Annotated in this window: 213 protein-coding genes, 10 tRNA genes, 1 other RNA gene, 1 pseudogene and 1 riboswitch (2 of these 226 only partly in view); of the genes and pseudogenes, 128 read left to right on the top strand and 97 right to left on the bottom strand. The window is 55.7% G+C overall.

The window, feature by feature from the left end; all coding sequences use genetic code 11:
• From HZZ01_RS09210 to HZZ01_RS20965, 7 genes are all read left to right on the top strand, one after another.
• Positions 1-801, top strand: partial view of a DUF481 domain-containing protein gene (locus tag HZZ01_RS09210; protein WP_179896622.1) — the 3' portion only. The gene continues 219 nt to the left of window position 1, outside the view; only the last 801 of its 1,020 coding nucleotides appear in the window; its start codon lies beyond the left edge, outside the window; it ends in the stop codon at positions 799-801.
• A 103-nt stretch (positions 802-904) separates the two neighbouring features.
• Positions 905-1,870, top strand: a complete 966-nt coding sequence (locus HZZ01_RS09205) for a magnesium and cobalt transport protein CorA (RefSeq protein ID WP_179896620.1) — start codon at positions 905-907, stop codon at positions 1,868-1,870.
• A 253-nt stretch (positions 1,871-2,123) separates the two neighbouring features.
• The gene (locus HZZ01_RS09200) at positions 2,124-3,482 is read left to right on the top strand and encodes a cytochrome ubiquinol oxidase subunit I (RefSeq protein WP_179896618.1); all 1,359 of its coding nucleotides are present in this window, start codon (positions 2,124-2,126) and stop codon (positions 3,480-3,482) included.
• A gap of 8 nt (positions 3,483-3,490) precedes the next feature.
• Complete coding sequence (locus tag HZZ01_RS09195) at positions 3,491-4,426, top strand: cytochrome d ubiquinol oxidase subunit II (RefSeq protein WP_179896616.1); 936 nt, start codon at positions 3,491-3,493, stop codon at positions 4,424-4,426.
• A gap of 66 nt (positions 4,427-4,492) precedes the next feature.
• Positions 4,493-5,002: a hypothetical protein gene (locus HZZ01_RS09190; protein WP_179896614.1), complete on the top strand. Its 510-nt coding sequence runs from the start codon at positions 4,493-4,495 to the stop codon at positions 5,000-5,002.
• A 12-nt stretch (positions 5,003-5,014) separates the two neighbouring features.
• Entirely contained in the window at positions 5,015-5,464 is a 450-nt protein-coding gene (locus HZZ01_RS09185; RefSeq protein ID WP_179896612.1) for a DUF421 domain-containing protein, read from the top strand.
• A gap of 227 nt (positions 5,465-5,691) precedes the next feature.
• Positions 5,692-5,925 carry a hypothetical protein gene (locus HZZ01_RS20965; protein ID WP_179896610.1) on the top strand — a complete coding sequence of 78 codons (234 nt, stop codon included), beginning with the start codon at positions 5,692-5,694 and terminating at the stop codon, positions 5,923-5,925.
• Positions 5,926-5,962: 37 nt separating this feature from the next.
• On the opposite strand, the gene HZZ01_RS09175 is transcribed toward HZZ01_RS20965, so the two are convergent.
• Entirely contained in the window at positions 5,963-6,859 is an 897-nt protein-coding gene (locus HZZ01_RS09175) for a lipid kinase (RefSeq protein WP_179896608.1), read from the bottom strand.
• A gap of 170 nt (positions 6,860-7,029) precedes the next feature.
• Here HZZ01_RS09175 and HZZ01_RS09170 point away from each other — a divergent pair, with 170 nt between their 5' ends.
• The 3 genes from HZZ01_RS09170 to HZZ01_RS09160 all read left to right on the top strand — a co-directional run bounded on the left by HZZ01_RS09170 (position 7,030) and on the right by HZZ01_RS09160 (position 8,195).
• Complete coding sequence (locus HZZ01_RS09170) at positions 7,030-7,302, top strand: cupin domain-containing protein (protein WP_179896606.1); 273 nt, start codon at positions 7,030-7,032, stop codon at positions 7,300-7,302.
• An 11-nt stretch (positions 7,303-7,313) separates the two neighbouring features.
• Positions 7,314-7,739 carry a DUF4186 domain-containing protein gene (locus HZZ01_RS09165; RefSeq protein ID WP_179896604.1) on the top strand — a complete coding sequence of 142 codons (426 nt, stop codon included), beginning with the start codon at positions 7,314-7,316 and terminating at the stop codon, positions 7,737-7,739.
• A 138-nt stretch (positions 7,740-7,877) separates the two neighbouring features.
• A complete protein-coding gene (locus HZZ01_RS09160; RefSeq protein WP_179896602.1) occupies positions 7,878-8,195 on the top strand; it encodes a hypothetical protein in 318 nt (105 codons plus the stop codon).
• A gap of 66 nt (positions 8,196-8,261) precedes the next feature.
• Here the strand turns inward: HZZ01_RS09160 and HZZ01_RS09155 are convergent, their stop codons facing one another.
• Entirely contained in the window at positions 8,262-9,488 is a 1,227-nt protein-coding gene (locus tag HZZ01_RS09155; RefSeq protein ID WP_179896600.1) for an AI-2E family transporter, read from the bottom strand.
• 352 nt (positions 9,489-9,840) lie between these two features.
• On the opposite strand from HZZ01_RS09155, the gene HZZ01_RS09150 reads away from it, so the two are divergent.
• Positions 9,841-10,170 carry a hypothetical protein gene (locus HZZ01_RS09150; RefSeq protein WP_179896598.1) on the top strand — a complete coding sequence of 110 codons (330 nt, stop codon included), beginning with the start codon at positions 9,841-9,843 and terminating at the stop codon, positions 10,168-10,170.
• Positions 10,171-10,184: 14 nt separating this feature from the next.
• Here the strand turns inward: HZZ01_RS09150 and HZZ01_RS09145 are convergent, their stop codons facing one another.
• On the bottom strand, positions 10,185-13,946 hold the full coding sequence (locus HZZ01_RS09145; RefSeq protein ID WP_179896596.1) for an FAD-dependent oxidoreductase: 3,762 nt from the start codon (positions 13,944-13,946) through the stop codon (positions 10,185-10,187).
• 600 nt (positions 13,947-14,546) lie between these two features.
• Here HZZ01_RS09145 and HZZ01_RS09140 point away from each other — a divergent pair.
• Positions 14,547-15,239 carry a YetF domain-containing protein gene (locus HZZ01_RS09140; protein ID WP_179896594.1) on the top strand — a complete coding sequence of 231 codons (693 nt, stop codon included), beginning with the start codon at positions 14,547-14,549 and terminating at the stop codon, positions 15,237-15,239.
• 5 nt (positions 15,240-15,244) lie between these two features.
• Here the strand turns inward: HZZ01_RS09140 and HZZ01_RS09135 are convergent, their stop codons facing one another.
• Positions 15,245-15,979, bottom strand: coding sequence for a GNAT family N-acetyltransferase (locus HZZ01_RS09135; RefSeq protein ID WP_179896592.1), 735 nt, complete (start codon positions 15,977-15,979; stop codon positions 15,245-15,247).
• Positions 15,980-16,166: 187 nt separating this feature from the next.
• Here HZZ01_RS09135 and HZZ01_RS09130 point away from each other — a divergent pair, with 187 nt between their 5' ends.
• Positions 16,167-16,373, top strand: a complete 207-nt coding sequence (locus HZZ01_RS09130; protein WP_179896590.1) for a hypothetical protein — start codon at positions 16,167-16,169, stop codon at positions 16,371-16,373.
• 55 nt (positions 16,374-16,428) lie between these two features.
• Here HZZ01_RS09130 and HZZ01_RS09125 read toward each other — a convergent pair whose 3' ends face one another.
• Both HZZ01_RS09125 and HZZ01_RS09120 read right to left on the bottom strand, forming a co-directional pair.
• Positions 16,429-17,622, bottom strand: coding sequence for a zinc-dependent alcohol dehydrogenase (locus HZZ01_RS09125; protein ID WP_179896588.1), 1,194 nt, complete (start codon positions 17,620-17,622; stop codon positions 16,429-16,431).
• Between the two features lie 150 nt (positions 17,623-17,772).
• Positions 17,773-18,363, bottom strand: coding sequence for a hypothetical protein (locus tag HZZ01_RS09120; RefSeq protein WP_179896586.1), 591 nt, complete (start codon positions 18,361-18,363; stop codon positions 17,773-17,775).
• A gap of 362 nt (positions 18,364-18,725) precedes the next feature.
• Here HZZ01_RS09120 and HZZ01_RS09115 point away from each other — a divergent pair, with 362 nt between their 5' ends.
• From HZZ01_RS09115 to HZZ01_RS09100, 4 genes are all read left to right on the top strand, one after another.
• Positions 18,726-20,012 (top strand): HAAAP family serine/threonine permease, encoded by a 1,287-nt coding sequence (locus tag HZZ01_RS09115; protein ID WP_179896584.1) that lies wholly within the window; start codon positions 18,726-18,728, stop codon positions 20,010-20,012.
• Between the two features lie 239 nt (positions 20,013-20,251).
• Complete coding sequence (locus tag HZZ01_RS09110; RefSeq protein WP_179896582.1) at positions 20,252-21,349, top strand: ABC transporter substrate-binding protein; 1,098 nt, start codon at positions 20,252-20,254, stop codon at positions 21,347-21,349.
• Between the two features lie 226 nt (positions 21,350-21,575).
• Positions 21,576-22,040 (top strand): RcnB family protein, encoded by a 465-nt coding sequence (locus HZZ01_RS09105; protein ID WP_179896580.1) that lies wholly within the window; start codon positions 21,576-21,578, stop codon positions 22,038-22,040.
• Positions 22,041-22,140: 100 nt separating this feature from the next.
• Positions 22,141-22,977: a Cof-type HAD-IIB family hydrolase gene (locus tag HZZ01_RS09100; RefSeq protein ID WP_179897137.1), complete on the top strand. Its 837-nt coding sequence runs from the start codon at positions 22,141-22,143 to the stop codon at positions 22,975-22,977.
• A gap of 109 nt (positions 22,978-23,086) precedes the next feature.
• Here HZZ01_RS09100 and HZZ01_RS09095 read toward each other — a convergent pair whose 3' ends face one another.
• Positions 23,087-24,235 carry an iron-containing alcohol dehydrogenase gene (locus tag HZZ01_RS09095; RefSeq protein ID WP_179896578.1) on the bottom strand — a complete coding sequence of 383 codons (1,149 nt, stop codon included), beginning with the start codon at positions 24,233-24,235 and terminating at the stop codon, positions 23,087-23,089.
• Between the two features lie 292 nt (positions 24,236-24,527).
• On the opposite strand from HZZ01_RS09095, the gene gntT reads away from it, so the two are divergent.
• Positions 24,528-25,844, top strand: a complete 1,317-nt coding sequence (gntT, locus tag HZZ01_RS09090) for a gluconate transporter (RefSeq protein ID WP_179896576.1) — start codon at positions 24,528-24,530, stop codon at positions 25,842-25,844.
• A gap of 111 nt (positions 25,845-25,955) precedes the next feature.
• On the opposite strand, the gene HZZ01_RS09085 is transcribed toward gntT, so the two are convergent.
• Positions 25,956-26,201 carry a hypothetical protein gene (locus HZZ01_RS09085; RefSeq protein WP_136197708.1) on the bottom strand — a complete coding sequence of 82 codons (246 nt, stop codon included), beginning with the start codon at positions 26,199-26,201 and terminating at the stop codon, positions 25,956-25,958.
• A gap of 1,299 nt (positions 26,202-27,500) precedes the next feature.
• Between HZZ01_RS09085 and cspE the strand changes: the two genes are divergently transcribed.
• A complete protein-coding gene (gene cspE / locus HZZ01_RS09080) occupies positions 27,501-27,710 on the top strand; it encodes a transcription antiterminator/RNA stability regulator CspE (protein ID WP_006118399.1) in 210 nt (69 codons plus the stop codon).
• A gap of 228 nt (positions 27,711-27,938) precedes the next feature.
• Complete coding sequence (locus HZZ01_RS09075) at positions 27,939-28,370, top strand: GNAT family N-acetyltransferase (protein ID WP_179896575.1); 432 nt, start codon at positions 27,939-27,941, stop codon at positions 28,368-28,370.
• Here HZZ01_RS09075 and HZZ01_RS09070 read toward each other — a convergent pair.
• Positions 28,348-29,703, bottom strand: coding sequence for a PLP-dependent aminotransferase family protein (locus HZZ01_RS09070; RefSeq protein WP_179896573.1), 1,356 nt, complete (start codon positions 29,701-29,703; stop codon positions 28,348-28,350). The genes HZZ01_RS09075 and HZZ01_RS09070 overlap by 23 nt on opposite strands.
• Before the next feature lie 119 nt (positions 29,704-29,822).
• Here HZZ01_RS09070 and HZZ01_RS09065 point away from each other — a divergent pair, with 119 nt between their 5' ends.
• The 6 genes from HZZ01_RS09065 to tatE all read left to right on the top strand — a co-directional run bounded on the left by HZZ01_RS09065 (position 29,823) and on the right by tatE (position 34,492).
• Positions 29,823-30,791 (top strand): nitrate ABC transporter substrate-binding protein, encoded by a 969-nt coding sequence (locus HZZ01_RS09065; RefSeq protein WP_179896571.1) that lies wholly within the window; start codon positions 29,823-29,825, stop codon positions 30,789-30,791.
• Positions 30,791-31,579 (top strand): deaminated glutathione amidase, encoded by a 789-nt coding sequence (locus HZZ01_RS09060; RefSeq protein ID WP_179897135.1) that lies wholly within the window; start codon positions 30,791-30,793, stop codon positions 31,577-31,579. Before HZZ01_RS09065 ends, HZZ01_RS09060 begins: the two co-directional genes overlap by 1 nt.
• A 21-nt stretch (positions 31,580-31,600) precedes the next feature.
• Positions 31,601-32,488 (top strand): ABC transporter substrate-binding protein, encoded by an 888-nt coding sequence (locus tag HZZ01_RS09055; protein ID WP_179896569.1) that lies wholly within the window; start codon positions 31,601-31,603, stop codon positions 32,486-32,488.
• On the top strand, positions 32,485-33,429 hold the full coding sequence (locus HZZ01_RS09050) for an amino acid ABC transporter permease (protein ID WP_179896567.1): 945 nt from the start codon (positions 32,485-32,487) through the stop codon (positions 33,427-33,429). Before HZZ01_RS09055 ends, HZZ01_RS09050 begins: the two co-directional genes overlap by 4 nt.
• Positions 33,426-34,196, top strand: a complete 771-nt coding sequence (locus HZZ01_RS09045) for an amino acid ABC transporter ATP-binding protein (protein ID WP_179896566.1) — start codon at positions 33,426-33,428, stop codon at positions 34,194-34,196. The genes HZZ01_RS09050 and HZZ01_RS09045 overlap by 4 nt, the downstream gene beginning before the upstream one ends.
• Before the next feature lie 92 nt (positions 34,197-34,288).
• Positions 34,289-34,492: a twin-arginine translocase subunit TatE gene (gene tatE, locus HZZ01_RS09040; RefSeq protein ID WP_003854033.1), complete on the top strand. Its 204-nt coding sequence runs from the start codon at positions 34,289-34,291 to the stop codon at positions 34,490-34,492.
• A gap of 112 nt (positions 34,493-34,604) precedes the next feature.
• Here tatE and lipA read toward each other — a convergent pair whose 3' ends face one another.
• From lipA to leuS, 13 genes are all read right to left on the bottom strand, one after another.
• Positions 34,605-35,570, bottom strand: coding sequence for a lipoyl synthase (gene lipA / locus HZZ01_RS09035; RefSeq protein ID WP_010258979.1), 966 nt, complete (start codon positions 35,568-35,570; stop codon positions 34,605-34,607).
• 169 nt (positions 35,571-35,739) lie between these two features.
• A complete protein-coding gene (lipB, locus tag HZZ01_RS09030) occupies positions 35,740-36,399 on the bottom strand; it encodes a lipoyl(octanoyl) transferase LipB (protein ID WP_179896564.1) in 660 nt (219 codons plus the stop codon).
• Positions 36,400-36,479: 80 nt separating this feature from the next.
• On the bottom strand, positions 36,480-36,743 hold the full coding sequence (gene ybeD / locus HZZ01_RS09025; protein WP_003854030.1) for a DUF493 family protein YbeD: 264 nt from the start codon (positions 36,741-36,743) through the stop codon (positions 36,480-36,482).
• 100 nt (positions 36,744-36,843) lie between these two features.
• Positions 36,844-38,055, bottom strand: coding sequence for a D-alanyl-D-alanine carboxypeptidase DacA (dacA, locus tag HZZ01_RS09020; protein WP_090963598.1), 1,212 nt, complete (start codon positions 38,053-38,055; stop codon positions 36,844-36,846).
• Positions 38,056-38,186: 131 nt separating this feature from the next.
• Positions 38,187-39,278 (bottom strand): endolytic peptidoglycan transglycosylase RlpA, encoded by a 1,092-nt coding sequence (gene rlpA, locus HZZ01_RS09015; RefSeq protein ID WP_179896562.1) that lies wholly within the window; start codon positions 39,276-39,278, stop codon positions 38,187-38,189.
• 10 nt (positions 39,279-39,288) lie between these two features.
• The gene (gene mrdB / locus HZZ01_RS09010; protein WP_179897133.1) at positions 39,289-40,401 is read right to left on the bottom strand and encodes a peptidoglycan glycosyltransferase MrdB; all 1,113 of its coding nucleotides are present in this window, start codon (positions 40,399-40,401) and stop codon (positions 39,289-39,291) included.
• Between the two features lie 8 nt (positions 40,402-40,409).
• Complete coding sequence (gene mrdA / locus HZZ01_RS09005; RefSeq protein ID WP_179896560.1) at positions 40,410-42,314, bottom strand: peptidoglycan DD-transpeptidase MrdA; 1,905 nt, start codon at positions 42,312-42,314, stop codon at positions 40,410-40,412.
• 34 nt (positions 42,315-42,348) lie between these two features.
• On the bottom strand, positions 42,349-42,819 hold the full coding sequence (gene rlmH / locus HZZ01_RS09000; protein ID WP_031377197.1) for a 23S rRNA (pseudouridine(1915)-N(3))-methyltransferase RlmH: 471 nt from the start codon (positions 42,817-42,819) through the stop codon (positions 42,349-42,351).
• 3 nt (positions 42,820-42,822) lie between these two features.
• Positions 42,823-43,140 (bottom strand): ribosome silencing factor, encoded by a 318-nt coding sequence (gene rsfS, locus HZZ01_RS08995; RefSeq protein WP_179896558.1) that lies wholly within the window; start codon positions 43,138-43,140, stop codon positions 42,823-42,825.
• A gap of 92 nt (positions 43,141-43,232) precedes the next feature.
• Positions 43,233-43,877 (bottom strand): nicotinate-nucleotide adenylyltransferase, encoded by a 645-nt coding sequence (gene nadD / locus HZZ01_RS08990; protein ID WP_179896556.1) that lies wholly within the window; start codon positions 43,875-43,877, stop codon positions 43,233-43,235.
• On the bottom strand, positions 43,870-44,901 hold the full coding sequence (gene holA / locus HZZ01_RS08985; RefSeq protein ID WP_179896554.1) for a DNA polymerase III subunit delta: 1,032 nt from the start codon (positions 44,899-44,901) through the stop codon (positions 43,870-43,872). Before holA ends, nadD begins: the two co-directional genes overlap by 8 nt.
• Complete coding sequence (gene lptE / locus HZZ01_RS08980) at positions 44,898-45,497, bottom strand: LPS assembly lipoprotein LptE (protein WP_179896552.1); 600 nt, start codon at positions 45,495-45,497, stop codon at positions 44,898-44,900. Before lptE ends, holA begins: the two co-directional genes overlap by 4 nt.
• Positions 45,498-45,511: 14 nt before the next feature.
• Entirely contained in the window at positions 45,512-48,094 is a 2,583-nt protein-coding gene (leuS, locus tag HZZ01_RS08975) for a leucine--tRNA ligase (protein ID WP_179896551.1), read from the bottom strand.
• A gap of 223 nt (positions 48,095-48,317) precedes the next feature.
• Here leuS and HZZ01_RS08970 point away from each other — a divergent pair, with 223 nt between their 5' ends.
• Positions 48,318-48,800 carry a zinc ribbon-containing protein gene (locus tag HZZ01_RS08970; RefSeq protein WP_179896549.1) on the top strand — a complete coding sequence of 161 codons (483 nt, stop codon included), beginning with the start codon at positions 48,318-48,320 and terminating at the stop codon, positions 48,798-48,800.
• Positions 48,801-48,851: 51 nt separating this feature from the next.
• On the opposite strand, the gene HZZ01_RS08965 is transcribed toward HZZ01_RS08970, so the two are convergent.
• From HZZ01_RS08965 to miaB, 9 genes are all read right to left on the bottom strand, one after another.
• The gene (locus tag HZZ01_RS08965) at positions 48,852-49,577 is read right to left on the bottom strand and encodes an amino acid ABC transporter ATP-binding protein (RefSeq protein WP_013357105.1); all 726 of its coding nucleotides are present in this window, start codon (positions 49,575-49,577) and stop codon (positions 48,852-48,854) included.
• Positions 49,578-50,255 carry a glutamate/aspartate ABC transporter permease GltK gene (gene gltK / locus HZZ01_RS08960; RefSeq protein ID WP_179896547.1) on the bottom strand — a complete coding sequence of 226 codons (678 nt, stop codon included), beginning with the start codon at positions 50,253-50,255 and terminating at the stop codon, positions 49,578-49,580. It abuts the gene before it with no gap.
• Positions 50,255-50,995: an amino acid ABC transporter permease gene (locus tag HZZ01_RS08955; protein ID WP_003854005.1), complete on the bottom strand. Its 741-nt coding sequence runs from the start codon at positions 50,993-50,995 to the stop codon at positions 50,255-50,257. Before HZZ01_RS08955 ends, gltK begins: the two co-directional genes overlap by 1 nt.
• Before the next feature lie 280 nt (positions 50,996-51,275).
• On the bottom strand, positions 51,276-52,172 hold the full coding sequence (locus tag HZZ01_RS08950; RefSeq protein ID WP_179896545.1) for an amino acid ABC transporter substrate-binding protein: 897 nt from the start codon (positions 52,170-52,172) through the stop codon (positions 51,276-51,278).
• Between the two features lie 436 nt (positions 52,173-52,608).
• Complete coding sequence (lnt, locus tag HZZ01_RS08945) at positions 52,609-54,132, bottom strand: apolipoprotein N-acyltransferase (RefSeq protein WP_179896543.1); 1,524 nt, start codon at positions 54,130-54,132, stop codon at positions 52,609-52,611.
• Positions 54,133-54,136: 4 nt separating this feature from the next.
• On the bottom strand, positions 54,137-55,018 hold the full coding sequence (gene corC, locus HZZ01_RS08940) for a CNNM family magnesium/cobalt transport protein CorC (protein WP_179896541.1): 882 nt from the start codon (positions 55,016-55,018) through the stop codon (positions 54,137-54,139).
• A gap of 82 nt (positions 55,019-55,100) precedes the next feature.
• A complete protein-coding gene (gene ybeY / locus HZZ01_RS08935) occupies positions 55,101-55,574 on the bottom strand; it encodes an rRNA maturation RNase YbeY (RefSeq protein WP_179896540.1) in 474 nt (157 codons plus the stop codon).
• On the bottom strand, positions 55,571-56,632 hold the full coding sequence (locus tag HZZ01_RS08930; protein WP_136198207.1) for a PhoH family protein: 1,062 nt from the start codon (positions 56,630-56,632) through the stop codon (positions 55,571-55,573). The genes ybeY and HZZ01_RS08930 overlap by 4 nt, the downstream gene beginning before the upstream one ends.
• A gap of 209 nt (positions 56,633-56,841) precedes the next feature.
• The gene (gene miaB / locus HZZ01_RS08925) at positions 56,842-58,266 is read right to left on the bottom strand and encodes a tRNA (N6-isopentenyl adenosine(37)-C2)-methylthiotransferase MiaB (RefSeq protein ID WP_179896539.1); all 1,425 of its coding nucleotides are present in this window, start codon (positions 58,264-58,266) and stop codon (positions 56,842-56,844) included.
• Between the two features lie 172 nt (positions 58,267-58,438).
• On the opposite strand from miaB, the gene ubiF reads away from it, so the two are divergent.
• Positions 58,439-59,611 (top strand): 3-demethoxyubiquinol 3-hydroxylase, encoded by a 1,173-nt coding sequence (gene ubiF / locus HZZ01_RS08920; protein WP_179896537.1) that lies wholly within the window; start codon positions 58,439-58,441, stop codon positions 59,609-59,611.
• Positions 59,612-59,723: 112 nt separating this feature from the next.
• Here ubiF and HZZ01_RS08915 read toward each other — a convergent pair.
• The 12 genes from HZZ01_RS08915 to nagB all read right to left on the bottom strand — a co-directional run bounded on the left by HZZ01_RS08915 (position 59,724) and on the right by nagB (position 66,609).
• Positions 59,724-59,798, bottom strand: a tRNA-Gln gene (locus HZZ01_RS08915).
• Positions 59,799-59,827: 29 nt separating this feature from the next.
• A tRNA-Gln gene (locus tag HZZ01_RS08910) sits at positions 59,828-59,902 on the bottom strand.
• A 6-nt stretch (positions 59,903-59,908) separates the two neighbouring features.
• Positions 59,909-59,985: transfer RNA gene (locus HZZ01_RS08905), tRNA-Met, on the bottom strand.
• A gap of 22 nt (positions 59,986-60,007) precedes the next feature.
• Positions 60,008-60,082: transfer RNA gene (locus HZZ01_RS08900), tRNA-Gln, on the bottom strand.
• A 34-nt stretch (positions 60,083-60,116) separates the two neighbouring features.
• Positions 60,117-60,191 (bottom strand) — tRNA-Gln (locus HZZ01_RS08895).
• A gap of 22 nt (positions 60,192-60,213) precedes the next feature.
• Positions 60,214-60,298 (bottom strand) — tRNA-Leu (locus HZZ01_RS08890).
• Positions 60,299-60,307: 9 nt separating this feature from the next.
• Positions 60,308-60,384, bottom strand: a tRNA-Met gene (locus HZZ01_RS08885).
• Positions 60,385-60,601: 217 nt separating this feature from the next.
• On the bottom strand, positions 60,602-62,269 hold the full coding sequence (gene asnB / locus HZZ01_RS08880; RefSeq protein WP_179896535.1) for an asparagine synthase B: 1,668 nt from the start codon (positions 62,267-62,269) through the stop codon (positions 60,602-60,604).
• Positions 62,270-62,577: 308 nt separating this feature from the next.
• Positions 62,578-63,330, bottom strand: a complete 753-nt coding sequence (locus tag HZZ01_RS08875; RefSeq protein WP_003852790.1) for an HAD-IIA family hydrolase — start codon at positions 63,328-63,330, stop codon at positions 62,578-62,580.
• 39 nt (positions 63,331-63,369) lie between these two features.
• Positions 63,370-64,590: an N-acetylglucosamine repressor gene (locus tag HZZ01_RS08870; RefSeq protein WP_179896534.1), complete on the bottom strand. Its 1,221-nt coding sequence runs from the start codon at positions 64,588-64,590 to the stop codon at positions 63,370-63,372.
• A 7-nt stretch (positions 64,591-64,597) separates the two neighbouring features.
• The gene (gene nagA / locus HZZ01_RS08865; protein ID WP_179896532.1) at positions 64,598-65,746 is read right to left on the bottom strand and encodes an N-acetylglucosamine-6-phosphate deacetylase; all 1,149 of its coding nucleotides are present in this window, start codon (positions 65,744-65,746) and stop codon (positions 64,598-64,600) included.
• Positions 65,747-65,808: 62 nt separating this feature from the next.
• A complete protein-coding gene (gene nagB, locus HZZ01_RS08860) occupies positions 65,809-66,609 on the bottom strand; it encodes a glucosamine-6-phosphate deaminase (RefSeq protein ID WP_179896530.1) in 801 nt (266 codons plus the stop codon).
• Between the two features lie 328 nt (positions 66,610-66,937).
• Between nagB and nagE the strand changes: the two genes are divergently transcribed.
• The 3 genes from nagE to HZZ01_RS08845 all read left to right on the top strand — a co-directional run bounded on the left by nagE (position 66,938) and on the right by HZZ01_RS08845 (position 71,417).
• Entirely contained in the window at positions 66,938-68,965 is a 2,028-nt protein-coding gene (nagE, locus tag HZZ01_RS08855) for an N-acetylglucosamine-specific PTS transporter subunit IIBC (protein ID WP_179896528.1), read from the top strand.
• A gap of 154 nt (positions 68,966-69,119) precedes the next feature.
• On the top strand, positions 69,120-70,787 hold the full coding sequence (gene glnS / locus HZZ01_RS08850; protein WP_179896526.1) for a glutamine--tRNA ligase: 1,668 nt from the start codon (positions 69,120-69,122) through the stop codon (positions 70,785-70,787).
• A 234-nt stretch (positions 70,788-71,021) separates the two neighbouring features.
• On the top strand, positions 71,022-71,417 hold the full coding sequence (locus HZZ01_RS08845; RefSeq protein ID WP_090963002.1) for a hypothetical protein: 396 nt from the start codon (positions 71,022-71,024) through the stop codon (positions 71,415-71,417).
• 67 nt (positions 71,418-71,484) lie between these two features.
• Here HZZ01_RS08845 and fur read toward each other — a convergent pair whose 3' ends face one another.
• The 4 genes from fur to ybfF form a co-directional block, all read right to left on the bottom strand.
• Entirely contained in the window at positions 71,485-71,928 is a 444-nt protein-coding gene (gene fur / locus HZZ01_RS08840; protein ID WP_003852805.1) for a ferric iron uptake transcriptional regulator, read from the bottom strand.
• 347 nt (positions 71,929-72,275) lie between these two features.
• Positions 72,276-72,806, bottom strand: a complete 531-nt coding sequence (gene fldA / locus HZZ01_RS08835) for a flavodoxin FldA (RefSeq protein WP_179896524.1) — start codon at positions 72,804-72,806, stop codon at positions 72,276-72,278.
• A gap of 132 nt (positions 72,807-72,938) precedes the next feature.
• Positions 72,939-73,214 carry a LexA regulated protein gene (gene ybfE / locus HZZ01_RS08830; protein ID WP_003852811.1) on the bottom strand — a complete coding sequence of 92 codons (276 nt, stop codon included), beginning with the start codon at positions 73,212-73,214 and terminating at the stop codon, positions 72,939-72,941.
• A 168-nt stretch (positions 73,215-73,382) separates the two neighbouring features.
• Positions 73,383-74,147 carry an esterase gene (gene ybfF / locus HZZ01_RS08825; protein ID WP_179896522.1) on the bottom strand — a complete coding sequence of 255 codons (765 nt, stop codon included), beginning with the start codon at positions 74,145-74,147 and terminating at the stop codon, positions 73,383-73,385.
• A 250-nt stretch (positions 74,148-74,397) separates the two neighbouring features.
• Between ybfF and seqA the strand changes: the two genes are divergently transcribed.
• Positions 74,398-74,943: a replication initiation negative regulator SeqA gene (gene seqA, locus HZZ01_RS08820; protein WP_179896520.1), complete on the top strand. Its 546-nt coding sequence runs from the start codon at positions 74,398-74,400 to the stop codon at positions 74,941-74,943.
• 27 nt (positions 74,944-74,970) lie between these two features.
• On the top strand, positions 74,971-76,611 hold the full coding sequence (gene pgm / locus HZZ01_RS08815) for a phosphoglucomutase (alpha-D-glucose-1,6-bisphosphate-dependent) (RefSeq protein WP_033731859.1): 1,641 nt from the start codon (positions 74,971-74,973) through the stop codon (positions 76,609-76,611).
• A 38-nt stretch (positions 76,612-76,649) separates the two neighbouring features.
• Here pgm and kdpE read toward each other — a convergent pair whose 3' ends face one another.
• Positions 76,650-77,324, bottom strand: coding sequence for a two-component system response regulator KdpE (kdpE, locus tag HZZ01_RS08810; protein ID WP_179896518.1), 675 nt, complete (start codon positions 77,322-77,324; stop codon positions 76,650-76,652).
• A gap of 257 nt (positions 77,325-77,581) precedes the next feature.
• On the opposite strand from kdpE, the gene HZZ01_RS08805 reads away from it, so the two are divergent.
• From HZZ01_RS08805 to nei, 11 genes are all read left to right on the top strand, one after another.
• Positions 77,582-77,782, top strand: coding sequence for a DUF2517 family protein (locus HZZ01_RS08805; RefSeq protein ID WP_090962986.1), 201 nt, complete (start codon positions 77,582-77,584; stop codon positions 77,780-77,782).
• Positions 77,783-77,936: 154 nt separating this feature from the next.
• A complete protein-coding gene (locus HZZ01_RS08800) occupies positions 77,937-78,893 on the top strand; it encodes a 2-thiouracil desulfurase family protein (RefSeq protein WP_179896516.1) in 957 nt (318 codons plus the stop codon).
• Between the two features lie 12 nt (positions 78,894-78,905).
• The gene (phrB, locus tag HZZ01_RS08795; protein ID WP_179896514.1) at positions 78,906-80,330 is read left to right on the top strand and encodes a deoxyribodipyrimidine photo-lyase; all 1,425 of its coding nucleotides are present in this window, start codon (positions 78,906-78,908) and stop codon (positions 80,328-80,330) included.
• Between the two features lie 18 nt (positions 80,331-80,348).
• Positions 80,349-81,092 (top strand): type 2 GTP cyclohydrolase I, encoded by a 744-nt coding sequence (locus HZZ01_RS08790; protein WP_179896511.1) that lies wholly within the window; start codon positions 80,349-80,351, stop codon positions 81,090-81,092.
• Positions 81,093-81,243: 151 nt separating this feature from the next.
• On the top strand, positions 81,244-81,900 hold the full coding sequence (pxpB, locus tag HZZ01_RS08785) for a 5-oxoprolinase subunit PxpB (protein WP_179896509.1): 657 nt from the start codon (positions 81,244-81,246) through the stop codon (positions 81,898-81,900).
• Positions 81,894-82,823 (top strand): 5-oxoprolinase subunit PxpC, encoded by a 930-nt coding sequence (gene pxpC, locus HZZ01_RS08780; protein ID WP_179896508.1) that lies wholly within the window; start codon positions 81,894-81,896, stop codon positions 82,821-82,823. The genes pxpB and pxpC overlap by 7 nt, the downstream gene beginning before the upstream one ends.
• The gene (gene pxpA, locus HZZ01_RS08775; protein ID WP_179896506.1) at positions 82,813-83,550 is read left to right on the top strand and encodes a 5-oxoprolinase subunit PxpA; all 738 of its coding nucleotides are present in this window, start codon (positions 82,813-82,815) and stop codon (positions 83,548-83,550) included. The genes pxpC and pxpA overlap by 11 nt, the downstream gene beginning before the upstream one ends.
• A gap of 50 nt (positions 83,551-83,600) precedes the next feature.
• Positions 83,601-84,329: a DUF969 domain-containing protein gene (locus HZZ01_RS08770; RefSeq protein ID WP_161732131.1), complete on the top strand. Its 729-nt coding sequence runs from the start codon at positions 83,601-83,603 to the stop codon at positions 84,327-84,329.
• The gene (locus tag HZZ01_RS08765; RefSeq protein WP_179896504.1) at positions 84,329-85,345 is read left to right on the top strand and encodes a DUF979 domain-containing protein; all 1,017 of its coding nucleotides are present in this window, start codon (positions 84,329-84,331) and stop codon (positions 85,343-85,345) included. The genes HZZ01_RS08770 and HZZ01_RS08765 overlap by 1 nt, the downstream gene beginning before the upstream one ends.
• A 6-nt stretch (positions 85,346-85,351) precedes the next feature.
• Positions 85,352-85,999, top strand: coding sequence for a pyroglutamyl-peptidase I (pcp, locus tag HZZ01_RS08760; protein WP_179896502.1), 648 nt, complete (start codon positions 85,352-85,354; stop codon positions 85,997-85,999).
• Between the two features lie 11 nt (positions 86,000-86,010).
• Complete coding sequence (gene nei, locus HZZ01_RS08755) at positions 86,011-86,799, top strand: endonuclease VIII (protein ID WP_179896501.1); 789 nt, start codon at positions 86,011-86,013, stop codon at positions 86,797-86,799.
• A 350-nt stretch (positions 86,800-87,149) separates the two neighbouring features.
• Here nei and HZZ01_RS08750 read toward each other — a convergent pair whose 3' ends face one another.
• Positions 87,150-88,433, bottom strand: coding sequence for a citrate synthase (locus HZZ01_RS08750; RefSeq protein WP_179896499.1), 1,284 nt, complete (start codon positions 88,431-88,433; stop codon positions 87,150-87,152).
• Positions 88,434-89,064: 631 nt separating this feature from the next.
• Here HZZ01_RS08750 and sdhC point away from each other — a divergent pair.
• The 23 genes from sdhC to HZZ01_RS08635 all read left to right on the top strand — a co-directional run bounded on the left by sdhC (position 89,065) and on the right by HZZ01_RS08635 (position 108,873).
• Positions 89,065-89,454, top strand: a complete 390-nt coding sequence (gene sdhC, locus HZZ01_RS08745) for a succinate dehydrogenase cytochrome b556 subunit (RefSeq protein ID WP_033782341.1) — start codon at positions 89,065-89,067, stop codon at positions 89,452-89,454.
• Complete coding sequence (sdhD, locus tag HZZ01_RS08740) at positions 89,448-89,795, top strand: succinate dehydrogenase membrane anchor subunit (protein ID WP_008925023.1); 348 nt, start codon at positions 89,448-89,450, stop codon at positions 89,793-89,795. Before sdhC ends, sdhD begins: the two co-directional genes overlap by 7 nt.
• Positions 89,796-91,562, top strand: coding sequence for a succinate dehydrogenase flavoprotein subunit (gene sdhA, locus HZZ01_RS08735; RefSeq protein WP_179896497.1), 1,767 nt, complete (start codon positions 89,796-89,798; stop codon positions 91,560-91,562). It begins immediately after the preceding gene.
• A gap of 14 nt (positions 91,563-91,576) precedes the next feature.
• Positions 91,577-92,293, top strand: a complete 717-nt coding sequence (locus tag HZZ01_RS08730; protein ID WP_179896495.1) for a succinate dehydrogenase iron-sulfur subunit — start codon at positions 91,577-91,579, stop codon at positions 92,291-92,293.
• 200 nt (positions 92,294-92,493) lie between these two features.
• Positions 92,494-95,301, top strand: coding sequence for a 2-oxoglutarate dehydrogenase E1 component (gene sucA, locus HZZ01_RS08725; RefSeq protein ID WP_179896493.1), 2,808 nt, complete (start codon positions 92,494-92,496; stop codon positions 95,299-95,301).
• A gap of 15 nt (positions 95,302-95,316) precedes the next feature.
• Positions 95,317-96,537 carry a 2-oxoglutarate dehydrogenase complex dihydrolipoyllysine-residue succinyltransferase gene (odhB, locus tag HZZ01_RS08720; RefSeq protein WP_179896491.1) on the top strand — a complete coding sequence of 407 codons (1,221 nt, stop codon included), beginning with the start codon at positions 95,317-95,319 and terminating at the stop codon, positions 96,535-96,537.
• Between the two features lie 67 nt (positions 96,538-96,604).
• The gene (sucC, locus tag HZZ01_RS08715; RefSeq protein WP_003853151.1) at positions 96,605-97,771 is read left to right on the top strand and encodes an ADP-forming succinate--CoA ligase subunit beta; all 1,167 of its coding nucleotides are present in this window, start codon (positions 96,605-96,607) and stop codon (positions 97,769-97,771) included.
• On the top strand, positions 97,771-98,646 hold the full coding sequence (gene sucD, locus HZZ01_RS08710) for a succinate--CoA ligase subunit alpha (protein WP_090962952.1): 876 nt from the start codon (positions 97,771-97,773) through the stop codon (positions 98,644-98,646). The genes sucC and sucD overlap by 1 nt, the downstream gene beginning before the upstream one ends.
• 575 nt (positions 98,647-99,221) lie before the next feature.
• Entirely contained in the window at positions 99,222-100,793 is a 1,572-nt protein-coding gene (cydA, locus tag HZZ01_RS08705) for a cytochrome ubiquinol oxidase subunit I (RefSeq protein ID WP_179896489.1), read from the top strand.
• Positions 100,794-100,804: 11 nt separating this feature from the next.
• Positions 100,805-101,944 carry a cytochrome d ubiquinol oxidase subunit II gene (gene cydB, locus HZZ01_RS08700; RefSeq protein WP_179896487.1) on the top strand — a complete coding sequence of 380 codons (1,140 nt, stop codon included), beginning with the start codon at positions 100,805-100,807 and terminating at the stop codon, positions 101,942-101,944.
• Between the two features lie 15 nt (positions 101,945-101,959).
• Positions 101,960-102,064 carry a cytochrome bd-I oxidase subunit CydX gene (gene cydX, locus HZZ01_RS08695; RefSeq protein WP_072040350.1) on the top strand — a complete coding sequence of 35 codons (105 nt, stop codon included), beginning with the start codon at positions 101,960-101,962 and terminating at the stop codon, positions 102,062-102,064.
• Entirely contained in the window at positions 102,064-102,357 is a 294-nt protein-coding gene (gene ybgE, locus HZZ01_RS08690) for a cyd operon protein YbgE (RefSeq protein WP_179896485.1), read from the top strand. Before cydX ends, ybgE begins: the two co-directional genes overlap by 1 nt.
• A 178-nt stretch (positions 102,358-102,535) precedes the next feature.
• Positions 102,536-102,940 carry a tol-pal system-associated acyl-CoA thioesterase gene (ybgC, locus tag HZZ01_RS08685; protein WP_179896482.1) on the top strand — a complete coding sequence of 135 codons (405 nt, stop codon included), beginning with the start codon at positions 102,536-102,538 and terminating at the stop codon, positions 102,938-102,940.
• Positions 102,937-103,623 carry a Tol-Pal system protein TolQ gene (gene tolQ, locus HZZ01_RS08680; RefSeq protein WP_090962944.1) on the top strand — a complete coding sequence of 229 codons (687 nt, stop codon included), beginning with the start codon at positions 102,937-102,939 and terminating at the stop codon, positions 103,621-103,623. Before ybgC ends, tolQ begins: the two co-directional genes overlap by 4 nt.
• A gap of 13 nt (positions 103,624-103,636) precedes the next feature.
• Complete coding sequence (gene tolR, locus HZZ01_RS08675; protein ID WP_003853140.1) at positions 103,637-104,065, top strand: colicin uptake protein TolR; 429 nt, start codon at positions 103,637-103,639, stop codon at positions 104,063-104,065.
• 27 nt (positions 104,066-104,092) lie between these two features.
• Positions 104,093-105,394 (top strand): cell envelope integrity protein TolA, encoded by a 1,302-nt coding sequence (gene tolA, locus HZZ01_RS08670; RefSeq protein WP_179896480.1) that lies wholly within the window; start codon positions 104,093-104,095, stop codon positions 105,392-105,394.
• Positions 105,395-105,509: 115 nt separating this feature from the next.
• Positions 105,510-106,805 (top strand): Tol-Pal system beta propeller repeat protein TolB, encoded by a 1,296-nt coding sequence (gene tolB, locus HZZ01_RS08665; RefSeq protein WP_179896478.1) that lies wholly within the window; start codon positions 105,510-105,512, stop codon positions 106,803-106,805.
• A 51-nt stretch (positions 106,806-106,856) separates the two neighbouring features.
• A complete protein-coding gene (pal, locus tag HZZ01_RS08660; RefSeq protein WP_090962904.1) occupies positions 106,857-107,384 on the top strand; it encodes a peptidoglycan-associated lipoprotein Pal in 528 nt (175 codons plus the stop codon).
• A gap of 9 nt (positions 107,385-107,393) precedes the next feature.
• The gene (cpoB, locus tag HZZ01_RS08655) at positions 107,394-108,188 is read left to right on the top strand and encodes a cell division protein CpoB (RefSeq protein WP_179896476.1); all 795 of its coding nucleotides are present in this window, start codon (positions 107,394-107,396) and stop codon (positions 108,186-108,188) included.
• A gap of 164 nt (positions 108,189-108,352) precedes the next feature.
• Positions 108,353-108,428 (top strand) — tRNA-Lys (locus HZZ01_RS08650).
• Between the two features lie 70 nt (positions 108,429-108,498).
• Positions 108,499-108,574, top strand: a tRNA-Lys gene (locus HZZ01_RS08645).
• Positions 108,575-108,620: 46 nt separating this feature from the next.
• Positions 108,621-108,696: transfer RNA gene (locus HZZ01_RS08640), tRNA-Lys, on the top strand.
• A gap of 43 nt (positions 108,697-108,739) precedes the next feature.
• Positions 108,740-108,873, top strand: a non-coding RNA gene (locus HZZ01_RS08635) — RtT sRNA.
• Positions 108,874-109,022: 149 nt separating this feature from the next.
• On the opposite strand, the gene HZZ01_RS08630 is transcribed toward HZZ01_RS08635, so the two are convergent.
• A complete protein-coding gene (locus HZZ01_RS08630) occupies positions 109,023-110,498 on the bottom strand; it encodes an AlkA N-terminal domain-containing protein (protein ID WP_179896474.1) in 1,476 nt (491 codons plus the stop codon).
• Between the two features lie 158 nt (positions 110,499-110,656).
• Here HZZ01_RS08630 and HZZ01_RS08625 point away from each other — a divergent pair, with 158 nt between their 5' ends.
• The 3 genes from HZZ01_RS08625 (at position 110,657) to pnuC (ending at position 113,133) form a co-directional block, all read left to right on the top strand.
• Positions 110,657-111,199, top strand: a complete 543-nt coding sequence (locus HZZ01_RS08625; RefSeq protein ID WP_179896472.1) for a methylated-DNA--[protein]-cysteine S-methyltransferase — start codon at positions 110,657-110,659, stop codon at positions 111,197-111,199.
• 126 nt (positions 111,200-111,325) lie between these two features.
• A complete protein-coding gene (gene nadA, locus HZZ01_RS08620; RefSeq protein ID WP_179896469.1) occupies positions 111,326-112,387 on the top strand; it encodes a quinolinate synthase NadA in 1,062 nt (353 codons plus the stop codon).
• Positions 112,388-112,410: 23 nt separating this feature from the next.
• A complete protein-coding gene (gene pnuC, locus HZZ01_RS08615; protein ID WP_179896467.1) occupies positions 112,411-113,133 on the top strand; it encodes a nicotinamide riboside transporter PnuC in 723 nt (240 codons plus the stop codon).
• Here the strand turns inward: pnuC and zitB are convergent.
• The 4 genes from zitB to HZZ01_RS08595 form a co-directional block, all read right to left on the bottom strand.
• Complete coding sequence (gene zitB / locus HZZ01_RS08610; protein WP_179896466.1) at positions 113,127-114,116, bottom strand: CDF family zinc transporter ZitB; 990 nt, start codon at positions 114,114-114,116, stop codon at positions 113,127-113,129. The genes pnuC and zitB overlap by 7 nt on opposite strands.
• Entirely contained in the window at positions 114,094-117,150 is a 3,057-nt protein-coding gene (locus HZZ01_RS08605; RefSeq protein ID WP_218928144.1) for an ATP-binding protein, read from the bottom strand. The genes zitB and HZZ01_RS08605 overlap by 23 nt, the downstream gene beginning before the upstream one ends.
• A gap of 14 nt (positions 117,151-117,164) precedes the next feature.
• Positions 117,165-117,746, bottom strand: coding sequence for a response regulator transcription factor (locus tag HZZ01_RS08600; RefSeq protein ID WP_179896462.1), 582 nt, complete (start codon positions 117,744-117,746; stop codon positions 117,165-117,167).
• A 98-nt stretch (positions 117,747-117,844) separates the two neighbouring features.
• Positions 117,845-118,213, bottom strand: a complete 369-nt coding sequence (locus tag HZZ01_RS08595) for a YbgS-like family protein (RefSeq protein ID WP_179896460.1) — start codon at positions 118,211-118,213, stop codon at positions 117,845-117,847.
• Positions 118,214-118,500: 287 nt separating this feature from the next.
• Here HZZ01_RS08595 and aroG point away from each other — a divergent pair, with 287 nt between their 5' ends.
• Positions 118,501-119,553: a 3-deoxy-7-phosphoheptulonate synthase AroG gene (aroG, locus tag HZZ01_RS08590; RefSeq protein WP_179896458.1), complete on the top strand. Its 1,053-nt coding sequence runs from the start codon at positions 118,501-118,503 to the stop codon at positions 119,551-119,553.
• A 72-nt stretch (positions 119,554-119,625) separates the two neighbouring features.
• Here aroG and gpmA read toward each other — a convergent pair whose 3' ends face one another.
• From gpmA to modE, 6 genes are all read right to left on the bottom strand, one after another.
• Complete coding sequence (gene gpmA, locus HZZ01_RS08585) at positions 119,626-120,378, bottom strand: 2,3-diphosphoglycerate-dependent phosphoglycerate mutase (protein ID WP_003851893.1); 753 nt, start codon at positions 120,376-120,378, stop codon at positions 119,626-119,628.
• A 151-nt stretch (positions 120,379-120,529) separates the two neighbouring features.
• Positions 120,530-121,564 carry a galactose-1-epimerase gene (gene galM, locus HZZ01_RS08580; RefSeq protein ID WP_179896456.1) on the bottom strand — a complete coding sequence of 345 codons (1,035 nt, stop codon included), beginning with the start codon at positions 121,562-121,564 and terminating at the stop codon, positions 120,530-120,532.
• A complete protein-coding gene (gene galK, locus HZZ01_RS08575) occupies positions 121,558-122,706 on the bottom strand; it encodes a galactokinase (protein WP_179896454.1) in 1,149 nt (382 codons plus the stop codon). Before galK ends, galM begins: the two co-directional genes overlap by 7 nt.
• Positions 122,703-123,749, bottom strand: a complete 1,047-nt coding sequence (gene galT / locus HZZ01_RS08570; protein WP_179896452.1) for a galactose-1-phosphate uridylyltransferase — start codon at positions 123,747-123,749, stop codon at positions 122,703-122,705. Before galT ends, galK begins: the two co-directional genes overlap by 4 nt.
• A gap of 237 nt (positions 123,750-123,986) precedes the next feature.
• Positions 123,987-125,459 carry a molybdate ABC transporter ATP-binding protein ModF gene (gene modF / locus HZZ01_RS08565; protein WP_179896450.1) on the bottom strand — a complete coding sequence of 491 codons (1,473 nt, stop codon included), beginning with the start codon at positions 125,457-125,459 and terminating at the stop codon, positions 123,987-123,989.
• Positions 125,460-125,528: 69 nt separating this feature from the next.
• Positions 125,529-126,305 carry a molybdenum-dependent transcriptional regulator gene (gene modE, locus HZZ01_RS08560; protein ID WP_179896448.1) on the bottom strand — a complete coding sequence of 259 codons (777 nt, stop codon included), beginning with the start codon at positions 126,303-126,305 and terminating at the stop codon, positions 125,529-125,531.
• Between the two features lie 136 nt (positions 126,306-126,441).
• Here modE and HZZ01_RS08555 point away from each other — a divergent pair, with 136 nt between their 5' ends.
• The 4 genes from HZZ01_RS08555 (at position 126,442) to modC (ending at position 129,259) form a co-directional block, all read left to right on the top strand.
• Positions 126,442-126,597 (top strand): AcrZ family multidrug efflux pump-associated protein, encoded by a 156-nt coding sequence (locus HZZ01_RS08555; RefSeq protein WP_008925042.1) that lies wholly within the window; start codon positions 126,442-126,444, stop codon positions 126,595-126,597.
• A gap of 144 nt (positions 126,598-126,741) precedes the next feature.
• Positions 126,742-127,515, top strand: a complete 774-nt coding sequence (gene modA / locus HZZ01_RS08550) for a molybdate ABC transporter substrate-binding protein (protein WP_179896446.1) — start codon at positions 126,742-126,744, stop codon at positions 127,513-127,515.
• Positions 127,512-128,201: a molybdate ABC transporter permease subunit gene (modB, locus tag HZZ01_RS08545; RefSeq protein WP_179896444.1), complete on the top strand. Its 690-nt coding sequence runs from the start codon at positions 127,512-127,514 to the stop codon at positions 128,199-128,201. Before modA ends, modB begins: the two co-directional genes overlap by 4 nt.
• On the top strand, positions 128,201-129,259 hold the full coding sequence (gene modC / locus HZZ01_RS08540) for a molybdenum ABC transporter ATP-binding protein ModC (protein ID WP_179896443.1): 1,059 nt from the start codon (positions 128,201-128,203) through the stop codon (positions 129,257-129,259). The genes modB and modC overlap by 1 nt, the downstream gene beginning before the upstream one ends.
• Here the strand turns inward: modC and HZZ01_RS08535 are convergent, their stop codons facing one another.
• On the bottom strand, positions 129,260-130,078 hold the full coding sequence (locus tag HZZ01_RS08535) for a pyridoxal phosphatase (protein WP_179896441.1): 819 nt from the start codon (positions 130,076-130,078) through the stop codon (positions 129,260-129,262).
• A gap of 155 nt (positions 130,079-130,233) precedes the next feature.
• Here HZZ01_RS08535 and pgl point away from each other — a divergent pair, with 155 nt between their 5' ends.
• A complete protein-coding gene (gene pgl / locus HZZ01_RS08530; protein WP_179896439.1) occupies positions 130,234-131,235 on the top strand; it encodes a 6-phosphogluconolactonase in 1,002 nt (333 codons plus the stop codon).
• A 45-nt stretch (positions 131,236-131,280) separates the two neighbouring features.
• Here pgl and HZZ01_RS08525 read toward each other — a convergent pair whose 3' ends face one another.
• A complete protein-coding gene (locus tag HZZ01_RS08525; RefSeq protein WP_179896437.1) occupies positions 131,281-131,757 on the bottom strand; it encodes a kinase inhibitor in 477 nt (158 codons plus the stop codon).
• Positions 131,758-131,832: 75 nt separating this feature from the next.
• Complete coding sequence (bioA, locus tag HZZ01_RS08520; RefSeq protein WP_179896435.1) at positions 131,833-133,137, bottom strand: adenosylmethionine--8-amino-7-oxononanoate transaminase; 1,305 nt, start codon at positions 133,135-133,137, stop codon at positions 131,833-131,835.
• Between the two features lie 86 nt (positions 133,138-133,223).
• Here bioA and bioB point away from each other — a divergent pair, with 86 nt between their 5' ends.
• The 4 genes from bioB to bioD are packed head-to-tail and all read left to right on the top strand — an operon-like array spanning position 133,224 to position 136,813.
• Entirely contained in the window at positions 133,224-134,255 is a 1,032-nt protein-coding gene (gene bioB / locus HZZ01_RS08515; RefSeq protein ID WP_179896433.1) for a biotin synthase BioB, read from the top strand.
• Positions 134,255-135,406, top strand: a complete 1,152-nt coding sequence (bioF, locus tag HZZ01_RS08510) for an 8-amino-7-oxononanoate synthase (protein ID WP_179896432.1) — start codon at positions 134,255-134,257, stop codon at positions 135,404-135,406. Before bioB ends, bioF begins: the two co-directional genes overlap by 1 nt.
• A complete protein-coding gene (bioC, locus tag HZZ01_RS08505) occupies positions 135,390-136,145 on the top strand; it encodes a malonyl-ACP O-methyltransferase BioC (RefSeq protein ID WP_179896430.1) in 756 nt (251 codons plus the stop codon). The genes bioF and bioC overlap by 17 nt, the downstream gene beginning before the upstream one ends.
• Positions 136,142-136,813 (top strand): dethiobiotin synthase, encoded by a 672-nt coding sequence (bioD, locus tag HZZ01_RS08500; RefSeq protein ID WP_179896428.1) that lies wholly within the window; start codon positions 136,142-136,144, stop codon positions 136,811-136,813. Before bioC ends, bioD begins: the two co-directional genes overlap by 4 nt.
• A 3-nt stretch (positions 136,814-136,816) precedes the next feature.
• Here the strand turns inward: bioD and HZZ01_RS08495 are convergent, their stop codons facing one another.
• Positions 136,817-137,539 carry an ABC transporter ATP-binding protein gene (locus HZZ01_RS08495; protein WP_179896426.1) on the bottom strand — a complete coding sequence of 241 codons (723 nt, stop codon included), beginning with the start codon at positions 137,537-137,539 and terminating at the stop codon, positions 136,817-136,819.
• 892 nt (positions 137,540-138,431) lie between these two features.
• Between HZZ01_RS08495 and uvrB the strand changes: the two genes are divergently transcribed.
• Complete coding sequence (gene uvrB / locus HZZ01_RS08490; RefSeq protein WP_179896425.1) at positions 138,432-140,453, top strand: excinuclease ABC subunit UvrB; 2,022 nt, start codon at positions 138,432-138,434, stop codon at positions 140,451-140,453.
• Here uvrB and yvcK read toward each other — a convergent pair.
• On the bottom strand, positions 140,437-141,360 hold the full coding sequence (yvcK, locus tag HZZ01_RS08485; protein WP_179896423.1) for a uridine diphosphate-N-acetylglucosamine-binding protein YvcK: 924 nt from the start codon (positions 141,358-141,360) through the stop codon (positions 140,437-140,439). The two genes, uvrB and yvcK, sit on opposite strands and share 17 nt — an antisense overlap.
• A gap of 204 nt (positions 141,361-141,564) precedes the next feature.
• Positions 141,565-141,698, top strand: a riboswitch (molybdenum cofactor riboswitch).
• Between yvcK and moaA the strand changes: the two genes are divergently transcribed.
• The 5 genes from moaA to moaE all read left to right on the top strand — a co-directional run bounded on the left by moaA (position 141,688) and on the right by moaE (position 144,384).
• Positions 141,688-142,674 carry a GTP 3',8-cyclase MoaA gene (gene moaA / locus HZZ01_RS08480; RefSeq protein ID WP_003851849.1) on the top strand — a complete coding sequence of 329 codons (987 nt, stop codon included), beginning with the start codon at positions 141,688-141,690 and terminating at the stop codon, positions 142,672-142,674. (Overlaps the previous riboswitch by 11 nt.)
• Before the next feature lie 14 nt (positions 142,675-142,688).
• The gene (gene moaB, locus HZZ01_RS08475; RefSeq protein WP_008925052.1) at positions 142,689-143,204 is read left to right on the top strand and encodes a molybdenum cofactor biosynthesis protein B; all 516 of its coding nucleotides are present in this window, start codon (positions 142,689-142,691) and stop codon (positions 143,202-143,204) included.
• A 2-nt stretch (positions 143,205-143,206) separates the two neighbouring features.
• A complete protein-coding gene (gene moaC, locus HZZ01_RS08470; protein WP_008925053.1) occupies positions 143,207-143,692 on the top strand; it encodes a cyclic pyranopterin monophosphate synthase MoaC in 486 nt (161 codons plus the stop codon).
• Entirely contained in the window at positions 143,685-143,930 is a 246-nt protein-coding gene (moaD, locus tag HZZ01_RS08465) for a molybdopterin synthase sulfur carrier subunit (protein ID WP_179896421.1), read from the top strand. The genes moaC and moaD overlap by 8 nt, the downstream gene beginning before the upstream one ends.
• Position 143,931: 1 nt before the next feature.
• The gene (moaE, locus tag HZZ01_RS08460) at positions 143,932-144,384 is read left to right on the top strand and encodes a molybdopterin synthase catalytic subunit MoaE (protein ID WP_179896419.1); all 453 of its coding nucleotides are present in this window, start codon (positions 143,932-143,934) and stop codon (positions 144,382-144,384) included.
• Between the two features lie 97 nt (positions 144,385-144,481).
• Here moaE and HZZ01_RS08455 read toward each other — a convergent pair whose 3' ends face one another.
• Positions 144,482-145,267: an OBAP family protein gene (locus HZZ01_RS08455; RefSeq protein WP_179896417.1), complete on the bottom strand. Its 786-nt coding sequence runs from the start codon at positions 145,265-145,267 to the stop codon at positions 144,482-144,484.
• 106 nt (positions 145,268-145,373) lie between these two features.
• Here HZZ01_RS08455 and HZZ01_RS08450 point away from each other — a divergent pair, with 106 nt between their 5' ends.
• Together HZZ01_RS08450 and HZZ01_RS08445 are read left to right on the top strand one after the other, a co-directional pair.
• Positions 145,374-146,468, top strand: a complete 1,095-nt coding sequence (locus HZZ01_RS08450; protein WP_179896416.1) for a DUF1615 domain-containing protein — start codon at positions 145,374-145,376, stop codon at positions 146,466-146,468.
• Between the two features lie 104 nt (positions 146,469-146,572).
• A complete protein-coding gene (locus HZZ01_RS08445; protein ID WP_179896414.1) occupies positions 146,573-147,280 on the top strand; it encodes a Bax inhibitor-1/YccA family protein in 708 nt (235 codons plus the stop codon).
• A gap of 53 nt (positions 147,281-147,333) precedes the next feature.
• Here HZZ01_RS08445 and HZZ01_RS08440 read toward each other — a convergent pair whose 3' ends face one another.
• From HZZ01_RS08440 to HZZ01_RS08430, 3 genes are read right to left on the bottom strand one after another with little or no spacing between them, the layout of a single operon-like run.
• Positions 147,334-148,299, bottom strand: a complete 966-nt coding sequence (locus HZZ01_RS08440) for a lysylphosphatidylglycerol synthase domain-containing protein (protein ID WP_179896412.1) — start codon at positions 148,297-148,299, stop codon at positions 147,334-147,336.
• Positions 148,299-149,543, bottom strand: coding sequence for a cardiolipin synthase ClsB (gene clsB / locus HZZ01_RS08435; RefSeq protein WP_179896410.1), 1,245 nt, complete (start codon positions 149,541-149,543; stop codon positions 148,299-148,301). Before clsB ends, HZZ01_RS08440 begins: the two co-directional genes overlap by 1 nt.
• A complete protein-coding gene (locus HZZ01_RS08430) occupies positions 149,540-150,301 on the bottom strand; it encodes an endonuclease/exonuclease/phosphatase family protein (RefSeq protein ID WP_179896409.1) in 762 nt (253 codons plus the stop codon). The genes clsB and HZZ01_RS08430 overlap by 4 nt, the downstream gene beginning before the upstream one ends.
• 179 nt (positions 150,302-150,480) lie before the next feature.
• On the opposite strand from HZZ01_RS08430, the gene HZZ01_RS08425 reads away from it, so the two are divergent.
• The 4 genes from HZZ01_RS08425 to HZZ01_RS08410 all read left to right on the top strand — a co-directional run bounded on the left by HZZ01_RS08425 (position 150,481) and on the right by HZZ01_RS08410 (position 154,687).
• The gene (locus tag HZZ01_RS08425) at positions 150,481-150,873 is read left to right on the top strand and encodes a YbhQ family protein (protein ID WP_179896407.1); all 393 of its coding nucleotides are present in this window, start codon (positions 150,481-150,483) and stop codon (positions 150,871-150,873) included.
• Between the two features lie 217 nt (positions 150,874-151,090).
• Positions 151,091-152,467, top strand: coding sequence for an ATP-dependent RNA helicase RhlE (rhlE, locus tag HZZ01_RS08420; RefSeq protein WP_179896405.1), 1,377 nt, complete (start codon positions 151,091-151,093; stop codon positions 152,465-152,467).
• A 2-nt stretch (positions 152,468-152,469) separates the two neighbouring features.
• On the top strand, positions 152,470-153,420 hold the full coding sequence (gene dusC, locus HZZ01_RS08415; RefSeq protein ID WP_179896403.1) for a tRNA dihydrouridine(16) synthase DusC: 951 nt from the start codon (positions 152,470-152,472) through the stop codon (positions 153,418-153,420).
• A 70-nt stretch (positions 153,421-153,490) separates the two neighbouring features.
• Complete coding sequence (locus HZZ01_RS08410) at positions 153,491-154,687, top strand: MFS transporter (RefSeq protein WP_179896401.1); 1,197 nt, start codon at positions 153,491-153,493, stop codon at positions 154,685-154,687.
• Positions 154,688-154,698: 11 nt separating this feature from the next.
• Here HZZ01_RS08410 and HZZ01_RS08405 read toward each other — a convergent pair whose 3' ends face one another.
• The 4 genes from HZZ01_RS08405 to HZZ01_RS08390 all read right to left on the bottom strand — a co-directional run bounded on the left by HZZ01_RS08405 (position 154,699) and on the right by HZZ01_RS08390 (position 160,422).
• On the bottom strand, positions 154,699-156,300 hold the full coding sequence (locus HZZ01_RS08405) for an inorganic phosphate transporter (RefSeq protein WP_179896399.1): 1,602 nt from the start codon (positions 156,298-156,300) through the stop codon (positions 154,699-154,701).
• Between the two features lie 187 nt (positions 156,301-156,487).
• Complete coding sequence (locus HZZ01_RS08400) at positions 156,488-157,609, bottom strand: L,D-transpeptidase family protein (protein ID WP_179896397.1); 1,122 nt, start codon at positions 157,607-157,609, stop codon at positions 156,488-156,490.
• Between the two features lie 214 nt (positions 157,610-157,823).
• Entirely contained in the window at positions 157,824-159,638 is a 1,815-nt protein-coding gene (locus HZZ01_RS08395; RefSeq protein ID WP_179896396.1) for a glycoside hydrolase family 15 protein, read from the bottom strand.
• Positions 159,639-159,840: 202 nt separating this feature from the next.
• A complete protein-coding gene (locus HZZ01_RS08390) occupies positions 159,841-160,422 on the bottom strand; it encodes a DedA family protein (protein ID WP_179896394.1) in 582 nt (193 codons plus the stop codon).
• A 201-nt stretch (positions 160,423-160,623) separates the two neighbouring features.
• On the opposite strand from HZZ01_RS08390, the gene HZZ01_RS08385 reads away from it, so the two are divergent.
• The 3 genes from HZZ01_RS08385 to HZZ01_RS08375 all read left to right on the top strand — a co-directional run bounded on the left by HZZ01_RS08385 (position 160,624) and on the right by HZZ01_RS08375 (position 165,008).
• Positions 160,624-161,211, top strand: a complete 588-nt coding sequence (locus HZZ01_RS08385; RefSeq protein WP_179896392.1) for a Yip1 family protein — start codon at positions 160,624-160,626, stop codon at positions 161,209-161,211.
• Positions 161,212-161,389: 178 nt separating this feature from the next.
• Complete coding sequence (gene pbpG / locus HZZ01_RS08380; protein WP_179896390.1) at positions 161,390-162,337, top strand: D-alanyl-D-alanine endopeptidase; 948 nt, start codon at positions 161,390-161,392, stop codon at positions 162,335-162,337.
• A gap of 226 nt (positions 162,338-162,563) precedes the next feature.
• Entirely contained in the window at positions 162,564-165,008 is a 2,445-nt protein-coding gene (locus HZZ01_RS08375) for a DUF3772 domain-containing protein (protein ID WP_179896388.1), read from the top strand.
• Positions 165,009-165,100: 92 nt separating this feature from the next.
• Here HZZ01_RS08375 and HZZ01_RS08370 read toward each other — a convergent pair whose 3' ends face one another.
• From HZZ01_RS08370 to dld, 3 genes are all read right to left on the bottom strand, one after another.
• Positions 165,101-167,752: a beta-N-acetylhexosaminidase gene (locus tag HZZ01_RS08370; protein WP_179896386.1), complete on the bottom strand. Its 2,652-nt coding sequence runs from the start codon at positions 167,750-167,752 to the stop codon at positions 165,101-165,103.
• A 48-nt stretch (positions 167,753-167,800) separates the two neighbouring features.
• The gene (locus HZZ01_RS08365) at positions 167,801-169,198 is read right to left on the bottom strand and encodes an OprD family outer membrane porin (protein WP_179896385.1); all 1,398 of its coding nucleotides are present in this window, start codon (positions 169,196-169,198) and stop codon (positions 167,801-167,803) included.
• 278 nt (positions 169,199-169,476) lie between these two features.
• Positions 169,477-171,180, bottom strand: coding sequence for a D-lactate dehydrogenase (dld, locus tag HZZ01_RS08360; protein WP_179896383.1), 1,704 nt, complete (start codon positions 171,178-171,180; stop codon positions 169,477-169,479).
• A 155-nt stretch (positions 171,181-171,335) separates the two neighbouring features.
• Between dld and bglX the strand changes: the two genes are divergently transcribed.
• Together bglX and HZZ01_RS08350 are read left to right on the top strand one after the other, a co-directional pair.
• On the top strand, positions 171,336-173,633 hold the full coding sequence (bglX, locus tag HZZ01_RS08355) for a beta-glucosidase BglX (RefSeq protein WP_179896381.1): 2,298 nt from the start codon (positions 171,336-171,338) through the stop codon (positions 173,631-173,633).
• 96 nt (positions 173,634-173,729) lie between these two features.
• A complete protein-coding gene (locus HZZ01_RS08350; protein ID WP_179896380.1) occupies positions 173,730-174,605 on the top strand; it encodes an oxygenase MpaB family protein in 876 nt (291 codons plus the stop codon).
• Between the two features lie 174 nt (positions 174,606-174,779).
• Here the strand turns inward: HZZ01_RS08350 and HZZ01_RS20960 are convergent.
• Together HZZ01_RS20960 and HZZ01_RS08345 are read right to left on the bottom strand one after the other, a co-directional pair.
• Positions 174,780-174,974 (bottom strand): annotated as a pseudogene (locus tag HZZ01_RS20960) (DDE-type integrase/transposase/recombinase); the annotation flags it as partial.
• A gap of 30 nt (positions 174,975-175,004) precedes the next feature.
• Complete coding sequence (locus HZZ01_RS08345; protein ID WP_179896378.1) at positions 175,005-175,613, bottom strand: TetR/AcrR family transcriptional regulator; 609 nt, start codon at positions 175,611-175,613, stop codon at positions 175,005-175,007.
• Positions 175,614-175,706: 93 nt separating this feature from the next.
• On the opposite strand from HZZ01_RS08345, the gene HZZ01_RS08340 reads away from it, so the two are divergent.
• Entirely contained in the window at positions 175,707-176,588 is an 882-nt protein-coding gene (locus HZZ01_RS08340; protein WP_179896376.1) for an SDR family oxidoreductase, read from the top strand.
• 330 nt (positions 176,589-176,918) lie between these two features.
• On the opposite strand, the gene HZZ01_RS08335 is transcribed toward HZZ01_RS08340, so the two are convergent.
• Positions 176,919-177,347 carry a PTS sugar transporter subunit IIA gene (locus HZZ01_RS08335; protein ID WP_179896375.1) on the bottom strand — a complete coding sequence of 143 codons (429 nt, stop codon included), beginning with the start codon at positions 177,345-177,347 and terminating at the stop codon, positions 176,919-176,921.
• 47 nt (positions 177,348-177,394) lie between these two features.
• Positions 177,395-178,831, bottom strand: a complete 1,437-nt coding sequence (locus HZZ01_RS08330; protein ID WP_179896373.1) for a sugar porter family MFS transporter — start codon at positions 178,829-178,831, stop codon at positions 177,395-177,397.
• Positions 178,832-179,460: 629 nt separating this feature from the next.
• Between HZZ01_RS08330 and iolG the strand changes: the two genes are divergently transcribed.
• Both iolG and HZZ01_RS08320 read left to right on the top strand, forming a co-directional pair.
• Positions 179,461-180,456 (top strand): inositol 2-dehydrogenase, encoded by a 996-nt coding sequence (gene iolG / locus HZZ01_RS08325; RefSeq protein ID WP_179897131.1) that lies wholly within the window; start codon positions 179,461-179,463, stop codon positions 180,454-180,456.
• A gap of 11 nt (positions 180,457-180,467) precedes the next feature.
• Positions 180,468-181,427: a sugar phosphate isomerase/epimerase gene (locus HZZ01_RS08320; protein WP_179896371.1), complete on the top strand. Its 960-nt coding sequence runs from the start codon at positions 180,468-180,470 to the stop codon at positions 181,425-181,427.
• Between the two features lie 37 nt (positions 181,428-181,464).
• On the opposite strand, the gene HZZ01_RS08315 is transcribed toward HZZ01_RS08320, so the two are convergent.
• The 3 genes from HZZ01_RS08315 to HZZ01_RS08305 all read right to left on the bottom strand — a co-directional run bounded on the left by HZZ01_RS08315 (position 181,465) and on the right by HZZ01_RS08305 (position 184,584).
• Complete coding sequence (locus HZZ01_RS08315) at positions 181,465-182,217, bottom strand: AraC family transcriptional regulator (protein ID WP_179896369.1); 753 nt, start codon at positions 182,215-182,217, stop codon at positions 181,465-181,467.
• A gap of 183 nt (positions 182,218-182,400) precedes the next feature.
• Positions 182,401-183,327 carry a substrate-binding domain-containing protein gene (locus tag HZZ01_RS08310; RefSeq protein WP_179896367.1) on the bottom strand — a complete coding sequence of 309 codons (927 nt, stop codon included), beginning with the start codon at positions 183,325-183,327 and terminating at the stop codon, positions 182,401-182,403.
• Between the two features lie 438 nt (positions 183,328-183,765).
• Positions 183,766-184,584, bottom strand: a complete 819-nt coding sequence (locus HZZ01_RS08305) for an arginase family protein (RefSeq protein WP_179896365.1) — start codon at positions 184,582-184,584, stop codon at positions 183,766-183,768.
• A 311-nt stretch (positions 184,585-184,895) separates the two neighbouring features.
• Between HZZ01_RS08305 and HZZ01_RS08300 the strand changes: the two genes are divergently transcribed.
• The 3 genes from HZZ01_RS08300 (at position 184,896) to idi (ending at position 188,780) form a co-directional block, all read left to right on the top strand.
• Complete coding sequence (locus HZZ01_RS08300; protein ID WP_179896363.1) at positions 184,896-186,005, top strand: suppressor of fused domain protein; 1,110 nt, start codon at positions 184,896-184,898, stop codon at positions 186,003-186,005.
• 190 nt (positions 186,006-186,195) lie between these two features.
• The gene (locus tag HZZ01_RS08295) at positions 186,196-188,091 is read left to right on the top strand and encodes a methyl-accepting chemotaxis protein (RefSeq protein ID WP_179896361.1); all 1,896 of its coding nucleotides are present in this window, start codon (positions 186,196-186,198) and stop codon (positions 188,089-188,091) included.
• 146 nt (positions 188,092-188,237) lie between these two features.
• Entirely contained in the window at positions 188,238-188,780 is a 543-nt protein-coding gene (idi, locus tag HZZ01_RS08290) for an isopentenyl-diphosphate Delta-isomerase (RefSeq protein ID WP_179896359.1), read from the top strand.
• Positions 188,781-188,963: 183 nt separating this feature from the next.
• Here the strand turns inward: idi and HZZ01_RS08285 are convergent, their stop codons facing one another.
• Positions 188,964-190,439, bottom strand: a complete 1,476-nt coding sequence (locus HZZ01_RS08285; protein WP_179896358.1) for an MFS transporter — start codon at positions 190,437-190,439, stop codon at positions 188,964-188,966.
• 283 nt (positions 190,440-190,722) lie between these two features.
• Here HZZ01_RS08285 and HZZ01_RS08280 point away from each other — a divergent pair, with 283 nt between their 5' ends.
• Genes HZZ01_RS08280 through HZZ01_RS08265 form a run of 4 tightly spaced genes read left to right on the top strand, consistent with a single transcriptional unit; the run spans position 190,723 to position 194,472 of the window.
• Complete coding sequence (locus HZZ01_RS08280) at positions 190,723-191,634, top strand: ABC transporter substrate-binding protein (protein WP_179896356.1); 912 nt, start codon at positions 190,723-190,725, stop codon at positions 191,632-191,634.
• Positions 191,635-191,637: 3 nt separating this feature from the next.
• Positions 191,638-192,813, top strand: coding sequence for an ABC transporter permease (locus HZZ01_RS08275; protein WP_179896354.1), 1,176 nt, complete (start codon positions 191,638-191,640; stop codon positions 192,811-192,813).
• Positions 192,806-193,753: an ABC transporter ATP-binding protein gene (locus HZZ01_RS08270; RefSeq protein ID WP_179896352.1), complete on the top strand. Its 948-nt coding sequence runs from the start codon at positions 192,806-192,808 to the stop codon at positions 193,751-193,753. Before HZZ01_RS08275 ends, HZZ01_RS08270 begins: the two co-directional genes overlap by 8 nt.
• A complete protein-coding gene (locus tag HZZ01_RS08265) occupies positions 193,741-194,472 on the top strand; it encodes an ABC transporter permease (protein ID WP_179896351.1) in 732 nt (243 codons plus the stop codon). Before HZZ01_RS08270 ends, HZZ01_RS08265 begins: the two co-directional genes overlap by 13 nt.
• 175 nt (positions 194,473-194,647) lie before the next feature.
• Here HZZ01_RS08265 and HZZ01_RS08260 read toward each other — a convergent pair whose 3' ends face one another.
• Positions 194,648-195,382: a MerR family transcriptional regulator gene (locus HZZ01_RS08260; protein WP_179896349.1), complete on the bottom strand. Its 735-nt coding sequence runs from the start codon at positions 195,380-195,382 to the stop codon at positions 194,648-194,650.
• Between the two features lie 149 nt (positions 195,383-195,531).
• On the opposite strand from HZZ01_RS08260, the gene HZZ01_RS08255 reads away from it, so the two are divergent.
• The 4 genes from HZZ01_RS08255 to ybiB all read left to right on the top strand — a co-directional run bounded on the left by HZZ01_RS08255 (position 195,532) and on the right by ybiB (position 199,897).
• Positions 195,532-196,095, top strand: a complete 564-nt coding sequence (locus HZZ01_RS08255) for an XRE family transcriptional regulator (RefSeq protein ID WP_179896347.1) — start codon at positions 195,532-195,534, stop codon at positions 196,093-196,095.
• The gene (locus HZZ01_RS08250; protein ID WP_179896345.1) at positions 196,092-196,610 is read left to right on the top strand and encodes a GNAT family N-acetyltransferase; all 519 of its coding nucleotides are present in this window, start codon (positions 196,092-196,094) and stop codon (positions 196,608-196,610) included. The genes HZZ01_RS08255 and HZZ01_RS08250 overlap by 4 nt, the downstream gene beginning before the upstream one ends.
• A 123-nt stretch (positions 196,611-196,733) precedes the next feature.
• Positions 196,734-198,902, top strand: coding sequence for an ATP-dependent DNA helicase DinG (gene dinG, locus HZZ01_RS08245; RefSeq protein WP_179896342.1), 2,169 nt, complete (start codon positions 196,734-196,736; stop codon positions 198,900-198,902).
• A 26-nt stretch (positions 198,903-198,928) separates the two neighbouring features.
• Entirely contained in the window at positions 198,929-199,897 is a 969-nt protein-coding gene (gene ybiB, locus HZZ01_RS08240; RefSeq protein ID WP_179896341.1) for a DNA-binding protein YbiB, read from the top strand.
• A 1-nt stretch (position 199,898) separates the two neighbouring features.
• On the opposite strand, the gene HZZ01_RS08235 is transcribed toward ybiB, so the two are convergent.
• The 3 genes from HZZ01_RS08235 to hutH (HZZ01_RS08225) all read right to left on the bottom strand — a co-directional run bounded on the left by HZZ01_RS08235 (position 199,899) and on the right by hutH (HZZ01_RS08225) (position 204,510).
• On the bottom strand, positions 199,899-201,056 hold the full coding sequence (locus tag HZZ01_RS08235) for a M20 aminoacylase family protein (RefSeq protein WP_179896339.1): 1,158 nt from the start codon (positions 201,054-201,056) through the stop codon (positions 199,899-199,901).
• A 200-nt stretch (positions 201,057-201,256) separates the two neighbouring features.
• A complete protein-coding gene (hutU, locus tag HZZ01_RS08230) occupies positions 201,257-202,942 on the bottom strand; it encodes a urocanate hydratase (protein WP_179896338.1) in 1,686 nt (561 codons plus the stop codon).
• Positions 202,942-204,510 (bottom strand): histidine ammonia-lyase, encoded by a 1,569-nt coding sequence (gene hutH / locus HZZ01_RS08225; protein ID WP_179896336.1) that lies wholly within the window; start codon positions 204,508-204,510, stop codon positions 202,942-202,944. The genes hutU and hutH (HZZ01_RS08225) overlap by 1 nt, the downstream gene beginning before the upstream one ends.
• A gap of 325 nt (positions 204,511-204,835) precedes the next feature.
• Between hutH (HZZ01_RS08225) and hutC the strand changes: the two genes are divergently transcribed.
• Entirely contained in the window at positions 204,836-205,591 is a 756-nt protein-coding gene (gene hutC, locus HZZ01_RS08220) for a histidine utilization repressor (protein WP_179896334.1), read from the top strand.
• Here the strand turns inward: hutC and HZZ01_RS08215 are convergent.
• Both HZZ01_RS08215 and HZZ01_RS08210 read right to left on the bottom strand, forming a co-directional pair.
• A complete protein-coding gene (locus HZZ01_RS08215) occupies positions 205,575-206,117 on the bottom strand; it encodes a HutD family protein (RefSeq protein WP_179896332.1) in 543 nt (180 codons plus the stop codon). The genes hutC and HZZ01_RS08215 overlap by 17 nt on opposite strands.
• Entirely contained in the window at positions 206,114-207,469 is a 1,356-nt protein-coding gene (locus HZZ01_RS08210) for a formimidoylglutamate deiminase (RefSeq protein WP_179896331.1), read from the bottom strand. Before HZZ01_RS08210 ends, HZZ01_RS08215 begins: the two co-directional genes overlap by 4 nt.
• 81 nt (positions 207,470-207,550) lie before the next feature.
• Between HZZ01_RS08210 and hutI the strand changes: the two genes are divergently transcribed.
• From hutI to hutH (HZZ01_RS08175), 7 genes are all read left to right on the top strand, one after another.
• A complete protein-coding gene (hutI, locus tag HZZ01_RS08205) occupies positions 207,551-208,768 on the top strand; it encodes an imidazolonepropionase (RefSeq protein ID WP_179896329.1) in 1,218 nt (405 codons plus the stop codon).
• On the top strand, positions 208,765-209,556 hold the full coding sequence (gene hutG / locus HZZ01_RS08200) for an N-formylglutamate deformylase (protein ID WP_179896327.1): 792 nt from the start codon (positions 208,765-208,767) through the stop codon (positions 209,554-209,556). The genes hutI and hutG overlap by 4 nt, the downstream gene beginning before the upstream one ends.
• Before the next feature lie 306 nt (positions 209,557-209,862).
• Positions 209,863-210,711 carry a transporter substrate-binding domain-containing protein gene (locus HZZ01_RS08195; RefSeq protein WP_179896325.1) on the top strand — a complete coding sequence of 283 codons (849 nt, stop codon included), beginning with the start codon at positions 209,863-209,865 and terminating at the stop codon, positions 210,709-210,711.
• Positions 210,712-210,723: 12 nt separating this feature from the next.
• Positions 210,724-211,443 carry an ABC transporter permease gene (locus HZZ01_RS08190; RefSeq protein ID WP_179896323.1) on the top strand — a complete coding sequence of 240 codons (720 nt, stop codon included), beginning with the start codon at positions 210,724-210,726 and terminating at the stop codon, positions 211,441-211,443.
• An 8-nt stretch (positions 211,444-211,451) separates the two neighbouring features.
• Positions 211,452-212,192: an ABC transporter permease gene (locus HZZ01_RS08185; RefSeq protein ID WP_179896321.1), complete on the top strand. Its 741-nt coding sequence runs from the start codon at positions 211,452-211,454 to the stop codon at positions 212,190-212,192.
• The gene (locus HZZ01_RS08180) at positions 212,185-212,979 is read left to right on the top strand and encodes an ABC transporter ATP-binding protein (protein WP_179896320.1); all 795 of its coding nucleotides are present in this window, start codon (positions 212,185-212,187) and stop codon (positions 212,977-212,979) included. The genes HZZ01_RS08185 and HZZ01_RS08180 overlap by 8 nt, the downstream gene beginning before the upstream one ends.
• A complete protein-coding gene (gene hutH, locus HZZ01_RS08175) occupies positions 212,976-214,493 on the top strand; it encodes a histidine ammonia-lyase (protein ID WP_179896318.1) in 1,518 nt (505 codons plus the stop codon). The genes HZZ01_RS08180 and hutH (HZZ01_RS08175) overlap by 4 nt, the downstream gene beginning before the upstream one ends.
• A gap of 3 nt (positions 214,494-214,496) precedes the next feature.
• On the opposite strand, the gene HZZ01_RS08170 is transcribed toward hutH (HZZ01_RS08175), so the two are convergent.
• Complete coding sequence (locus tag HZZ01_RS08170; protein ID WP_179896316.1) at positions 214,497-215,129, bottom strand: flavin reductase family protein; 633 nt, start codon at positions 215,127-215,129, stop codon at positions 214,497-214,499.
• A gap of 141 nt (positions 215,130-215,270) precedes the next feature.
• On the opposite strand from HZZ01_RS08170, the gene rlmF reads away from it, so the two are divergent.
• On the top strand, positions 215,271-216,203 hold the full coding sequence (gene rlmF / locus HZZ01_RS08165) for a 23S rRNA (adenine(1618)-N(6))-methyltransferase RlmF (RefSeq protein WP_179896314.1): 933 nt from the start codon (positions 215,271-215,273) through the stop codon (positions 216,201-216,203).
• A 79-nt stretch (positions 216,204-216,282) separates the two neighbouring features.
• Here the strand turns inward: rlmF and glnQ are convergent, their stop codons facing one another.
• The 5 genes from glnQ to rhtA form a co-directional block, all read right to left on the bottom strand.
• Entirely contained in the window at positions 216,283-217,005 is a 723-nt protein-coding gene (glnQ, locus tag HZZ01_RS08160) for a glutamine ABC transporter ATP-binding protein GlnQ (RefSeq protein ID WP_003851741.1), read from the bottom strand.
• Positions 217,002-217,661, bottom strand: coding sequence for a glutamine ABC transporter permease GlnP (gene glnP / locus HZZ01_RS08155; RefSeq protein ID WP_022625976.1), 660 nt, complete (start codon positions 217,659-217,661; stop codon positions 217,002-217,004). The genes glnQ and glnP overlap by 4 nt, the downstream gene beginning before the upstream one ends.
• 78 nt (positions 217,662-217,739) lie before the next feature.
• Positions 217,740-218,486 (bottom strand): glutamine ABC transporter substrate-binding protein GlnH, encoded by a 747-nt coding sequence (gene glnH / locus HZZ01_RS08150; protein ID WP_090962721.1) that lies wholly within the window; start codon positions 218,484-218,486, stop codon positions 217,740-217,742.
• A 319-nt stretch (positions 218,487-218,805) separates the two neighbouring features.
• Positions 218,806-219,309 carry a DNA starvation/stationary phase protection protein Dps gene (gene dps, locus HZZ01_RS08145; protein WP_090962719.1) on the bottom strand — a complete coding sequence of 168 codons (504 nt, stop codon included), beginning with the start codon at positions 219,307-219,309 and terminating at the stop codon, positions 218,806-218,808.
• A 326-nt stretch (positions 219,310-219,635) separates the two neighbouring features.
• Positions 219,636-220,550 (bottom strand): threonine/homoserine exporter RhtA, encoded by a 915-nt coding sequence (gene rhtA / locus HZZ01_RS08140; protein ID WP_179896313.1) that lies wholly within the window; start codon positions 220,548-220,550, stop codon positions 219,636-219,638.
• 368 nt (positions 220,551-220,918) lie between these two features.
• Here rhtA and ompX point away from each other — a divergent pair, with 368 nt between their 5' ends.
• Positions 220,919-221,431 (top strand): outer membrane protein OmpX, encoded by a 513-nt coding sequence (ompX, locus tag HZZ01_RS08135; protein WP_090962715.1) that lies wholly within the window; start codon positions 220,919-220,921, stop codon positions 221,429-221,431.
• 240 nt (positions 221,432-221,671) lie between these two features.
• Here ompX and HZZ01_RS08130 read toward each other — a convergent pair whose 3' ends face one another.
• Complete coding sequence (locus HZZ01_RS08130) at positions 221,672-221,863, bottom strand: hypothetical protein (RefSeq protein ID WP_033782439.1); 192 nt, start codon at positions 221,861-221,863, stop codon at positions 221,672-221,674.
• Positions 221,864-222,116: 253 nt separating this feature from the next.
• On the opposite strand from HZZ01_RS08130, the gene mntR reads away from it, so the two are divergent.
• The 7 genes from mntR to HZZ01_RS08095 all read left to right on the top strand — a co-directional run.
• Entirely contained in the window at positions 222,117-222,575 is a 459-nt protein-coding gene (mntR, locus tag HZZ01_RS08125; protein WP_003850512.1) for a manganese-binding transcriptional regulator MntR, read from the top strand.
• A gap of 20 nt (positions 222,576-222,595) precedes the next feature.
• A complete protein-coding gene (locus HZZ01_RS08120) occupies positions 222,596-223,705 on the top strand; it encodes an SLC13 family permease (protein ID WP_179896311.1) in 1,110 nt (369 codons plus the stop codon).
• A gap of 150 nt (positions 223,706-223,855) precedes the next feature.
• On the top strand, positions 223,856-225,001 hold the full coding sequence (locus HZZ01_RS08115) for an HlyD family secretion protein (protein WP_179896309.1): 1,146 nt from the start codon (positions 223,856-223,858) through the stop codon (positions 224,999-225,001).
• Positions 224,998-226,566, top strand: a complete 1,569-nt coding sequence (locus tag HZZ01_RS08110; RefSeq protein WP_179896307.1) for a DHA2 family efflux MFS transporter permease subunit — start codon at positions 224,998-225,000, stop codon at positions 226,564-226,566. The genes HZZ01_RS08115 and HZZ01_RS08110 overlap by 4 nt, the downstream gene beginning before the upstream one ends.
• Position 226,567: 1 nt before the next feature.
• On the top strand, positions 226,568-228,097 hold the full coding sequence (locus HZZ01_RS08105; RefSeq protein ID WP_179896305.1) for an efflux transporter outer membrane subunit: 1,530 nt from the start codon (positions 226,568-226,570) through the stop codon (positions 228,095-228,097).
• Positions 228,098-228,963: 866 nt separating this feature from the next.
• Positions 228,964-229,365, top strand: a complete 402-nt coding sequence (locus HZZ01_RS08100) for an H-NS family nucleoid-associated regulatory protein (RefSeq protein ID WP_003850507.1) — start codon at positions 228,964-228,966, stop codon at positions 229,363-229,365.
• A gap of 178 nt (positions 229,366-229,543) precedes the next feature.
• Positions 229,544-230,686, top strand: the 5' portion of a protein-coding gene (locus HZZ01_RS08095; protein ID WP_033782451.1) for an ABC-F family ATPase. The gene runs 450 nt beyond the window's last position; 1,143 of the gene's 1,593 nt are visible here — the first part of the coding sequence; it begins with the start codon at positions 229,544-229,546; its stop codon lies off the right edge, out of view.

Raw genomic sequence — 230,686 nt, 5'->3', positions numbered from 1 at the left:
GTGAACGTCGAAAACAAAAAGACCGGCGAGCATTATCAGGTGCGGCTCTCTTCTTCCGATCCCGGTTATGTCTGGGTGGAACGCAATGAGCAGGAACAGCAGGTCTCGGTGCGGCGCATAGACGAGTTTATGAAAGCCAAAGTTCGCACCGATCAGCTCGCCTGGACCGGCAACATTGATGCAGGCGTGAAGGTCAAAAAAGCCTCGACCAAAACCGATGACTATAGCTTCGCGCTCAACACCAAACTCAACCAGGGGAAATGGCGGCACGATATCGGCGCGACCTACAATCGCGAGCAGGAAAATGAAAGCGTCAACACCGACAACTACAGCCTGCGCTACGCCTTTGACTATCTGGTCAGGGAGCAGTTTTTCTGGCAGACCCGCGCAACCTATAAACGCGACTGGGTGGAGAATCTGTCACGCCAGGCGTTGATCGGTACCGGCCCGGGTTATCAGCTGTGGGATACCGAACTCAGCGCGTTCTCACTTTCCGTGCTGGGCGGGGCCTTTGAGTATGGCTACAGCGACGATCGGGAAGAAAAGCATTTTGGCGGCTCGCTGCGCTGGAACTATCAGCGCTATCTGTTGGGCAAATCGGTCACGCTTTACAGCAACGGTGATGTCGGTCATTCGCTGGATGATGACGGGGTATTTATGCTGGATGCAGAAGTCGGGATGCGTTACAGCCTGACCTCCTGGTCAACCCTGCATATTGGCTATCATCGCAATCTGGTCAGCGGCATACCCGATACCCTGAATGAGGGCATTTTCTCTACCGGACTGGGGCTGAAGTGGTAACCCGCTGATCGCGCCACGTCGCAGCAAATCCTTACTGTTTTTATCCGGTTACCGACCCGGCATTAGCTAAGCTCCATTTACTGTCACAACAGGAATGCAGAAGATGATCGTAAGCAGCATGGTGTATCGTCCGGGATGCGCGGGCGAAGAGGTTCAGGTCGATGATATCAGCGAAGTGATGAAGGAGCCGGAGGCGTTTATCTGGCTCGGTCTGTGGCAGCCTGACGCTGAGTTTATGGCGAAGATTAAAGAGGAGTTCGGACTCCACGAACTGGCGGTTGAGGATGCGCTGAATGCCCATCAGCGACCTAAAATTGAACACTATGGCGACTCGCTGTTTATCGTGGTGAAGACGGTTTGCGCGAAAGATGACAGCTGCGAACTGGGTGAATCCCATTTTTTTGTCGGAAAAAAGTTTCTGATCAGCATCCGTCACGGCGCATCGGAAAGTTATACCCCGGTGCGGCAGCGGGCGTCTGAAAACCCGGCGCTGCTGAAGTTTGGCCCTGCTTATCCGCTCTACTGCCTGCTCGATTTTGTGGTGGATCGCTATGCCCAACTCTCCACGTCGCTGAATGAGCGGGTCGGGGAGATGGAGAACGATCTCTTCACCAGCGAATTTGATCGCAAGTCGGTGCAGTCGGTTTACACCATGCGGCGTCATCTGCTGTCGCTGCGCAATGCGGCGCTGCCAGTGGAAGAGATTTGCAACCAATTGATCCACCTGCATGAAGATCTGATCCCGCGCCCGCTGCGCGCCTATATCCGTGACGTACAGGATCACGCCCGCCATGTAGTGACCGATGCGGAAGATATGCGCGAGATGCTGACCAGTGCCATGCAGGTTAACCTGGCGCTGGTGACAGTGCAGCAGAATGAGGTCGTCAAAAAGCTGGCGGGCTGGGGTGCGATACTGGTCATTCCAACCGTGGTGTTCAGCATGTATGGCATGAACTTCGAGCATATGCCCGAGCTGAAGTCGCTGTATGGTTATCCGCTGGCGGTGGGGCTGACTCTGCTGGCCTGCGGCGGGCTGTGGGCCAAATTGCGCCGCTCGGGCTGGCTATAAGGCGGCTGTCTGTTTCGTCATTGCGGGGCGGAGTAAATAACCGCCTCGCTTAATTTTATTTTGCGCTTATTTAAACGCAGCGAGAGCAGCCTGAGATAATAACCTCTTTTACTTCTCTTCACCCCGTAACAATAAGATCAGTTTCTTGATCGTCGTTATTTAAGAAAACAGTCCTGCTGGCCGATTTTTTATTTCTTCACTACGATGATCAGATAACTTCACAGATAAACGCTTCGCTGGTGAAATAAGCCTGATGCTGGACTGGATTCTGATCATCGCCCGGACGCAGTTTGCAATCACTATGGGCATGCATATCACGCTGGCGGCATTGACGCTGGGGCTGGCACCGTTTCTGGTCTGGTTTGAGGCACGCTGGCTGTGGGGAAAACAGCAGGCTGCGCGGGATGCTCTTCACTTCTGGCTGAACATTTTTTCCCTGACGGTAGCGATTGGGGCGGCTTCCGGCGTAGTCATGGAATTTCAGTTTGGAACACACTGGGCGCGCTTTTCACATCAGGTCGGCGGCGTGATTGGACCCTTAATGTTTTATGAGGTGCTGGTCGCTTTTTTTCTTGAATCAGCTCTGACCGGTGTGATGCTGTTTGGCTTCAATAAAATCTCGCCTGGTGTCCATTTCGTCGTTACCTGTCTGGTGGCGATCGGGGCGTTGCTTAGTGCGTTCTGGATTCTGGCCGCCAATTCATGGATGCAAACCCCAGTCGGTTTCACGCGCACTGAGAACGGCGTGTTTCTGGCTGAAAGCTGGCGGTCAATTTTGCTGGCTCCCTCTTTTCCATGGCGCTTCAGTCATATGGTGGTGGGGTCGCTGATTGCCGCGGCAGTGATGATGATGGGTGTCGCGGCCTGGAGACTTCGGCATTTTAAGGGTGAGTCCGCTTCGCGGCTGATGCTCAACAGTGCGCTGACCTTTCTGCTGCTTGCGGTTCCATTACAAATCGTACTCGGCGATTTGCACGGTGAAAATACGCGCGACTATCAGCCCGCTAAACTGGCCGCGATGGAAGGCAGCTGGCATCGACCCGCACAGGGCGAGGGTGAACCGTTGCGACTGTTTGCGCTACCGGATCAGCAGGCGCAGCGTAACACGCTGGAGATCAGCCTCCCCAGCCTTGGATCGCTCTATCTGCGGCACAATCTTTCCGGTCATATCAAAAGTCTGAGCGAATTTCCTGCGGATGCGATTCCCCCGGTGTTACCGGTCTTTTTCGCATTTCGTCTGATGGTAGGGCTGGGGCTGATCATATTGCTGACCACGCTGGCGGCAAATCTTCAGCGCTGGCGTGGACGACTGGCAGAATCAGGGCGGTTACTGCGCTGGCTGACGTGGCTCTCACCGGCGGGCTTTATCGCACTGCTGTCAGGCTGGGTCGTGACTGAAGTGGGGCGTCAGCCCTGGACGGTCTATGGCATGTTGCGTACAGCACAGAGCGTGTCACCGCTGGCCCTGAGTACCACGCTGAGCATTTTCGTGGCGGTACTATTGATCTACGGCCTGGTGTTCGCCCTCGGCTTACGCTATTTGCTGCGTCGGATTAAAGGTGAGCTACCCTCAGGTGAGCCGGTGGTCATTGAGCTGAAAACGCCCCATTAGGAGTCGCTATGGCTGATTTGTCTGCGATGATCATCTGTCTCTCGTTACTGCTTTATCTGTTACTGGATGGGACAGATCTGGGTGTGGGTATGCTGTTTTTCTGGTTTCACGATGATCAACAGCGTGAACTGATGACGCACAGTATTCTGCCGGTCTGGGATGCAAATGAAACCTGGCTGGTGCTGGCCGCAGGCGGTCTGCTGGCATTGTTTCCACCGGTCTACAGTCTGCTGCTCAGTGAGCTGAGCGCGCCACTGTTCACCATGCTACTGGCACTGGTGATGCGGGCGATGGCGCTCGAGTATCGCGCCCGGAGCAGTAACCGTTTACGCCGCTGGCTCGACCGTATTATGGCTAGTTGCTCGGCGCTGGCGACCTTTATTCAGGGCTGGTGCGCGGGCATGATCATCAGCGCTCAGCCTCAGACTGGGCTGCCCGATGGGCTGAGCCTGGTTCCGCTGATGAGCGGTGTTGGATTAATGGCGATCTATTCGCTGCTGGCCTGTTGCTGGATCGGCTGGCGAATCGGCGACAGAGTGCAACCTCTGGCAGAAGCGCAAAGCTGGTTATGGTGGCTGCTGGCGCTGATAATCTTTCTGTTCGAACTCTATTTTAACGCCGATATCTGGCACCAGAGCTGGCAACGACCGCTGGGAAAAGTGGCTGGCATGGCGATTGTCATGCTATGGATCGTTTTGCCGGTAACGCTGTGGCGAGCCAGGCCGCTGCTACAGCTTGTTGTGGCACTGATGCTGATCGGGGCCGTGTTTATCGGTTTGCTGTGCGGCCTTTATCCGTGGCTGGTGCCGTACCAGTTTGCCATCAGTGAAAGCGCTTCCTCGCCGGTCACGCAGGGATTCGTGCTGGTGGGCGCGGCGATTGCCATGCCGCTGACGCTGCTCTATCACAGCTGGTCGTTCTGGGTTGAACGGCGCGCTAAATGACCTGCGTCCGGTATGATTTGGGCCGCGAGCCGTTGAGGCTGGCGACTGACAGGAGAGAATTGCAGGATGAAAAAAGATCACACAGGCAGTCGGGATTACCCGATAAAAGAAGATATGCGCTGGATACGTCGTGAATGGCGTATTCAGCGTATCGGTGAATACGTCCTGATTGCGCTGGTGATTCTGGGGGCTTGCGGACTCTTTTCCAAAGGCGTGCTGAGTAATGGCAGCGCCCGCTCGCCGGACGGGACGATCCAGGTGGAGTATGAACGGTTTGGCCGGGTTGAGAGTAATATGGATATGCGCATTCGCTACAACGCACCGGTAACCGACCGCTTTAACGTTACGATTGGCGGTGGTGCCCTCGATAACCTGCAAATCCAGACGCTGCAGCCTCAGCCGCTGGAGGCGGTAACGATTGGCAGCGATCTGCGGCTGACCTTTTCGTCGCGTGATACCGGTCTGGATCACGCTATCTGGATCGGACTGCAGCCCCGAAATCCTGGTCGCATTTCTGTCAGCGTCAGCAGTGGCGATCATCCGCCGGCCCGTTTTACCCAATGGATCTATCCCTGACAGGAGTGCTTAATGGAAACGGTATTACGTGCCGCAGCAATTTACCTGGTGCTGATGATGGTGTTCAAAATTGCGGGCAGACGCACCCTGCTGCAGATGACCTCTTTCGATCTGATTCTGCTGTTGATCATCAGCGAAGCCACCCAGCAGGCGCTACTGGGCGACGATTTTTCAGTGACTGGCGCGGCGCTGACCATTATCACGCTGGTGACGATTGACATTGTGCTGGGCAAACTCAAAAGCCGTTTTCCGATGGTGGAGCAGGCGATCGACGGCGGACCGGTGATTCTGGTGGAGAATGGTAATCTGCTGACCGAACGCATGAAGATGACAGGCATCAGTCCTGATGATGTGCTGGAGGCAGCGCGTTCCGGGCCGGGGCTGGAACGGTTTGATCAGATTAAATATGCGGTGCTGGAGGTAAATGGCCATATCTCGATTATCCCCCAGACCGATAGTTAGTTGCCGGTGCTGGCGTTTAGCCTGACCTCATAGTGCCGTGCGGGTCCGTTGCTTGCTACAGTGGACGCTGAACGCAGCACGTTTCAGTAACACGTCACGCTGCGCTTATTCAGCCGCTGCCCTTGTATTCCTGTCGATTTAGTTCAGACTTAGTCATCCACTCATGTTTTATCATCAGAGCTGGCCTGACTATCAATCAGCGTTATGCTTTTACAGTCAGGATTAAAGTGAATGAATTTACGCGATTTACCTTCTACCCGGTTACCGGCTGGCATATTGGTCCCCTGAACACCCATCAGGCGCTGGTAGTGAAATTCGGTTATATCGATCCCGATGCCCCGCATGAACAACGCCCGCAGGAAACCCTGTTTCTGGGTCTGACCCTCGAAATGGCCAAAAAACTGGTCGCCAGTCTTTCCGAACACATCGACTACGCTGAAAAAATGGGCACCCAGCACTAGTTTCGTGCCGCGATCGGTGATGATACCCACTGGCAGATTATTTCGCTGCGCTATCGTCCGGTGCATACACCCGAAGCGCACGGGCAAGCAGGCGGAAACGCGCGGGTGTCTGACCAATAATCTCACCGTCGGCATTGATGTAATGGGGGCGGCGAGTCTCAATTGTCAGCGCCGTGGCGCTGAATGCCCGCACATTACGCCAGCGACCGTGAGTGCCGCGACGCAGAAAGGGCAGCAGTGCAATGAGTTGCCAGCTGTGCTTTAACTCCAGGCTGTAAACATCAAGCAACCCATCGTCTGGCGCCGCGCGCGCTTCCACCGTCATGCCGCCACCGTAGAAGCGCCCGTTACCCACCGAGACCTGAACCGTTTTAATGGGCGTCCGCTGACCCTGATGGACCAGCGTGGCGCTGAACGGACGGCTCTGCCGCAGCAACCGCAACGCCGCCAGGGCATAACCGCCCACGCCCCAGCGCTTTTTCGATTCTGCCGTAAGGTTTCGCGCCAGCTCCGCCGAGAAGCCGATGCTGGAGACATTCAGGAACAGGTGCTCATTGACTTCACCCAGATCCACGGCGCGCAGATACCCGTCTGCGATAATCTTCACGGCCTGCTCCAGCGTAGCCGGAATGCCCAGCGTCCGGGCAAAATCGTTGGCGGTGCCCAGTGGTAAAATGCCCAGCGGCAGGCCGCTCTGCATCAGCCCCGGCGCGGCCGCGTTAAGTGTGCCGTCACCACCGCCGACGATGACCGTCTCGACGCGATCGGCATAAGCCGCGATCAGTTCGCTGTAGCTGCGGGTCTCATCCCCGGCTGGTTGCAGCAGGGTGAATCCGGCCTGAGTCAGCAGCGACTGTGCCCGGCTGGCTTCAATGCGTCCTTTGCGTGAGCGCTGATTAATCAGCAGCAGGGCGGTTCTCTCCTGTTGAGTCATACTTTTGCGGCATCCTGATGTCAAAATGGCTGTAATGAGGCGGCAAGTACAGCATCGGCATGAACGGCGAACAACTCTGTTTGCGCGACTTTACGTAACCTGTTGAGTGCCATGCGCGGTATTAAGATCGTCTACACTGCTTAGGGTCAGTTCCATATTGAGGCGTTGCAATGACTGAACATGAATACCGAAAATTGTTAGCCGAACAGGGTTTTAACGAACCATTGCTGATCGAACGTGCAGCGTCAGCCGAGCTTGATAATCACGTCCACGCCTTTGAAGCGCTGGCACTGATTCTCAGTGGGGACATCACCATCAGTACTGAACAGGGTGATACCACCTATCATCCCGGTGAGACATTTCACCTGCAGCCGAATGAACTGCATCGCGAGGCGTTCGGGCCGCAGGGCGTCACTTATCTGGCGGGACGTAAATATGAGTGAGTGGCATCAGCATGAACGTTTCTGACGATCTGTTTACCCGGCTGGCACGTTCACCGTTCCGTCAGCGCTTTCGGCTGGGACGTGCTGAGTATGATTATGCGGTCAGCAAAGGCGAGCCGGTGTTGCGTCAGCATGCCGCAGCGTTTGTGGCACAGCGCCTGGCGCCTGCCCAGCCAGAAAATGATGGCAAGCAGACGCCCATGCGCGGCCATCCGGTGTTTATCGCCCAGCACGCCACCGCAACCTGCTGTCGTGGCTGTCTGAGCAAATGGCACAACATCGGACAATTTCAGCCGCTGAGTGCTGAGCAGCAGGCGTACGTAGTGACGGTGTTACTGGCATGGATTACGCGACAGAGGGATCAGCCTGCGCCGCCTGCTCGCGTGACCCGAACACCGCCTGAAAAAGACGACGATCCGCAGCTTGCACTGTGGTAGTGGACGAAAAATCTACAATCAAACACTTTTTCTGGTGAAAACTGGCCCTTTTTGATTCCTGGTTTATTCTTAAATCTTTCCTGGAAAGGCTATGCCAGGATTAAAACCTACACGGCAACGATGAATACAGAGGGAATTATGAAGAAATCAATTATCGCACTGTCTGCTATTTTGCTGGCCTCGCCAGTATTTGCTGCTACCACCACAGACAACACCGTAGCGGAAGCGCATAAAGGCGCTGACACCGCGAAAGAAAAACTGCACCAGACCCAGAATGAAGGCAAAGAGCTGAAGCTGAAGTCTGAGCACGCCGCTGAAGGCAAGAGCCACACCACCGGTAGCAAAATTACCGAAGGGACTCAGAAGGGCTGGCACAAAACCAAAGAAGGCACTGAGAAAGGCTGGGATAAAACCAAGCAGGGTGCTGAAGATCTGAAAAACAAAGCGACTAACTAATTCGCTGCTGTTTCCATGTTAAAAAAAACCCACCGAAAGGTGGGTTTTTTTATGGACTGACGGGGATTACGCTTTCTTTTCCTCAGTCTCTTTTTTCAACGCCAGGACTTTCATCTCAGTCTCTGCAGCGGCATGGGCGGAGGCCGCCGCCGCTTCAGCCGCCGCCTCTGCTGCTGCCTCTGCGACGTCATCGGACTGTTTCTTGCCTTCATCGATAAACTCTTCGTCGATGGCTTCGATGTTTTCGCGGTTATCGCGGCCGGAGAGCAGATTCCAGCAGGCGATAAACAGCGCAGCAATCACCGGACCGATAACAAAACCATTGATGCCGTAGATTTCCATGCCGCCCAACGTGGCGATCAGGATCATATAGTCAGGCATTTTGGTGTCTTTGCCGACCAGCAACGGACGCAGAATGTTATCCACCAGACCGACAATCACCACGAAGAAACCGACCAGGAACAGCCCTTTCCACAGCACGCCGGTGGCGAAGAAGAAGATCGCCGCAGGCACCCAGATGATGGCGGAACCGACGGCCGGAATCAGGGAGAGGAAGGCCATCAGCGCACCCCACAGCAGACTGCCGTCAATGTCGGTAAACCAGAACGCCAGCCCGCCGAGAATACCCTGAACGATACCAACCACCACCGTGCCTTTCACCGTCGCACGCGCCACGGCAGCAAACTTCACCATCAGGTGATGCTTCACGTAAGTTGAGAGCGGCAGCGCTTCCAGAATCAGATGCACCAGATAGGAGCCATCTTTCAGCAGGAAGAACAGCAGATAAAGCATGATGCCAAAGCCGACGGTGAAGCTGAACGTCCCTTTCCCGATGATAAAGGCGCTGCCCGCGACATACTGGCCGCCCTTAAGGGCAAACGAAGAGAGCTTCTGCTGAATCTGCCCGGCGTTATCCAGATTGTTTTCAGCCAGAAAATGCCTCGCCCAGCGCGGCAGATGCTGCAACAAATCGGCGAACACGGCCGGGAACTGTGACGAGTTGGTCTGCAGTTTGTGATAGACCGCGTTAGTTTCGACCACCAGTGAGGAGGCGATAATGGCCAGCGGCGTAAACACAATCAGACAGATACAGAGCAGGGTAATTAATGCGGCCACGCCATTGCGGTCGCCCAGTCGGGTCCGCAGCCAGGTCTTCAGCGGATGGAAAATCACTGCCAGAATCGCCGCCCACAAAATCGACGAGAAATAAGGCGAAAGCACGTCAAAAAAAGCGACCGTGGCGATAGCCAGAATCAAAATGAAAAATCCGATGTTCAATCCTTTAAAACGCATGGAAAAACCTCATCTGGAACAAACTCTGATAAACCCGACGCGCAAAAATTCTGTGTCTGGCTTCGCTTATGCGGTTGCCGCATCACGGATTAACGCTCAGGCTGTGCTCTTTAAACGCTGCTGGTGGCAGCATTATGCTGGCTAACGGGTTGAAAGATCTGGCAGAAATGATGAACGGATAATGTGCGTTCGCTGCATGACTTCCGGTCGGTAACAGGCTGCCTCTGACAGCAGCGCGCTGAATCCTACATTAGCGTAGCGGTTTCGACCATTATTGGTAGGTCAGAGACTCATGTTCCCGGTGTATGCTGCCGATAACGCTGTTGATCGGGCGAAAAACAGGCAATAAGAAATGGGTAAACAGACATTCTTCGTGGTGTTGCTGGCGCTGGTATTAACCGGCTGCGCCACCAAGCAGTATCCACAGGCGGCGGCAGTGACGCCGGAAGAGACCGCGACGCTGAATTGCAGCGCACTGGATCAGGAACTGGTCAAAGCGCACAGCGTGCAGAGTGATATTGAGCAGACCGGTCAGTTTGATGCACTGACCGTGCTGGGCTTTGTCGGGGATTTCGGGCTGGGCAATGGCATTGCGAAATACAATGCCACTCAGAAGGCGGAGAAGCGAGTCACTGAGTTACAGTCGCTGAAAGCCGCGAAGTGCAATCAGCGACTGTCGTAGCGAGCGGCGTCAGGTCAGCCCAGAGTGCCTGCGCTGACATGCTGCAGCCGTACGTTTTCGGCGGCACGCTTACCGGCAAGGAAGGCGTGATCCGAGTTGTAATATTCCCACTCGCTGTAGCGACCTGACAGATGAATATCCTGGGTCAGCAGCCACTGGCGGATCAACGCCACGTTATCGCTGCGCGCATGGTCATAGACTACGTAGGCGTAGGGCATATCGACCTCTGAGGCACAGAGCAGCGGATCGTCCGCGGTGATCATACCGACCCGGATGCAATCCTGACGGCATCGCTCAATCAGCGCATCGCCCTGTAGCGGCAGCGGATTGGCCGCGTTGTAGGTGATTTCACAGGTCAAGCCGAAACCGCCCGGCGGGTTGCAGTGCGGACTGGCATTGCCCTGTACAAAGATGCGGTGGAATAGCGTATCGCCAGGATAGTAAATCCAGTGCTTTTCAGTCAGGTCAGCCCGGCCAATCCCCAGATTCACGCAGCGCACCGACACAAACTGCAGCTGCTGCGCGGCCTGTTGCACACTCTGTGGCACCTCATCGCCCATCAGTTTAATCAGCTCCGGCAACGGCATGGTGCTGATCAACTGCTCATAACGGTAGTGGCGACCATCGGCCAGCAGCGCGACATGCGCCTGCGGATAGATGCGGGTCAGCGTCGTATCCGTTTCCAGCCTGCATTTCAGGTGCGGCAGGAAGCCGGACATCAGTGCCTGGAAACCGCCGCGTAGCGGATAGCCGAATCGGGCGTTAGGGCCGACCGGTTTCGCCAGCGGTTGCAGCGCGCCATCGATGATCTGCGACAGATCGGGCAACGGGACGCGTCCACCCAGCCACGAGGTTTCCATGTCGGTCAGCGGCACCTTCCAGAGCTTCTGGTTGTAGGGCAGGGCAAAGTGACGTGCGATGCCTTTACCCCAGGTGCGCATAATAAAGTGCTGGAAATCCTCTTCGCCTTCCACGATGCCAGTGCTGCTGCCCTCATCGGGGATCGCGCCATCCGCACAGCAGTCCCGTCGAGCCCGCGCCCGATCCAGCGGTACGGCGGCGGCGGCCGTTTCACCATAACGCGCCTCGATAGCGCCCAGCACGCACTCTTTTACCACTTCGACCGGCAAGCCGTGTAGCGCTGACTGGAACGGATAGCGGGTATACACGCCGTCGCTGTAAACCCAGGCTTCACGCGCCTGCCAGTGCAGGTTATCGCCCAGCAGCATCTCATAGAGCTGCAACACATACGGGTCCTGCGAGAACATAATATGACCGGCATAATCGAAGGTGAAACCCTGATCGTCAATTGAGCGGCACCAGCCGCCTGGGGTGCTATTTTTTTCGAGCAACACCGCGCCTTCGCCATAGTGATAACCGGCGCTCAGTCCGGTGGGGCCGGCGCCGATAATCAGGCAGGGCACCGCATCACTCTCCAGCATCGCTGGTGTGAGAGGCGTGACGTTAGACTGTGCCTGGGTCTCGCTCGACGATTTGCGTGCAGGCTGACGTTGCGTCAGCGCCTGCTGAATCAGTCCATGAATCTGCTCTGCGGTGTGATTCCACGAGGTGGCATCCACTTTGGCCTGCATCCGTCCCGCCAGCGCCAGCCTTTCTGCAGCCCCGATCGCCATTGCCTGTTCACAGGCGGCGATAAACGCCGCGTGAGTCTCTGCTACCGCCACTTCCTCTGCGTAGTGGCGAGCGACATCGACAATGGCGGTACTGACAATCGGCAGCTGCGCCGCCATATACTCCAGCACCTTGGTAGGGGAGATGAAGCGGGTCGAGGCATTAATGGCAAACGGCATCAGACAGACATCCCAGCCCGCCAGAAACTGCGGCAGCGCCTGATAAGGCTGCTGGCCGAGCCAGTGAATGTTGTCGCGCTGCGGCAGGCTGGCGGGATCAATTTTCACCACCGGCCCGACCATAATGATCTGCCATTCGGGATGGCTGTCTGCCAGCGCCGCAATCAGCGGCAGATCGATGCGCTCATCCAGCACGCCGTAATAACCCAGGCGCAGCGGCGGAATCGTATCCTGCAGCGGATGACGGTTAGTGCGATCGCGTGCCTGTTCAAAATGGATGGCGTCGACGCTGCTGGGGAAGCAGTAGACCTGCGGATGTTTATCACGCTTTGCTTCATACAGGCTGGAGCCGCCGGTAAAGACCAGATCGGCGCGCGTCATCAGTGCAGATTCGCGCTGCTGCAGCTGGCGCGGCGCATTCTGAAAGGCGGAAAGCTCATCCATGCAGTCGTAAATCACCAGAGAGGGGTCAAAAGGGGTCAGCAGTGGCAACGCCATCGGCGTATAGAACCAGATCAGCGGTTGTTCATCTTCTTCCAGCAGCGGCGTGAGCAGCAGCAGCAGTGGGGCGATCTGGCTGTCGTGAAAACCGGGTGCGTCGCTGTCGGTATGCGGCTGGATCACCGTGATGTTCGCGGCTGGCGAACTCTGATGCAGGCCCGGCGGCCCCGCCTGCCAGACCGGCTCTTCGACAAACAGCACACGATAGTGCTGAGCCAGACGTGTCAGTAGCTGCTGTGGGCGCTGAAAAACAAATCCCCAGCGTAAATGGCTGAAAACGATAAGAACAGGTGGTTTCATTGTGTGCTCCTGACGTTGTTGTCGTGGGGACTGGATGTGCTGCAAAAAGCGCTGCGCCTGGTGTAAAGCGTCGGCATAAGGCTGCTGTAACTGGCGGGCGTAAGGATCCGGTCCCAGCAGATCGAGGTCCCACAAACCGCTGCGGGTCCAGAATGTGGTCTCCTCCCATAAGGGACGATCGATAATCGGATAGAGGCAGATACCGAGCAGTTCAGTGCCTGCCAGCTGCGCCTGCGCCACCTGAGCGGTAATTTCATGGATCCAGGCTCCGCGTCCGCTGCCGACGTGGCTGGTTTCCGCCAGCAGCAGTGGCCGCTGATAACGCTGCCAGACCTGCTGCAGCATCTGATGTAGCGGCAGGCGACGGCTCTCGCCCAGATGCCAGTAAAGCCGCTGATTCGTCCCCTGTTCCCATTGGTTGTCGTGGTAGTAATTCACGCCAGTCAGATCGAGATAGCGGGGAGCGCCGCCCAGCTCCGGGTTGCGCCTGCCGCTGATCATGTCCCATGCCTGATACTGGGTATCGCACATTTCGCGTGCCAGCACGTCGCTGGCGGGATCGGCAGGATCGGGCACGATATGGATCAGCGGATCGCAGTGCAGCAGACGGGCACGCGGATCGGCCTGCCAGATCGCATCACAGGCGGCCAGGGTCGCGCGCACCAGCTGCTGCTTGGCGGCATTTGCCCCATCGGGTTCCGGGATCGCCTCACAGGCGAACAGCCCGACCGAGATGCCCCAGCTGACAAAGGAGATTTCATTCATGGGGGAGTAGACCGGCGGCTGCTGATACCAGGGGGCCAGAAAGCGGGCCAGTGCGCCACAGAAGGCGGCGAAACGGCTGACAAAGTCGTGATCAAACAGGCTGACTCCAGCGGGCCAGCCGTAGTGGCAGATCGTCCAGCTTATCTGGATACCCTGCTGCTCTGCGGCCTGCATCCGGGCAGCAATCGTCGAGAAATCATAGCCGCCATCACGCTCACATAAGCGCCAGCCGACGCTTTCGCGCACCGTGCGAATAGAAAAGGGGGTCAGCGCGGCATAGTCCTCTGCTGCACGCGCCTGATGCTGGTTCAGATCGTTCATTGACAGCGCAAGACCGGCAGGATTGATATGGTCGGCACCTTCGTAGCCGGCCTGCCAGAAACTGAGAAAAGGCGTCATGGCATCTCCCAAAAAAAGCAAAACGCTTCCCGCTGACGAGCCGTCGTGAAACGGGTCAGGGCGTGACAGGTTTGCATTGCAGACTGGTCGATCTGACCACTCTGAGCGGACGGGCGATCCTTGCCATAAGGCACAGCCACTGAGGTTCAGACATCAGGTCCTGTGGCGTACTGACGAGTGAGATAGCGGGACGACACGGGCGGCGCTATCGGCAGGAAAATTCTGGCTTCTCTGGACATTAATGGATTTTGCGGAAGCCTTACTGGAAAGTATAGGCATGAAGTTTTTGTTCGCAACTTGCTGAAGTGAAAAGAAAAAGCGTAGCGGTAAAAATAAACCATCCATAAACAGGAAGTTTTTGATTCAGGTTTCTGGCTGATCAGATAAGCGCAGCGTGAACAGGCTCAGCGCCATTTTCGGCTTTATTAACCTTTTCCTGAACATGCAGAGAGGTCAGACTCGCCCGTTTTCGTCTTACTGCTTCGCTTGCCTTTTGCCGGGCTGGCGACAAGATTGAGTTATCACTGGCCTGAAGCTGCAGGTCATCAACGGGCGACTGCGACGATGCACGCCCCTTTAAGACAGGATGTTTAGCAGACTATGTTCTCATTCGACTGGCACCGTTTCTTACTCAACGATCAACCCGCCACCTTTTTGTTTGAGGTGGTGGCGCGGGTCCTGATCGCTTATCTGGTGGTATTTACCTTTCTGAAAGTGTCCGGACGGCGCGGCGTCCGCCAGCTGTCGCTGTTCGAGCTGGTAGTCATTCTGACGCTGGGTTCCGCATCCGGTGACGTCACTTTTTACGATGATGTGCCGGTGCTACCGGTTATCATGGTGTTTGTAGTCCTGCTGGCGCTCTATCGCCTGACCACCTGGCTGACAGCACACAGCTCGCGCTTTTCCCGGCTTATTCAGGGCGACGTCATTACCCTGATTAAAGATGGATTGTATGTGCTGGAGAGTCTGGATCGGCTGAATATTTCTGAAGATGAGTTCTTTATGGAGCTGCGGCAGAGTGGTGTGGAGCATCTGGGGCAGATCCGCCTGGCGCTGGTGGAGGTGGATGGTCAGCTCAGCCTCTATTTCTACGATGATGATGAGATGCGCGCCGGGTTAAGCATCCTGCCGCCGGAGCACCGGCAGGATTACAGCACGGTGCCGGTTAGCGCGCTCTATGCCTGTACCCATTGCGGCCAGACACAGAGGATAGAGGCGGAGCAACCGGCTATCTGTCCGCGCTGTCAGCGACAGCGCTGGTCTGCGGCACTGAGCGTGCGTCGGCTGCATTAATCGCCTCAGCGTTCAGGGCTTGTCGCGTCTGTATCGGCCCGATTAACACCGGCGAAGCAGGCGCTGAGCGGGCGCTTTTGCTGCCCTTCGTCGGTGAAATTATCCGCGCTCAGCCAGACGCTCAGGGCGCGCTGAACCTCAGGCCATTCACGGTCAATCATCGACAGCCAGTCGGTATCGCGGTTGCGCTGTTTTCGCGTCATCACCTGACGAAAGCGGCCCTCGAAGCGGAACCCCAGCCGTTCTGCTGCGCGTCGGGACGCGACATTGGTTGAATCACAGCGCCACGCTACCCGCCGATAGCCGAGAGAGAAGGCCCTGTGCAACAGCAGAAAAATCGCCTCGCTACCGATGACACTGCGCTGCATCAGTGGCGACCAGGTGACGTGCCCGATTTCAAGCGTGCCCTGTTCGGGCTCAATGCTGGCGAAGCAGACCACGCCGCAGGGCTGCTGATTCACAGTGCAGACCGTGAAGGGCACCAGTGCCACATCCGCCACTTTATCCGCAATCCAGTGCTGCATCTGTGACAGTGAGGTGGGCCGCTCCACGCTCAGCCAGGTCCAGTCACGCTCATCCGGTGCCAGCATAAAGGCCTGTAACAGCGATTCCGCATGATCCACGCTCAGCGGCAGAAGAAGGCAGTGCTGGCCGGTGAGGGGCGCGCGGGGTGGTCTGGCGACCGGCTGCCAGTCGGGCAGCGCTTCACCGATCGGCTGATCAAACTGATTGATGTTCACTGGCATCCTCCAGAAAGGAAATGGACGGTAAGCGGGAAAACTTTCGGGCCGGACTGCCTGGCTATCCTGAACCGCGATTAAACCCGTCGCAGCTTGTTCCCGCTCCCCACATAACTTTGCCTGTTACTGACAGAAAATGAAAACCCTTCGGGCAGCATAGCGGCACCGTTATTAAAGAGGTATGCGTATGAAAGTGAGGCTGGCCAGTGCATTACTGTTTTTGCTGTTATCATTTGGCGCATTTTCACAACAGGTGATCAGTGAAAGTCATCCCCATTCACGCAGTGCGCGATGGCTGGAGCAGGGGAGTCAGGTGGATACGGCGGATTCACCGGATGAACATTTGCTGGAGAGGCGGGAGTGGCGAAGCAGTCTGGAACGTAAGCCGTTTTGAAATGCGTTCCCCGGCAGAGTGCTCTGCCGGGGATTCGGTGGTAAGGTTCAGTCGATCAGATCGTAGCCTGGGTCGCTGCCATGCCTGGCACCAGAATCACCTTGCGGCACTCCTCTTCGCGTTTGGCGAAAATATCGTAGCCGCGTGCGGCATCTTCCAGCGGCAGATGGTGGGTCACAATCTCTTCCGGAGTCAGATGGCCTTGCTCAATCAGTTTCAGCAGGTCAGGCAGATAAGCATGCACGTGAGTCTGTCCCATCTTAAAGGTCAGGCCTTTGTCAAAGGCGTCACCAAACAGGAAGCCGTGAATGAATCCGGCGTAGACGCCCGGCACGCTCACGATACCGCCACGCCGGACGGCGGCAATGCACTGACGCAATGCCTTACCGCTGCTGCCTTCCAGCTTAAGATTGGTGAGCACAGTCTCAGTCATGCTGCCTTTCGCCTCGAATCCGACTGCGTCAATGACCGCATCCACACCGCGATTACCGGGGCTGTGCTCGATAATCCAGCCAGCCGGATCATCAATTTCATCGAAGTTAATCGGGATGACGCCGTAACGCTCGCGGGCAAAGTTTAAGCGGTAGTTGTTGTGGTCAATCATGTAGATCTGTTCGGCACCCTGCTGTCGGGCGCAGGCGGCACTGAGCAGGCCAACCGGGCCGGCACCGAAAATCGCCAGACTGGAACCCGGTTTTACCTCGGCGTTTTTAACCGCCTGCCAGGCAGTGGGCAGAATGTCTGACAGGAACAGCACTTTCTCATCTGACAGCACTGACGGCACTTTAAACGGGCCGGTGTTGGCTTTTGGTACCCGGACATATTCTGCCTGGCCGCCGGGCACACCGCCATAGAGTTTGCTGAAACCGAACAGCGCAGCGGGTGGCGTGATGTTTTTTCGGTTCAGGATGGCTCCCCGTCCGGGGTTGGTATTTTCACAGGCGGCATACTGGCTCATCAGACAGAAAAAGCAGTCGCCACAGGCGATAACAAACGGGATCACTACCCGATCGCCTTTGGCCACGGCGGTCACTGCGCTGCCTGCCTCAACCACTTCGCCCATAAACTCATGACCAAAAATATCGCCATGCCCGGTGCCGGGGATTTTGCCGCGATAAAGGTGCAGGTCTGAACCGCAAATGGCGGTGGCGGTCACGCGCAGGATAATGTCATCGGCGGCTTCCAGTCCCGGATCGGGCACGTTGTCCACGCTGACTTTATGGGGGCCATGGTAGGTTAATGCTTTCATCTGTTCATCTCCTGCTGAGAAGGGGCTAGCGGCCAGGCCAGAAGGCGTGACCATCCGCGGAAAAGACTCAGGAAACCTGAAATCGCAACCTGCCTGAAGTGTAGTAACGCTTTGAAGAGTAAGCAGAGCGGTGCAGGCTGCTGGACTGTTTCAGCCAGGCTGGCAGGGCGGATACTGCCGGGGTGTCGTGACCGTCACGGGAGCAGAATCGGGCTGCCAGCGTGTCAGATCGGCAAACGCACGACGATAAACCGTGTCGATTTGTGCCGGAACCTGTTGGATGTAGTTATACGCGTGCTCACGGGTTTCACCGGTGAGAGTCTGCAGATAGCACCGTGCTTCATCCAGCGTCGGGATCTGGCCTTCCACACCCGCGATACGGGCAGGCAAACCGGTCCAGACTACCCCTTCAATGCCTTTCGCCTGCGCCCACTCCGCCAGCGGCCCCGCCGACGTTTCTGTCACCGTCATCATCCCGACGCCATCAATGCGGCTGTCCGGAATCGCCTCACGGAGGCGCAGTGCGCGGCAGGCGCTCTCCAGTGATGCCGTGTTCAGCAAGGCCCAGAACACCGGCACCGGGCGCGCATTCAGGCAGATCGCGGTCGATAACTCGCCGCCGTCTGCGATGCGCACAAACTCAATCGGTATCTCCGGACCATCGTGATGCCACTGACTGGCGACCGGTAGCGCGCCGGTTTTCCAGATCAACGATCCCCATCCCAGGCAGGCAATTTTCATTCTCTTCTCCTTTGCGGCTGTCGGCATGATCGCGACAGCGTCTGTTTAAGCGTAGCCCGTTGCGCGGAATCGTTACTGGGATCACCTTTTCAGGGGCAGTAAAACGGCCTCAAAGATGGCATGATCGCCGCGCAGTCATGTTGCACAACCTGACGGTTTTTTAGCCGATCCATGCGTGTTTATCTGCATGGCTTGAACTTTTATCGTCAGGTGGTGTAAAAAGTGGCGCACGCAATCGATTACCTCTGCACGGGCGGGTCAGCATTACGCTTCACTGCTCCGGTTGCAGCTAACGAGAGCGGGGCAGACCTATACCTGCCTGACGACTCAGGTTAATGGCGGCTTTTAACACGGAAAATCTGATGAAAACCACGCAAACTGGCACGCTGGGCGCGCTTGAGAGTGACGTCGATACGGGATGGCGCAAAACCGACACCATGTGGATGCTGGGTTTATATGGCACGGCGATAGGTGCGGGTGTGCTGTTCCTGCCCATTAATGCGGGCGTCGGCGGGCTGATTCCGCTGATCATCATGGCGGTGCTGGCCTTTCCGCTGACCTTCTTTGCGCACCGCGCGCTGACCCGATTTGTGCTCTCCGGTAAAAACCCGGCCGGTGATATCACCGAGGTGGTCGAAGAGCATTTCGGCGTCGGGGCGGGCAAGTTGATTACGCTGCTCTACTTTTTTGCTATCTACCCGATTCTGCTGATGTACAGCGTGGCGATAACCAATACGGTCGAGAGCCTGATGGTGCATCAGCTCGGCCTGGTGCCGCCGCCGCGTGTGCTGCTGTCGCTGCTGCTGATTGTCGGACTGATGACCATCGTGCGCTTCGGCGAGAAGATGATCGTTAAAGCGATGAGCGTGCTGGTTTATCCATTTGTGGCAGTGCTGATGCTGATGGCCTGCTACCTGATCCCGCACTGGCATGGCGCGGTACTGTCGACGCTTAACGTTCAGCCTGCGGGCAGCAGCCTGTGGATGACGCTGTGGCTGGCGATTCCGGTGATGGTTTTCTCATTTAATCACTCGCCAATCATCTCCTCGTTTGCGCTGGCGAAACGCGAAGAGTATGGCGATGCCGCCGAGAAAAAGTGTTCGCGCATTCTGGCGTGTTCGCACCTGATGATGGTGGTGACGGTGATGTTCTTTGTCTTCAGCTGCGTGCTGAGCCTGTCGCCTGAAGATTTACACGCCGCCAAGGCGCAGAACATTACCATCCTCTCCTATCTGGCTAACCATTTTCAGGTGCCGATGATTGCCTGGATGGGGCCGCTGATAGCGATTGTGGCGATCACCAAATCGTTCCTCGGTCACTATCTGGGCGCGCGTGAAGGGTTTAATGGCATGGTTAATAAGGCGCTGCGCAGTCGCGGTAAAACCATCGCGCCCGCCAGACTGAATCGCCTGACGGCACTCTTTATGCTGCTGACCACCTGGGGGGTGGCGACGCTGGACCCGAATATTCTCGGCATGATTGAGACGCTGGGTGGACCGGTTATTGCCATGATCCTGTTCCTGATGCCGATGTATGCCATTCAGAAAGTGCCCGCGATGCGGAAGTACAGCGGTCACATCAGCAACCTGTTTGTGGTGCTGATTGGGCTGATTGCTATCTCTGCGATCTTTTATTCGCTGGTGAAGTAACCCTGAGTGCAACAGGCGCATCTCACTACCCTTGAGATGCGCCTGCCAGTCTGTCTGTCGCTCGCCATTCTCTCTGTGACTCCCGCTATTCAGCGACATCACCCCGTAATTTTACCCTGCAGTTGCCTCATAAACTCTCTCTGTCAGTAGCATCTGGTCAGCAATTCTTACATTTGTTACTTATTCGCATGGTAGAGTAAACGCGAATAATTATTATTCCTTTAAAGGACAGGAGAACAATGAAAATCAGGATAGCTGCAGCCACCACACTTTTACTCTCAACCGCCTGTGCGGCCACCACCTACCCGGTCACAGTGACCGATATGGATGGACAGAAAATTACGCTGCAGAAAGAGCCGCAGCATGTGATTTTGCAGGATGGGCGCGATGTGATGGCGCTGGCATTGCTGGATCGTCAGAATCCTTTTAAGCGGGTCGTTGCCTGGAACAACCTGCCTAAAAAGCAGGACACCCAGACCTGGGACCTGCTGAAGCAGCGCTGGCCGCAGGCGGCCTCGATTGTGGATATGGGCTTTAACGATCAGGGACAGGTCAATCTGGAGAGCGTACTGGCGAAGCAGCCCGATCTGATGATTGCGCAACTGCGTGCCAAACCGGCCCTGACGCAGTCAGGCGTTCTGGCTACCCTGAAAAATCTGCATATCCCGGTGCTGTTCCTGGATGATGAACTCCATCCGAAAGAGAACACCCTGAAGAGCGTGAAAGTGCTGGGCACGGTTCTGAATCGCGAAGCCGAAGCAAAAGACTACGCCGATTTTTACCAGCAGCGCTGGGAGATGCTTCAGCAGAAGATTGCGCAGGTGCAGCACAAGCCGACGGTGTTTATCGAGCCGATTGCCGGTAACAGCGACAACTGCTGTTTTACCCACGGTCATAACGGCTGGGGTGCGCTGGTAGAAGCGGTCGGTGGAAAAAATATCGGCTCCGCGTTGCTGCCCGGCAGTTCAGGTTTTGTCTCGCTGGAGAAAATTATCGCCATGAAGCCAGACGTCTACATCATGACCGGCTCTAAACGCCCGAACAGCAACGTGCTGCCGTTTGGTTATAGTGCCAGTCAGGCCGACGTGACCGCCACTTTTAACCGCCTGCAGAGCCGCACCGGTCTGGAGCAGATCGAACCGGTGAAACAGAAGCGGGTGTATGGGGTTTACCATCATTTCTATAATCACCCTTACAACATTATCGGCATGGAAATCCTGGCAAAAGATCTCTATCCGGATGTGTTCCGCGATCTGGATCCGACGGCTGATTACCATCACATCGTGACGCACTTTACCGGGCTGCCGGATGCGCCAGTGATCCTCAGCACGCCGTAATGCGTCTTGACCGGTCAGCCTGATGCGTCATTCTCAGGCTGGCCGTTAAATCTGGATTTCGTCAGGAATGTTGTCCGGAAATGACCGCTGTTAAGAAAGCGCTAAGTAAGCGTAATAGTATGTAAGTAACCGGATTTTAAGAAATTTACACATGTTTCCCGCCACGATTATTGCCATGATGCCGATCAACGGTGCCTGAACAGCCGTTATTTTCGGAGGCAGTATCATGAAAAAAACAACACTCACGCTTATCGCTTCACTTTTGACATGCAGCACACTCTTTTCTCAGGCCTCACGGGCAGACGATCATGATGATGGGCAGCGTATGCCGGTGCCACATCAGAATGATGATCATCGTTCTGACAGTCGCGGTCCTGACCAGAATCGTGGCCGCGACAACGGCCGTCATGACATGGGTAATCATCGCCCGGATCAGGATAACAACCGCCGTGGCAGAGACGCCCGCAATGACCGCGACCATTTCGCCTGGCAGGGACACGACTTCCGTCGTGGCCATCCTGTTCCGCCGGCGTATCGCGGTGATTCTTACCGTGTAGCCGACTGGCATGAACGTGGTCTGCGTGAACCACCGCGTGGTTATCACTGGGCAAACATCGACGGCAACTATGTGCTGATTGCCGCCGCGACCGGGGTGATTACCGCACTGGTGCTGAACAGTGCCCTGAACTGATCCCCAGGGATGGCTGCGGCCATCCCTCTTTCTTTCCGTTTTGCTGCGCCAGCGGCTATCCTGAGACTCCACTCTGAAATTTCCTGTGTAAGGAGTCATGATGACGACGGTTAAGATGGTTGCGGTAGATATGGATGGCACGTTTCTGGACGATAACAAGCAGTACAATCGTTCCCGCTTTCTCGACTGCTATCAGCAACTCACCGCCCGTGATATCAAATTTGTGGTGGCCAGCGGCAATCAGTATTACCAGCTCAAATCCTTCTTCCCGGAGATCGCCAGCGATATCGCCTTTGTGGCGGAGAACGGCGCATGGATTATTGATCGTGATGAGGAGCTGTTTTGCGGTGCCTTTGAACGGCGCGATGTGGACGCGGTTATCGACACCCTGCAAAACGGCAACTATCCGGGCCTGCGTTACCTGCTGTGTGGACGTGACAGCGCGTATTACTTCGAGGGCATGGAAGAGACCTGGCTTAAGAAGATGCGCCACTACTGTCACCGGCTGAAGCCGATTCATCATCTGAATGAGGTGCAGGATGACCGGCTGTTTAAGTTCGCGCTCAATCTTTCTGACGACTACATCGGGCCACTGATGGCGGATATTGAGCGACTGCATCAGGGGCGTGTGGCAGCGACCTCAAGCGGTCATGGTTCGGTTGATTTGATCGTGCCGGGAAATCATAAGGCGCACGGGCTGGATCTGCTGGCTCAACGCTGGGGAATTACGCACGACCAGGTGCTGGCCTTCGGCGATGGCGGCAACGACCTGGAGATGCTGAAACAATCCGGCTTCAGTTTTGCCATGGGTAACGCGCCTGAGCGGGTGAAGCAAACGGCGCGCTTTGAAGCGCCCTCTAACAACGAGCAGGGCGTGCTGCAGGTGATTGAACAGATGCTGGCAGGCGAGGGGCCTTTTGCTGCCATACAGGCCTAGCTGTCAGGCTCAGAATCCGGACGTAACAGTATTCTCCTGAGGTGATGCCTGACCTGCCAGGGCTGGCAGGTCAGGGTTTCCACGACAGAGAAGGCGGGCAGTGGGTTGATCACGCCGTGATGTGCCAGGCCTGCGCGATCATCATCTGCATCTGTTCGCGGCTGTAATTCACCAGCGAATTTTTACTGTTGGCTCGCGCCAGAATCCACTCTGCCTCGGCCTGACTCAGCGAGGGGCCTTCCTGCCAGAACGGGGTAATCGCCTGCTGCTGCAGCCATTGCTTCAGAAACTGTGCTGGTGAGTCTGTGGCTGCGCTGAAGAGCTGTGGGTGTAGCTCCGCCATCAGCTTACGCTGCAGCGGATGGTCGCTGTCGGATAGCAGATCCAGAAACGGAAACAGCAGACGCCCGCACACTTCACCGTGATGGAACGGTTTTATCGCGCCCAGTTCGCCTGCAATACCGTGGATCACTCCGAGACCCGCACTGCTGAGACTGACACCCCCCAGCCAGGACGCCATCATCATCGCCTCGCGTGCCGCATCACCCGTCGTATCCTCACGATTCAATGCAGGCCAGGCCTGAATAAACTGGCGCAGACCGGTCAGCGCCAGCTGCCGGGTGAAGAGGTTACCTTTGCTGGAAAGATACGCTTCAAACAGGTGGGTAAACGCATCAATTCCGCAGGTCGCCAGCACTGAATCAGGCGCGCCTTTCAGCAGATCCGGATCAAGAATTGCCACCTCCGGCACAAAGACCGGATGACGCAGCGAGGCTTTGATCTGGATATCCTGCTGGTCTGTCACCACCGCATTCTGCGTGACTTCACTGCCGGTCCCGGCGGTGGTCGGGACAGCGATCAGCGGCAGCGTGATGGGCTGAACGGCGCTATCGCCCACTTTTTCCAGATAACGGGCGGTGGGCAACGGGTGCTGAATCATCGCGCTAAATGCTTTCGCTGCATCCAGGACGCTCCCTCCGCCAATCGCCACCACCCGATCGACATGACCGCGCCAGCGCGACACCCAGCTATCGATCTCGGCAGGTGAGGCTTCATGGCTGACAATTTCATAGCCAATAATGTGATCGTTGAGTCCGGCTTTCAGCCGGGCATAGGCTGGTCCCTGCAGGAAAGATTGTCCGCAAAACAGCAGGGTAGGCTGTGACCGGGCGGCCAGCAGCGGCACCAGTTTATCCAGGCTGCCCCGGCCAAAGAGGGTTCGTTGATTACTGTACAGCTCACTCAGGTTCTCACTCACCAGCACATCCTTTTTACATTTCGCTAAAATCTGAGTGTAACGAAAAGCGCGGCGTCGGCACTGGCAAACTTTCTGATAACGCATTGGCAAAAAGTTGATCACCTTCGCAAAACAGAAATTCACCGTCAGCGGGGTGGTGCTTTCCTGCGGATGTTACCCTTAACATGTTATCGGTAACAGCATTTGTCGGGATGTGTAAACATCTTACATCTGCACTGTTTTGTCGCCCTACGGGGATCATGATAATAAATCGACACTGAATTCCGTTCGGTGCACAAGGTGGAGAAAAGCTATGCCATTACTCTATGTGGCGATCGGCGTCGCGCTACTGCTGCTGCTGATGATTCGCTTTAAGCTCAATGGATTTATCGCGCTGATTTTAGTGGCGCTGGCCGTCGGCGTGATGCAGGGCATGCCGGTCAATAAAGTCATTACCTCAATCAAAGCGGGTGTAGGTGGAACGCTGGGCAGCCTGGCGCTGATCATGGGCTTTGGGGCCATGCTCGGTAAGTTACTGGCCGACTGCGGTGGCGCGCAGCGTATTGCCACTACCCTGATTGAAAAGTTCGGTACGAAGCATATTCAGTGGGCGCTGGTGCTGACCGGTTTCATTGTCGGATTTGCGCTGTTCTACGAAGTCGGCTTTGTGCTGATGCTGCCGCTGGTGTTCAGCGTGGCGGCATCGGCGCGCGTACCGCTGCTCTACGTCGGGGTGCCGATGGCGGCTGCTTTGTCCGTGACACATGGTTTTCTTCCGCCGCATCCCGGTCCGACCGCTATCGCCACGCTGTTTAATGCTGACATGGGGAAAACGCTGCTGTTTGGTACGCTGCTGGGTATCCCAACGGTCATTCTGGCGGGCCCGGTTTACGCCCGTTTCCTGAAAAACATCGATAAACCGATTCCACAGGGGCTTTATAACCCGAAAACCTTTACCGAAGCGGAAATGCCAGGTTTTGGCGTCAGCGTCTGGACGGCATTGGTGCCAGTGGTGTTGATGGCACTGCGTGCCGTGGCGGAGATGCTGTTGCCTAAAGGCCATGCGCTGCTGCCTTACGCAGAGTTCTTTGGCGATCCGGTGATGGCAACCCTGATTGCCGTGCTGATTGCGATTTTCACATTTGGACTGAATCGCGGCCGCACGATGGAGCAGGTGATGGATACTCTGACCGACTCAATCAAAATCATCGCTATGATGTTGTTGATTATCGGTGGTGGCGGGGCCTTCAAACAGGTGCTGGTTGATAGCGGTGTGGATAAATATATCGCCAGCATGATGCACTCGACTCAGCTGTCTCCCATCTTTATGGCCTGGTCGATTGCCGCAGTGCTGCGTATTGCCCTGGGTTCTGCCACGGTAGCAGCGATTACCGCCGGGGGCATCGTGGCACCGCTGATTGTCACCAGTGGCGCGAGCCCGGAACTGATGGTGATCGCCGTAGGGTCTGGCAGCGTGATCTTCTCACACGTTAATGACCCAGGCTTCTGGCTGTTCAAAGAGTATTTCAATCTGACCATTGGTGAAACCATCCGCTCATGGTCGGCTTTGGAGACCATTATTTCGGTCTGTGGTCTGGTGGGGTGTCTGCTGCTCTCCTGGGTGATCTAACCTCTGGCCGCTGGCAATCCTGTCAGCGGCTCTCTGCTTTTGCCTCGGGTGTCGCCTTCAACATAAAAAGGGCCGCACGTGCGGCCCAGCCTGTCACATCAATCTGACGTCTTAGTGAGGCGGCTCAAAACCGGCTTTCACCATCTGTTCCCGCAGCGCGTGCGCAATGTCACGGTTGCCGCCGGTGACGGGGTAGATAACGTTATTCACCACATCATCAAGATAGTGCTCGTCAAACTCCTGCATAGAGAGCTGCGTGCCGCCTTCATCGTTGATAGCGAAAGAACCTTTAATGTGGTTACCACTGTTTTTGGCCTTAAGGCTGTAACGGCCCATGCTGGTATTAATCGTGCTCATAAGATCTCCTCGCGACTCATTCCAATCTCATCACTATTGAGGCCTGCCTTGCCGCATAAATTTTAGCCAGGAGTGGGGTGTAGAACGAACAAAGAGGGAGGATAAAATTGGGGGTTGCGATCGCTGTCTCAGAAAGTAAATAAAGAGCAGGATTGATGAACTTTTGACCAGTTAAAACATGCGTGAAGCGGCACGATAAATATTCCTGTCTATACTGCCTACAGGAAACGTGTCTAATCAGTGAGGGGAAAAGGAAATGAAAATTATTCTGTGGATTATTGCGATTATCTTTATCGTCGGCCTGCTGACCCTGACAGGGGTGTTCAAACTGATTTTTTGATTTCTGTTTAAGCTTCAGCGACAGCGGGCACCTAATCAGGTGCCCGAACTGTTTTCTGGCTGGCCAGAAGACAGTGTGTAATGGGATCCATCGACGTACCGGGCAACAGATCCTGGGAATCCAGTCGTTTTTTACAGCTTGCACAGCGGGCACCATGGACGTTGGGCTGGCCCTCACGGTAATCCGTAAAAAAGAACCGGGCGCTTCCACACTGACTGCAGCGTATCTTCATCACCATCCTTTTTCTTACCCTCCTTTAATCCTGCATTAACAGATTGTCCGTCCCGGACCGCTTAAGCGGATGTTATCTATTGCCAGGAAATACTATTTCACACGGCGTTCAGAAAAGTAGTTTCTTATGAGGTTGATTGTTTGTTGCCAAATGCGAATCCGTTCCCTAAAAAGCACTTCATTGATCCTGATCAATGTTTATCACGTACTGGCTAAATTATCTGCGAATAGCCTGCTCTGGCTGGGGTGGATGGCAAAGCAGGCGCATTTTTGTGGGGGGCAGGAGCGGGTAGTGCGCTGAGAAATTGACGCTTCTCCGGTTATTAAAGCATCAGACAGATGAGGCCTGGCCACGGCAGTAGAAAAACCGGCTCTTAGCGAAGAGATCTTCGGCCCACCGCACGGCAAAAAAAAGGCGTTTCAAGGACGGAATTGTTAGTAAGAACAGGAATACGTCTTAGTAAGATTTTTCTTTTTAACGTCAATGACGTAACGATTTAAACCTGAAAAGTTTCGCCTTTCCAGCGGGTTAGCTGCAGGTGTACGCTCTGCGCCTGATACCTGCTGAGGTAAGTTACGCAAGTCCAAAAGCAGGAAAGTGTGATGGATGCACAGAAAGTCGATATTTATCACTTTTTCATCAAATCATGCTGGACAAATCCTTCAGCAATTGCTGTACTAGACCCCGACACAGTTTAGTGTCCATTTTTCATGTAAAGGTAATATAGATGTCTAAGATCAAAGGTAACGTTAAGTGGTTTAATGAATCTAAAGGATTCGGTTTCATTACTCCTGAAGATGGCAGCAAAGATGTATTCGTACATTTCTCTGCAATCCAGAGCAACGGCTTCAAAACTCTGGCTGAAGGTCAGCGCGTAGAGTTTGAAATCACCGACGGCGCTAAAGGCCCATCTGCTGCTAACGTTATCAGTCTGTAAGTTAACAGTCAGAATTCTAAAAACCCGCCTTATGGCGGGTTTTTTTATGGTTGTAATCTGCGCTTCATCCCTTTCATCGTAACCTCGTTAATCGTCCCTGTTGCCGCACAAACTGCGCGGCGGTTCACAATAAATCCCCGTAACATATTTATAACAACCTGATATGCAGCTTTTTAGCGTGTGACGCTATATAACTGTGCAAGAGAACCCGGTGAGAGAGGAGACAGGATGAACATACGTCAGGCAGCGTTGAAAGACAGTTTTGCGTTGAGTGCCTTGCTGAGTGAGCTAGGCTACGGCGGCACCGAAAGCTTTATTGAACAGCGTCTGGCACAGTTGTGCAGCGATCCCAGTGAAGCGCTGCTGGTGGCTGAACATGGCAGTCAGGTGCTGGGTTTCCTTTCCCTGCATTTTATTCCTCAGCTGGCCCTGGCCGGTGATTTCGCTCGCATCAGCTATTTCTGCATTGCAGAAGGAGAGCGCAGCAAAGGCGTCGGCCAGCAGCTGCTTGAGCATGCCGAAACGCTGGCGGTACGTCGTGGCTGCGATCGCATGGAAGTCCATTGCCACCAGTCGCGTCTCAAGGCGAATCAGTTCTACGCGCGCGAAGGCTATGCTGAATCACCCTGTTATCTCATTAAAGATCTGCAAGCGGGTTAACTTCCCGTCCTGAGGCGATGACCAGCGCCCCGGCAATCATTTCCCGCTGCTCATCCCTTAGGCTGGCGATACTGACGCGGATAAATTGGGTAGGACCGAGCCGGCAACGCTCACCAGGCACCACGGCAATACCACGGGCAGCCAGCGTAATCATGGCAAACTGCTCCGAAGCCACCGGAATATAGAGACTTAACCCGTCACGAAGTGGCAGATCCAGACCGCGCTGGGCCAGCGATGCCAGCATCGCTTCACGCCGTTGCCGATAGATGGCGCGCGCGGAAGCAATCTGCTGTTGCGTTTCCTCATCCTCCAGCAGCCACGCCACCGCATCCTGCAGAATACGACTGGTCCAGCTGACACCAAAATTTCGCCATGACTGAATACGCTTCACCATCTCCGAGGTGGCAGAGAGCACAGCCAGCCGCAGATCAGGCCCGTAGGCTTTGGAAAAGGAACGGATGTGCAGTGTTCGCTCAGGAAAGTGCGAACCCAGGCTCCAGCTCTCCTCCGCAGAGAGATCGCCAATCCCGTCATCTTCAACGATCAGTGTGTTGCTTTGTTGCAGAACCTGCGCCAGCGCCTGACGTCGCGCCGGGCTGATGCTATTCCCGGTGGCCGAGTGGGTGCGGGGCTGATAGATCAACATCACCGGTGCCTGCGCCAGCAGCACAGACAAGACATCAGGCCGCGGACCTTGCTCATCACACGCCAGTGGCAGAATCTCTGCGCCGACGTTATCCAGCATATCGAGCAGCCGGGTTGCGGTCGGGTCTTCAATAATCACGCGGTCACCCGGCGAGACAAGGGTTTGCACCAGCAGGTTCATCGCATCAAAACCGCCATCTGTTGCCAGAAACGCCTCTGCCGTATAGGGCCAGCGCGGCGTTATCGCCTGAAGCAGCGGCGCCGAGATCGCTTCACGGGTGTAGCTGTTAAGTTGCGGTGAGTGCAGAGCCGCCTGTAGCGCGCGCTGCAGGTCAGGTAGCAGGGCAGGGTCAGGCGCGGCCATAGTCAGGTCGGCGCGGATGTTTTCGCCGTAGTTGCCAATCTTCTCAAAGCGAATCGGCCGCGGCATGACCGTGTTGCCACTGACCCAGACACCACTTCGCCCTTTGCCCGCCAGTACTTTCTGCTTTCTGAGTTGCGCCCAGGCAGCAGAAACGGTTGCCGGACTGACGCCCAGCTGTTCCGCGATGTCCCGAACTGCGGGCATCTGCATACCTGTCGCAATCTGTCCGTCCCGGATGAGTACGGAGGCCGCCTGGGCAATGCCTTTCACTGAAGGTGATGTTATCTGGCTGCAAAACCAGTTGAGGTCGACGCTCTCTGTCATAAGAAAATACTTTGTTCAGTAACAAATTAATGATTGTTCAGATAAGTATTCCGGATCTAGTATCAAATTCAAGCACTATTTATGCCCCGTCCCGACGGTGCAGCGTAAACGGAGAGATTATGGCAAGGCTACTCATCAGACTGGCGGTACGCGACTGGGACTACTTCACGCCGCTGGCGCTGGGCGATATCAAACCAGAAGGTTTTGAACTGCAGATCGACCGCGTCGGCACGCTGGTGAATGATCTGGCGACCAGCCCCGAGTATGACGCGGGCGAAGTCTCCTTCAGCCGCTATGCTCAGGGCCGGGCCAGAGGAGATGAAACACTGCTTGGCCTGCCACACTTCCTGATGCGTGGCTTCCGCCAGCGCTGCATTATCACCACCGCCAGCAGCCCCATCACCACGCCTGCACAGCTGAAAGGTAAGATAATCGGCGTCACCGGCTGGCAGGATTCGGGCAATACCTGGACACGCACGGTGCTGCGTGAAGCGGGCGTCGAAATCGATGATGTGTTCTGGTATGCCGGGCGTCTTACGGCCGATCATCCGATTGTCGATCGGCTGGCGGGATTTGGTCGCCCGGGCCGTATTGAACCGGCTCCCGATGAGCGACCACTAATCGAGATGCTGCAGGCGGGTGATCTGGATGCCATCTTCACGCCGTTTATGCCGGAGGGTTTTTTCCTGCCTGATTCAGGACTGCGGCAGCTGCAAAACGATTTTTATCAGGCGGAGCGGGACTACTTCCACCGAGTCGGCTATGTGCCGGGCATTCATATTCTGGCCCTTAAACCGGCGCTGGCGGCGGAACATCCCTGGCTGCCAGCGGCGTTAAGTGAGGTCATCGATCGCTCTTATCAGCTGTGGATGCAGAAGAGAGAGAAATATGCCGATACCACGCCGTGGCTGCTGGACGATTTGCGACGTACTGCGCAGGAATTGCCCGCTGACTGGAATCAGAATGGTTTTAGCGCTAACAGAAAGATGATTGCGGACTTTGGTCGTGAGCTCTATGAGCAAGGGCTGACGCATCAGTTACTGACGCCGGAAGCAATGTTTCCGGCCGCTGCGGGAGAAGAGAAATGATGAAAGTGGCACTGGGACAATTTGCGGTGAGCCGCGAATGGCAGGAGAACGCCCGTATCTGTCTGGACTTAATGCAGCGGGCAACAGAGGGTGGCGCCGATCTGCTGGTACTGCCGGAAGGGGTGCTGGCACGTGATATAGCCGACCCCGATTTAGTGCTGAAGGCGGCGCAGCCACTGGATGGCCCTTTTCTGCGTCAGTTGCTGACCGCCAGCAAGCACACTGCGCTGACCACTATGATGAGCGTACATGTTCCCACTGGCGAGCAAAAAGCGCTCAACGTGCTGGTGGCGATCCGCAACGGTGAGATCATCGCCGCCTATGAAAAACTGCATCTGTACGATGCCTTTGCGATGCAGGAGTCGCAGCGGGTCAATCCGGGCCACGTCATTCCGCCGCTGGTTGAAGTCGCGGGTATGAAAGTCGGATTAATGACCTGCTATGACGTGCGCTTCCCGGAGCTGGCGCGTCGGCTGGTGCTGGATGGTGCAGACGTCCTGGTCCTGCCTGCCGCCTGGGTTAAAGGTCCGCTGAAAGAGATGCACTGGGAACTGCTGACCCGCGCCCGCGCGCTGGAGAACACCTGCTATATGGTGGCGGTGGGGGAGTGTGGCCCGCGCAATATCGGCAACAGTCTGGTGGTCGATCCGCTGGGCGTGGCGGTGGCGAATGCGGCTGAATCGCCCGCGCTGCTGTTTGCCGATCTCGATCCTGAGCGCGTCGCCTATGCCCGCCGGGTGCTACCGGTACTGGAAAACCGGCGCTTTGCCCGCCCTGAACTCAACTAAACTGCTGACCAGGAATCCATTATGACGAAGAGAGCAACCGCCTTAATCGTGGCGCTGGGGCTGACTGCATCCCTGGCGCAGGCTGCCGACGCTATTCCGGTGCAAAAAGTTGACCAGGCCTTGCATGACAGGCTGCCGGATGAGATCAAAAAATCGGGCAAAATGATTTCAGTGAATAACGGCTCATTTCCGCCCTATGAAATTGTGAATGGCCCGCACTCAATGGAGGGGGCTTCGGCAGAGTTAACGACCGCGCTGGCACAGCTGCTGGGTGTGAAGATCGAGCATGCGACGGTGAGTGGTTTATCAGGCGTACTCACCGGCATTGATGCGGGTCGTTATCAGCTGGCGATTGGTCCGATTGGTGATTATCCGGACCGCCAGCAGAAAGTGGATTTTATCGATTTTGTGCAGGAGTTTGTGGTGTTCGGCGTGCAGAAGGGCAATCCGGCCAGAATCAATCAGCTGGACGACACCTGCGGCAAGCGCATTGCCGTCATGGCCGCCGGTTCTGCGGAACAGGTTATCCGCAAGCAGTCAGCCCGGTGTGTGGCCGACGGGAAACCGGCTGTAACAGTGCAGGCCTTTACCGATCAGCCCTCATCAATTCTGGCAGTACGCTCTAAACGCTCCGATGCGTTCTTCTCATCACAGGCTCCGCTGACTTACTTTGTTAATCAGGCGAAGGGGCAACTTGAGCTGGCGGGCAAAGGGCAGAAAAACGGCTTTGGTGATATTTTCCAGGGCACGGTGGTGCCGAAAGGCTCGCCGCTGGGTCAGGTCATGCTTGATGCCTACAAAGCGCTCTATCAAAACGGGACTTATGCGGCGATCATGAAAAAGTGGCAGCTTGAGGGCAACATGACCACAGCACCTGGGCTGAATCTGGCGAAAGAGGCCAGCAAATGAGCCCGTCTCGCCATCTGCACCGCGATAATAGTGGCGAGGCGCAGTTGCGCGATGTGGCCTTCGCCCGTAGCGCGCCCACTTACGGCCGCTGGATCAGCTGGATTGTGGTGCTGGTAATCGGCTCGAATCTGCTGTGGCTGGTGGCGAGCAATCCGAACTTTGAATGGCAGGTGGTGCTTAAGTGGTTTACCGAAGAATCTGTACTCAAAGGGTTACAGGTCACCCTGGGGCTGACAGTGGTGTCGATGGTGCTCGGCACGTTGCTGGGACTGCTGCTGGGCGTGTGGCGACTCTCTGAGAACCGACTGCTGCGCGGTGTTGCCGGGCTCTATATCTGGTTCTTCCGGGGAACGCCCCTGCTGGTTCAGCTGATCTTCTGGTACAACCTCTCCACGCTGTTTCCCGCGCTGTCGCTGACACTGCCATGGACCGACATCACACTGGCCAGCTGGAATACCAACGATCTGATTACGCCGCTGACGGCCGCTATTGCCGGGCTGGCGCTGAATGAAGCAGCCTATATGGCGGAAATTATTCGCGCCGGTCTGTTGTCGGTGGATAACGGTCAGGTGGAGACCACACAGGCCTTTGGCATGAGCCGGTCGCGGGCGCTGCGACGCATCATTATTCCGCAGGCGATGCGGTCAATTATTCCACCCACCGGCAACCAGTTGATCAGCATGATCAAGGCGACGTCGCTGGTCAGCGTGATCGCAATGGGCGATCTACTCTACTCGGTGCAGGCGATCTACAACCGTACCTTCGAGATCATCCCGATGCTGATGGTGGCGGTGATCTGGTATCTGCTGATCACCTCGATCCTCAATCTGGGCCAGTCCGCTATCGAGCGCTATTACGCGCGTGGTACCCGCCGGGTGGCCAGCGTCTCCAGACGCGCCGCCGTCGTGGCTCACGCGCAACCCCAGCAGGAGGAACAATGAGTCAGCATGAACCCCTGGTCTGCGCCCGCAACGTGCAGAAGAATTATGGTGACAATCAGGTTCTGAAAGGGATCGATCTGGATGTTTATTCTGGTGAGGTGGTTGTGATTCTCGGGCCCTCCGGTTCCGGTAAATCCACGTTTCTGCGCTGCATCAATCATCTTGAAGAGATGAACGCCGGATCGATTCGGGTCGGTGATGAGCAGATTGGCTATGTGCTGAAAGGGCATGTGCTGCACCGGTTGTCGCCACGTCAGATTGCCCGCCAGCGCCAGAAAACTGGCATGGTGTTTCAGCAGTTCAATCTCTACCCCCATATGACCGTACTGCAGAACATCATTGAAGCGCCCATCGGTGTGCATAAATTCCCGCGTCAGGAGGTGATGGCTCATGCCCGATCGCTGCTGGCGACGGTGGGATTAAGTGATAAAGCGGACGCCTGGCCCCGGCATCTGTCGGGCGGACAGCAGCAGCGTGTGGCGATTGCGCGGGCGCTGGCGATTAAGCCGCAGCTGATGCTGTTTGATGAACCGACCTCCGCGCTCGATCCGGAACTGGTGGGTGAAGTCCTGGCGACCATGCGCACCCTGGCCGACCAGGGATTAACGATGATCGTGGTAACCCATGAGATTAGCTTTGCGCGTGAAGCCGCCGACCGCGTGGTCTTTATGGATGGGGGTGTGGTGGTGGAGCAGGGCACGCCTGAAGAGGTGATTGCGAATCCAAAGCATCCGCGCACCCAGGCGTTTCTTAGTCGCTTCATCTAAGATCTTACTCTGTTACAGATTCCACTTGTCGCTACAGGCAAACTGCGCGTAAATAACAGTCACCGTGATTCGATTAAGTTGAAAGGTTAAATATGGAAGGTATCAGTATTGCCAAGCTGCTGATTATCGGTGCGCTTATCGTACTGCTTTTTGGTACCAACAAGTTGCGCTCACTGGGCGGCGATCTGGGCTCCGCGATTAAAGGCTTTAAAAAAGCCATGAAAGACGAAGATACCAGTGCAACCCGAACAACGGCTGAAGACGTGCCGGCAGAACGCGTCGTTCATAAAGATTAATCGGTTATTTGCTGCAAATAACTGTTACTTTTTATTTCAGACACCCATAAAAAAACCAGGCTGTTTCCAGTCTGGTTTTTTGTTTTTCAGGTGTCACGACGTATTCTCGTGCTTATTTCACTTCTTCGCCTTTAGCCTGCATATCCGCATGATAGGAAGAGCGGACAAACGGACCGCACGCGGCATGGGTGAAGCCCATCGCCATCGCTTCTTCTTTCATCTCATCGAACTCAGCCGGGCTGACGTAGCGCTGAACCGGCAGGTGGTGACGGCTCGGCTGCAGATACTGGCCCAGCGTCAGCATGGTGACACCATGGCGACGGAGATCGCGCATCACTTCAACGATTTCGGCGTTGGTTTCACCCAGGCCAACCATCAGACCCGATTTGGTCGGAATATGCGGATGCGCTTCTTTGAAACGCTCCAGCAATTTCAGTGACCACTCGTAGTTAGCGCCCGGACGCACCTGGCGGTAGACACGCGGTACGTTTTCCAGATTGTGGTTAAACACATCTGGTGGCGTCGCGGTGAGAATCTCCAGCGCGCGATCCATACGGCCACGGAAGTCCGGCACCAGTGTTTCAATTTTGATCGTAGGGTTTTTTTCACGAATCGCACTAATGCAGTCGGCAAAGTGCTGCGCACCACCATCACGCAAATCATCGCGGTCAACCGAGGTGATAACGACGTAACGCAGGCCCATATCGGCAATCGTCTGCGCCAGTTTTGCAGGTTCGTTAGCATCAGGCGCGTTGGGACGGCCATGTGCCACATCGCAGAACGGACAACGACGGGTGCAGATTGCGCCAAGTATCATAAAGGTGGCGGTGCCGTGGTTGAAGCATTCGGCGAGGTTAGGGCAGGACGCCTCTTCACAGACTGAGTGCAGTCCGTTTTTACGCATCGCGGCTTTAATGCCCTGAATACGACTGGAGTCGGCTGGCAGCTTGATTTTCATCCATTCCGGCTTACGCAACATCTCCTGCCGTTCAACAGCCACAGTTTTCACCGGGATCAGCGCCATTTTGTCTGCGTCACGATATTTGACGCCGCGTTCCATCTGAATTGGTTTACTCATAAATCAGCAGGTTCCGGTCGGATTGCGATTTGAAAGCGTTCCCAATCAAACCGGGAAGAGGGCTTTCAACTTTATTTGAAAAAAGTGCAAAAATTATATCATCACATCGCCTGTGAATCAGCCACAGTCAGCACGTATACGTTACATATTTGTAAATTCGCATTCTGCGTTAAGGCTTAACAGGGATATCGTCTGATACCCATTCAACATTTTCATAACCTGACAGCCGTGCAAAGGCGCTGACCAGCGGAGAGCGTACCTGCTTCGTCGTCACCTCTGGCTGAAAATTTTTCAACTGGGTCATGCTCATCCCGGCGTAACCACAGGGATTAATGCGCAGGAAAGGTGACAAATCCATGGCCACATTCAGCGCCAGACCGTGAAACGAGCAACCTTTACGGATACGCAATCCCAGTGAGCAGATTTTCTCTTCCCCGACATAGACGCCAGGTGCATCTGCGCGGGCGCGGGCGCTGACGCCGAACTCTGCCAGCGTAGCGATCACCGTCTCTTCCAGAATGGTCACCAGCTGGCGAACGCCGAGCTTACGGCGTTTCACATCGATCAGGACGTACATCACCTGTTGTCCCGGACCGTGATAGGTGACCTGACCGCCACGATCGCTCTGCACCACCGGAATATCGCCCGGCATCAGCAGATGCTCCGCTTTTCCCGCCTGACCCTGAGTAAAGACTGGCGGATGCTCGACCAGCCAGATTTCGTCACGACTCTGGTCGTCGCGCTGGTCGGTGTAGTGATGCATGGCGTCGGAGACAGATTGCCAGTCGCACAGACCGGACTGACGGATAAAGAGGGTTTCAACTGACAAAACGATGGCCCGCTAAAGGAAATAACGCTAAGGATGATGTCGGCAAACCGTCAGGCAAAGGCGCCTTGCCGACGCGTAAATTACAGGACCATCCGCACAATTTCGATGTTGCCCAGCTCTTCATACAGGCGTTCGACCTGTTCGATATGGGTGGCGGTGATAGTGATGTTTACGGAGTGATAGTTGCCTTTGCTGCTCGGCTTAACTTCAGGGCTGTAGTCGCCGGGCGCATGACGTTGCACCACTTCAACCACTTGATCAACCAGCTCCGGTTGCGCCAGACCCATTACTTTGTAGGTAAATGGGGTAGGAAATTCGAGCAGCTCATTCAGTTTGGTTTTCATATTAACTCCGGTGCATAAAAAACAGGCTCCCGCCTGAGCGGGAGCATCATAATATCGTGTAATGGGGGCGAAGGGGTGATTTTTCAATCACCCGTTGCGCTTAACCGAACCAGTGATGGAACATCAGCTTGATGTAATCAACGATACGGCCAAAGAAACCACCCTCAGAGACTTCGTTCAGCACCACCAGTGGACGTTGTTCGATAGTTTTGCCATCCAGCTGGAAGTTGATGCTGCCGACGACCTGGTTTTTCTTCAGCGGAGCATGCAGTTCTGTGTTGGTCAGCACATAGCTGGCTTTCAGATCTTTCATGCGGCCACGTGGAATGGTCAGGTAAGCATCTTTTTCCACGCCCAGCTGCACACGGTCATTATCACCAAACCAGACTGGCTCAGAAGCGAACTCTTTGCCCGCTTTCAGTGGCGCAACAGTTTCAAAGAAACGGAAGCCCCAGGTGAGCAGTTTCTTGCTCTCGGTTTCACGGCCTTTATAGGTATGACCGCCCATCACAGCGGAGATCAGGCGCATCTGGCCTTCGGTCGCTGACGCCACCAGATTGTAACCAGCGGAGTTAGTATGACCCGTTTTGATCCCGTCCACGTTCAGGTTGGTATCCCACAGCAGACCATTACGGTTCATCTGACGAATATTGTTGAAGGTGAACTCTTTCTCTTTATAAACAGCATACTCTTCCGGCACATCGCGGATCAGCGCCTGGCCGATCAGCGCCATGTCGCGCGCTGAGCTGTACTGACCTTCAGCGTCCAGCCCATGCACGGTCCCGAAGTGGGTATTCTGCAGGCCAATCGCTTTAACGTAGTTATTCATCAGGTTAACAAATGCATCCTGGCTGCCGGCGACATAGTCAGCCATCGCAACACAGGCGTCGTTACCAGACTGCAGGACTATCCCACGAGTCAGCTGAGAAACCGGAACGCGGTCGCCTGGCTTCAGGAACATCAGTGAGGAGCCTTTGAACACCGGATTGCCGGTCGCCCAGGCATCCGGGCCGACGGTGACTAAATCGTCCTGATGAATCTTGCCCGCTTTAACGGCCTGACCAATGACATAACTGGTCATCATCTTGGTCAGACTGGCAGGATCGCGGCGTGCATCGGCGTTTTTCTCTGCCAGCACTTTGCCTGAGTTGTAGTCGATAAGGACATACGCTTCGGCATCAATGTCCGGCACGCCCGGAATCATGGTCTTGAGGTTGACGTCATCAGCAATAGCAGCATGGCTGAGAGAAAAAGCGATCAGTGATCCCACTGTCAGGCGTTTCAGCAAACGAGATGATTTCAGCGTGTTCATGTGTAGGACTACAACATCCGTGAGTTTGAGGTTAAAAATGTCACTCATCATACCCAATGCCAGATTATCTCGCACCGCGCATGATGATTGGGTTGTTAGCAGGCTTAACGTACAGCCGTCTGATAAGCGCTTCAGCGACGCGTGTTCGTAATAAATGAAGCCGTCTTGCCTTCACTGCTCAGGCGCTGTTGCAGCGCAGCCGCTTCGGTGCGGGAGGCGTAACCGCCAAGCTGAACGCGGTAAACATTGTTGCCCGCGTCTTCAACTTTACCGGGCACGCCATAACGCTGACTCAGGCTTTTCATCATCTGCTGGGCACGCCCCGGATCATTCAGCGCGCCGACCTGCACCACATATCCGCTGGCGGTGCCCCCGCTGGCTGCCGGCGCGGCGGCTACGGGAGCTGCGGTGCTGGCTGCCGGTGCGGGACTGGCAGGTGCGGCGGCGGGCGGTTCGTTACCTTCCAGCACGCCGTTCGCTAATGGCTGGGGAGCGCCAAGAAAGCCGCTGCTCTGCACCGGCGCACCCATGTTGTCACCGCTCTGCAGCGTGCTGTTGCTGATAGCCTCAACATTCTGCGCAGGCGGTTCAGATGGCGCTGCGCTGCCGCCGTTCATCACCGCGCCACCACTCAGATCCGGGCGGGCCGGCAGAGAGTAGCTCTGTTTTGCTACCACGGTTCCGATGGTGCCGGGACCCGAGAGCGTTCCGTCTGGTGCGACCTTGATATAGTCGACCCGCACACGCGAATTGTTGGAGATGTTCAGGCGGTCACCGGCAGCCCGTGACAGGTCAATAATGCGTCCTGGCGTATAGGGACCGCGATCGTTAACCCGCACCACAATCTGACGGCCATTCGCGATATTGGTCACGCGCACATAGCTCGGCAGCGGCAGAGTAGGGTGAGCAGCAGTCAGCGCATCGGGATCGTAAGCTTCGCCGGTGGCGGTGCGGTTGCCCTGCGCCTCTTCACCGTACCAGGTAGCCAGGCCGACTTCGCTGTAGTTCGAGGGATCTTTAATAACGCGGTAATTTTTACCGTTAACGCTGTAATCCTGGCTGGTGCCCGGATTGATCGGCTCATAACGTGGCTCAACGCCTGGAATCTCAACCACCGGTCCATTGTAAGCCGGTTGCGGCGGCGCCGTATTTTGAGGTTCGGGCGTGGTACAGGCCGCCAGAACCAGTGATGCCAGTGCAACGCCAAGCCATTCCTTACGCATCTGCAGCCTCTTAGACACTTTTAGATAACATTTTTCGGTGAGTGTGGATCGACATCACAATGCCGAATCCCGCCATAAGCACAATAAGCGCGGAGCCGCCATAACTGACCAGCGGCAGCGGCACGCCAACTACCGGTAAGATACCACTAACCATGCCAATGTTAACGAAAACATAAACGAATAAAATCAGCATTAAACCGCCCGCCATGACGCGGCCAAAAGTGGTCTGCGCCCGGGCGGCCACCACCAGTCCCCGCATGATCAGCAGCAGATAAAGGGCAAGCAGCAGCAGCACGCCAACCAGACCTAACTCTTCGGCCAGAACCGCGAAGATAAAATCGGTATGACGTTCCGGCAAAAACTCCAGCTGAGACTGGGTGCCCTGCAGCCAGCCTTTGCCGCGCAGTCCCCCCGAACCAATGGCGATTTTCGACTGAATAATGTGATAGCCAGCGCCCAGCGGGTCCGTTTCCGGGTCGAGCAGCATCATGACGCGATCGCGCTGATAGTCGTGCATCAGGAAGAACCACAGAATCGGAATAAAGGCGGCGACCAGCAGCACCGCCACGCTAATCAGTTTCCAGCTCATTCCTGAGAGGAAAAGCACAAACAGGCCGGAGGCGGCAATCAGAATCGAGGTGCCGAGATCGGGCTGTGCAGCCACCAGCAGGGTAGGAAGGAAGATTAGGATCAGCGCAATTCCGGTATTTTTCAGCGTCGGTGGACAGACATCGCGGTTAATAAAGCGCGCCACCATCAGCGGCACCGCGATCTTGGCTATTTCCGAAGGCTGAAAACGCACAAAGCCGAGATCGAGCCAGCGCTGTGCACCTTTACTGATCTGCCCAAAGGCATCCACCGCCACCAGCAGGATAACGCAGATAATATAGAGATAGGGCGCCCAGCCTTCATAGACGCGCGGCGGCACCTGCGCCAGCACAATCATGATCACCAGACCCATCGCGATCTGCCCGAGTTTACGCTCCATCATGCCGGGATCCTGTCCACTGGCACTCCAGATCACCACAGCGCTGTAAGTCAGCAGCCCGAGGATGATCAGCATAAACATCGGATCGATGTGGATGCGCATCCAGATCGATCGTTTCTGCGGACTATCTTGCATCGACATGTTTATTCACCTTCATAACCGGGCGGCACAGGGGCGGCGTCCGGCAGAACTGTATTGTTATCACCCAACATAATGTGATCCAGAATCTGGCGCATCACGGTGCCGACAGCCGGACCGGCGCCACCGTTTTCCAGGATAATGGTCACAGCCACCCGAGGTTTGTCATAAGGGGCAAACGCGGTCATTAACTTATGGTCGCGTAATCGTTCAGCAATTCTATGGGCGTTATACGTTTCGTTCTCTTTCAGGCCATAGACCTGTGCCGTACCGGACTTGGCGGCAATTTTATAAGGTGCATCTGCAAAGCTCTTGTGTGCGGTGCCGTTGGGGCGATTCGCCACGCCATACATGCCATCTTTAGCAAGTTCCCAGTAGCCAGAATGGATGTCACCAATCGGGGCCGCTGTGGCCTGGCGATAGGGCACCAGCGTGCGGCCCTCACGGGTGGCGCGCAGCATATGTGGCACCTTGACGACGCCGTCGTTGATCAGAATCATCATCGCTTTGTTCATCTGCAGCGGGGTCGCAGTCCAGTAACCCTGTCCGATCCCCACCGGGATGGTATCACCCTGATACCATGGCTTTTTAAAGCGTTTCAGTTTCCAGTCGCGGGTCGGCATGTTACCGGCGCTCTCCTGCGGTAAATCAATGCCGGTACGGCTGCCATAACCAAATTTATTCATCCATTCTGACAGGCGGTCAATACCCATGTCGTAGGCGACCTGATAGAAGAAAGTGTCGGCAGATTCTTCCAGCGCTTTGGTGACGTTAAGACGACCGTGGCCCCATTTTTTCCAGTCACGGAAACGCTTTTCGGAACCGGGAAGCTGCCACCAGCCAGGATCAAACAGGCTGGTATTACGGTTAATCACACCCGCGCTCAGCGCAGAGACGGCCACATAGGGTTTGACCGTCGAAGCAGGTGGATAGGCGGCCTGAATCGCGCGGTTGTAGAGCGGACGGTTTTCATCTTCCAGCAGTCCACGGTAATCCTTACTGGAAATACCGTCGACAAATAAGTTGGCATCGTAGCTCGGCGTTGAAACCATGGCGAGAATTTCACCGGTGCGGGGATCGCTGACCACCACAGCTGCGCGGCTGCCCGCCAGTAAAGTCTCGACATATTGCTGCAGTTTGAGATCGATCGTCAGATAGATATCACGACCCGCCTGAGGGGACTCCTCGTGCAGCTGGCGAATGACGCGGCCACGGTTATTGACCTCAACCTCTTCAAAGCCAGTTTTACCGTGCAGCAAACTCTCGTAATAGGCTTCAATCCCCAGCTTGCCGATGTCGTGCGTCGCGGCATAGTTCGGCCATATGCCTTCTTTGTCGAGGCGTGCAACGTCACGGTCGTTGATTTTTGAGACGTAGCCGACCACATGCGTCAGCGTGGCACCATAAGGATAGTAACGGCGCTGATAACCTTTCACTTCCACGCCAGGGAAACGGTACTGATTGACCGCAAAGCGTGCCACCTGCACTTCATTCAGACCGGTTTTAACCGGGATGGAGGTGAAACGACGCGAGCGTTTTCGCTCTTTCTGGAAGTTTTCAAGGTCTTCGTCCGTCAGCTCAAGAACCGGGCGTAAATTTTCCAGCGTCTGTTGCAGGTTATCGACTTTTTCCGGAACCAGTTCTGCCTGATAGATGGTGCGGTTCAGTGCCAGCGGGGTGCCGGTACGATCGTAAATGATGCCGCGACTGGGCGCCACCGGCACCAGTTTAATGCGGTTCTGATTGGAGCGGGTACTGTAATCATCAAAGCGAAGAATCTGCAGGTGGTAAAGGTTAACCACCAGGACTGAAGAGAGCATTAAGATACCGACGAAGGCAATAAACGCCCGACGGACAAAGAGTTTCTGTTCGGCGCTGTAATCGCGAAAGGCGTTGCTTTGTAATTTCATCCGCTACTTGTCATGTCTGATGTGGGCTGATCGGTCATTCACGATGATAAGGATGATTTGTCGTTATACTCCAGGCCCGATACAGACTTTCGGCTACCAGCACGCGCACCAGCGGATGGGGCAACGTCAATGCTGACAGTGACCAGCTCTGCTCTGCCGCCGCTTTACAGGCGGGGGCCAGGCCTTCAGGCCCGCCAATCAGCAGGCTGACATCGCGACCATCAAGCTTCCAGCGTTCAAGCTGCTGTGCCAGCTGTGGGGTTTCCCACGGATGACCCGGTATATCCAGCGTGACGATGCGATTGCCTTTACCGACCGCCGCTAACATCGCTTCGCCCTCTTTTTCAAGAATGCGTTTGATATCAGCATTTTTACCGCGTTTACCCGCGGTCACTTCGGTCAGCTCAAGCGGCATATCTTTCGGGAAGCGGCGCAGATACTCCATAAAACCGGTCTGCACCCAGTCAGGCATTTTCGTGCCGACGGCAACAAGTTGCAGTTTCACCGATTAGCCCCAGAGTTTTTCCAGCTCATAAAGCTGGCGACTCTCTTCCTGCATCACATGCACGATGACATCACCCAGATCAACCACGACCCAGTCTGCCGCGCTTTTGCCTTCAATGCCTAATGGCATCAGGCCCGCTAAACGGGACTCCAGCTCGACGTGTTCTGCGATTGAAGTCACATGACGCGTGGAGGTGCCGGTGCAGATGATCATGAAATCGGTGATGCTGGATTTGCCCTGAACGTCGATGGTAACGATGTCCTGGCCTTTAAGATCATCAATCTTATCAATAACGAACTCTTGGAGTGCTTTACCTTGCAAAAGGTTCCCCTTGGAATCTGGTGATATCGGGCCGGCTGTAAGCCCGGAGAGTACAGCCAAAAATTTAAGCGGCGCAGTATATCATGCCCGGATCAGTCGCGATATAAGCCTTCGCGGTCGATATAGTCGATAACCGCGGCAGGCAACAGGTCGTCGCAGGGCTGATTCTGATGGCGACGGCGGCGAATTTCGGTCGCCGAAATATCATAGAGTGGGGTTTCCGCCAGCCAGATATGACCTGCAGGGTGCTGATGCAGCTGCCGGATATCCTGAGCGAGATGCTGATCAAGCCAGTCCTTCATCTCTGGCGAGTCAAACCGGGTTGGATAGCCGGGGCGCTGACATACCAGCAGATGGCAGAGCGACAGCAGATCCTGCCAGCGATGCCATTTAGACAGGCTCAGCAGGGAATCCTGACCAATAATAAAAGCCAGCGGCTGCTCTGCACCGCGTTCAGCGCGCCAGGCTTCCAGGGTGGTGACGGTCCAGGAAGGCGTGTCGCGTTCCAGTTCACGGGTATCAATTTCAAACAGCGGTAAGCCGCGGATAGCGCAGCGCAGCATATCAACCCGCTGAGATGCGCTGGCTTCCGGTTGTGGACGATGCGGTGGCACATTATTCGGCAGCAGCGTCACACGCTGTAAGCCGGTCTGCTGAGCCAGCGCTTCGACCGGGCGCAGATGGCCAAAGTGGATCGGATCGAAGGTGCCACCAAACAGCGCGTGTAACTCAGACATGGGCAAAACTCGTCGGAAAAGCACGACTGCTGATGAGCAGCGTCAGAGTCTGTAACTGCGGCCACACCGGCTGACCATAATCCTGCTTCAGGGTGATCTCAATCTGACTTAGCAGATGAATGGCCCGTTGCAGACGCGTGGCATCCAGTCGCTGAAGTGCGTCGGTGAATAGCGCACGGCGGTTTTGCCAGATACGCTGCTGATCCATCAGGGTGCGCAGCGGCTGCTGGGTCTGATGGCGTTGCAGATGCAGCAGCGTCAGCAGGTCACGCTGCAGCGTACGCAGCAAAATCACGACTTCGCTCTCTTCTTTCTCGAGCTGATGCAGGATGTGCAGCGCACGACGGCTCTTACCCGCCAGCAGGGCATCTACCCAATGGAAGGGCGTGAAGTGCGCGGCATCACTGACCGCCTCTTCAACCCGGGGCAGGGTAAGTTTGCCGTCTGGCCATTGCAGCGAGAGCCGCTCCAGCGCCTGGGCCAGCGCCAGCAGATTACCTTCATAGCAGTAACACAGCAGCTGCACGGCCGCGTCATCTACCGAGAGTTTCAGCGCTTTAGCGCGATTAACGACCCAGCGTGGCAGCTGCGCCTGTTCAGGCGTCTGGCAGGGCACTAAAACCGCAGAGGCGGACAACGCTTTAAACCAGGCGCTGTTTTCCTGCGCTTTGGTCAGCTTTGGCATCCGGCAGATCAACAGAATATCGGCGTGCAGCAGCTGCGACAGCTTAACCAGCTGCTCGGCCATCGCGGCATTGGGGCCATTATCGGGGAACTGCAGCGTCATGGTCTGACGCTGGGCAAACAGACTCAGTGACTGGCAGCTGACAAACAGGCTCTCCCAATCGGTCTGGGCATCCAGCGTAAAACTGAAATGTTCTTCGAATCCCTGCGTGGTTGCGGCGGTACGGATGGCATCCGTGCTTTCCTGCAACAGCAGCGGTTCGTTACCGGCTAACAAATAACAGGCGCGCAGCCCCTCACGGAGCTGCGCGCTGAGTTGCTCAGGATAAATCCTGATCATTGCAGGCTGGTAGCAGAGGAAGAGGGTGCTTCCTGTGAACCCTGACCCGGCACCGAAATCACGGATGCAGGCAGGGTATCTTTGCTGTTGATCTGTGCAGCATGCACCGTCAGCAGTTTACGAACCAGCTGTTCAGCCGCACGCTGACGCATCTCCTGCATAATCAGATCCTGCTCGGCATCTTTTGCCAGCGCCGCATTCGGGTTATCGAAGAACGAACGATAAACCGTGGTGCTGATTGGATAGATACCTTTGCCCGGCAACAGCACCTGCGCAGTGAGGGTCATCACCAGCTGATACTCGGCAGTGGTGCCGCTGATAAAGACCGAAGCCGTGTTACGGCCCTGCGCTTCAGGACCCAGACGCAGTGTCGGAATATCGGTGCGGGTATGTTTATTATCTTCAACAATGGTGACATCGTTGATACGCAGTTGCTGACGCACAGTACGTGCCAGCGGTCCATACGGATCGCCGGTTGAAACAATCAGGGTTTTCAGTTCGCTGGGCACCTGAGTAGTGCCGCGCGGATGAAAACCACAGCCAGCAGTGATCACCACTGCCAGCATGACAAACAGCCTGATAATCGGATGTCGCACAGTTCCTCCTGAACTTAACCTACGACCAGGTTAAGCAGTTTGCCCGGTACATAAATGACTTTACGGATAGTCACGCCGTCCAGATACTTCGCTACCAGATGCTCCTGCGCAGCGCGTGCCTGAACCTGTTCCTGTGAAGCATCGGCTGGCACGGTAATCTTGCCACGCACTTTACCGTTAACCTGCACCACCACCAGCAGTGAATCTTCAACCATAGCGGCTTCATCAGCAACCGGCCAGCTCGCTTCGTCAATGGTGCCTTCGCCACCCAGCGTCTGCCACAGAACATAGCAGGCGTGCGGGGTGAACGGATAGAGCAGACGGACGATGGCCATCAGTGCTTCCTGCATCAGGGCGCGATCCTGTTCGCTTTCCTGCGGGGCGCGGGCCAGTTTGTTCATCAGCTCCATGATCGCCGCGATGGCGGTATTGAAGGTCTGACGACGCCCAATATCATCCGCTACTTTGGCGATGGTTTTGTGTACATCGCGGCGCAGCGATTTCTGATCTTCATTCAGGCTGTCCACATTCAGTGCCCCGGTCGCGCCCTTCGAGGTGTGCTCGTAGACCAGCTTCCAGACACGTTTCAGGAAGCGGTTAGCCCCTTCAACGCCTGATTCCTGCCACTCCAGCGTCATATCCGCTGGTGAAGCAAACATCATAAACAGACGCACAGTGTCTGCGCCGTAGCGCTCAACCATCAGCTGTGGGTCGATGCCGTTGTTTTTCGACTTCGACATTTTGCTCATGCCCGCATAGATCACTTCACGGCCCTGCGTGTCGGTCGCTTTAACGATGCGGCCTTTCTCGTCACGCTCAACCTCAACGTCAACCGGTGAAACCCAGTTACGCTCGCCGTTGTTACCCAGGTAGTAGAAGGCATCAGCCAGCACCATGCCCTGGCACAGCAGACGTTTGGCAGGCTCATTGGAGTTCACCAGGCCTGCGTCACGCAGCAGCTTGTGGAAGAAGCGGAAATACATCAGATGCATGATGGCGTGTTCAATACCGCCTACATACTGATCGACCGGCAGCCAGTAGTTTGCCGCGGCCGGATCCAGCATGCCTTCCTTGTAGCTGGCGCAGGTATAACGCGCGTAGTACCAGGAGGACTCCATAAAGGTGTCAAAGGTGTCGGTTTCACGCAGAGCTGGCTGGCCGTTTACCGTGGTTTTCGCCCACTCCGGATCTGCTTTGATCGGGCTGGTAATGCCATCCATCACCACATCTTCCGGCAGGATCACCGGCAGCTGGTCTTCAGGTGCAGGCATCACGGTGCCATCTTCCAGTGTCACCATCGGGATTGGCGCCCCCCAGTAACGCTGACGTGAAACGCCCCAGTCGCGCAGACGGTAGTTCACTTTACGTACGCCCACGCCTTTTGCCGCCAGTAAATCCGCAATGGCGTTAAAGCCTGTTGCGTGATCCATGCCGTTGAACTCCCCCGAGTTAAACAGGGCACCTTTATCCGTCATCGCCGCCGCGCTGACGTCAGGAATGGAGCCATCCAGGTTGAGGATGACCGGCTTGATTGGCAAATCGTATTTAGTCGCAAACTCCCAGTCGCGCTGATCGTGTGCCGGAACTGCCATTACGGCGCCAGTGCCGTATTCCATCAGGACGAAGTTGGCAACCCAGACCGGAATCAGCTCGCCGGTCAGCGGATGAATAACAGACAGGCCGGTCGCCATGCCTTTCTTCTCCATGGTCGCCATATCGGCTTCGGCCACTTTGGTATTACGGCATTCAGCAATAAAATCGGCCAGTGCCGGATTATTGACCGACGCCTGAGTCGACAGAGGATGACCCGCCGCCACAGCAACATAGGTTGCTCCGATAAAGGTATCCGGGCGAGTGGTGTAGACGGTGACTTTCTCTTCGCTCTCCGCCACGTCGAAAGTGATTTCGACGCCTTCGGAACGGCCAATCCAGTTACGCTGCATAGTTTTGACCTGCTCAGGCCACTCTTCCAGCGTATCCAGATCGTTCAGCAACTCTTCCGCATAATCGGTGATTTTGATAAACCACTGCGGGATCTCTTTGCGTTCAACTTTGGTGTCACAGCGCCAGCAGCAGCCATCGATGACCTGCTCGTTGGCCAGCACCGTCTGATCGTTCGGGCACCAGTTCACGGCAGAGGTCTTTTTATAGACCAGACCCTTTTCATACAGTTTGGTGAAGAACCACTGTTCCCAGCGATAATACTCTGGCTGGCAGGTCGCCAGTTCACGACTCCAGTCATAGCCAAAGCCCAGCAGTTTGAGCTGGTTTTTCATGTAGGCGATATTGTCGTACGTCCACGGGGCAGGCGCGGTGTTGTTTTTAACCGCAGCGCCTTCCGCAGGCAGGCCGAAAGCATCCCAGCCAATCGGCTGTAGCACGTTTTTGCCGAGCATACGCTGATAACGCGCGATTACGTCGCCGATGGTGTAGTTACGAACGTGGCCCATGTGCAGGCGGCCAGAAGGATAGGGCAACATGGAGAGGCAATAGTATTTCTCTTTACCTTCCTGCTCAGTCACTTTAAACGTTTCGTTTTCATCCCAGTGCTGCTGCACACGGGATTCAATTTCTTCCGGGCGGTATTGCTCTTGCATGGCTGCCTGTGGTCCTTTATGAAAAACATTTTTCTGGCTCTAAGATCCGCATAGCATACCCATAAGGCCGCGTATCAACAACACTTCCCACTTTTGGCGGCACGATTTCTGCTGAAAGCGTCAGCCCCTTCACCCTTTTGTAATTCACTGTACAGACGACACGGCAAAAGCAACATTCCGACTAAACTTAGTTCAGCGAGAGTCTGTATTAAAGGAGAATAAAATGAATAAAGTGGCTCAGGAATATCGCGAGTCGTTAGCCGTATTGACCGAACGTCTTCGTCAGGGCGATCGTAACCTTGATGAGCTGATTGCCGGGCGGAGAAGTCAGTTACTGGTACGCGATGATATGTCGGAAAGTGAGATTGACCAGGCGCTGAGTTCGGTTCGCCGTGATTTGAGCGAGTTTGCACGCAGCTATACCGACGTGGAAGAACCCCTGGCTGATTCACTGTTTATGCGCATTATCCGCGAGAGCGTCTGGAAAGAGCTGGCAGATATTACCGATAAAAGTCAGCTGGAGTGGCGCGAGGTCTTTCAGGACCTGCATCACCACGGGGTGTATCAGAGCGGTGAAGTCGTGGGGCTGGGCAATCTGGTGTGTGAGAAATGTCAGTTTACCCGGTCAATCTATACCCCTGAAACCTTGTCCCGTTGTCCGGAGTGCGGCAACGATCAGTTTCAGCGTCAGCCTTTTGAGCCCTGATAACAAAATCTATGCGGGCCACACTGTGTGACCCGCATAGGCATAGATTGTTTAGTGCAGAATCTTAGCGAGGAAATCTTTCGCGCGGTCAGACTGAGGGTTATTAAAGAAGTCATCTTTGTTAGTGTCTTCGATAATTTTCCCTTCATCCATGAAGATCACGCGATTGGCAACTTTACGGGCGAAGCCCATCTCGTGTGTCACCACCATCATTGTCATCCCTTCCTGCGCCAGCTCAACCATCACATCCAGCACTTCGTTGATCATTTCCGGATCCAGCGCAGAGGTCGGTTCATCAAACAGCATCGCGATAGGATCCATGCAGAGCGCACGCGCAATCGCCACGCGCTGCTGCTGACCGCCAGAAAGCTGGCCGGGGAACTTCTCGGCATGCGCTGACAGTCCCACACGCTTCAGCAGCTTCAGCCCTTTATCGCGGGCCGCCGCTTTGTCGCGCTTCAGCACTTTCACCTGTGCCAGCACCAGATTATTAATAATACTCAGATGCGGGAACAGCTCGAAGTGCTGGAACACCATGCCGACCTGGCTGCGCAGCTGCGCAAGGTTGGTTTTTTTGTTATTCACCTCGGTGCCGTTGACCGCAATCACGCCCTGCTGAACTGGCTCAAGTCCGTTCACCGTTTTAATCAGTGTTGATTTACCGGAGCCGGACGGGCCGCACACCACCACTACTTCACCGGTTTTGACTTCGGTTGAGCAGTCGGTCAGCACCTGAAAGTGACCATACCACTTAGAAACATTTTTCAGGCTAATCATTTAAACCGTCCTTTTTCTTTTTAGATAGCTGACCAACAGCGATGCGCTCAGGCTGATAACGAAGTAGACCAGACCTGCAAACAGAACCATTTCAACCTGGGTGCCGTCGCGCTCACCAATGGTGGATGCGGTACGGAAGAAGTCCGCCAGGCTTAAGACATAGACCAGTGAGGTATCCTGGAACAGGACGATACCCTGCGTCAGCAGCAGCGGAACCATTGCCCGGAATGCCTGCGGCAGAATAATCAGTTTCATTGCCTGCCACTGTGTCATGCCCAGCGCCAGTGCGGCATTGCCCTGTCCTCGTGAGATACTGATGATGCCGGCACGAATGATTTCTGAGTAGTACGCCGCTTCAAACAGCGAAAAGGCGACCATGGCTGAAATCAGGCGGATATCCGTTTTAGGCGACAGGCCAAGCACCTGCTGCAGGAAACTCGGCACTACCAGATAGAACCACAGCAACACCATCACCAGCGGCACTGAGCGGAACAGATTCACATAAATTTTGGCGAACCAGCTGATGGGCTTAAAGGCCGACAGACGCATTACCGCCAGCAGGGTGCCCCACAGAATGCCGAACACCACCGCGGTAATCGTGATCTTAAAGGTAATGACTAAGCCGTTAAGCAGATAAGGCAGGCTGGGTGCAATCGAACTCCAGTCAAAATCGTACATTACTTGCCTCCCGCATTGCCTGGCAGCCGGACCTTGCGCTCGACCAGACTCATCAACAACATAATTACCAGGTTAATCGCGACATAGGCCAGCGTAATGGCGGTAAAGGATTCATAGGCGTGAGCAGAATAGTCGAGCAGTTTGCCCGCCTGCGCTGCCATATCAACCAGACCAATGGTGGAGGCGATAGCCGAGTTCTTTACCAGGTTCAGCATTTCCGAGGTCATCGGCGGGACAATCACGCGATACGCATTGGGCAGCAGTACATAGCGATAGGTCTGTGGCAGGGTTAATCCCATCGCCAGGCCGGCATTCTTCTGTCCACTCGGCAGTGACTGAATCGCCGCGCGCACCTGCTCGCAAACGCGGGCGGCGGTAAAAAGGCCAAGACAGATCATGGAAGAGAGGAAGAACTGAATGTTGGGGTCCAGCTCAGACTTAAACCACATGCCGAGGTTTTCACCCACCAGTTCGGGCGCCACCAGATACCAGAAGAAGAACTGGACAATCAGCGGGATGTTACGAAACAGTTCGACATAGCAGGTGCCAATGGTCGACAGCAGGCGATTCGGCACGGTGCGCAGAATGCCGAAAAATGAACCCACGCAGAAGGCGATAATCCAGGCGCAGCAGGAGACGGCTATCGTCACCTGAAAACCGGACCACAGCCAGCCGAGGTAGGTCGTGTTACCGAACGGGGCCTGTTCGAGGAAAATGCCCCAGTTCCAATCGATACCCATAACGAGCTCCGGAAAAAAAGGGTAGCTAAGCTACCCTGAAGATTGATGAACGGCGTTTTATGTCCTGACTCAGGGGAACGACCCGTGTCAGTCTGTCTGTCCATGCCGCGGTTTCAGCAATCGAGAGGGCAGCCAGGCCGCCCTTGTTATACCCGTTGTTATTCAGGCCGCATTTTTGTTGGCTACGTTGACTCACACAAATCTCTTACCGGAGTAAGCGATTCGGGATTCACTTTCCTGCCACCTCAATGCAATCTGAAATCCATTGGGTATTTTGTTGTTAATTGAGTGCTTTGTCGTTTGGCGTTTTGAACAGTGCTTTCATGTCATCTGACAGGTCAAAGTTCATGTTCAGGTTCTTTGGCGGGATTGGCTTTTTGAACCAGTTCCCGAACCATTTTTCTGCCTGACCTGAGGTCTGAGCTTTAGCGATGGTTTCATCCACCAGCGCTTTGAACTGCGGATCATCTTTACGCAGCATGCAGCCGTAAGCCTCTTTGGACTGTGGCGTGCCTAAGATCTCCCAGTTGTCCGGCTTTTTAGCTTTGGCACGTTCACCTGCCAGCAGGGCATCATCCATCATAAAGGCCACGGCACGACCGGTTTCCAGCGTACGGAAGGAGTCGCCATGATCCTTTGCGCTGATAATGCGCATATCCAGTTTCTGTTCATCGTTGAGTTTGTGCAGCAGCACTTCAGAGGTTGTTCCTGAGGTCACCACCACAGTTTTGCCTTTCAGGTCGGCAAAATCTTTGATCGGGCCATCTTTCTTAACCAGCAGACGGGTGCCGATGACAAAAATGGTGTCAGAGAAGGCAGCCTGTTTCTGGCGCTCGAGGTTATTAGTCGTCGAGCCACACTCATAATCGTAAGTGCCGTTTTGCAGCAGCGGAATACGGTTTTGTGAGGTGATTGGAATCATTTTGACCTGCAGGTCAGGCTTGTTCAGCTTCGTTTTAATGGCTTCCACGATGGCATTTGAGTAATCCTGTGAATAGCCGACGACTTTTTGCTGGTTGTCATAATAAGAAAAGGGAACTGATGATTCGCGATGCCCGACCACAATGACGCCATTGTCATTAATCTTCTTCAGGGTGCCGCTGAGATCTTCCGCCTGGGCCGCTCCCGCCGCTGCGCTGATCAGCAGAAGAGATAATGCCACTTTGCGTAGTTGCATGTTCCAACTCCTTCGTATGAAAAAGGCACAGGATATAACCTGCGCTGATTATGATGTTGTGTCTGTTTTCTGCTGCATTTCTGCTCATTCTGCGGAGTAAACGGGCGCAGAAGAGTCACTAACATAGCGGATTGTTAACGCAATGAAACAAAAAAGTTTCTTTTTTGCGAGGTGATCCGCACCAAAAAAAGGCAATTTTTCCACACTGCGCGTTAACGGTGCAGGAGATAGGACTGTTTTGGTGCAGCCCGCCTCGCGGCAGCGCCTGTAATCAGGCTGTTAGCGAAAAACAGTGAAATATTTTGCAATCATCGTGCCAGAAAGCGGTGCAGGGTGAGAAAGGCAGCAGAGTCTGCGGTCAGTGGAAGTGATACAGGCTGGGGAGCAAGCAAAGAAAAAAGGCGAAGCCTGGGCTTCGCCTTTGCTATTTAAGAGATTATCGACGTCGACGCAACAGGGCTATCAACGCGGCCAGCAGCGTCAGTGACCACACAGGCCAGATGCCTGCCCGCGCATACGGCGTTTCCCCTTGCGTTGGTGTGACCTTGCTGGTCAGCACACCGCGGGTAAACTGCGGTAGCATGGCTTCCACATCACCGCTGGCATTGACCACCGCCGTCACGCCATTATTGGTACTACGCAACAGCGGACGACCCAGTTCCAGCGCACGCATCCTCGCCATCTGGAAGTGCTGCCAGGGACCGATTGAGTGACCAAACCAGGCATCGTTCGAAACAGTCAGCAGGAAGTTGGTGTCGGGATGGAAATTGGCCCGCACCTGTTCACCCAGCACGATCTCATAACAGATGGCGCTGGTCAGGTTGTAGCCCGCTACGTTCAGTTGCGGCTGAAGATAGTTTCCACGACTGAATGCCGACATCGGCAGATCAAAGAACGGGGCCAGAGGACGCAGCAGATCGGCCAGCGGTACAAACTCGCCAAACGGCACCAGATGGTTCTTCTGGTAGCGATTACCGCTGAAGTAGTTGTAAGGCGCCTTACCACCCAGCACGATCACGGTGTTGTAATCGTGATAACGGTTCTGTTCCAGCCGGGAGTCCACGATGCCGGTGACCAGCGAACTGCCGCGCTCACGCAGTTCATCATCCAGCGAACGCAGGAACGGCTGCTGATTACTCTCAAGATCGGTAATGGCCGATTCAGGCCAGATAATGATCGGCGCTTTGCCTATCAGCGGCTGACTCAGACCGTTATAAATGCGCAGGGTCGTGAGCAACTGCTGCGGGTCCCACTTCATGGACTGCGGGATGTTTCCCTGCACCAGCGCCACTTCAACCGCACGTCCGGGCATCGGCTGAACCCACTGGATGTAGCGCAACGGCCACGGCAGGGCTAGCAGCAGCAGTGCTGCGACCAGACTTCTGACATTGCGCTGCTGCAGGGCATAAGCCAGCATTCCAGCCACCACCATCAGCAGGAAGGTCAGCGTCTCGACGCCCGCCAGCGGAGCCAGCCCTTTTAACGGGCCATCAATCTGGCTGTAACCAAACTGCAGCCACGGAAAGCCGGTCAGCACCCAGCCGCGCAGGAACTCGGTCATTTGCCATAATGCCGGTGCGGCCAGCGCCAGTCGCCACAGCGTTGTGCGCGGCCACAGGCGATTCAGTACGCCGGCAAACAGCGCCGGGTAGATCGCCAGATACGCCGCCAGCAACGCCACGATAAAGACATTGACCGGGCCAGGCATGCCGCCAAAGGTGGCGACACTGACGTAAACCCAGTTGATGCCGCTGCCGAACAGACCCAATCCCCAGACAAAGCCGATCGCGGTGGCCTGTGGGCTGGAGCGGTTCAAAGTCAGAAGCTGTAAGCCGCACAGCGAAAGCAGCGCGGCGGGCCAGAAATCGTAAGGAGAGAAGGCGAGGGTGCCAACTGCACCCGTTATTAAAGCCAGCAGCAGGCGAACCCGCTGGCGCGGGTAGAGTGAGGCTAAAGCCATAGACTTATTCGTCTTCCAGTTGAGGTTGTGGCGAATTTTCCGGAATAGTCACGTGAACCTGAATGATGCGGCGGCTGTCAGCCATCGCCACCTTGAACTGGTAACCCTCAATGTCGATGCTTTCACCGCGAGCAGGCAGATGGCCGAAGCCCTGCATCACCAGACCACCAATGGTGTCGACTTCATCATCGCTGAACTGCGTGCCAAACACCTCATTGAAATCTTCAATGGCGGTCAGTGCGCGCACCGTAAAGGTGTGACGGTTGAGCTGACGGATATCACGATCTTCTTCATCGTCATACTCATCTTCAATCTCACCGACGATTAGTTCCAGAATGTCTTCAATGGTCACCAGACCGGAGACACCACCAAACTCATCAATAACGATCGCCATATGGTAGCGCTGGGAGCGGAACTCTTTCAGCATCCGATCTACACGCTTACTTTCAGGCACAACCACCGCAGGACGCAGTACTTTCTCAATGCTGAAAGGCTCAGATTCGCTGCTCATAAACGGCAACAGATCTTTCGCCATCAGAATCCCTTCCACATGATCTTTATCTTCGCTGATCACCGGGAAGCGGGAATGAGCGGACTCAATGATGACATCCAGACACTCTTCGAGGCTCTGATTACGTTTCAGGGTGATCATTTGCGAGCGCGGGATCATGATGTCACGCACGCGCTGCTCCGCAATATCCAGAACCCCTTCGAGCATGTCGCGGGTGTCCTGGTCAATCAGCTCTTTGTTATTCGAGTCGCGGATCAGCTCCAGTAGCTCATCACGGCTTTTCGGTTCGCCGTGGAAGAGTTGGTTGATCAACAGGGAGAAAAATCCCTTTTTACTACTGGGTGCATCGCTGTTTTGAGAATGGTCGTCGCTCATGGCGGTTTTTAAAGATCTCTCTGGTGAGGAATAGGTGCTGTCAGCAAACTGTGCTGACAGCCGGATAGCCAGAATGGAGGATTCAGGCGTCTTCTTTCTCCGAAATGTACGGATCAGGATACCCAAGAGCAAGCATTATCTCGGTCTCCAGTCCTTCCATCTCGTCAGCTTCGTCATCTTCAATATGGTCGTAACCCAGCAGATGCAGCGTGCCATGTACCACCATATGCGCCCAGTGGGCTTCAACGCTTTTACCCTGTTCAGCGGCTTCCTGCTCAACCACCTGGCGGCAAATGATCAGATCGCCCAGCAGCGGCAGCTCAATACCCGGCGGCGCTTCAAACGGGAAGGAGAGAACGTTGGTTGGTTTGTCTTTGCCACGATAAGTCAGATTAAGATCATGACTCTCCGCTTCATCAACCAGACGCACGGTTACTTCGCTATCGGGCTGGAAAGGAATGACAGCGGCTGACAGCCAGCGATGAAACTGGCTTTCATCCGGCAGGTCAGCCGCATTCTCACAGGCGACCTGCAGGTCGAGAATAACCTCGCTCATTTGTTCTCCTGCGTGGCGCTCTGTGCAGCCAGCGCTTCGCGTTTACGCTCTTCGGCCTGCTGGTCACGACGGGTCTGATCGGCCGCTTCCCAGGCTTCATAGGCGGTAACAATGCGGGCAACGACGGGATGGCGCACGACATCTTCGCTATGGAAGAAGTTAAAGCTGATCTCTTCAACGTCCGCCAGCACCTCAATGGCATGGCGCAGGCCCGACTTGACGTGACGCGGCAGGTCAATCTGGGTAACGTCGCCTGTAATAACCGCTTTTGAGTTAAAGCCAATACGCGTCAGGAACATCTTCATCTGCTCGATGGTGGTGTTCTGGCTCTCATCAAGAATGATGAACGCATCATTTAAGGTACGACCGCGCATGTAGGCCAGCGGGGCAACCTCAATGACATTGCGCTCCATCAGCTTTTCTACCCGCTCGAAGCCAAGCATTTCGAACAGGGCATCGTAGAGCGGGCGCAGATAAGGGTCGACTTTCTGGCTCAGGTCACCTGGCAGGAAACCGAGTTTTTCACCCGCTTCTACTGCAGGGCGGGTCAGCATGATGCGTCGAATCTCCTGACGCTCCAGTGCATCAACGGCTGCGGCGACCGCCAGATAAGTTTTACCGGTACCGGCCGGGCCGACGCCAAAGGTGATGTCGTGGTCAAGCACATTTGCGATGTACTGGGCCTGGTTTGGTGTGCGCGGCTTAATCACACCACGCTTGGTCTTGATATTGACCGCTTTACCGTACTCCGGCACGCTTTCAGCGGTTTGCTCCAGTACGCGGCTCTCTTTGATGGCCAGGTGAATCTGGTCAGGCTCGATATCCGGGATCTCACCACGCATCGGCGCGGTGTCGACATACAGGGTTTTCAGAATATCTGCGGCGGCATTGACGCAAAGTGGACGTCCCACCAGCTTAAAGACGTTGTCGCGGCGATTGATCTCAATGCCCAGACGACGCTCAAGCTGTTTCACATTATCGTCGAAAGGCCCACACAGGCTCATCAGTCGACGGTTATCAGCCGGTTCAAGGGCGATTTCACGAGTTTCGATATTCAAACGAATCCTTTGGGTCACTCAGGGCCAGTTATGGGGTGTGTCTGACGCACCGTTGGGCTTAACCGGATGCACCATAACAAAATTATTTATGCCGTAACGCCTGGGCGCAAGCTTAAGGAAAGATATTTGGGCGACACTTTCAGAAACCAAGTGGTGCAAAGTGAAATTGGCGGCAACGCGATGCGCGCTGCCGCACAGTATAGCAGGCATCACGGCTGGAACAGACTCACGCCGATTTCGTTTTCTTTACGGGTACGGGCAATCACTGACGCCGGGCTTTCTGCCATACGCAGACCCATCTCATCTTCTGTGCGCACCAGTATGCCGCGCAGCGAATTGGTGTAGACATCAACGATTTCCACATCCACAAAGCGGCCAATCATCTCAGGCGTACCTTCGAAATTAACCACGCGGTTATTTTCAGTGCGGCCAGAGACTTCCATCACGTTCTTGCGGGAGATGCCTTCCACCAGAATACGCTGCACAGTGCCCACCATGCGGCGACTGATCGCCTGCGCCTGCTGGTTGATGCGGTCCTGCAGGATCCACAGACGCTGCTTTTTCTCCTCTTCGCTGACATCATCTGGCAGGTCAGCGGCGGGCGTGCCGGGACGGGCAGAGTAGATAAAGCTGAAACTGACGTCGAAATTGATTTCGGCGATGAGTTTCATGGTCTGCTCGAAATCCTGCTGCGTTTCACCGGGGAAGCCGATAATGAAGTCGGAGCTGATCTCAATATCCGGGCGCGCTGCGCGCAGCTTGCGGATAATCGCCTTATATTCCAGGGCGGTATGGGCACGCTTCATCAGCGTCAGAATACGGTCTGAGCCGCTCTGAACCGGCAGGTGCAGGAAACTGACCAGTTCCGGGGTATCGCGGTAAACCTCAATGATGTCGTCGGTGAACTCAATTGGGTGGCTGGTGGTGAAACGAATGCGGTCGATGCCGTCGATGGCAGCGACCAGACGCAGCAGCTCCGCGAAGGTACAGATTTCACCATCAAAGGTGGCACCCCGGTAGGCGTTGACGTTCTGGCCCAGCAGGTTAACTTCACGCACACCCTGCGCCGCCAGTTGAGCGATCTCCAGCAGAATGTCATCGCTGGGACGGCTCACTTCCTCGCCGCGGGTGTAAGGCACCACGCAGAAAGTACAATATTTGTTGCAGCCTTCCATGATGGAAACAAAAGCTGTCGGGCCTTCTGCGCGCGGTTCCGGCAGACGGTCAAATTTCTCGATTTCCGGGAAGCTGATGTCGACCACCGGGCTTTTGGTGCCGCGCACCGTGTTGATCATCTCCGGCAGGCGATGCAGGGTCTGCGGACCAAAAACGATATCGACGCAGGGTGCACGCTGGCGGATATGATCCCCTTCCTGCGACGCCACACAGCCACCCACGCCAATAATCACATCCGGATTGCGCTCTTTAAGTTTTCTCCAGCGTCCCAGCAGATGGAACACTTTCTCCTGCGCTTTCTCACGAATTGAACAGGTGTTCAGCAGCAGAATATCCGCCTCTTCAGGGACCTCGGTCAGCGTATAGCCGTGCGTACTGTTCAGCAGATCAGACATCTTGGATGAATCATACTCATTCATCTGACATCCCCAGGTTTTGATATGCAGTTTTTTTGTCATCGCGCTAGCCATTGATTCAGTGCAGTGAAGTGAGGGGGGCGTATTGTAATGCTTTGATGCTGTGGTGACCAGCCTGAGGGCTTTTCTGCCAGCCATCGCGTTTTCCGGTACACTTTGCTCTATTCAGACCCGTGTTGCGCAGGCTTGCGGGAATCAGAGAGGGACATAAGCAATGCAGGATAATCAGTTTGATGTCGTGATTGTCGGCGGTGGCATGGTTGGTGCTGCGCTGGCCTGTGGACTGACACAACAACATTTTCGCGTGGCGGTGATTGAGCGTGCCGAACCCGCTCCATTTGATGCTGATAGCGATCCCGATCTGCGAATTTCAGCGATTGGATCCTCTTCGGTGGCTTTACTGAAGAGACTTAACGTCTGGCCACGGGTAGACGCGATGCGCAGCGCGCCTTATCGCAGGCTGGAAACCTGGGAGTGGCAGACGGCGCAGGTGAGTTTTGATGCGGCCTCGCTGGGCCTGCCCGAGCTGGGCTTTATGGTCGAGAACAGCGTGCTTCAGCGGGCATTATGGGAGGAGATGCAGTCGCTGGGCGTGACATGCTATTGCCCGGCCACACTGGAGAACCTGCAGTCAGAAAATGGCGGCTGGCGCGTTGATCTTAATGACGGCGTGGCCTTACACACCCGGCTGGTGGTTGGTGCAGATGGTGCGAACTCTCAGGTGCGGCAGATGGCGGGCATCGGGATTCATGGCTGGAGTTATGCGCAGTCCTGTCTGCTGATCAGCGTGACCTGCGAACATCCGGCAGGGGAGGCCACATGGCAGCACTTTACACCGCAGGGACCGCGCGCCTTCCTGCCGCTCTATGGCAATCGGGCCTCGCTGGTCTGGTATGACGCGCCAGCAAGAATCCGTCAGCTGCAGGCGATGCCGATGGCCCAGCTGGAAAAAGAGATTGCCAGCCACTTCCCGGCGCGGTTGGGACGTTTTAAAGCCCATGCGGCAGGTGGCTTTCCGCTGGTGCGCCGCCATGCTTCACGCTATGTCCTGCCGGGACTGGCGCTGGTCGGAGACGCCGCGCATACCATAAACCCGCTGGCCGGGCAGGGCGTGAATCTGGGCTATCGCGATATTGATGCATTGATTGATGTGCTGGTCAACGCACGCGGTGCGGCGGAGGACTGGGCGTCGGAGCGCATCCTGCAGCGCTATCACCGGCAGCGTCGTAAAGACAATATGCTGATGCAGGGCGGCATGGATCTCTTTTACTTCGCCTTCAGCAATCAGCTGGCACCGCTGCGGTTTGCGCGTAATCTCGGGCTGATTGCTGCCGAACATTCCGGTGTGCTGAAGCGGCAGGTATTGCGTTACGCACTGGGTTTATAGCCGATTGCGCATCGAGGCTCGCCGCAGGGCGGGCCAGAAATCAGGAAGAGATCAGCGTTTGGAAAGGTACAAAAACAACAAAGCCCGCAAAAGCGGGCCTGGTTGTGCAATTTGGCTGGGGTGCAGGGATTCGAACCCCGGAATGCTGGTATCAGAAACCAGTGCCTTACCGCTTGGCGACACCCCAATAATGGTGTTTTTCAAATTGTCTTTGTATGGCTGGGGTGCAGGGATTCGAACCCCGGAATGCTGGTATCAGAAACCAGTGCCTTACCGCTTGGCGACACCCCAATTATATGGTGGCTACGACGGGAATCGAACCTGTGACCCCAGCATTATGAGTGCTGTGCTCTAACCAGCTGAGCTACGTAGCCAAATTTTACTGCATTTCAATGATGGCTGGGATACCTGGATTCGAACCAGGGAATGCCGGTATCAAAAACCGGTGCCTTACCGCTTGGCGATATCCCATTCGTCCGTTCTCAGCATCAAGAATCATCGAAATTGGCTGGGATACCTGGATTCGAACCAGGGAATGCCGGTATCAAAAACCGGTGCCTTACCGCTTGGCGATATCCCATCCACGCTGCCGAATAATGAAATGGTGCGGGAGGCGAGACTTGAACTCGCACACCTTGCGGCGCCAGAACCTAAATCTGGTGCGTCTACCAATTTCGCCACTCCCGCAAAAAAAGATGGTGGCTACGACGGGAATCGAACCTGTGACCCCAGCATTATGAGTGCTGTGCTCTAACCAGCTGAGCTACGTAGCCATCTTTTTTTCGCGTTACCTTCATCGGCGTTGCGGGGCGCATTATGCGGAGTTGACCAGACAGCGTCAACAAGTTTTTTACCGTTTTTTGCCAGATAATTGCTGTTTGACTGGCTTATAACCAGCCTGGCGGTTTATTCGGCAATTTTTCAGTGAATACAACGCTAATCGTAAAAAAAATGGGCCGCAGCGACCCATTCTGGCTGCTCTCTGTCTGCTTATTTATAGGCTGACTGATGAACACCTACGGCACGTCCGGAAGGATCGTCCATGTTTTTAAACGCTTCATCCCACTCAATCGCTTTGGCAGAAGAACAGGCGACTGATGGACCGCCAGGCACACACTCTGCCGCGCTCGCTAACGGGAACAGCTCCTCGAAAATCTCACGATAGAGATAGGCTTCTTTCGAACCCGGCGTGTTGAACGGGAAGCGGAAGTGGGCGGTTGCCAGCTGCTGATCGCTGATTTGCTTCGCAGCGACTTCTTTCAATGAGTCGATCCAGCTGTAACCTACACCATCAGAGAACTGCTCTTTCTGGCGCCACGCCACGCTCTCCGGCAGGTAAGAGGAGAAACATTCACGCAGAATGTGTTTCTCCATTTTACCGTTGCTGCCACACATTTTGTCGGCCGGGTTGATACGCATCGCCACATCCAGGAATTTTTTATCCAGAAAGGGGACACGGGCTTCAACGCCCCAGGCGGACATCGCTTTATTGGCACGGGCGCAGTCGAACATGTGCAACGCCTGAAGTTTACGCACGTTTTCTTCGTGGAACTCTTTGGCATTTGGCGCTTTATGGAAGTAAAGATAGCCACCGAACACTTCATCTGCGCCTTCGCCCGACAGCACCATCTTAATGCCCATCGCTTTGATTTTACGCGACATTAAGTACATCGGCGTTGAGGCGCGAATAGTGGTGACGTCATAGGTTTCAATGTGATAAATCACATCGCGAATCGCATCCAGTCCTTCCTGCACGGTGAAATGAATTTCGTGGTGCACGGTGCCCAGATGTTCCGCCACGGTTTTCGCCGCTTTTAAATCGGGTGAACCTTCCAGTCCTACCGCGAAGGAGTGCAGCTGAGGCCACCAGGCATCACTTTTATCCTGATCTTCAACCCGCTTCGCCGCGAAACGCTTGGTCACGGCGGAAATAATGGAAGAGTCCAGACCGCCTGACAGCAGCACGCCGTAAGGGACATCTGACATCAGGTGGCTTTTCACGGACTCTTCCAGGGCATGTTTCAGGCCAGCAGCGTCGGTGGTGTTGTGCTCAACATTTTTGTATTCCATCCAGTCACGCTGCCAGTAACGATGAATTTCGCCATCGGTGCTGGAGAGGTAACTTCCCGGCGGGAACTCTTTGATGGAACGGCAGGCTGGCACCAGCGCTTTCATTTCTGAAGCAACAAACAGGTTGCCATGCTCATCATTACCCATATAGAGCGGGATGATGCCAATGTGGTCGCGACCAATCAGCCAGGTTTTTTTAACGGTGTCATAGAGGATAAAGGCGAACATGCCTTCCAGCTCGTCGAGGAAATCGACACCTTTCTCCTGATAGAGCGCCAGAATGACTTCACAGTCAGAGCCGGTCTGGAATTCGTAGCGATCGCTGAGTTCAGCGCGCAGTGCCTGATGGTTGTAAATCTCGCCGTTAACCGCCAGTACGTGGGTGTGATCGGCGTTGTACAGTGGCTGGGCGCCATTGTTAACGTCAACAATTGAGAGGCGTTCATGCGCCAGAATAGCATGTTCATCCGCGAAGACGCCTGACCAGTCCGGGCCGCGATGACGCATTAAGCGTGAACATTCCAGCGCTTTTTTGCGCAGCTCAACAGGATCGGTTTTCAGATCCAGCACACCAAAAATTGAACACATAGCTGACTCCTGAGCTCACCTTACGGTGATGTTATCTTTTACGTTTGTCCGGCAGCCTGACGCTGCGTGATACATAAGAAAATGCGCTATTTAGTGCATTCAATGCAAGAGGAATCGTGATTTACTGATAAAAATATTGCTCGCATGGCAACAAAATTGAATAAACGATAATTTAAAATGGATTTTGTTGTTGGATCAGCAATGGAATGTGTTTTTTGAGTAAAAAACAGACAGCAAAAGCAGGGGGGGCGGGGCATAAAAGGGGTGACGCATCACAGATTAGCCGGATGCGTCATAAGAGAAATGAATCAGAACAGGTCAATGTCAGCCACAGAAGGGTAGATCCAGTCCGGACGGAACGGCATGGCATCGATATCAGTCAGCGTCGAGACGCCGGACAGCACCAGCACCGTCTCAAGACCCGCCTGAAATCCAGCCAGAATATCGGTGCGCAGGTTGTCACCGACAATCACCGTCTCTTCCGAGTGAGCCTGCATCTTGTTCAGCGCGGCACGCATGATGTAGGGGCTGGGTTTGCCAACCACAAACGGGCGACGGCCAGAGATCTTCTCAATACCCGCACAGAGCGCGCCACAGGCGGGAATAAAACCGCGCGCATGCGTATCCGGGTTAGTGGCAATAAAGCGGGCGCCGTTAGCCACGAAGAAGGCCGCCTTATGCATCATGTCCCAGTTAAACGAGCGCGTCTCTCCGACGATGACAAAATCGGGATTCACATCGGTAATGGTAAAGCCCGCTTTGTAGAGTTCATGAATCAGTGCACCTTCGCCAATCACATAGGCCTTTTTGCCTTCCTGGCGGCGCAGGAAGTCGGCGGTGGCCATCGCGGAGGTATAGAAAACGGATTCAGGAACTTCTACGCCAGCCGAAGCAAAACGGTTAGCCAGATCCTGCTCGGTCTGCGAGGGATAGTTTGTCAGCACCACCAGCGGCATTTCTTTGGCCAGAATGCGCTGTAAAAACTCCTGCGCGCCGGGAACGGCCGTGTTGTCGTGCATCAGCACGCCATCGATATCACAAATTACGCTTTTAATGGTCATAGTCAGATCCGATGTGGCCCGCCACAGCAGCGGGTTAGCTTAGTCTTCAAGAAGATGTTGCAGCAGAATGCCGTTAAGCATGGCACGTTTAGCGAGCGCAAACGCGCCAATCGCAGAACGATGATCCAGGGTAGAACGCACCACCGGCAGATTTTTACGGAAAGCCTCTAAGGCCTGGGTATTGATGCAGCCCTCAATTGCGGGCAGCAGCACTTTTTCTGCTTCTGTGATCTCACCCGCCAGCACCACTTTTTGTGGATTAAACAGGTTGATCGCAATAGCGATCGCTTTGCCGAGATAACGGCCCACATGCTCGACCACTTCACAGGCCAGTGCATCACCCTGATTGGCCGCTTTGCAGATGTGAGACATCTGGCAGGCCTCCAGCGTCAGCGTGCTGGGATGGCCCTGACTCAGCAGATGTCGCACGCGATTTTCAATGGCGCCATTGGCGGCGATGGTTTCCAGGCAGCCAAAGTTGCCGCAATGACAGCGTTCGCCAAGCGGATCGACCTGAATATGGCCGATTTCACCGACGTTGCCGTTGCTGCCGAGAAAAATATGGCCGTTGGCAATAATGCCGGCGCCGGTGCCACGGTGTAAACGCACCAGGATTGAGTCAGCACAATCACGGCTTGCACCGAAGTAGTGCTCGGCCAGCGCCAGGCTGCGAATATCGTGGCCGACAAAACTGGTGACGTTAAAACGTTTTTTCAGGCTGGCGACGAGCGGCCAGTGGCTGACAGAGATGTGCGGCATATAGCGGATCACGCCGTTTATCGGATCGACCAGCCCTGGCAGAATCACGGAAATCGCGATCAGCTCACGTATCTTGCGCTGGTGCTGCTCAATGAAGCCGCTGATGGCGTTAAACAGCGCATGTTCCAGCGTCTCCTGGGTACGTTCCGGCAGCGCATAATCTTCCTGCGCCAGCGATTTACCGCTGAGGTCGAACAGGGTCAGGGTGGCATCATTGCGGCCGAGGCGAACCCCGATGGTATGGAAATGGCGGGTTTCAGTGATAATCGAGATAGCGCGGCGACCACCGGTAGACGCCTGCTGGTCTACCTCTTTAATCAGACCGCGCTCAATTAACTGGCGGGTAATTTTGGTGACGCTGGCGGGCGCGAGCTGGCTAAGTTCGGCAATCTGAATGCGCGATATCGGCCCCTGTTGATCAATCAGCCGGTAAACCGCTGCGCTATTGAGTTGCTTAACAAGATCGACATTTCCTATTTGTGACTGGCCGCCAGTGGTCATTCAGTGCTTACTCGCTCAGGACGTCGTCTCCATTGACAAACGTCTTAATGATTTTAAAGTCGCGCGTAAACACAGTCAGGTTCGCGATTTTTCCTGCTTCGATCGAGCCTAACTGCCTTTCCACGCCCATCGCCCGTGCCGGGTAGAGTGATGCCATGCGTAACGCTTCGTCCAGTGCGATACCTGCATGCTCGACGCTGTTTTGTACCGCTTCAATCATCGTCAGGGCAGAACCACTTAATGTGCCGTTTTCATCGACACAGAGCCCATCGCGATAATAGATTGTTTTTCCTGCAAAAATAAACTCGTTAATGTCAGCGCCAGCGGGTGCAGTGGCATCTGTTACCAGTATCAGCCTGTCGCCTTTAATGCGTTTTGCATTCCGTACGTTAGCGTAATGTACATGTAAACCATCCGCAATAATGCCGCAGTATACATCAGGCGAATCAAACAGCGCACCGATAAGCCCCGGTTCACGTCCGGCAAACACCGGCATGGCATTATAGAGGTGGGTCGCGAAACTCACGCCAGCAGAAAAGCCCGCTTTCGCCTCTTCATAAGTCGCATTTGAATGACCCGCTGAGACGATGATCCCGGCTTCAGTCAGCTGACGAATCACTTCACTGCCAGCGTTTTCTGGTGCCAGGGTGACTTTGGTGATGACGTCGGCGTTGTCACAGAGGTACTGCACCATCGCCGCATCTGGCAGGCGAATAAGCGCTGGATCGTGGGTGCCTTTTTTCGCCTTGCTCAGCCATGGCCCTTCCAGATGCAGGCCCAGCGCCTGATGCTGATGCTTCTGCAGGTAAGCGCGCATGGTTTCAATCGCCCGCTTCATCAGGGCATCGCTACTGGTGATCAGCGTCGGTAAAAAGCTGGTGCAGCCAGACTTTTCATTGGCGCGTTGCATCGTTTCCAGCGTCTCAATACTGAGCGCATCCAGGCTGTCATTGAACTGCACGCCTCCACAGCCATTGAGCTGGAGATCGATAAAGCCGGGCGCAATAATCGCACCCGCCACATCTCGTTGTTCAATATCGGCAGGCAGCGATTCACGCGGGCAGACGCGCGCAATGTGCCCGTCAGCTATCACAACGGCGTGATTATCCAGAACCTCATGGCCGCTGTAGATTCGACCGTTTACTAATGCGTACATCTCTCTTCTCCCGTCCTGGCCTGCTGTCACTCAGCGTAACAGCAGGGCATGACAATGTTCTGTTACACGCCTTTCATATTTTCCGCTTCCATTTCGCGGAAATATTTCACGGTTTTCACTTTCAGTTCGATGGTGGCTGGCTCATCACAGACCACGACCGATTTCGCATGCAGCTGCAGGCAGCTGATGGTCCACATATGATTCACGTTGCCTTCAACCGCCGCCTGTAATGCCTGCGCTTTGACATGGCCGGTAACCAGAATCATCACTTCCTCTGCATCCAGCAGCGTGCCGACGCCGACCGTCAGCGCATATTTTGGTACCTGATCAACGTCACCGTTAAAGAAGCGAGAGTTTGCCACGCGGGTGTCATGGGTCAGGGTTTTAATGCGGGTACGCGAAGCCAGTGAAGAAGCCGGTTCGTTAAAGGCGATATGACCGTCATTGCCGACACCGCCCATAAACAGGTGAATTTTACCCAGTGCGCGAATTTTCTCTTCGTACTGACGACATTCTGCGTCAATATCGGGCGCATTACCATTCAGCAGATTGATATTTTCCGGTTGAATATCAACGTGATCGAAGAAGTTGCGGTACATGAAGCTATGATAGCTTTCCGGATGCTCTTTTGGCAGGCCAACATATTCGTCCATATTGAAGGTTACGACATGTTTGAAACTGACCTGGCCCGCTTTGTGCATATCAATCAGGTGTTTGTATGCCTCCAGTGGCGTGCCGCCAGTAGGCAGACCCAGAACAAAAGGCCTGTCCGCCGTCGGGTTAAACGCATTGATGCGGTTAACAATATGTCGGGCGGCCCATTTACCTACCTGGGTTGGCGTCGCTAAAGGAATCAGTCTCATGTTTCACCTCATTAGAAAATGGAAAGGGGATCGCTAAACCGCTGCGTCTGTCATCAGCCTGAGCAGATTGTCTATTCTCGCTACGGGCGGCGCGTAATTCAATATTTCGGATCATAAAATAAGTTTGGTGTCATAGCCAGATGTTGTCGTATGAAACGATGTTTTTTAGTGATAAAAATCACAGTTACACTGGTTTTAATTTGCGAGGCGAATTAATTTATCATTACACTTCGCTGCGTGATATCAAGTGTATTAACGATCTTTGCAGCTGACATAACAACTTTAAGCGGCGCAAAGCGACTAGTCAGGCTCATAGGGGGAAGGGGATATGTTAGGTTACTTACAAAAGGTGGGGCGTGCACTGATGGTGCCGGTAGCAACCCTGCCAGCAGCAGCAATATTGATGGGGGTAGGTTACTGGATTGATCACGACAGCTGGGGTGCCGGCAATGCGCTGGCTGCGTTACTGATCAAGTCCGGTTCTGCCATCATTGAAAACATGTCGGTGCTGTTTGCGATTGGTGTCGCGTATGGCATGTCGAAAGATAAAGATGGTGCGGCAGCCCTGAGCGGCTTTGTCGGATTCCTGGTGGTCACCACGCTCTGCTCACCGGCTGCGGTGGCGATGATACAGAAGATGCCGGTTGACCAGGTGCCTGTGGCGTTTGGCAAAATTAATAACCAGTTTGTCGGTATTCTGGTCGGTATCCTGTCAGCGGAGGTCTATAACCGCTTCAGCCACGTCGAGCTGCCGAAAGCACTCTCCTTCTTCAGCGGACGACGACTGGTGCCGATTCTGGTCTCGTTCCTGATGATCCTGGTCGCCTTTATCCTGATGTATATCTGGCCGGTAATCTTTAACGGGCTGGTTAACTTCGGTGAACATATCCAGAAACTCGGCTCTGCCGGTGCCGGTATCTACGCCTTCTTCAACCGTCTGCTGATTCCGGTCGGTCTGCATCACGCCCTGAACTCGGTGTTCTGGTTTGACGTTGCGGGCATTAATGACATTCCTAAATTCCTGGGCGGTGCGCAGTCACTGGCAAATGGAACCGCAACCGTGGGCATTACCGGCCGTTACCAGGCGGGCTTCTTCCCGATTATGATGTTTGGTCTGCCGGGTGCGGCGCTGGCCATCTACCACTGTGCGCGTCCTGAGAACCGCGTCAAAGTCGGCAGTATTATGCTGGCTGCTGCGTTTGCGGCCTTCTTTACGGGTATCACCGAACCACTGGAGTTCTCCTTCATGTTCGTGGCGCCTGTGCTCTATCTGATCCACGCCGTCCTGACCGGTATTTCTGTCTTCATCGCCGCCAGCATGCACTGGATTGCCGGATTTGGTTTCAGCGCCGGGCTGGTGGATATGGTGCTGTCGACCCGTAATCCATTGGCCACACACTGGTACATGCTGATTCCGCAGGGTCTGGTCTTCTTCGTTATCTACTACGTGGTGTTCCGCTTCACTATCAAAAAATTCAACCTGATGACGCCGGGCCGCGAGCTGGCGGTTGCCGGTGATGAAAGCGATGGCTATGACGTTAACGTGGATAAAACGGATAATGGTGAAACCGCCACTGAATCCCTGGCGCGCCGTTATATTGGTGCGGTGGGTGGTTCAGCGAACTTAACCAGCATCGATGCCTGTATCACCCGTCTGCGTCTTAATGTGACTGATTCCGCTCAGGTTAATGAGGCTGTGGCGAAGCGTCTTGGTGCATCCGGCGTGATTCGTCTTAACAAACAGAGCGTGCAGATCATCGTGGGCACCCAGGCAGAAAGCATTGCCTCGGCCATGAAAAAAGTGCTGACCAAAGGTCCGGTTGCTGCAGCGGCTACCAGCAGCACACCCGCTGAGCCGGACGTGAAACCGCAGGCAGTACTGAACAGTGAGAAACGTGTCATCGCAACCCTGCTGGCACCGGTAACGGGCGAAGTGGTTGCGCTGGAGGATGTGCCGGATGAAGCCTTCGCCAGCAAAGCGGTGGGTGACGGTCTGGCGATCAAACCCAGCGACAAATGGGTCGTGGCACCGATAGCGGGTACGCTGGTTAAAATCTTCAACACCAATCACGCCTTCTGTCTGGAAACGGACAACGGCGTAGAGATTGTGGTGCATATGGGACTGGATACCGTGGCGCTGGAAGGTAAAGGCTTTACCCGCCTGGTTGAAGAGGGGGCCACTGTGGTTGCCGGTCAGCCTGTACTGGAAATGGACCTTGAATTCCTGAATGCGAACGCCCGTTCAATGGTGAGTCCGGTCGTGGTCAGCAACAGCGATGATTTCGCAGGGCTGACGTTACTGGCTCGCGGCCAGGTGGTGGCGGGTGAAACCCCGCTGTATGAAGTGAAAGGCTAATCCCCCCGCAACAGAACCCCACAGGCAGGAAGCGATTCCTGCCTTTTTTGTTTTAAAGGCTTAACAAACGGTTGTTTCCCTCAGACGCTTTGTGGATCATACTCCGTTACTTCATGGTACAAATCACCCGTTATTCGTATTGAGGATTTTTGAGATGAGTGAGGCTGAAGCCCGCCCAACTAACTTTATTCGTCAGATCATTGACGAAGATTTGGCGAGCGGTAAGCACAGCAGCGTGCATACCCGTTTCCCGCCAGAGCCCAATGGCTATCTGCATATTGGTCATGCGAAATCGATCTGTCTGAATTTTGGCATCGCCCAGGATTATCAGGGGCAATGCAACCTGCGTTTCGACGATACCAATCCGGTTAAAGAGGATCTGGAATTTGTCGAATCCATCAAGCGTGACGTCCAGTGGCTGGGTTTTGAGTGGAGCGGTGAGGTCTGTTACTCATCAAACTATTTTGATCAGCTTTATCACTATGCTATCGAGCTGATTTCCAAAGGTCTGGCCTACGTTGATGAACTGAGCCCGGATCAGATTCGCGAATATCGCGGCACCCTGAAAGAGGCTGGCAAAAACAGCCCTTATCGCGATCGCAGCGTGGAAGAAAACCTGGCGCTGTTTGAGAAGATGCGTAACGGTGAGTTTGCCGAGGGCACTGCCTGTCTGCGCGCTAAAATCGACATGGCCTCTACTTTCATCGTGATGCGCGATCCGGTGCTGTATCGCATCAAGTTCGCGGAACACCACCAGACGGGCAATAAGTGGTGCATCTATCCGATGTATGACTTTACCCACTGCATCTCCGATGCGCTGGAAGGCATTACACACTCGCTGTGTACGCTGGAGTTCCAGGACAACCGCCGTCTTTATGACTGGGTACTGGATAACATCACGATTCCGGTTCATCCGCGCCAGTACGAGTTCTCACGTCTGAATCTGGAGTATGCGGTGATGTCAAAACGCAAACTCACTCAGCTGGTGACCGAGAAGCACGTTGAAGGCTGGGACGATCCGCGCATGCTGACCGTTTCAGGTCTGCGTCGTCGTGGTTATACCGCGGCTTCTATCCGCGAGTTCTGCCGTCGTATTGGCGTGACCAAACAGGATAACATTGTGGAGATGGCCTCGCTGGAGTCCTGTATCCGTGATGACCTGAATGAGAATGCGCCACGCGCCATGGCGGTGCTGGATCCGCTTAAAGTGGTGATTGAAAACCTGCCAGCCGGCCACAGCGAAATCATCACCATGCCAAATCATCCGGGCAAGCCTGAGATGGGTACGCGTGAAGTGCCGTTCAGCCGTGAAATCTGGATTGATCGTGCAGATTTCCGTGAAGAGGCGAATAAGCAGTATAAGCGTCTGGTACTGGGCAAAGAAGTTCGCCTGCGCAACGCCTATGTGATTCGCGCTGAGCGGGTCGCTAAGGATGAAGCGGGTAACATTACCTGTATCTATTGCACCAGCGATGTTGATACGCTCAGTAAAGATCCAGCGGATGGCCGCAAGGTCAAAGGGGTGATTCACTGGGTGTCTGCTGATCACGCGCAACCTGCTGAGTTCCGTCTGTATGACCGTCTGTTCAGCGTGCCGAATCCGGGCGCGGCAGAGGACTTCCTGGCGGTGATCAACCCTGAGTCACTGGCGATCAAACAGGGTTTTGTTGAACCCGGCCTGCGCGATGTGGAACCGACTACACCGTTCCAGTTTGAGCGTGAAGGTTATTTCTGCGCTGACAGCGTTTACTCTAAACCGTCGCAGCTGGTGTTTAACCGCACCGTCGGTCTTCGTGATACCTGGACGAAAACCGGCGAATAATTTTTTGTGGCTGACCTCATAAAATGACTCAAGGGCGATTTATCGCCCTTTTTTATTGCCCCGATTTTTACCATTGCCGACGTTTGTTCTGCATTAACTGCAACTGGTTAAATGCCACAGTGTGAGAGAAATCTGAGTTTAAAAAAATTAATCAATTTACAGATGTGAATTATCCGCTTTCAGGTAGGCTATTCGCTCTCAGAGGTTGCACAGCGGGTTACAGAAGGAAAAAAAATGACCGTTCTCGCCCAGGAAGCCAGAAACAGTGTTGTCGTTTTACATCAGCTCATTGAACGTATTTTTAATCAGCCTGCCGGATCTGACGACAGTTTTGAGCTGTTGATGTCCTATTTTCATCCTGACTTCCGCATGGTGACCCCGAAGGGCAAAGAGTACAATCTGAACGAAGTTGAAGATCTTTTCCGACAGTTGCAGGGGCAACGGGAAGGGATGCGCATTGCCACATGCGAACATGTGATCCTCTCTCATCATGATAAAGAGATCACCGTACAATATCGCGAAATGCAGATGATGAATGGCAATAACCATAGCCGCATCTCGCTGGCGATACTGGATTGCAGCAGCTCAATTCCGCGCTGGCGTTATCTGCAGGAGACGCTGGTTGCCTGATACGTTACAGCAGAAATCAGACGAAAAAAAACCGGTGAATTCACCGGTTTTTTAATTTCAGGCCGCATTACTGATCGTGCAGGGTTTCGTTTTCCCGGCAATCGCCCAGTGTGCAGTGTCCATAAAGATAGAGGCTGTGGTTAGTCAGCTTGATGCCATGGCGGGTCGCGATTTCACGCTGACGCGTTTCGATCGACTCATCGCTGAACTCAATAACCTTGCCGCAATCCAGGCAGATCAGGTGATCGTGGTGATGCTGCTGCGTCAGTTCAAAGACCGATTTACCGCCTTCAAAATTGTGGCGGGTAACAATACCGGCGTCATCGAACTGATTCAGAACACGGTAAACGGTAGCCAGGCCAATCTCTTCGCCGATATCAATCAGGCGTTTGTACAAATCTTCCGCACTGACGTGATGGCACTCAGGTTCCTGAAGCACTTCCAGAATTTTCAGTCTGGGCAGTGTCACTTTCAGGCCAGCCTTCTTTAATGCGGTGTTGTTGTCAGTCATGCGGATTTTGTCCTGTTACTAATATTCACTTTTGTGGCTTGTCGCCTTGAATGTCGATCTTCACTCATTCTCATTTGCGTCTCATTATAGAACTGAAGCGCTGAAATGAAAACCAGTGGGCGTGCCAGAATCATCATGGGCTATTGGGGATAAGTCACCGGGCCGGGGAGGATTGTGGCAGATGTCTGTTTGTACATCGCTTAGTCTTGCCGCTAAGAGAATAAGCGGAAGATCGATGCGGGTATTCTACAGATTAAACGGAGAAAGTTAAAAAAATGTGGCTATTATTTCTATAGGAATTTCCATTGCCTCAATGTGAGCTGGCGCTCACATTGAGGCAGACGGGATCAGGCTTCGATAATCTCTTTCAATTGCAGTTCATCAAAGATCTGCTTAACCCATTGTTCTACACGCTGGTTAGTCAGTTCAGGCTGACGATCTTCGTCAATGGCCAGACCCAGGAAGTGAGTATCATCGGCTAGCCCTTTTGATGCCTCAAAGTGATATCCGTCTGTTGGCCAGTGTCCGACGATTACCGCGCCGTGTGGCTCAATGATGTCGCGAATAGTGCCCATCGCATCACAGAAATATTCTGCGTAATCTTCCTGATCGCCACAGCCAAAAAGCGCAACCAGCTTGCCGTTGAAATCGATCTCTTCCAGCGTCGGGAAAAAGTCATCCCAGTCGCACTGCGCTTCGCCGTAGTACCAGGTCGGAATGCCCAGCAGCAGGATATCAAACGCTTCCAGATCTTCTTTTGTGCTTTTCGCGATGTCATGCACTTCTGCAACGTCAGTACCCAGCTGTTTCTGGATCATTTTTGCAATATTTTCGGTATTGCCGGTATCGCTGCCAAAGAAGATGCCTACGAGTGCCATGAGTAAAATAACCTCTTAAATCCTGATGATGAGATGTGTGCCGCAGCACATTTCAGCGAATAATAGCAGACGAGAGAAAACCGGTGAACGGTTAAAGCCCCGACATTTGCTTCTGCGTGCGATTTGCGCGCATCAATCCAGTTTGAGCTGCGCCAGCAGCATCTGTTCAATGAGTTCGCTGCGACTGAGATTACGCTGTTCTGCCAGCGTATTGAGTGCATCGACGGCTTCACTGTTCATTTTCAGTTCGACACGACGAAGTCCGCGTCCTTTGTCACGTTTAAGCTGATTGCGCTTGTTGATGCGCAGCTGTTCATCACGCGACAGCGGACTGGTTTTGGGTCGACCAGGGCGGCGCTCATCAGCAAAGAGATCGAGCGTCGTGCGGTCAGTCTGTTCTTTTGCCATGGCTTAGTAAAACTGAATGGGGGCGGGCGCCAGACACTCACCGCGCAGATTATAAATTAATGGCTATTGCCACAGCAAAACTGACTCGCGGCAAAATTTTAGCGCGCCATCATACTTCACGCGTACTCCTGACGCCAATCCTAAACTTTTGCCGCCATCTGATTGCTTTTAAAGCGCAAAAAAACGACGAACAGTGCGCAAAACGGCATCGGGTTTCTCTGCGTGAACCCAGTGTCCCGCACCACCGATCACATGGGCCTGAGCCGCCGGAAATTGCTGCAGCAACGCATCGCGATAACGGTTATCCAGATAACTGGAGTCGCCGCCGCGAATGAAGAGTGCCGGATGATTCCAGGCAGGCACCGTCTGCCAGCCAGAAATCGTAGTGTAGTTATCCCACAGCACCGGCACGTTGAATCGCCACTCGCCCTCCTGAAAAGATTTCAACAGGAACTGAATTACGCCTTCTTCATCAATCACCGTGCGCATAATGCGGGCCGCCTCGCTGCGGGATGAAACGCCCGCATCCGTCACGGCACAAATACCTGCAAATATCTGGTCATGGCGGCGGGTCTGGTAGTCCACAGGGGCGATATCAATCATCACCAGTCGCTCAATGCGGTCCGGTACAAGCGCGCTCATGGTCATGGCGATTTTACCGCCCATCGAGTGGCCGATCACCGCGACGCGCTCAATGCCGTGTGCATCCAGCGTATCGACCATATCCTGCGCCATTACAGCGTAGTTCATCTCGTCAGATCGGGGTGAGAGTCCGTGGTTGCGGACATCAACCTGCAGCAGAGGACCGGCATCTTTCAGGCCGCGTGCCAGCACGCCAAGGTTATCCAGACTGCCAAACAGGCCGTGAATTAACAGGATGGGCAGGGAATCCGCAGAGGATTGTTCAGTTTGCAGACGGGCGTTCAAAATCATAGCAAAGTTCTTAAGTTTGAGACCTGAGCTTAGGTTATCATGGTTTCACCTTTTCAGGCGCGCTGGTTCCGGCGGCATTAGGACATATTCTGACTTTTGCCCGTAAACCGTTTGATTGCTAACAACCCGCCTGAATTTAACTTTATAATCCTGATGTTAGAACCCACACATCCTTTGAATTGCCTGACTATACTCAGATCTTTTCAGGAAACAGGTGGTTCTGTCATGAGAAAGAACCGTACGGAATAAGATGAAAACGATCGAAGTTGACGAAGAGCTCTACCGTTATATTGCCAGCCACACGCAACACATTGGTGAAAGCGCATCCGACATTCTGCGTCGTATGCTGAAATTCACGGCCGGTCAGACTGCACCCGCTTCGCCTGTACAGCCAGCGTCAAAAGAGGCAGCGAAAGAGTCCCAGGTTTCTGTGGGTTCGCGCCCACAGGATCGTGTCCGCGCGGTGCGTGAGCTGCTGCTCTCCGATGAATATGCGGAGCAGAAGCGGGCGGTGAATCGCTTTATGCTTATCTTGTCAACGCTCTATCGTCTTGATACCGCAGCCTTTGCTGAGGCTACTGCATCGCTGCAGGGCCGTACCCGCGTCTATTTTGCAGGTGATGAGCATACGCTGTTGCAAAATGGCACCCATACTAAGCCGAAGCATGTACCCGGCACCCCGTACTGGGTGATCACCAACACCAATACTGGTCGTAAATGCAGCATGGTCGAACACATCATGCTCTCGATGCAGTTCCCTGCGGAACTGACCGAGAAAGTTTGCGGCACCATTTAAAAACTTAAGCGTCAGGGAGCAGCGCCAATGGCCAATCACCCACGTGCCGGGCAACCCGCCCAGCAGAGCGATTTGATTAACGTTGCACAATTAACGTCACAATATTATGTCCTGCAGCCCGATGTGGCGAACCCGGAACATGCGGTGAAATTTGGCACCTCTGGCCATCGCGGCAGTGCAGGGCGTCAAAGCTTCAACGAGATGCACATTCTGGCGATCGCTCAGGCAATTGCCGAAGAGCGTAAAAAGAACGGCATCACCGGGCCGTGCTACGTCGGTAAAGACACTCATGCGCTGTCAGAGCCGGCTATCCTGTCGGTACTGGAAGTGCTTGCGGCGAACGGCGTTGATGTGATTGTGCAGCAGGACAATGGCTATACGCCGACCCCTGCGATCTCAAATGCTATTCTTGAGCACAACAAAGCGGGTGGCCCGCTGGCTGACGGCATCGTCATCACGCCATCGCACAACCCACCGGAAGATGGCGGCATCAAGTACAACCCACCTAACGGCGGGCCGGCTGATACCAATGTCACCAAAGTGGTGGAAGATCGCGCCAACCAGCTGATCAAAGATGGGCTGAAAGAGGTTAAGCGTCTGCCACTGGAACAGGCTATGGCCAGCGGTCACGTGGTCGAGAAAGATCTGATCCAGCCTTACGTTGAAGGTCTGGCAGAAATCATCGACTTCCCGGCAATTCAGAAAGCAGGCCTGAAGCTGGGTGTTGATCCCCTTGGCGGCTCTGGTATTGCTTACTGGCAGCGTATTGCTGAGCACTACAAGCTGGATCTGACGCTGGTGAATGACGCGGTCGATCAGACCTTCCGCTTTATGCATCTGGATAAAGATGGCGTGGTGCGTATGGACTGCTCATCTGAAAGTGCAATGGCAGGCCTGCTGGCCTACCGTGACAAGTTTGATCTGGCGTTCGGTAACGATCCCGATTATGACCGTCACGGCATTGTGACTCCAGCAGGTCTGATGAATCCGAACCACTATCTGGCGGTTGCAATCAACTATCTGTTCCAGCATCGTCCACAGTGGGGCCAGGATGTTGCCGTGGGTAAAACCCTGGTCTCCAGCGCCATGATTGACCGTGTGGTCAACGACATTGGTCGCAAGCTGGTGGAAGTGCCGGTTGGTTTCAAATGGTTTGTTGATGGTCTGTATGACGGCAGCTTCGGTTTCGGCGGCGAAGAGAGCGCGGGTGCTTCATTCCTGCGCTTCGACGGTACGCCGTGGTCAACGGACAAAGACGGCATCATCATGTGTCTGCTGGCGGCTGAAATTACTGCCGTAACCGGTAAAAATCCGCAGCAGCACTATGACGAGCTGGCCGCACGCTTTGGCGCACCAAGCTATAACCGTCTGCAGGCATCAGCCACTTCAGCGCAGAAAGCTGCGTTGTCGAAGCTGTCACCAGAGATGGTGAGCGCGGATACGCTGGCGGGTGATCCTATCACCGCGCGTCTGACGGCCGCGCCAGGTAACGGTGCTTCTATCGGCGGTCTGAAAGTAATGACGGAGAATGGCTGGTTTGCTGCCCGTCCTTCAGGCACCGAAGACGCCTACAAAATCTACTGTGAAAGCTTCCTGGGCGCAGAACACCGCGCGCAGATTGAGAAAGAAGCTGTAGAGATTGTCAGCGAAGTGCTGAAAAACGCCTGATAAGTCAGGATGAGAAAAGGCGCCTCTGGCGCCTTTTTTTATGGCATAAAACGGTAGCCAATACCGGTTTCGGTCAGCAGATGGGCCGGTTGGGTCGGATTCGCTTCCAGCTTCTGGCGCAGATGCCCCATATAAATCCGCAAATAGTGGCTGTGCTCCACCGCATTGGGCCCCCAGACCTGGCTCAGCAGCTGTCGCTGCGTCAGCACCTTTCCGGCATTGTTAAGCAGAATACTCAACAGACGAAACTCTATCGGGGTGAGGTGAATCTCGCTGCCGCCGCGCTGTACGCGTCGTGCGGCGAAATCGACGCTGACGTCGGCAAAATGTATTCTGGCGTCAGGCTGCTGACCACTATGACGGCGCAGTGCCACCCGTGCGCGCGCCAGCAGTTCGCCAATGCCAAAAGGTTTAGTGAGATAGTCATCGGCTCCAGCATCCAGCGCGGCAATCTTATCCTGCTCGTCGCTGCGCGCCGACAACACAATGACCGGGATAGCGCTCCACTGGCGCAGGTCACGGATAAAATCGGTCCCATCTCCATCCGGCAGGCCAAGATCGAGGATCACTAAGTCGGGCTTGCGGGTCGCTGCTTCAATCAGTCCGCGCTGCAGTGTATCGGCATCAAACACCTTCAGATCTTCATTTTCCAGCGCCAGCCGGACAAAGCGGCGGATCTCTTTTTCATCTTCAACGATCAAAACCGTGGTCACGCAATACCTGCCTTGGAGGGGGGCCGAAATGCCATTTTATCAATATCACAGGTTGCCGTCCGCGTGCTTCACCTTTTAGATGCTTCAACCTTAGTGTAACCAGACGATAACTTATATGTAACTTAATTACAGGTTAATTCTTAAACAGTATAAATAGCGGCAAAAGAGTGGTCAGATGAGTAGTAAAATTACACAACCTGGCGTAAAGTCAGACACAGATCACATTCAAACATTTTATCTTACCGGGAGGAGAAACCATGTATCAGGCTTATCCACGTTACAAAATTATCGCACGCCGTACGCTGGTGGTTCTTCTCGGCGTTCTGGCACTGCCTGTCATGTTGTTCCGACAGGATCGGGCGCGTTTCTACAGTTATCTGCACCGCGTCTGGTGTAAGACCAGCGCGAAGCCGGTCTGGCTGGCGCAGTCAGAAGCCGGTGGCGGCGCGTTCTGGTAATTTGCCCTGCTGCAAAACAGGCCTGGTCAACCGACCGGGCTTTTTTTTGCGATTTTTCTGAGAATAAGCTGATCGGAACCGCGTTTTAAACCTTTTTTCCTGACCATTTTGCGCTACACTTAAACCTCTACAAGATTTCGGAGGTTGTACAAGTATGAGCAAAAAAATCCCCGTTGGAATCAGTGCCTGCCTGCTCGGCGACCGCGTCAGATTTGATGGTGGGCATAAGCGTCTTACTTTTGCGACCGACGATCTTACCCCATTTGTCCACTTTGAGCCGATCTGCCCGGAAATGGCGATTGGTCTGCCCACACCACGCCCGGCTTTACGACTGGTAAAACAGGGTGATGACGAGCTGCATCTCTGCTTCAGTAAAGATGGCGGAGAGGAGGTCACCACGCAGATGCGTGACTGGTCCGCCGGGCGGGTAAAATCGCTGCATCATCTCTGTGGCTATATTCTGTGTGCCAAATCCCCCAGCTGCGGCATGGAGCGTGTGCGGGTCTACGAGCCGGACAACAACAATAACCGTAAAGTGGGCACCGGCATTTTTGCTGAATTTCTGCAGCGCGAAATGCCCTGGCTGCCACTGGAAGAAGACGGGCGCCTGCACGATCCTGCCCTGCGTGAGAACTTCATTGGCCGCATTTGTGCGCTGCATGAGTTTAATCAGATGTGGGAAAACGGCCTGACCCGTCAGGGGCTGATTGCTTTTCACAGCCGCTACAAACTGATGATGCTGGCGCACTCACAGGAAAAATACCGCGAACTGGGACCGTTTGTCGCCTCAATGAGCGAGTGGGCGTCGCTGGAGGCCTTTGCCTTTGAGTATCGCAATCGAATGATGGAACTGATGTCACGTCCCGCCTCACGTCGTAATCACACCAATGTGCTGATGCATGTGCAGGGCTACTTCCGTTCGCATCTGAGCTCACCACAGCGCCAGGAGCTGGCAACCCTGATTGACCGCTATCGTCAGGGTACACAACCCTTGCTGGTGCCGATCACCATTCTCAAGCACTACATGGCCGAATACCCGCATCCGTGGCTGGCACAGCAACGTTATTTTGATCCCTATCCCGAAGCCTTGTGCTTACGCTATGGACAGTAATTCAGGAGGCGTATGACCACCCATCTGGTCTGGCTGCGTAACGATTTACGCATTAACGACAATCTTGCGCTACACGCCGCCTGCCGCGACAGCGAGGCAAAAGTGATTGCACTCTACCTTGCGACGCCGCAACAGTGGCAGCGGCATGATATGTCCCCAAAGCAGGCGGCGTTTATCCACGCCAGTCTGTTGCAGGTGCAGAGTGCGCTGGCTGAGCGGGGTATCGGGCTGCACTACCAGACATGTCATGCCTTCAGCGACAGTGTTGATGCGCTGATGCAGTTCTGTGCAGAGCAGCAGGTCGATCAGCTTTTCTACAATTACCAGTATGAAGTTAACGAGCGCCAGCGCGATGCGGAGGCTGAAAAGCGCCTCAATGAAGCGGGCGTGATTTGCCAGGGCTTTGATGACAGCCTGTTACTGCCGCCCGGCAGCGTGCAGAGCGGCGATCGCTCGATGTACAAAGTGTTTACGCCTTTCAGCAAGGCTTTCGTGCGCCGCTTACAGCAGGGACTGCCGGAGTGCGTGCCAGCACCGAAACCGCGTAAAGGTGCGCCGGTGAAAACCACCCCGATTCCTGCTTTTGACTATCCAGCCGAAGACTTTGATCAGGATCTGTTCCCGGCAGGCGAAACGGCTGCGCTGAAGCGGTTGCGCCATTTCGCCACTCAACCCATTCTTGACTATCCCGCAAAGCGTGACCTTCCGGCGCTCGACGCTACCAGCCGTCTGTCGATCTATCTGGCGACCGGCGTGCTTTCGCCCCGTCAGTGTCTGCATCGCGTGTTGCATGAACATCCCGATGCGCTGGATAACAGTCGCGCATTTACGTGGCTGAACGAGTTGATCTGGCGTGAGTTCTACCGCCATTTGCTGGTGGCTTATCCGGCGATGTGTCGGCATCAGCCGTTTATCGGCTGGACCCGTAATGTGGAATGGCAGCGTAACGACGCGCATTTCGATGCCTGGAAAGCGGGTAAAACCGGCTACCCGATTGTGGATGCCGCGATGCGTCAGATGAATGCGCTGGGCTGGATGCACAACCGCCTGCGCATGATCACCGCCAGTTTCCTGGTGAAAGATCTGCTGATTGACTGGCGCGAAGGTGAACGTTACTTCATGCAGCAGCTGATTGATGGTGACCTGGCCGCAAACAACGGCGGCTGGCAGTGGGCGGCATCGACTGGCACGGACTCGGCTCCCTATTTTCGTATCTTCAACCCGACGACGCAGGGCGAGCGTTTCGATGAAAAGGGCGATTTTATCCGTCACTATCTGCCGGAACTCGCCGACGTCCCTGACAGCGATATTCACCAGCCCCATGTCTGGGCAGAGAAGCATCATAAGAAACTCGATTATCCGGCACCAATCGTGGATCATAAGGTAGCCCGTAAAAAGACATTAGACGCCTTTGAGCGCGCCAAAAGCGCCGCCTGAGGCCTCGAAGGAGCCTGAATGAACCATTACGAATTAGAGACGCTGATCAACCAGCAACTCGACAGCCACAGCTTCAGTGATTACGCCCCCAACGGTTTGCAGGTGGAGGGACGGAGCGAAGTCAAAACAATTATCACTGGCGTGACAGCCTGCCAGGCCCTGCTGGATGAAGCGGTAGCACGTCAGGCCGATGCGATTATTGTCCATCATGGCTATTTCTGGAAAAGTGAACCGGCTGTCATTAAAGGCATGAAGCGCCGCCGTCTGCGGACCCTGCTGGCTAACGATATTAATCTTTATGGCTGGCACCTGCCGCTCGATGCGCATCCCGAATCAGGCAATAACGCCCAGCTGGCGAAACTACTGGATATCGACATGCGTGGCGAAGTGATGCCGCTGGTGTTCTGGGGCGAGCTGGCTGAGCCGATTTCCGGCGAAGAGCTGGCCCGCCGAATCAGCGATCGTTTGGGACGTGAACCGCTGCATTGCGGTGACAATGCGCCGGCATTGATTCGTCGCATTGCCTGGTGCAGTGGGGGTGGGCAAGGCTTTATCGACCAGGCCGCCGCAGCGGGCGTCGATGCCTATATCACGGGTGAAGTCTCTGAACAGACCATTCACAGCGCACGCGAGCAGGGGCTGCATTTCTTTGCTGCGGGCCATCACGCGACCGAGCGCGGCGGCGTAAAAGCCCTGGGCGAGTGGCTGGCGCAGCACCACGATCTGGATGTGACCTTCATCGATATTCCTAATCCTGCCTGATCCTCTTCACAGGTCCTGCGCGTCTGCGCAGGACCTAAATCTGTTGACACATCCCCGTCACTTTCGCATAACTATTTGCTTTATGTAGATAAGCCATCGGCTGAACCGGGCATCCGGTCAGACGCGATCTTAACCAGGCGGGAGGTAGCTGTTGCAACGAGCACGGTGTTATTTATTGGGTGAACGCGCTGTTGTGCTGGAGCTGGAACCGCCGGTCTCACTGGAGAGTCAGCAACGTATCTGGGGACTGAATCAGCGACTGCAGTCCTACGCGGACGTGCTGGAGGTCATTCCCGGCATGAACAACATTACCCTGCATCTGCGGGATCCCCAGCAGAGTCCGCTGGACGCGATAGAGCGGCTTAAGCGCTGGTGGGAAGAGAGTGAGGCGCAGTTGCCAGCGTCGCGTCTGGTAGAAATCCCGGTGATCTACGGCGGGGAGTCTGGCCCCGATCTGAACGTGGTGGCGGAACATGCCGCGCTGACGCCTCGTCAGGTAGTTGAGCTGCACAGCAGCAACGATTATGTGGTGTTTTTTATCGGCTTTCAGCCGGGCTTCCCCTATCTGGGCGGACTGGATCCGCGTCTGCACATTCCGCGTCGGGCTGAGCCCCGGGTCGCGGTGCCCGCCGGATCGGTCGGCATCGGCGGTAGCCAGACCGGCGTCTATCCGCTGGCTTCGCCCGGCGGCTGGCAGTTAATCGGCCAGACACGCACCGCGCTGTTTGATCCTCTGCAGCAACCGCCCACGCTGCTCCGTCCCGGTGACAGGGTCCGCTTTGTGCCGCAACAGGAGGGCGTATGTTAAATATTCTGCGAGCCGGTCTGGCCGCTACTATTCAGGATGCGGGCCGCTACGGCTGGCGTCAGTATGGCATCAGCCCCGGTGGCGTGCTGGATCATCCCGCCATGTTTACCGCCAATGTGCTGGTGGGCAATGCCCCCGACAGCGCGGTACTGGAAATGGTGCTCGGCCAGTTCAAAGCGGAATTTACCCGCGATGGATGGTTTGCGCTGACGGGTGCAGGCTGCCATGCGGAGCTGGACGGTCAGCCGGTCTGGACGGGCTGGCGCACGCCGGTGAAACGCGGGCAGGTCCTGTCGCTGGCGATGCCGCAGCGCGGTATGCGCAGCTATCTGGCGGTGCAGGGCGGTTTTGACATCCCGGCGGTGCTTGGCTCTGTCAGCACCGACCTTAAAGCAAAGTTTGGCGGATTTCAGGGGCGCGCCTTGCAGGATGGCGATCAGGTCCCGTTGGGTAAACCGACCCGTCAGTTCGACCGCAAAGTCGGTGTACGGCAACTGCTGTGGGGTAATCGCATTCGCGCCTTGCCCGGTCCGGAGTATCACGAGTTCAGCCCCGAAGCGCAGCAGGCGTTCTGGCGCACCGCCTGGAAACTCAGCCCGCAAAGTAATCGGATGGGATACCGGCTGGAGGGACGTGAGCTTAAACGTGAGCGCCCGCGCGAGCTATTGTCACACGGCGTAATGCCGGGTGTGATTCAGGTGCCACCAAACGGACAGCCCATCGTGCTGATGGCCGATGCCCAGACTACCGGCGGCTATCCCCGCATCGCCTCGGTTATCGAAGCCGATCTCTATCACCTGGCGCAAATCCGTCTGGGTGAGCCGATTCACTTTATTCACTGCACCCTGCCGGAAGCAATGCTGGCCCGTCAGCATCAGCAACGCGCACTGGACCAGATGACGTGGGGACTCAATGAACATTGATTTAAACGCCGACCTGGGCGAGGGCTGCGCCAGCGATCAGGCGCTCCTGCAACTGGTGAGTTCCGCCAACATAGCCTGTGGCTTTCACGCCGGTGATGCGCAGACCATGCTGCAGTCGGTGCGCTGGGCGCAGGCATCCGGTGTTGCCATCGGGGCACATCCTGCCTTTCCCGATCGCGAGAACTTTGGCCGCAGCGCCATGCAGCTGCCGCCGGAAACGGTTTATGCCCAGATGATCTATCAGATTGGCGCGCTGAAAAGCCTGGCGGAAAGCGAGGGTGCGCGGCTGGTTCACGTGAAACCACACGGCATGCTCTACAACCAGGCCGCAGCTGACCCGGTACTGGCGGACGCCATTGCCCGCGCCATCAGGGCGGTCGACAGTCAGTTGATTGTGGTCGGGCTGGCGAATAGCGAATCGATCCGTGCTGCGGCGCATTATGGCTTACGCACGCGGGAGGAGGTGTTTGCTGACCGTGGCTATCTCAACTCCGGTGCGCTGGTGCCGCGCAGCGAGCCGGGCGCGCTGATCGAAGATGAGCAGCGGGCTATCGATCAGACGCTGACGATGGTGCAGCAGGGCAAAGTTAAAAGTATCACTGGAGAATGGGTGGCGGTGAATGCACAGACCGTCTGCTTACATGGTGATGGCGCGCACGCCCTGCAGTTTGCACAGCGGTTGCGTGATGCGTTTGCCGATCAGCAGATTCGTGTCACCAGCGCATAAAAACACATTTAGCCCGGCTCATGTCGGGTTTTTTAACTCTGGGGGAATCCATGGAAAGTGCAGTGAATCTCTGGCCGCTATTGGGCATTGCCGCGATCGTCGTCGGCTTCGTATTACGTTTTAATCCGGTGCTGGTGGTCATTGTCGCCGGATTTGTGACCGGTCTGGCCGCAATGATGCCGCTGGCGGACATTCTGGAAAAGCTTGGCGCAGGTTTTTTGAATACCCGTAACCTGCCGCTGATTCTGCTGCTGCCGCTGGCGGTCATTGGCCTGCTGGAACGTCACGGGCTGAAGGAAAGGGCGCAGGCGTGGATTGCTCAGATCAAAACTGCCACCGCCGGACGTCTGCTGATCGTCTACCTGTTTGTGCGTGAAATCACTGCGGCACTGGGATTAACCAGTCTCGGCGGACATCCGCAGATGGTGCGTCCGTTGCTGGCACCGATGGCGGAAGGCGCCACGGAAAACCGCTATGGCGAGATCACACCTGAACTGCGCCATAAACTGCGCGCGATGTCTGCGGCGACGGATAACGTCGGCCTGTTCTTTGGTGAGGATATCTTCGTGGCATTTGGCGCGATTATCTTTATGCACAACTTTATGCAGGAGTCAGCCGGGATTCAGACCGAGCCGCTGCACATCGCCTTATGGGGCATTCCGACTGCCGTTGCTGCCTTCCTGATCCATTCCGCGCGTCTGGTGCGTCTGGATCGTCAGCTGGCACGTGAGCTGCAGCAGCTCAACAGCCAGGCGCTAAAAGCCAAAGGAGGTCAGTAATGTTCCAGCAACAATATCTGATGTGGCTGGCGGGCATTATCCTGCTGGTGGTGGCGATTCTCTCCTGGCGTGACAGTGCGAATCCGCGTCGCTTTACCACCGGGCTGTTCTGGGCTTTATATGGCCTGGTCTTTCTTGTCGGTGACTGGACGACGCAGTTGATGAGCAGCCTGATGGGTTCTGATGCAGCGGGCACCCGTATGCTGCATATCATCATCGGGGGCATTGTCGTGGTCATGGCGCTGATTGCTGGTTTGGGAGGCGTCCGGCTGGGTCGTTATCATCAGCGCAGTGATGAAGAGAAACAGGGCAGTGCGCTGCGTCTGCGCAATAAGCTGTTTCTGCCCGCGCTGGCGATTCCGATCGTGACCGTGGTCGGTGTGCTGGCGTTCAACAATATTCCCGGCCTGCAGGATGCGGTGTTTGGTCCCGGCAATCACGCCACGCTGGTGACACTCTTTTCAATGATGGTCGGCTGTGTGATTGGCTGGCTGGTAGCATTAAAAGTGACGCACGAAAAACCGGTGCAGTCGATGCAGGAGACCCGTCGCCTGCTGGATTCGATTGGCTGGGCCTTTATCCTGCCACAGATTCTCGCCACGCTGGGACTGCTGTTTACCAGCGCGGGCGTGGGCAGCGCTATTTCGCATCTGACAGAAACCTGGCTGGCGGTGGATAACCGCTTTATCGCCGTTACCGTCTATGCCGTTGGGATGGCGCTGTTAACGATGATTATGGGTAATGCGTTTGCGGCATTTCCGATTATCACCGCAGGCGTCGGCATTCCCATTCTGGTATTACAGCACGGCGGAAATCCAGCGGTAATGGCGGCGATTGGTATGTTCTCCGGCTACTGCGGCACGCTAATGACGCCGATGGCGGCCAACTTCAATATTGTCCCGGCGGCGCTGCTGGAGTTACCCGATCGTAATGCGGTGATCAAGGCTCAGATTCCGACCGGTGTGCTACTGTTAATCGTTAATATTTTCCTGCTCTATTTCCTGATGTTCCTGTGAGGCTGCATGAAAACTGTCCTGATGACCGCCTTTGAACCCTTTGGCGGTGAAACGATTAATCCCTCCTGGGAAGCGGTGCGCGCGCTGGAGGGCAAACAGATTGGCGGGGCGACCATCGTGGTTCGCCAGCTACCCGTGGTATTCAGCGAAGTACTCCTTGTGCTGAACCAGGCGCTGGACGAGGTTAAACCGGATGCGATTCTGTCAGTAGGGCAGGCGGGCGGCCGCAGCGACATCACCGTGGAACGTATCGGCATTAACGTCGATGACGCCCGTATCCCGGATAACGCCGGTCATCAGCCGGTGGATGAACCGATTGTGGCTGGCGGGCCAGCAGCCTATTTTTCACGCCTGCCCATCAAGGCGATTGTGGCGGCAGTGCGCGAAGCGGGCATCCCCGCATCGGTCTCACAGACCGCCGGTACCTTCACCTGTAACCGGGTGATGTATGGCCTGCTGCACTGGCTTGAGCAGCAAGAGAGTCCGGCGCGGGGTGGCTTTATTCATATTCCTTACCTGCCTGAACAGGCGGCCCAGCATCCTGGTGCGCCGAGCATGGCGGTCGCCACCATTGTTCAGGCGCTGGCGATTGCGGTGAAGGTGACGCTGGAGACCAGCGAAGATATTAAACAGGCTGGCGGTGCCACCCATTAAGAGGAAGAACGATGCCTGAAGGACCGGAAATTCGCCGCGTGGCGGATAAGCTTGAAGCCGCCATTGTGGGTCAGCCGTTAACGGAAGCATGGTTCGCCTTTCCTCAGCTCAAGACCTACGAACCCTCGCTGATTGGTGAGCAGGTGCAGGCGATTGAGACGCGGGGTAAAGCGCTGCTGACTCATTTCAGCAATGGTCTGACGCTCTACAGTCATAACCAGCTTTATGGTGTCTGGCGGATTGTGAAACCCGATACCGAACTGAATACCACGCGTCAGTTGCGCGTGAGGCTGGCGACGGCGGGTAAAGCGATTCTGCTTTATAGCGCGTCAGATATTGAACTACTCAACGCTGATACGCTGGCGGCGCATCCGTTTCTGACCCGCATCGGACCGGATGTGCTGAACAGTTCACTTACTGTGGAAGAAGTAAAAGAACGGCTGCTGTCGCCCCGTTTCCGGCGGCGACAGTTCAGTGGTCTGTTGCTGGATCAGGCTTTTCTGGCCGGGCTGGGAAATTACCTGCGCGCCGAGATTCTCTGGCTGGCACAGCTGCTGCCCCAGCATCGCGCCCAGGATCTCAGTGACGATCAGCTGACTGCTTTCAGCGACGCGCTGCTGTCAGTGCCGCGTCATGCTTATCGGATGCGTGGAACCATGAAGAAATATCATGAGGAAGCAGCGTTTCAGTTTGAGGTGTTTCATCGGCAGGGTAAGCAATGCCGGCGCTGTGGCACGGTAATTGAGAAGGGCACACTTTCATCACGGCCGTTTTACTGGTGTCCGGGGTGTCAGAGATAGACAGTAAAGTCAAAAGGGTAAAATGCTCTTACGGCTGACAGAGCCAGGCCCGTGTGAATCTTATAGCAATAAAATAGCTTAACGCGCAGGGAGCATGGTCAGAGGAGGAAAGCGTCCCGCGCCATGGACAAAAACGCCGGGAGCGTTTTTGAACAACGCAAAGCGTTGGCCCGGAAACGGGCGCACCTCTCGGATGAGGTGCGTAATCGCGCGGGCCGAGCGTGTCATGGACTGGCTTTTGCGTCTTTCCGATCTGACCATGTTCTCTGCGCAGGCGCGGTATCACAGCCAACCGCCCCCGGCTTTTAAGCAACATCAAGCGGAGAGCCGTCTCCGCTATCAACCGAATCTTACTTCTTCAGCTGTGAACTGAATTCGCGCTCGGTATAACCGGTGTAGAGCTGACGCGGACGGGCAATCTTCATGCCTTCGTCGTGCATCTCTTTCCAGTGTGCAATCCAGCCAACAGTACGGGCCATCGCGAAGATCACCGTAAACATGGAGGATGGAATACCCATCGCTTTCAGAATGATACCGGAGTAGAAGTCCACGTTTGGATAGAGTTTACGCTCGATGAAGTACGGGTCGTTCAGCGCAATGTGTTCCAGCTCCATCGCGACTTCCAGCAGGTCATCCTTCATACCCAGCTCATTCAGCACTTCATGGCAGGTATCGCGCATTACGGTCGCACGTGGATCGTAGTTTTTATACACGCGGTGACCAAAGCCCATCAGACGGAATGAATCATTCTTGTCTTTGGCGCGTTTAACAAATTCCGGGATGTGCTCAACGGTGCTGATCTCTTCCAGCATACGCAGGGTCGCTTCGTTGGCACCGCCGTGCGCGGGTCCCCACAGGGAGGCGATCCCGGCAGCGATACAGGCAAACGGGTTCGCGCCGCTTGAACCCGCGGTACGTACGGTTGACGTCGAGGCGTTCTGCTCATGGTCAGCATGCAGGATCAGGATACGGTCCATGGCGCGTTCCAGCACTGGATTCACTTTGTACTCTTCGCACGGCGTAGCAAACATCATATGCAGGAAGTTACCGGCATAAGAAAGGTCGTTGCGTGGATAAACAAACGGCTGGCCGATTGAATATTTGTAACACATTGCTGCCATCGTCGGCATTTTGGAAAGCAGACGGAATGCCGCGATTTCGCGGTGGCGCTCAATGTTTACATCCAGCGAATCGTGGTAAAACGCAGCCAGAGCACCGGTCACACCGCACATTACCGCCATTGGATGGGAGTCACGACGGAAACCGTGGAACAGGCGGGTAATCTGCTCATGAATCATGGTATGGCGGGTAACGGTGTTACAGAACTCATCAAACTGTTTCTGGTTTGGCGCTTCGCCGTTCAGCAGGATGTAGCAGACTTCCAGATAGTTAGAATGGGTCGCCAGCTCAGAAATAGGGAAACCACGGTGCAGCAGAATGCCTTCGTCACCATCAATAAAGGTGATGGCAGATTCGCAGGACGCTGTAGACGTAAAACCGGGATCGAAGGTGAACAGGCCACTTGAACCCAGAGAGCGGACATCAACAACATCCTGGCCCAGCGTACCTTTCAGCACGTCCAGTTCAATAGATGTTCCATCTTGCAGGGTTAGCGTTACTTTTTTATCTGTCATTTTCGTCTCCATAGCGCCTTATGTAGGTAAGGATCTTTAGACACCTGAAACGCGTTCATGTTGCGGTTGGCAAAACTACACAGTATCACTCTGCGGAGGTAAAGCGGTGCAGGGTACAGAGTGAGCGGCGCGTTTCCAGTGGAAACCGGTGAGCCATGGACATGCTGCATATCGCGGTTGTTAAAGATCCGTTCAGGACATAACTTCTTGGTAACCAATAACCTGATGCTTTTTAAAGCTCATTATCGCAATGTTACATAACTTGCGCTTAGGGGAAAGTGTATCCCCATAACTTTTGTGCATCATAGGCTTTTATAGGTTTAGTTTGTAACTGAATTGTTGAACTATTGTCAAATCAGATAATTAAAATTGTATCAATTGTGAAAATCGTGAGTAGGATCACTGTTCCACCTAAAATATACCAAAGAGTTTGTAGGGGAATTGTAATCAGAATGTGATCCTCCTATACTCCTGGCAGGTCTCCGGAACACCCTGACACCAGGAGCCACCCAGCGTTTACTTCCGCGTCACTTAACACTGGATGTTGCTTTTTTGGTGACGGTTAAGTCTGCCACACGTTGTGATTAGACTCCGCCTCAGGTCCGGAGGAAGCAAAATAAAAAAGAGCTGTGTGGGCAAAACCGTGAAAAAACAAAGACCTGTCAACTTGGATCTCTCGACGATCCGGTTTCCCGTTACTGCAATATCGTCCATTCTTCACCGCGTCTCCGGCGTAATCACATTGGTTGCCATTGGCATCCTGCTGTGGCTGCTCGGTCTCTCTCTCTCTTCTCCTGAAGGTTTCCAGCACGCTGCGTCTATCATGGATGGCTTCTTCGCGAAGTTCATTATGTGGGGCATTTTAACGGCGCTGGCCTATCACGCGGTGAGCGGGATTCGTCATATGTTGATGGATTTTGGTTATCTGGCCGAAACGCTGGAAGTGGGTAAGCGTTCCGCCCATATGACTTTTGTGATCACTGTCGTGCTGGCAATTCTGGCGGGAGTCCTCGTATGGTAAGCAATGCATCCGCGTTGGGTCGCAACGGCATTCAGGACTGGCTGCTGCTGCGGGCAACAGCAATCCTCATTACGCTCTACATCGTCTACATCCTCGGTTTCGTGGTGATGACAGACACGCTGACTTATGACCTGTGGCGTGGCTTCTTCGCGTCCGCATTCACTAAAGTGTTCACGCTGCTGACACTGTTCTCCATTCTGGTCCACGGCTGGATCGGTATGTGGCAGGTGTTAACAGACTACGTCAAATCGCTGCCGGTTCGCCTGTTGTTGCAGTTTGTGATTGTCGTGGCGCTGTTGTGGTATGCGATTTATGGCTTTGTTGTGGTGTGGGGTGTGTAAATGAGTTTGCCAATCAGAGAGTTCGATGCCGTGGTAATCGGCGCAGGTGGCGCAGGAATGCGGGCCGCACTGCAAATCTCCCAGGGCGGCCAGACCTGCGCTCTGTTATCTAAAGTTTTCCCGACCCGTTCCCACACCGTATCTGCGCAGGGTGGTATTACCGTTGCGCTGGGTAATACCCATGAAGATAACTGGGAATGGCATATGTACGACACCGTCAAGGGTTCCGACTACATCGGTGACCAGGACGCGATTGAATATATGTGCAAAACCGGCCCGGAAGCGATTCTGGAACTGGAGCACATGGGCCTGCCTTTCTCGCGTCTGGAAGATGGTCGTGTTTATCAGCGTCCGTTTGGTGGTCAGTCGAAGAATTTCGGTGGCGAGCAGGCGGCACGTACCGCAGCTGCAGCTGACCGTACCGGTCACGCGTTGCTGCACACGCTTTATCAGCAGAACCTGAAAAACAAAACCACCATCTTCTCTGAGTGGTATGCACTGGATCTGGTGAAAAACGCCGATGGCGCAGTCGTGGGCTGTACCGCAATCTGCATCGAAACCGGTGAAACCGTTTATTTCAAAGCGAAAGCGACCATTCTGGCAACCGGCGGCGCAGGCCGTATCTACCAGTCCACCACCAATGCGCATATCAACACCGGTGACGGCGTCGGTATGGCACTGCGTGCGGGCGTACCGGTGCAGGATATGGAGATGTGGCAGTTCCACCCAACCGGCATCGCCGGTGCAGGCGTGCTGGTCACCGAGGGCTGTCGTGGTGAAGGCGGCTATCTGCTGAACAAACATGGCGAACGCTTCATGGAGCGTTATGCGCCGAACGCCAAAGATCTGGCGGGCCGCGACGTGGTTGCGCGCTCAATGATGATTGAAATCCGTGAAGGTCGCGGCTGTGATGGCCCGTGGGGTCCGCATCTGAAGCTGAAACTGGATCACCTGGGTAAAGAGGTGCTTGAGTCACGTCTGCCAGGTATCCTTGAGCTGTCCCGCACCTTTGCGCACGCCGATCCGATTAAAGAACCCATCCCGGTCATCCCGACCTGTCACTATATGATGGGCGGTATTCCGACCAAAGTGACCGGTCAGGCACTGCGCGTCAATGAGCAGGGCGAAGATGTGGTGATTCCAGGCCTGTTCGCCGTCGGCGAAATTGCCTGTGTATCCGTGCATGGTGCCAACCGTCTGGGCGGTAACTCACTGCTTGACCTGGTGGTCTTTGGCCGTGCAGCCGGTCTGCATCTGCTGGAAAGTATTAATGAGCAGGGCGACCTGCGTGATGCTTCTGAAGATGAGATCGCCGTAGCGATGGCGCGTTTCAACCGCTGGGAAAACAACACGACGGGTGAAGATCCGGTTGAGATTCGTAAAGCGCTGCAACGCTGCATGCAGAACAACTTCTCTGTATTCCGCGAAGGCGATGCGATGGCGCAGGGTCTGGAAGAGCTGAAAGAGATTCGTCAGCGTCTGAAGTCAGCGCGTCTGGATGACCGCTCACCGGATTTCAATACTCAGCGTATTGAGTGTCTGGAGCTGGATAACCTGATGGAGACGGCCTTTGCCACGGCAGTAGCGGCTAACTATCGTACCGAGAGCCGCGGTGCGCACAGTCGCTTCGACTTCCCGGAGCGTGATGATGAAAACTGGTTGTGCCACAGTCTTTATGTCCCGGAAACCGAAAGTATGACTCGCCGTGAGGTGAACATGCAGCCGAAACTGCGCGCGGCCTTCCCGCCGAAAGTGCGTACCTACTAATTTCGGAGACGATCATGAGACTCGAGTTTTCAATTTATCGCTACAATCCAGACGTTGACGACAAACCGCGCATGCAGGATTACACCCTGGAGTCGGAAGACGGTCGCGACATGATGCTGCTGGATGCGCTGATTCGCCTGAAAGAGAAAGATCCTACTCTGGCGTTTCGTCGCTCCTGCCGTGAAGGCGTGTGTGGCTCTGATGGCCTCAACATGAACGGTAAAAATGGACTGGCCTGCATTACGCCCGTCTCGGCACTGGGTAACGGCAAACAGAAGATTGTTATCCGTCCCTTGCCGGGTTTACCGGTGGTGCGTGACCTGGTCGTAGACATGAGCCAGTTTTATGCACAGTATGAGAAAATTAAGCCTTTCCTGTTGAATAATGGGGAAAATCCGCCAGCGCGTGAACATCTGCAGATGCCGGAAGAGCGTGAGCACCTGGATGGCCTGTACGAGTGTATTCTCTGTGCCTGCTGCTCAACCTCATGCCCATCATTCTGGTGGAACCCTGAGAAGTTCATCGGTCCTGCTGGCCTGCTGGCGGCATACCGCTTCCTGATTGACAGTCGCGACACCGAAACGGAAGCGCGTCTTGATAATCTGAATGATGCTTTCAGCGTATTCCGCTGCCATAGCATCATGAACTGTGTGAGCGTATGCCCGAAAGGGCTGAACCCGACGCGTGCCATCGGCCATATTAAGTCGATGTTGCTGCAGCGCGGCGCATAAGTACTCTTCACCGGGAACCTCAGGTTCCCGGTGTTTTACGGAAGCCTCTGTAAGCGCGGTGATGACCACGTTTACAAAGGTTCCCTTACGGGCCACGCGCGCTGCGCAAAGTGCTCGTATCGCTGAACTCACTACGGCAAACCGCGAAAGCGGCAACAAATGAAACCTCAAAAAAGCATAGCAATGCTTAAGGGATCACAATGCAGAACAGCGCGATGAAGCCCTGGCTGGACTCTTCCTGGCTGGCCGGCGCGAATCAGTCTTACATAGAGCAGCTCTATGAGGATTTCCTGACCGATCCTGACTCTGTCGATGCAGTGTGGCGCTCGATGTTCCAGCAGTTACCGGGCACCGGAATGAAACCTGAGCAGTTTCACTCCACCACACGTGAGTACTTCCGTCGCCTGGCGAAAGATGCATCTCGTTACACCTCATCTGTCTCCGATCCGGAAACCAACTCCAAGCAAGTGAAAGTGCTGCAGCTGATCAACGCGTTTCGTTTCCGCGGCCATCAGCATGCCAATCTTGATCCGCTTGGCCTGTGGAAACAGGACCGTGTCACCGATCTCGAACCCGCTTTTCACGATCTGACCGAGGCTGATTTTCAGGAAAGCTTTAACGTAGGTTCTTTTGCCATTGGCAAAGACACCATGAAGCTGGCCGATCTCTTCGAGGCGCTGACGCAGACTTACTGCGGCTCGATTGGCGCAGAATATATGCACATCAACAACACCGATGAGAAACGCTGGATTCAGCAGCGTCTTGAGTCGGTCGCGGGCCGTGCAGCGTTCAGCAACGAAGAGAAAAAAGGTTTCCTGAAAGAGCTGACTGCGGCAGAAGGGCTGGAAAAATATCTTGGGGCGAAGTTCCCAGGGGCTAAACGCTTCTCGCTGGAAGGCGGCGATGCGCTGGTGCCGATGCTGCGCGAAATGATTCGTCACGCCGGTAAAAGCGGTACCCGTGAAGTCGTACTGGGTATGGCGCACCGTGGTCGTCTCAACGTGCTGATCAACGTGCTGGGTAAAAAGCCACAGGATCTGTTTGACGAGTTCGCCGGTAAGCACAAAGAGCATCTGGGCACCGGTGACGTGAAGTACCACATGGGCTTCTCCTCTGACGTGGAAACCGAAGGCGGCCTGGTTCACCTGGCGCTGGCATTTAACCCGTCACACCTGGAGATCGTCAGCCCGGTGGTCATGGGTTCTGTGCGTGCCCGTCTGGACCGTCTGGATGAGCCAGCCAGCAATAAAGTCTTACCGATCACCATTCACGGTGATGCGGCTGTGATTGGCCAGGGCGTGGTTCAGGAAACCCTGAACATGTCTCAGGCGCGCGGCTATGAAGTGGGCGGAACCGTTCGCATCGTCATCAACAACCAGGTTGGCTTTACCACTTCCAACCCGAAAGATGCGCGTTCTACCCCTTACTGCACCGACATCGGCAAAATGGTGCTGGCACCGATTTTCCACGTCAACGCAGATGACCCGGAAGCGGTTGCTTTTGTAACCCGTCTGGCGCTCGATTACCGCAACACCTTTAAACGTGATGTGTTTATCGATCTGGTCTGCTATCGCCGTCATGGTCACAACGAGGCGGATGAGCCAAGTGCGACCCAGCCGCTGATGTACCAGAAAATCAAAAAACACCCGACGCCGCGTAAAATCTACGCCGATCGTCTGGAAGGTGAAGCCGTTGCCACGCAGGAAGATGCGACCGAAATGGTCAATCTTTACCGTGACGCGCTGGATGCGGGCGAGTGTGTGGTGCCGGAATGGCGTCCAATGAGTCTGCACTCCTTTACCTGGTCCCCTTATCTGAATCACGAGTGGGATGAGCCATACCCGGCTCAGGTCGACATGAAACGTCTGAAGGAACTGGCGCTGCGTATCAGCCAGGTGCCTGAAGAGGTTGAAGTGCAGTCGCGTGTTGCCAAGATTTATAACGATCGTCGTCTGATGGCTGAAGGCGAGAAAGCCTTTGACTGGGGCGGCGCGGAAAACCTGGCCTACGCCACGCTGGTTGATGAAGGTATTCCGGTTCGCCTGTCGGGTGAAGATACCGGTCGCGGTACCTTCTTCCACCGCCACGCGGTCGTGCACAACCAGGCAAACGGCTCAACGTATACCCCTCTGCACCATGTGCACAGCGGACAGGGGCAGTTCAGAGTCTGGGACTCCGTGCTGTCTGAAGAGGCGGTACTGGCCTTTGAGTATGGCTACGCCACCGCAGAGCCGCGCATCCTGACCATCTGGGAAGCGCAGTTTGGTGACTTCGCCAACGGTGCACAGGTTGTTATCGACCAGTTCATCAGCTCCGGCGAGCAGAAATGGGGCCGTATGTGTGGCCTGGTGATGCTGCTGCCGCACGGTTATGAAGGCCAGGGGCCAGAGCACTCCTCTGCGCGACTGGAGCGTTATCTGCAACTTTGCGCTGAGCAGAACATGCAGGTCTGCGTGCCGTCTACACCCGCACAGGTTTACCATATGCTGCGTCGTCAGGCGCTGCGCGGTATGCGCCGTCCGCTGATTGTGATGTCGCCGAAATCTCTGCTGCGTCATCCGCTGGCGATCTCTACGCTGGATGAACTGGCTAACGGCAGCTTCCAGCCTGCGATTGGCGAAGTTGACGATCTGGATCCGCAGGGCGTGAAACGCGTCGTGCTGTGCTCCGGTAAAGTTTATTACGACCTGCTTGAGCAGCGTCGTAAAAATGAGCAGACCGATGTGGCTATTGTGCGCATCGAGCAGCTCTATCCGTTCCCGCATCATGCGGTTCAGGAAGCAGTAAAAGCGTATTCTCACGTACAGGACTTTGTCTGGTGTCAGGAAGAGCCGCTGAATCAGGGCGCCTGGTACTGCAGCCAGCATCATTTCCGTGAAGTTGTGCCATTTGGTGCGACCTTACGTTATGCCGGCCGCCCGGCCTCCGCCTCACCGGCCGTGGGTTACATGTCCGTACACCAACAACAGCAGCAAGACCTGGTTAATGACGCGCTGAACGTTAATTAATTAAAAGGAAAGATAATGAGTAGCGTAGATATTCTCGTTCCCGACCTGCCTGAATCGGTTGCCGATGCCTCTGTGGCAACCTGGCACAAAAAACCAGGCGATGCAGTGACTCGCGATGAAGTGCTGGTCGAAATCGAAACCGACAAAGTTGTGCTGGAAGTGCCAGCCTCGGCTGACGGTATCCTGGAAGCGGTCCTGGAAGAAGAGGGCGCAACGGTCACTTCCCGCCAGGTTCTGGGTCGTTTGAAAGAAGGCAACAGCGCCGGTAAAGAGAGCAGTGCGAAGTCTGAAAGCAAAGAGTCTACCCCGGCTCAGCGTCAGACTGCGTCTCTGGAAGAAGAGAGCAACGATGCGCTTAGCCCGGCTATCCGCCGCCTGATTGCAGAGCATAATCTTGATGCCTCGCAGATCAAAGGCAGCGGTGTTGGCGGACGTCTGACCCGTGAAGATGTTGAAAAACATCTGGCGGACAAGCCGCAGGCTGCTAAAGCCGCCGCGCCAGCCGCTGCTGCTGCACCACAGCAGCCAGTCGCTAACCGCAGCGAAAAACGCGTGCCGATGACGCGTCTGCGTAAGCGTGTTGCCGAGCGTCTGCTGGAAGCGAAGAACAGCACTGCAATGCTGACCACCTTCAATGAAATCAACATGAAGCCCATCATGGATCTGCGTAAGCAGTATGGTGAGGCGTTCGAGAAGCGTCACGGTGTACGTCTGGGCTTTATGTCCTTCTACATCAAGGCGGTTGTTGAAGCGTTGAAACGCTATCCGGAAGTAAATGCGTCTATCGATGGGGAAGATGTGGTTTACCACAACTACTTCGACGTCAGCATTGCGGTCTCTACGCCACGTGGTCTGGTTACACCAGTCCTGCGTGACGTTGATGCGCTGAGCATGGCGGACATCGAGAAGAAAATCAAAGAGCTGGCAGTTAAAGGCCGTGATGGCAAGCTGACAGTGGAAGATCTGACCGGCGGTAACTTCACCATTACCAACGGCGGCGTCTTTGGTTCACTGATGTCTACCCCGATCATCAACCCACCGCAGAGCGCCATCCTGGGCATGCACGCCATCAAGGATCGCCCGATGGCGGTCAATGGTCAGGTCGTGGTGCTGCCAATGATGTATCTGGCGCTCTCCTACGACCACCGTCTGATCGATGGCCGTGAGTCAGTTGGTTATCTGGTTGCAGTGAAAGAGATGCTGGAAGATCCGGCGCGCCTGCTGCTGGATGTCTGATTTTCACCGGGCGCGCCTCGCGCGCCCAACCTCAATACTCTTTTCAGACCTGAATGGATAGAACATCATGAACTTACACGAATACCAGGCGAAACAACTGTTTGCACGGTATGGCATGCCGGCACCAACGGGTTACGCCTGTACTACACCACGTGAAGCGGAAGAAGCAGCCTCTAAAATTGGCGCAGGCCCGTGGGTAGTTAAATGTCAGGTTCATGCCGGTGGCCGCGGTAAAGCGGGCGGTGTGAAAGTGGTTAACAGCAAAGAAGAGATTCGTGCATTTGCTGAAAACTGGCTGGGCAAACGCCTGGTAACCTATCAGACAGATGCAAACGGCCAGCCGGTCAACCAGATTCTGGTTGAAGCGGCGACCGATATCGATCAGGAGCTCTATCTGGGCGCTGTGGTCGATCGCGCAACGCGTCGCGTGATTTTCATGGCCTCGACTGAAGGTGGCGTGGAAATTGAAAAAGTGGCGGAAGAGACCCCGCACCTGATTCACAAAATGGCGCTGGATCCTCTGACGGGTCCGCAGCCTTATCAGGGCCGTGAGCTGGCGTTCAAACTTGGCCTGACCGGCAAGCTGGTAGGACAGTTCACCAAGATCTTTATGGGTCTGGCGACGCTGTTCCTGGAGCGCGATCTGGCGATGGTTGAGATCAACCCGCTGGTGATCACTAAGCAGGGCGATCTGATCTGTCTGGATGGCAAACTGGGTGCCGATGGCAATGCCCTGTTCCGTCAGCCAGAGCTGCGCGAAATGCGCGATCCAAGCCAGGAAGATCCACGTGAAGCCCATGCGACACAGTGGGAACTGAACTACGTTGCGCTGGAAGGCAACATCGGTTGTATGGTTAACGGCGCAGGCCTGGCGATGGGCACCATGGACATCGTTAAGCACCACGGCGGTCAACCAGCCAACTTCCTTGATGTCGGCGGCGGCGCAACCAAAGAGCGCGTGACCGAAGCCTTCAAAATCATCCTGTCTGACGATGCGGTTAAAGCCGTGTTCGTTAACATCTTCGGCGGTATCGTACGCTGTGACCTGATTGCCGACGGCATCATCGGGGCAGTGGCTGAAGTGGGTGTGAACGTGCCTGTGGTGGTACGTCTGGAAGGTAACAACGCCGAGCTGGGCGCCCAGAAACTGGCGGACAGCGGTCTGAACATCATTGCAGCAACCAGCCTGACAGACGCCGCACAGCGTGTTGTTGCTGCCGCGGAGGGTAAATAATGTCCATTCTGATCGACAAAAACACCAAAGTCATTTGCCAGGGTTTCACCGGTGGCCAGGGGACGTTCCATTCTGAGCAGGCGCTGGCTTACGGCACCCAACTGGTTGGCGGCGTGACGCCAGGCAAAGGCGGCACCACTCACCTCGGTTTGCCGGTGTTCAACACCGTGCGCGAAGCCGTAGAAGCGACGGGCGCAACCGCGACCGTGATCTATGTGCCAGCACCTTTCTGTAAAGATGGCATCCTGGAAGCGATCGAAGCGGGTATCAAACTGATCATCACCATCACCGAAGGTATCCCGACGCTGGATATGCTGACCGTGAAAGTGAAGCTGGATGAAGCAGGCGTGCGAATGATCGGTCCAAATTGCCCAGGTGTTATCACCCCAGGCGAATGTAAGATCGGCATCATGCCAGGCCACATTCACCAGCCGGGCCGTGTTGGTATCGTCTCACGTTCAGGCACTCTGACCTACGAAGCGGTTAAGCAGACCACTGACATCGGCTACGGCCAGTCAACCTGCGTCGGCATCGGCGGTGACCCGATCCCAGGCTCTAACTTCATCGACATCCTGAAAATGTTCCAGGATGATCCACAGACTGAAGTTATCGTGATGATCGGTGAGATCGGCGGCAGTGCAGAAGAAGAAGCCGCAGCCTTCATTAAAGAGCACGTGACTAAACCGGTTGTGGGCTACATTGCAGGCGTAACCGCGCCAAAAGGTAAGCGTATGGGCCATGCGGGTGCCATCATTGCCGGTGGTAAAGGCACAGCAGATGAGAAATTTGCTGCGCTGGAAGCGGCAGGCGTAAAGACCGTTCGCAGCCTGGCGGACATCGGTGACGCAGTTAAAGCTGTATTACCTATTAAATAAGTCAGTGTCATCTGAAACTAAGCCACCTCCGGGTGGCTTTTTTTATGCCGGTCACGCATGCGCATTACGCAGGCTGTTAAAAAGAGGAGGGCGCGGTTAAATTACCCGCTCGCGGTTTATCACGTTAATAAAAAGTGGCAAAGGTAAACTATTTCTTCACGCCTTATTTCATTAATGACATTTCATTAACAAGAAACCCACCTGACTCTATCTGGAAACTTATTGCGTTAATCCAGATCAATAAATCACGTTTTATATCCAACTATATCTCTGGCAAAGCGCGACGCTAAAGGCGTAAATTGCGCTGCATCAATCCAGCCTTTTACACACATTTTCAAACGTCTGCTCAACCCGGGATGACACCCACTTTCCTCCTGTTAAAGCACGCGTTAATGAAAGCGCTAATTGACAATTTTCAGAGCTGCCTCGTTCGCAACTCGCCTTTTCGGGCAGCTCAAAGACCTGTTCTGCTGGTAATAAAAAAACTGGAATCAATAAACAGTCGTTCCTGACTCTGATTACGTTCGATCTGAACGCGCGCGTGACGGAGACAAAGCGAGGAGCAAGGAGTCCTTATGTTAGATATCGTCGAGCTGTCGCGGTTACAGTTTGCCTTAACGGCGATGTACCATTTTCTGTTCGTCCCTTTAACGCTGGGTATGGCGTTTTTGCTGGCGATCATGGAAACGGTATATGTCCTGAGCGGTAAACAAATTTATAAAGATATGACGAAGTTCTGGGGCAAGTTATTTGGTATTAACTTTGCGCTGGGTGTCGCCACCGGCCTGACCATGGAATTTCAGTTCGGGACAAACTGGTCATATTACTCTCACTACGTCGGCGATATCTTCGGCGCGCCGCTCGCCATTGAAGGTCTGATGGCGTTCTTCCTGGAATCGACCTTTGTCGGCCTGTTCTTTTTTGGCTGGGATCGACTCGGTAAAGTGCAGCACATGGCGGTGACCTGGCTGGTGGCGCTGGGCTCGAATATGTCTGCGCTGTGGATTCTGGTCGCTAACGGCTGGATGCAAAACCCTATCGCCTCTGAGTTCAACTTCGAAACCATGCGCATGGAGATGGTCAGCTTCTCTGAGCTGGTGCTCAACCCCGTAGCGCAGGTGAAATTCGTTCACACTGTCGCGGCCGGATACACAACTGGCGCGATGTTTATCATGGGCATCAGCGCCTGGTACATGCTGAAAGGCCGTGACTTCGCCTTTGCTAAACGCTCATTCGCTATCGCGGCCAGTTTTGGCATGGCGGCGGTGCTGTCAGTGATCGTGCTGGGTGATGAGTCTGGTTACGAAATGGGTGACGTGCAGAAAACCAAGCTGGCGGCTATCGAAGCTGAGTGGGAAACCCAGCCAGCGCCGGCGTCGTTTACCCTGTTTGGCCTGCCCGATCAGGCAACTCAGGAGAACCGGTATGCCATTCAGATCCCCTGGCTGCTGGGCCTGATCGCTACCCGATCAACCGATACACCGGTGACTGGCCTGAAAGAACTGATGGCGCAGCATGAAGTGCGCATCCGTAACGGCATGAAAGCCTATGCCCTGCTGAATGAACTGCGCGGTGGCAGCCAGGATCAGGCGGTACGTGACGCGTTCAACAGTCACAAGCAGGATCTTGGCTACGGTCTGCTGCTGAAACGCTATACCGATAACGTAGCGGATGCGACCGAAGCACAGATCATGAAGGCGACGCAGGACTCTATCCCGCGTGTCGCTCCACTTTATTTCGCCTTTCGCATCATGGTGCTGTGTGGCGTCCTGCTGCTGGGCATTATCGGGCTGGCGTTCTGGAGCGTATTACGTAACCGCATCGGCAAAAACCGGTGGTTACTGAAAGCGGCGCTGTTGGGTATTCCCCTGCCGTGGATCGCGATCGAATCAGGCTGGTTCGTGGCAGAGTATGGGCGTCAGCCCTGGGCTATCGGTGAAGTTCTGCCGACTGCGGTAGCGAACTCTTCTCTGACCGTTGGCGATCTGCTGTTTTCAATGATTCTGATCTGCGGACTCTACACACTGTTCCTGGTGGCTGAGATGTACCTGATGTTCAAATTCGCCCGCCTTGGGCCGAGCAGCCTGAAAACCGGGCGTTATCATCATGAGCAGATCACGGCAACCACGCAGCCGGTTCAGGGATAAGGAGAGCGACCATGTTTGATTATGAAGTTCTGCGCTTTGTCTGGTGGCTGTTGATTGGCGTGCTGCTAATCGGCTTTGCTGTGGCAGATGGATTTGATATGGGCGTCGGCATGCTGACGCGCATTCTGGGTCGTACCGATACTGAACGTCGCATCATGATTAACAGTATCGCCCCGCACTGGGACGGCAACCAGGTCTGGCTGATCACGGCCGGTGGCGCACTGTTTGCCGCCTGGCCGATGGTCTATGCGGCGGCCTTTTCAGGTTTCTACGTGGCCATGATTCTGGTGCTTGCATCGCTATTCTTCCGTCCGGTCGGCTTCGATTACCGCTCGAAGATTGAAGACAGCAGCTGGCGCGGTGCCTGGGACTGGGGCATTTTCATCGGCAGCTTCGTGCCGCCGCTGGTGATTGGCGTAGCGTTTGGCAACCTGTTACAGGGTGTGCCATTCCATGCCGATGAGTATCTGCGCCTGTTCTATACCGGCAACTTCTTCCAGCTGCTGAATCCGTTTGGCCTGCTGGCGGGTGTGGTCAGCGTGGCGATGATTCTGGCACAGGGCGCAACCTATCTGCAGATGCGCACCACGGGCGAACTGCATCTGCGTTCTCGTACTGCCGCTCAACTTGCTGCCCTGGTGATGATGATCTGCTTCATCCTGGCGGGTGTCTGGGTGAAATATGGCATTGATGGTTATGTGGTGACCAGCACGATGGATCACTTCGCCGCCTCAAACCCACTGGGTAAAACCGTGGTGCGCGAAGCGGGTGCCTGGATGGTTAACTTCCAGAACCATCCTGTGTTGTGGCTGTTCCCGCTGCTGGGCGTAGTGCTGCCGCTGCTGACCATACTCTGCTCGCGGGTTGAGAAGGGCGCCTGGGCGTTCCTGTTCTCTTCACTGACACTGGCCTGTGTCATCATGACTGCCGGCATTGCGATGTTTCCGTTCATCATGCCATCCAGTACCGTGCCGGGTACCAGCCTGACGATGTGGGATGCAACGTCCAGCCTGCTGACGCTGCAAACGATGACCGTTGCCGCCGCTATCTTTGTCCCAATCATTCTGATTTACACCACCTGGTGCTACTGGAAGATGTTCGGCCGTATTACCAAAGAGCATATTGAAAGCAACAGTCACTCACTCTATTAATAAAGGAGATGTCGCATGTGGTATTTTGCCTGGATTCTCGGCACGTTGCTGGCCTGTGCCTTTGGTATCGTGACCGCGCTGGCGATTGAACACGTTGAAGCGCAGGATGAGCCTCACTGATGCGTACGCCAATTCGGATGCTGTATGATCTGATGGATAAGGGCCCGTTACGGGCCCTTTCACTGATATTCGCGCTGCTGACGGCAGGTGGTGTGATGTGGGATCCGACCCGCTTTGCCAATCACGCGGGTCAGTTGCCAGCCCTGCAGGGGCTGGTGCTGATCTGGGCGGTCTGCAGTGGCGTAATCCACGGTGTCGGCTTCCGGCCACAGCAAACCCGATGGCAGGCGCTGTTTAGCCCGTTACCTGCCATGCTGGTGCTATTTATTGCGCTTTACCGTTTTTACCTTTAACACCCCGCCTCACCGGCGCTGTCAGTGAATATTTGTCAGCGTCTGGTCAATAAATCTCCCTGAAATCGTTCCATTTGTTACGGCGCGATAATTATTTTCACCTGGCTCTGACGAGCCATTCCCAACCCCAATTCTCTTGCGTATAGTAGCAACGTTTAAAACGAGGCCGGGATGTAGAGTGAGTACAACGCTGTTTCGCTGGCCGGTTCGGGTCTACTACGAAGATACTGATGCCGGTGGCGTGGTTTATCACGCCAGCTATATCGCTTTTTATGAACGAGCACGTACCGAAATGTTGCGACAGCATCATTTCAATCAGCATACGCTGCTGGAACAGCAGATCGCTTTTGTGGTGCGGCGCATAACGGTGGACTATCTTGCGGCGGCGCGTCTTGATGACCTTCTGGAGATCCAGAGCGAGGTCACCTCAATGACTCGGGCTACCATGACGTTCACTCAGCGTATCGTGAATACCGAAGGCAAAGTGCTCAATGAGGCAGAAGTCCTGATTGCCTGCATTAACCCTCATCTAATGAAGCCGATTGCGCTTCCCAAGTCTATTGTCGCGGAGTTCAAGCAGTGACTGACATGAACATTCTTGATTTGTTCCTGAAGGCGAGCCTTCTGGTCAAACTTATCATGTTGATTTTGATCGGCTTTTCTATTGCCTCCTGGGCCATCATTATTCAGCGCACACGTATTCTGAATGCGGCGGGAAGAGAAGCTGAGGCATTTGAAGACAAATTCTGGTCCGGTATCGAACTCTCGCGTTTGTATCAGGAGAGCCAGGAACGCCGGGAAGAGCTGGGCGGTTCGGAGCAGATTTTCTACTCCGGCTTCAAAGAGTTCGCCCGTCTGCATCGCGCCAATAGTCATGCGCCTGAAGCGGTCATTGAAGGTGCCAGTCGTGCGATGCGTATCTCTATGAACCGTGAGCTGGAAGCGCTGGAAAACCACATTCCGTTCCTCGGCACCGTCGGTTCTATCAGTCCTTATATCGGACTGTTCGGTACCGTCTGGGGGATCATGCATGCCTTTATCGCGCTGGGTGCGGTAAAGCAGGCGACGCTGCAGATGGTCGCACCGGGTATTGCTGAAGCACTGATTGCCACTGCGATCGGTCTGTTTGCGGCGATTCCTGCGGTGATGGCGTACAACCGTCTGAACCAGCGCGTGAACAAACTGGAGCAGGGCTACGACAACTTCATGGAAGAGTTCACTGCCATTCTGCATCGCCAGGCTTTCTCCAGCGATAGCGCTAAGTAAATAGAGGTTAATGATGGCCAGAGTACGTGGTCGCAAACGCCGCGACCTGAAGTCGGAAATCAACATCGTTCCGCTACTGGACGTCCTGTTGGTGCTGCTGCTGATCTTCATGGCAACGGCGCCCATTATTACCCAGAGCGTGGAAGTGGATCTGCCTGATGCGACCGACTCTAAAACGGTTTCCAGCGATGATAATCCGCCGGTGATTGTTGAAGTTGCGGGTGTGGGGCAGTACAGCCTGGTCGTGGATCACGATCGTATGGATCAGCTCCCGCCAGAGCAGGTGATCAGCGAAGCGCAGCGTCGACTGGAAGCGAATCCTAAGACGGTCTTTTTGATCGGAGGCGCGAAAGAAGTGCCTTACGATGAAATTATTAAAGCGCTCAACCTGCTGCATCAGGCGGGTGTTAAATCTGTCGGTTTGATGACGCAGCCGATTTAAAATCGAACCGTTTTTTGGGAACCGAGTGTGTCGAAGGCAACCGAGCAAAACGAGAAGTTAAAGCGCGCGATAATCATTTCGGTGATTCTGCATATCGTGCTGATCGCGCTGCTGATTTGGAGCTCGTTTAATGAGCACGTTGACCCCAGCAGTGCGGGTGGCGGAGGCAGTGATATTGATGCAGTGATGGTCGATCCCGGTGCCGTCGTGAGTCAATATAATCGTCAGCAGAACCAGCAGAGCGACAGCCAGCGGGCTGAGCAACAGCGTAAAAAGCAGGCGCAGCAGCAGGCTGAAGAGCTACAACAGAAACAGGCTGCTGAACAGCAGCGTCTGAAAGCGCTGGAAAAAGAGCGTTTAGCCGCGCAGGAAACCGCGAAAGAAGAGGCTAAACAGCAGGCTGAGCAGCAGAAAGCGGCAGAAGACGCCGCTAAACAGGCGCAGGAACAGCAGAAAACCGCTGAAGCAGCGGCAGCGAAAGCCAAAGCGGATGCCAAAGCCCAGGCGGATGCCCAGGCTAAAGCGACCGCTGAGCAGGCGAAGCAGGCCGCGGCTGACGCAAAGAAGCAGGCTGATCAGCAGGCGAAAGCCGCTGCTGCTGCTGCAGCCAAAGAGAAAGCCGTTGCGGAAGCGAAGGCAAAATCTGAAGCGGATGCAAAAGCGGCGGCTGAGGCCAAAGTGAAAGCGGCTGCGGAAGCAAAAGCCAAAGCGGCCGAAGAAGCAAAAGAGAAAGCCGCAGAAGCCAAAGAAAAAGCAGCAGAGGCCGCGAAAGAGAAAGCCGCTGAAGCCGCGAAAGAAAAAGCTGAAGCGGCTAAAGAAGTCGCCAAAGAGAAGGCGGAAGCAGCGGCTAAAGCGAAAGCCGATGCAGCGGCCAAAGCGAAGGCAGATGCTGCCGCTAAGGCCAAAGCAGATGCTAAAGCCAAAGCTGCCGCCGATGCGGCCAATGACAGCGATGTCGATGATTTGCTGGGTGGACTCACTTCCGGTAAAAATGCACCGAAAAGTGGCACCTCTGGTGGCGCAGCAGGGCAGGGAAACCAGAAGAAAGCGGGTGCATCTGGCGCGGAAATCAACTCCTACATGGGGCAGGTCGTGAGTGCGATTCAGAGCCGATTCTACGATGCCGATCTGTATCGCGGAAAAACCTGTGATTTGCGGATTAAACTTGCGCCTGATGGCTTGTTGATTGATGTTAAGTCAGAGGGTGGTGATCCCGCGCTCTGTCAGGCCGCGATTGCTGCCGCCAAACAGGCACGTATTCCGAAGCCGCCTTCGCAGGCGGTCTACGAAGTGTTTAAAAACGCCCCGATGCGTTTTAAACCGCAATAATGCAGTCACGGTCGGCAAGTTGATCTATGTTTAGCTTGCCGTACTTATGTTGTACTCGTGGTTTCCAGGAACAGTGCCAATTATCGTGGACTGAGGTTCAGATAAGGGAGATAAAATGAAGCAAGCTCTTCGCGTTACGTTAGGCTTTTTTATCCTGCTGTGGGCAGCCATGCTGCATGCAGAAGTTCGAATTGAGATCACCCAGGGTGTTAACACCGCGCGCCCGATTGGCGTGGTGCCGTTTAAATGGGCCGGTTCTGGCGCAGCGCCGGAAGATGTTGGCGGCATCGTGGCGGCTGACCTGCGCAACAGTGGTAAATTTAATCCACTGGACCGCTCACGTCTGCCACAGCAGCCAACCAGCGCGCAGGAAGTTCAGCCTGCCGCGTGGAGCGCACTCGGCATCGACGCCGTTGTCGTCGGTCAGGTCGCTTCTAACCCGGACGGCAGCTATCAGGTTTCTTACCAGCTGGTGGATACTGGCGGTGCACCGGGTACTGTGCTGTCACAGAACTCTTATAAAGTCACGAAGCAGTGGCTGCGTTATGCTGCTCACACTGCCAGTGACGAAACCTTCCAGAAGCTGACAGGCATTAAAGGCGCTTTCCGCACCCGCATCGCCTATGTCGTGCAGACCAACGGCGGCCAGTTCCCGTATGAACTGCGCGTAGCTGACTACGATGGCTATAACCAGTTCGTCGTGCATCGTTCACCACAGCCACTGATGTCGCCAGCCTGGTCTCCGGATGGCAGCAAAGTTGCCTACGTGACCTTTGAAAGCGGCAAATCTGCGCTGGTGGTTCAGACGCTGTCTAACGGTGCAATCCGTCAGGTCGCCTCTTATCCGCGTCACAACGGTGCCCCGGCCTTCTCGCCAGATGGATCTAAGCTCGCTTTCGCGCTCTCTAAAACCGGTAGCCTGAACCTCTATGTGATGGATCTGGCTTCAGGTCAGACGCGTCAGGTGACGGATGGTCGTTATAACAGTACTGAACCGACCTGGTTCCCGGACAGCCAGACACTGGCTTATACCTCCGATCAGGCGGGTGCCCCACAGATTTATAAAGTCGGTCTGAATGGCGGCACGCCACAGCGTATTACCTGGGAAGGTGGTCAGAACCAGGATGCGGATGTGGCAACAGATGGTAAATCAATGGTGATGATTAGCACCAACGGTGGTGCTCAACACGTCGCCAAACAGGATCTGGAAACGGGAGCCGTTCAAACGTTAACGGACACGTTCCTGGATGAAACGCCGAGCCTGGCACCAAACGGTACAATGGTAATCTACAGCTCTACTCAGGGTATGGGTTCCGTGTTGCAGTTGGTTTCAACCGATGGCCGTTTCAAAGCGCGTCTTCCGGCAACTGATGGACAGGTAAAATTTCCTGCCTGGTCGCCGTATCTGTAATGTCTGACAATTCAGACATCGCAAACAATAAACAATAATGGGATTTTTGAAATGCAACTGAACAAAGTGCTGAAGGGTTTGATGCTGGCTCTGCCGGTTCTGGCAGTAGCGGCTTGTAGCTCACACAAAAACAACAACAATGACCAGACTGGCTCAGGCGCTGATGGCGCTTACGGTGCAAATTCTGGCATGAACGGCAACGGCGGCAACATGTCTTCTGACGAGCAGGCTCGTCTGCAGATGCAGCAGCTGCAGCAGAACAACATCGTGTACTTCGGCCTGGACAAGTATGACGTTCAGTCTGATTACGCACAGATGCTGGATCAGCACGCGACCTTCCTGCGCAGCAACCCATCCTATAAAGTGACCATCGAAGGTCATGCGGATGAGCGCGGTACGCCGGAATACAACATCGCTCTGGGCGAACGTCGTGCCAGCGCCGTTAAAATGTACCTGCAGGGCAAAGGCGTGTCGGCTGATCAGATGTCTATCGTTTCTTACGGTAAAGAGAAGCCAGCCGTTCTGGGTCATGACGAAGCAGCGTATTCTAAAAACCGTCGTGCCGTTCTGGTCTACTAAGAGAATCACATGGTTAGTAACTTCAGACGTCATCTGTTGAGTCTGTCGTTACTGATTGGCGTAGCGGCCCCCTGGGCCGCTAATGCCCAAGCGTCAATCAGTAGCGTTGGCTCCGGCTCGGTCGAAGACCGTGTCACCACTCTCGAACGAATCTCTAATGCCCAGGCTCAGCTGATGCAGCAATTGCAGCAGCAGATGAGCGATAACCAGCGTGATATCGATGCGCTGCGTGGGCAAATCCAGCAAAACACGTATCAGTTGAATCAGGTGGTTGAGCGGCAGAAGCAGCTTTACCAGCAGATTGACACGCTGAGCAGCGCCAGCAGCAGCGGCGGGCAACAGGCAGCCAGCAGCGATGCCGCAGCGGATACAGGCGCAGCAGCATCCGCAGGCGCGGCAGCATCAACGGAGAGCGCACCTGCGCAGACCGGTGACGCTAACCGCGATTACAATGCGGCTGTGGCGCTGATTCTGGAGAAGAAACAGTATGACCAGGCGATCAGTGCGCTTCAGGCGTGGGTAAAACGTTACCCTGATTCGACCTATCAGCCGAATGCAAATTACTGGCTGGGTCAGCTGAACTACAACAAAGGCAAAAAGGACGACGCGGCTTATTATTACGCCACGGTAGTAAAAAACTATCCGAAGTCGCCGAAAGCTGCAGAAGCGTTGTTGAAAGTAGGTGTGATCATGCAGGAGAAAAAAGACACGGCGAAAGCCAAAGCGGTCTTCCAGCAGGTGATCAAACTTTATCCAGACACCGAATCTGCTAAACAAGCTCAGAAACGTCTGAGTGGCCTGTAATTTGTCCGGTTCAGACCAGATATCGTGTGATTTCTGGTCTTGCCGTATGAAAGGTAAGCAACTGAACCATCTGGCAGAAATAAGAGTTGCGCTACCCCGCTAAATCAGTAATATATGCCGCCGTTGCCGGGACACATTGAAAAGTGTCTGGTAAGCCTGAAGATGGGTCGTTAGCTCAGTTGGTAGAGCAGTTGACTTTTAATCAATTGGTCGCAGGTTCGAATCCTGCACGACCCACCATCTCCTTCAGACGCGCTTTTACCGCGCAGTTTTAAGAAGAACACTTCAGCATTGCTTCACAACCTAAGATGGGTCGTTAGCTCAGTTGGTAGAGCAGTTGACTTTTAATCAATTGGTCGCAGGTTCGAATCCTGCACGACCCACCATCTTATCTCAGCCGCCTGGCGCGCTGAACGGTTGTAAGCCCCCAGCGGGTCGTTAGCTCAGTTGGTAGAGCAGTTGACTTTTAATCAATTGGTCGCAGGTTCGAATCCTGCACGACCCACCAATTAAGAAAGAAGCGCCTTTAAGGCGCTTTTTTCGTTTCCGGGGTACGGATGTCACCGTGCAGGGTGAGAACCTGCAGCAGGTTCGACTGAATCGCCCGGCGATTCAGGCTAATGCGTCAGCATCACCCGCAGGGCGAGGCCCCGGATGGGCCGAGGCAATCCTGCACGACCCACCAATTAAGAAAAAAGCGCCCTTTGGGCGCTTTTTTCGTTTCCGGGGCACGGACATCACCGCAGGGTGAGGCCCGTGCCGTCCTCTTTTGACACTGTTCCCTGCGCGTCGGGTTTATTCGCGGCTGAGAAGAATGACTCTCAATTATCACCGTCACGCCTTTTTCTTTACCTTCGCCACTGCCAGGCTCTCCCAGATATGCATCACTGCATAGCTGCGCCAGGGACGCCAGGATTGCGAGCGCGCCTCTGCTTCTTTGGATGACATGCCGCCCAGATTATTACGGATGGCGATATCCTCTTTGGGAAAAGCATCTGGCCAGCGCAGGGCGCGCATCGCGATATAGTGCGCGGTCCAGGGACCAATGCCGGGCAGGCTGACCAGCTTTTTTATCACCTCATCAGGCGGCTGCGCGGCACTGAGACGCAGATCGCCGCTGGCGCAGGCGGCGGCAAAAGCGAGGATGGCGCGGGATCGGGCGGCGCTGACAATTCCCATTGGCGCAACATCGTCTACCGTCAGTCCGGCGATGCGTTCAGGATGCGCGGTGTAGCGGGTCAAATCCGCAAACGGCGTTTCACACGGCTCGCCAAAGGCAGCGGCAAAACGGCTGCTGACCGTGGTGGCGGCTTTGACGGTCACCTGCTGGCCGATAATCGCGCGCACGCCCAGTTCAAAGGCATCGAAGGCGCCAGGCACACGCAGACCCGGATGTGCGATCAGGCTGGGTGCCAGAAGCGGATCCTGAGCCAGACAGGCGGCGATATGCTGCGGTTGTGCGTCGAGATCGAACAGATCGCGCAGGCGGCGCAGCAGCAGCGGCAAAACCGGCGTCAGTGAGGTTGAGAGCGTCACCTGCAGCGCGTTCTTCTGCGGCAGATGGGAAACACTGACCCAGCCCCGGCAGCGTCCCAGCGCCACGGTGCGTCGCCAGCAGCCATCTTCCACTGCCTCAACCTCTTTCATCAGATGTGTCTGCAAAAACCAGAGCATCGCCGCCCAATCGTAGGGAGGGCGATAAGCCAGCCGCAGCGTCACGCGGTCGCCAGGCTGCGCACGTTTCGTGCCTGTATCGTCACGGCGCAGCGCGCTCGGCGTCATACGGTAGCGCGCCTGGAAAACATCATTGAAACGGCGCAGGCTGCTGAAGCCGCTGGCGTAAGCGACTTCTGTGACCGGCAATTGCGTTTCTGTCAGCAGTTGCTTTGCCAGCAGCATTCGCCGCGTCTGCTTCAGCTCCAGTGGCGAGACACCGAGTTCATGTTGCACAATACGGCGCAGCTGACGCAGGCTGAGACCGAATTCAGCGGCAATCGCCTCCAGTCCTTCGCGTTCCTCCAGCATCCCTTCTTCAATACGCTGAATCAGCTGCTCCGCCACGCGATGCGGCTGATCAACCGGCGCATTGCCGGGAGCCAGCTCAGGCCGACAGCGCAGGCAGGGTCTGAAGCGTGCTTTCTCCGCCGCCTCGGCGCTGCTGAAGAAAAGGCAGTTCTTCTGCATCGGCGCTTTGACCGGGCAGACCGGACGGCAATAGATGCCGGTTGAGGTCACGCCCACAAAGAAAACGCCGTCAAAGCGGGTATCACGAGAAGTCAGCGCCTGATAGGCAATGTCGGGATCGAGCATGTCATTTCTCCGGTAAATAAGCGCAGCCTACACCGGTGAATCCCGGCAGACTGGCTGTATTCGGACAGCACAACAGTTTATAGCCATGACCGAAAACAGCCAGTCAGGCTGATGAAAAGTGCAATACTGGGTGTCGGAATCGTGACGGGAGAATCACCATGTACTACTTCAAACCGATAGTTACCCCGGTAGGCGAGCTGAAACTGGTCGCCAGCGATAGCGGCCTGGCGGGGATCTTGTGGGAAAACGACGATCCGAAACGCACCCGGTTTTTGCCGCAAACGCGCAATGACGATCATCCCATTCTGATCGAAACCGAGCGTCAGCTCACTGAGTACTTTACCGGCGCTCGTCGCTGTTTTGCGTTGCCGCTCGACATGGTCGGCACCGACTTTCAGAAAAAAGTCTGGCAGGCGCTGGTGGCGATCCCATTTGGTGAGACGCGCAGCTACAGCCAGATTGCACGGGAGATCGGTCATCCGCTGGCGGTGCGTGCGGTCGGCGCGGCCAACGGTCGTAATCCCCTCTCCATCGTCGCGCCGTGCCATCGCGTGATTGGTGCCAACGGCAAGCTGACCGGCTTTGCGGGCGGGCTGGATATCAAAGCCTTCCTGCTGGCACTGGAAGCGCCACAGAAACCGCTGGTGCTGGCGGATAAAACGCAGCCGGGTAGGGCAGGTGCTGTAATGCAGGCCGAGTAAAAATCTCACGACACAGTGTGGCTTTTCCGCTATCTTGTTTAGCATATAAAACATTAAGGCGGTTTCTTCGCCACGATCCGCCTTATCAGGCGATTTTCGTTAATTAGACAAAACGAGAGCTGTGTCATGAGTGTGATGTTCGATCCTGAAAGCGCCGTTTATCCTTTCCCGCCAAAACCAGCCCGCCTGAGTGACGATGAAAAGGCGTTTTACCGTGAGAAAATCAAAGCGCTTCTGAAGGCGCGAAACGCGGTAATGGTGGCGCACTATTACACCGATCCGGAAATTCAGGCACTGGCGGAAGAGACCGGCGGCTGCGTCTCCGACTCGCTGGAGATGGCGCGTTTCGGCAGCAATCATCCGTCGACCACGCTGCTGGTAGCGGGCGTGCGTTTTATGGGTGAAACCGCCAAAATCCTCAGTCCCGAAAAAACCGTGCTGATGCCGACTCTGCAGGCGGAGTGCTCACTGGATCTTGGCTGTCCGATCGAGGAGTTTAACGCTTTTTGTGATGCGCACCCTGATCGCACCGTGGTGGTCTATGCCAATACCTCGGCGGCCGTCAAAGCGCGGGCCGACTGGGTAGTCACATCCAGCATTGCGGTAGAGCTGATCGAGCATCTCGACAGTCTGGGTGAAAAGATCATCTGGGCACCGGATCGTCACCTTGGCCGCTACGTCACCCGGATGTCGGGCGCGGATGTGCTGTGCTGGCAGGGCGCCTGCATCGTGCATGACGAGTTCAAAACCCAGGCGCTGCAGCGCATGAAAGCGCTCTATCCCGATGCGGCGGTGCTGGTGCATCCTGAGTCACCGCAGGCAATCGTCGATCTGGCGGATGCGGTCGGCTCGACCAGCCAGCTGATTCAGGCGGCAAAGTCCCTGCCGCATCCGCAGATGATTGTCGCCACCGATCGCGGCATTTTCTACAAAATGCAGCAGGCGGTGCCAGACAAAGAGCTGCTGGAAGCGCCGACCGCCGGTGAAGGTGCAACCTGCCGCAGCTGTGCCCACTGTCCGTGGATGGCGATGAACGGCCTTAAAGCCATCGCAGAGGCGCTGGAGTCGGGTGGGATGGAACATGAGATTCAGGTGGACGAGACACTGCGAGAGGCGGCGTTACTGCCGCTTAATCGCATGCTATCCTTTGCAGCGGAACTTAAACTCAACGTGAAGGGCAACGCCTAAGCGTTCCCGGACAGGTGCTTTGCATGGATTTCTTCAGCACACATAATATTCTGGTTCATATTCCTCTGGGTGCCGGAGGCTACGATCTCTCATGGATTGAGGCCATCGGCACGCTCGCAGGCCTGCTCTGTATCTGGTTTGCCAGCCTGGAAAAGATCATCAACTATCCCTTCGGCCTGATTAACGTCACGCTGTTTGCGGTGATCTTCTTTCAGATCCAGCTCTACGCCAGCCTGCTGCTGCAGCTCTTCTTCTTTGCCGCCAATATCTACGGCTGGTACGCCTGGAGCCGTCAGACAGAAGATCACCAGGCGGCGCTGAAAATCCGCTGGCTGCCTCTGCCTAAAGCGCTGGCCTGGGCAGCAGGTTGTGTGATTGCGATTGCGCTGATGACCCTCTACATCGATCCGGTGTTTGCGCTGTTAACCCGCGCGGCAGTGACGCTAATGAACGGTCTTGGCCTGTCGGTGGCAATGCCCGTGTTGCAGCCGGATGCATTCCCATTCTGGGATTCCTGCATGATGGTGTTGTCGATTGCCGCGATGGTGCTGATGACGCGCAAATATGTTGAGAACTGGCTGCTGTGGGTCATCATCAATGTGATTAGCGTAATGATTTTCGCCCGTCAGGGCGTGTATGCGATGTCGCTGGAGTATGTCATTCTGACGCTGATAGCGCTAAACGGATCACGCATGTGGATCCGCAGCGCGCGGCAACAGGGTTCCCGCGCGCTGTCGGCTCAGTGAGTGTGCGCTTTGCCTTTAGCATGAGCATGGTCATGATCAGAATCGTGAGAATGACTGTGGTCATGACGGGTGGCAGGCGCACTGCTTAAACCGAGTTCACACTCGGCGCCGGCACAGGGCTGATACTCCATCTGCACCGTTGCGTGCGCAATCTGATAGTTCTCGCGCAGATAGTCGTGAATGCGATGCAGCAGCGCATCATGATCGTAAGGCGGGATCACCTGAGCATGCAGCGTCAGTAGCGGCTTTTCGCCCACCTGCCATAGATGCACATGGTGAACATTGCGTACCTCGGCAATGTTCAGGGTGAGATCGCGTATCAGCCGGTTTACATCCAGCGAATGCGGTGCGCCTTCCAGTAACTCCTGCAGACTCTCACGCAGCAGCGACCAGGCGCTGCGCAGCACCAGCAGTGACACCAGCAACGACAGAATCGGGTCGATTGGCGTCCAGCCGGTCAGCAGAATGATCACCGCCGCGACAATCGCGCCCACTGAACCAAGCAGGTCGCCCATCACGTGCAGCGCTGCCGCACGCACGTTAAGGTTCTTCTCTCCGCTGCCATGATGCAGCAGCCAGAACGAAAGAATATTGGCCAGCAGACCACCTATCGCGATGCCCAGCATCAGTCCGCCGGTGACCGGTTGCGGGTCGGCAAAGCGGCGTACTGCCTCCCAGACGATCAGCGCAGTAATGCCGAGCAGCGCAATGGCGTTAACAAACGCCGCGACTGTGGTCAGACGCAGCAGGCCAAAGGTGTGCCGTGCATTGGGTTTACGGCGTGAGAAATGGACCGCCAGCAAGGCCATCAGCAGTGCGGCGGCATCGGTCAGCATATGTCCGGCGTCCGCCAGCAACGCCAGTGAACCAGAGAGCCAGCCGCCAATGACTTCAGCAACCATGAAGACGACGGTCACCCCGAAGGCGGCCGCCAGACGCGTGCGATTACTATCCTGCCCGCTATGAGTGTGGGTGTGTGCCATAAGTTTCCAGTTTTTTCAGTAACCTGTTTGCTAATAATATCAGTAATTGCCACGTCTCAGACGTGTCCTGATTCTGTTTTACCTGCTCCGTCAGTTGCTGGCTGATCTGCGCGCCATGCTCCAGCCCGACCAGTAACCAGCTTCCTTTCATCCGGTGTGCTGCCTCGGCGAACTGCGTCCAGTCCGCGCGATCGTGCGCCTCGTGCATCAACGCCAGATCCTGCGTCACGGTGCTGTGCAGCGTATGGCTCAGTCGGCTGAGGAATTTTTCATTCTGCTGTGCCAGTTGCCACAGATTGTCATCCAGCGACGCCAGAGGATCGTCCTGCCACTCCTGCTGCCACTCTGCCAGCAGCGCGCTGAGATCGGTTAACTGCACCGGTTTGATCAATACCCGCTCCCGCTCCTCCAGGGCGCGCGACAGCAGCTGCGCATCAGCCGAGCAGAGCACCCGTACCGCCTGCCGTCTCCGCTGGCGGTCACGCCGACGCAGTATCCGCAGTAGCAGCGTGCCGTCGGGACGCGGCATCATCTGGTCGATAAACAGCAGGTCATAAGGCTCATGTGCATCGGCCTGCAATAGCGCGCGCCCGTGTTCAAAGATGTCAGCCTGAATCGCAAAGCGCGCCAGCTGCTGCTGCATCACCAGCAGATTGGTCGGATGGTCATCAACAATCGCCACCCGAAGCTGCGGCAAGCCGGGCAGGGCCGTCTCGTTCACGTGGCTTGCTGGCGCGCAGGCCTCCAGCGGCAGCGACACGGTGACCTGGGTGCCGCGACCGGGTTCAGAGGCGAGCCGGATATCACCGCCCATCCGCAGCACCATTTCCCGGCAGATGAACAGTCCCAGGCCGCTGCCCTGCACCGAGACCGATTTTCCGGACGGTGCCTGATACCACGGGTCAAACAGCTTCTGCTGTTCCTCGGGCGGGATACCGCTGCCGCTGTCGCTCACGGTGAGAATCAGCTGTTGATCCTGGGCAGCCAGGGTCAGGCGAATCGCGCCGTGGCGGGTAAATTTCAGCGCATTAGTCATCAGGTTGTTCACCACCTGCTGCAAACGGTCGGTATCGATCAGCACCGTGTCAGGCAGCGGCGTCAGGGCTTCGACGATCAGACGCGGACCGTCACCCCGCATTAACGGATGATAAAAGTGCTGCTGCTGACTGAGCCACTGCGCCAGCGCCAGCGGACGGGGTGCCAGGGTAAAACTGTTACTCTCGATGCGCGCATGATCCTGCAGGTCATTCAGCAGGGTCAGCAACGATTGTGCGCTGCTGTGCAACAACGTCAGGTTCTGGCTGCTGTGCTGCTGCTTCTCAAGCTCAAGCAGTCCGAGGATCGCCTGCATCGGCGTGCGAAGCTCGTGGCTGACGGTCGCCAGAAACTGGCTCTTCATCGCGTTAGCGTGCTCTGCCTGTTCGCGTTGCTGACGCTCCCGGCGCTGCTGCCAGTAACGGCGTGCCAGCAACAGTAACAGCAGCACAATCGCTGCACCGGCCACCGCCAGCACCATCATCGGCAGCGACCCCATGACCATCACACTGCCAGGTTGCGGCGGCGTTGACCAGCTGTCACGCATCTGGCTCTGGGTATCGGCTGGGATCTGCTGCAAAGCGCGGTCCAGCAGCGTGCGCAGCACCGCCTGGTCCGGTGTGACACCCAGCGCGATGGGCCAGGCGATATCGCTGGCGGCAAAGGCCAGGTGGATGCGCGCATCATCGCGGCTGGCGATACGCCAGCGGGCGGAGAGCACGTTATCGACCAGCACATCGATCTGCCCTTTTGCCAGCGCATCATAGAGGCTATTACGATCGGCAAACTGCTGCGGCTGTAGCTCTGCAGGCAACAGACGCAGCGCCAGGTCATCCTGTAATACGCCAATCCGTTTGCCGTGCAGGTCACGCCAGTTCGCCAGCGTGTCGGACTGGATGCTGTAGATGCCCCACAGTGCACGCCATACCGGCAGCGAGGTGCTCTGCATCGCATCACCATTAAGCGGTTGCATCAACTGGAGCATCGCCTGCTTTTGCTCAATCAGGGTGCTGGCCTGGCGGGGATTGCTGACCCACACCGGTTCAAACTGCAACCCGGTGCTCTGTGCTATCGCTTTCAGTAAATCCACGCCGTAGCCTCTGGCGGTCCCGCTGGCATCGCGGTAGCTCCAGGGATAGTTGTCCGGTTCGGCGGTGTAGGTAATACGCGGATGCCCGGCGATCCAGGCGCGTTCATCAGGGCTGAGCATCAGGGTCTGCGTATCCTGATAGCGCGGCAGGTTACTGCTCCAGCGGGCCTGTAGCGTGTTCATCAGTTCCGCTGGCAACTGACGCAGGCTCTGATTAATCCAGCTGATAAGCTGGGGATCACGCGCCACTGCGCGCAGATTGAGTTGTCCGGCTTCGATGTGGGAAGCGATCTGGTAAATCTGGCCCTGCTGAAGCTGGCTTAACAGAAAACCGGCGCTGGTCTCATCCGCCACCACATAGTCATTTTGCTGATTGAGCAGGGTATAGAGCGCCTGCAGATCGCTGCTGTAGCGTCTGAAACTGTGGCGGGCCGCCAGCGCGGGCGGCAGCTGAGCCAGCGTGCTGTTGCTGATCGCCAGCTGGGCATTCTGGCTGTTAAACATCACGGCACGCTGGTTTTGCTGATTGCGGTAGACCCGCAGCGGGCTGCTATACCAGTTATCGCTGCTCAGGGTGCCGGCTGGCAGGGGTGTGGCCCACATGCCCAGCGCAAAATCGATCTGGCCGCTGCTCAGTGCCTGCATCAGATGTTGCTGATCGCTGTAAAGATTGAGCGTGAACTGCGCGCCAGTAAGCTGTCGCAGCGCAGAAAGATAGTCGGCATTAATGCCATAGAGGTCATTGCCGATGCGCATCGCCCAGGGCGCATGGTTTTCTTCCAGCAGGCCGACGCGCAGGATTTTGCCCTGCATCGTTTCTGCGTGCGTCACCGGCAGCATCATCGGCAGATTGACGCTGCTCACCGGACGCACCTCAGCCAGGACGGAGCCGCACAGCAACAGCAGCATCAGCAGCAAAAATCTCACAACTGCGCCTTCCACAGGTCAGCCAGCTCGACCACCGAACGGGCACCGGTTTTTTCCAGAATATTCTTTTTATGGGTGCTGACCGTTTTGTTGCTGATGTGCAGCTGCGCAGCGATTTGCAAATTAGACAGACCGCTGGCCAGGAGTGCCAGAATCTGCCGCTCTTTCTGGGTTAACGGCAGTTCAGGCTCATCATCCATCTCCGGGAAAGCCATCTGCCCGCCGAGCACGGCCAGGATGGCGCTGAGCAGTTGCGCCATGCGCTGACTCTTCACGACGTAACCAGCGGCACCCAACGCCTGGGCGCGGCGCACATAGTGGCGGGTCTGCTGCGCAGAGTAGATGAGGACCGGGCAATCGGGCCGATGGATCTTCAGGCGACGCAGGAGCTCCAGCCCATCACTATCCGGCAGGCCGATATCCAGCACGATAATGTCCAGTGGCTGCTGAAGCAGGGGACGGGCGGCTTTTTCACTGCTGGCAGAGAGGAGCTGAACCGGAATGGGTGACTGGCTCAGGGCGGCTTCAAGTGCCACTTCAACCAGCGGATGATCGTCAATCAGAAGCAAAACAGCCATGAAGGATTCCCTGTAAATTTCACAGGATTAGCATAGCGGAAGAGTGGGGCAGAGGGGAAAAAAACCCGGAAAGCCGAAGCAATCCGGGTTAAACAGAATTACTGAGTAGTACCGTCGGTTTTAGTATCTACGTCACCGCCGCCCACTTTAGTCTGAACTTTTTTATTGATGTTTGGACATTTGCCATCTTTACACTGGGCGTTCTGGTCCATTTCGTTAGCAGACATATTACCCTGGCTGGTGGTGCTGCCAGACGTTGCAGGATTAGTGTCATTACCAGTGTTATTAATTTTGTCGTTATCAACTTTATTTGGCGGCAGATTCTCTTTCGCTCCGCCCGCTGCTGCACCTGCACTGGCCGCCTGGTTAGCTGTACCGTTATTGCTGCTGCTGTCCGCGGCCAGTACCGCACCACTGCTCAGTGTCATTGCTGCTGTCAAAAAAACTAAGGCTAACTTTTTCATCATTATGCTCCCGTTAATAAATGAAGTTGCTTTAAGCCCAGAGGTGCAATTTCGGGTAATAAAATCCCTGACGAAATATAATTCGCCGGCTGGCTTAAACAGGGTGATTAAATTTGGTAAGCGGAATGTTCCTCAGTGCTTACTGTTAAAAAGTCTAGTCGCTAACCTGATTAATGCAAATATGACCCGCACATTTTACCCGCAGTGGGAATTTACACCCCTGGCGCTTCGGGCTACATTGGGCAGGTTGTGTCCGGCGGGCGCCGGGCCAGAAATAATATGGAATCAGTATGAATTACCAGAACGATGACTTACGCATCAAAGAGATTAAAGAGCTGTTACCTCCGGTTGCGCTGCTCGAAAAATTCCCGGCGACCGATCGTGCTGCACAGACCGTTTCACAGGCCCGTCAGGCGATTCATCAGATTCTGCAGGGCAAGGATGACCGCCTGCTGGTGGTGATTGGTCCCTGCTCCATTCATGACACAGAAGCGGCGAAAGAGTATGCCGACCGCCTGCTGGCGCTGCGTGATGAGCTAAAAGGCGAGCTGGAAGTGGTGATGCGGGTCTATTTTGAGAAGCCGCGCACTACGGTGGGCTGGAAAGGGCTGATTAACGATCCGTATATGGACAACAGTTATCAGCTCAACGACGGTCTGCGTCTGGCGCGTAAGCTGCTACTGGATATCAACGACAGTGGTTTACCGGCGGCGGGTGAGTTTCTGGATATGATTACCCCGCAATATATGGCAGACCTGATGAGCTGGGGCGCGATTGGTGCGCGTACCACGGAATCTCAGGTTCACCGCGAGCTGGCATCGGGTCTGTCCTGTCCGGTCGGTTTCAAAAACGGCACCGATGGCACCATTAAGGTCGCGATCGATGCGATTAACGCGGCGGGTTCGCCACACTGTTTCCTGTCAGTAACAAAGTATGGCCACTCCGCCATTGTGGAAACCAGTGGCAACGGTGATTGTCATATCATTCTGCGCGGCGGTAAAGCGCCAAACTACAGCGCGCAGCATGTGGCTGAGGTCAAAGAGGGTCTGGCAAAAGCGGGTCTGCCACAGCAGGTGATGATCGATTTCAGCCACGCCAACAGCAGCAAGCAGTTCCAGCGTCAGATGGTCGTGGCTGATGATGTTTCACAGCAGTTGATAAACGGTGAGCAGGCGATTGTCGGTGTGATGATTGAGAGTCATCTGGTGGAAGGCAACCAGAGCCTGGAGAGCGGCGCGCCGCTGGTCTATGGCAAAAGCGTCACCGACGCCTGTATCGGCTGGGAAGATACCGACAAAGTGCTGCGTCAGCTGGCGGCAGCGGTCAAACAGCGCCGCGGTTGATTCCTGACCTGACTTTGTCATTAATAAAAAAGGCCAGACTTTCGTCTGGCCTTTTTGCCTTTCAGCGAGGAATTACTTCGCTTTACCCTGATTCGCAACGGCTGCGGCTTTCGCGGCAATCTCATCCTGGTCGCCCAGGTAGTAGCGTTTCAGCGGTTTGAAGTTTTCATCGAACTCATAGACCAGCGGTACGCCGGTAGGGATGTTCAGTTCGAGGATTTCATCTTCGCTCAGGTTATCCAGATATTTCACCAGCGCACGCAGTGAGTTGCCGTGTGCGGCAATGATCACTTTCTCACCGCTTTTAATGCGCGGCAGAATGGTGTCGTTCCAGTAAGGGATAACACGGTCGATGGTCAGCGCCAGGCTTTCGGTGGTTGGCAGCTGCTCTGGGGTCAGTTTCGCGTAACGCGGGTCATGGCCCGGGAAGCGCTCATCAGAACGATCCAGCTCTGGCGGGGTGACGGCAAAGCCGCGACGCCACTGCTTAACCTGCTCGTCGCCATATTTGGCGGCAGTTTCAGCTTTATCCAGACCCTGCAGCGCACCGTAGTGACGCTCGTTCAGACGCCAGGTTTTCTCAACCGGCAGCCAGGCCTGATCCAGCTCATCCAGTACATTCCACAGCGTGTGAATCGCACGCTTCAGTACAGAGGTGTAAGCGAAATCAAAAACAAAGCCCTCTTTCTTCAGCAACTGACCTGCTGATTTGGCTTCGCCACGACCTTTCTCAGAAAGGTCAACATCATACCAACCGGTAAAGCGGTTTTCGTTGTTCCACTGGCTTTCGCCGTGTCGCACCAGAACCAGCTTAGTTACAGCCATAGCTTAACTCCTTAATACTGTGATGTTTCTGTGAGATTGGAAACCTGCTGCTGCCCGCCTGATACACGAGCTGATTGCGCCATACCATAACGGAAAAGCGAGCAGCGCGTAAGCCTGTGTGTGACGCACTGCGCGTTTTTCAGCCGGAGGCTCAGCGTGGTGTGAAGCGATAACGCGTCACCGATTCCCAGCGATCTCCCGGCTGCAGCCAGCAATCAGGCTGAGGCCACTCAGCATGATTAGGCGAATCCGGTAAAAATTCACTCTCCAGCGCAATGCCCTGAAATGCAGTATAGCTCGCCTGCTCACGGGCACGAGTGCCCGCCAGATAGTTGCCGGAGTAGAACTGCAACGCCGGGGCTGACGTGGTCACGCTGAGCTGTAATTTGCCATCTTCCGACCAGAGTTCTGCCGCAGGCTGACTCTCGTCGCCAGCGCTGTTAAGCAGAAACGCATGGTCATAGCCCTTCACGGCGCGCTGGTCGTCATCTGCCAAAAAATCCTGCGCCACAACTTTGGCGTTGCGGAAATCAAAGCTGGTATCGGTGACCGCTTTCAGCGGCGCATTCGGAATGCCCTCGCTGTCGACCGGCAAATAATGGTCGGCGTGCAGTTGTAAGCGATGCTGGCGTGCGTCGCCATGATGCGCATCAAGGTTAAAGTAGGCATGGTTGGTCAGATTGACCGGGCAGGGCTGATCGCAGCGCGCTTCATAGCTGATGCTCAGGCAGTTCTGGTCATCCAGCTGATAGCGCAGGTCGGCAATCAGATTGCCCGGATAGCCCTGGTCGCCATCCGGCGAATCGATGCGGTAGTGCACTTCGCTGTCGGACTGACTGACGATCTGCCAGCGACGTTTATCAAAGCCTTCCGGCCCGCCATGCAGCTGATGTGCACCCTGGTTGGGTACCAGCTGGCGGTTCAGTTTATTGAGTTTTGCCCCGGCGATACGGTTGGCGTAACGGCCCACCGTGGCACCCAGATAGGCATCCTGATGCAGGTAGTCAGAAGGCGTGGCGCAACCGAGCAGCGCTTCACGCACCGTTCCATCCTGCATTGGCACGCGGGCGGAAAGCCAGGTCGCGCCCCAGTCCATAAAGGTTGCCAGCATGCCATTGGCATTGCGCAGCACCGTTATGCGCCACGGCTGACCGTCGGGCGCATGGGAGTTAACGTCATTCAGCATTGGCCAGCTCCTTCAGAAGCTTTACAGACGTAGAAGGTCTCTTTAATACCGGTCGCGGCTTCATACTGCTCCGCGACGGCAGCTTTAACCTGATCGACGAGGTCCAGTGGCATCAGTGCCACGATGCAGCCACCAAAGCCGCCGCCGGTCATACGGACGCCGCCGCGCTCACCAATCTGCGCTTTCACGATCTCAACCAGGGTGTCGATCGGCGGCACGGTGATTTCGAAATCGTCACGCATAGAGGCGTGAGATTCGGCCATCAGCTGGCCCATACGGGTCAGGTCGCCCTGAGTCAGCGCATCGGCGGCTTCCAGAGTGCGGGCATTCTCGGTCAGCACGTGACGCACGCGTTTGGCCGCCTGTGGGTCGAGCTGCGCCTGCGCCGCTTCAAACTCATTCAGCTCAACGTCACGCAGTGCCTTCTTATTGAAGAAACGTGCGCCCGCTTCACACTGCTCACGGCGGGTGTTGTATTCGCTGCCGACCAGCGTACGACGGAAGTTGGAGTTGATGATCACCACGGCGATATCTTCCGGCATCGACACCGGACGGGTGCCCAGTGTACGGCAGTCGAGCAGCATGGCGTGATCTTTCTGGCCCAGAGCGGAGATCAACTGGTCCATGATGCCGCAGTTACAGCCCACAAACTGGTTCTCCGCTTCCTGGCCATTAACGGCGATAGCTGCGCCATCCAGCGGCAGGTTATAGAGTTGCTGCACCACCGTGCCAACCGCGACTTCCAGCGAGGCAGATGAACTGAGGCCCGCGCCCTGTGGCACGTTGCCGCTGATCACCATGTCGATGCCGCCGAAATCGGCATGACGTTTCTGCAGATGTTTTACCACGCCGCGCACATAGTTGGCCCACATCGGTTCCTTCACGCTGACGATCTCCTCATCCAGTGAGAAGGTGTCCTGCGCATTCTCATAATCGGCAGCAACCACGCGGATCTGGCGATCGTCCCGACGGGCACAGGCGATGACCGTCTGATAATCGATGGCGCACGGCAACACGAAACCGTCGTTATAGTCTGTGTGCTCGCCAATCAGGTTAACGCGGCCTGGGGCCTGAATGGTATGCGTAGCAGCGTAACCGAAAGTGTCAGAGAAAAGCTGCTGCGTGATGGTTTTTAAGCTCATTGTTGTGCCTCACGGAAGTGGACGTCGCTGACAGAACGCAGACGTTCCGCCGCCTGTTCCGCCGTTAAATCGCGTTGGGTTTCGGCCAGCATTTCATAGCCAACCATAAATTTACGCACCGTTGCTGAACGCAGCAGCGGTGGATAGAAGTGAGCATGCAGTTGCCAGTGGTCGTTGGCTTCGCCGTTAAACGGCGCGCCGTGCCAGCCCATCGAGTAGGGGAAGGAGCACTGGAACAGGTTGTCATAGCGGCTGGTCAGCAGCTTAATCGCTTTTGCCAGATCGGTACGCTGCGCCTCATTGAGGTCCGTCAGCTGTTTAACGTGTGTTTTCGGCAGCAGCAGGGTTTCAAACGGCCAGGCGGCCCACCACGGCACTACGGCCAGCCAGTGTTCGGTTTCCACCACGGTACGGCTGCCATCCTGAAGCTCGCGGGCCAGATAATCGACCAGCATCGGCGAGCCATGTTTAGCGAAATAGTCGCGCTGATGGTCATCTTCGCGCTGCGCTTCATTCGGCAGGAAGCTGTTGGCCCAGATCTGACCGTGCGGATGTGGGTTGGAGCAGCCCATCGCCGCACCTTTGTTCTCAAATACCTGCACCCACGGATAGTGCTGACCCAGATCGGCGGTCTGCGTCTGCCAGGTGCGTACCACTTCCTCCAGCGCGCTCAGTGACATCTCCGGCAGGGTTTTGCTGTGATCGGGCGAGAAGCAGATGACCCGACTGGTGCCGCGTGCGCTTTCACAGCGCATCAGGATATCGTCGCTCTCGGGCGCGTCAGGTGTGTCAGTCATCAGTGCGGCAAAGTCATTGGTAAAAACATACGTGCCAGCATAATCCGGGTTTTTGTCGCCGGTGATACGGGTGTTTCCGGCACACAGGAAACAGTCCGGATCATGCGCCGGTAAAGTATTCACCGCCGGAGTTTCCTGCGCGCCTTGCCACGGACGTTTGGCCCGATGAGGTGAAACTAAAATCCATTGATCAATCAGTGGATTGTAACGGCGATGCGGGTGATCGACCGGGTTGAATTTTTCCATGTGAGATCCTGGTAAGCGTCAAAAGCCAAAGAGGCATCGGTAAAAAGTAGCACAACAGCGCGCCCGAAAGCGTGATCAAGTCTGGATAAATGGTATCGTTTACACAAGCTGAATATTCTTATTTCATGGCATTGTGTGCGGTAATGCGGAGTCAAAGGCGGTGAGGAATGGTAGCGCTTACACCAAAGTGCTTTAAAACGCCGCGCTAGCGGCGTTGAAGGACGTGACGTAAAGGCTTTAGCGCAGCGTTTCCTGCTGAAAAACGTAGCCGCCATTATCGGCAACAAAACTCAGGCGATGGGTAATACAGGCGGGCGCATCTTCAGCATGATGTGAAACAAAGAGCAACTGAGTCCGTCCCTCGCCAATCAGCACATCCACAAAGCGCCGCACCAGCTGGCGGTTAATCGGGTCCAGTCCCTGCAGGGGCTCATCCAGAATCAGCAGCGTCGGATGCTTAACCAGCGCGCGGGCAATCAGCACCAGCCGCTGTTGTCCCCATGAGAGCGAGTGAAAAGGCGCATCGCCCAGCCGGTTATCCATCCCCAGCAGCGTCAGCCACTGCTGCGCCAGCCCTTTCTGCCGATCAGACGCCGCCTGATACAGCCCGATGGAGTCAAAGAAGCCCGACAGAATCACCGTCCGCACATTGGTGCTGACGCGGTAATCGAGATGCAGGCTGCTGCTGACATAGCCAATATGCTGTTTAATATCCCAGATGGTTTCGCCACTGCCGCGACGGCGGCCAAACAGGGTTAAATCATTGCTATAGCCCTGCGGATGATCGCCGGTCACGAGGCTTAACAGGGTCGATTTCCCGGCGCCGTTTGGTCCGATAATCTGCCAGTGCTCACCGGCGTTGACCTGCCAGTTCAGTCCCTGAATCACCGGCTGGTCGTTGTACGAGACGCTGCCGTTGCGCAGAATAACGCGCGGGGCATCATCCGCCAGTGAGGGCAACTGATCTGGCGCATCTGCCTCCGGTAACGCCATCCCTGTCAGCTGTTCACTGTGTGCCAGCTGCGCTACCAGCGCTTCTGTTAAAATAGCCTGGCGTAGCCCGCTGTGGGTGAGTGTGCACTCTGCCAGCACGCCAACCTGCTGAATGAAATCGGGAATGTCGTCAAAGCGATTGAGCACCAGCACCAGAGTAAACGCTGGATGCTGCAGGCTGCGCAGCGTGTCGGTCAGGCTGGCGCGTGACGCCACATCCAGTCCGTCAAACGGCTCATCCAGAATCAGCAGATCGGGCTCGTTCATCAGCGCCTGACAGAGCAGGGTTTTGCGGGTTTCGCCGGTGGAAAGATATTTGAAGCGGCGAGACAACAGCGGTTCGATGCCAAACTGCCGGGCAAGCTGTTTGCAGCGATCGGGCTGCTCCACCTCCGCCTGAATCACCTCTGCCACCGTCAGCCCGGTATCTTCTTCGCCTTCGCTGAGCATATCGGTGTTGTTGCGCTGCCATTCCTGCGCCACCAATGTCTGTAACTGCTCCAGCGACAGCCGGACCGGCCGTCTGAAATCGCTGCTGACGGAACCCGCCAGCGGCGGAAGTTCACCGGAGAGCGCGCGCGCCAGTGAGGATTTACCACTGCCGTTGGCACCAACAAAAGCCCAGCTTGCGCCGCGCTGCAGTTCCACCTGATTCAGGTTCAGTATCCGGGTATCGCTAAGACGAAACATGCCTTGCAAAATCTGCAATGAAGCCATGATCTGTTCCATTTTGTGCATCGTGTCACTGAGTTGTAACCATTGCCCGTAATGAAGTCAAATCAACCGCTAGAGCAGGGTAGCGACGATGGCATTTTCCGCCTTAAAACTGGCGATGACGTCGTCGCCCGGCTTCAGCTGCTGCAGCTGATCGTTGCTCAGAGTGGCGCACAGCGTTTCGCCACTGGCGAGCTGCATCAGCACTTCGCTCATCTGCTCGCCGGGTTCGATGGCACTGACCGTGACCGCCAGCTGGTTGTCTTCCTCAGCGGCGTCACGACTGATGCGGATCCACGGCGCTTTGATCAGCACCAGTACCTCTTTACCCGCCGCCAGCTGCAGACGATCGGCGCTGCGCTGCGTTAGCGCCACATTGAGCTGCGTGACGCCATCAGCCAGCTGTATCATCAGATGCTGCACCACCTGCTGCGCATCGTTACTGACCACGGTGCCAAACAGTTGATTGCGGGCGCTGGTCTGCAGAGAGAAGCGGGCGATGGCCGCCAGCAGACTGTCGAGCGGCAGCGTATCCTGCTGCAGGGCATCAAAGGCTTTTTGCTGGATCTGCTCCATCAGCTGAAACAGCTGTATCAGACGCTCACCGTACCGGGTCAGCGTTGCGCCACCGCCGCCTTTACCGCCCGTGGCCCGTGCCACCAGCGTTTCATCCGCCATCTGGTTCATCTCATTAATCGCATCCCAGGCACTTTTGTAGCTGATGCCGGCCAGTTTCGCCCCCTGACTGATCGACCCGGTCTGCTGCACGCGTTTCAGCAGTTCAATACGGCGGGGATCGGCAAACAGTTTCTGTTGTAAACGGATGTGAAGGGACAGTTCGGCTTCCATGACAGCTCCGGCAAAGGGTTAAGGCGAAGGCCGATGATAGCGGCGTTATGTGACCAAAGTAAAAGCACGAAAAGGGCTGCGCAAAATTTTCCTGACCCGTTACAATCACTTTTTTGTTAGCAGAGTGAGACTCTCCATGCTGGAATTACTGAAAAGCCTCGCCTTCGCCGTCCTGATGGTGCCTGTCGTGATGGCGCTGATGCTGGGTATGATTTATGGCCTGGGTGAAGTGTTTAACGTCATTTCTAAAATTGGTCATCGCGAAAAATCCTCAGCTCGTTCGCACAATTAATAGCTGCCACGCCTGCCATCCGTGCGGGCGTGGTCGTTTTACCCTCCCCGAATTTAACCTTTTGTCCCTCCTGCCGATAATTTACTGAACCTCACTGACATTGCGTTATATTATTCGCTACACAACGCATAGCCGGAGAACATCATGTCATTGAATTACACTCGCTGGGGCGTAGCGGGGCTGATCACCGTTTCGCTGGCCGGGCAGGCTGTGGCCGCCGACAATATAACTGTGTTTGCCGCGGCTTCACTGACCAACGCGATGCAGGAGATTGCCAGCCACTATAAAAAAGAGAAGGGGGTGACGGTGGTCTCTTCATTCGCCTCCTCGTCAACGCTGGCGCGCCAGCTTGAGCAGGGTGCCCCTGCCGACCTGTTTATCTCTGCCGATCAGCAATGGATGGATGATGCTGTGGCGAAAAAAAGCGTGATCACACGCACTCGCTACACTCTGCTGGGCAACGACCTGGTATTGATTGCGCCACGCAGTGCTGCAGCCAAAGCGGTGACGCTGGACGCGCAGACCGACTGGAAAACCCTGCTGCACGGTGAACGTCTGGCGGTCGGCGATCCGGACCATGTTCCGGCCGGTATCTACGCCAAAGAGGCGCTGCAAAAGCTGGGTGCCTGGGAAGGTGTTGAACCGTCGCTGGCGCCAGCCAATAATGTACGGGCGGCGCTGGCGCTGGTCGAGCGTAACGAAACGCCTTATGGCATTGTCTATGGGTCGGACGCCGTCGCCAGTGACAAAGTACAGGTAGTGGGCCGTTTTCCGGCAAACAGCCATAAACCGGTGGAATATCCCATGGCGATCGTGAACGATCACGACAATGCTGCTGTTAAAGCGTTTTATGATTATCTGAAAGGACCGCAGGCCGCGGCTATCTTCAAAAACTACGGATTCACACCGACGAAATGATACTCAGCGATCCTGAATGGCAGGCGGTACTGCTTAGCCTTAAAGTCTCTGGCATAGCCGTGCTGGGCAGTCTGCCATTTGGCATCCTGATGGCCTGGATTCTGGTGCGCTGCCGTTTTCCCGGCAAAGCGCTGCTCGACAGCCTGATTCACCTGCCGCTGGTGCTGCCGCCGGTGGTGGTGGGTTATCTGCTGCTGATTAGCCTGGGCCGGCGCGGCATCATTGGCGAAAAGCTTTTTGACTGGTTTGGTTTTAGCTTTGCTTTCAGCTGGCGCGGCGCGGCACTGGCGTCTGCCGTGATCGCCTTTCCGTTGATGGTGCGCGCCATCCGGCTGGCGCTGGAGGCGGTGGATAGCCGGCTGGAGCAGGCAGCGCGCACGCTGGGTGCCGGACGCTGGCGGGTCTTTTTCACCATCACGCTGCCGCTGACGCTGCCGGGCGTGATCGTCGGCACGGTTTTGGCGTTTGCCCGTTCGTTGGGCGAATTCGGTGCCACCATCACCTTCGTTTCTAATATTCCCGGCGAGACGCGTACGCTTCCGCTGGCGATGTTTACCCTGATCGAAACCCCCGGCGCGGAAGGCGCGGCGGCGCGCCTTTGCGTTATCGCTATCGTGCTGGCGCTGGCGTCACTGCTGGCGTCGGAATGGCTGGCTCGCGCAGGCCGTAAGCGGATGGGAAGCTGATGCTATCACTCAACTTTATGCAGCAGCAGGGGGATCACCAGCTTGCGATCGACCTGCAGATCCCGGCCAAAGGGATCACCGCCATTTTTGGTGTTTCCGGCGCCGGTAAGACTTCCCTGATTAACGCGATCAGCGGGCTGACCCAGCCGCAGCGGGGACGGATCCAGCTTAACGATCGTCTGCTGTTTGATGCGGAGCAGAAGATTGCGCTGCCGCCCGAAAAACGGCGCATCGGTTATGTGTTTCAGGATGCGCGACTGTTCCCGCACTATCGGGTCCGTGGCAATCTTCAATATGGCATGGCTCCGTCGATGAAAGCGCAGTTCGACAGCCTGGTGTCGCTGCTGGGTCTGGAGGCGCTGCTGCCGCGCTTTCCGCTATCGCTGTCGGGTGGAGAAAAGCAGCGGGTCGCGATTGGCCGTGCGCTGCTGACCGCACCGGATATGCTTCTGCTGGACGAGCCGCTGGCGTCGCTGGATCTGCCACGCAAACGTGAACTGATGCCCTATCTGCAAAAGCTGACGAAGCAGGTCGACATTCCGATGCTCTACGTTTCGCACAGTCTCGATGAGATCCTGCATCTGGCGGATAACGTGCTGGTGCTGGATGAGGGCAAGGTCAAGGCCTTTGGTCCGCTGGAGCGGGTCTGGAGCAGCAACGCGATGCGTCCCTGGCTGCCGGTGAGCGAACTGACCAGTGTGCTGCGGGTACTGGTGCTGGAGCAGCATCCCGATTATCCGATGACCGCGCTCTCGCTGGGCGACCAGCACATCTGGGTCAGCCGGGTGAATCAGCCTATTAAAACTGCGCTGCGTATTCGCATCGCCTCTTCTGATGTCTCGCTGGCGCTGCAACCCCCGCAGCACAGCTCTATCCGCAACATTTTACCGGCGCAGGTGGTAGAACTGCTGGAGGTCGGCGATCAGGTGGAGGTGAAGCTGCGCATCGGTATCAGCGAGCTCTGGGCGCGCATCACGCCATGGGCGCGTGATGAGCTGGGCATCCGGCCAGATCAGTGGCTCTATGCCCAGATCAAAAGCGTCTCAGTAACGCCCTGATTACAACACGTACTGACGGAGGGTATCGGCAATACCCGTTTCAAGATTGGTGCCGATTACCCTTTTCGCCCGCGCTTTGATCGCGTCGTCAGCATTGCCCATCGCCACACCCAGTCCGGCCGTTTCCAGCATGCTGAGATCGTTGTAGTTATCCCCGAAAGCAATCACATCGGACATATTCAGTCCCAGTGATTCAACCCACTGCGCCAGCCGCTTGCCTTTGCTGTTGCCACCTTTGGCGATATCCACCTGATCGTGCCATGACCATTCGCAGGCCAGACCCAGCTCCGCTTCGGCACGAGTAGCAAACTGCTGCAGCTCTTCGTGATTATCGTGCGACAGGGCAAACTTCCAGATCGAACCGGCGTCACGCGCAGCCTGAGCTAAATCGGGCACCTGGCGGAACACCGGACGCTGATGAGCAGGCAGCGATTCGGCCCACTTCAGGGTGCGCATTACGTGACCCGTCGGCGTCTGATAGAGCATCGCATCATCCACGTAGAGCAACCCATGAATCTGCTGCTGCTCCAGCCTTTCAATCACCTGTAACGCCAGTTGGGGATCCAGCGGATCAGACGCCAGCACCTTTTTCGCCGGGTAATCATACAGGTAGGTGCCATTACAGCAGATTGCGGGGGTATCCAGTTGTAACGCCTGATAAAAAGGGTGGATAGCGCAGTGATGCCGTCCGGTCACGATAGCAACATGAACGCCCGCCTGGCGGGCCTGGTTTAACACGTCGATTGACTGCGGCAGAATCGTTTTGGCTGGGGTCAGCAGTGTGCCGTCGAGGTCGAGGGCAATTACACGGTAGCTCATTAATCCTCACGTTTTTCCGGGTCTACAGGGCCTGAAGTCTACACCTGACTAAGGTCCGGAGACAAAAAACAGGGCACAAATGATTCCAGCGTAGGGCACTAAAACGCGCTACAGTGATTCAAAGATCATGACAAGGCAGCAAAAAAGGAGAATGCATGAAACAGGTTGTCTACACCGCCAGTCCCGAGAGCCAACAGATTCACGTCTGGCAGATGAATGATGAGGGTGCGCTGACGTTGCTTCAGGTGACGGATGTCGCCGGCCAGGTTCAGCCGATGGTGGTGAGTCCGAAACGCGATTTTCTCTATGTCGGCGTGCGTCCCAATTTTCGCGTGCTGGCCTTTAAGATTGCCGCTGATGGCACGCTGACCGAAGCCGGTCAGGCACCGTTGCCTGGCAGCCCGACCCACATTTCCACCGATCGCGAGGGCCGGTTTCTGTTCTGCGGCTCCTACAATGATGCCTGCGTGAGCGTTAGCCCGATTGGCGATGATGGCATTCCGCAGGCCCCGCTGCAGGTCATCAAGGGGCTGGATGGCTGCCATTCGGCCAATATCGATACGGACAACAGGACCCTCTATGTGCCAGCACTGAAGCAGGATCGTATCTGTCTGTTCGCGCTGGGTGCCGACGGTCAGCTGACGCCGCGTAAACAGGCGCAGGTCACGACAGTAGAAGGTGCAGGCCCACGCCATATGCAGTTCCATCCGGGCGGCCAGTTTGCTTACTGTGTGAACGAGCTCGACAGCACGGTTGAGGTCTGGGCATTAAATACGGGCGAAGGCGAAGCAGAAAGCGTGCAGACGCTGGATATGATGCCACCTGACTTCACCGGTACGCGCTGGGCAGCTGATATTCACCTGACGCCGGATGGCCGATTCCTTTACGCCTGCGATCGCACCAGCAGCACTCTGGCGGTGTTCAGCGTCAGCGAACTGGGCGATGAGCTGACTCTGGAAGGGTTCCAGCCGACCGAAACGCAGCCGCGCGGGTTTAATATCGATCACAGCGGACGCTATCTGGTGGCGGCGGGACAGAAATCGCATCACATCGAAGTCTATTCGATTACCGAACCGAAAGGGCTGTTACAGCCGTCAGGACGTTATGCAGTAGGGCAAGGCCCGATGTGGGTCGTGATTCACCCGCTTCAGGCGTAACGCACTACAAAAAATGCCTCTCCCGGGCGGGAGAGGCGTACTGAATTACTGATAATTCACGGTCAGCGAGGCGCTCGCCAGTGCGTGGAAATGCACATTAAAGCCGACCATTGCGCCACTGGCGCCTTCATCCACCTCAATCGTCTCCACATCCAGTGCATGCACGGTGAAAATGTAGCGATGGGTTTCGCCCTGCGGCGGAGCCGCGCCACCGTAGCCCGCCTGACCGAAATCGGTACGGGTCTGAATTGCGCCAGCTGGCAGTGAGGCTTTGCCGGAACCGGCACCCTGCGGCAGTGACGTGGTGCTGGCCGGAAGATTCGCTACCACCCAGTGCCACCAGCCTGAACCGGTCGGCGCATCAGGATCGTAGCAGGTCACCACGAAACTTTTGGTGCCTTCCGGCGCCGCTTCCCAGGCAAGATGGGGAGAGATATTCTCGCCCTGATAACCCATGCCGTTGAAAACATGCTTTTCAGGCATCCTGTCGCCGTCATTAAAATCCTGACTAAAAACGCGCATCACATCTCCTCACTTGTCGATGAATAGCCTTTCATCATAACCAAAAGCGCCATCAGTGCCAGCAGTCAGCCCGCTTCAGGCGACAAAATGTTGTGAATGTTCCAGCGCTCCGCCTATCGCCTGCACCAGCTGACTCAGCGCCTGTGGCGTGATGATATAGGGTGGCATCAGGTAGATCAGACGACCAAATGGCCGGATCCAGACGCCCTGTTCAACAAAGAAGTGCTGCAGTGCCGCCATGTTGACCGCCTGATGGGTTTCCACCACGCCAATCGCGCCCAGCACGCGCACATCGGCCACCTGCGGTGAACTGCGCAGCGGCAGCAACTCAGCCCGCAGTTGCTGTTCAATTGCGGCCACCTGCTGCTGCCAGTGACCTTCCGTCAGCATGGTCAGGCTTTCTGCCGCGACCGCGCAGGCCAGCGGATTGCCCATAAAAGTCGGGCCATGCATAAAACAGCCCGCCGCGCTGCGGCTGATGGTGTCGGCAACGTCGCGGGTGGTCAGAGTCGCCGCCAGTGTCATCATGCCGCCAGTCAGCGCTTTGCCGACGCAAAGTATATCCGGGGTAATCCCCGCGTGTTCACAGGCAAAGAGTCTGCCGGTGCGGCCAAAGCCGGTGGCGATCTCATCCACAATCAGCAGCACGCCATAACGGTCGCAGGCTTCCCGCACCTGCTGCAGATAGCGCGGATGATAGAAACGCATCCCGCCCGCACCCTGCACAATTGGCTCCAGAATTACCGCCGCCAGTTGCCGGTGATGTTTTTCGATCCGCCGGGCGAAATCATCGAAATCACGCTCGTCCCATTCATCTTCAAAGCCGCAGGCCGGGGCTGCCGCAAAGTGGTGCTCCGGAAGATAGCCGCGCCACAGGCTGTGCATCGAGTTTTCAGGATCGCACACCGACATCGCCGCAAAGGTGTCGCCGTGATAGCCGCGCTTCAGCGTCAGGAACTGCTGGCGCGTTTCACCCCGTCCCAGCCAGTACTGCAGCGCCATCTTCATCGATACTTCCACCGCCACCGAGCCGGAATCGGCCAGGAAAACGCACTCCAGCGCGTCGGGTGTCATTGCCACTAACTGACGGCAGAGCGCCACCGCCGCGGGATGGGTAATCCCGCCAAACATGACGTGCGACATCTGCGTCACCTGTTCCGTCAGCGCCCGGTTCAGGCGCGGATGGTTATAGCCGTGGATCGCCGCCCACCACGATGACATCCCATCCACCAGCTCACTGCCATCGGCCATCTGCAACTGAAAACCCTGCGCGGCCACCACCGGGTAACAGGGCAGCGGGTCCTGCATGGAGGTGTAGGGATGCCAGATATGCTGGCGGTCAAAACGGGCATCATCTGAGGAAAAAACAGGGGTAGTCATCGGAGTTGTAAACCAAAATAAAAAAATATAGTTTACAAGTATACCCCTGCTTTCTGTCGGGATGACACCCTTTTCTGGAGTAAGTAATGGCTCAACGCTGGACAATTGCACAGGCGCAAGCGCTGTTTGATCACCCTTTTCTCGAACTGATGTTTCAGGCGCAACAGGTGCATCGTCAGCACTTCGACCCGCGCCAGGTGCAGGTCAGTACCCTGCTGTCGATTAAAACCGGCGCCTGTCCGGAAGATTGCAAATATTGCCCGCAGAGCGCGCGCTACAAGACCGGCCTGGAGTCGGAACGTCTGATGGAAGTGGAGGAGGTGCTGACCTCCGCGCGTCAGGCCAAAGCCGCCGGTTCAACCCGTTTCTGCATGGGAGCCGCGTGGAAAAATCCGCACGAGCGCGATATGCCATACCTGGAAAAGATGGTCGAAGGCGTGAAGGCGATGGGGATGGAAACCTGCATGACGCTCGGCACCCTCAGCGATCAACAGGCACAGCGACTGGCGGGCGCGGGCCTCGATTACTACAACCATAATCTCGACACCTCACCGGAATTCTACGGCTCCATTATTACTACCCGCAGCTATCAGGAACGTCTGGATACGCTGGGCAAAGTGCGTGACGCCGGGATCAAAGTCTGTTCGGGAGGCATCGTTGGTCTGGGCGAAACCGTGAACGACCGCGCCGGATTACTGGTGCAGTTAGCGAACCTGCCGACGCCGCCGGAGAGTGTGCCGATCAACATGCTGGTGAAGGTTAAAGGGACGCCGCTGGCGGATAACGATGATGTCGAACCGTTCGATTTTATCCGTACCATCGCGGTGGCGCGCATCATGATGCCGACCTCGCATGTACGTCTCTCTGCGGGCCGCGAACAGATGAGCGAGCAGACCCAGGCAATGTGCTTTATGGCCGGAGCGAACTCGATTTTCTACGGCTGCAAACTGCTGACCACGCCGAATCCGGAAGAGGATAACGATCGCGTGCTGTTCCGCAAACTGGGGCTGAACCCGGAGCATACCCACACCCAACACGGCGATCAGCAGCAGGAAGAACAACTCAGCGAGCAGCTGTTCCATGCCGACACTGAACAGTTCTACAACGCGGCGCTGTAATGAGCTGGCAGCAACGACTTCAGCAGGGGCTGGCGCAGCGTCGTGCGGTCGATGGCTGGCGGCAGCGTCGGATCATCGATCAGCAATCCACCCGCACGCTGCAGAGCGGCGGCCGCCGCTATCTCCACTTCTCCAGCAATGATTATCTCGGCTTAACCCGCCATCCTGCGGTGATTGCGGGCTGGCAGCAGGGCGCGGCGCTGGCGGGCGCGGGGGCGGGCGCTTCAGGGCATGTCACCGGTTATCACCGTCAGCACGCCGATCTTGAAGCGCAGCTGGCCGACTGGCTCGGCTATGACCGTGCGCTGCTCTTTATCTCCGGCTTTGCGGCTAATCAGGCGGTAATTCATCTGCTGGGCGAGAAAAACGATCGCATCCTGGCCGACAAACTCAGCCATGCCTCGCTGCTCGATGCCGCCAGCCACAGCCCGGCGCAGCTGCGCCGTTTCAGTCACAACGATCCGGAGAGCCTGGCGGCGAGACTCGACTCACCCTGCGAGGGGGAGACACTGGTGGTGACCGAGGGCATTTTCAGCATGGATGGCGACAGTGCGCCGCTGGCCGCACTGGCACAACAGACACAGCAGGCGCAGGGCTGGCTGCTGGTGGATGATGCGCACGGCATCGGCGTGGTGGGTGAGCAGGGGCGCGGCAGCTGCTGGCTGCAGGGCGTTAAACCGGAACTGCTGGTGGTCACCTTTGGGAAAGCGTTTGGCGTCAGCGGTGCCGCGCTGCTGTGCGATGCGGACACCGCCGACTATTTCCTGCAGTTCAGCCGGCATCTGATCTACTCCACCGCGATGCCCGCCGCGCAGGCTGTCGCGCTGCAGGCGGCGCTGCAGGTGATTCAGCAGGGCGATGCACTGCGCCAGCAACTGCAGCAGAACATCCAGCATTTCCGGCGGGGCGCGGCGTCGCTGCCCTGGCAACTGATGAACTCCACCAGCGCGATCCAGCCGCTGCTGGTGGGCGAAAATAGCGATGCGATGGCGCTCTCAACCCAGCTGGCAGAGGCGGGCTGCTGGGTCAGCGCGATCCGGCCACCGACCGTGCCGCCGGGAACGGCACGGCTACGCATTACCCTGACGGCGGCACATCGCGCTGAGGACATTGACAGGTTGCTGGAGGCGCTGCATGACGCTGCGGGTTGATAAGCAGGCGGTTGCGCGCGCCTTTGGCCGGGCGGCCAGCCATTACGACACCCATGCGGCGCTGCAACGTCTCAGCGGCGATGCGCTGCTGGCTCGCGCACCGGTTCACAGCGGGTTGCAACTGCTGGATGCCGGGTGTGGCACCGGCTGGTATAGCAGGCTGTGGCGCGAACGTGGCAAACAGGTGACGGCACTGGATCTCTCGCCGCAGATGTTGCAACAGGCGCGGGATAACGACGCGGCGCAGCACTATCTGGCGGGCGACATCGACGCGTTGCCGCTGGCAGATAACAGCATCGACCTGGTATGGAGCAACCTGGCGGTGCAGTGGAGTGAGGATCTGCCCGGCGCGCTGCGCCAGTTCCGGCGGGTGCTGCGGCCCGATGGCACGCTGCTGTTTTCCACGCTGGGCGACGGTTCGCTACAGGAGGTTCATGAGGCCTGGTCCCATCTGGATGCATTACCGCATGCCAATCGCTTTCTCAGCGAGCCGCAGATTGCGGCGGCCTGTCAGGCAGAGCAACTGTGTTGCAGCTCAGAGGTGGTGACCCTGCATTTTCCTGATGCGCTCAGCGCCATGCGATCCCTGAAGGGGATTGGTGCGACCCATCTGCATCAGGGCCGCGACGGGCAGATAGTCACCCGCCAGCGGCTTAACCAGTTAGAGGCGCACTGGCCGCGCGATCGGCACGGCTATCGCCTGAGTTACCATTTAATTTATGGAGTTACCCTTTCATGAAACGGTTTTTTATTACCGGCACTGACACTGAGGTCGGTAAAACTGTCGCCAGTGGCGCATTGTTGCAGGCGGCAGCCGCAGCAGGCTTTCGCTGTGCGGGCTATAAGCCGGTTGCGTCAGGATGTGAGATGACACCAGACGGGATTCGCAACAGCGATGCGCTGGCGCTGCAGCGATTCAGCAGCGTGCCGTTAGCCTATCAGCAGGTCAATCCGCTGGCGTTTATGGAACCGACCTCGCCGCACATCGTCAGCGCCGAAGAGGGCCGGCCCATTACGCATCTGGCGCTGTCGGCGGGGCTGGCGGCGCTGGAACCCCTGGCGGACTGGATTCTGGTTGAGGGCGCGGGCGGCTGGTACACCCCGCTGTCAGAGACACACACTTATGCGGACTGGGTGGTCAGCGAAAAGCTGCCCGTCATTCTGGTGGTGGGGATTAAGCTCGGCTGCATCAACCACGCGATGCTCACCGCAGAGGCGGTGCGGGCGCGTGGCCTGCCGCTGGTGGGGTGGATCGCCAACACCGTCGAACCGCCTGGAAAACGCTATCCGGAGTATCTCACCAGCCTGAAAAACCGACTGCCTGTGCCCTGCCTGGGCACGATTCCGTATCTTACCGATGCGGCGCAGCAGGCGTCCTGTGGTCACTACCTGACGCTCCCGGCGTGAGCCTCAGGCTACCGTCAGCCACTTATCCACAGTATGGTCGTCGAGCTGTTCCATACTGCCCTGCGCCACATTGCGGCCGCGGTGCAGCAGCAGGAAATAATCCGCCACGCGACGGATCAGCGACAGTCGCTGCTCCAGCAGCAGGATGGTCAGCCCGTAGTCAAGATTGAGGCGGCGGATCAGGTTGCCCATCTCCTCTTCCAGCCACGGCGACATTCCATCAGTCGGTTCATCCAGGATCAGCAGTTTGGGTTGCAGTACCAGTGCGCGCGCCAGGGCCAGCTGTTGCTGCTGATCGATTGGCAGATCGCCGCTGCGCTGCTGGCGCAGTGAATAGAGTGCCGGGAACAGATCGAACACCATTTCGGGAATGGCGCGATGGCGATCGCGCTGGCTGGCACCTGCCAGCAGGGCAATCAGCAGGTTATCTTCCACGCTCATCTGGGTAAAAATATGGCGGCCTTGCGGCACATAGCCAATCCCCATCTGCGCCCGCTGTTCAGCGGGTTGCAGCAGCAGATCTTCCGGCGGAGAGCCATTCTCTTTCCAGGATATGGAGCCGCTGTTAATGGGCAGTCTGCCCATGATGCAGTTCACCAGCGTGGTTTTACCCATGCCATGGCGGCCCAGAACGCCGGTGCAGGTACCAGGCGACAGATCCAGGTCCACATCCCACAGAATATGGTTCTGACCATAAAATTGATTTACCGAACGTAGACTCAGCATCTGACACTCTCCTTCCCGATCATTAGCCTGATTGCTTCCGCTCTCTGTCGTCTGGCAAACAAGTCATCAACAATAGCAGCCTCGCCATTGCAGCACAGTGCGCGTAAAGCGCGGTGACGCCAGTAAGTCCTGCAATTCCCAGGCCAGATTTAAAAACGGTCCTGATGCCTGCCAGAATGCGGGGTTTATGGAATAAAAGGTGAGAAAAACTTATCAATTCCTCAGGGTGGTCACACCGCTGCACTTTTGCAGTGCCTCAGGGCACTGTTTCTGGTGCAGACGTGCTGTTAAGAGGCAATAAGTCTGATTAAGAATGTTAGTGGAATGGCTGGAATTTGCGTGCTGCATGAGGTGACAGATTAAAAATGCAGAATAATCCGTGAGCAGCTGACGCGAAATTTAACGCAAAAAAAATTATTTTCACGGTGAGGGAGGGGCAGGGAAAAATTATACACAGCTGATGGCGGCGGGGCTGCCATCACTTATCCACCATTCCTGTGGATAACCTTGTGCATTAGGTAATGAAAACCAGTTGGAAGCGAGGAAATACGCGGCCTGGTAACATAATGACGAGAATCTGGCCTTATAGGCTTAACTCAATAAAATCAATTGTTTATTAAAAAACAAGCCTGCGAATTATCTGCCAGGTAACCGAACTGTAATTTTGTGACGCTCTATTGACAAATGTTAAATCAGATCCCGGTCTGGGGATAACATTGCGCAACGCATTTTTCGCTATCGCTGTCACATCGCCTGTGTCGGAAGTCTCACAATGCTGGCTATAAGAGTGCATTAATACTGTTTTTATATCCAGTATTATTTTCTGGCAAAATCACCATAGCAGAGTAAAATAAGTGCCTGCCCGCCGACTTCTCCAGCAGGAACTGCATTCATGACCAAAGCTTTTAAACTGAATTCCGCCTTTAAACCTTCGGGCGACCAGCCTGAGGCGATTCGTCGCCTGGAAGAGGGGCTGGAGGATGGACTGGCCCATCAAACCTTATTAGGCGTAACCGGATCCGGTAAAACATTCACCGTCGCCAACGTCATTGCCGACCTCAACCGCCCGACGATGGTGCTGGCACCGAACAAGACCCTGGCCGCTCAGCTCTACGGCGAGATGAAAGAGTTCTTCCCGGATAATGCCGTCGAGTTTTTCGTCTCTTACTACGACTATTATCAGCCTGAAGCCTATGTGCCGAGCTCCGACACCTTTATCGAAAAGGATGCGTCGGTGAACGAACATATCGAGCAGATGCGTCTGTCGGCCACCAAAGCACTGCTGGAGCGACGCGACGTTATCGTGGTGGCGTCGGTTTCGGCAATCTACGGTCTGGGCGATCCCGATCTCTATCTGAAAATGATGCTGCATCTGACACGTGGCATGATTATCGATCAGCGCAGCATTCTGCGCCGCCTCTCAGAACTGCAATACACCCGTAACGACCAGGCGTTCCAGCGCGGCACCTTCCGCGTGCGTGGTGAAGTGATCGATATCTTCCCGGCAGAGTCGGACGATATTGCGCTGCGCGTCGAGTTGTTTGACCAGGAGGTTGAACGTCTCTCACTCTTTGACCCGCTGACCGGCCAGATCGATTCGGTGGTGCCGCGCTTTACCATCTACCCCAAGACGCACTACGTGACGCCGCGTGAGCGCATTCTGCAGGCGATGGAAGATATCAAAGTGGAGCTGGCGGACCGTCGCCGGGTGCTACTGGAGAACAATAAGCTGCTGGAAGAGCAGCGTATTACGCAGCGTACCCAGTTTGATCTGGAGATGATGAGTGAGCTGGGCTACTGCTCCGGCATCGAGAACTACTCACGTTACCTCTCCGCACGCGGACCGGGCGAAGCGCCGCCGACGCTGTTTGACTATTTGCCCGCCGATGGCCTGCTGGTGGTGGATGAGTCACACGTCACCATTCCGCAGATTGGCGGTATGTACAAAGGCGACCGTGCGCGTAAAGAGACGCTGGTGGAGTATGGTTTCCGCCTGCCGTCGGCGCTGGATAACCGTCCGATGAAGTTTGAAGAGTTTGAGGCGCTGGCACCACAGACCATCTATGTCTCGGCAACGCCGGGCAAATATGAGCTGGAAAAATCGGGCGACGAAGTGGTCGATCAGGTGGTGCGACCTACCGGCCTGCTGGATCCGATCATCGAAGTGCGTCCGGTCGGCACCCAGGTCGACGATCTGCTGTCGGAAATCCGTCAGCGCGTGGCGATCAATGAGCGTGTGCTGGTGACGGTGCTGACCAAACGCATGGCGGAAGATCTCACCGAGTATCTGGTTGAGCATGGCGAGAAGGTGCGTTATCTGCACTCCGACATCGACACGGTAGAGCGTATGGAGATTATCCGCGACTTACGTCTGGGTGAGTTTGATGTGCTGGTGGGCATTAACTTACTGCGTGAGGGACTGGATATGCCGGAAGTATCGCTGGTGGCGATTCTGGATGCGGATAAAGAGGGCTTCCTGCGTTCCGAACGATCGCTGATTCAGACCATCGGTCGTGCGGCGCGTAACATCAACGGTAAGGCGATTCTCTATGGCGATAAAATCACGCCGTCGATGGCGCGCGCCATTGAAGAGACCGAACGCCGCCGCGAGAAGCAGCAGCTGCACAACGAACAGAATGGCATTGTGCCGCAGGGCCTGAATAAGAAGATCACCGATATTCTGGAACTGGGCAAAAACGTGGTGAAAACCCGCGGCAAAGCGAAACCGGCCCGTCCTGGCGAAGCCCAGGCGCTGGCCGATTTCCAGCTTTTAACGCCGCAGGCTCTGCAGAAAAAGATCCACGAACTGGAAGGGCAGATGCAGCAGCATGCGCAGAACCTGGAGTTCGAACAGGCGGCCAATGTACGCGATCAGCTGCATGAGCTACGTACGCTGTTTATTGCGGCCTCGTAGCGCCGTTAAAGCCCTGAATGGCGTGTTCCAGCGCTACCCTTAACAGCTGGCGGTCGTGACGATATTTGATGTCGGCGGCTTCCAGCGGTTCACGGACAATGAGCCGGTTTTCAATCCCCCGTGTATCCACGGCCGGACTGACGACCAGCGCATCGACGACACGCTTGCCGATGTAACGCTCCATCATGTGAAGCTTGTCAGCGACCGAGAGACTGGCGGCGGCGGGGCTGAGTTCGCGGCCCAGATTGCCGATAAAGACCATGGTGGCGGGCGTGCGACGCAGTGCCTGCGCCATCTCTTCCATCAGCAGAATCGGCATCAGGCTGGTATAAAAGCTGCCTGGCCCAATCAGAATCAGATCCGCTTCACCAATCGCCTGCAGTGCTTCCCGCGTGGGCTGCACGTTGGGGTGCAGCATCAGCTCCTGCGGCGGCTGTTTCATCTCATCAATCGCGGTTTCGCCGTAAACCATGTTGCCCTCGGCATCCATCGCCACCAGATCCACCGGCTGCTCTGACATCGGAATTAAAAAGGCATCCACTTTCAGAAGGTTACGGATAATGTTGATCGCTTCCAGCGGGCGGACGCTAAGATGATCCAGTGCCCGCAGCATCAGGTTACCGAGGTTATGTCCGGCCAGTTCACCGTTACCGGCAAAGCGATACTCGAACATCGCGGAGGCAACGCTGGGTTCCGCAATCAGTTGATTAAGGCAGTTACGCATGTCGCCCCAGGCGATGCCGCCTTCGGAGCGACGAATACGGCCGGTTGATCCGCCGTTGTCGGTGGTGGTGACGATACCGGTGAGACGCGAGCCAAGCGGGGAAAGCGCAGACATGACGCGCCCCAGACCGTGCCCGCCTCCCAGTGCCACAACGCGATCAAGATCGGCCAGTGTGCGATTCATACTTCTCCTTAATACCCGTTCGCGTGGCGTGGCTCTAATCGCTAAGCCCGCGCGGATGACTTACGTCAAAATCTGGATTGTATTTTAACGTATCCTGTCGCGAAAATGCGGCGAAAGTTCGGTATGTATAAGAATATATAGCGAAAAGAGCAAATGGAAGAGTGACGAAATACACGCTACCATCATGTTTACCGCGCTGACCAACGGGTCAGCGTACACTCAAGCCTGAGTGCCTAAGTCTGCGGATAGGGGGGTCAGGCCGTAGCCATTGAGCTGCCAGGGTGCAGGAAGAAATGACTGCATCTCCCAATCTGGAAAGGTGTTCTGGTGTCACAATTTACTGATGCATACGCGCGTAAGTTCTATTACCTGCGCCTGTCGGTCACGGATGTCTGCAATTTCCGTTGTACCTATTGTTTGCCCGACGGCTACAAGCCGCAGGGAATTCGTAACAAAAGCTTTCTCTCACTGGATGAAATCCGCCGTGTCACGCGGGCCTTCGCCGCTGCCGGTACCGAAAAAGTACGGCTGACTGGCGGTGAGCCGTCGCTGCGCCGTGATTTCACCGACATCATTGCGGCGGTGCGTGAAAACGCCTCGATCCGCCAGATCGCCGTCACTACCAACGGCTATCGGCTGGCGCGTGACGTAAAGCAATGGCGCGATGCGGGTTTAACCGCACTTAACGTCAGCGTCGATAGCCTGGATGCCCGACAGTTTCACGCTATCACTGGTCAGGATAAATTCCATCAGGTGATGAGCGGCATTGATGCCGCGCTCGACGCCGGTTTTCGTCAGGTCAAAGTCAATAGCGTACTGATGCGCGATCTCAACAGCCGTAATCTGGCCACCTTCCTCGACTGGATCCGTACCCGTCCGATTCAGCTGCGCTTTATCGAACTGATGGAGACCGGCGATGGCGGCACGCTGTTCCGCGATCAGCACGTTTCCGGCATGGTGATCCGCGATCAACTGATCGCTCAGGGCTGGCAGCGCCGCGAAAGCGGACGCAGCGACGGTCCGGCGCAGGTCTTTTACCATCCCGATTATGTCGGCGAGATTGGCCTGATCATGCCTTACGCCAAAGATTTCTGTGCCAGTTGCAACCGTCTGCGCGTCTCAGCGCACGGTAATCTGCACCTGTGCCTGTTTGGTGACGGCGGTGTGCCACTGCGTGATCTGCTGGCGTCAGATGAGCAGCAGGCTGAACTGCAGGCTCGCATTGCCAGCAGCCTGGGGCAGAAAAAGCAGACACACTTCCTGCATCAGGGCAACACCGGCATCACACAGAATCTCTCTTACATTGGCGGCTAATTTCAGGAGGAAGTATGGGTAAACCAGCCAGCGAATTTCAGGCATTGCAGATGGCGGTGATGACGGTGTCAGATCGTCGTGATGCCAGCAACGATACCTCCGGCGACTATTTGCGCGAGGCGGCAGCGGAAGCGGGCCATGAAGTGGTTGATCACGCTATCGTGCCGGATAATCTCTACCGTATCCGTGCCACCGTGTCGCGCTGGATCGCCAGTGAAGATGTACAGGTGGTCATCATTAATGGCGGCACCGGCTTTAACCTGAAAAACAGCACGCCGGAAGCCCTGCTGCCGCTGTTCGATCGCGAGATTGACGGCTTTGGCGAGCTGTTCCGGATGGTCTCCTATGAAGAGATTGGCGGTTCAACATTACAGTCGCGTGCCGTTGCCGGTCTGGCCAATGGCACGCTGATCCTGGCCGTGCCGGGGTCGACAAGCGCCTGCCGTACCGCCTGGGAACGTATTATCGCTGACCAGCTTGATGCACGCACCGCGCCCTGTAATTTTGTCTCACATTTGAAGAAACGATAAGTATGTCTCAACTCACACACATTAACGCCGCGGGCGAAGCGCACATGGTGGATGTCTCCGCCAAGGCTGAAACCGTGCGCGAAGCGCGGGCAGAAGTGCTGGTGCTGATGCAGCCAGAAACGCTGCAGATGATTATGGAAGGCAGCCATCACAAAGGCGATGTCTTTGCCACTGCGCGCATCGCCGGGATCCAGGCGGCAAAACGTACCTGGGAGCTGATTCCGCTCTGTCATCCGTTGATGCTGAGTAAAGTGGAAGTGAACCTGGAAGCGGAACCGGACCATAACCGGGTTCGTATTACCACGCTCTGCCGTCTGACCGGGAAAACCGGTGTTGAGATGGAAGCGCTGACGGCCGCCTCGGTTGCCGCCCTCACCATCTACGATATGTGCAAAGCGGTACAGAAAGATATTGTCATCGATCAGCTGCGTTTAATCAGCAAGAGCGGCGGTAAAAGCGGCGATTTCCAGGCGGTTGCGCATGATTAAGGTGCTGTTTTTTGCCCAGGTGCGTGAGCTGATCGGCACCGCATCGCTTGAGGTCAGTGCTGATTATCCGGATGTGGCCGCGCTGCGCAGTGCGCTGGCCGAACGCGACGATCGCTGGGCGCTGGCGCTGGAGTCAGGCAAGTTGCTGGCGGCGGTAAATCAGACGCTGGTGCCGATGACGCATCCGCTGTGTGCGGGTGATGAAGTCGCCTTTTTCCCGCCCGTGACCGGAGGCTGAGATGGACACGCAGATTCGCGTCGGCCCCGCGCCGTTTGATATGGCGGAAGCGTATCGCTGGCTGGCGGCCTGTGATGAAGATGGTGCGGTAGTGACCTTTACCGGCAAAGTCCGCAACCACAATCTCGGTGATAACGTGGCGGCGCTGACGCTGGAGCACTATCCCGGCATGACCGAGAAAGCGCTACAGGAGATTATTGATGCGGCGCGTGAACGCTGGCCGCTGCAGCGCGTCACGGTGATTCACCGCGTCGGTGAGCTGTTTCCCGGCGATGAAATCGTGCTGGTGGGCGTCACCAGCGCCCATCGCGGCAGCGCCTTTTCTGCCGCCGAATTCATCATGGATTACCTGAAAACCCGCGCGCCGTTCTGGAAGCGCGAAGCGACAGAGCAGGGCCATCGCTGGGTGGATGCCCGCGACAGCGACCACCAGGCTGCTCAGCGCTGGGACTAAGACGGCGTTTTCAACTCAGCGGGCGGAGAGTTTCTGCCCGCTGAGTCTCCTCTGAACGTCTACACGCGATTACCTGCAAACGCGCGCATCACGTCGCTTAAGGCTGCCTGAGCTGCTCAGCCGGACCAAATCCAGTCTGACCGTGGCTGTGCTCACCGCCGCCTGTGGTGCGCTTAAGCTGAATAACCTGGCCCTTTTCCCACGCGTTGGCACCCGGTGCTGCCGGATGCGCCACGATATCCGCCCGTTCGGCACGGATCTTTTTGCTATCGACGTCAAAGCGGCGATCGCGGTCCGCCAGCAGTCGCGAATCCATCTGACCATCCTGTGTAAAGCCCATCATCAAGGCCGGAATCCCAATTGGCAGCGTTTTGTCGCGATCGGTGTGCCAGGTGTGCCAGGTTTTTCCGTAGGTGTTCACAATGCGATTCATCAGCGCATGGTCGGCGGCTTCCGGTAAGCCTGGCGCAATCAGCGTGCCCGATTTCACCTCATACTGATGGCTGTGCCACAGCTTCTTCTCTTCGGGCGGCAGGGTCTTAAACAGCCGTTCGCTGATAATGTACTCCACGCCCATCAGCCGCGCGTCGCGGGTATTGCCGTCGTAAATCACCGCCTGCATCACATCGTCATTCAGCACGGTGACATAGTGGTGTGCCTCCATCTGTCCGTTTTTATCACCATTATAAAAATGGAAGCCGTCAAGATAGGTGTTGATGGCATCGATGGGCGGACGTGACTGCATCACGCTGGCGCCGGTCTCCAGCACTTTAAGCGAGGAGGAGGTGGGCGCGCCCGGTGACTGCACCTGGGCAGGTGTATTATTGGCGCCACAACCGGTTAATAACAGGCTGAATGCCGCAACAGGCCAGAGTTTAAACATCGTAAATTCCTTTAACGGTAAAAAAGGTAACCTTAGTCCAGTTCTCTCCTGCCTGCGAAACGCTGGCGATGATAGAGTAGCGTTTTGGTTTATTTTAGGGACAGGCATGTCATCCACCCCAATTCTGCAACGTCTGACACTGATCGCCGCACTGGTACTGGCAGGCTGTAGCAGCAAGAAAACCCCAGAGGCGCCGGTACGGCAGCCTGAAGATGTCAAAGCGCAGATTCAGCGGCTGCTGCCGTCGCACGTCAGCAATAAAACGGCGTGGAGCGACGATATCTACACCACCTTCCGCACGCAGCAGATTGATCCCAGCGCCAGTAACCTCTGCGCGGTGATCGCCGTGGCGGATCAGGAGAGCAACTTCAGCGCCGAGGCTGCGGTGCCAGGCCTGCCAAAAATCGCCTGGGGTGAGATCGATCGCCGTGCGGCAAAAGTGCACGTCCCGGCCTTCCTGGTGCGCACCGCGCTGCAGATAAAATCCCCCACAGGGGAAAGCTACGCGGCACGACTGGACAAAGTGCGCAGTGAAAAAGATCTCAGCGCTATTTTCGATGACCTGATCGACATGGTGCCGATGGGCCAGACACTGTTTGGTAATCTCAACCCGATCCACACCGGCGGGCCGATGCAGGTCAGCATTGCGTTTGCCGAATCGCACGCCAAAGGCTATCCGTGGCCGGTCGATGGCACAATCCGCCGCGAGGTATTTACCCGTCACGGCGGGATCTACTTCGGAACGATGCATCTGCTGGGCTACCCGGCTGACTACAGCCAGCCGCTGTATCGCTTTGCCGATTACAATGCGGGCTGGTATGCCAGTCGCAATGCGGCGTTCCAGGCGGCAGTGTCGCGCGCCACCGGTATGAAGCTGGCGCTGGATGGCGATCTGATTCTTTATGGATCGGATGCGGCGGGTGGCACCGAGCTGGCGGTGCGCACGCTGTCGAAGCAGATCGACATGAGCAACAGCGATATTCGCCGCGATCTGGAGAAAGGGGAGAAAGCGTCGTTCAGCGACAGCGAACTCTGGAAACAGGTCTTTACCCTGGCGGATAAAATGGCGGGTCGCAAATTACCGCGTGAAATGCTGCCGGGCATCAAGCTGGAAAGCCCGAAAATTACCCGTAACCTCACCACGGCGTGGTTTGCACAGCGCGTTGACAGCCGTTATCAGCAGTGCCTGTCGCGGCGTTAAGCGGCATGTTGTGGCGCAGTTGAGCTGACCTGTGCCACACTTAGTCTCTGGCATGGCTCCCTGTCGGGAGCGCATCTGTTCATCCGTCTAACAAGAGGTGCATCATGGACCGATATCCACGAAATGATTCCATCGTTCAACCCGCATCTCGCGGTTTACAAGCCTATATGGCACAAGTCTATGGCTGGATGACCTGTGGTCTGTTACTGACCGCGTTTGTCTCCTGGTACGCTGCGCGCACGCCTGCGGTGATGGAGCTGGTGTTTGCCAACCGGATTACCTTCTTCGGGCTGATTATCGCGCAGCTGGCGCTGGTGTTTTTCCTGTCAGGTATGGTGCATCGCCTGAGCGGGACCGTAGCAACCGGGCTGTTTATGCTCTATTCGGCGCTCACCGGCATTACCATGGCGAGTATCTTCCTGGTCTACACCTATTCCTCTATTGCCAGCACCTTCTTTGTCACGGCCGGTATGTTTGGCGCGATGAGCTTTTACGGCTACACCACTAAACGGGATCTGAGTCGTTTTGGCAGCCTGCTGTTTATGGCGCTGATTGGTATAGTACTGGCGTCGCTGGTGAACTTCTGGCTGAAAAGCCCGGCGCTGATGTGGGCGATTACCTACATTGGGGTGGTGGTGTTTGTTGGCCTGACCGCGTATGACACGCAGAAGCTGAAAAACATCGGTGAGCAGATCGATGCCCGCGACACGGAAAACCTGCGTCGCTACTCAATTATGGGTGCACTGACGCTCTATCTCGACTTCATCAACCTGTTCCTGATGCTGCTGCGGATTTTCGGCAACCGCCGCTAAGGCTGAGGAAAGAGTGGGGGAGGCGCACTGTCTGCGCCTCCCCCTTTTTTTATTTACGACTTCTGCAATTTCTGCTCATTCTTGTGACGCAGATGCTTCGCCCGACTCTCCAGCCCCAGATAGAGTACCAGCGCTAACAGCAGCGGCAGGATAAAGTAGAGCACGCGATAGGCCAGCAGCGCCGCAATGATGGTGCCATGCGAGACGTGCTGACCGCTGAGCAGCGCCAGGAAAACCGCTTCCAGTACGCCGATGCCCGCCGGAATATGAATGATCACCCCAGCGATACTGCTGATCAGCAGCACGCCCAGCACCATCGGATAACCGACGTCGCGCCCCAGCAGCAGCCAGATAATCGCTCCCATCACCATCCAGTTGGCACAGGACACCGCAAACTGCAGCAGCGCCATGCGCAATGAGGGAAGCTGCAGCGTCTGGCCTTTCACCGTCCAGCGCCGCTGCTTTGAGAAGGCGCAGGCCCAGAGATAAACCGCGACCAGCACCAGCAGAACCCCGCCAATCAGGCGCAGCGTGGTCTCACCGATAAACCAGCCGCTGGGGATCGAAACCATACCGGCACTGAACACCACGCCCGCCAGCAGAATATAACCCAGCCAGTTGGTGGCGATGCTCAGGGAGAAGATGCGGGTGATCGTGCCGCTGTCGAGGCCAAGCCTGGAGTAGAGCCGGTAGCGCATCGCCACGCCGCCCACCCAGGTGCTCAGCGTCAGGTTGAAGGCGTAACAGATAAACGACACCAGCATCACCTGCCGCTTCGCCAGCTTATGGCCGCAGTAGGCGCGACCAATCAGGTCATAGCAGCCATACACCAGGTAACTCAGCACCACCAGCCCGGCGGCAGTCAATACCACAAAGCGGTCGTAGTTAACGATGACGTCATAAACATCTTCCCAGTTCACTTTACGGGCATAAACCACCAGCAGAACCACGACCGCGATGAAAAACAGCACGGTGAGGATTTTTTTCGCCAGTTGCCAGCGTGGATGTTTTTTTGCCATCAGGATTTTGCTCCCGGGTTGTCAGTTTCAACGCGATCCTGCGTCTCCATTTCAGGCTGTACCGGCGCATCCACCTGGGCCAGCAGCGGTGTATGTGCTGGAAGCCAGCCAGCGATAGCCGGGAAATGGCGCAGGAAGTGGAATACCACCACGCTTTTACTCAGTTGCCACCAGTTGCGTGGCGGTAAGCGATCCTCCTGCACGCGCTGGCAATCATTGGCCAGGAGCGCTTCCAGGTTATCACGCAACGTCTGGTTAAACGGCCGATCGTGGATGATCAGATTGGCTTCAAGATTCAGAGAGAGGCTCAGTGGATCGAGATTACTGGAACCGACGGTGGCCCAGTGATCGTCTTTTACGGCGATCTTGCCATGCAGCGGACGACGGATATATTCGTAAACTTCGACGCCACCATCGACCAGATAGTTGTAGAGCAACTCCGCGCCCACTTTCACTATTGGCATATCCGGCTCGCCCTGAACGATCAAGCGCACCCGGACGCCACGCTGTGCGGCATTACGCATCTCACGCAGCAGCCGGTAGCCAGGAAAGAAGTAGGCGTTGGCAATGATCACATCCCGCTTTGCCTCGCGCAGCATCTCAAGGTAATGCACTTCAATGTCGTCGCGATGCTCGTCGTTATCGCGATAGACATAGAGCACCTGGGCATCACCAGGTTTAGCGTTCACCGCCGGACGATGAGAACGCGATCCCCACCAGCGGCGGGTATGCTGTTCGCTGCCAATCGCCTCTTGCAGATAGCGGGCAATATCTGCGACGACTGGGCCTTTGACCTGCACCGCGTAATCCTGTTTCGCCTCCGGGCCGTAGTCGGTATTGTGCTCAGCCGAAAAGTTGATGCCGCCAACAAAGGCGACCACATCATCCACCACCACAGTTTTTCGATGCAGACGGCGGAACACGTTGGTGCGCATCCCCATCACCAGCGGACGCGGATCATAATAGATGAAGCGCACGCCTGCGCTGGTCAGGCTGTTGACAAACTTGTCAGAGAGTTCGGCCGATCCATAGCCATCGACCATGATTTCGACCCGTACGCCGCGCTGGGCTGCCGCCAGAAGCTCACGGTGCAGGGCGTTGCCGACGTCATCTTCAAACAGAATAAAGGTTTCGATTAATACCGTGCGTTCTGCCCGCTGGATAGCGCCAAAGACGCGCGGGAAAAACGCCTCACCATTTTCCAGCAACAGCAGCCGGTTGCCTTCCTGCCAGCTAAAATTCATAGGTGAATCTCCACGGCCAGCGGTGCATGGTCGGAAAGATGGGACCAGGGTTTACGCGGCAGCGCCCAGGGATGACTCACGGTGGCGTTACGCACGTAGATGCGATCGAGTCGCAGGATCGGGAAACGCGCCGGGAAAGTGCGCGCCGGGCGTCCGCTCTTCATGCTGAATACCTCTTTCAGGCCTGCGCCCTGTTTCAGGATGGGGTTGGCGCGTCCCTGCCAGTCGTTGAAATCGCCCGCCACCACGACCGGCGCGTCGGGCGGTAGCGAATTGACCATTTCACAGATTTTCTTCATCTGCGCGTGACGATGCGCCTCTTTCAACCCCAGATGCACACAGATGACATGCAGCGTGCCGTGCGGCTCAGGCAGGGCGATCTGGCAATGCAGCATCCCGCGGTTTTCACTGCCCGCCACCGAGATATCCCGGTTTTCATGTTCGGCGATTGGAAAGCGCGACAGCACCGCATTGCCGTGATGTCCCTCCGGATAGACCGCATTGCGCCCATAGGCGAAATCGTTCCATATGGTGTCGGCCAGAAACTCATAATGAGGAGACTCGGGCCACTCCTCATGGTTAAGGGAGTGGATGGCATGCGTGCCCATCACCTCCTGTAAAAAGACCACATCCGCCTCTGTTGCGCGAACAGCGTCGCGTAATTCGGGCAGGATGAAGCGGCGATTAAAAGGGGCGAAACCCTTGTGTGTATTGATCGTCAGGACTTTTATTGAAAATCCTTGCTTGTTTTGTGGCATACTCGCGACGCACTCCTTTTCATCATCAATAGAATCAAAGTGTAGTCTTTGTCACAAACGGGTGGTGAAAGAGGGCAATAATTAGGGCGTTATCCGAAAATTGTTTTACATTGAGGAAATCGTTTCCGGCTTGTGCCGGTAGCACTTGGGCGACCTGTTGGGTCTGCCAGGAGAACTGAATGAAATGGTCTAATCGTATTCAAATCATCACGGGTCAGACGTTAATGCATATCGCTATGCATCTGCTGGTGATCGCTGCGTTGATCTGGGGCTGGAAGCACAAAGCTCTGGTTGATGTCTGCAGCACGCTGGTGGCGATGTATGCACTGGTTTTTGTTGCCATGCTGGTAACACAGCGCATTCCCCGTTTACGCACTCTCGGCGATTATCTTGAAGAAGCGACCACCACTTACTACTTTGGCGCCGCCATGATGACACTGTTCCTGGTGTCACGGATTTACCACAACAACCTGCTGCTGGCGTGTCTCGGCGTAGTGATGTTGCTGGGTCCGGCGCTGGTCTCGCTGCTGGTAAAAGAGCCACCGCGGCGAATCGAAAACAAACGTAGTTAAGTTGAAGGCCACCGGAAGGTGGCCTTCCTGTTTTCAGGCGGTTAAGTTGTGTCACGAAATGTGAGCTATCTCGCACACTGCCTTTAAAGCTGATACACTCGCCCGCTTACGCATCGTAGTTTGTGCCCTTTTCACGCGTCAGCCCCAACTGGCGTCACTATCCCTCTGAAAACTACACCGTGATTCACGGCCAGAGCGGACCGGAGTAAAACACTTAATGTCTTTTGACTCTCTCGGCCTGAGTGCCGATATTTTGCGCGCTGTTGCCGAACAAGGCTACAGCGAACCTACACCTATCCAGCGCCAGGCGATTCCTGTTGTGCTGGCAGGCCGCGATCTGCTGGCGAGTGCCCAGACCGGCACCGGCAAAACGGCCGGCTTTACTTTACCGCTGCTACAGAAACTCTCTGCCACTGCCACGCCAATTCGCGGTCGTCGTCCGGTGCGCGCCCTGATCCTGACCCCAACCCGTGAACTCGCGGCGCAGGTCGGCGAAAACGTCAGCGACTACAGCAAATACCTCTCGCTGCGTTCGATGGTGGTGTTTGGTGGTGTCAGCATCAATCCACAGATGGTCAAGCTGCGTGGCGGCGTTGATATCCTGGTCGCAACACCTGGCCGCCTGCTGGATCTGGCGCAACAGAATGCCGTTGACCTGTCACAGGTCGAAATTCTGGTGCTGGATGAAGCGGACCGTATGCTGGATATGGGCTTTATCCATGACATCCGTCGCGTACTGGCGCGCCTGCCGGCGAAACGTCAGAATCTGCTGTTCTCTGCCACCTTCTCTGATGAGATCAAAGGTCTGGCTGAAAAACTGCTGACCAACCCGGAAATGATTGAAGTGGCTCGCCGCAACACCGCCTCCGAGCAGGTCGCGCAGCAGGTGGCTTTCGTTGATAAGAAGCGCAAGCGTGAACTGTTGTCGCAGCTGATTGGCGAAGGTAACTGGCAGCAGGTGCTGGTTTTCACCCGTACCAAACACGGCGCGAACCACCTTGCCGAGCAACTGGGCAAAGATGGCATCAGCGCCGCAGCCATTCATGGCAACAAGAGCCAGGGTGCACGTACCCGTGCGCTGGCCGACTTTAAGTCAGGCGGCATTCGCGTGCTGGTTGCGACCGATATCGCGGCCCGTGGCCTGGATATCGAAGAGCTGCCACATGTCGTGAACTACGAGCTGCCTAACGTCGCCGAAGATTATGTTCACCGTATTGGCCGTACCGGTCGTGCAGCGGCGACCGGTGTCGCACTGTCGCTGGTCTGCGTCGATGAGCATAAACTGCTGCGTGATATCGAGCGTCTGCTGAAGCGTGAAATCCCGCGTCTGGCCGTTGAGGGTTATGAACCCGATCCGAGCATCAAAGCGGAGCCGATCATCAACGGTCGTCAGCAGCAGTCTCGCGGCGGTGCAGGTGGTGGCGGCGGCCGTGGTCGCAGCCAGGGCGGTCAGGGTGCGGGCGCATCGCGCGCTTCTTCATCCGGCGAAAAGCGTCCTCAGGCGCGTCGTCAGAGCCAGGCCGCACCGCAGGGCGATAGGCCTGCAGCCCGTCCGCGTCGTCCGGCAGCAGCGAAGCGCACCGGAAACGTCTGAGTATGAGGGTTTTACTGGCACCGATGGAGGGCGTGCTGGATTCACTGGTACGCCAGCTGTTATCGGAAGTGAACGACTACGATCTCTGCATCACTGAGTTTTTGCGCGTGGTCGATCAACTGCTACCGGTAAAATCCTTCTACCGTCTCTGCCCCGAACTGCATAACGCCAGTCGCACGCCTTCAGGCACGCGGGTGCGTATGCAGCTGCTGGGGCAGCACCCCGAATGGTTAGCTGAGAACGCCGCACGCGCGGTGGAACTGGGCTCCTGGGGTGTTGATCTCAACTGTGGTTGTCCTTCTAAGCTGGTCAACGGCAGCGGAGGCGGCGCAACGCTTCTTAAAGATCCCGAACTGATTTATCGCGGCGCGAAAGCGATGCGTGAAGCCGTGCCTGCGGATTTGCCGGTGACGGTGAAAGTGCGACTCGGCTGGGATTCCAGCGCCCGCAGTCTGGAGATTGCCGATGCGGTTCAGCAGGCGGGTGCCAGCGAACTGACGGTGCATGGACGAACCAAAGAAGAGGGCTATCGTGCAGAGGCGATTAACTGGCAGGCGATTGGCGAGATTCGTCAGCGTCTGCGCATTCCGGTGATTGCTAACGGCGAGATATGGGACTGGCAAAGTGCGCAAAACTGTATGGCGGTCACCGGCTGCGATGCGGTGATGATTGGCCGTGGCGCACTGAACATCCCCAACCTGAGCCGGGTCGTGAAATATAACGAACCGCCAATGGCCTGGCCGGATGTGGTGCGGTTATTGCAGAAATACAGCCGGCTGGAAAAGCAGGGTGATACTGGCCTCTATCATGTGGCGCGTATCAAACAGTGGCTGGGTTATCTGCGCAAAGCTTATGGCGAAGCCGAGGGCTTATTCAGTGAAATCCGTGCGTTAAAAAACTCGGGTGACATCGCGCAGGCGATTGATCGTCACGCGATGGTTCATGGTTTGTGATAAAAAATCAGGCGACCCCTTAGCGACCTGACGGTATAGTGGGCAAAATTTCTCATACTCTTTGCGTGCTATGTCTGACACCGCTGTATTGAGCAACAGCCAGCTCAACAAACGAATCCTCTCAGTTGTCATCTTCACTTTCTTCTGCTATCTCTCCGTCGGCCTGCCGCTGGCCGTACTGCCGGGCTTCGTCAAAAATCATCTTGGCTTCAGCTCCTTCATCGCCGGGCTGATTATCAGCATTCAATATTTTGCGACACTGCTCAGTCGTCCGCAGTCGGGCCGTCTTGCCGATCGCTTTGGGCCAAAACGGGTGGTGATGCTGGGACTGCTCTGCTGCGGCATGAGCGGGGTGCTGACTATCGTGGCTGCATTGTTGAGCAGCTGGCCCTGGCTGAGTCTGGCGCTGCTGGCTATCGGGCGGCTGTTTCTTGGGGTCGGTGAGAGCTTCAGCAGCACCGGCTCCACGCTGTGGGGTATGAATATCGTCGGGCCGTTGCAGACCGCGCGCGTGATCTCCTGGAACGGTGTCGCCACCTATCTGGCGATGGCCGTCGGTGCGCCGCTGGGCGTGCTGCTCAACAGTGAATTTGGCATCAGCGGATTTGCCGGGCTGATTGCGCTGATGGGCGTGGCTGGCTATCTGATGGCCAGCCGCAAACCGGCGGTGACGGTCAGCGTGGGTGAGCGCATTCCGTTTCACCGCGTCTTCTCCCGCGTCTGGCTCTATGGCCTGGCGCTGGGCTTCGGCACGATCGGCTTTGGCGTTATCGCGACCTTTATCACTCTCTATTTTGCCAGCCGTGACTGGCAGGGCGCAGCCTATGCGCTGACGCTGTTCAGCCTGGGGTTTGTGCTGGTGCGGCTGGGGTTTGGTCGCTTCATTACCCGCTTTGGCGGATTGCGCGTATCACTCTTCTCTTTCCTGCTGGAGTGCCTGGGACTGCTGATTATATGGCAGGCGGACAGCGCCTGGCTAGTGGGCGTGGGCGCATTCCTGACCGGCAGCGGCTTTTCGCTGGTCTTTCCGGCGCTGGGTGTTGAGGCAGTAAAAAGGGTTGAGCGTCAGGATCAGGGCTCGGCGCTGGGTACCTATTCCGCCTTTCTCGATCTGGGGCTGGGCTTAACCGGCCCGGTGGCGGGGCTGTTTATCGGACACTGGGGGATGCAGTCAGTCTATCTGGCTGCCGCGATAATGGTGCTGGGCGCGCTGCTGATCACGCTGCGACTCTATGGGCAGCAGCGGCTCACCCCTGAGAGAGGGTGAGCCGCTGAGTATCAGAAATGGGTAAACAGCCAGTAGAGCAGGGCGGAAAGCAGAATAGAGACTGGCAGCGTTAATATCCAGGCGACAGCCAGATTACGCAGGGTCGAAAACTGCAGGCCGGATCGGTTGGCCGCCATCGTGCCCGCTACGCCGGACGACAGCACATGGGTGGTCGACACCGGCAGGCCAAAGCCATCGGCCGCGCCAATGGTCATCATTGCCACCAGTTCGGCGCTGGCACCCTGCGCATAGCTCAGATGGGTTTTGCCGATCCGTTCTCCCACCGTCACCACAATCCTGCGCCAGCCCACCATCGTGCCAAGTCCCAGCGCAATCGCCACCACCACTTTCACCCACATCGGAATAAAGCGGGTGGCGCTGTCGAGTTCTGTTTTCACTGCTTTCAGGTTGCGTTCGGTCTCCTGCGGCAGGGTGACCTTTGCATTCTGAAGATGCTTGATCGACTCTGAAGCCAGATACATCTGGTTGCGGGTGTTGGTCACCGCCTGAGCAGGAATATTATCCATGGAGCCGTAACGGCGAATCTGATCGCCCACCTCGGTGAGCGTCCTCGCCAGCGCTGGTAACACATCGGCGTTCATGTTGTTGCTGCCGACAAAGCCGGTCAGCACGTCGCGAGCCGCCGGAGGATGCGCCGTTGCCGGTTGCAGTTGCAGCAGCTGATGTGCGGTGACTTCGGTCAGCGCGGCCACGCGTGGGATCTGATCGGCAGGCAGCGATCGATTCAGGGCGTAGGCGATCGGCATGGTGCCGACCAGGATCAGCATAATCAGCCCCATGCCTTTCTGCCCGTCGTTAGAGCCGTGCGCAAATGAGACGCCGGTACAGGTCAGGATCAGCAGGCCTCGAATCCAGACCGGTGGCGGCTGGTCACTCTTCGGTGCCTGATAAAGCTGGCGATTGCGGATAAAAATCTTCATTACCCACAGCAGCAGCCCGGCGCAGACAAAACCGACCACCGGTGACAGTAGAAGGGCATAGCCCACCTTCAGTGCCTGATCCCAGTCTACGCCGCTCAGTCCGCTGCGCCCATGCAGCATGGCGTTAGCCACCCCGACGCCGATAATTGAACCAATCAGAGTATGTGACGACGACGACGGCAGGCCAAAATACCAGGTGCCGAGATTCCAGATAATGGCGGAGAAAAGCAACGCATAGACCATGGCGAAGCCGTTGCCGCTGCTGGCCTGCAGGATCAGCTCGACCGGCAGCAGTGAGATAATGCCAAATGCGACCACGCCGCTGGAGAGCAGCACACCCATAAAGTTACAGAAACCGGACCAGACCACCGCGACGCCGGGCGTCAGCGAATGGGTGTAGATCACCGTGGCGACCGCATTGGCGGTATCGTGGAAACCATTGACGAACTCAAAGCCGAGCGCAATAAGCAGCGCCAGTCCCAGCAGAAAGAACGGCAGATAGCTGGTGACCGGAGTATTGGTCTGTTCAACGTCATTGACCAGGTTGAGGCCGGCGAAGGCCAGACCGGCGGCCAGGAGAATGAAAAACAGCGGCTTACTGAAGCGACTGCCTTTGCCGTTGAAATCGGGGCGTCCCTGGGCTGATGAGGAGGAGAGACTGTTTTCGCTCATGGTGTACCTCATGTTGCTGATGCCGGATGCTGATTTGCATCGGGTTAACGCAGTGTGATACGCGCTTTATATGACAGATTAATGATCGTCATGCGGGGAAGGATGGCGGAAATGTTCGCTAATTTGCCTTAATCTAGGCAATAAAAAAGCCAGCGACAGGCGCTGGCTTCAGAGGGCAGGGCGACAGTTACGAGCTGGTGTTCGCCGCTGCTGCAGGCGCTGCGGGCGTTACCGGCGCTGCGGGTGCGGCTGGCTCAGTGGCCGGCTGCTGGGGCTGCGTGGCATCACTGCTTGCACCCTGTGGCGTGATCGGCGTCATTGGCTCTTCCTGAGGCGCAGCCTGTGAGTTTTCCGGCACCGGAACAGGCGCGGTCTGGATGTTATTCTCCACACCGTTCACTTTTACGGGCATACCAGTACGGTTCTGAATCGCGGCGTTAACCTGATCCTGATTCACGCTGGCATCAACCACAATTTTGCTCACGGCCTGAGTCAGTGTAATCGGCACCAGCTCACGTGAGTTGAACTGCTCTTCGGTGGTGGACAGTGGGTTATGCACTTCTACATAACGTGAACCGTCTGGCTCCACGGTCGCTTTCACGGGCTGATCAACGAACTGTACGCGCGTACCAACCGGCACGTTCTGATACAGCCATTTGATATCGTCAGCACGCAGGCGCACACAGCCATGACTCACGCGCAGGCCGATACCGAAGTTGGCGTTGGTGCCGTGAATCGCATAGAGACGACCAATGTAGAGCGCGTAGAGGCCCATCGGGTTATCCGGGCCCGCCGGGAACACCGCTGGCAGCGTTTCACCGCGTGCCGCGTAATCCGCATGCATGCCTTTGGTTGGCGTCCAGGTGGGGCCATCTTTTTTACGTTCTACCGCAGTCGTCCAGCTGATCGGGGTATCTTTACCCAGCTCACCGATACCAATCGGCAGAACCACGACGGTTTTGCTGCCTTTCGGGTAGTAGTAAAGACGCATCTCCGCGCTGTTAATCACAATGCCTTCACGCGGTGCGTCAGGGAGGATCAGCTGCTGTGGGATGATCATTTTGCTGCCAGCCTTAGGCAGATAAACGTCAACGCCCGGATTGGCTTCCAGCATATTGCTGAGGCCCATCTGGTACTGCGCCGCAAAAGCTTCCAGCGGCAGTTTGCTGTCTTCAGGAACAGTAATTTCGATATTTTCCCCGATCAGACGGCTGTTAGCCGGCGGTAACGGGTAAACCACAGCAAAGGCTGACTGGCTGAAGGCCGCCAGAGCCAGTGCGATTGAAGCGAAAGCGCGAATTATTTTCATATTTTACAATTCTTTATCGCCATATTTCAGGCTGTTCAGTGTGTCGAATTCATGCTGGCCAATGTGACCTGCTGCGCATTATATGTTCATTAAACTGACGTTGTGAATCGGGATTTTAACCTGCCTGCAATACTTTACGTAAATTCACCGCGGATGTTATCGCATTTCAGGAAAGCAGGAGCGTAAAAATGGGGCTTTCCGGGGTTGCCACTGACTAAGGCTGCCACTGCGTCTGTTCGCCGCTGAGTTTACGATTCAGGAAAAAGGCGGCACTGATCAACGCCAGATGCGTCAGCGCCTGCGGCGTATTGCCCAACGCATGGCCGTGGCTGTCGAACTCCTCGGCATAGAGACCCAGCGGATTGGCGTAGCTCAGCAGCTTCTCAAATTCAAAATGCGCTTCCTGAATCCGGCCTGCGCGTGCCAGACACTCGACATACCAGAAGGAGCAGGCGCCAAAAGAGCCTTCCGATCCTTTCAGGCCATCGGCGGGTGTTTCATGTGTATTGTAGCGCCGCACCATACCGTCGCTGACGAGGTTGGTTTTAATCGCATCCAGCGTGGCAATCCAGTCCGGGTCGGTGGCGCCGACGAAGCGCACCAGCGGCATCAGCAGCATGGAGGCGTCGAGATGTTCGCCATGCCGTGTTGCAGAGAAGTGGCCGCGCTCGCTGTTCCAGAAGTTAGCCCAGATATCTTCGCGGATCTCGCGGCGCGCCCGATCCCAGCGCTCATAAGGCATTGGCAGAGATCGCTTCATGCCAAGACGCAGCGCGCGATCCATCGCCACCCAGCACATCAGACGCGAATGCAGAAAATGCTCCGGTTCGCCGCGCATCTCCCAGATACCCGCATCGGGCTGATCCCAGTTTTCACTCAGCCAGTCGATCATTTTGACCACATGTTCCCAGCCGCGCTGGGAGATGGCCTCGCCATATTTATTGGCCAGATAGACCGCATCCATCAGCTCGCCATAGATATCGAGCTGCGTCTGCTCCCAGGCGCCATTGCCGATACGTACCGGGCGGGAGTCAGCGTAGCCGGAGAGATTCAGCAGCTCCATTTCATGCAGCTCAGTGCCGCTGTCCAGCCGGTACATTACCTGCAGACGCATCTCTTCGTGATGGCTGTTTTCAACGCAGCGACCCACCCAGTGGGTAAAGTGTTTGGCTTCATCGATGTAACCAAGCCGCATCAGAGCATACATGCTGAAGGAGGCGTCGCGTATCCAGGAGGCGCGATAGTCCCAGTTGCGCTCGCCGCCCAGCTCTTCAGGCAGGCCAAAGGTTGCCGCCGCCGCAATGGAGCCGTGCTGATGCGAGGTCAGCAGCTTCAGGACCAGCGCCGAACGCTGCACCATCTCGCGCCAGCGTCCCTGATAAGTACTGTGGGCGCTCCAGCGTCGCCAGTAGTTCACCGTCTCTTCAAAGCAGTGTTCAGTGGCCAGCGCTTCGATATGCGCATCATCCACGCTGCCAAATTCAAACTGCGCATGTTCGCCGGGCTGTAAGGTGAAGTGGGCGGTTGCGCTCTCCTCTTCCAGCGTCATGACCACGGAGGCGGCGAGGCGCAGTGATGGCTGGCCCTCAGCATGAAAATCGATACAACCTTTATTCACTTCGGCACGGGTCTGCGCGCGGGCATAGTCGTGGCGGGGTGAGCAACGCATCTGGAAGGTCGCGCTGCCGCGGACCATTTTGACCCGCCGGATCAGGCGCGGCTGTTTGTCTGTATCATCACAAATCGGCATGTAGTCGGTGATTTCCGCCACGCCTTCATCATCCAGCCAGCGCGTCTGCAGGATGTTGGTATCGGGCAGGTAGAGCTGCTGACGTCGCGCATTGGGCCAGTCAGGGGCCAGGGAGAAAAGTCCGGCTTCATCGCTGTCGAGCAGCGCGGCAAAAACCGACGGGCTGTCGAGTTCGGGCCAGCAGAGATAATCAATGGTGCCGTCATTGGCGATCAGCGCACAGGTACGCAAATCACCGATGACGCCGTGATCTTCAATCTTACGTTTTACCTTACTCATCCTCATCTCCCTGTCAGTGTCCATGCTAACTATAGCTGAGCTATTCGATGCGGCTTCGTTTGGGCACAGATGGTTAACGCGAGGTTTAATGAGAAAGGAAAGGGGAGGAGGGGGCGTGAGACGCACCGAATCGGCAGCAGAGTCGCCGGGCTCTGATCAGCGCCTGGCGACCTGTGCGTCAACGGACGAATCCGCTGTTCATTTATTGCTGATCGGCACGTCGGTTGTGCCAGCGGCGGATCACCCAGCGCAGCACAAAGGCGAAAACTACCGCGCCGAACAGCCACAGAAGGTGCTTCAGATGCTGGTCAAGCTTGTGCAACCACGGTGCGATGATGCCGCCCGCGAAATAGCCCAGTGTCACAAAAATCACCGACCAGATAGCCGCGCCAATGACGTTAAGAATAAAAAACTTCATTGGGTTGAGGCGGCTGGAACCAATAATGATTGGACCAATCAGCCTAAAGCCATACATAAAGCGCACGCCGATTACAAACAGGCTGGGACGGCGTTTAATCAGGCGGTTCGCTTTCACCACTTTATCCTGATGCTTTTTAAAGCGGCGCAGGATACGCGTGCCCCAGCGGCGGCCGACCCAGTAGAGCAGCTGATCGCCGACAATACCGCCGCCCATCGCAGCCAGCACAACGCCGACGTAATGCAGCAGCCCCTCATGCGCGGCAACGCCGCCCAGTAACGTAAATGTCTCCCCCTCGGCAATACAGCCAATAAAAAGTGCAAGATAACCGTACTGCGTAATTAATGCGTTAATATCCAGATGCAAAATGACTCTCCCTGTTCGGTGATGGTTCCCCAAGTCTATACGCGATTTGGCTTCGCTTCCGCCCGCGCATCACGTCTGTTTATTTATGCTGTTTTTTTGTCCGGTCACCACGAAAATTTTACTGCCGCTTATACTTGAAGAGACGCTGCCCCAAAGACGTATGCAGCACCGGGCGGCCCATCGCATCAGAGGAGTGACTTTATGAACCATGTCTGGGGACTTCTGGCGCATCCGAATCAGGAAATGCGCCATATCAAGCAAGAGAATGAGAGCGTCTCGCACCATTACACGCACCATGTTCTGCTGATGGCGGCGATCCCGGTGATCTGCGCATTTATCGGTACAACCCAGCTGGGCTGGAATCTGGGCGAGGGGCAATATGTGCAACTTAACCTGGCGACCGGGATCGGGCTGGGCATTCTGTTCTATATGATTATTCTGGGTGGCGTCGCAGTGATGGGACGCGTCATTCACTGGATGGCACGTGATTATCCGCAGCGTCCCGGCGTACAGCGCTGTACGGTATTTGCAGGCTATGTGGCCACGCCGCTGTTTCTCAGCGGGCTGGTAGCGCTTTATCCACTGGTCTGGCTCTGCGTGCTGGCAGGCGCGCTGGCGCTGCTCTATACCGGCTATTTGCTTTATATTGGCATTCCCCTGTTTCTGAATATTGACCGTGAAGAGAGCCTGCGCTTTTCCGGTTCTACGCTTGCCATCGGCGTGCTGGTATTTGAAGTGTTACTGGCACTCACCGTGGTGCTGTGGGGATATGGACCGCATCTGTTTTGATTGACCGCTGCCGCCGCTCTGGCGGCAGTTCTCTTTTTACGCCCGGAAACAATCTCACCAGGAAATCTCTTAACCTTACGGGTATGATACCGCTGCCAGCCCGCGCTCCGACGTCACTGAAGCGGGCGGCCTGTGTCGGTCTGACACAGTACACCTTCATAACCGGGTTTTTTCTACGATGCCTGCAAAAATTCGTTCCACCCTGCTTTCGCTGGCGCTGCTCGTTTCAGGGCAGATTGTTTCACTTCCGGCGCAGGCGACCACGTCACTGTCGCAACTTGCGCCGATTGCTCAGCCGCAGATCGCGTCTGGCAGTGCGATGATTGTCGATCTCACGACCAATAAGGTGCTCTTCTCCAGCCACCCGGATCGGGTCAGACCGATTGCGTCAATCACTAAGCTGATGACCGCGATGGTGGTGCTGGATGCGCATCAGCCGATGAACGAAATGATCAACGTCGATGTCAGCCAGACGCCGGAAATGCGTGGCGTTTTCTCGCGCGTGAAGCTCAATAGCCAGATCAGCCGCCGTAATATGATGCTGCTGGCGCTGATGTCCTCAGAAAACCGCGCTGCCGCCAGCCTGGCTCACGCCTATCCGGGGGGGTACAACGCGTTTATCCGGGCGATGAACGCCAAAGCACGTTCTCTGGGTATGAAACAGACCCGCTATGTCGAGCCAACCGGCCTGTCGACACAGAACGTCTCCAGCGCGCAGGACCTGATTAAGTTGCTTAAAGAGACGCGGGAATATCCGATACTTGGCGCGCTCAGCACCACGAAAGAAGAGACGGCGGTTTTTGCCCATCCGAGCTATGCGCTGCCGTTCCGCAACACTAACCATCTGGTCTATAAAAATGACTGGCACATCCAGCTGACCAAAACCGGTTACACCGATGAGGCTGGCCACTGCCTGGTAATGCGCACCATGATTAACAATCGTCCGGTGGCGCTGGTCGTTCTGGATGCGTTTGGCAAATATACTCACTTCGCCGACGCCAACCGTCTGCGCAGCTGGATTGAGACCGGCAAAGCGGCTCCGGTGCCTGCCGCCGCGCTGGCTTATAAGAAACAGAAGTCGGGTCAGGTCGCCAGTAATGGTGCCGGCAGTGCCGACGTCGAGTAGACATTAGCCAGTGTCGCGGGCTGCGTGCGCTGGCGTTACCTGCTGGCTGAGCAGGACTTCGGGAAGATAAGGTAAGAGGTATAAAAGCATCTTAATGCCTCTTACCGCCCGGAATCAGCCCGGAAAATGCCCGTTATTCCTATATTGCCCTCTCTTGCAAAGCCCTACACTACGCACGACTGGCGAGGGAAGATCGCCTGATTTAAGCTGCCGGAATCTTACTCATATGTTTATACGATCCTTTTATGCATTGTTTATGCTGGCGCTGGTGGCGTTTGCCCCGACGCTGGCACTGGCCGCGGATAATACGGCCACGCCTGCTCAGGAACAGGATGCACCACCGAAGCTGAATGCTACGGTGGAACTGCCGAAAATGCAGAAGATCCTCGATAAAATCAAAAGTCAGGTCTCCGTCGATGCGGGCGAAAACAAGCTGACACAGCTGAATGAAATGGCGCTGGAACTCTCTGGCAATGCCGATACGCTGGGTCAGGCGCTGGTACCCGATCGCCAGCAGGTCGATGCACAACTGGGTGTACTTGGCCCGGCCCCGAAAGCCGACAGCGGAGTGAAAGAAACCCCGGAAGTAACGCGCAAGCGTAACGCGCTTGAGAGCCAGAAAAGCAAACTCGACGACCAGATCAAACAGGCCGAAGGGATTAAAAATGGCGCCTTAACGCTGTCGTCGCAGATTGTTAACCTTCGTCGTGATCAGCTGAAAAGCCAGCTGGCGCTGAACTCCGGCAGCATCCTTGGGACACGCTTCTGGTCACCGCTGCTCAACAGCCAGGATCTGGATGGCGAGAAAATTAGTGAATTTCTGCAGGAGTTGCAGGACACCGCGGCACTCTCATGGGAGCCGGGCTGGCGCGCAGGCAGTGTTTTCTGGCTGCTGGCGGCATTGCTGGTGATGACGGTGGGTCGTCGCTATAGCGAGGAGTTTCTGGCCTGGGTCAGCATTAATAAACTGCCGGAAGGAAAGCTGCGTCGCAGTTTCCTGGCGGCAGCGATAGCGATCACTACGCTGGTGGCGGTGGTACTGGCCTTTAATTTTATTTCTCTGGCCCTGACCCGCCGTAATGAGGTCTCTGAAAACGTTCAGGACTTTATTGATAATCTGGTTCAGCTCAGCGTCTTTTGTGGCCTGATTGCCGGACTGGGACGCGCGTTCCTCTCGACCCGGCGGCCAAGCTGGCGCTTACCGACGATCTCCAATGAAGTGGCGATGGCACTTAAGCCGTTTCCGCCGATTACCGCGGTGCTGGTGTTTATCTTCCAGACGGTCGAGGCGTTTAACTACAGCGTTGGCACCAGCCTGAATACCACCATTTTTGCCAACGGACTGACAGCGCTGCTGATTGGCTGTACCGCGCTGGCCATCAGCATGCGCACCAACCGCGTGCGTCGTCGCCTGACTCAGGCGGGTACGCCACCGGAAGCCCGCTCGACGCTGGTCGGGCTGATCCAGATGGGCCTGACGCTGACCGCGCTTGCTATTCTTGTGTCGCTGCTGATCGGTTACGTTACGCTGGCGCGCTTCCTGAGTTATGAGGTGATCTGGTGCGGCCTGTTGTTTGGCTCGTTCTACTTCCTCAGTCATCTGCTCAAAGATGGTTGTGAAAGTCTTTTCTCAACCAGTAACGCCACCGGTCGCCGTATTCAGAGTTCGCTCAACATTAATGAGCGTCACCTGCAGCAAACCGCTACGCTGCTGACGGCCATCGGGAAAACCTTCCTGGTACTGGTTGTGGCACTGGCGCTGATGAACGGCACCTTTGCCTCCTCAACCCCAATTGAGCTGCTGCAAAAAGTCATTGAGTTCTGGGGCGGTAAAGGCCTTGAGTCCCTGAACATCGTGCCAGCGCACATGGTGAATGCGATCATCTGCCTGATTGTCGGTATCTATGTGCTGCGCTCGGTGCGCCGCTGGCTCGACACCGATTTCCTGCCAAAAACCACCATGGATGTGGGAATGCGGGTGTCGCTGGTGACGCTGTTCAGCAACATCGGCTATGTGCTGATTATCCTGCTGACGCTGTCGATTATGGGACTGCAGTGGAACAAGCTGGCCTGGATCGTGAGTGCGCTGTCGGTCGGTATCGGTTTTGGCTTACAGGAGATTGTTAAGAACTTTATCTCCGGTTTGATTCTGTTGACCGAGCGGCCAGTCAAAGTCGGTGATCTGGTGAGCATCAGCGGCATCGAAGGGGATATTCGCCGGATTAATGTGCGTGCTACAGAAATTCAACTGGGCGATAAATCCACGGTGATCGTGCCGAACTCACAGTTCATCTCGCAGAATGTGCGCAATGCGACAATGGGGAATGCGCAGGGCGTTGTCACCATTACGCTGACCTTCCCGCTCGATATCGATCCGGTAAAAGTGCGCGATATTCTGCTTGAGGTCTACAACGAAAACGAACGCATTCTGGAAACGCCGGAGCCGTCTGTTTCGTTTAAAGATCTGACCCAGCAGGGCATTATTCTGAGCGTCACCGGTAACGTAGCGGGTCAGCGTCAGATCTCAGGCGCGAAGAGCGACCTGCTGTTCGATATTCTGACGCGTCTGCGTAAAGAGGGCATCCTGCTCTCCACACCGCAAACCATGATTATCGAGCGCCGTCAGCAGATGGCAGGTGTAGAGCCGGTACAAGAAGAGAAGCTGGTTTAAGAGACCCGTTTAGATGTGAAAGGGCCGACGTCTGTCGGCCTTTTTTATGTTCAAAACACTGGCTTCTTAGCCTGTTCTCTCACGTCCGCTTGCTACAACGTTTCAACGCGGCTGGTGCGCTGGCCGTCACGGCTGACCGAGCGGATTGCTACAGCACCGCTGACCTGAGGCGGTCTGGTGACGTCATAGCGCTGCCAGTTAGCGCCCTTATCCAGACTGTACTCCAGCATCACGCCAGGCAAGGCCACGTTCATTGACAGGATGCCATCCACGATTTTTGCTCCCGGCACAGGCAGGCGATAATCGATACCCTCCTTATCCAGTTTCGCCAGTTCCCGTTGTCCCAGCAGATTGGCAAATCGCTGCCAGTCATTCAGTCGTGCCTGCTGATCCACCAGATGCGTCTTGCCGCCTGCATATTCCTGCCCGGCCTGATAATCCCGCTCCCAGCTGGCGCGATGCCAGCTTCGTTCGGCGACCGCAAACAGGCGCGGATAGATCATGTGCTCCATCTGAGCGTCAGTGCGCACAGTTTCACTCCATAGCTGGGCTGAAATGCCATAAGCACCGCTCCACGGCTTCTCTGATTTGGCGCTGAAAAAGTTGCCGTCGCGATCCACCGACGTTTCCGCATTCTGCGGCAGGTTGTCCGGTGCGAAGCCAAAGATTTTGCGCTCGTCGTTAAAGCGTGTGCCCCAGTAATAGCCACGTTCCAGCGGGTTAACTTCATACGGGAAGTCCAGATAGAGGTAATCAGGGCTGGATATCACGACGTCATAACCTTTCTGTGACCAGTCACTGGCACTGTCATAACCGCCCCAGTAGAGCGTGTCCCAGAAGTTGACCGCAACACGCCGGGTAGCGAAGGCCGTCGCATCTTTGGCATCTTTCAGGCCATCCTGCCACGCCTGCATTTTGCCAATGCCGTGCCGGTTAACTATCTCACTCACGGACAGGGCGAAATAGCTGGGCAGGTGCGCCAGATCTTCGACTTTGCCGCTTTTCACCAGCGCCTGACAAACCTGCGATTTTGCCCACGGCAGATCTTCTTTACGCCAGTCGCGCAGACCGGTTCCCGGTTTGGGGCTGTTTTTGTCTGAGTAGCCTGCGCCCAGCCGAATATTCTTCGCTTCGTCGCCGCCAAAATGCCAGACGCTGAGCGGCTGTCCTGCTTCCTGGTGCATCGCCTGAATCTCACCGATCACTTTGTCGACAAAACGCTGCGAACCCGCAATGCAGGGATTGAGATAGCTGGTGCGGTCATAGAGTTGTACGGAGGTGGTATTGGAATCATCGGTAGGATCAATCAGGCGATACGCGCTGGCCTGTTCAGACTCTCCCTCCTTCATCAGCCGCTGATAGCGTGCTTCCATGGCGATGACGGCCGCACGGGCATGCGCTGGCATATCAATTTCCGGGATCACCTGGATGTGCCGGGCCTGCGCATATTTCACAATCTCAACGTAATCGGCGCGACTGAAATACCCGCTGCCGTTGTTATCACTGAACGGACCAGAACCGAGCTGCGGCAGCAGACAGTGCTGTTCGGTCAGGTCATGACAGCGTTTGGCCCCGATATCAGTGAGTTCCGGTAAGCCGGGAATCTCAATCCGCCAGCCTTCATCGTCAGTGAGGTGAAAGTGGAAGCGGTTCATCTTCCAGGCTGCCATCTGATCAAGCAGTCGCATCACCGCCTGTTTACTGTGAAAGTTACGGGCAACGTCAAGAAACGCACCGCGGTAGGCGAAGCGCGGCGCATCATGGGCTTCCAGCGAGGCGATACGCGGCGTGTCTTCACCGGGTACCAGCGAAAGAATCGACATCAGACCATAAAACGCCCCGGCGGCATCGTAGCCCACTACGATGGCGCGACGAGGCGTGATATCCAGATCGTAAGCGCCCGATTTCGCGGTCTTGCCGCTGAAGTGCCCCGGTGCGATCTGCGTCGTGATGGCAAACCCATCAGGCGCTTCTTTCAGGCCAAGCTGGTTCAGATGCTGTTTTACTGCTTCACCGGTTTCACGGCTCAGTCCGGTCAGCGTCAGCCTGATGCCATGGCTGAGGTCGGCATCGTGCGGGCGGAGTTTTACCTCAAGCGGTGTGGGTGTGATTTGACCCCGCAGCGCAGAGGCGGACAGGGTGGCAACATCGCTATTTTTATCGAACCGGCTGGCGGGCTGCATCAGAACATTATGGTCATCGGCACTGCGACGCCAGTGATCACCCAGCGGCAACACAAACTGAGTGAGATCTTCGTGGTCGGTGCTGGCAATAATTTTTGGGGTTGCCTGCCCGGCCGTGACATACCAGCGCGGCATCACATCGGTAATAAACAACTGCCAGTATTCGTTAATGATGGGAATCTGCACAGATTCGCCTGCGCCAATTCCGGTGAACTTCTGTGTCGGCTCCAGCCGGGTTAAATCGCCAACCAGATGCGTCATTTTAAACTGGTCGTTTTCGACCCTTAGCGTCTGGTGGACATTACTCATGTAGATCGCCCAGTGCTTGTCGGTCAGTGCCGGGCCGTTGTTGGTCAGGGTGATGGTGGCACGATTGCAGGCAGCATAGTCAGCACCCAGCGTGGCGCAGTCGATCCCATTCAGGGCCGCCTGATTATCATTCACCTGATACGTGACGCCGAACTGGCTGATTTGATTCACGACCTGCTGCTCTGAGGAGCTGGCGTGGGCTGCGGCTGCAACGCCCAGCAGAGTGAGCGCGATAAGGCTTAACTTAAACATGTTGATTCATCCTTGCTGGTGAAAAAGTATCCGGGCGTTCGCAGAGCGTCAGAACAGGGTAAATGGCACGATAACCATAAATTTGATGTCCTTCTCGTCCTGGAAAATGTTGCCGTAACCGCCACTGTAACTGGGCAGATCGCTGTGATTGTCGTAGCGGGTATAGTGCAGTTTGAACAGAGTATCTTTGGCGCGGCCCTGCTGGATTTGATAGATCAGATCAAGGTTCCAGGCAGACTCTTTCAGCCGCTGACTCTGGTCAACGGTGGGCAGGGTGGCGGGTCTGGCGTCCCAGCCCCAGACGTACGATGCGCCCACTTTCCATCCCGCCAGCTGCCACGGCGTTAAGTCGAGCATCGCACCGGCAAAAACCGCTTTTTCGCCATTGGCATTCCAGTCGGAACGGGCATCCCACCAGATATCCAGTCGTCCATTGGAGCTGGCGTATCCGGGCGTCATGCGCTGCAGAAAGAAGCCCTGATTACCCTCCGCCTTAACCCAGCTGCCTTCAAGGCGCAAATCTACCGGGCCGACGTTATAGCCGACCGTGATCGCCTGTAACCAGGCCAGCCCATCGTAGACATCACGGGGATTAGCGGCACCACCTGAAACGTTGTCATGCGCACCATAAAACTGATAGCTGGTGGAGAGTGCATTGCCGTAAGGTGTGGCCGACCATGAGGCTTTGGCAAAATATTGATCCATATAATTTGCCGCCTGGCCAAATGCACCTTCCAGCACCAGATTATTTTTGAAGTCATATTTCATGCCGAATGAATGCAGGTAGCTGATATGCGTTTTGCCATCAGCCTGCCGGAAATCATATAAATCACGATACCAGGGCGCTTTATATTTATCGCTCCACATCCAGGAGAGGGATAATGCGCCCGCCTCCTGAAAATCATACATCGCACCCACTTCGGCGCCGCGATAGGTACCGGGTAAGAAACTCCAGTGCGGCGCAATAATGGTCTGGCCGGTTGGCTGAATATATCCGGCGCGTAACCAGTAATCGTTATATTTTAATTTTAGCGCGGCTTTATAAATTGATGCGCCGCCGCTGTCGCCATTCCACTTTTCATCCCAGCGGGTACGTGCCTTACTGAAGCCAATTTCATTGGGAGCAGCGGGGCCGCTGTCAGAGAGTTCGGCTGCACCAAAAATGGCGAGGTCCAGACCAATCCACTCCCCGGCATAGCCTGACTGAAAGTCGAGATTACTGTTGAGCGAGGTGTGATGTAAATTAGCCCGATATTGCCCCTGATATTCACTGGCGGGCTCGGTGTTTCTGCGATCGCGCTGACGCTGCCAGTAAAAAACATTCCCTTTAAGCGATGCGTCGTCAATAAACCCACTGGCATAAGCCGGCGAGGGACTGACTGCTGATAACGCAATGGTCAAAATGGCTAATTCCAGTAACGCAAGCGCGTAATTAATTTTCCCCATCACTCATCCTCCCTGAATGAGATCCAATTTAATAAAGATATTGTTTTTGTGGCGATAATTTATTTTTCGTGGCGCGAATTATCAAATGGCAGTGTGACGATTTGTGAGACGTTGCGCATAACCCAACAACGGGGGAATTAATAAGGTGCAATCTGGGAAGGGGAATTAATTTTTTGAAAAGATGTTAGTAATAAAATGGGCCGCAGCCGGGAACGAACAGATCAATCAAAAATATGACGGTCAGCCTGCTCAGACAGGCAGGCTGACCGGTAACGCCATTAAACCTGTTTCACCGCCCAGCCTTTTTGCTTGCTGGTTTTGCCAATGCCGGGATTGAAGCTGTTAGTCGGATCGAGCCGGCGATAGAACGCCGCCAGTTGCGGTTTCGCCTGATAGAGATGCCCAACGTTATGTTCAGCGGGATATTCCGCGCCGCGCGCCTGAAGGATCTCCAGCATCTGCGCTTTCAGCGCGTGCACATCGACCCCTTTTCTGACGATGTAATCCTGATGGAAGACATGACAGAAGAAGTGACCATAGTAGAGGCGATGGCTTAAAGATGCGCGAATCTCATCGGGCAGGGTTTCAAACCAGTCCGCATCGTTGCGGCGCAGGGCGATATCCAGCGCCAGAATATCATCGACCTCATCGGCATGCACCGCGTGGTAGCGCACGGCCGCACCTGCCGCCGCGAAGCGATGCAGAAAGGCGTGCGCACCTTCTTTGCCTTCACACTCAAAGAACTCGCCGCCGCCTTCGCGGAAGTAGTCACGCAGGAACTGACGCGCTTCTGCCACGCCGTCGCCCGACATCTTCAGCATCAGATGATGTTCATATTTATCGCGATACTGCTTCATGCGTTTGGGCAGATGCGCCGGAAACAGTTTACTCAGGCGCTGCAGCAGGCGATCGCTGAAGTGCGGTTTAACGAAGGAGAGCTTGTTCAGCCAGGCATCAATCCGCCCCTTCAGCGTGAAAAACAGCGGCATCTTATCGGTGCCCAGCTTGTCGATCATCAGGAAGGTGTCTTTGCCATAGACTTCCGCAATGTCATAGATGTCGCGGTGCATATATTCGCCCGCCACCGGCAAATGAGTAAAATGCGCCAGCATGTGACGGCGGATATCGTTGAGCACAGCGGGTTCGTTAGTGCCGATGTAAAACACCTGCTGCTGCGGTTCGGTGGGGAAGGTATCAAGTCGCACCGCGAAGACCGCCAGTTTCCCGGCACAGCCGGATGCTTCGAACAGGCGACGCGCATCAGCGTTGTAACGCGCTGGCGTATCGGCATCAACTTCACGCACCCGGTCTGCATATTCATGATCGGAAGCATGACGGCCATCGTGCTGCACATCTTTAGGCTGCCAGCGATCGTCATCCAGTCGCCCCAGAATCTCTTCTGGTGAGGTCCCCAGATCGATACCCAGATGGTTAACCAGCTTCAGTCTTCCCTGTGCATCAATCTGAGCAAACAGGGCCATTTCGCTGTAGGCCGGGCCGCGCTTGATCAGTGATCCGCCGGAATTATTGCAGATCCCGCCCAGCACCGAGGCACCAATACAGGAGGAGCCAATCACCGAGTGAGGCTCGCGCCCCAGCGGCTTGAGCGCTTTTTCCAGCTGATAGAGTGTACTGCCGGGGAACGCCAGCACCTGCTGGCCACTGTCAATCAGCTGAAGCTTATCGAGTCGCAGGGTACTGACGATCACCAGCGGGCGATCGTAATCGTCGCCATGCGGCGTTGACCCTTCGGTCAGGCCGGTATTGGCCGCCTGCATCAGGATGATGACATCCGCATTCACCAGCGTTTGCAGTACCCGCCAGAGCTCCAGCAGCGTACCAGGAAACGCCACGGCCAGCGCGTCACCTTCGCCGGAGCGAAAGCCTTTGCGATAGCGGGCGGTCTGTTCAGGTTCTGTCAGCAGATGAGAGGGGCCGACCAGGCGGCGCAGGTCAGAAAGCAGGGCAGAGGTTTGTGTCATGAGCAATTCCCTTGTCTTATCAGTGCGTCCTAACTGTAGCACGTCAACTGACCACAACGCAGTGTGACCCTGACCGCTACCTGCTATTCTCATCTTGTGGCACACTGCCGCCTGTTAATTCGATATTGCGCAGTTACTTAAGAGAACCCAACCTGATGAAATGGATTTGCTCTGTTAGTCTCGCTGTCTCCCTCGCGATGCAACCCGCTTTAGCTGAGACAGTGCAAGGTAACCACCCGATGACCGAACAGGCGCGGGATGCCTTCGTTAACCAACTGCTTAAAAAAATGACGCTGGACGAGAAAATCGGCCAGCTGCGTTTAATCAGCGTCGGACCTGATAATCCGAAAGAAGTGATTCGCGACATGATTCAGAAGAGTCAGGTTGGCGCGATCTTTAATACTGTGACCCGTCAGGATATCCGCGCGATGCAGGATCAGGCGATGCAGCTCAGCCGCCTGAAGATCCCGCTGTTTTTCGCCTACGACGTTATTCATGGTCAGCGCACCATTTTCCCGATTCCTTTAGCCCTGGCGTCGAGCTGGGATCTGGATGCGGTGAAAGAGGTGGGGCGCGTCTCCGCCTATGAAGCGGCCGACGATGGGCTGAATATGACATGGGCACCGATGGTGGATGTCAGCCGCGAACCGCGCTGGGGTCGTGGTTCCGAAGGTTTCGGTGAGGATACGTATCTCACCAGCGAAATGGGTCGCAGCATGGTGCAGTCGATGCAGGGAAAAAGCGCGGCCGATCGCTACAGCGTAATGACCAGCGTGAAGCATTTCGCACTCTATGGCGCAGTGGAAGGGGGACGCGATTACAACACCGTGGACATGAGTCCGCAGCGTATGTTCCAGGACTATCTGCCGCCCTACAAAGCCTCACTGGATGCGGGCAGCGGCGGCGTGATGGTGGCGCTCAACTCCATCAATGGCGTACCGGCCACGGCAGACAGCTGGCTGCTGAAAGATCTGCTGCGTGATAAGTGGAAATTCAAAGGCATCACCATCAGCGATCACGGTGCGATTAAAGAGCTGATCAAACATGGCGTCGCCAGCGATCCGCAGGAAGCGGTGCGCATCGCTCTGAAGTCGGGCGTCGATATGAGCATGAGCGACGAATATTACAGCAAGTATCTGCCTGCGCTGGTGAAGAGCGGCGACGTTACCATGGCTGAAATTGATGATGCGGCACGGCATGTGCTTAACGTCAAATATGACATGGGCCTGTTTAACGATCCCTACAGCCATTTAGGTCCGAAAGAGAGTGACCCGCAGGATACCAATGCGGAAAGCCGTCTGCATCGGACTGAAGCGCGCGACGTCGCGCGTAAAAGCATCGTGTTGCTGAAAAACCGTCTGGAAACACTGCCGCTGAAAAAATCGGGCACCATTGCCCTGATTGGTCCGCTGGCAGACAGCCAGCGCGACATTATGGGCAGCTGGTCTGCGGCGGGCGTGGCGAAGCAATCCGTTTCGCTGCTGCAGGGCATGCGCAATGCCACAGAAGGCAAAGCGACGCTGCTGTATGAGAAGGGCGCGAACGTCACCGACAACAAAGGGATTCAGGACTTCCTGAACCTCTATGAGCAGGCTGTTTCTGTTGATACGCGTTCACCGCAACAGATGATTGATGACGCGGTCGCTAAAGCGAAGCAGGCCGATGTGGTGGTCGCCGCCGTGGGTGAAGCGCAGGGTATGGCGCACGAAGCCTCCAGCCGCAGCGATCTGGTGATCCCGCCGAGCCAGCAGAAGCTGTTAGCCGCGCTCAAAGCCACCGGTAAGCCGCTGGTGATTGTACTGATGAACGGACGCCCGCTGTCGGTGGTGAATGAAGATCGCATGGCTGATGCGATGCTGGAAACCTGGTTCAGCGGCACTGAAGGCGGCAACGCCATCGCCGATGTGCTGTTCGGCGACTACAACCCGTCGGGCAAATTGCCGGTCTCCTTCCCGCGTTCAGTGGGTCAGATTCCGATCTACTACAACCATCTGCCAACCGGTCGTCCTTACAACTTTGCTAAGCCGAACAAGTACACGTCGCACTACTACGATGCAGCTAATGGTCCGCTCTATCCGTTTGGTTACGGCCTGAGCTACACGACTTTCACCGTGTCGCCGGTCAAAATGTCGTCGCCAGCCATGCCACGCGACGGCAGCATTGAAGCCAGTGTCACGGTGACCAACAGCGGTAAGCGCGATGGCGCGACGGTGGTGCAGATGTACCTGAACGATCCGGTCGCGTCCATCAGCCGTCCGGTGCAGGAGCTGCGTGGTTTCAAACGCATCATGCTGAAAGCGGGTGAGTCGCAAACCGTGACCTTTAAGATCGACGTCGATGCGCTGAAATTCTGGAACCAGCAGATGCAGCATGTTGCGGAGCCCGGCAAATTCAACGTGATGATTGGACTCGATTCCGTGCGTACTCAGGATGCGCAGTTCAACTATCAATAACCGTCAGCCTTTTCCCTGAATGCAGGGGAAGGTGATGCGGCGCGTCGTGAGCGTCCTGCTACCGCGCGCCGCATCATATCCACTATCAGAGCCGCTATGATTAATCTGCGTGACCGCATTCAGCAGCAGGTCTTCCGCCTTAATGGCCTGTCGATGAATGAATTTGACCTTTCTCAACCGCCTGGCGATCCCGGTCTGTTTGGCCCCGATAGCGTGATCTGGCGCGTCCACGGTGATTTCACCGCTATGATGTGCGGCGGGATCAGCGCGCTGCTGTTGCAGATGCTGCATCCGGCGGCGCTGGCGGGCGTCTGGGATCACTCCAATTTCCGCGAAGATATGATGGGCCGTCTGCGTCGCACCAGTCAGTTTATCGCCGTGACGACCTACGGTAATTTGCAGGATGCACAGACGCTGATCGAGCGCGTAAAACGCATTCACCTCAAAGTCAGCGGCGTCGACAGCGCGGGAAAACCCTATGCTGCCAGCGATCCGCATCTGCTGACCTGGGTGCATGTGGCGGAGACCAGCCGTTTTCTGGCCGCCCATCTGCGCTACAAAAATCCGCAGCTTAGCCGCGCCGAACAGGATCAGTACTATCAGGAAGCGGCGCAGATTGCCGAAGCGCTGGGCGCGGAGAAGGTGCCGAAAAGCGTCGTTGATGTGGCGGATTATCTGCAACAGATGCGTTCAGAGCTGCGCTTTGATGAGCGTACCGCCGAAGTGACGCGACTGCTGATGAATGCCCCTGCACCCAGCTGGCAGGCGAAACCGGTGATGAAAATCATGCTTAAGTCAGGCTTCGGGCTGATGCCAGCCTGGGCGCAGGCAATGTCTGGCCGTGAAACCGGCCGCTTTGAGCAGGCGATCATTGACCAGAAGATTAATGCGATTGCGGTCGGGTTGAGATGGTCGATTCAGCGCGGTGCCTGGTATCGGGCAATGGTGAGAATGGGAAGGGATCCGGGTTGAGATACTCAGCCTTTAAAGGCAAGTGAGCGAATAAAGGGATTTTTTACAGCAATGAGTTATATCAGGGTCTGGGTAGGTACTTTTGCTCAGCCCGTTAACGTATTGGACTTAGCCACGACAGGCCATCAGTGTCGATGCTGACGTCCGCTTCGGGCCAGAAGCGGACAGCCAAAAATGCGTAATCAGTCGGTGTTCAGCGTTACGCCGACACCGGCCTTCGCGTTTGAGCTGGCCGGGCGCACTGCCTTATGTCGGGGCTTTATCGGTGTTGATGAGGCGGGGGATTTGCCAGCCTTTCACGTTATTTAAAATCTTCCCGGGAAAACGATAGGCCGCTTTGTTGTTACGACGCCGGTAAAAGTAAAAATCAAAGGGACTCACGCTGAACCCAGCGATAAATCATCTCAGCATAGAAAAAGCGACTAATAATATCTTCTTCGCAGTTTGCGGATCTTCTCCATGAGCTAGCAGTGACGAAGCATTAATTAACTGCGCGTCGATATATGTCGCTGCAAACTCTGGAGACATATCGGCAGAAAATTCTCCGTTGGCTTTTGAGCGCTTCACCCATTCTTTGAAAGTGGATAAGCCTTGCTCCTCAAGGAAATCGACTTGTGCGCGGGTTGCTTCGCCTAATTGCATCCGAGCCTCACGCATTTTTACAAAAAGACACCCCATCGGGGACTCATGGTTACAACTCACTGACGTGGCAAATGACACGAGGTTCTCAAGGACTTCCTGAAACGGAGAGTCACTCTTTAACATCTCTTGCACAGGACGTAGCACTTGTTCCTGGTACCTGATAAGAACAGCTTTCATTAAGCCATCTTCGTTCGAAAATTCACGATAAAGGCCAGGCTTCGATACACCTGATCTCCTGCAAATTTCATTAAGGGATAAGCTGCCTATATCCTCTTTCCAGTAAGAATCCATTGCTACATCTAAAACATGGTCACGATCAAGAGTCTTAGGCCGCCCTCTTGAAGGCTTAGTGGGATGTAAATTCATTTTATACTGCCTGGTATTTTAATTTGACATGTCATACATTGCCTTTTATTGTACCAGCCGGTATTTAATTTTCAATCTGGAAGGAAACGAAAGATGAGCGAAGCAAAGAAAAGCATAGTGGTCACAGGAAGCAGCAGTGGATTTGGTCAAAAAGCAGTAAAGGATTTTGCAGATAAAGGCTATCAGGTGTTCGCCACAATGCGCGGCCCGACAGGCAAGAACGCTACCGTTAAGGCTGAACTGGAAGCCTATAGTGATTCCATCCATGTCGTCGATATGGATGTTACCCATGACGAATCGGTCAAAACAGCCATTGCAAGCGTACTTGAAAAAGCGGGCAAAATTGATGTTTTGCTAAATAATGCCGGTGTAATGTACCTTGGCATTACAGAAGCATTTAGCATTGCCCAGGCTCACGAGCAGATGGAAACTAACTATTACGGTGCTATGCGGACCATTCAGGCAGTTTTGCCTGCTATGCGTGAAGCCAGATCAGGCCTGATCATCAACACCTCATCCATGGTTGGCCAAATTTCAGCGCCATATTTTTCTACCTATGCCGCGACTAAACACGCTCTGGAAGGCTATCTTCAGGGGTTACGCTACGAAGTGGCACCCTTCGGCATCGATATTGCTATCGTACAACCTGGCCCATTCCCCACCGGTTTAAGTGCATCAGGACAACAACCGTCACGCACAGACATACTGGATAGCTACGGTGATTTAGCACATATTCCTGCTGCTATGTTCGAAGAATTCGGTAAATTTATGCAGAGTGATCAAGCACCTGATCCACAAATGGTCGTAGACGCCTATTTAGCGCTCGCGGATATGCCACAAGGCAAACGCCCGACACGTACGCCGGTTGGCTTAGTTTGGGGGGTTGATGAAATTAACGCAGCTAAACAACCCATTCAAGACCGTGTGTTGAAAGAAATGCAACTAGACACCGTTTTAGGCGGTGCTGACGCGTAATTTTCGGTCCCAGGGGCAGCAGACTATCGGGACTGCCCCTGGAATCGTGGATATTTCTGGCCTATTGTTTGAGCTCTTCAACTGTCTGACGAGCCCGCGCGTTCTGCTGTGCCACATTATTATAACGTCAGTGATGAGTGGCCTGGCAGGGCAGAGACTGAATGAGATGCAGAAACCACTCTCCAGTTTTTCATATAATTCCATAGCAAACATGAACCTTTATGTACCCTGGTGTGTCTGCCTTTCACTCATGGCGGTTATATGTGTTCTTACCGCGCTCTAAATGATTACAGATAAAAGACGGTTGATTGTTTCCTGATGAGAAGCGCTTTATTCCTGATCGGTCAGTATATTCAGAAACGCGTCTTTATTCGTTTCCAGAGACAGCCTCGTTACTTTCCGTTCATCTGCCAGCAGATCGGCAAGACCTGAAAGCATGTCAATATGCTCATCGTCTTTCGCCGCCACCACCACCACAAGAAAAGCGACATGGCTTTTGTCCCATGACACTCCTTCAGGAAACTGAAAAAAATGGAATGCACTGCGATTAACCCGCCTGGCATCACGCCGGTTAATGTGTGGCATGGCCAGCCCCGAACCAATCCAGGTCGAAAGCTCTTTTTCGCGGTCCAGTAACGCCTTGCTGAAACCTATATCTACACAGCCACGGGCTGCCAGTTCAAATGCGGCCTGTCGCAGTACATCATCGCGGTTTTTCGCCCGGCAACCGAGCGTCACGTTTTCAGCTGTTATCTTCATCACTTTTCTCCTGATTTAACGTCAATGACAGAATTAACGGGTCCTGTTTACTGCCTGAATTTTTTCTCTATTTCTTCAAGCGTAAGCCCGCGCGTTTCAGGAAGGAACCTGAACAGCAAAATCAGCATCACCAGGTTGGTAAGCGCAAATATGCCAAATGTGGCTCCGCCTCCCCAGGCATGGAGCATGATTGGGAAAAGTGACTGAATAACGAAATCAAAACCAAAAAGCCCGAATACCGCTATGCCCATACCAAGGCCGCGAATCCGCAGTGGATATATCTCAGAGAGCATGAGCCAGAAGACGGGGGCTATCCAGCCCTGCATAAAGATGAGGAACAGCGACATAAGGGCGAGAATAATATAGCTGGCACCCGCAAAGTTGCCCTTCAGTACGTCCACCCCGTTGATTGTCTCACTGTGGAAAAATATTTTGAAAGAAAGCCCTATTAATACCAGCACCAGCGTGACACCTGTCTGACCGGTGAGAAACATTTTACGGCGGGGGAGTTTACCGATAATCATCATGCCAAGCACCGTAGCCAGAATGGAAATCAGACCGTTGGCTACGGCGGCTGTGACGGCTGCGGCATCACCAAGTCCCGTTGACTTTAAGACCGTCGGTGCGTAGTACATGATGGTATTTACCCCCGTCACGCGTGTGGCAAGCACAATCATCAGACCGATAAGAATGAGTTTTAATACCCACTTTTTACTGAGTTCTTTACGCAGGCTAACCGGATGTGAGTCCATCGCAATAATAGTGCGGATGTCTTTGATCTCCTTCTCGACAACCTGGGGCTCGCGAATGCTGTTTAATACGTTTCTGGCTTCATCCTCCTGACCGCGCTGCAGGAAAAAGCGTGGGGATTCAGGCATCATCATCATCCCTATCCACAGGATGATGCCGGGTATAGCCGGTATAGCCAGCATAATACGCCAGCTGTGGCTCAGTTCCGGATACGCATTCACGATACCGGCATTGACGGAATAGGCGAGAAACTGCCCGGTGACGATCATCAATTCATTAACCGTTACCAGTTTTTCCCGCTGGTTCGCGGGCGCCATTTCAGCGATGTATATGGGGACCGTAACCGAGGCACAACCGACCGCAAGCCCCAGAATGAAGCGCGCCACAAGCATCGAATTCACATCCCACGCAAAAGAAGTCGCAAGGGCACCAAAGACAAAAAATATCGCGACCCACAGTAAGTTTTTACGTCGTCCCTGTCTGTCAGATAGCATTCCGCCCAGCAGGGAGCCAAACGCTGCGCCAAATAATAGTGAGGAGGTAATAAACCCCTCAGCTGAAGGAGAAAGGTTCAGGTCATCATTCATAAACAGTAATGCGCCTGAAATGACGCCGGTATCATAGCCAAAACAGAGTCCACCAATGGTGGAGACAATGGTTATGCGCTGCATGTTCGGGCCTTTTGAGGAGACGTTTTCCGAACCCGTCTTTCTTGTCAGCTTGTCTTCACTCATAAATCATCGTCCTGGTAGGTTTAATTATTTCACATAACAGAAACGCGCCGGGGCGCAGTAAACGAAAAGCCGTGGGTGCTTCTTTTAGCACTGAATTAATAACTTCTTTATTAACCGACAATGAAATTAATATTCCAATGCCATAAGTTGCGATATGTCGGTAAATGTCACCGTCCTGTGAAGTTCTTCACGTTTACAGCGTCAGTGCTTGAAGCTTTATCTGGCGAGAATTTATTTTAAATATTTGTAATTTATGAATTATTTTTTTATTTTTTGAACCTGTGTCCTTTCCCGTTGTGCCTGGGGAAATTTTATCTGTTCATACTTATGCACCCTCAGCCGGTGCTGAGGGCAATTAATTGCCCTGTAAAACAGGCTAAATCCTGTAAAAATTAATCATTTCATAAAGATATCAATAGCAACTTTTAGCACTAATTATATATTTAGCATCCACGTCACAAAAATAAAATTTCGGTTTCTAATATTTTTGAAAAATACGTTCTTTTTGTTTAAGTTCATTTCCTATGCTTTTGCAGTAAAGACGCTATTTGGTGCGGGCAATGCGCACGTCTGAATATTGCTGTTATTCCAGACCCATTTTCGGGGAAACCATCTATCAGAGGTCAGCTATGTTAAAAGTTGCGTTATTAGGTGCAGGAAGAATTGCACAAGTCCACGCCCGTCATATTTATGATCATCCGGATACTGTTCTGTTTTCGGTATCTGATCTCTTCCCGGCAGCCGCAGAAAGTCTGGCTGAGCGATTCGCAGCGCGCGTACTCAGCACAGAAGAGGCCATAGCGCATCCGGAAGTGGATATTGTGCTGGTTGCCACATCTACCGATACCCATGCTGATTTTTCATTACAGGCCGCCCGTGCTGGCAAGGCTATTTTTTGTGAAAAACCGATCGATCTGAATATTGAACGCGTCAGGGCCTGCGTCGCCGAAGTAAATGAGCGAAGAGTGCCATTTATGATCGGCTTTAATCGCCGTTTTGATCCCAACCATGCCCACCTGAACCGGGCGCTCAGAGCGGGTGAGATCGGGGAGCTTGAGCATCTTCAAATCAACTCCCGCGATCCCTCTCCGCTGCCGGATGACTACCTGCTGGTTTCGGGAGGGATGTTTCGTGACATGACCATTCATGATTTCGATATGGCGCGTTTTCAGCTGGGTGAGGAGCCAGTGTCTGTCTCTGTTACCGCTGCGGCGCTTGTCAGCCCCACGGTCAAGGCTGCCGGGGATGTGGACACCGCGGTGATTACGCTTCAGACCGCCTCCGGAAAGATTGCCGTAATCAATAACAGCCGGCGTTCCGGTTACGGATATGACCAGCGTATTGAAGCGCACGGTCAGAAAGGGTGTTTGTATGTAGGGAATGTCCCGACCACAACGCTGGTTAAAGTCACTGAAGAATATGGCGCGCAGGCGCAGAAGCCGCTGCATTTTTTCCTGGAACGTTATCAGGAGGCTTTTCGCGAGCAGTGGAAAGCCTTTGTTGCTGCAATCAAAGAAGGACGGCCGGTGCCGACCACCGCTGATGATGGTCTTAAAGCCCTGTTACTTGCTGAAGCCGCGGTCGAATCCTTTAAAACTCACAAAGTTGTTACGGTCTCGCTATAAGAGGACAGAACATGAAACTTGGATTAGTGTCTGACAGTCTCAGTCATCTTTCCGTTGAAGACGTTATCAAAACGGCTGCTGATTTGAAGCTCGACTCTCTGGAGTTTGCTACCGGGAACTGGTCAACAGCTCCCCATCTCGATCTGGATAAACTGCTGAGTAATCCGGCATCACGGCGTGATTTACAAAGCAGACTGAGTGATAACGGTCTCACTCTTTCGGCTCTCAACGCAAACGGCAATCCACTGCACCCCGCTGAAACCGGCAGGATGCATTCTGCATGCCTTCATAAAACGATTGAGCTTGCCGCATTGATGGGAGTGGAAAATGTCATAACCATGTCCGGTCTGCCCGGCGCACCCGGTGACAGCTTTCCCAACTGGATTGTGACCGCCTGGCCGCCAGAAACGCAGCTGATTCTGGCACATCAATGGGAAGTGGCTGAGTCCTACTGGCGCAGCCTGGCACAGGTCGCGCGTGACAGCGGCGTCCGGATCTGTATTGAGCTACATGGGCAGCAGCTGGCGTATAACCTGCCCACCTTCAGGCAGCTTCATGATATTACCGGGGATGTAGTGGGCCTCAATTTCGATCCCAGCCATATCATCTGGATGGGCGGCGACCCGCTTGCGTTCATTCGTTCAGCAGGCAGCATGATTTACCACGTTCATGCCAAAGATACCTTTATTGACAGCATTAATCGGGCGACCGCAACCGCGCTGGATAACCGCCCGATGACCATGAGCCGCGAACGCAGCTGGTCTTATGTTACCCTGGGATATGGTCAGCCTGAGTCATGGTGGAATCAGTTCTGTTATGCACTGGCGCATTTTGCCGACCCAGGGCTGACATTAAGCATTGAGCATGAAGACATGAATCTTTCACGTATGGAAGGTGTCATCAAATCCGTTGAACTGCTCAGGCGTACTGCTATGGTTGAGCGGTCTGATTACGTTCTGCCTGCCATCTGAATGACGGCACACTGGCCGTCTGGTCAGTGTGCATCATTTATGTTGCTTTCATCCCCTCCATCCAGCGGACTTTATATTGCGTCGGCGGTATGCCAACGATCATTTTAAATACGCGATGAAAATTATTGACGCTGTCGTAACCCACTTTTGTCGCGATTTCTGTCACACCCATATCGGTATTGAGAAGTAGCGACTGTGCCTCGCCAACACGCCTGCGAATAATGTACTGTTTAGGGGGATAGCCTGAAAACTCTTTAAATACGTGGATCAGATAGAATCGGTTAATACGGAGTTTCTGCGTGATGTCTTCAAGAGTAATAGGTGAGTTATAATTTTCATCAATAAACTCTTTTATCTGCTCACCCAGTGAGAGCGTTCTCTCATCCAGTCGCGCCTGCTGCTGTTCACAAAGATTGCGGACAATGATCAACAGGGCATTCAGTACATGATGCGCCACAACACCATAATGCTTATTCTTGCCAAAACACTGAGCGCAAAGTGTTTCAAAAAGTCCATGTACAGAGGTGCAGTGTGGGCCACTTTTAACCAGGGCGCCATATTCACGCGGCTGCAGATGATCAGGCGGTAGCCCATGAATATCCAGATTGCTGAGTCCGCAGCTGTAAATCAGTGAATCACCGCTGATGTGAGGGCGTTCATCGTGTACCACACCCGAGTTAAAAATCAGGATATCCCCTTCCTGAGCCAGATAATTTTTACCGTCGATAACGTAGTCTCCGCTGCCACGGGCAATAAACATGATTTCAATACGATCATCATGCTTGTGCATTACGCGGGGTATGGCGGATTCTTCGCCTTCTGTCCTACAGACAAATAATAATTTTGGTGATGAAAACTCAGCAAAGTCGGGATACTTCCGGGTATCGTCCGTGCAATGGGTTAGCATAATCAGCCTCGCTTTTAACATGCCAGTCGGGAACGGTACCGGCCCATGCTGCAGTGGGCCGGAAGATTACCGGGACGGGCCGGCGCTCTGAAACTGTTGGTAATTTTCTGAGGTGATTATTTTGTAAGGGATCCAGTTATAGGTCTCTACCTTTTTCTTATCAAGTAGCGCACGGGTCACTTTTACAGCCCCTGTTGCCTGACCACGGGCGTCCTGAAAAATCGTCAGCGTCATACGACCAGACTGCACAAACTTCACGCCATCGGGTGTGCCGTCAATGCCGGCGACTAAAATATCCTTATTACCCGACTGATTAAGCGCCATAATCGCACCTATTGCCATCTCATCATTGTTTGCGGCGATAGCGTTGACGGGGGTGCCGTTTAGCAGCCAGCCTGAAACGACGTCAACTGCTTCATTACGCTGCCATTTTGCCGTCTGTTTTTCTACAACTTTCATCTCTTTGTATTTGGCAATGACTGTCTCAGTGGCCCGCGTACGTTCATGTGCCTCCTCATTAGACAAGGCACCCATCAAAATGGCGACATTACCTTTGTAATTCATCTTTTTCGCCAGCGCTTCCATTTCCATCTCACCACCCAGCGCGGAATCAGAGCCTACATACGCCATACCGGGAGAAAGCTTTACTTCCGGTTTCCTGTTCACAAAAATGAGGGGGATGCCGGCGTTGCTGGCGGCTTTCATCATGGGCTGAACACCCTGCGTATCAACGGGATTCAGAATAATGGCATCCACACCCTGATTGATAAAATCATCAACCTGCTGGGCCTGTAGTGCCACATCACCTTTGGCATCCACAAACTGTCCACCGAGATCCTCTTTCTGGAGTTCTGACGCCATCTGACTGCGGAGGATGGAAATAAAGTTGAGATCAAAGTTAGCCAGGGCAACGCCAACTTTCATCTGTTTCGCCTGTACGGAAAATATCATCAGAGAAACCAGGGTAATAGCCGGTAATATTAACGCTTTCATATTGTTCACCTGTAAGGTGAATAAAGTTCCGGCAGGAACAGGCGTTATTTTTACCTGAAAATCCGGGTTTAAGAGTGATGAGGCGTTTACATTATCCTCACAACTTCCCCCTTCTGAACAATGACTGAAGTTGGTAATTGCCGATAAACATCAGGCTGATTATTAAAGTTATTTACAGTGCCCATGAGACTGACTATTAAAAGTTGCTATTAGTTGACGGCGATCACGAATGATTATGAGACGCTTATCACATTATTATAAGGTGCGGGCAGGGGGTTTTATGGCAGAGGTTAAATAACTACCTGAACTAACACAAAGGCACAGGTTAAGGGTGAGCATATTTTAAGATCTCAATTTCTCCCCCGGAAGCCTTATTAACAGAACCCATGCAGCGCAGTCATCCTGGCACACAACGTTGCAAACTCATTCAGCCAGACATCAGCGATTTATTAATGGCGAAAGCGTTTCAAGCAGAGCGGAAGGGGAAACGGGCATACCATCACGCTCCCAGGCATTCTGGAATTCCGCAATTTCAATACCGATGAAACGATGTGCGGCGATTATTTCACTGCAGGCGTGTAAATCTTCAAGAGTCAGACCGCCCCCGACTTTATAATCAGTGGGTACAATCCCAGGTTCAAGAACGTCACAGTCAAGATGAACGTAAACCTTACGCCCGGCAATCGCCGCTTTAAGACGCCCGGAGAGATTAGGGCCTGCTGTAGTGTGAGGGATGCAGTGTTCTCTTATCAGCGCTGTTTCGAACGGATCCAGATCTCGCTGCCCGACAAGCACAATCTGATCGATACGCACTCTATTACCCAGTCCTGAATCCCATAATCCCGTGGCTCCTGCCAATGCGAGCCCTCCCAGGTAACCCGTTTCTGATGTCTCCGGCGTATTCAGGTCAGCATGAGCATCGAACCAGACTATGCAACAATCAGGGTGGTACTTTGCAACGACAGGCAACGTAGCCAGTGAGACCACGCAGCGACTGATAGCCGCTACAGACACCGCTCCGGATGCAAGCACCTCTTCAAATCGTGCCTTAACAGCCTCGAGATTTAACATTGCAGCGTCAAGCTCCTTACGCCATTTCTCATTCAGGGCTGCTTCTGGATTTCCGACTATCACGGGATTGATACCTGTCTTACAGGCGAGATAATCTCCAATTGCTCTGGCACCAGGTAGGGCAAGATCATTAGGATCGCCGGCTCTCCCCTGAAATACGGTGTAGGCTGTTTTTATTGCTGACATGGCGTTGCTTCCTTACCGCTGATTTTTTATTGCTTTGAGCTTACATCACATTCGTTCGGGAGGATTAAAGCGATGGCTTTGTTTGCCAGCTCTGATTTTCGGATTCGGCTATCTATCCGTGCTGATGGGGTTCCTCGCCGTCTCTAAGACGGACAATGGATACACTTCGCAGCACAATATCTCATCCAAAACCCTCACCTTACCTCCAGCCGCCACACTTTGAGACTATTACCCTTGTCTCAGATCGCCACAGCCAGGATCCTGCTCTATTCTCGGGGAAAATGGATTCCTCCAGGCTTTGTCGAGGCACTATGACGTACAAATCCCTGATTGCTGAAGTCCACAATCAGCAGCGCACCCTGACCGCGATTGTCGAACAGGATGAGCGCACTGCCTATTTTTACATCTGGCCAACCGACCTGTTCCGCAGTCAGTATGCGGTGCGCGGCTGCTGGCTAAGAAACCTGCTGCCTGCACCGGCGCAGGAAGATCGCGAGGCGATGGAGCAGGGCATAGCGCCGCTACTCAGCGCCGAATATTGCCGTAATCTGGAGGCGGAACCTGCGCTGGATCCGGCGGGTCTGCAGATTCTGTGGGAGCCTTCTGATGATGGGGCGGCGCTGTGGTACTACGGCCAGCTGCTGGCGGTGATACCCGGCTGGAGCCTCTATCAGGAAAAGCAGGTGAGCTTCTCTGCGGGCTGCATTAAAAAGAACCGGCTGACGGCCCCATTAGGGTCGGCATCGACCAATGACTACTATGCCCGTGCGGAGCATCAGCGTCAGTTCTGGCGTGAATGGCACGACGGCAGCGAGTGGGACAACGTGCAGCAGGATCTGATGGCCTGCTATCAGGCGCGCTTCGGTGAGTCGGTGAAATATTACGCCATTGATCAGGGTAGCTGGCCGCCGATGGCGATCTCCCAGCACTGGCATCAGGGCGTCTGGGTTTTCCTGACGCTCGGTATGAGTATCCGGCCCATGCCGCAGGTCGATTATCTGTTTGATGAGCTGGCACCGCAGTATCGCCGCATTGAACTGGGTATGGCGGTTGACGGTGAAATCATGACGGAAGGCAACGCGGTGCAGATGGCCAGTGCGCTGGCAGAGTTCGTGCATCTGCCGTGGGCACGCCTGACCTGGCTGGGTGAGGGCCATACGCTGGCATCAGAAGTGGCACCGGTCGGCTTTGACAGTTTCCTGCTGGCCAATGAGCTGGCAACCGAAAAGGCGCAGTTCACACTGCCAAAACGCGATGGCGATCGCCCGACATTACTCTGGACCACGCCGATCACCGAAGCGGAGCGGCAGTTCGCGCAGGCCGATGAGCATGGCGGCCAGAAGTTACGGGAATTGTTAACAGGGGATGGCAACGATCACGTTTTTCGTCCCCGTCAGCAGGTCGTTGATTCAGCAGAGTAGCCCAGAATTGACGCGCCTTTTCACCTGTTCCCCGGTGCCTGCCGGGGACGTGATAGTCCCGCAGTGAAATTAAATTTTTACAAAAATCAAACATTTCTTAAATATGTGATCCCGCCCATCTCAAGTTCCCTTTAAGCGAGCCGTTAACCCGATCAGGCAATCGCGCCGCACCAGGTTCAGGGGAACAAAGATGTTCAAAACAACACAATCCCGCTTTACCGCAACAATGATTGCGTTCTTTGTTGCGCTTTTACTCGTTACAGTTTGGGTGATTAATCAGTTTGTCGCACCACAGCTCGTCGACAGCGAAAGCCGTCTGGTTCGCTATCAGGTCAATTCACTGGCCTCCGGTATCGTTGAACAGATGAACCGCGTGCAGGCTCAGCAGCGTGCGATTACCGAAGCGGCCTCCGTCATGGACAGCGCCACTATCGACACCCTGTTACCGACACTGGTAAACCAGTATCAGGACAGCAACGTGTTTGGTGGCGGTATCTGGCCACTGCCTAACCGTCGTGATCCGGCCAAAGAGAAAGACAGCAGCTTCTTTGCCCGTAATGCCAGCAACGAACTGCAGGTGAACACCTACTGGAACTCTGACGCAGCTGACAAATACTGGGAGCAACCCTGGTACAAAGATGGCATGGCCGCGCCGAAAGGGCAGTGTGCCTGGGCAAAAGCCTATCAGGATGCCGCCAGCCCACAGCCGCGCACCAACTGTGCTATGGCCATTTACAAAAACGGCACGGCCTGGGGTGTCGCCACCATCGACGTGACCCTGGGGTTCTTTAACCAGCTGGCGAAGCAGATGGGTGAAACCATTCAGGGCAACGTGCTGATCGTCGAAGCCGACGGTAAAGTCGTGGGCAATGGCGCGCTGGTGAATGCCGCTCCGAAGCTGGAAAACCTGGCTGATGTGCAGATGCCGATGGCCGCGCCGCTGAAAACGCTGCTGAACGGTGTGGGCAATCAGCCGCTGGAAACCACCTACGACAGCAGTGAAGGCGAGCAGACGCTGTTCCTGCAGGCCATTCCTGGCAGCCCGTGGTATCTCGCCAGCAGCCTGCCAACCAGCCTGCTGAAAGCGCAGTCGCACAACATGCTGACCCGTCTGGGCCTGGTGCAGATCCCACTCGCGGTGATCCTGCTGCTGGTGTCACTGGGCTTTGTTCGCGCCATGATGAAACGTCTTAACGTGCTGAACAGCAACATTGAAGCACTGTCGACCGGTGGTGCCGATCTGACCCAGCGTCTGCCAGCCAGCAACAGCCCGGAATTCAACGCCGTTGCACAGAGCTTTAACCAGTTCATCAGCTATCTGCAGGGCCTGCTCCAGCAGGTGGGTGACAGCGCGCTGGCGATCACCGCCGCATCGCGCGAAATCGCCAGCGGTAACGCCAATCTCTCTTCCCGTACTGAAGATCAGGCCAGTTCGATTGTGGAAACGGCTGCGTCAATGGAGCAGCTGACCGGCACCGTACGTCAGAATGCCGACAACGCGACGCACGCTAACCAGCTGGCGGCCGATGCCTCACAGGTGGCCGCACGCGGCACAGAAGTGGTCCGTCAGGTCGTCACCACCATGGGTGAGATTCATCACTCGTCACGTAAAGTGGTCGATATCATCAGCGTGATCGATAGCATCGCATTCCAGACCAATATTCTGGCGCTTAACGCGGCAGTAGAAGCCGCGCGTGCCGGTGAACAGGGTCGCGGTTTTGCGGTGGTGGCATCGGAAGTGCGCAACCTGGCACAGCGTTCAGCCAACTCGGCGCGAGAGATTAAGAAGTTAATCGAAGAGTCTGTGGCGAATATCGATACCGGCAGTGCGCTGGTTGAGCAGGCGGGTCAGACGATGGATGAGCTGATGAAGGGCGTGAGCAGTGTGACGACTCTGATGAGTGAAATCATGTCAGCCAGCCGCGAGCAGAGCCTGGGTATTGAACAGGTTAACGTGGCGATTACCCAGCTGGATGGCACTACACAGCAGAACGCCGTGCTGGTGGAGCAGGTTTCTGCCGCCGCACAGGCGATGGAATCGCAGAGCACCCAGCTTGAGCAGGTGGTTCAGAGCTTCCGGCTGTAATCCTCCTTCAGGCCAGCATTGCTGGCCTGATTTTCTCTCTGCTTCATCCGCTTATCTCCACCCGACACGGGTAAAAAATCCTCGATGATCCGCCCAAACTGCGTATTCTGTGCCAGAATAGTTGGGAATAATCTCAAGGAAACGCCATGTCTGCTATTGAAGTTATCCTCGTTGACCACCTCGATCGTCCCACCGGCAAAATGGAAAAGCTGGAAGTGCATGAAAAAGGATTACTGCACCGCGCGGTGACGGTCTACGTCTTCAATTCCCGGCAGGAGCTGTTACTGCAGCGGCGTGCCAGTGATAAATATCACTGTGGTGGCTTGTGGAGTAATACCTGCTGTGGTCATCCTTATCCGCATGAGTCGACCCGCGACGCCGCCGAACGCCGTCTGCGTGAAGAGATGGGGATGGTAGTGACGCTGACGCCGGTATTTGAGCTGAGCTATAACCTGAAGCTGAGTAATGGCCTGACCGAGCATGAATATGGCCACGTCTTCTTCGCTGTCTGCGACACGCTGCCGCAGCTGAATCCGCAGGAAGCAGACGCCTTTGATTATCGCCCGATGGCGCTGATTGAGGAGCAGATGCAGCAGCAACCACAACAGTTCACGCCCTGGTTTTTGCACACGTTCCCGCGCATCCCGGATTATCTGGAGCAGTTTCCTTTCCCGGCCGTTACGGCATAAAAAAACCGCATTAAGGTGCGGTCAGATGGTTTGAATTCAACGCGATGGGATCCAGCGTCCAAAGCTAAGCAGCGCGGGCCATGGCTGGCCCGCGCTGAGCATTGCCTTAGAGGGCGTCTTTTGCGTCTTTGCGAAGGACATTTGTTCTCTGAGCCTGCGCGGGCTCAGCGCCCTGACCACTGTTTAACGCGGCAGCTCAAAATCCTCTGCATCTACATCATAACCCGATGGTTCCCAGCGAATCGCCAGCAGCGCCAGCAGTCCGGCCAGCGGAGCCAGGAAGATGACCCAGAACACGCCGGTGCCCAGCGCCGCGACCAGTACCGGGAACAGGAACAGCGAAACGGTCGAACTGCCGCGCATCAACGTCTGGTTAAAGCCCACGCCGACGCCGCGCAGCGAAGTCGGGTAGCTTAATGAAGCAAACGTCATGGTGTGCGAACCCGGCCCAAATCCCTGACCAAACAGGAACAGCGCCAGCATACCGATCGCCAGCGCGGCTTCCTGACCACCTTCCGGGCGACCAGTCAGCGCCAGCCCGAGCAGGGCCACACACTGACAGCCATAACCCGCTACCGACATCTTCCACGCCCCCAGACGTGGCACCAGCCGCACCGCCAGAATCCCGCCAACAAAGGCGAACAGCAGATTCAGCGCCAGCGACACCAGAATAGTGGTCAGCATCGACTGGGCAAAGAAGCTGGAGATAATCACCGGCAGACCAAATGCCACCGCGTTATAGGCAAACGACGAGGCGATAGCGGTAATGGTCGCCAGCAGCGTACGGCGGCGATAGACACCCTGCAGCAGCGCACCATAGTTTCGCCAGCTCGCCTTGCGCACCGGCGTGGCAGCGGTCAGCCCGGCATCGGGAGCCACCTGCGCATTGATATTCCACGCACTGCGCAAAATCGCCGCGGCGCCTTTCAGATCCCCCTGATTGGCTGCCCACACCGGGGATTCACTCATGTAACGGCTGCGGATAGCGATGATGACAATCGCCGGAACGGCACCAAATCCGAGAATCAGCCGCCATAGCCAGTCGGTGTGACTTTCGGGCAACACTGCATAGAGCAGCAGCACCAGCAGATAAGAGATGCTGATCGCCGCGTACCAGGTCGGACACCACATCGCCACGCTGGCCGCTTTATTCCCCTTGCCGCGCAGCTTTGAAAACTCTGCCAGAAAGGCCATCGCCACCGGCAGATCAATCCCGACACCCAGTCCCATCACAAAGCGCGCGCCAGCAAGCACATACTCATTCGGCGCAAACGCACAGGCGATAGCCGCCACCACGAAAAAGAACATATCGGCCATAAAAACCCGATAACGGCCAATTTTGTCGGTGAGGTAGCCGCCAATCAGCGCGCCAATAATCGCCCCGAAGGTAATGGCCGAGGCGACCATGCCGGTGCCGGCTGGGGTGAGAGTAAACTCGCGCGTGATGTCTTTGATGCCAAACGCCAGGGCACCCAGGTCGTAAGCGTCAAGGAACACGCCGCCCAGCGCAATCGCCACCACGATGCGGGCATTATTTCGGGCACTGTCGCCGCTGTTCACCAATCGGGAAACATCCGCTGCACTGCGAATCCACTGCGTTTCGCCGGCGGGCGAACTTCCTGCTGTTGCTACATGGGCGGAAGAGGTCAGGTCAGACATGATGTTGTACGTCTTTTATGATAAAAACAGGTTTTCGAGGATAGCCGTTTAGACGCCCAGACGTAAATTCATTTCAGTTATAGATAATAATTTTCTCATCTCAAATCGTTATCAATTTGCGATAAAGTCAGCTGCATCGCCGCCGCGCCAGGCTACGCTTTTAAGGCAGATTATTTCCGCTGCCTGTTCTTCCCGCCTCTCTCAGGGGCAGGAGAGCAGCCTGAACGACACCACACGAACACGAACACATCACGCACTAACGAGATGCAATAAGGAAAAGGCCATGGTCAGAATTCGGGGTTGGATGGGAGTCAGCGCGTTGCTGCTCAGCATGGGGATGGCACAGGCGGCCGATCCGGTACGGGTCGGCTCAAAAATTGATACTGAAGGATCACTGCTGGGCAACGTAATCCTTCAGGTGCTGGAAAAGCATGGGGTAAAAACCGTCAATAAAATCCAGCTTGGCACGACGCAGGTGGTGCGCGGTGCCATCACGGCGGGTGAACTTGATATCTACCCGGAATACACCGGTAACGGCGCATTTTTCTTCAACGATGAGAAAGACAGCGCCTGGAAAAATGCTTCCGCAGGCTACGAAAAAGTGAAGAAACTGGATGCGGAGAAAAACCATCTGGTCTGGCTGACACCGGCGCCGGCCAACAACACCTGGACTATCGCCGTGCGTAAGGACCTGGCGGAGAAAAACCAGCTCACTTCGCTGGCCGATCTCAGCGCCTTTCTGAAAAAAGGCGGCACCTTCAAACTGGCGGCCTCAGCGGAATTTATTGAACGCAGTGATGCTTTACCGGCCTTTGAAAAAGCGTATGGCTTCGATCTTAAGCAGGATCAGCTACTGTCGCTGGCGGGCGGCGATACCGCTGTCACCATTAGCGCGGCGGCACAGCAGACCTCCGGCGTAAACGCGGCGATGGCTTACGGCACCGACGGTCCGGTGGCGGCATTGGGTCTGCAGACGCTCAGCGATCCCAAAGGCGTTCAGCCGATTTATGCACCGACGCCGGTGATCCGCGAATCTGTGCTGAAGGCTTATCCGCAGATTGCCGACTGGCTGAAGCCGGTGTTCAGCGCGCTTGATGAGAAGACGCTGCAACAGCTCAACGCAAAAATCGCAGTCGACGGTCAGGATGCCAGCAGTGTAGCCACCGAGTGGCTGCAGCAGAAAAAGCTGCTGTAAACGATGCAGATATCGCGGGAAGCGATACGCCGTCCGGTTGATCAGCCAGTGGCATTGCTGCTGCTGACGCTGCTGAGTCTGGCGCTGGTGGCATTACCCTTTCTTAACTTCGCCCCGAACCGGCTGGTGGCGGGCGAACCGCTGATGAGCTGGCAAATCAGCCGTTTCGGGCTGCTGTTGCTGCCGCTGGCAACGCTGTGGCTGCTGCTGTGGCGTTCGCCTGGACGCAGCACGCTGATTGTGGCATTGCTGGCCGCCGAACTGATGCTGGCCGCGATTGTCTGGCTCAGTGGTCATCAGGCCACTTTGCTCAGCCAGCAGGGCAGCCGTCTGGCGCGCACCAGCTTTGCCAGTGGTCTGTGGTGCAGCGGCGCGCTGATCCTGCTGTTGATCACCGATCAGGTGCGGCAACTGACTTCCCATCGGCTGGCACAACTGCTGCTCAATCTGCAGGTCTGGCTGCTGCCACTGTGGCTGCTGTTCAGCGGCCAGCTCAGCGATCTCTCCCTGCTGAAAGAGTATGCCAACCGCCACGCGGTGTTTGATGCGGCCTTGAGCCGTCATCTCACGCTGCTCGCCGGCACGGTGCTGCCTGCGCTGATCATTGCGCTGCCGCTGGGTGTCACGCTGTTCCGGCGGCCTGGCTGGCAGGGCGGGGTGTTTGGCGTACTGAATGTGATTCAGACGGTGCCGTCGGTCGCGCTGTTTGGTCTGCTGATTGCGCCACTGGCCGGTCTGGCTCAGCATTTTCCGTGGCTCGGTAACTGGGGTATCAGCGGCATTGGGATGGCGCCGGCGCTGATCGCGCTGGTGCTTTACGCCCTGTTACCGCTGGTGCGTGGCGTGGTGGTGGGCTTACAACAGGTTCCACAGGAAGTGCGCGAAAGTGCGCGCGGCACGGGCATGAGCGGCTGGCAGCAGTTTATTGCGGTGGATGTGCCGCTGGCGCTGCCGGTCTGGCTGGCGGGCCTGCGGGTCGTCGTGGTACAGACGCTGGGCATGGCGGTGGTGGCGGCGCTGATTGGCGCGGGCGGTTTTGGTGCGATTATTTTCCAGGGGCTGTTAAGCAGTGCGCTTGATTTGGTGTTGCTGGGGGTGATCCCGGTGATTGCCCTGGCGGTCGTCATCGATGCGCTGTTCCGCCTGTTGATCTCACTGCTGGAGAGAAAAGATGATTGAATTTGATGGTGTTTCCCGCGCCTTTAACGGCAAAGCCGCAGTAAGAAATCTCTCTTTGCAGGTGGCAAAAGGGGAGTTTTGCGTGCTGCTCGGTACCTCCGGTTCCGGCAAATCGACCACCCTGAAGATGATTAACCGGCTGGTGGAGTTTGATAGCGGGGAAATCCGTTTTGCCGGCGAGTCGATTCGCCAGCTTGATGCCCGCACGCTGCGGCGGCGCATGGGTTATGCCATCCAGTCGATTGGCCTGTTCCCGCACTGGACGGTGCGGAAGAATATCGCCACGGTACCTGTGCTGCTCGGCTGGCCCAGGGCACAGGTCAATGAGCGCATTGCCGCACTGCTGGCGCTGCTCAATCTTGACGAGCATCTATTGAGTCGTTATCCCCATCAGCTCTCTGGCGGGCAGCAGCAGCGGGTTGGCGTAGCACGGGCGCTGGCGGCGGACCCGGAGGTGTTGCTGATGGATGAGCCATTCGGTGCGCTCGATCCGGTGACACGCGGGGTGCTGCAGCAGGAGATGCTGCGTATTCATCGCCTGTCGGGCCGCACCATCGTGCTGGTGACCCATGACATCGACGAAGCGCTGACGCTGGCGGACCGCATCGTACTGATGGATAACGGTGAGATTGTTCAGCAGGGCAGGCCGGTGGAGCTGCTGACCCAGCCGAAAAACGACTTTGTGCGCGACTTCTTTGGTCGCAGTGAAATGGGCGTGCGGCTGTTATCGCTGGCGCTGGTCGGTCATGCCGTGCGGCGCGGGGAGTGGCTGGCGGGCGAACCGATCGCCGCCGGCCTGACGCTACGCGACGCTCTGTCGCAGTTTATCGCGCGGCGCACCGATAAATTGCCGGTCATGGACGATCAACAGCAGCCACTGGGTGTACTTCACTTTGGCGACCTGCTGCAACTGCGCGAGGCGTCAACATGCGCAGGCTAAAGGATCCGCTGCTGTGGCTGGTGCTGTTCTATGGCGCGCTGCTGACGCTGATGCCCTATAGCGGGCCGCTGTTTCACCGCTGGTTTCCGGACCTGGCGCGGCCACTCTATCAGCAGGAGAGCTTCTGGCAGCTGACGCTGGCGCATCTGTTTCTGGTGATCACCGCCAGCCTGCTGGCGATCGTCATTGGCATCGGCAGTGGCGTGCTGGTGACGCGGCGGGCAGGCCGTGCGTTCCGGCCGCTAATCGAAACGCTTGTGGCGGCGGGTCAGACGATTCCGCCGGTCGCGGTGCTGGCAATTGCGGTGCCGGTAATGGGTTTTGGTGCCTGGCCTGCGGTGGTGGCGCTGCTACTTTACGGGTTGCTGCCGATATTACAGGGTACGCTGGCGGGCATTGATAGCGTACCGGCCAGCAGCCGGGAGATCGCCATCGGGGTCGGTATGAGCAACTGGCAACGGTTATGGCAGATTGAGCTGGCGCTGGCTGCGCCGGTGATTATCGCCGGGATACGCACCTCGGTGGTTATCAACATCGGCACGGCGGCCATCGCCTCAACGGTCGGGGCAAAAAGTCTGGGCTCGCCGGTGATTATCGGCTTAAGCGGCTTTAATACAGCTTATGTTATTCAGGGGGCACTAATGGTGGCGCTGCTGGCGATAGTGAGTGATCGCCTCTTTGAGCGCCTTCAGCGCGGGTTTAGCGTGAGTGAACGATGAGAGAGTATCCGACCAGCATCAGACCGCTGGTGCCGCCGGCCGCCATGATAAAAAACAGCGTGGCGAAAAAGGCTTTTTTGACATTCATGGTTAAAACCTGAGCTCGTTAACAGTGAGGCGGGGATAATAGCGCGCGCAAGGCAGAAGGCAAAGTGCCCGGCGTGCGTTTTTGTTATCAGGTGGGTTCGTGTAACCGTACGGCATAGCCCTGTTCCTGCCAGTGTGACAGCTGCTCCTGCTGGCGACGGGTCAGTTTTTTGCCGGTAAAGACAAACATGTTCATGCCCGGAAAGAGTTCAGGACGCGGTAAATCCAGCGGTTCAGCCAGCACATCAATCCGCCAGCCATGCTGCGACAGACGCCAGCCCTCCAGCCAGATGCGGGTGCGATCGTCGATGCCCCAGCCAATAATCAGCGCATCTTTTCCCGATTTTTTGCGGCTGCCGGTCAGGCAAAAAGCCACATAGTCGATCAGCAGGCCATCAAGCAGACTGCACATCGTGCGAGCAGTGTTCTGATCCAGACTCAGCTTCTGGCGTACCGGCATGAAAACGTGGTCGATCAATGCATCAATCGGATGTTCGCGACCAATCGCGGCAATTTTGTTACGAAGTTTAGCGGGCCTGACGTGACGCAGTACGCTGATCAGCTCATCCTGCAGTGTGGTCCAGCCGTCATGAGCATCAACATCGCCACCCTCCAGCAATGCTTTAACTTTACCGACCGGCACGCCGCTTTCAATCCAGCGCATAATCTCTTCAATACGATGAACATCTTCTTCATCAAACTGACGATGTCCGCCTTCGGTACGTTGCGGCTTCAGTAAGCCATAACGACGCTGCCAGGCGCGCAGGGTGACTGGGTTTATGCCACAGCGCTCGGCGACATCACCGATACTGTATAAGGTCATAAATTCCTCTTTCGATTTGTCTGAGTGCAATTACCATAACGAAGCAGACTAAGTTGTACAATACATTTCTCAATGTACAACTTGACTGATACGTCCTTTCTCAGCTATATCTCATTTAAGAGAATATTTCCCAAATATGAGAAATTACAATGTCGGAGCTGAATACTGAGCAACGACTGGCGGTGAGGCTGGCAGAATTACGCCTGCAACGTGGCTGGTCGCTGGATGAACTTTCTGTCGCCACGGGTATCAGTCGCGCGTCATTATCGCGCATTGAGCGAAGCGAGACCAGTCCTACTGCTGCACTGCTTAATCGTCTGTGTGCGGCCTACGGATTAACCATGTCGCGCCTGCTCAGTGAAGTGGAGGAAGAGTCCAGTCTGCTGGTCACACAGGAGCAGCAGCCGGTATGGCAGGATAAGGCCAGCGGATTTATTCGCCGGAATATTTCACCACCCGCACTTCATTTTAGATGCGAACTGGTCGAGGGCAGGTTACGTCCTGGTGCGCGTATCGATTACGATGCGCCCCCCATCCAGGGGCTGGAGCAGCATATCTGGCTGCGTGACGGGGGACTCACCATTACGATGGGGTCTCAGGAGTGGACATTGCAGCCAGGCGACTGCTTACGTTTTCATCTGACTGGAAAATCGGCTTTTGAGGCGCACCTGACCGACGGCGCGCGCTATTTATTGGTGGTGGCGAAACCATGATCGAATACGCAAACCTTAGCGGTACGCAGGCGCAACGGTATCTGGCCGAACTGACCGATGTTTTACAGGGCTGTGTGGAAGACGGGGCCAGCGTCGGGTTTATTGATGCTCAGGAGATTCAGGTGATGACGCGATTCTGGCAGCAGCGGATCGCCAGCATCACAGACGGCGACAGCGAGTTAATCGTCGCGCGTCAGCATGGACGTATCGTGGCGACGGTCATGATGAGTTGCAGCGCCATGCCCAATGGTCGCCACCGGGCGGAAATCAGTAAATTGCTGGTGCATCCGCAGGCGCGCCGTCAGGGGATCGCCCGTGAGCTGATGCAGCATGCTGAGCAGCGCGCGCGTGCGCAGGGCAAAACCCTGCTGGTGCTGGATACGCGCAGCGGCGATGTTGCCAGCGAGCTTTACCGTTCTCTGGGCTGGCAGGTGGCGGGGTCGATCCCGTTTTATGCGGAATCCACGGCAGGCGTGCTGGATGCCACCACCTTTATGTACAAAGTCCTGGCGTAGAGCGCTGCCGCCAGGCAACCGCTGAAATTTACGACAGCGTTCGAAAAATTCGGCGCGAAAGCTGACGCCGCCGGGATACTGTGTAAAAATACAGGCCATATTTTCGGTGTGGTAAAGCAAATCATGGCCCTGACAGCCGCAGTAAAAAGCCAGATAGCGCAATGGTATAAAGCGCTTCAGGAGCAGGTGCCTGATTTCATCCCGCGTGCACCGCAGCGCCAGATGATTGCTGAAGTGGCAAAATGCCTGGCGGGCGACGATTCACGCCACCTGGCGGTCGAAGCGCCGACCGGCGTGGGTAAAACTCTCTCTTATCTGATTCCGGGCATCGCGGCCAGCCGCGCCCAGGAAAAGCAGCTGGTGATCAGCACCGCTAACGTGGCGCTGCAGGATCAAATTTTCACCAAAGATCTGCCGCTGCTGAAGAAAATCATCCCCGACCTCACCTTTACTGCTGCCTTTGGCCGCGGGCGCTATGTCTGTCCGCGCAATCTGGCGGCGATGGCAGCCGACGCCGATCAGCAGGGCGATCTGCTGCTCTATCTGGACGATGATGCGGTCAGCAGCACCAAAGAGGAACAAACGCAGTGTGGGCGCTTACAAAAATCCCTGGACCGCTATCAGTGGGATGGCCTGCGCGATCACAGCGAAGAGAACGTCAGCGACAGCCTGTGGCAGCGCCTCTCTACCGATAAGGCAAGCTGCCTGGGTGCGCACTGCCACTGGTATCGTGAATGCCCGTTCTTTGTGGCACGACGCGAGATCGAGCAGGTGGATGTGGTGGTGGCGAACCATGCGCTGGTGATGGCGGCGATGGAGAATGAGTCGGTGCTGCCACCGGCCAAAAACCTGATGCTGGTGCTGGATGAAGGGCATCACCTGCCCGAAGTGGCCCGCGATGCGCTGGAGATGAGCGCCGATATTACGCCGGGCTGGAGCAGCCTGCAGCTCGACCTGTTTATTAAGCTGGTTGAGAGCATCATGACGCAAATGCGGCCAAAATCGCCACCACCGTTGGCGAATCCCGAACGGCTTAAGGCGCACTGCGATGAGCTGCGCGAGCTGCTGAACATTACCGCGCAGGCGCTGAATCCGCTGCTGCCGCCACATAACCAGCCGGGCGAATTCCGCTTTGTGCTGGGCACGCTGCCGCAGGAATTGCTGGATCTCTGCGCCCGGCTGTTCAAACTCAGCGATGCACTGCGCGGCCTGAGCGAAGGCCTGATTAATGCGCTCAGCGAGCAGACCGGCAAAGTCGATCTGGTGCGTCTGCATCGCAATCTGCTGCAGCTTAATCGCCAGTTTGGCTGGTTCGAATCGGTCAGCAAGCTGTGGCGGCTGGCGGCAATGGAAAAAGCCTCTGGCGCGCCGGTGTCCAAGTGGATCACCCGTGAGCTGCGCGAAGGTCAGGCGCACCTGCTGTTTCACTGTGCCGGGATCCGTGTCAGCGATCAGCTGGAGAAGATGCTGTGGCGTAAAATTCCGCATGTGGTGGTCACCTCCGCTACGCTGCGATCGCTCAATAGCTTCAATCGCCTGCAGGAGATGTCGGGACTCAGCGAGAAAGCGGGCGACCGGTTTGTGGCGCTCGACTCGCCGTTTAACCATGTGGAGCAGGGCAAGCTGGTGATCCCGCAAATGCGCTTTGAGCCGCTGATGACCCACGAAGCGGAGCACATCGCCGAGATGGCCGGTTTCTTCCGTCAGCAGATGGCGGAGAAAAAGCACAAAGGCGTGCTGGTACTGTTTGCCAGCAACCGGGCGATGCAGCAGTTTGTCGCCTGTCTGCCAGACCTGCGGCTTTCGATGCTGGTGCAGGGCGATCAGCCGCGCAGCCGCCTGGTGGACCTGCACCGTCAGCGCGTCACTAAAGGGGAAACCAGTGTTCTGATTGGCCTGCAGTCCTTTGCCGAGGGACTGGATCTGAAAGGCGATTTGCTGAGTCAGGTGCATATTCATAAAATCGCTTTTCCCCCGGTAGACAGTCCGGTAATTTTGACCGAAGGCGAGTGGCTGAAAAGCCTGAAGCGTTATCCGTTTGAGGTGCAGAGCTTACCCAGCGCCTCATTTACCCTGATTCAACAGGTCGGACGCCTGATTCGCAGCCATCAATGTTATGGCGAAATCGTGATTTATGATCGCCGTCTGCTGAGCAAATCTTACGGCAGCCGGTTATTAGCAGCGCTGCCGATCTTCCCGATTGAACAGCCGGAAACGCCAGAGCCGGAAGCGATACCGGCCACTGTGGTGCCCAAAAACACGGTGCGTAAACGACGTCCCACGCGGCGCTGAGCCGCGCACTTAACCGGAAGCGAGTGATGGAACTGAATAAAATCATTAAAGAGATTGGTCGCGGTAAAAATCATGCTCGTGACATCGATTTTGATACCGCAGTGGCGCTTTATGGCGCAATGCTGGCGGGCGAGGTGCCGGACCTGGAGCTGGGTGGCATCCTGATTGCGCTGCGTATCAAAGGCGAAGGTGAAGCGGAGATGCGCGGCTTTTATCAGGCGATGCAGGCGCAGATGATGCAACTGCGTGCGCCAGAAAACCGGCCGATGCCGGTGGTGATCCCCAGCTACAACGGCGCGCGTCGCCAGGGCAATCTGACGCCGCTGCTGGCGTTACTGCTGGTGAAACTCGGCTTCCCGGTGCTGGTGCATGGCGTCAGCGACGACGCGACGCGCATCACCAGTGAAACGGTGTTTGCCGCGCTGGGCATTACCCCTGTCACTACTGCTGAGGCGGCGCAGGCGAAACTCGATCAGGGCGAGCTGGCCTTTATCACTATCGATCACCTCTGCCCACCAATGGCGAAACAGCTGTCGCTGCGCTGGCGGATGGGCGTGCGTAACAGCGCGCATACGCTGGCGAAACTGGCGACCCCATTTGCAGAGCGAGCGGCGCTGCGGCTGTCGAGCGTGTCGCATCCGGAGTATGTGCCGCGCGTAGCAAAATTTTTCAGTGACATTGATGCGCCAGCCATACTGCTCAATGGCACCGAAGGGGAAGTCTATGCAAATCCGCAGCGCTGCCCGGCGATCAGTATGATTCAGGGTGCAGGCACGGAAGCGGAAGTGTGGGTGGAGCGTCAGCCTGAAGTGGCGATTGAACTGCCGGCAGATAAGTCGGCAGAGGTGACTGCGCGCTGGATTGAGGAGGTGCTGAATCGGCAGCGCCCGGTACCTGCGTCACTGCGACTGCAGCTCGCCTGCTGCCTGCGCGCCAGCGGCCAGTGCGACTCGCTGGCTGCGGCAGAGCAGCAGATCCTCACCGCCGGTTATTGAGTCAGGATAATGGCAGCGTCTGTTCAACCAGGTTCTGCCAGAAACGAATGCCAATCGGCAGCAGCGCGTCGTTGAAATCATAGCGGGCGTTATGTAGTGGCGCGGATGGCGTCTCGCCGTCCGCGCCCAGCCAGAAGTAAGCGCCGGGGCAGGCTTCCATCATGCAGGCAAAATCTTCTGACGCCATCGACGGATTGACCTGCCAGTGAACCCGGTCTGCTCCCAGCGTCGCCAGTGCCACGTCGCGTACCTGTTCAGCCGGTGCCGCATGGTTGGCGGTGACCGGATAGCCCGGCAGCCAGTCAATCTCACCGCTGACGCCAAACGGACGCGGCAGGGTCGCTACAAACTCATCAATCAGCCCTCGCACTTTTTCGCGCACGCAGGTCTGCAGACAGCGGACTGTGCCGCGCAGCACAATCTGTTCCGGGATGACGTTGATTGCTTCGCCACCGTGGATCTGGGTCACACTGACCACTGCTGAAGCCAGTGGAGAGAGGCGACGTGATGGAATGGTCTGTAGCGCCAGAATCAGCTCGGCCGCCACCACCATCGGATCCGCACCACTTTCCGGCATTGCTGCATGGCAGCTTTTGCCATGCAGCGTAATTTCAAACGAATCCAGCGACGCCATCATCGCACCGGGGTTAACCGCCAGCGAGCCCAGCGGCAGACCCGGCCAGTTGTGCATGGCGTAGATCGCATCCATCGGGAAGCGCTGAAACAGTCCCTCTTCCACCATTTTGCGCGCACCGCCCAGATTCTCTTCGGCAGGCTGAAAGATAAAATGCACCGTGCCGCTGAACTGACGCGTGGCGGCCAGTTGTCGGGCGGCGGCCAACAGAATGGCGCTGTGACCGTCGTGTCCGCAGGCGTGCATCACGCCAGGCGTCGAAGAGCGCCACTCGACGTCACCCTTTTCCGTGATCGGCAGCGCATCCATATCCGCACGCAGCCCGATAACCGGGCCGGGACCGTTTTCCAGCGTGCCAATGAGCCCGGTGCCCGCGAGACCACGAAAAACCTGCAATCCCGCCCGCGCTAACTCTTCCGCGATAAACTGGCTGGTTTGCTGTTCCTGGTAACCCAATTCAGGCTGGCGATGAAATTCACGGCGCCAGCGCAGGGCATCTTCAAGCAGGGCAGGGGAGAGAGTCATGCAGCGTCGTGCTCCTTACAGAATGAGAAGATTTCACTTTAGTGATCAGGTGGCGCGGCGTCTATCGCTGTCGGGACTAAATATGGCTATAGGCTAAATCAAAAAGGAATAAGTAATAAGGAAGTGATTTCAGGAAAGGGTATCAGGCTATAAACATGCAAACAAAATGGGGCAAGCCTTAGCTTGCCCCGTTCAAATAACTACTTCTGCATCGGGAGGTTCAGGCCATGATCTGCCGCGCAACTCTGCGCCAGCTCATAACCTGCATCGGCGTGACGCATCACACCTGTAGCCGGATCGTTCCATAGCACGCGGCTCAGGCGCGCATCGGCCTCTTTGCTGCCGTCGGCAACAATCACCACACCAGCGTGCTGCGAGAAGCCCATGCCAACACCGCCGCCATGATGCAGGCTGACCCAGGTCGCGCCGCCTGCAGTATTCAGCAGCGCGTTAAGCAGCGGCCAGTCAGAGACGGCATCAGAGCCATCTTTCATCGCTTCGGTCTCACGGTTTGGTGAGGCGACTGAACCGCAGTCGAGATGGTCGCGGCCAATTACCACCGGCGCTTTCAGCTCGCCGTTGCGCACCATTTCGTTGAATGCCAGACCGGCAAGATGCCGCTCACCCAGTCCCAGCCAGCAGATACGTGCCGGCAGGCCCTGGAAGGCGATGCGCTCCTGCGCCATATCCAGCCAGCGATGCAACGTTTTGTGGTGCGGGAACAGCTCTTTGAGTTTTGCGTCGGTCTTGTAGATATCCTCCGGGTCACCAGACAGCGCCACCCAGCGGAACGGGCCTTTGCCTTCACAAAACAGCGGGCGGATATAGGCGGGTACAAAGCCAGGGAAATCGAAGGCGTTGCTGACACCCTCATCCAGCGCCACCTGGCGGATGTTGTTGCCATAATCCACCGTCGGGATGCCCATATGACAGAAGTCGAGCATCGCCTGGACGTGAATTGCCATAGAGGCGCGCGCGGCTTTCTCAACCGCTTTCGGCTGTGAAATGCGCTCCTGTTGCCAGCGCGCCAGATCCCAGCCAATCGGCAGATAGCCATTAATCGGATCGTGCGCAGAGGTCTGATCGGTCACGATGTCCGGCTTCGGCCCGCCCGCCTGAGCGCGCTTCACCAGTTCCGGCAGGATCTCAGCAGCATTGCCCAGCAGGCCGACTGAAATCGCTTTTTTCGCTGCGGTGGCTTCACTGATGATGGCCAGCGCTTCGTCCAGCGTAGTGGCTTTATAGTCGACGTAGCGGGTACGCAGACGGAAATCGATGCGTGACTCCTGGCACTCAATCGCCAGCACACAGGCTCCGGCCAGGACGCCCGCCAGTGGTTGCGCGCCGCCCATGCCGCCCAGCCCGGCGGTGAGGATCCAGCGTCCGCTGAGGTCGTTGTTATAGTGCTGACGTCCCGCTTCGACGAAGGTTTCGTAGGTGCCCTGCACGATGCCCTGCGCGCCGATGTAGATCCAGGAACCGGCGGTCATCTGGCCGTACATCATCAGGCCTGCTTTATCCAGCTCATGGAAGTGATCCCAGGTCGCCCAGTGCGGCACCAGGTTGGAGTTCGCCAGCAGGACGCGCGGTGCATCCGCGTGGGTGCGGAAGATGCCGACCGGCTTGCCACTCTGGATCAGCAACGTTTCATCCGGCTGCAGCGCCCGCAGCGAACGCAGGATCTGCTCAAAACACGCCCAGTTTCGCGCTGCTTTGCCGATGCCGCCGTAAACCACCAGATCTTCCGGGCGCTCGGCCACATCGGGATCAAGGTTGTTCTGAATCATGCGGTAAGCCGCTTCAATCAGCCAGTTAGCGCAGTGCAGCGTGGTGCCATGCGGCGCACGAATCTCACGTGCTACCGCCTGAGAAAGAGTTTCGCTCATTACAGATTCCTTAATTCAGCTGAAGTTGGGCGCATGCTTGGCAGCAGCGCGGTCAATGCCTGAGGCCAGTCAGTGCGACTTGCCCACTGACGCATTGCCTCAATATCGGGCGCCAGCAGGCGATCCTCCTCAAGGAAGGCGACCTGCTCGCGAATGGTGTCGATGGCCTGCTCAATCAGCGAGGAGCTTCTCAGTGGCCGGTTGAATTCAATGCCCTGCGCGGCGGCCATCGCTTCGATACCGACCACGGCAGCGCTGTTAAAGCACATGCTGCCGAGACGGCGGGCGGCGTAGGTCGCCATCGAAACGTGATCCTCCTGGTTAGCGGAGGTCGGCAGACTGTCCACGCTGCCCGGATGGGCCAGCGATTTATTCTCAGAGGCCAGCGCAGCGGCGGTGACCTGGGCGATCATAAAGCCGGAGTTCACGCCGCCGTCGCGCACCAGGAAGGGCGGCAGACCGGACAGGCCGCTGTCCAGCAGCAACGCCATACGCCGCTCGGAGATGGCCCCGACTTCGGCAATGGCCAGCGCCAGGATGTCAGCGGCAAAGGCCACCGGTTCGGCGTGGAAGTTGCCGCCGGAGATCACATCGCCGCTGTCACTGAACACCAGCGGGTTATCCGAGGCTGCGTTCGCTTCGATTTCCAGAATGCGTGCCGCATGGCTGAAATTGTCCAGGCAGGCACCCATCACCTGCGGCACGCAGCGGATGGAGTAGGGGTCCTGTACACGGCCGCAATGCGTATGCGACTGCAGAATTTCACTGCCCTCAATCAGGGTGCTGACGGCGGCGGCGACCGCAATCTGGCCCTGCTGACCCCGCGCCTTGTGGATACGGGCGTCGAACGGTTTCAGCGAGCCTTTGATCGCTTCCAGCGACAGCGCACCCGCCATCAGACCGGCAGCAAACAGGTTTTCACCTTCAAACAGGCCGCGCAGCGCCAGCGCAGTCGACACCTGGGTGCCGTTAAGCAGCGCCAGTCCTTCTTTTGGACCAGGCACAAACGGCGACAGGCCGACGCTTGCCAGTCCTTCTGTGGCAGGAATTAACCCGCCATTGAGCCGGACCTGACCTTCGCCCAGCAGCATCAGCGACATGTGCGCCAGCGGTGCGAGATCGCCGGAAGCCCCGACCGACCCTTTTTCCGGGATGCAGGGCATCACGCCCGCGTTGAACAGCGCCAGCAGCGCCTCAACCAGTTCGATACGTACGCCAGAGTGACCGCGCGCCAGGCTGATGATTTTGGTCGCGACTACCAGACGGGTGACATTGTCGGGCAACAGATCGCCCAGCCCGACGCTGTGTGACAGCACCAGATTACGCTGCAGATCCGCCAGCCGGCTGGCCGGGATTTGCGTCTGCGCCAGTTTGCCGAAGCCGGTATTAATGCCATACACCACGTTGCCAGAGGCGACAATCGCATCCACGGTCTGCTGGGCTGCCGCAATCGCCTGATGCGCACTCTCATCAAGGCTCAGCGTGACGTTACCCTGATAGATAGCGCGTAATGTGGCGAGGTCCACCTCGCCTGGCACCAGGCGCAAAGCCTGAAACGAACCTGACATAGTCTACTCCTGTCTATACAAGTGTGCTGGCGTGGCTAAGCTGCTTTTCTTGCCCTGACCAGCGGAATAATTCGAGTGAAACATAAGCGTTAACCCTTGTCTATGCTTGTCTATACAATCAAGTATTGAAAGCAAGCGTCGTGCCAGGCCGATCACAAAAATCGAATCTCTGCCCGCTGCGGGTTACGTCCTGAAAGCATTACAGAGGCTGCACCATGAGGATGCGCAGACTGCACCAGTAGGGCAGCGGGTGCTCTACTGGATGTATATACATTCACGTGGTGAGACAGTAAACTTAGGGGACTTTCAGCATAAGGAACAGCAAATGGTCGAGCATACAGCACTGGCACAACTGGCGGCGGCAATGAGCGATGAACCTGCCCCGATCTATCAGCGGGTGAAGCAGGCTATCGTCAGCCAGATTCGTGAAGGGTTGTGGAAAGCGAATCAGCGTGTGCCATCAGAAAGTGAACTGGTCAATGAACTGGGCGTCAGCCGCATGACCATTAACCGGGCGTTGCGCGAACTGACCAGCGAGGGCTTCCTGGTGCGGATGCAGGGCGTCGGAACCTTCGTGGCAGAGATGAAAGGCTACACCGCCATGCTGGAGGTGCATAACATTGCCGATGAGATTGCCCAGCGCGGCCATCAGCACAGCAGCAAAATTCTCGCCATCGGTCAGAACAAAGCCGATCCCGAGCAGGCTGCGGTACTGGGACTTACTACCGGGCAGACGCTCTTCCATTCGCTGATTGTGCATTACGAAAATGACCTGCCGGTGCAGCTGGAGGATCGTCTGGTCAACCCGCTGGTCGCGCCCGACTACCTGACGCAGGATTATGAGAAGATGACGCCGTACACCTATCTGATGCGGGTCGCGCCGCTGACGGCGGGCGAGCACATCGTTGAAGCGGTGCTGCCCGATGCGCGTCAGCGTAAACATCTGTCGCTGGACGAGCACGATCCCTGCCTGCTGATTCGTCGTCAGACCTGGAGCGACACGAAGATCGTGACGTATGCGCGGCTGCTCTATCCCGGCTCACGTTACAAACTACTGGGCCGCTTCAGAGGACACGGTTAAGTCGGGCAAACAGCAGCCGGGCATCCGTGTCACACGGGCTGAGTTGTGTCTCTTCATCGACCCACCACGCGCCCTGTTGCGCGCTCAGCTTTTCTCCGTCAGCCGTCTGCCATGCGCCACCCAGCACCCAGGCGACACCATGCAGCGCGCTGACCGCCGTGTTAACCACCTCTACCGTAGCCTGCCATTCACCACGTCGCGTCATGATATTGAAATCTTCGCTGATGCTGCCCTGCAGCTGCGCCGTTAAGGCGAGTTCTCCGGCAAACGCCCACGGCTTTTGCGGCGTCAACAGATGCTGCACATCAGACGCGGTTAATAACACCGGATCGCCATGCAGCAGGGTAATTACCCGATCGATCTCCGGAAAGGCGGAGAAGGGGCCATCCTGCGCCAGGGTGGCAATGCTGGCGCGCCAGCTGAAGCGATCCGCGCCGGGCGGGAAGCTGATGATTTCGCGGGTCTCGCCACCGCCGTTGCGCCAGCGGCTGACCGCCAGATCTGCGTACGCGAACCGGGCGATCATCGCAGCGCCGCCATCGCCTGAGCAAAGCGCGTAGCACACGCCGTCTGCTGCGGATGCACGCCATCTTCCACCACGGCCTTACCTGCGACATAAACGTCGCGAATCTGATCGCGCTGTCCGGCAAACAGCCAGCGGTTCAGCACGGCGTGGGACTCAACGCTGCCAAGCCACGCCTCATCGCGCAGCACCAGCCAGTCAGCACGTTGTCCCACCGCCAGCACGCCCTGCTGAATGCCGCACGCCTGGGCGCCACCCGCTGCCGCCTGTTGCCAGAGCAGGTCGCCCACCGACGGCTGGCCGGGCAAAGTCATCCGGTTGCGACGCTGGTCGCGCAGCCGCTGCGCATACTCCAGCCAGCGCAGCTCTTCCTGGGCGCTCAGCGAGACATGGCTGTCAGAGCCAATGCCCCAGCGTCCACCCTGTGCGATATACTCCACCGCCGGGAAGATGCCGTCACCGAGGTTAGCTTCGGTGGTCGGACAGAGGCCCGCGACCGCACCACTGCGGGCAAGGCGCGACAGCTCACTCTCATCCAGATGGGTGGCGTGGATCAGGCACCAGCGCGCATCCACCGCAAAGCGGTTCAGCAGCCAGGCGACCGGACGTTCGCCGCTCCAGGCCAGCGAGTCATTGACCTCTTTTTGCTGTTCAGCCACATGGATATGCACCGGCAGTGCCGGATCGCTGGCTGCCAGCACGTCGTGCATCTGGCTTTCACTTACCGCCCGTAGCGAATGGAAACAGAGGCCACGGTTCAGCAGTGGCCGCTGCTGCTGCCATGCATCCAGCCGTGCCTGCTGTTGCAGATAGCGATCGGTCTGCTGGATAAAACGTTTCTGACCGGCCGCCGCGGGCTGACTGCCGAAACCGCTGTAGCTGTAGAGCACCGGCAGCATGGTCTGACCGATACCGGCGATCTCCGCCGCTTCGATCAGCTGTTGCAGCATCGCGTCATCACCGTAGGGCGTGCCGCTGGGGTCGTGATGCAGATAGTGAAACTCCGCCACCTGGGTGTAGCCACCTTTCAGCATCTCGATATAGAGCAGGGTGGCGATATCGCCCACCTGCTCAGGTGTCAGGCGCTGGACCATGCGGTACATCAGATCCCGCCAGGTCCAGAAGCTGTCCTGAGGATCGCCCGCCACTTCAGCCAGACCTGCCATGGCGCGCTGAAAGGCGTGAGAGTGCAGGTTGGCGATCGCCGGGATCACCTCGCCGTTGAGCCTTATCGCCTCCTCAGCGTGGCTGTCCGGGGTAATGGAGTCGATAAAACCGGCCTGATTGACCGTGATACGTACCTGCTGCTGCCAGACCTCCGCCAGCAGTGCGCGCGGGGCAAAAAACGTTGCCATGGTTGATCCTCATCGGATGTAGTTGTATATACATATACATACTTTGAGGCACAGTGTAAACGGCGGAGGCATGAGGCAACGATGGCAGAAGAGATGCGCGTAGAAACGGTGTGGACGGGGGCCGACCTGGTCACCATGCGTGACGGAAAGTACCATCTGATACCTGAGGGCGCGCTGGTGGTGCAGGCGGGCAAGCTGGTGTGGGTCGGGCCGCAGGCGGAGATGCCCGCGTTCATTGCCGATCAGCATCATCATCTGCCAGGCGGCATCGTGACGCCGGGACTGGTGGATTGTCATACCCATCTGGTGTTTGGCGGTGATCGCAGTCAGGAGTTTGAACAGCGCCTGAATGGCGTCAGCTACGCAGAGATTGCCGCGCAGGGCGGCGGCATTCTCTCCACCGTGCGCGCCACCCGCGCGGCCACCGAAGAGGAGCTGGTGGCGTCGGCTCGCTGGCGGATCAATCGTCTGCTGGCCGAGGGCGTCACTACCGTTGAGATCAAATCCGGCTACGGTCTGGACGAAGAGAGCGAAATGCGGATGCTGCGGGCGATTCGCCAGCTGGGCGAGAGCGTGCCCGCCGATGTCCGTGCCACCTGTCTGGCCGCCCATGCCTTTCCGCCGGAGTTTACGCACAATCCGGATGGCTGGGTCGATATCATCTGCGACCGTCTGCTGCCGCAGGTTAACGCGCTGGGGCTGGCGGATGCGGTGGATGCGTTCTGCGAGCATCTGGCCTTTTCCCCTGAGCAGGTGGCGCGGGTGTTCGACCGGGCCGTGGCGCTGGGCATGCCGGTGAAATTGCATGCGGAACAGCTCTCGGCGCTGGGGGGCGCAGCCCTGGCCGCGCGCTACGGCGCACTCTCTGCTGATCATCTTGAATACGCCACCGAAGAGGATGCCAGAGCGATGGCAGAGCATGGCACTGTGGCGGTGCTGCTGCCTGGCGCGTTTTACCTGTTACGCGAGACCCGGCGTCCGCCGGTGGAACTCTTCCGGCAACATGGCGTGCCGATGGCGCTGGCCAGTGATGCCAATCCCGGTACGTCGCCCGCGCTGTCGCTGCGCCTGATGCTCAATATGGGCTGCACCCTGTTTGGCATGACGCCGGAAGAGGCGCTGGCAGGCGTTACGCTGTGGGGGGCAAAAGCGCTGGGGCTGTCTGACAGTCACGGCTCGCTGGAGGCGGGAAAAGTGGCGAACTTCGTGCACTGGCCGCTGGCCCGTCCGGCGGAACTGGTTTACTGGCTGGGGGGCGAGTTGCCCTGTACTGTTGTTTATCGTGGAGAACTGCAATGAACCCTTTCTATTTTTCCCAGGGCAGCCTGCCGCTGCTGGTCAGCATTCCCCATGCCGGTACGGAGTTGACGCCTGGCGTGGAAGCCGGACTGAGTGAGGCCGCGCGCGGCCTGCCTGACACCGACTGGCATATTCCGCTGCTGTATGATTTTGTGCGTGATCTCGGGGCCAGCGTGTTAATTGGCCGCTACTCACGTTTTGTGGTCGATCTCAATCGTCCGCCCGATAACCAGCCGCTCTATTCGACTGCCACCACCGGCCTGTTCCCGGAAACCCTGTTCGATGGCACGCCGACCTTTGCGCCAGGCAAAACGCCCGATGCCACGGAGCGTCAGGGCTACATTGATCAGATCTGGCAGCCTTATCATCAGCAGATTCAACAGGAACTGGCGCGGCTTAAAGCGCAGCACGGCTATGCGCTGCTGTTTGACGCGCATTCCATCGCCAGTGAAATTCCCCGCCTGTTTGAGGGGCGTCTGCCCGATATCAACGTCGGCACCAACGACGGTGCAAGTTGTACGCCTGCCATGAGCGCGGCGATTGAGGCGGTGTGCGCAGCACAGACCGACTACAGCTGGGTGATCAACGGGCGCTTTAAAGGTGGCTACATCACCCGCGCTTACGGTCAGCCGCAGCAGCAGATTGAGGCGGTCCAGCTGGAGCTGGCGCAGCGCAACTATATGGATGAAACCTCGCCCTATGCCTGGCAGCAGGCGCGCGCCGCACAATTACAGAAAGTACTGAAGGCAATGATCCACGCCATGCTGGCGCAGGCTAAACCGCACTAAAGCAGCGATGCGCCACCCCGGTGCAGCGCTGCGCCAATTGGGTGCAGGCAAAGGCGTTTTGCCTGCCTGCACTCATCCTCCCGCCCCTTCTTCCGTCTCTGCAGAGCTGGCATAACCTTTGCTAGGTTGTATGTACAAGTGAAGCAGTGCCACTCTCCACATCATAAATTCTGTCTGGCTCACAAAATGATAAAGCCGGCAATGAACTGCGCTGCGTTAACTTGTATATACATGACATATCATCCTGTGAAATTTATGTTAAATCTCGTCAGGGCGATCACCAGGCCGCTACTTCAGGAGAACCGTATGACACACCCTCTGACTTTTCGTCGTTTATGTCTCACTACGCTGGTTTCCAGCCTGCTGCTCTGTGGCGTCAGTGCCCAGGCTAAAGAGTGGAAGTCAATCACCATTGCCACTGAAGGCAGTTATGAACCCTGGAACCTCACGCTGCCGGGCGGCAAGCTGGGCGGTTTCGAACCGGAACTGATGGCGGATCTCTGCCAGCGCATGGCGATCCAGTGCAAGCTGGTGGTGCAGAACTGGGATGGGATGATCGCCGGACTGAATGCCGGAAAATATGACGTCATCATGGATGCGATCGTGATTACGCCCGACCGCAAGAAAGTCGTGAATTTCACCGTACCCTACGCCTCAACGCCTGCCACCTTCATCACGGTAAAAGGGTCACTGCTGCCCGCTGACAGTAAGATCATCAAACTCACCGACGACGCCGGAACCGTGGAACCTGCCATTGCACCCCTGAAAGCAGCGCTGAAAGGCAAAACGATCGGTATCGCCTCCGGCACGGTTTATACGCCATTCATCGACAAATATTTCAAAGATGTTGCAGACATCCGCGAATACACCAGCTCAGCGGATGCGATCCTCGATTTGCAGGCGGGGCGGATTGACGCGGTATTTGACGACGTCACCTTTGCGCAGTCGATGCTGGCGCGGCCGGATAACCGTAACCTGAGTTTCAGCGGTCCACAGCTGGGCGGCCCAATCTGGGGTGAGGGTGAAGCGATGGGCGTGCGTATGGCAGACAACGATCTGAAAGCCCGACTGGATCAGGCGATCCAAGCCGCGCTGGCCGACGGCACAGTGAAAAAGCTGAGCGAGAAGTGGTTCAAAACTGACGTCACACCCTGAGTGAGGTAACTGATGATAAGCCTGCTGAGTTTTGGCCCGGACGGCTGGGGACGGTTGATTCTGAGTGCCACGCTGACCACGTTGCTGCTGTCGCTATGCGCACTGCTGGTCGGTGCGGTGGTGGGATCGTGCGTTGCCGCCGCAAAGTTATCCTCCCATCGCGCGGTACGCTGGCTGGGGGAAGGCTACTCGGTCATCTTTCGTGGCATCCCTGAGCTGCTGGTGATCTACCTGTTCTACTTCGGCGGCTCGGGACTGATCACGCAGATCGGACAACTGTTTGGCGCGGACGGCTTTATCGAAGCGCCGCCGTTTCTGATCGGAGCATTGGCGATCGGGCTTATCTCTGGCTCTTACCAGGCGGAAGTCTATCGTGCCGCACGGCTGGCACTGGCGAAAGGGGAGATCGAAGCCGCCGTCGCCATTGGTATGCCGCGCTGGCGCATCCGGCAACGCATTCTGCTGCCGCAGGTGGCACGCTATGCGCTGCCCGGCCTGTCAAACGTCTGGCAGATGAGCCTGAAAGATTCGGCGCTGGTGTCAGTAACCGGCATTGTCGAGCTGATGCGGGCCAGCCAGATTGCGGCCGGTTCAACCCGGGACTACTTCTCCTTTTACCTGGTGGGCGGAGCCTGTTATCTGCTGCTGACGCTGCTGTCGAATCGCGCCTTTTTGCGGGCCGAATCCCGTCTGGGCCGCGCCTGGCAAAGCCGCACCGCTGCACAGCATTAAGGACATTTATGATCGATCTTGCGTTCCTTACTGAAACCTTCCTGAAACTCAGCGCGGCGCTGCCAGTCACGCTCGGCCTGTTTATCAGCGCCTTTCTCTGTGGAGGCGTGCTGGCGGTGGGCATTCTGGCACTGCGCATGAGCCGCTGGCGGCTGCTGAGTGCATTTGCCCGCGGCTACATTCTGGTGTTTCGCGGATCGCCGCTGATGATCCAGCTGTTCCTGATCTACTACGGTCTGGGACAGTTTGGTGTGATTCGCCACAGCGTCTTCTGGCCGTTTCTGCGTGAGCCTTTTACCTGCGCGGTGCTGGCGCTGTCGCTCTGTACTGCTGCTTACACGGCGGAGATCCTGCGTGGCGCACTGCTGGCGGTCCCGCCCGGTCAGGTGGAAGCGGGGATGGCGTGCGGTATGTCGCGTGGCCTGCTGCTGCGGCGCATTATCGCGCCGGTGATGCTGCGTTATGCGCTGCCTGCGTACTCCACCGAAGCGATTCTGCTGGTGAAATCGACCGCGCTGGCCAGTCTGGTAACGGTGTGGGATGTCACCGGGGTAGCCCAGCAGATTATCCAGCGTACTTACCGCACCATGGAGGTGTTCCTGTGTGCGGCGGCGATCTACCTGATCCTCAACTTCATCATTGTTCAATTGTATGCCCTGCTGGAGCGGCGTCTGACACCGGTTCATAAACCGGAAAAAAAACCGTTACCAGCCGCTAAGCCGATCCCCGGAGGAGAAAAAAATGTCTGAACTGCCACCCGTCACGCTGTCGGCCAGCGACATCCATAAATCCTTTGGCGCGATGGAGGTGCTGAAGGGCATCTCGCTGCAGGCGCACCAGGGCGATGTCATCTCTATTCTCGGTGCCAGCGGCTCGGGCAAAAGTACGCTGCTGCGCTGTATTAATTTGCTGGAGACGCCCGATTCTGGCGTGGTTAGCGTCGGCGGTGAAACCATTGAGATGAAGCGTCATGCGCGCGGGCACCAGCTGGCAGCTAACCCGCGTCAGATTGAGCGGCTGCGTTCCCGGCTGGGGATGGTGTTTCAGAGCTTTAATCTCTGGTCGCATCTCACCGTCCTGCAAAACGTCATTGAAGGGCCGCACTACGTCCTGAAGCGTGATAAAAAAGCCTGCATTGTCCAGGCGGAACAGCTGCTGGATCGGGTCGGTTTGCTGAATCGCAAAGATTTCTATCCTGCCCAGCTTTCAGGCGGCCAGCAGCAGCGGGTGGCGATCGCCCGTGCGCTGGCGATGGACCCGGAGGTGATGCTGTTTGATGAACCCACGTCAGCACTGGACCCGGAACTGGTGGGCGAGGTGCTGAAGGTGATGCGCAGTCTGGCGGAAGAGGGGCGTACTATGCTGGTGGTCACTCACGAGATGGGCTTTGCCCGCAACGTCTCAAACCGGGTGGTGTTTATGCATCAGGGCACGATTGATTGTCAGGGCACGCCAGAGGCGATGTTCGGCGAGGCGGGATCGGCGCGCTTTAAGCAGTTTATCTCCAGTCATCATCAGGTGGAGCCGGTGGTATGAGCGACGAGACGAATCAGACGCGGGTCTGGGGTGATGGCCCGCTACAGTGGCAGGCGCTGGTGCAGGTCGCCCGGCACGGCGCGACCCTGACGCTGAGCGACAGCGCCTGGCAGCGCATCGCGCAGAGCCGTGAAATTGTCGGAAATATCGTGGCAGCGGGGCAGGTGGCCTACGGCATCAATACCGGATTAGGGGCGTTGTGCAACATCACTCTTTCGGAAGATGAACTGAACCAGCTGTCGCGCAATACCCTGCTGAGCCATGCCTGCGGTGTCGGGCCGGTGCTGAAAAAAGCGGAGGTGCGCGCCATTCTGTGTGCCGCGATTGCCAACTACAGCCACGGCAAATCGGGTGTGTCAGTGGCGCTGGTGCAGCAACTGCTGGCGCTGCTGAATCTGCAGATTACACCTCAGGTGCCATCGCAGGGATCGGTGGGCTATCTGACGCACATGGCGCATATCGGTCTGGCGCTGATCGGCATCGGTGAGGTTGAGTGGCAGGGCGAAATCATGCCTGCGCAGCAGGCGATGGCCCAGGCGGGATTAGCGCCTTACCGGCCAGGTGCCAAAGAGGGACTGAGCCTGGTCAACGGCACGCCCTGCATGACCGGCTTAGCCTGCCTGGCGCTGGACGATGCCGAACGTCTGCTGGACTGGGCGGATGTGACAGGCGCAATGAGCTTTGAGGCGCTGCGCGGTCAACTGGTGGCGTTTGATCCCGAAGTGCTGGCGCTCAAGGCCAGCCCGGGGATTCAGCGGAGTGGTGAACGTCTGCGCCAGTTGCTGAGTGACAGCCCGCTGCTAACCGCGAGCGTCGGTATCCGGACTCAGGATGCACTGAGTCTGCGGTCGATGCCGCAGGTGCACGGTGCCTGCCGCGATCAGTTTGATCACGCCGCTCGCCAGGTGGAGACCGAACTCAACGCCTGTACCGACAATCCGCTGATTCTTGGAACGCCGCAGGAGTGGCGCGTGGTGTCTCAGTCACATCCGCATGGTGAGTCGGTGGCCATGGCCTGTGATCTGCTGGCGATTGCGCTGGCGGAGCTGGGGAGCATTGCTGAGCGACGACTTGATCGGCTGGTGAACCCGCTGGTCAGTGGCCTGCCGCCGTTTCTGGTGGCTGAGCCTGGCGTCAATTCCGGCATGATGATTGCGCAGTACGTGGCGGCCTCGCTCTGCGCGGAAAACCGTCAACTGGCGCAGCCTGCGGTGCTCGATAACTATGTCACATCAGGATTACAGGAAGATCATCTGAGTCTCGGCACCGGGTCGGCGCTGAAGCTGCTGAAGCTGGTCAGCAACGTCGATCACATCATCGCGATTGAGTATTTGCTGGCGGCACAGGCGCTGGAATTTCACGGTGAATCGCAGCTGGCAGCCGGCACACGGCGTGCCTGGCAGCATCTGCGTCAGGGTGTTGCGCGCTGGCAGCAGGATCGCTGGCTGGCACCCGACATCGCCCGCGCAGTGGCGCAGATAAAAGCGCACCGGGCTGATGCGCTTGTGGGGTGAGGATTACCTGCGGCGTGCGTCCGGACGGACTAAATCAAAGCGCTGCGCTTCACTGATACCGTAATAGGCGCTGGGGCCGCCTGCGCGCAGAATCGGTTCGGCTTTTGCAGTCTGATAAATGCCCTCTTCCAGCAGCGAGTCATCGATGTGGATCGCCACCGCTTCACCCATGACCAGCCAGCTGTCGAGCAGGTTGCCGCTGGCATCCTGCAGCTGAATCAGTTGCGTCAGGCGGCACTCGAAGTTGACCGGGCTTTCTGCCACCAGGTTCGCACTGACCTGAGATGCCGCCAGCGGCGTTAACCCGGCAAAGGCAAATTCATCCTGATCGGCCGGCAGTGAAGCGGAACTTTCGTTCATCGCTTCGGCCAGCGGGCGGGTTGCGAGGTTCCAGACAAACTCTTTTGTCTCAGCGATATTCCGGACGCTGTCTTTCCAGCCGCTGCTGGCAAAACCGATAATCGGCGGCTGATAGTTGAAGCAGTTAAAGAAGCTGTAAGGGGCCAGATTATGCTGGCCGCTGGCGCTGACAGAGCTAATCCAGCCAATCGGGCGCGGCCCGATAATCGCATTCAGCGGATCGTGCGGCAGACCGTGACCAGCACGGGGTTGATAGGAATAGCGTTTCCGGGTCATAACGTCTCCAGCAGGGAATTTTATTTATCTTAGCCCCACAGCATCGCCCGACGGAACCGGAATGAGGTAAGCGGATGGTGCGGGTTTATTTTCCGACGCCTACAGCGTATTGTACGCGCGCCGGAATAATTGAGAGAACGTATGAAAAAGTCAGCCAGCACGTCGCCCTTCCACGCCCGCAATCGCCATCAGGGCGAATACGATTTTGCCGCGTTAACCGCTGCCCATCCACCGCTGAAGGCCAAAGTCCGGCCCAACGGATATGGCGTGAAGTCCGTGGATTTTGCGGACCCGGAGGCGGTGATGCTGCTGAACCAGGCGCTGATCAAACTGTTTTACGACATCGACTGGCAACTGGCTCCTGGCTCACTCTGCCCGCCAGTACCGGGACGCGCCGATTATCTGCACTATCTTGCCGATTTGCTGGCGCTGGATAACAACGGCGTCATCCCGATGGCGGACGTACTCGATGTCGGCTGCGGTGCAAACTGCATCTATCCATTGATTGGTGCAGCAGAATATGGCTGGCGCTTTACCGGCACCGAGATTGATGAAGCCGCCATTAAAGCCGCTAACCGCATTGTCGCAGCCAACCCACGCCTGACGCGCCAGATCCGTTTACGTCGTCAGAAAAACACCGATGCGGTGCTGGCGGGTGTGGTCAGCAAAACGGAATTTTTCAGCGCAGTGATGTGTAATCCGCCGTTCCACGCGTCGCCGGATGAGGCAGTGGCAGGTTCGCAGCGTAAGGTCCGCAATCTCGGGCTGGATAAAAATGCACCGCTTAACTTTGGCGGGCAGCACAATGAGCTGTGGTATCCCGGTGGTGAGAAAGGCTTCATCGGCAAGATGATCGCCGAAAGCGTGGCGCTGGGTCGTCAGATCGGCTGGTTTACCTCGCTGGTGTCGCGCAAAGAGAACTTACCGGCGCTGGAAAAACAGCTGCAGGCGCTCGACGTCGCTGAGGTGCGGGTAGTGAATATGGCGCAGGGTCAGAAGCAGAGCCGCTTCCTGGCGTGGAGTTTTATGGCTGCGGCGCAGCGCAGCAAACTGCTGAGTCGTCTGGGTAACTAAGAGGTCTCTTTACGCGGGCAACGGGTTTATCTGCGGACGAAGAGGAAAAAAGAACGGGCCGCGATGCGGCCCGTTTCGATCAGGAGACGTGCTGCAGAAATTCGCGCAGACGATCGCTGGGGGGGTTGCTGATCAGGCTGTCGGGATCGCCATCTTCCGCAATCCGGCCTTTGTCGATAAAGATCAGGCGCGAAGCGACCTTCTGTGCGAAGCCGACTTCGTGCGTCACAATCACCATCGTCATGCCTTCTTCCGCCAGATCCTGCATCACTTTCAGCACTTCGTGACGCAGTTCCGGGTCCAGCGCTGAGGTGGGTTCATCAAATAGCATCATTTTTGGCTTAACCGCCAGCGCACGAGCAATCGCCACGCGCTGCTGCTGACCACCGGAAAGCTCAGACGGGAAGTGATGCGCACGCTCGGCCAGGCCCACTTTGCCCAGCAGTTCACGCGCCAGCTGGCGTGCCGCCTCTTTGCTGGCACCGCGCACCCGAATGGGACCAAAGGCGACGTTGTCCAGCGCACTCATCTGTGGGAACAGATGAAACTGCTGAAACACCATGCCCGCTTCCTGACGAATCAGGCGGTCATCAACTTTCGGGTCATTCACGCGCAGGCCATCAACAATCAGCTCGCCACTGGTGATCTCTTCCAGCTTGTTAATGCAACGCAGCAGCGTCGACTTACCGGAACCGGAGGGACCGATAATGACCACCACTTCGCCCTGGTTAATTTTCAGATCAATATTGTGCAGCACCTGGGTCTGGCCAAAATGCTTGGAGACATCTTTAAATTCAATCACAGGATTTTCACCCTTTTCTCAATGCGGCGCAGCACAAAGCTCAACACCAGCGTAATCACAAGATAGATGATCGCGACGGCGCTCCAGATTTCCAGAGCGCGGAAGTTACCGGCAATAATTTCCTGACCCTGACGTGTCAGTTCAGCCACACCGATAACGATGAACAGTGAGGTATCTTTGATGCTGACAATCCACTGGTTGCCCAGCGGCGGCAGCATACGGCGCAGCGCCAGCGGCATAATCACGTAGCGCAGCGTCTCGCGGCTCGACAGGCCAAGCGCCAGTCCGGCTTCGCGGAAGCCCTTGTTGATCGACAGCACGGCACCACGGGTAATCTCGGCAATATACGCGCCAGAGTTAATCATGATGGTGACCACCGCCGCGCTGAAGGGATCAATGCGCAGGTCGGGGAAGGCCATCGGCAAAGCAAAATAGATAAACATCACCTGCACCACGATCGGGGTGCCACGGATGATTTCGATAAACACCAGTGCGATGTTATTGGTGATCCAGCCGCCGTAAGCGCGGGCAAAACCGGCTACCAGCCCGATGAACAGGCCGCCAACCAGTCCAATAATTGAGATTATTAAGGTCAGTTTAGCGCCTTCAAGCAGCGCTGGCATGGCGGGCCAGATGACGCTCCAGTCAAACTCCATGGTGTCACTCCAGATATGTTGCGATGGAAAAAAGCAGGGAAAAAGTTTCCCTGCTGAAATCAGATAACGGGCAAATTATTATTTAGGTTCGGTGCCAAACCATTTTTTATAGAGCGTGTTGTAGGTGCCGTTCTCTTTCAGGGTTTTCAGTGCGCCGTTAACTTTTTCACGTAAATCGTCGCTGCCTTTCGGGAAGGCAATACCATACTGCTGCGCTTCAATTGAGTCGCCTACCGCTTTAAAGCGGCCTTTACCCGCAGTGTGGATGAAGTAAAGGATGTTAGGCGTGTCATGCAGCACGGCGTCCGCACGGTTGGTGCCCAGCTCCATATAGGCGCTGTCGATGTTCGGGAATTGACGCAGGTCTTTAGATTTGATGTTAGCTTTTGCGTATTCCACAGAGCCGGTACCGCTTTTCACAGCAACCACTTTACCGTTCAGATCGCTGATGCCTTTGATGTCGTTTTCATTATTACGCACCATGACCTGCAAACCGCTTTTGTAATAACCATCAGAAAACTCGATCGCTTTTTTACGTTCTTCAGTAATGGTGATACCCGCCAGTGCCAGATCGACATTGCGCGTTTGCAGTGCAGGGATAATGCCGCTGAAGTCCATTGGCTTCAGGGTGTAATCAAGCTTCAGCTCTTTTGCAATGGCATCCCACAGATCCACATCAAAGCCGACATATTTGTCGCCTTGTTTGAATTCAAACGGAACAAAGGCGGTATCAGTCGCGACGACCAGCTTCTTTTCGGCTGCAGTGGAGGAGAGGGAGAAGGCCAGCGCCAGCGCGGCCACAGAAACTTTTAACAGTGACTTCATCATTTTTCCTTTTTTTACTACCAGGCGGCAGGGCCTGCGTTTGCGGCTTGTCATATGAAAGAACTATGCCAACATTGCAAAATGCGAGAAATCAGGGAGTTGAATAACATAGCTGACACGATTTTGCAGTTAATTCTGCCTTTGCACCATTTTGGTGTTTAGTTTTGGTGCATGCGGCTATTTTGGTGCAAACGGTAGTGTGCCTCAGATGTTAAGGCTGTGAAGCGAAGGAAGGAAGAACTGTTAACAGGGTCATAAAAATGCGGTAACACAGACGTAAAAAAGGCGGGTTTCCCCGCCTGATTGACTGCAGTGAGTTTTATTCAATGTTGGCTTCGATGAACCACAGGAATTTATCCAGATCGCGTGATGCTGCAGTAAAGATGTCAGCAGTATCTTCGTCTTTCACTTCAGAAATGGCTTTACGGGTATCATTAGCAACAACGCTGTAGCGGTCTGCCAGCGCTTTCAGATGATCCTGAACGCTGTGGATGTTCAGCGGATAGCTTTTCAGCGGCGTCGTATCGTTAACCACCTGCGTAGTACCCAGCGCCACGCCACCCAGTTGAACGACACGCTCAGCAATGGTGTCCTGATGATCGGTGATCGCAGTGCGGAAGCCGTCCAGCATCTCATGCACACCGATGAAGTTAGCACCGCGCATGTTCCAGTGCGCCTGCTTAGTAATCAATGACAGGTCAATAAACTCGACTACCAGACGGTTCAACACCGCGATGGTGGCTTTCTTCTCGTCTTCGGCCACGTCATTGCGGGTATAAATCAGGTCAGAAGATTTAGTTTTAACCAATTTAGCGGTACTCATCGTTTCAGTCCTCTCTTTGATGGTTGTCCTAATCAAGTACCGAATAAGTATAGCAGCGCTTTTCAGCTTTGCAGAAACGACTTTGTCAATGGATGAAATAGCGTGGGTCTTTTTTTAAATGCGAAGCATCGCCTGAAACGTTAATACCATGTTAAAATAAAAACAGCTAAACATATAAAATTAAATCAATAGGTTATATGAGTTTGTAAATAACTGGTAAGCGACTATTTCAAAATAGTCAGCGCTTAAAAGAAAGATGATTAAGAATAGTTCTCATGATGAGCATGATTGTTATTTAGCCCGCCAGCAGAGCGGGCTGAAAGGGGTTATTTCTGACTATCGTCTGATAATTCAACACTGTTTAACTGACTCTTTTTCGGCCGCATGGTCAGCGTGGACCCGGCCGAGGCGATGATGATAGCCAGCAACGCCAGCCACTGAAGCCCGGTCAGGGTTTCCCCCAGAAACAGCATGCCGGAAAAGGCGGCCATGGCGGGTTCAAGACTCATCAACGTACCGAAGATGCGTGCCGGTAAGCGGGTGAGGGCGATCATCTCGAGTGAGTAGGGAATGGCGCTGGAGAGCAGGGCAACCAGCAACGCGACAGGCATCACAGCCCATGTCCAGATGCCACTTTCTGCGAATGTCAGCCCCAGCGGCACAAAAATCACTGAGGCAATCAGGGAACCGATGGCCACTGTGGCCGGACCATGTTCTGCGCCTGCCCGCTGTCCTGCCAGAATATAGATCGCCCAGCAGGCACCCGCACTTACGGCCAGCGCTGCACCCAGCGGATCAATGGCTGTCATGCCGGTGCCAAAAGGCAGCAGGAACCACAGACCAATCACCGCCAGTAGCACCCAGACAAAATCGAGCGGTCGGCGCGATCCAAACAGTGCCAGTGCAAGCGGGCCGGTGAATTCCAGTCCCACCGCCACGCCCAGCGGCACGGTACGAATCGCCAGATAGAAGGTGAAATTCATGGTGCCCAAGGCCAGGCCGTACATCAGCAGAGGCAGACGCTGCTCCCGACTAAAGCGTAAACGCCAGGGTTTGAAGATGACACAGAGGATCAGCGTGCCGAATCCCAGGCGCAGCGCGGTGATACCGGTGGCGCCTACCGCAGGAAACAGGCTTTTTGCCAGCGAAGCACCGCCCTGTAGCGACAGCATCGCAATCAGCAGTACGGCTATCGGCAACACTATTGGGGCAAGGGTTTTAGAAGCGGGAGAGGCAGACATCCTGTGTACTTTTCCTGGTCATCAGCATGTGAATGAACCAGTGTAAAGGAAATGGCGGGCAAAAAATCAGTGAAATAAGTTTTTAAATTTGCCTTAACTGAGCAAAATCTGGTCAAAATCAGTGCCATTTTGGTAAAGAAATGTCAGGTTTTTTTAGGATTTAACTTAAACAACGTAATAAGCACAAAATGATTATTGCAGGAAGATGACGGTTTTTATAAGAGAAATGAATGACATAGTCTGTTGCATTAACTTCCTGTTACACCAAACTTTCTGTTAGACAACAAAATCCGGGCAGAGTTTCTCGCTATTTTTTGTTATATTTTCAGCGTTGTCAGGAGAGAAGTATTTTCACATTTGAGGTGGTTATGAAAAAAATTGCATGTCTTTCAGCATTAGCCTGTGTACTGGCAGTATCTGCAGGTTCAGCAATGGCACAGAGCACCGTAACTGGTGGCTATGCTCAGAGCGATTATCAGGGCGTTGCTAACAAAGCTAACGGCTTCAACCTGAAATACCGCTACGAAGACGGTTCTAACCCACTGGGTTGGATCGGTTCATTCACCTACACTGAAAAAGATCGTACCGAAGATGGCGTTTACAATAAAGGCCAGTACTACGGTGTGACCGGTGGTCCAGCTTTCCGTCTGAACGACTGGGCTAGCATCTATGGTGTTGTAGGTATCGGCTACGGTAAATACCAGGGCAACGATACTTCATCACGTGATAAAACTGACACCAGCGACGTAGGTTTCTCTTACGGTGCAGGTCTTCAGTTTAACCCAATGCAGGACATCGCACTTGACGTTGGTTACGAGCAGAGCCGTATCCGTAGCGTTGACGTCGGTACCTGGATTGCTGGCGTAGGTTACAGCTTCTAAGTTTAGCTTAGCTGACCTGCCAAAAAACGGCCCCTTGTGGGCCGTTTTTTATTGCGCTGAATTTACCTGCCACTTTTCCGTCTCTGCACGTTTCCTGCCTCTTCTTTAAATCTAAAGCCGATCAACAGCCATGCGACGTTATGCCGCAGGGCATCATGTGCATGTGGCAACGTTAGAAAAAAGAGATCAGAGGGGGGAAGTGCGCCTCTCAGCCACTGGCTGAAAGGCACTGAATCAGGATTAGCCGCGCCAGATCAGATTCTGACAGCGACGATCGGCAGGCTTATGGCCCAGCAGTTTTTCAATCAACATCAGACGCAGTGTGAACGGGGAACGCGTCAGCAGGCACAGCCAGGATTTCATCTCCGTGGTTGTTTTCTTTTCAGCCTGGAAGCATTTGCTGCAATCTAAGCAACATTTCAGGGTGCTCATAGAATCACCTCCCAATCATAGTCGACGCAGTAGTCAGCAGCCTGCGGTGAGAAGCGTCATCATCACCGGAGCAACAGAGGATCAACAAGGATCACTCATTTGCTGCTTACATTATCAACAAATATAGCACTGGCTATATCGTTTAGCCAAGGCTAATGACGAAAAATTTGAGCTTCTTTGCGGCTGGTTTACAATGAGCGCAGCTAAATCCGTACAGCAGTGTCAGTACGGGCAATAATAATGAGGAAGCTGAATGAGTCGTCGTGCTAAAAGCGTGGTTTCTGCGCCAAAAGGACCACTGAAAGATATTGAAGAGCATGTCGAAGGTTTTCGGCAGGTGCGTGAAGCGCATCGTCGGGAATTAATTGATGACTACGTTGAGTTAATCTCTGATTTGATTGGTGAATTTGGCGAAGCACGTCAGGTCGATATGGCGGCCCGTCTGGGCGTTTCGCAACCCACTGTAGCTAAAATGCTGAAGCGGCTTGGCAGTGCCGGGCTGGTGGAGCAGGTGCCTTACCGCGGTGTCTTCCTGACCAGTGAAGGTGAGAAACTGGCAGAGGAGAGTCGCGCCCGTCATCATATTGTTGAAAGTTTTCTGCTGGCGTTAGGCATTAGTCCCGAAACGGCCCGGCGCGATTCTGAAGGTATTGAACATCACGTCAGTGATGAAACCCTGGCTGTATTTAAGAAGTTCTCCGAAACCCGTTAACGCTAAGGCGTACCCTCACCATGCCTCAACTGCTTCGATCTTTTTTGCATGACTCAATTTTGCATTTATTAATCGTGATTGGTGTAGTTCTGGCATTCCTGGCAGATTTTCGCTGGGCCGATCTGCCGGGTGCCGTAGACTGGCATACGATTATCACCCTTACCGGGTTGTTGATACTGACCAAAGGTCTGGAAACCAGCGGCTACTTTGATGTGCTGGGGGGACGACTGATTGCCCGTTTCCGGCACGAGCGTGCGCTTGCGCTATTTATGGTGCTGGCTGCTGCCTTGCTCTCGACGTTTCTGACTAACGATGTGGCGCTGTTTATTCTGGTGCCACTGACGCTGACGCTGCGAAAGTTCTCACATTTACCTATCTCGCGACTGATCATTTTTGAGGCGCTCGCGGTTAATGCCGGATCGCTGCTGACGCCTGTCGGCAACCCGCAAAACATCCTGCTGTGGAGTCACGGCAAGCTCAGCGTTATGGGATTTATTGTTCAGATGCTGCCGCTGGCTGCCTGGCTACTGCTGAGCCTGGTGGTGTTGACCTGGTTTAGCTTCTCAAAGCGGTCGATTGATAAGCATGACAACCCGGAGCAGCCGGAGTGGCAAAAGCCGCTGTTTATCGTCAGCGTGGTGTTATACCTGCTGTTTATCGCCGGTCTGGAGCTGGAGATTACCGGCTGGATACTGCTGCTGATCCTTGCCACCTTCATGGCGATGGCGCGCCCGGTGTTGCAGCGTATCGACTGGAGCCTGCTGGCAGTGTTCATCGCCATGTTTGTTGACGTCTTCCTGCTGACGCGGTTGCCAGTCATGCAGGCTCATTTTGATGCGGTGGCGCATTTTGGTCAGGGGCAGCTCTATCTGCTGGCAATTGGTCTGTCACAGGTAATCAGTAACGTCCCGGCAACGATACTTTTGCTGCAAAAAGTCCCGCCGACCGATGTGCTCGCCTGGGCGGTCAATATAGGCGGATTCGGTCTGCTGCCGGGTTCCCTGGCTAACCTCATTGCTTTGCGTATGGCGAAAGATCGCGCCGTGTGGTGGCAATTCCATCTCTTTTCCCTTCCTCTGCTGGCCTGGTCAATGGCCAGCGGCTGGCTGCTTCTGCGGTTGCTCAATTAGGCACGACGCATCCTGCTACCTCTGAGAGGTGGCAGGATGTGCGCCATTTCTCAAGTTTCGTAAAGTTGCGCTGGATTTTGTCAGTTTCCGAGATAAGGTTAACAGGACCTTTATGCCCGGGAATTAGGGCCTTAGCCAGTGATGGGAACTATGAGCGAGAATAACCAACACGATCCACACCAGCAGGACGCAGATAATGTGACGGATAAAAGCCGTCAGTCAGAGGAAAATCAGGACAACGACCAGCAACCTGAGCGTAAACGCCCCGGTAAAAAGCCGCTGATTATTCTGGCGGTGGTGGTGGTGATTATGCTGATTGTCGGTCTCTGGTTCTGGTTATCTACCCGCAATATCGAAACCACCGACGACGCCTTTACTGAAGGCGATGCCGTTACTATTGCGCCTAAAGCCTCCGGCTATGTCGTGAAGTTGCTGGTGAACGATAACCAGCGGGTGAAGAAGGGCGATCTGCTGGTAGAGATCGATCCCAGCGACAACCGTGCCCAGCGTGAACAGGCTAATGCGCAGCTCGGTTTAGCCGTTGCACAATTGCATCAGGCGCAGGCCCAGCTGGCGCTGTCAAAAGTACAGTATCCGGCTCAGCGCGATCAGGCTCTGGCCGATCAGGCTAAAGCAGAAGCGAATATGCTGAATGCGCAGGCGGATTACCGTCGCCAGCGTGGCGTCGATCCACGTGCGACCAGCCAGCGTAATATCGACAGCGCGTCCGCGCAGCTACGTTCGGCGCAGGCGCAGTTACAGAGTGCGAAAGCCCAGGTTGAAGTCGCCTCACAGGTTGCCCTGCAGATTCGTCAGCAGGAGACGAATGTGGAAGCGCGTCAGCAACAGGTTGAGCAGGCGAAGGCGCAGTTAAGCACGGCCGATCTTAATCTCTCCTATACCCAGGTTCGCGCGCCTTATGACGGGTTCATTACCAAGCGTAACGTTCAGCTGGGCACACTGGTGCAGGCCGGTTCCTCTCTGTTCTCGCTGGTTTCGCCTGAAATCTGGGTTACTGCGAACTTCAAAGAGTCTCAGCTGCAACGCATGAATCCGGGCGATAAAGTTGAAATCAGCGTCGATGCCTGGCCGGACATGAAGCTGGAAGGACACGTCGACAGTATTCAGATGGGCTCCGGCTCACGCTTCTCGACCTTCCCGTCAGAAAACGCCACCGGTAACTATGTGAAAATCGTTCAGCGCGTGCCGGTGAAAATCGTCATCGACAAGGGCCTGGATCCAAACCATCCACTGCCGCTGGGTCTCTCGGTTGAACCGAAGGTAACGGTGGAATGAGTACGGCGCAGAGCTGGAAACCGGCCAGTAATCCGTGGTTAGTCGCAATCACGGTGACGCTGGCGGTGTTTATGGAGATCCTCGACACCACTATCGTTAACGTGGCGCTGCCGCACATCGCCGGTTCGCTCTCCTCCAGTTACGATGAGTCAACGTGGGTGCTGACCTCCTATCTGGTGGCGAACGGCATTGTGTTGCCTATCTCTGCGTTCTTCAGCCGTCTGTTTGGCCGTAAACAGTTTTTCCTGATCTGCATCGTGATGTTCACCATCTGTTCCTTCCTGTGCGGCATCGCAACGGAACTATGGCAGATCATTTTGTTCCGCGTGCTGCAGGGCTTTTTTGGCGGCGGATTGCAGCCGGTTCAGCAGTCCGTGCTGCTGGACTACTTCAAGCCGGAAGATCGCGGCAAGGCCTTTGGTCTCTCCTCCATCGCTATTATTGTCGCGCCGGTCATTGGCCCGACATTAGGGGGCTGGATCACCGACAACTACAGCTGGCGTTGGGTGTTTTTTATCAACATTCCGGTGGGCATCCTGACCGTGATGGCGATCTATCAGCTGCTGGAAGATCCACCGTGGGAGCGTAAATGGGCCAAAGGTAAGCTGAAGATCGATTATATCGGTATCAGCCTGATTACCTTAGGACTGGGTTGTCTGCAGGTGATGCTGGATCGTGGAGAAGATGAGGACTGGTTCGCTTCGCACTTTATCGTGCTGTTCGCCATTCTGGCGCTGATCGGCATCGTCGGGGCCATTTACTGGCTGATGTATGCCCGTAAACCGGTGGTCGATATTCTGGTGATGAAAGACCGCAACTTCTGGGTGGCCGGGCTGCTGATGGCGGGCATGGCGATGATTCTGTATGGCAGTTCTGTGGTGCTGCCACAGCTGGCGCAGCAGGATCTGGGTTATACCGCCACCTGGTCAGGGCTGGTGTTATCGCCCGGCGCGGTGTTGATTGTACTGACGATTCCGCTGGTGCTGAAACTGATGCCGATTGTGCAGACGCGATACATCATCGCCTTTGGTTTCAGCTGTCTGGCTATAGCATTTTTCTATTCCGCCACCCTGACGCCGAATGTCGATTTCAAAACACTGGTGATGATGCGTAGCGCGCAGTCAATCGGGCTGGGTTTCCTGTTTGTTCCGTTGACGACGATCGCCTTTGTCACCATCCCGCAGCGACTTAATGCGGACGCCTCGGCGCTGTTTACCATGTTCCGTAACGTGGCCGGATCGATTGGGATTTCGCTCTCTACTGCAGCCATCACCGAGCGCGCCCAGGCGCGGTCGGCGCATATGGTGCATAACATGACGCCGCTGAACGAGCCGTTCAACGTTACGCTTCAGCACTGGGCGCAGGCGATACGCGATTTTACCTCGGCGGTGGGCGATCCCGTCACGCTGGCAACCGGACAGCTTTATCAGGAGATGATTGCGCAGTCGCGTATTCTCGCTTACATCGATGTCTTCTCAGGCCTGAGTATTGTCGCCCTGATTTTGATTCCATTTTGTTGGCTGCTGTCGCCGATTAAGAGCGAAGGCAGTGCAGGAGCACACTAACATGAAGGTTTTTTACTCTCATCGCCTGAAACCCCTGAGTTTGCTGCTGGCCCTTGGGCTGGCAGGCTGTGCCGTCGGGCCTGACTATCAGGCACCGAAACCTGTCGTGCCGGGTGGCTATAACACCCTGGATTCGCAGGAGGCGTCGAAGCCGCAAAACGCCGCGATTAATTCCCGCTGGTGGCGCAGCTTTAACGATCCGCAGCTCGACAGCCTGATTGAGCGGGCGATAGCGGGCAACCTGAGCCTGCAGCAGACCGTGCTTCGCATTGCCGGTGCGCGTGAACAGCTGACGCAGGCGCAGGGCAGTCTGTTCCCCAGCCTGAGCGGTTCGGCCAAAGTGACGCGTCAGCAGCTCGGACTTAAAGGCTTGCTGGAATCCAATGGTGCCACCGATCAGCTCGACAGCAATGTGTCCAGCCAGCTTAACGGGCTGACCCAGCCGGTTAACCTCTATCAGGGCAGCTTTGACGCCAGTTGGGAGCTGGACCTGTGGGGCAAAGTGCGCCGTCAGGTTGAGGCCGCCAATGCCCAGCAGCAGGCCGCGATAGAACAACGCAATGATGCGCTGGTTTCGCTGGAAGCCGAAGTGGCGCGAGCCTGGCTGCAGCTGCGAGGCGCGCAGAGCACCATCCAAACGCTGCAACAGCAAATTGAGATTGCGCAGCAGACGGCCGAGCTGACCCAGAGCCAGCAGCGTAATGGTCTGGCTCCGCTGACTGATGTGGAAAACGCCCGAGCCCAGCTCAGTACGCTGCAGGCGCAACTGCCGCAGTATCAGGCACAGGAACGACAGGCAATGAATGGGTTAGCGGTGCTGCTCGGCAAGACGCCAGGCGCGCTGGATGCTGAACTCAGTACGCCTAAAGCGTTGCCGCCGCTGCCGCAGTTTGTTCAGGTGGGCATTCCTTCCACGCTGGCACGCCGCCGTCCTGATATTCGGCAGGCTGAAGCGACCCTGCATGCACAAACCGCTGAGATTGGCGTTTCTGTGGCCCAGCTTTTCCCGAGTCTGTCTCTGACCGGCCAGCTTGGCGTCCGCAACACCGACGCCAGCTATCTGGATAACTGGAGCAGCCATTTCTACAGTTATGGACCATCGTTATCGATCCCGATCTTCCAGGGCGGTCAGCTGGTGTCGAGCGTGAAGTTAGCACGCGCGCAGCAGGCGAGCGCCGCACTGGATTATCGCCAGACGGTGCTGACAGCGTTGCAGGATGTGGAGAATGCGCTGGTCAGCTATCGCGCCGATCAACAACGCGTCACCGCACTGGATGAGACGACCGGTGCCCTGCAGCGCGCCTTTAATCTTGCCAGCGACAGTTATCGTCAGGGGCTTTCGACCTTCCTGGAGGTGCTGGATGCACAGCGTCAGCTGGCGCAGGCGCAGGAGCAGGCCACTCAGGCGAGGATGCAGAGCGCACTCGATTTAGTGGCGCTCTATAAAGCGCTGGGCGGTGGCTGGGAAACGTATCAGAACGTTGATATGCCAGATTACCCGGTGTTTGGCCCGGCCACGCAGGCGAATTAACCCCTCGGCGGTCGCTGCCTCTGCGCAGCGACCGCCTTATCTCTTTTTTATCCGCGCTAAACAGAAGTTTCAGCCTCTCAATATCGTTCATATTGATCTAACCTGTTGAATAGCCAGGTATCTCAGCATCCTTCTGTTCGGATAAGGCAGCAGAAAATAAACCACAGGTAACGACAGGAATATTAACAGCGCTTCTGGCGAACCAATATGTTTATGTTGCTGGTCCATCCTGGATTTCGGTTTTTGAACTGCGTCACTTTTCCTGATTTATTTCTTTGGCGTTTTTTTTAAACCATCTCATGAGTGAGTAAGTGGAGAGCTGTGCAAGTATTCGGCAGGCTGACCCAGGCAGAGCTGTTATTGCGCAGCGGAGCTGTTCTGCGATTAATCTGACTCTGCGGTTAATCGCAGCGGTAAAATGGATCGATCCGCGACAGGGGGTGTAATTAAAAACACTGCAGAGCGGTAATTCTTTTGCGCTATTTAATGGTGCTGCGGGTGTCTTTTTAAGCTTAATCTGTAAGCTGGTGTGACAGGGATCGCAGTCGGGCCACCTTTTTAATCTGTTATTGCCGGTATCCTGATTGTAAATAATAATGCCAAGCAGCCCACTTTTAGCAAACAGCATTAACTGCCCGCTTGCGGTATAATCTGGCTGAAATCGTTTTCATTTGCTGAGTAAAAGTGCGATTTGTTGTTAATTCAGCGTTAATAGAAGGTCAGGCATTGCTGTTTTTAATAGTGGTATGTGGAGTGAATTAATACTTAAGAATTGTCTGTAGCGTAAAAATAATTTATTTTTTTATTTGAATTAGGTAGTCTTGGCGCTACAGTTTTATTAACCCCCCTTAATCAAGGACATTGTGATGAGTGACGCATTTAAGGTACTGAACAATATTCGCACATTACGTGCCCAGGCTCGTGAACTGCCACTGACCGATCTTGAAGAGATCCTGGAAAAATTAACGGTAGTCGTTACTGAACGCCGCGAAGAAGCAGAAGCGGAAGAGACGCAGAATCGCGAAAAAGAAGAAAAGCTGTCTAAATATCGCGAAATGCTGCTGGCCGACGGCATCGATCCTAATGAATTATTAGGTGCGCTGGAAAGCGGAAAAAAACGCACCAAGCGTGCGCCGCGTCCGGCTAAATATTCTTACACCGACGAAAACGGTGAGCAGAAATCCTGGACTGGCCAGGGCCGCACCCCGGCAGCGATTAAAAAAGCGCTGGATTCCGGTAAAAGCCTGGACAGTTTCCTGATCGATTGATCAGCACAATCCTTGTAAGTGGGAGCCGGGGGGCCGATATGGCCCTCCGGCTTTTTTATTTCTGCCGGGATATCAATCACCCCGCCAGGAATCCACGCCTGACGCTGGCGTGCGCTGCGTCACATCTGGCATAATAGCCGCCGTTTTTTCATCCATTCTCTTCACAAAGGTCAATGCCGTGTTAGTTAGCAGCAATATCACCATGCAGTTTGGCAGTAAGCCACTGTTCGAAAATATCTCCGTTAAATTTGGCGGCGGTAATCGTTACGGTTTAATCGGTGCGAACGGCAGCGGAAAATCCACCTTCATGAAGATTTTGGGTGGCGATCTGGTGCCTTCAGGCGGCAACGTCTCTTACGATCCTAATGAGCGCATTGGTAAGCTGCGTCAGGATCAGTTCGCCTTTGAACAATTCAGCGTGCTGGACACTGTGATCATGGGTCACCATGAATTATGGGAAGTAAAGCAGGAGCGCGACCGTATTTATTCTTTGCCAGAGATGAGCGAAGAAGAGGGGTATAAAGTCGGCGATCTTGAGGCGCTCTATGGTGAGATGGACGGCTATAGCGCCGAGTCCCGTGCCGGTGAGTTATTACTCGGCGTCGGCATTCCCGTTGAGCAGCATTATGGTCCGATGAGCGAAATTGCACCGGGCTTTAAATTGCGGGTGTTGCTGGCGCAGGCGCTGTTTTCAAATCCCGATATTTTGTTACTCGACGAACCGACGAACAACCTGGACATCGATACTATTCGCTGGCTGGAGCAGGTGCTGAACGAGCGTGACAGCACCATGATTATCATTTCGCATGACCGTCACTTCCTTAATATGGTCTGCACCCACATGGCCGATTTGGATTATGGCGAGCTGCGGGTTTATTCCGGTAATTATGACGAATATATGACCGCTGCAACCCAGGCACGTGAACGTCTGTTATCTGATAACGCCAAGAAGAAAGCGCAGATTGCTGACTTACAATCATTCGTCAGTCGTTTTAGCGCCAACGCCTCTAAATCGCGTCAGGCGACATCACGCGCTAAGCAGATGGATAAAATTAAACTGGATGAAGTGAAAGCGTCCAGCCGTCAGAACCCATTTATCCGCTTTGAGCAGGACAAGAAGTTGTTCCGTAATGCGCTGGAAGTGGAAGGTTTAACCAAAGGGTTTGATAACGGTCCGCTGTTTAAGAATTTAAATCTGCTGCTGGAAGTGGGTGAGAAGCTGGCGGTGATTGGTGCCAATGGTATTGGTAAGTCGACGCTGTTGAAATCACTGGTGGGTCAGCTTACGCCAGATAATGGCACCGTTAAATGGTCAGAGAAT

The organism is Pantoea sp. WMus005, from assembly GCF_013415305.1.
Taxonomy (GTDB): Bacteria; Pseudomonadota; Gammaproteobacteria; order Enterobacterales; family Enterobacteriaceae; genus Pantoea; species Pantoea rara.
The sequence above is the reverse complement of the archived record's forward strand: the minus strand, read 5'-3'. Positions and strand labels throughout refer to the sequence as shown.

Coding starts and splice junctions, on each gene's coding strand:
- nadD (WP_179896556.1), bottom strand. CDS start 43,877: ATGTCTGAGTTACACGCGCTGTTTGGTGGCACCTTCGATCCGATCCAC.
- bioD (WP_179896428.1), top strand. CDS start 136,142: ATGAAACGGTTTTTTATTACCGGCACTGACACTGAGGTCGGTAAAACT.
- HZZ01_RS08600 (WP_179896462.1), bottom strand. CDS start 117,746: ATGGCTGTTTTGCTTCTGATTGACGATCATCCGCTGGTTGAAGTGGCA.
- HZZ01_RS08950 (WP_179896545.1), bottom strand. CDS start 52,172: ATGCAACTACGCAAAGTGGCATTATCTCTTCTGCTGATCAGCGCAGCG.
- HZZ01_RS09195 (WP_179896616.1), top strand. CDS start 3,491: ATGGCTGATTTGTCTGCGATGATCATCTGTCTCTCGTTACTGCTTTAT.
- HZZ01_RS08180 (WP_179896320.1), top strand. CDS start 212,185: ATGTCTGAACTGCCACCCGTCACGCTGTCGGCCAGCGACATCCATAAA.
- cspE (WP_006118399.1), top strand. CDS start 27,501: ATGTCTAAGATCAAAGGTAACGTTAAGTGGTTTAATGAATCTAAAGGA.
- HZZ01_RS08730 (WP_179896495.1), top strand. CDS start 91,577: ATGAGACTCGAGTTTTCAATTTATCGCTACAATCCAGACGTTGACGAC.
- HZZ01_RS08255 (WP_179896347.1), top strand. CDS start 195,532: ATGTCGGAGCTGAATACTGAGCAACGACTGGCGGTGAGGCTGGCAGAA.
- seqA (WP_179896520.1), top strand. CDS start 74,398: ATGAAAACGATCGAAGTTGACGAAGAGCTCTACCGTTATATTGCCAGC.
- HZZ01_RS08625 (WP_179896472.1), top strand. CDS start 110,657: ATGTACTACTTCAAACCGATAGTTACCCCGGTAGGCGAGCTGAAACTG.
- HZZ01_RS09055 (WP_179896569.1), top strand. CDS start 31,601: ATGACGAAGAGAGCAACCGCCTTAATCGTGGCGCTGGGGCTGACTGCA.
- HZZ01_RS08455 (WP_179896417.1), bottom strand. CDS start 145,267: ATGTTTAAACTCTGGCCTGTTGCGGCATTCAGCCTGTTATTAACCGGT.
- hutI (WP_179896329.1), top strand. CDS start 207,551: ATGGCAGAAGAGATGCGCGTAGAAACGGTGTGGACGGGGGCCGACCTG.
- HZZ01_RS08495 (WP_179896426.1), bottom strand. CDS start 137,539: ATGCTGAGTCTACGTTCGGTAAATCAATTTTATGGTCAGAACCATATT.
- lnt (WP_179896543.1), bottom strand. CDS start 54,132: ATGGCTTTAGCCTCACTCTACCCGCGCCAGCGGGTTCGCCTGCTGCTG.
- HZZ01_RS08315 (WP_179896369.1), bottom strand. CDS start 182,217: ATGCACAAGCATGATGATCGTATTGAAATCATGTTTATTGCCCGTGGC.
- zitB (WP_179896466.1), bottom strand. CDS start 114,116: ATGGCACACACCCACACTCATAGCGGGCAGGATAGTAATCGCACGCGT.
- HZZ01_RS08805 (WP_090962986.1), top strand. CDS start 77,582: ATGTATCAGGCTTATCCACGTTACAAAATTATCGCACGCCGTACGCTG.
- sucC (WP_003853151.1), top strand. CDS start 96,605: ATGAACTTACACGAATACCAGGCGAAACAACTGTTTGCACGGTATGGC.
- pgl (WP_179896439.1), top strand. CDS start 130,234: ATGAAACAGGTTGTCTACACCGCCAGTCCCGAGAGCCAACAGATTCAC.
- pnuC (WP_179896467.1), top strand. CDS start 112,411: ATGGATTTCTTCAGCACACATAATATTCTGGTTCATATTCCTCTGGGT.
- HZZ01_RS09045 (WP_179896566.1), top strand. CDS start 33,426: ATGAGTCAGCATGAACCCCTGGTCTGCGCCCGCAACGTGCAGAAGAAT.
- HZZ01_RS08300 (WP_179896363.1), top strand. CDS start 184,896: ATGACGTACAAATCCCTGATTGCTGAAGTCCACAATCAGCAGCGCACC.
- mrdB (WP_179897133.1), bottom strand. CDS start 40,401: ATGCAAGATAGTCCGCAGAAACGATCGATCTGGATGCGCATCCACATC.
- ompX (WP_090962715.1), top strand. CDS start 220,919: ATGAAAAAAATTGCATGTCTTTCAGCATTAGCCTGTGTACTGGCAGTA.
- ybiB (WP_179896341.1), top strand. CDS start 198,929: ATGGAACTGAATAAAATCATTAAAGAGATTGGTCGCGGTAAAAATCAT.
- HZZ01_RS08405 (WP_179896399.1), bottom strand. CDS start 156,300: ATGAGCGAAAACAGTCTCTCCTCCTCATCAGCCCAGGGACGCCCCGAT.
- dinG (WP_179896342.1), top strand. CDS start 196,734: ATGGCCCTGACAGCCGCAGTAAAAAGCCAGATAGCGCAATGGTATAAA.
- HZZ01_RS08965 (WP_013357105.1), bottom strand. CDS start 49,577: ATGATTAGCCTGAAAAATGTTTCTAAGTGGTATGGTCACTTTCAGGTG.
- HZZ01_RS08365 (WP_179896385.1), bottom strand. CDS start 169,198: ATGGGGAAAATTAATTACGCGCTTGCGTTACTGGAATTAGCCATTTTG.
- HZZ01_RS08260 (WP_179896349.1), bottom strand. CDS start 195,382: ATGACCTTATACAGTATCGGTGATGTCGCCGAGCGCTGTGGCATAAAC.
- HZZ01_RS08115 (WP_179896309.1), top strand. CDS start 223,856: ATGAGCGAGAATAACCAACACGATCCACACCAGCAGGACGCAGATAAT.
- HZZ01_RS08535 (WP_179896441.1), bottom strand. CDS start 130,078: ATGAGCTACCGTGTAATTGCCCTCGACCTCGACGGCACACTGCTGACC.
- gntT (WP_179896576.1), top strand. CDS start 24,528: ATGCCATTACTCTATGTGGCGATCGGCGTCGCGCTACTGCTGCTGCTG.
- pgm (WP_033731859.1), top strand. CDS start 74,971: ATGGCCAATCACCCACGTGCCGGGCAACCCGCCCAGCAGAGCGATTTG.
- iolG (WP_179897131.1), top strand. CDS start 179,461: ATGTTAAAAGTTGCGTTATTAGGTGCAGGAAGAATTGCACAAGTCCAC.
- asnB (WP_179896535.1), bottom strand. CDS start 62,269: ATGTGTTCAATTTTTGGTGTGCTGGATCTGAAAACCGATCCTGTTGAG.
- HZZ01_RS09155 (WP_179896600.1), bottom strand. CDS start 9,488: ATGCGTTTTAAAGGATTGAACATCGGATTTTTCATTTTGATTCTGGCT.
- modB (WP_179896444.1), top strand. CDS start 127,512: ATGATACTCAGCGATCCTGAATGGCAGGCGGTACTGCTTAGCCTTAAA.
- sucD (WP_090962952.1), top strand. CDS start 97,771: ATGTCCATTCTGATCGACAAAAACACCAAAGTCATTTGCCAGGGTTTC.
- cydX (WP_072040350.1), top strand. CDS start 101,960: ATGTGGTATTTTGCCTGGATTCTCGGCACGTTGCTGGCCTGTGCCTTT.
- HZZ01_RS08270 (WP_179896352.1), top strand. CDS start 192,806: ATGATTGAATTTGATGGTGTTTCCCGCGCCTTTAACGGCAAAGCCGCA.
- HZZ01_RS09100 (WP_179897137.1), top strand. CDS start 22,141: ATGACGACGGTTAAGATGGTTGCGGTAGATATGGATGGCACGTTTCTG.
- nagE (WP_179896528.1), top strand. CDS start 66,938: ATGTTAGGTTACTTACAAAAGGTGGGGCGTGCACTGATGGTGCCGGTA.
- tolB (WP_179896478.1), top strand. CDS start 105,510: ATGAAGCAAGCTCTTCGCGTTACGTTAGGCTTTTTTATCCTGCTGTGG.
- cydB (WP_179896487.1), top strand. CDS start 100,805: ATGTTTGATTATGAAGTTCTGCGCTTTGTCTGGTGGCTGTTGATTGGC.
- nei (WP_179896501.1), top strand. CDS start 86,011: ATGCCTGAAGGACCGGAAATTCGCCGCGTGGCGGATAAGCTTGAAGCC.
- HZZ01_RS09160 (WP_179896602.1), top strand. CDS start 7,878: ATGAAGAAATCAATTATCGCACTGTCTGCTATTTTGCTGGCCTCGCCA.
- rhlE (WP_179896405.1), top strand. CDS start 151,091: ATGTCTTTTGACTCTCTCGGCCTGAGTGCCGATATTTTGCGCGCTGTT.
- holA (WP_179896554.1), bottom strand. CDS start 44,901: ATGATCAGGATTTATCCTGAGCAACTCAGCGCGCAGCTCCGTGAGGGG.
- sdhD (WP_008925023.1), top strand. CDS start 89,448: ATGGTAAGCAATGCATCCGCGTTGGGTCGCAACGGCATTCAGGACTGG.
- HZZ01_RS08370 (WP_179896386.1), bottom strand. CDS start 167,752: ATGTTTAAGTTAAGCCTTATCGCGCTCACTCTGCTGGGCGTTGCAGCC.
- rlpA (WP_179896562.1), bottom strand. CDS start 39,278: ATGCGTAAGGAATGGCTTGGCGTTGCACTGGCATCACTGGTTCTGGCG.
- HZZ01_RS08110 (WP_179896307.1), top strand. CDS start 224,998: ATGAGTACGGCGCAGAGCTGGAAACCGGCCAGTAATCCGTGGTTAGTC.
- hutH (WP_179896336.1), bottom strand. CDS start 204,510: ATGTCAGGTTCGTTTCAGGCTTTGCGCCTGGTGCCAGGCGAGGTGGAC.
- rhtA (WP_179896313.1), bottom strand. CDS start 220,550: ATGTCTGCCTCTCCCGCTTCTAAAACCCTTGCCCCAATAGTGTTGCCG.
- HZZ01_RS08105 (WP_179896305.1), top strand. CDS start 226,568: ATGAAGGTTTTTTACTCTCATCGCCTGAAACCCCTGAGTTTGCTGCTG.
- HZZ01_RS08395 (WP_179896396.1), bottom strand. CDS start 159,638: ATGAGTAAGGTAAAACGTAAGATTGAAGATCACGGCGTCATCGGTGAT.
- ybgE (WP_179896485.1), top strand. CDS start 102,064: ATGCGTACGCCAATTCGGATGCTGTATGATCTGATGGATAAGGGCCCG.
- HZZ01_RS09130 (WP_179896590.1), top strand. CDS start 16,167: ATGAAAGTGAGGCTGGCCAGTGCATTACTGTTTTTGCTGTTATCATTT.
- HZZ01_RS08170 (WP_179896316.1), bottom strand. CDS start 215,129: ATGACCCGGAAACGCTATTCCTATCAACCCCGTGCTGGTCACGGTCTG.
- HZZ01_RS08595 (WP_179896460.1), bottom strand. CDS start 118,213: ATGATGAAAAAGTTAGCCTTAGTTTTTTTGACAGCAGCAATGACACTG.
- dusC (WP_179896403.1), top strand. CDS start 152,470: ATGAGGGTTTTACTGGCACCGATGGAGGGCGTGCTGGATTCACTGGTA.
- phrB (WP_179896514.1), top strand. CDS start 78,906: ATGACCACCCATCTGGTCTGGCTGCGTAACGATTTACGCATTAACGAC.
- HZZ01_RS08120 (WP_179896311.1), top strand. CDS start 222,596: ATGCCTCAACTGCTTCGATCTTTTTTGCATGACTCAATTTTGCATTTA.
- bioF (WP_179896432.1), top strand. CDS start 134,255: ATGAGCTGGCAGCAACGACTTCAGCAGGGGCTGGCGCAGCGTCGTGCG.
- HZZ01_RS08350 (WP_179896380.1), top strand. CDS start 173,730: ATGATTAATCTGCGTGACCGCATTCAGCAGCAGGTCTTCCGCCTTAAT.
- dacA (WP_090963598.1), bottom strand. CDS start 38,055: ATGAACACGCTGAAATCATCTCGTTTGCTGAAACGCCTGACAGTGGGA.
- HZZ01_RS09200 (WP_179896618.1), top strand. CDS start 2,124: ATGCTGGACTGGATTCTGATCATCGCCCGGACGCAGTTTGCAATCACT.
- mntR (WP_003850512.1), top strand. CDS start 222,117: ATGAGTCGTCGTGCTAAAAGCGTGGTTTCTGCGCCAAAAGGACCACTG.
- modE (WP_179896448.1), bottom strand. CDS start 126,305: ATGGAAGCCGAACTGTCCCTTCACATCCGTTTACAACAGAAACTGTTT.
- moaB (WP_008925052.1), top strand. CDS start 142,689: ATGGGTAAACCAGCCAGCGAATTTCAGGCATTGCAGATGGCGGTGATG.
- HZZ01_RS08320 (WP_179896371.1), top strand. CDS start 180,468: ATGAAACTTGGATTAGTGTCTGACAGTCTCAGTCATCTTTCCGTTGAA.
- fldA (WP_179896524.1), bottom strand. CDS start 72,806: ATGGCACTCGTAGGCATCTTCTTTGGCAGCGATACCGGCAATACCGAA.
- HZZ01_RS09065 (WP_179896571.1), top strand. CDS start 29,823: ATGGCAAGGCTACTCATCAGACTGGCGGTACGCGACTGGGACTACTTC.
- galT (WP_179896452.1), bottom strand. CDS start 123,749: ATGGAAAAATTCAACCCGGTCGATCACCCGCATCGCCGTTACAATCCA.
- hutC (WP_179896334.1), top strand. CDS start 204,836: ATGGTCGAGCATACAGCACTGGCACAACTGGCGGCGGCAATGAGCGAT.
- glnH (WP_090962721.1), bottom strand. CDS start 218,486: ATGAAGTCACTGTTAAAAGTTTCTGTGGCCGCGCTGGCGCTGGCCTTC.
- HZZ01_RS09125 (WP_179896588.1), bottom strand. CDS start 17,622: ATGAAAGCATTAACCTACCATGGCCCCCATAAAGTCAGCGTGGACAAC.
- HZZ01_RS08605 (WP_218928144.1), bottom strand. CDS start 117,150: ATGCTGCTGTTGCTGTGCGGCTCCGTCCTGGCTGAGGTGCGTCCGGTG.
- HZZ01_RS09115 (WP_179896584.1), top strand. CDS start 18,726: ATGAAAACCACGCAAACTGGCACGCTGGGCGCGCTTGAGAGTGACGTC.
- HZZ01_RS08800 (WP_179896516.1), top strand. CDS start 77,937: ATGAGCAAAAAAATCCCCGTTGGAATCAGTGCCTGCCTGCTCGGCGAC.
- bioC (WP_179896430.1), top strand. CDS start 135,390: ATGACGCTGCGGGTTGATAAGCAGGCGGTTGCGCGCGCCTTTGGCCGG.
- HZZ01_RS08100 (WP_003850507.1), top strand. CDS start 228,964: ATGAGTGACGCATTTAAGGTACTGAACAATATTCGCACATTACGTGCC.
- HZZ01_RS09110 (WP_179896582.1), top strand. CDS start 20,252: ATGAAAATCAGGATAGCTGCAGCCACCACACTTTTACTCTCAACCGCC.
- HZZ01_RS08955 (WP_003854005.1), bottom strand. CDS start 50,995: ATGGGTATCGATTGGAACTGGGGCATTTTCCTCGAACAGGCCCCGTTC.
- HZZ01_RS08525 (WP_179896437.1), bottom strand. CDS start 131,757: ATGCGCGTTTTTAGTCAGGATTTTAATGACGGCGACAGGATGCCTGAA.
- moaE (WP_179896419.1), top strand. CDS start 143,932: ATGGACACGCAGATTCGCGTCGGCCCCGCGCCGTTTGATATGGCGGAA.
- odhB (WP_179896491.1), top strand. CDS start 95,317: ATGAGTAGCGTAGATATTCTCGTTCCCGACCTGCCTGAATCGGTTGCC.
- ubiF (WP_179896537.1), top strand. CDS start 58,439: ATGCAGGATAATCAGTTTGATGTCGTGATTGTCGGCGGTGGCATGGTT.
- HZZ01_RS09120 (WP_179896586.1), bottom strand. CDS start 18,363: ATGAAAATTGCCTGCCTGGGATGGGGATCGTTGATCTGGAAAACCGGC.
- mrdA (WP_179896560.1), bottom strand. CDS start 42,314: ATGAAATTACAAAGCAACGCCTTTCGCGATTACAGCGCCGAACAGAAA.
- HZZ01_RS08440 (WP_179896412.1), bottom strand. CDS start 148,299: ATGGCAAAAAAACATCCACGCTGGCAACTGGCGAAAAAAATCCTCACC.
- pal (WP_090962904.1), top strand. CDS start 106,857: ATGCAACTGAACAAAGTGCTGAAGGGTTTGATGCTGGCTCTGCCGGTT.
- HZZ01_RS08275 (WP_179896354.1), top strand. CDS start 191,638: ATGCAGATATCGCGGGAAGCGATACGCCGTCCGGTTGATCAGCCAGTG.
- HZZ01_RS08555 (WP_008925042.1), top strand. CDS start 126,442: ATGCTGGAATTACTGAAAAGCCTCGCCTTCGCCGTCCTGATGGTGCCT.
- HZZ01_RS09060 (WP_179897135.1), top strand. CDS start 30,791: ATGAAAGTGGCACTGGGACAATTTGCGGTGAGCCGCGAATGGCAGGAG.
- HZZ01_RS09150 (WP_179896598.1), top strand. CDS start 9,841: ATGGGTAAACAGACATTCTTCGTGGTGTTGCTGGCGCTGGTATTAACC.
- HZZ01_RS08310 (WP_179896367.1), bottom strand. CDS start 183,327: ATGAAAGCGTTAATATTACCGGCTATTACCCTGGTTTCTCTGATGATA.
- HZZ01_RS08750 (WP_179896499.1), bottom strand. CDS start 88,433: ATGACAGATAAAAAAGTAACGCTAACCCTGCAAGATGGAACATCTATT.
- HZZ01_RS08410 (WP_179896401.1), top strand. CDS start 153,491: ATGTCTGACACCGCTGTATTGAGCAACAGCCAGCTCAACAAACGAATC.
- modA (WP_179896446.1), top strand. CDS start 126,742: ATGTCATTGAATTACACTCGCTGGGGCGTAGCGGGGCTGATCACCGTT.
- corC (WP_179896541.1), bottom strand. CDS start 55,018: ATGAGCGACGACCATTCTCAAAACAGCGATGCACCCAGTAGTAAAAAG.
- nagA (WP_179896532.1), bottom strand. CDS start 65,746: ATGTACGCATTAGTAAACGGTCGAATCTACAGCGGCCATGAGGTTCTG.
- leuS (WP_179896551.1), bottom strand. CDS start 48,094: ATGCAAGAGCAATACCGCCCGGAAGAAATTGAATCCCGTGTGCAGCAG.
- HZZ01_RS08375 (WP_179896388.1), top strand. CDS start 162,564: ATGTTTATACGATCCTTTTATGCATTGTTTATGCTGGCGCTGGTGGCG.
- rlmF (WP_179896314.1), top strand. CDS start 215,271: ATGAAAAAGTCAGCCAGCACGTCGCCCTTCCACGCCCGCAATCGCCAT.
- HZZ01_RS08790 (WP_179896511.1), top strand. CDS start 80,349: ATGAACCATTACGAATTAGAGACGCTGATCAACCAGCAACTCGACAGC.
- HZZ01_RS08765 (WP_179896504.1), top strand. CDS start 84,329: ATGTTCCAGCAACAATATCTGATGTGGCTGGCGGGCATTATCCTGCTG.
- HZZ01_RS09165 (WP_179896604.1), top strand. CDS start 7,314: ATGAACGTTTCTGACGATCTGTTTACCCGGCTGGCACGTTCACCGTTC.
- lipA (WP_010258979.1), bottom strand. CDS start 35,570: ATGAGTAAACCAATTCAGATGGAACGCGGCGTCAAATATCGTGACGCA.
- pbpG (WP_179896390.1), top strand. CDS start 161,390: ATGCCTGCAAAAATTCGTTCCACCCTGCTTTCGCTGGCGCTGCTCGTT.
- yvcK (WP_179896423.1), bottom strand. CDS start 141,360: ATGAATCGCACACTGGCCGATCTTGATCGCGTTGTGGCACTGGGAGGC.
- HZZ01_RS08280 (WP_179896356.1), top strand. CDS start 190,723: ATGGTCAGAATTCGGGGTTGGATGGGAGTCAGCGCGTTGCTGCTCAGC.
- HZZ01_RS08265 (WP_179896351.1), top strand. CDS start 193,741: ATGCGCAGGCTAAAGGATCCGCTGCTGTGGCTGGTGCTGTTCTATGGC.
- tolR (WP_003853140.1), top strand. CDS start 103,637: ATGGCCAGAGTACGTGGTCGCAAACGCCGCGACCTGAAGTCGGAAATC.
- pcp (WP_179896502.1), top strand. CDS start 85,352: ATGAAAACTGTCCTGATGACCGCCTTTGAACCCTTTGGCGGTGAAACG.
- HZZ01_RS09105 (WP_179896580.1), top strand. CDS start 21,576: ATGAAAAAAACAACACTCACGCTTATCGCTTCACTTTTGACATGCAGC.
- moaC (WP_008925053.1), top strand. CDS start 143,207: ATGTCTCAACTCACACACATTAACGCCGCGGGCGAAGCGCACATGGTG.
- moaD (WP_179896421.1), top strand. CDS start 143,685: ATGATTAAGGTGCTGTTTTTTGCCCAGGTGCGTGAGCTGATCGGCACC.
- HZZ01_RS09075 (WP_179896575.1), top strand. CDS start 27,939: ATGAACATACGTCAGGCAGCGTTGAAAGACAGTTTTGCGTTGAGTGCC.
- HZZ01_RS08295 (WP_179896361.1), top strand. CDS start 186,196: ATGTTCAAAACAACACAATCCCGCTTTACCGCAACAATGATTGCGTTC.
- HZZ01_RS08335 (WP_179896375.1), bottom strand. CDS start 177,347: ATGAAGATAACAGCTGAAAACGTGACGCTCGGTTGCCGGGCGAAAAAC.
- HZZ01_RS08250 (WP_179896345.1), top strand. CDS start 196,092: ATGATCGAATACGCAAACCTTAGCGGTACGCAGGCGCAACGGTATCTG.
- HZZ01_RS08630 (WP_179896474.1), bottom strand. CDS start 110,498: ATGCTCGATCCCGACATTGCCTATCAGGCGCTGACTTCTCGTGATACC.
- HZZ01_RS08875 (WP_003852790.1), bottom strand. CDS start 63,330: ATGACCATTAAAAGCGTAATTTGTGATATCGATGGCGTGCTGATGCAC.
- ybfE (WP_003852811.1), bottom strand. CDS start 73,214: ATGGCAAAAGAACAGACTGACCGCACGACGCTCGATCTCTTTGCTGAT.
- pxpA (WP_179896506.1), top strand. CDS start 82,813: ATGAACATTGATTTAAACGCCGACCTGGGCGAGGGCTGCGCCAGCGAT.
- HZZ01_RS08345 (WP_179896378.1), bottom strand. CDS start 175,613: ATGAATTTACATCCCACTAAGCCTTCAAGAGGGCGGCCTAAGACTCTT.
- bioB (WP_179896433.1), top strand. CDS start 133,224: ATGGCTCAACGCTGGACAATTGCACAGGCGCAAGCGCTGTTTGATCAC.
- sucA (WP_179896493.1), top strand. CDS start 92,494: ATGCAGAACAGCGCGATGAAGCCCTGGCTGGACTCTTCCTGGCTGGCC.
- HZZ01_RS08195 (WP_179896325.1), top strand. CDS start 209,863: ATGACACACCCTCTGACTTTTCGTCGTTTATGTCTCACTACGCTGGTT.
- HZZ01_RS08425 (WP_179896407.1), top strand. CDS start 150,481: ATGAAATGGTCTAATCGTATTCAAATCATCACGGGTCAGACGTTAATG.
- hutG (WP_179896327.1), top strand. CDS start 208,765: ATGAACCCTTTCTATTTTTCCCAGGGCAGCCTGCCGCTGCTGGTCAGC.
- HZZ01_RS08845 (WP_090963002.1), top strand. CDS start 71,022: ATGACCGTTCTCGCCCAGGAAGCCAGAAACAGTGTTGTCGTTTTACAT.
- HZZ01_RS09050 (WP_179896567.1), top strand. CDS start 32,485: ATGAGCCCGTCTCGCCATCTGCACCGCGATAATAGTGGCGAGGCGCAG.
- galM (WP_179896456.1), bottom strand. CDS start 121,564: ATGCTGAATGACGTTAACTCCCATGCGCCCGACGGTCAGCCGTGGCGC.
- HZZ01_RS09170 (WP_179896606.1), top strand. CDS start 7,030: ATGACTGAACATGAATACCGAAAATTGTTAGCCGAACAGGGTTTTAAC.
- aroG (WP_179896458.1), top strand. CDS start 118,501: ATGAATTACCAGAACGATGACTTACGCATCAAAGAGATTAAAGAGCTG.
- sdhA (WP_179896497.1), top strand. CDS start 89,796: ATGAGTTTGCCAATCAGAGAGTTCGATGCCGTGGTAATCGGCGCAGGT.
- miaB (WP_179896539.1), bottom strand. CDS start 58,266: ATGACAAAAAAACTGCATATCAAAACCTGGGGATGTCAGATGAATGAG.
- dps (WP_090962719.1), bottom strand. CDS start 219,309: ATGAGTACCGCTAAATTGGTTAAAACTAAATCTTCTGACCTGATTTAT.
- clsB (WP_179896410.1), bottom strand. CDS start 149,543: ATGAATTTTAGCTGGCAGGAAGGCAACCGGCTGCTGTTGCTGGAAAAT.
- HZZ01_RS08305 (WP_179896365.1), bottom strand. CDS start 184,584: ATGTCAGCAATAAAAACAGCCTACACCGTATTTCAGGGGAGAGCCGGC.
- bioA (WP_179896435.1), bottom strand. CDS start 133,137: ATGACTACCCCTGTTTTTTCCTCAGATGATGCCCGTTTTGACCGCCAG.
- hutH (WP_179896318.1), top strand. CDS start 212,976: ATGAGCGACGAGACGAATCAGACGCGGGTCTGGGGTGATGGCCCGCTA.
- ybfF (WP_179896522.1), bottom strand. CDS start 74,147: ATGATTTTGAACGCCCGTCTGCAAACTGAACAATCCTCTGCGGATTCC.
- HZZ01_RS08340 (WP_179896376.1), top strand. CDS start 175,707: ATGAGCGAAGCAAAGAAAAGCATAGTGGTCACAGGAAGCAGCAGTGGA.
- HZZ01_RS08210 (WP_179896331.1), bottom strand. CDS start 207,469: ATGGCAACGTTTTTTGCCCCGCGCGCACTGCTGGCGGAGGTCTGGCAG.
- HZZ01_RS09205 (WP_179896620.1), top strand. CDS start 905: ATGATCGTAAGCAGCATGGTGTATCGTCCGGGATGCGCGGGCGAAGAG.
- cpoB (WP_179896476.1), top strand. CDS start 107,394: ATGGTTAGTAACTTCAGACGTCATCTGTTGAGTCTGTCGTTACTGATT.
- HZZ01_RS08215 (WP_179896332.1), bottom strand. CDS start 206,117: ATGATCGCCCGGTTCGCGTACGCAGATCTGGCGGTCAGCCGCTGGCGC.
- pxpC (WP_179896508.1), top strand. CDS start 81,894: ATGTTAAATATTCTGCGAGCCGGTCTGGCCGCTACTATTCAGGATGCG.
- galK (WP_179896454.1), bottom strand. CDS start 122,706: ATGAGCTTAAAAACCATCACGCAGCAGCTTTTCTCTGACACTTTCGGT.
- HZZ01_RS08130 (WP_033782439.1), bottom strand. CDS start 221,863: ATGAGCACCCTGAAATGTTGCTTAGATTGCAGCAAATGCTTCCAGGCT.
- uvrB (WP_179896425.1), top strand. CDS start 138,432: ATGACCAAAGCTTTTAAACTGAATTCCGCCTTTAAACCTTCGGGCGAC.
- HZZ01_RS08770 (WP_161732131.1), top strand. CDS start 83,601: ATGGAAAGTGCAGTGAATCTCTGGCCGCTATTGGGCATTGCCGCGATC.
- HZZ01_RS08235 (WP_179896339.1), bottom strand. CDS start 201,056: ATGACTCTCTCCCCTGCCCTGCTTGAAGATGCCCTGCGCTGGCGCCGT.
- HZZ01_RS08285 (WP_179896358.1), bottom strand. CDS start 190,439: ATGTCTGACCTGACCTCTTCCGCCCATGTAGCAACAGCAGGAAGTTCG.
- HZZ01_RS08445 (WP_179896414.1), top strand. CDS start 146,573: ATGGACCGATATCCACGAAATGATTCCATCGTTCAACCCGCATCTCGC.
- gltK (WP_179896547.1), bottom strand. CDS start 50,255: ATGTACGATTTTGACTGGAGTTCGATTGCACCCAGCCTGCCTTATCTG.
- HZZ01_RS09145 (WP_179896596.1), bottom strand. CDS start 13,946: ATGACGCCTTTTCTCAGTTTCTGGCAGGCCGGCTACGAAGGTGCCGAC.
- fur (WP_003852805.1), bottom strand. CDS start 71,928: ATGACTGACAACAACACCGCATTAAAGAAGGCTGGCCTGAAAGTGACA.
- HZZ01_RS08450 (WP_179896416.1), top strand. CDS start 145,374: ATGTCATCCACCCCAATTCTGCAACGTCTGACACTGATCGCCGCACTG.
- cydA (WP_179896489.1), top strand. CDS start 99,222: ATGTTAGATATCGTCGAGCTGTCGCGGTTACAGTTTGCCTTAACGGCG.
- HZZ01_RS09185 (WP_179896612.1), top strand. CDS start 5,015: ATGGAAACGGTATTACGTGCCGCAGCAATTTACCTGGTGCTGATGATG.
- HZZ01_RS09070 (WP_179896573.1), bottom strand. CDS start 29,703: ATGACAGAGAGCGTCGACCTCAACTGGTTTTGCAGCCAGATAACATCA.
- gpmA (WP_003851893.1), bottom strand. CDS start 120,378: ATGGCTGTAACTAAGCTGGTTCTGGTGCGACACGGCGAAAGCCAGTGG.
- HZZ01_RS08430 (WP_179896409.1), bottom strand. CDS start 150,301: ATGCCACAAAACAAGCAAGGATTTTCAATAAAAGTCCTGACGATCAAT.
- nadA (WP_179896469.1), top strand. CDS start 111,326: ATGAGTGTGATGTTCGATCCTGAAAGCGCCGTTTATCCTTTCCCGCCA.
- HZZ01_RS08385 (WP_179896392.1), top strand. CDS start 160,624: ATGAACCATGTCTGGGGACTTCTGGCGCATCCGAATCAGGAAATGCGC.
- HZZ01_RS09140 (WP_179896594.1), top strand. CDS start 14,547: ATGTTCTCATTCGACTGGCACCGTTTCTTACTCAACGATCAACCCGCC.
- modF (WP_179896450.1), bottom strand. CDS start 125,459: ATGGCTTCATTGCAGATTTTGCAAGGCATGTTTCGTCTTAGCGATACC.
- HZZ01_RS08400 (WP_179896397.1), bottom strand. CDS start 157,609: ATGAAAATAATTCGCGCTTTCGCTTCAATCGCACTGGCTCTGGCGGCC.
- HZZ01_RS09175 (WP_179896608.1), bottom strand. CDS start 6,859: ATGACTCAACAGGAGAGAACCGCCCTGCTGCTGATTAATCAGCGCTCA.
- HZZ01_RS08330 (WP_179896373.1), bottom strand. CDS start 178,831: ATGAGTGAAGACAAGCTGACAAGAAAGACGGGTTCGGAAAACGTCTCC.
- HZZ01_RS08185 (WP_179896321.1), top strand. CDS start 211,452: ATGATCGATCTTGCGTTCCTTACTGAAACCTTCCTGAAACTCAGCGCG.
- ybeD (WP_003854030.1), bottom strand. CDS start 36,743: ATGAAAACCAAACTGAATGAGCTGCTCGAATTTCCTACCCCATTTACC.
- glnS (WP_179896526.1), top strand. CDS start 69,120: ATGAGTGAGGCTGAAGCCCGCCCAACTAACTTTATTCGTCAGATCATT.
- nagB (WP_179896530.1), bottom strand. CDS start 66,609: ATGAGACTGATTCCTTTAGCGACGCCAACCCAGGTAGGTAAATGGGCC.
- hutU (WP_179896338.1), bottom strand. CDS start 202,942: ATGAGCGAAACTCTTTCTCAGGCGGTAGCACGTGAGATTCGTGCGCCG.
- HZZ01_RS09085 (WP_136197708.1), bottom strand. CDS start 26,201: ATGAGCACGATTAATACCAGCATGGGCCGTTACAGCCTTAAGGCCAAA.
- HZZ01_RS08970 (WP_179896549.1), top strand. CDS start 48,318: ATGAATAAAGTGGCTCAGGAATATCGCGAGTCGTTAGCCGTATTGACC.
- tatE (WP_003854033.1), top strand. CDS start 34,289: ATGGAAGGTATCAGTATTGCCAAGCTGCTGATTATCGGTGCGCTTATC.
- dld (WP_179896383.1), bottom strand. CDS start 171,180: ATGACACAAACCTCTGCCCTGCTTTCTGACCTGCGCCGCCTGGTCGGC.
- HZZ01_RS08870 (WP_179896534.1), bottom strand. CDS start 64,590: ATGACCACTGGCGGCCAGTCACAAATAGGAAATGTCGATCTTGTTAAG.
- modC (WP_179896443.1), top strand. CDS start 128,201: ATGCTATCACTCAACTTTATGCAGCAGCAGGGGGATCACCAGCTTGCG.
- idi (WP_179896359.1), top strand. CDS start 188,238: ATGTCTGCTATTGAAGTTATCCTCGTTGACCACCTCGATCGTCCCACC.
- HZZ01_RS08190 (WP_179896323.1), top strand. CDS start 210,724: ATGATAAGCCTGCTGAGTTTTGGCCCGGACGGCTGGGGACGGTTGATT.
- ybeY (WP_179896540.1), bottom strand. CDS start 55,574: ATGAGCGAGGTTATTCTCGACCTGCAGGTCGCCTGTGAGAATGCGGCT.
- glnP (WP_022625976.1), bottom strand. CDS start 217,661: ATGGAGTTTGACTGGAGCGTCATCTGGCCCGCCATGCCAGCGCTGCTT.
- bglX (WP_179896381.1), top strand. CDS start 171,336: ATGAAATGGATTTGCTCTGTTAGTCTCGCTGTCTCCCTCGCGATGCAA.
- HZZ01_RS09190 (WP_179896614.1), top strand. CDS start 4,493: ATGAAAAAAGATCACACAGGCAGTCGGGATTACCCGATAAAAGAAGAT.